At 37.6% G+C, this 230,686-nt stretch carries 206 protein-coding genes, 1 tRNA gene, 1 pseudogene and 1 riboswitch (1 of these 209 cut by a window edge); of the genes and pseudogenes, 64 read left to right on the top strand and 144 right to left on the bottom strand.

The annotated features are described in order from the left end of the window. The 4 genes from GN157_RS04865 to GN157_RS04850 form a co-directional block, all read right to left on the bottom strand. Positions 1–114: the 5' portion of a hypothetical protein gene (locus tag GN157_RS04865; protein WP_157481983.1), read on the bottom strand. The gene continues 201 nt to the left of window position 1, outside the view; the window shows 114 of its 315 coding nt (coding positions 1–114); it begins with the start codon at positions 112–114; its stop codon lies off the left edge, out of view. A gap of 136 nt (positions 115–250) precedes the next feature. After that, positions 251–865, bottom strand: a complete 615-nt coding sequence (locus GN157_RS04860; protein ID WP_157481982.1) for a response regulator — start codon at positions 863–865, stop codon at positions 251–253. Continuing rightward, a complete protein-coding gene (locus GN157_RS04855) occupies positions 862–2,613 on the bottom strand; it encodes a sensor histidine kinase (protein WP_197429395.1) in 1,752 nt (583 codons plus the stop codon). Before GN157_RS04855 ends, GN157_RS04860 begins: the two co-directional genes overlap by 4 nt. Positions 2,614–2,657: 44 nt before the next feature. Then, complete coding sequence (locus GN157_RS04850; protein WP_157481980.1) at positions 2,658–3,233, bottom strand: hypothetical protein; 576 nt, start codon at positions 3,231–3,233, stop codon at positions 2,658–2,660. A gap of 394 nt (positions 3,234–3,627) precedes the next feature. Here GN157_RS04850 and GN157_RS04845 point away from each other — a divergent pair, with 394 nt between their 5' ends. Next, a complete protein-coding gene (locus tag GN157_RS04845) occupies positions 3,628–4,011 on the top strand; it encodes a pyrophosphohydrolase domain-containing protein (protein WP_157481979.1) in 384 nt (127 codons plus the stop codon). A gap of 72 nt (positions 4,012–4,083) precedes the next feature. Here the strand turns inward: GN157_RS04845 and GN157_RS04840 are convergent, their stop codons facing one another. Further along, positions 4,084–5,142, bottom strand: coding sequence for a branched-chain amino acid aminotransferase (locus GN157_RS04840; protein ID WP_157481978.1), 1,059 nt, complete (start codon positions 5,140–5,142; stop codon positions 4,084–4,086). A gap of 196 nt (positions 5,143–5,338) precedes the next feature. On the opposite strand from GN157_RS04840, the gene GN157_RS04835 reads away from it, so the two are divergent. The 4 genes from GN157_RS04835 to GN157_RS04820 all read left to right on the top strand — a co-directional run bounded on the left by GN157_RS04835 (position 5,339) and on the right by GN157_RS04820 (position 7,370). Beyond that, the gene (locus GN157_RS04835; protein WP_157481977.1) at positions 5,339–5,902 is read left to right on the top strand and encodes a DUF4920 domain-containing protein; all 564 of its coding nucleotides are present in this window, start codon (positions 5,339–5,341) and stop codon (positions 5,900–5,902) included. Next, the gene (locus GN157_RS04830) at positions 5,902–6,363 is read left to right on the top strand and encodes a hypothetical protein (RefSeq protein ID WP_157481976.1); all 462 of its coding nucleotides are present in this window, start codon (positions 5,902–5,904) and stop codon (positions 6,361–6,363) included. Before GN157_RS04835 ends, GN157_RS04830 begins: the two co-directional genes overlap by 1 nt. After that, entirely contained in the window at positions 6,364–7,026 is a 663-nt protein-coding gene (gene mnmD / locus GN157_RS04825) for a tRNA (5-methylaminomethyl-2-thiouridine)(34)-methyltransferase MnmD (protein ID WP_157481975.1), read from the top strand. A 146-nt stretch (positions 7,027–7,172) separates the two neighbouring features. Then, complete coding sequence (locus GN157_RS04820) at positions 7,173–7,370, top strand: hypothetical protein (RefSeq protein ID WP_157481974.1); 198 nt, start codon at positions 7,173–7,175, stop codon at positions 7,368–7,370. 52 nt (positions 7,371–7,422) lie between these two features. On the opposite strand, the gene GN157_RS04815 is transcribed toward GN157_RS04820, so the two are convergent. Beyond that, positions 7,423–8,367 carry a LysR substrate-binding domain-containing protein gene (locus GN157_RS04815; protein ID WP_157481973.1) on the bottom strand — a complete coding sequence of 315 codons (945 nt, stop codon included), beginning with the start codon at positions 8,365–8,367 and terminating at the stop codon, positions 7,423–7,425. Positions 8,368–8,500: 133 nt separating this feature from the next. Here GN157_RS04815 and GN157_RS04810 point away from each other — a divergent pair, with 133 nt between their 5' ends. The 4 genes from GN157_RS04810 (at position 8,501) to can (ending at position 11,722) form a co-directional block, all read left to right on the top strand. Next, positions 8,501–9,004: a Dps family protein gene (locus GN157_RS04810; RefSeq protein WP_157481972.1), complete on the top strand. Its 504-nt coding sequence runs from the start codon at positions 8,501–8,503 to the stop codon at positions 9,002–9,004. A gap of 57 nt (positions 9,005–9,061) precedes the next feature. Continuing rightward, the gene (locus GN157_RS04805) at positions 9,062–9,346 is read left to right on the top strand and encodes a hypothetical protein (RefSeq protein WP_035131895.1); all 285 of its coding nucleotides are present in this window, start codon (positions 9,062–9,064) and stop codon (positions 9,344–9,346) included. 100 nt (positions 9,347–9,446) lie between these two features. Further along, positions 9,447–11,054, top strand: a complete 1,608-nt coding sequence (locus tag GN157_RS04800; protein ID WP_157481971.1) for a SulP family inorganic anion transporter — start codon at positions 9,447–9,449, stop codon at positions 11,052–11,054. A gap of 32 nt (positions 11,055–11,086) precedes the next feature. Further along, positions 11,087–11,722 (top strand): carbonate dehydratase, encoded by a 636-nt coding sequence (gene can, locus GN157_RS04795; RefSeq protein WP_157481970.1) that lies wholly within the window; start codon positions 11,087–11,089, stop codon positions 11,720–11,722. A 51-nt stretch (positions 11,723–11,773) separates the two neighbouring features. Here can and clpB read toward each other — a convergent pair whose 3' ends face one another. Then, positions 11,774–14,383 carry an ATP-dependent chaperone ClpB gene (gene clpB / locus GN157_RS04790; RefSeq protein ID WP_157481969.1) on the bottom strand — a complete coding sequence of 870 codons (2,610 nt, stop codon included), beginning with the start codon at positions 14,381–14,383 and terminating at the stop codon, positions 11,774–11,776. Positions 14,384–14,511: 128 nt separating this feature from the next. On the opposite strand from clpB, the gene ytxJ reads away from it, so the two are divergent. Next, positions 14,512–14,910: a bacillithiol system redox-active protein YtxJ gene (ytxJ, locus tag GN157_RS04785; protein WP_157481968.1), complete on the top strand. Its 399-nt coding sequence runs from the start codon at positions 14,512–14,514 to the stop codon at positions 14,908–14,910. Positions 14,911–14,937: 27 nt separating this feature from the next. On the opposite strand, the gene tnpA is transcribed toward ytxJ, so the two are convergent. The 10 genes from tnpA to fahA all read right to left on the bottom strand — a co-directional run bounded on the left by tnpA (position 14,938) and on the right by fahA (position 25,702). Next, positions 14,938–15,399 (bottom strand): IS200/IS605 family transposase, encoded by a 462-nt coding sequence (tnpA, locus tag GN157_RS04780; RefSeq protein WP_157481967.1) that lies wholly within the window; start codon positions 15,397–15,399, stop codon positions 14,938–14,940. Between the two features lie 267 nt (positions 15,400–15,666). Continuing rightward, positions 15,667–16,977: an argininosuccinate lyase gene (gene argH / locus GN157_RS04775; protein WP_157481966.1), complete on the bottom strand. Its 1,311-nt coding sequence runs from the start codon at positions 16,975–16,977 to the stop codon at positions 15,667–15,669. Then, positions 16,977–18,101, bottom strand: a complete 1,125-nt coding sequence (locus tag GN157_RS04770) for a M20 family metallo-hydrolase (protein WP_157481965.1) — start codon at positions 18,099–18,101, stop codon at positions 16,977–16,979. The genes argH and GN157_RS04770 overlap by 1 nt, the downstream gene beginning before the upstream one ends. A gap of 11 nt (positions 18,102–18,112) precedes the next feature. Further along, positions 18,113–18,898, bottom strand: coding sequence for an acetylglutamate kinase (gene argB / locus GN157_RS04765; RefSeq protein ID WP_157481964.1), 786 nt, complete (start codon positions 18,896–18,898; stop codon positions 18,113–18,115). Next, positions 18,888–19,838 carry an N-acetylornithine carbamoyltransferase gene (locus tag GN157_RS04760; RefSeq protein ID WP_157481963.1) on the bottom strand — a complete coding sequence of 317 codons (951 nt, stop codon included), beginning with the start codon at positions 19,836–19,838 and terminating at the stop codon, positions 18,888–18,890. The genes argB and GN157_RS04760 overlap by 11 nt, the downstream gene beginning before the upstream one ends. A 23-nt stretch (positions 19,839–19,861) precedes the next feature. Continuing rightward, positions 19,862–20,998: an aspartate aminotransferase family protein gene (locus tag GN157_RS04755; RefSeq protein ID WP_157481962.1), complete on the bottom strand. Its 1,137-nt coding sequence runs from the start codon at positions 20,996–20,998 to the stop codon at positions 19,862–19,864. 95 nt (positions 20,999–21,093) lie between these two features. Continuing rightward, positions 21,094–22,071, bottom strand: a complete 978-nt coding sequence (gene argC / locus GN157_RS04750; protein WP_157481961.1) for an N-acetyl-gamma-glutamyl-phosphate reductase — start codon at positions 22,069–22,071, stop codon at positions 21,094–21,096. Continuing rightward, positions 22,064–23,257, bottom strand: a complete 1,194-nt coding sequence (locus tag GN157_RS04745; RefSeq protein ID WP_157481960.1) for an argininosuccinate synthase — start codon at positions 23,255–23,257, stop codon at positions 22,064–22,066. Before GN157_RS04745 ends, argC begins: the two co-directional genes overlap by 8 nt. Next, positions 23,257–23,880, bottom strand: coding sequence for a GNAT family N-acetyltransferase (locus GN157_RS04740; protein WP_035131916.1), 624 nt, complete (start codon positions 23,878–23,880; stop codon positions 23,257–23,259). Before GN157_RS04740 ends, GN157_RS04745 begins: the two co-directional genes overlap by 1 nt. 535 nt (positions 23,881–24,415) lie before the next feature. Further along, on the bottom strand, positions 24,416–25,702 hold the full coding sequence (fahA, locus tag GN157_RS04735) for a fumarylacetoacetase (protein WP_157481959.1): 1,287 nt from the start codon (positions 25,700–25,702) through the stop codon (positions 24,416–24,418). Between the two features lie 112 nt (positions 25,703–25,814). Between fahA and glyA the strand changes: the two genes are divergently transcribed. Further along, on the top strand, positions 25,815–27,089 hold the full coding sequence (gene glyA / locus GN157_RS04730; protein ID WP_035131919.1) for a serine hydroxymethyltransferase: 1,275 nt from the start codon (positions 25,815–25,817) through the stop codon (positions 27,087–27,089). A gap of 91 nt (positions 27,090–27,180) precedes the next feature. Here glyA and GN157_RS04725 read toward each other — a convergent pair whose 3' ends face one another. From GN157_RS04725 to GN157_RS04710, 4 genes are all read right to left on the bottom strand, one after another. Beyond that, complete coding sequence (locus GN157_RS04725) at positions 27,181–28,950, bottom strand: T9SS type A sorting domain-containing protein (protein ID WP_157481958.1); 1,770 nt, start codon at positions 28,948–28,950, stop codon at positions 27,181–27,183. A 99-nt stretch (positions 28,951–29,049) separates the two neighbouring features. Next, entirely contained in the window at positions 29,050–29,766 is a 717-nt protein-coding gene (locus GN157_RS04720) for a LytR/AlgR family response regulator transcription factor (protein ID WP_197429394.1), read from the bottom strand. Further along, positions 29,756–31,882, bottom strand: coding sequence for a tetratricopeptide repeat-containing sensor histidine kinase (locus GN157_RS04715; RefSeq protein ID WP_197429393.1), 2,127 nt, complete (start codon positions 31,880–31,882; stop codon positions 29,756–29,758). The genes GN157_RS04720 and GN157_RS04715 overlap by 11 nt, the downstream gene beginning before the upstream one ends. Before the next feature lie 237 nt (positions 31,883–32,119). Next, a complete protein-coding gene (locus tag GN157_RS04710; RefSeq protein ID WP_157481955.1) occupies positions 32,120–32,692 on the bottom strand; it encodes a pentapeptide repeat-containing protein in 573 nt (190 codons plus the stop codon). Positions 32,693–32,814: 122 nt separating this feature from the next. On the opposite strand from GN157_RS04710, the gene GN157_RS04705 reads away from it, so the two are divergent. The 8 genes from GN157_RS04705 (at position 32,815) to GN157_RS04670 (ending at position 43,418) form a co-directional block, all read left to right on the top strand. Further along, positions 32,815–33,255 (top strand): hypothetical protein, encoded by a 441-nt coding sequence (locus GN157_RS04705; RefSeq protein WP_157481954.1) that lies wholly within the window; start codon positions 32,815–32,817, stop codon positions 33,253–33,255. 30 nt (positions 33,256–33,285) lie between these two features. Further along, positions 33,286–33,867 carry a Crp/Fnr family transcriptional regulator gene (locus tag GN157_RS04700; protein ID WP_157481953.1) on the top strand — a complete coding sequence of 194 codons (582 nt, stop codon included), beginning with the start codon at positions 33,286–33,288 and terminating at the stop codon, positions 33,865–33,867. 65 nt (positions 33,868–33,932) lie between these two features. Beyond that, positions 33,933–34,409 carry a DoxX family protein gene (locus GN157_RS04695; RefSeq protein WP_157481952.1) on the top strand — a complete coding sequence of 159 codons (477 nt, stop codon included), beginning with the start codon at positions 33,933–33,935 and terminating at the stop codon, positions 34,407–34,409. Positions 34,410–34,596: 187 nt separating this feature from the next. Then, positions 34,597–35,664 (top strand): DUF481 domain-containing protein, encoded by a 1,068-nt coding sequence (locus tag GN157_RS04690; protein ID WP_157481951.1) that lies wholly within the window; start codon positions 34,597–34,599, stop codon positions 35,662–35,664. Between the two features lie 340 nt (positions 35,665–36,004). Further along, positions 36,005–37,447: a sodium:solute symporter family protein gene (locus GN157_RS04685; protein ID WP_157481950.1), complete on the top strand. Its 1,443-nt coding sequence runs from the start codon at positions 36,005–36,007 to the stop codon at positions 37,445–37,447. A gap of 122 nt (positions 37,448–37,569) precedes the next feature. Then, a complete protein-coding gene (locus GN157_RS04680; protein WP_157481949.1) occupies positions 37,570–40,587 on the top strand; it encodes a BspA family leucine-rich repeat surface protein in 3,018 nt (1,005 codons plus the stop codon). A gap of 131 nt (positions 40,588–40,718) precedes the next feature. After that, positions 40,719–42,236 (top strand): carboxypeptidase-like regulatory domain-containing protein, encoded by a 1,518-nt coding sequence (locus tag GN157_RS04675; protein ID WP_157481948.1) that lies wholly within the window; start codon positions 40,719–40,721, stop codon positions 42,234–42,236. 21 nt (positions 42,237–42,257) lie between these two features. Then, a complete protein-coding gene (locus tag GN157_RS04670; protein ID WP_157481947.1) occupies positions 42,258–43,418 on the top strand; it encodes an aspartyl protease family protein in 1,161 nt (386 codons plus the stop codon). Positions 43,419–43,500: 82 nt separating this feature from the next. On the opposite strand, the gene GN157_RS04665 is transcribed toward GN157_RS04670, so the two are convergent. After that, the gene (locus GN157_RS04665) at positions 43,501–44,244 is read right to left on the bottom strand and encodes an SDR family oxidoreductase (RefSeq protein ID WP_157481946.1); all 744 of its coding nucleotides are present in this window, start codon (positions 44,242–44,244) and stop codon (positions 43,501–43,503) included. Positions 44,245–44,348: 104 nt separating this feature from the next. On the opposite strand from GN157_RS04665, the gene GN157_RS04660 reads away from it, so the two are divergent. The 3 genes from GN157_RS04660 (at position 44,349) to GN157_RS04650 (ending at position 46,432) form a co-directional block, all read left to right on the top strand. Then, entirely contained in the window at positions 44,349–44,702 is a 354-nt protein-coding gene (locus tag GN157_RS04660) for a winged helix-turn-helix transcriptional regulator (RefSeq protein ID WP_157481945.1), read from the top strand. A gap of 69 nt (positions 44,703–44,771) precedes the next feature. Beyond that, on the top strand, positions 44,772–45,788 hold the full coding sequence (locus GN157_RS04655) for an LLM class flavin-dependent oxidoreductase (RefSeq protein WP_157481944.1): 1,017 nt from the start codon (positions 44,772–44,774) through the stop codon (positions 45,786–45,788). A gap of 56 nt (positions 45,789–45,844) precedes the next feature. Further along, the gene (locus GN157_RS04650; RefSeq protein ID WP_157481943.1) at positions 45,845–46,432 is read left to right on the top strand and encodes a hypothetical protein; all 588 of its coding nucleotides are present in this window, start codon (positions 45,845–45,847) and stop codon (positions 46,430–46,432) included. A gap of 200 nt (positions 46,433–46,632) precedes the next feature. Here the strand turns inward: GN157_RS04650 and GN157_RS04645 are convergent, their stop codons facing one another. The 16 genes from GN157_RS04645 to GN157_RS04565 form a co-directional block, all read right to left on the bottom strand. Continuing rightward, complete coding sequence (locus GN157_RS04645) at positions 46,633–48,450, bottom strand: WG repeat-containing protein (RefSeq protein WP_157481942.1); 1,818 nt, start codon at positions 48,448–48,450, stop codon at positions 46,633–46,635. A gap of 512 nt (positions 48,451–48,962) precedes the next feature. Next, positions 48,963–50,039: an alpha/beta hydrolase gene (locus GN157_RS04640; protein ID WP_157481941.1), complete on the bottom strand. Its 1,077-nt coding sequence runs from the start codon at positions 50,037–50,039 to the stop codon at positions 48,963–48,965. 35 nt (positions 50,040–50,074) lie between these two features. After that, positions 50,075–51,430, bottom strand: a complete 1,356-nt coding sequence (locus GN157_RS04635) for an alginate export family protein (protein WP_157481940.1) — start codon at positions 51,428–51,430, stop codon at positions 50,075–50,077. An 11-nt stretch (positions 51,431–51,441) separates the two neighbouring features. Then, complete coding sequence (locus GN157_RS04630) at positions 51,442–51,867, bottom strand: DoxX family protein (RefSeq protein ID WP_157481939.1); 426 nt, start codon at positions 51,865–51,867, stop codon at positions 51,442–51,444. A 2-nt stretch (positions 51,868–51,869) separates the two neighbouring features. After that, complete coding sequence (locus GN157_RS04625) at positions 51,870–53,669, bottom strand: amidohydrolase (RefSeq protein WP_157481938.1); 1,800 nt, start codon at positions 53,667–53,669, stop codon at positions 51,870–51,872. Between the two features lie 107 nt (positions 53,670–53,776). Continuing rightward, on the bottom strand, positions 53,777–54,466 hold the full coding sequence (locus tag GN157_RS04620; RefSeq protein WP_157481937.1) for a hydrolase: 690 nt from the start codon (positions 54,464–54,466) through the stop codon (positions 53,777–53,779). A 535-nt stretch (positions 54,467–55,001) separates the two neighbouring features. Further along, entirely contained in the window at positions 55,002–56,171 is a 1,170-nt protein-coding gene (locus GN157_RS04615) for an MFS transporter (protein ID WP_157481936.1), read from the bottom strand. 36 nt (positions 56,172–56,207) lie between these two features. Next, positions 56,208–56,522, bottom strand: a complete 315-nt coding sequence (locus GN157_RS04610) for a phosphoribosylpyrophosphate synthetase (RefSeq protein ID WP_157481935.1) — start codon at positions 56,520–56,522, stop codon at positions 56,208–56,210. 125 nt (positions 56,523–56,647) lie between these two features. Beyond that, positions 56,648–57,643 carry an alpha/beta hydrolase gene (locus GN157_RS04605; RefSeq protein WP_157481934.1) on the bottom strand — a complete coding sequence of 332 codons (996 nt, stop codon included), beginning with the start codon at positions 57,641–57,643 and terminating at the stop codon, positions 56,648–56,650. A gap of 171 nt (positions 57,644–57,814) precedes the next feature. Next, positions 57,815–59,374, bottom strand: coding sequence for a sigma-54 interaction domain-containing protein (locus tag GN157_RS04600; protein WP_157481933.1), 1,560 nt, complete (start codon positions 59,372–59,374; stop codon positions 57,815–57,817). Between the two features lie 52 nt (positions 59,375–59,426). After that, a complete protein-coding gene (locus tag GN157_RS04595) occupies positions 59,427–59,726 on the bottom strand; it encodes a GNAT family N-acetyltransferase (RefSeq protein ID WP_157481932.1) in 300 nt (99 codons plus the stop codon). A gap of 19 nt (positions 59,727–59,745) precedes the next feature. After that, on the bottom strand, positions 59,746–61,113 hold the full coding sequence (locus GN157_RS04590) for a sigma-54-dependent transcriptional regulator (RefSeq protein WP_157481931.1): 1,368 nt from the start codon (positions 61,111–61,113) through the stop codon (positions 59,746–59,748). Between the two features lie 11 nt (positions 61,114–61,124). After that, positions 61,125–63,344, bottom strand: a complete 2,220-nt coding sequence (locus tag GN157_RS04585; RefSeq protein ID WP_157481930.1) for a tetratricopeptide repeat-containing sensor histidine kinase — start codon at positions 63,342–63,344, stop codon at positions 61,125–61,127. A gap of 13 nt (positions 63,345–63,357) precedes the next feature. Beyond that, complete coding sequence (locus tag GN157_RS04580; protein WP_157481929.1) at positions 63,358–64,020, bottom strand: YoaK family protein; 663 nt, start codon at positions 64,018–64,020, stop codon at positions 63,358–63,360. Between the two features lie 5 nt (positions 64,021–64,025). Beyond that, positions 64,026–64,499 (bottom strand): Dps family protein, encoded by a 474-nt coding sequence (locus GN157_RS04575; RefSeq protein WP_157481928.1) that lies wholly within the window; start codon positions 64,497–64,499, stop codon positions 64,026–64,028. Between the two features lie 646 nt (positions 64,500–65,145). Continuing rightward, positions 65,146–65,219 (bottom strand) — tRNA-Arg (locus GN157_RS04565). Between the two features lie 114 nt (positions 65,220–65,333). Between GN157_RS04565 and GN157_RS04560 the strand changes: the two genes are divergently transcribed. After that, positions 65,334–65,846 carry an adenine phosphoribosyltransferase gene (locus GN157_RS04560; protein ID WP_157481927.1) on the top strand — a complete coding sequence of 171 codons (513 nt, stop codon included), beginning with the start codon at positions 65,334–65,336 and terminating at the stop codon, positions 65,844–65,846. Here the strand turns inward: GN157_RS04560 and GN157_RS04555 are convergent. The 6 genes from GN157_RS04555 to GN157_RS04530 all read right to left on the bottom strand — a co-directional run bounded on the left by GN157_RS04555 (position 65,843) and on the right by GN157_RS04530 (position 73,320). Next, the gene (locus GN157_RS04555) at positions 65,843–65,983 is read right to left on the bottom strand and encodes an SsrA-binding protein (protein ID WP_157481926.1); all 141 of its coding nucleotides are present in this window, start codon (positions 65,981–65,983) and stop codon (positions 65,843–65,845) included. The two genes, GN157_RS04560 and GN157_RS04555, sit on opposite strands and share 4 nt — an antisense overlap. 95 nt (positions 65,984–66,078) lie before the next feature. After that, complete coding sequence (locus tag GN157_RS04550) at positions 66,079–68,070, bottom strand: M56 family metallopeptidase (protein WP_157481925.1); 1,992 nt, start codon at positions 68,068–68,070, stop codon at positions 66,079–66,081. A gap of 86 nt (positions 68,071–68,156) precedes the next feature. Beyond that, on the bottom strand, positions 68,157–70,307 hold the full coding sequence (locus GN157_RS04545) for a M56 family metallopeptidase (protein WP_157481924.1): 2,151 nt from the start codon (positions 70,305–70,307) through the stop codon (positions 68,157–68,159). A gap of 35 nt (positions 70,308–70,342) precedes the next feature. Continuing rightward, a complete protein-coding gene (locus tag GN157_RS04540) occupies positions 70,343–71,617 on the bottom strand; it encodes a M56 family metallopeptidase (RefSeq protein ID WP_157481923.1) in 1,275 nt (424 codons plus the stop codon). Between the two features lies 1 nt (position 71,618). Beyond that, positions 71,619–71,978: a BlaI/MecI/CopY family transcriptional regulator gene (locus tag GN157_RS04535; RefSeq protein ID WP_035132235.1), complete on the bottom strand. Its 360-nt coding sequence runs from the start codon at positions 71,976–71,978 to the stop codon at positions 71,619–71,621. Between the two features lie 118 nt (positions 71,979–72,096). After that, positions 72,097–73,320 carry an MDR family MFS transporter gene (locus GN157_RS04530; protein ID WP_157481922.1) on the bottom strand — a complete coding sequence of 408 codons (1,224 nt, stop codon included), beginning with the start codon at positions 73,318–73,320 and terminating at the stop codon, positions 72,097–72,099. A 113-nt stretch (positions 73,321–73,433) separates the two neighbouring features. Between GN157_RS04530 and GN157_RS04525 the strand changes: the two genes are divergently transcribed. Continuing rightward, positions 73,434–74,036 carry a DUF1684 domain-containing protein gene (locus GN157_RS04525; protein ID WP_157481921.1) on the top strand — a complete coding sequence of 201 codons (603 nt, stop codon included), beginning with the start codon at positions 73,434–73,436 and terminating at the stop codon, positions 74,034–74,036. A 39-nt stretch (positions 74,037–74,075) separates the two neighbouring features. Here GN157_RS04525 and GN157_RS04520 read toward each other — a convergent pair whose 3' ends face one another. The 4 genes from GN157_RS04520 to GN157_RS04505 all read right to left on the bottom strand — a co-directional run bounded on the left by GN157_RS04520 (position 74,076) and on the right by GN157_RS04505 (position 78,565). Next, positions 74,076–74,666, bottom strand: a complete 591-nt coding sequence (locus tag GN157_RS04520) for an LURP-one-related/scramblase family protein (RefSeq protein ID WP_157481920.1) — start codon at positions 74,664–74,666, stop codon at positions 74,076–74,078. A 211-nt stretch (positions 74,667–74,877) separates the two neighbouring features. Next, entirely contained in the window at positions 74,878–76,116 is a 1,239-nt protein-coding gene (locus GN157_RS04515) for a homoserine dehydrogenase (RefSeq protein ID WP_157481919.1), read from the bottom strand. Positions 76,117–76,146: 30 nt separating this feature from the next. Further along, positions 76,147–77,325, bottom strand: a complete 1,179-nt coding sequence (locus GN157_RS04510; protein WP_157481918.1) for a trans-sulfuration enzyme family protein — start codon at positions 77,323–77,325, stop codon at positions 76,147–76,149. 150 nt (positions 77,326–77,475) lie between these two features. Continuing rightward, a riboswitch (SAM riboswitch) is annotated at positions 77,476–77,585 on the bottom strand. A gap of 119 nt (positions 77,586–77,704) precedes the next feature. Beyond that, positions 77,705–78,565, bottom strand: coding sequence for an EamA family transporter (locus tag GN157_RS04505; protein ID WP_157481917.1), 861 nt, complete (start codon positions 78,563–78,565; stop codon positions 77,705–77,707). 150 nt (positions 78,566–78,715) lie between these two features. Between GN157_RS04505 and GN157_RS04500 the strand changes: the two genes are divergently transcribed. Then, entirely contained in the window at positions 78,716–80,323 is a 1,608-nt protein-coding gene (locus GN157_RS04500; protein ID WP_157481916.1) for a S8 family serine peptidase, read from the top strand. A gap of 21 nt (positions 80,324–80,344) precedes the next feature. Next, positions 80,345–81,283, top strand: a complete 939-nt coding sequence (locus GN157_RS04495) for an NAD(P)H-dependent flavin oxidoreductase (RefSeq protein ID WP_157481915.1) — start codon at positions 80,345–80,347, stop codon at positions 81,281–81,283. Between the two features lie 19 nt (positions 81,284–81,302). Here the strand turns inward: GN157_RS04495 and GN157_RS04490 are convergent, their stop codons facing one another. The 6 genes from GN157_RS04490 to GN157_RS04465 form a co-directional block, all read right to left on the bottom strand. Continuing rightward, positions 81,303–81,737 carry a hypothetical protein gene (locus GN157_RS04490; protein WP_157481914.1) on the bottom strand — a complete coding sequence of 145 codons (435 nt, stop codon included), beginning with the start codon at positions 81,735–81,737 and terminating at the stop codon, positions 81,303–81,305. Continuing rightward, positions 81,734–82,201 (bottom strand): hypothetical protein, encoded by a 468-nt coding sequence (locus tag GN157_RS04485; RefSeq protein ID WP_157481913.1) that lies wholly within the window; start codon positions 82,199–82,201, stop codon positions 81,734–81,736. Before GN157_RS04485 ends, GN157_RS04490 begins: the two co-directional genes overlap by 4 nt. 311 nt (positions 82,202–82,512) lie before the next feature. Then, positions 82,513–83,928, bottom strand: a complete 1,416-nt coding sequence (locus tag GN157_RS04480) for an alkaline phosphatase (RefSeq protein WP_157481912.1) — start codon at positions 83,926–83,928, stop codon at positions 82,513–82,515. Between the two features lie 183 nt (positions 83,929–84,111). Continuing rightward, positions 84,112–84,390, bottom strand: a complete 279-nt coding sequence (locus GN157_RS04475; RefSeq protein WP_157481911.1) for a hypothetical protein — start codon at positions 84,388–84,390, stop codon at positions 84,112–84,114. Between the two features lie 95 nt (positions 84,391–84,485). Next, positions 84,486–85,712 (bottom strand): diaminopimelate decarboxylase, encoded by a 1,227-nt coding sequence (gene lysA / locus GN157_RS04470; protein WP_035131969.1) that lies wholly within the window; start codon positions 85,710–85,712, stop codon positions 84,486–84,488. A 281-nt stretch (positions 85,713–85,993) separates the two neighbouring features. Beyond that, a complete protein-coding gene (locus tag GN157_RS04465) occupies positions 85,994–86,413 on the bottom strand; it encodes a hypothetical protein (protein WP_157481910.1) in 420 nt (139 codons plus the stop codon). 148 nt (positions 86,414–86,561) lie between these two features. On the opposite strand from GN157_RS04465, the gene sucC reads away from it, so the two are divergent. Next, positions 86,562–87,755, top strand: a complete 1,194-nt coding sequence (sucC, locus tag GN157_RS04460; protein WP_157481909.1) for an ADP-forming succinate--CoA ligase subunit beta — start codon at positions 86,562–86,564, stop codon at positions 87,753–87,755. Positions 87,756–87,824: 69 nt separating this feature from the next. Here sucC and GN157_RS04455 read toward each other — a convergent pair whose 3' ends face one another. The 6 genes from GN157_RS04455 to GN157_RS04430 all read right to left on the bottom strand — a co-directional run bounded on the left by GN157_RS04455 (position 87,825) and on the right by GN157_RS04430 (position 93,735). Beyond that, entirely contained in the window at positions 87,825–88,652 is an 828-nt protein-coding gene (locus tag GN157_RS04455) for an alpha/beta hydrolase (RefSeq protein WP_157481908.1), read from the bottom strand. Between the two features lie 91 nt (positions 88,653–88,743). Beyond that, positions 88,744–89,586 (bottom strand): hypothetical protein, encoded by an 843-nt coding sequence (locus tag GN157_RS04450; protein WP_157481907.1) that lies wholly within the window; start codon positions 89,584–89,586, stop codon positions 88,744–88,746. Between the two features lie 32 nt (positions 89,587–89,618). After that, positions 89,619–91,802, bottom strand: a complete 2,184-nt coding sequence (locus tag GN157_RS04445) for a bifunctional alpha,alpha-trehalose-phosphate synthase (UDP-forming)/trehalose-phosphatase (protein WP_197429392.1) — start codon at positions 91,800–91,802, stop codon at positions 89,619–89,621. A gap of 162 nt (positions 91,803–91,964) precedes the next feature. Then, positions 91,965–92,489 carry a DUF4269 domain-containing protein gene (locus GN157_RS04440; protein ID WP_157481905.1) on the bottom strand — a complete coding sequence of 175 codons (525 nt, stop codon included), beginning with the start codon at positions 92,487–92,489 and terminating at the stop codon, positions 91,965–91,967. A 2-nt stretch (positions 92,490–92,491) separates the two neighbouring features. Next, entirely contained in the window at positions 92,492–92,947 is a 456-nt protein-coding gene (locus GN157_RS04435; protein ID WP_157481904.1) for a DUF1456 family protein, read from the bottom strand. 32 nt (positions 92,948–92,979) lie between these two features. Next, a complete protein-coding gene (locus GN157_RS04430; RefSeq protein ID WP_231749052.1) occupies positions 92,980–93,735 on the bottom strand; it encodes an alpha/beta hydrolase in 756 nt (251 codons plus the stop codon). A gap of 94 nt (positions 93,736–93,829) precedes the next feature. Between GN157_RS04430 and GN157_RS04425 the strand changes: the two genes are divergently transcribed. After that, positions 93,830–94,231 carry an excinuclease ABC subunit B gene (locus GN157_RS04425; protein WP_157481902.1) on the top strand — a complete coding sequence of 134 codons (402 nt, stop codon included), beginning with the start codon at positions 93,830–93,832 and terminating at the stop codon, positions 94,229–94,231. Here the strand turns inward: GN157_RS04425 and GN157_RS04420 are convergent. The 14 genes from GN157_RS04420 to GN157_RS04355 form a co-directional block, all read right to left on the bottom strand. Next, positions 94,228–95,052 carry a mechanosensitive ion channel family protein gene (locus tag GN157_RS04420; protein ID WP_157481901.1) on the bottom strand — a complete coding sequence of 275 codons (825 nt, stop codon included), beginning with the start codon at positions 95,050–95,052 and terminating at the stop codon, positions 94,228–94,230. The two genes, GN157_RS04425 and GN157_RS04420, sit on opposite strands and share 4 nt — an antisense overlap. Before the next feature lie 3 nt (positions 95,053–95,055). Continuing rightward, positions 95,056–96,942: a mechanosensitive ion channel family protein gene (locus tag GN157_RS04415; RefSeq protein WP_157481900.1), complete on the bottom strand. Its 1,887-nt coding sequence runs from the start codon at positions 96,940–96,942 to the stop codon at positions 95,056–95,058. Positions 96,943–97,001: 59 nt separating this feature from the next. Then, positions 97,002–97,709, bottom strand: a complete 708-nt coding sequence (locus GN157_RS04410; protein WP_157481899.1) for a hypothetical protein — start codon at positions 97,707–97,709, stop codon at positions 97,002–97,004. 65 nt (positions 97,710–97,774) lie between these two features. Beyond that, positions 97,775–99,034 carry a PIN domain-containing protein gene (locus tag GN157_RS04405; protein WP_157481898.1) on the bottom strand — a complete coding sequence of 420 codons (1,260 nt, stop codon included), beginning with the start codon at positions 99,032–99,034 and terminating at the stop codon, positions 97,775–97,777. 3 nt (positions 99,035–99,037) lie between these two features. Continuing rightward, positions 99,038–101,026 (bottom strand): excinuclease ABC subunit UvrB, encoded by a 1,989-nt coding sequence (gene uvrB / locus GN157_RS04400; protein WP_157481897.1) that lies wholly within the window; start codon positions 101,024–101,026, stop codon positions 99,038–99,040. A gap of 133 nt (positions 101,027–101,159) precedes the next feature. After that, a complete protein-coding gene (locus tag GN157_RS04395; protein WP_157481896.1) occupies positions 101,160–101,822 on the bottom strand; it encodes a thiamine diphosphokinase in 663 nt (220 codons plus the stop codon). Between the two features lie 31 nt (positions 101,823–101,853). After that, positions 101,854–102,645: a DUF4249 domain-containing protein gene (locus GN157_RS04390; protein WP_197429391.1), complete on the bottom strand. Its 792-nt coding sequence runs from the start codon at positions 102,643–102,645 to the stop codon at positions 101,854–101,856. Positions 102,646–102,720: 75 nt separating this feature from the next. After that, positions 102,721–103,545: a DUF4249 family protein gene (locus GN157_RS04385; RefSeq protein WP_157481894.1), complete on the bottom strand. Its 825-nt coding sequence runs from the start codon at positions 103,543–103,545 to the stop codon at positions 102,721–102,723. 10 nt (positions 103,546–103,555) lie between these two features. After that, on the bottom strand, positions 103,556–105,934 hold the full coding sequence (locus tag GN157_RS04380; RefSeq protein WP_157481893.1) for a TonB-dependent receptor: 2,379 nt from the start codon (positions 105,932–105,934) through the stop codon (positions 103,556–103,558). A 328-nt stretch (positions 105,935–106,262) separates the two neighbouring features. Then, complete coding sequence (locus GN157_RS04375; protein WP_157481892.1) at positions 106,263–108,488, bottom strand: NADP-dependent isocitrate dehydrogenase; 2,226 nt, start codon at positions 108,486–108,488, stop codon at positions 106,263–106,265. A gap of 402 nt (positions 108,489–108,890) precedes the next feature. Beyond that, entirely contained in the window at positions 108,891–109,241 is a 351-nt protein-coding gene (gene rplS, locus GN157_RS04370) for a 50S ribosomal protein L19 (protein WP_157481891.1), read from the bottom strand. A gap of 151 nt (positions 109,242–109,392) precedes the next feature. Beyond that, positions 109,393–110,067: a tRNA (guanosine(37)-N1)-methyltransferase TrmD gene (gene trmD / locus GN157_RS04365; RefSeq protein WP_035132002.1), complete on the bottom strand. Its 675-nt coding sequence runs from the start codon at positions 110,065–110,067 to the stop codon at positions 109,393–109,395. 116 nt (positions 110,068–110,183) lie between these two features. Next, positions 110,184–110,636, bottom strand: a complete 453-nt coding sequence (locus GN157_RS04360) for a DUF1569 domain-containing protein (protein WP_157481890.1) — start codon at positions 110,634–110,636, stop codon at positions 110,184–110,186. A gap of 44 nt (positions 110,637–110,680) precedes the next feature. Further along, positions 110,681–111,475 carry a class I SAM-dependent methyltransferase gene (locus GN157_RS04355; protein WP_157481889.1) on the bottom strand — a complete coding sequence of 265 codons (795 nt, stop codon included), beginning with the start codon at positions 111,473–111,475 and terminating at the stop codon, positions 110,681–110,683. Positions 111,476–111,763: 288 nt separating this feature from the next. Between GN157_RS04355 and GN157_RS04350 the strand changes: the two genes are divergently transcribed. Both GN157_RS04350 and GN157_RS04345 read left to right on the top strand, forming a co-directional pair. Beyond that, positions 111,764–112,696 (top strand): peptidylprolyl isomerase, encoded by a 933-nt coding sequence (locus GN157_RS04350; RefSeq protein ID WP_157481888.1) that lies wholly within the window; start codon positions 111,764–111,766, stop codon positions 112,694–112,696. Between the two features lie 110 nt (positions 112,697–112,806). Next, positions 112,807–113,349, top strand: a complete 543-nt coding sequence (locus GN157_RS04345; RefSeq protein WP_157481887.1) for a hypothetical protein — start codon at positions 112,807–112,809, stop codon at positions 113,347–113,349. Positions 113,350–113,367: 18 nt separating this feature from the next. On the opposite strand, the gene GN157_RS04340 is transcribed toward GN157_RS04345, so the two are convergent. Further along, positions 113,368–113,922 carry a thioredoxin family protein gene (locus GN157_RS04340; protein WP_157481886.1) on the bottom strand — a complete coding sequence of 185 codons (555 nt, stop codon included), beginning with the start codon at positions 113,920–113,922 and terminating at the stop codon, positions 113,368–113,370. A gap of 66 nt (positions 113,923–113,988) precedes the next feature. On the opposite strand from GN157_RS04340, the gene GN157_RS04335 reads away from it, so the two are divergent. Continuing rightward, positions 113,989–114,321 carry a tRNA-binding protein gene (locus GN157_RS04335; RefSeq protein WP_157481885.1) on the top strand — a complete coding sequence of 111 codons (333 nt, stop codon included), beginning with the start codon at positions 113,989–113,991 and terminating at the stop codon, positions 114,319–114,321. 34 nt (positions 114,322–114,355) lie between these two features. Here the strand turns inward: GN157_RS04335 and GN157_RS04330 are convergent, their stop codons facing one another. Together GN157_RS04330 and GN157_RS04325 are read right to left on the bottom strand one after the other, a co-directional pair. After that, positions 114,356–114,727 (bottom strand): PUR family DNA/RNA-binding protein, encoded by a 372-nt coding sequence (locus GN157_RS04330; protein ID WP_157481884.1) that lies wholly within the window; start codon positions 114,725–114,727, stop codon positions 114,356–114,358. Between the two features lie 72 nt (positions 114,728–114,799). Next, on the bottom strand, positions 114,800–116,557 hold the full coding sequence (locus GN157_RS04325; RefSeq protein WP_157481883.1) for an ABC transporter ATP-binding protein: 1,758 nt from the start codon (positions 116,555–116,557) through the stop codon (positions 114,800–114,802). A 195-nt stretch (positions 116,558–116,752) separates the two neighbouring features. Here GN157_RS04325 and GN157_RS04320 point away from each other — a divergent pair, with 195 nt between their 5' ends. The 4 genes from GN157_RS04320 (at position 116,753) to yajC (ending at position 119,679) form a co-directional block, all read left to right on the top strand. Continuing rightward, complete coding sequence (locus tag GN157_RS04320) at positions 116,753–117,856, top strand: Glu/Leu/Phe/Val dehydrogenase dimerization domain-containing protein (protein WP_157481882.1); 1,104 nt, start codon at positions 116,753–116,755, stop codon at positions 117,854–117,856. A gap of 88 nt (positions 117,857–117,944) precedes the next feature. Further along, positions 117,945–118,898 carry a transcription antitermination factor NusB gene (nusB, locus tag GN157_RS04315; RefSeq protein WP_197429390.1) on the top strand — a complete coding sequence of 318 codons (954 nt, stop codon included), beginning with the start codon at positions 117,945–117,947 and terminating at the stop codon, positions 118,896–118,898. 24 nt (positions 118,899–118,922) lie between these two features. Further along, on the top strand, positions 118,923–119,393 hold the full coding sequence (locus GN157_RS04310; RefSeq protein ID WP_231749050.1) for a DUF1573 domain-containing protein: 471 nt from the start codon (positions 118,923–118,925) through the stop codon (positions 119,391–119,393). A gap of 13 nt (positions 119,394–119,406) precedes the next feature. Continuing rightward, positions 119,407–119,679, top strand: coding sequence for a preprotein translocase subunit YajC (gene yajC, locus GN157_RS04305; protein ID WP_157481881.1), 273 nt, complete (start codon positions 119,407–119,409; stop codon positions 119,677–119,679). A gap of 33 nt (positions 119,680–119,712) precedes the next feature. Here yajC and GN157_RS04300 read toward each other — a convergent pair whose 3' ends face one another. From GN157_RS04300 to GN157_RS04270, 7 genes are all read right to left on the bottom strand, one after another. Next, on the bottom strand, positions 119,713–120,288 hold the full coding sequence (locus tag GN157_RS04300; protein WP_157481880.1) for a YdeI/OmpD-associated family protein: 576 nt from the start codon (positions 120,286–120,288) through the stop codon (positions 119,713–119,715). Positions 120,289–120,296: 8 nt separating this feature from the next. Continuing rightward, positions 120,297–121,535, bottom strand: coding sequence for a peptidase T (gene pepT, locus GN157_RS04295; protein ID WP_157481879.1), 1,239 nt, complete (start codon positions 121,533–121,535; stop codon positions 120,297–120,299). Positions 121,536–121,611: 76 nt separating this feature from the next. Continuing rightward, positions 121,612–123,195, bottom strand: a complete 1,584-nt coding sequence (locus GN157_RS04290) for a PAS domain-containing sensor histidine kinase (protein ID WP_157481878.1) — start codon at positions 123,193–123,195, stop codon at positions 121,612–121,614. 64 nt (positions 123,196–123,259) lie between these two features. Then, a complete protein-coding gene (locus tag GN157_RS04285; RefSeq protein ID WP_157481877.1) occupies positions 123,260–123,868 on the bottom strand; it encodes an HD domain-containing protein in 609 nt (202 codons plus the stop codon). Positions 123,869–123,871: 3 nt separating this feature from the next. Then, positions 123,872–124,219 carry a hypothetical protein gene (locus GN157_RS04280; protein WP_157481876.1) on the bottom strand — a complete coding sequence of 116 codons (348 nt, stop codon included), beginning with the start codon at positions 124,217–124,219 and terminating at the stop codon, positions 123,872–123,874. Between the two features lie 8 nt (positions 124,220–124,227). Continuing rightward, positions 124,228–125,511 carry an SPFH domain-containing protein gene (locus GN157_RS04275; protein WP_157481875.1) on the bottom strand — a complete coding sequence of 428 codons (1,284 nt, stop codon included), beginning with the start codon at positions 125,509–125,511 and terminating at the stop codon, positions 124,228–124,230. Between the two features lie 3 nt (positions 125,512–125,514). Then, the gene (locus GN157_RS04270; RefSeq protein WP_157481874.1) at positions 125,515–126,552 is read right to left on the bottom strand and encodes a hypothetical protein; all 1,038 of its coding nucleotides are present in this window, start codon (positions 126,550–126,552) and stop codon (positions 125,515–125,517) included. A 131-nt stretch (positions 126,553–126,683) separates the two neighbouring features. Between GN157_RS04270 and GN157_RS04265 the strand changes: the two genes are divergently transcribed. From GN157_RS04265 to guaB, 3 genes are all read left to right on the top strand, one after another. Continuing rightward, a complete protein-coding gene (locus GN157_RS04265) occupies positions 126,684–127,715 on the top strand; it encodes a quinone-dependent dihydroorotate dehydrogenase (RefSeq protein WP_157481873.1) in 1,032 nt (343 codons plus the stop codon). A gap of 78 nt (positions 127,716–127,793) precedes the next feature. Beyond that, positions 127,794–128,657 carry a hydroxymethylglutaryl-CoA lyase gene (locus GN157_RS04260; RefSeq protein WP_157481872.1) on the top strand — a complete coding sequence of 288 codons (864 nt, stop codon included), beginning with the start codon at positions 127,794–127,796 and terminating at the stop codon, positions 128,655–128,657. Between the two features lie 106 nt (positions 128,658–128,763). After that, a complete protein-coding gene (gene guaB, locus GN157_RS04255; RefSeq protein ID WP_157481871.1) occupies positions 128,764–130,236 on the top strand; it encodes an IMP dehydrogenase in 1,473 nt (490 codons plus the stop codon). Between the two features lie 188 nt (positions 130,237–130,424). Here guaB and GN157_RS04250 read toward each other — a convergent pair whose 3' ends face one another. Genes GN157_RS04250 through purB form a run of 3 tightly spaced genes read right to left on the bottom strand, consistent with a single transcriptional unit; the run spans position 130,425 to position 134,298 of the window. Then, positions 130,425–132,320 carry a monovalent cation:proton antiporter-2 (CPA2) family protein gene (locus tag GN157_RS04250; RefSeq protein ID WP_157481870.1) on the bottom strand — a complete coding sequence of 632 codons (1,896 nt, stop codon included), beginning with the start codon at positions 132,318–132,320 and terminating at the stop codon, positions 130,425–130,427. A gap of 6 nt (positions 132,321–132,326) precedes the next feature. After that, entirely contained in the window at positions 132,327–132,929 is a 603-nt protein-coding gene (locus GN157_RS04245; RefSeq protein ID WP_157481869.1) for an NAD(P)H-dependent oxidoreductase, read from the bottom strand. Positions 132,930–132,945: 16 nt separating this feature from the next. Continuing rightward, positions 132,946–134,298, bottom strand: a complete 1,353-nt coding sequence (gene purB / locus GN157_RS04240) for an adenylosuccinate lyase (RefSeq protein WP_157481868.1) — start codon at positions 134,296–134,298, stop codon at positions 132,946–132,948. A 143-nt stretch (positions 134,299–134,441) separates the two neighbouring features. On the opposite strand from purB, the gene GN157_RS04235 reads away from it, so the two are divergent. Beyond that, positions 134,442–134,891, top strand: a complete 450-nt coding sequence (locus GN157_RS04235) for a TlpA family protein disulfide reductase (protein ID WP_157481867.1) — start codon at positions 134,442–134,444, stop codon at positions 134,889–134,891. A 14-nt stretch (positions 134,892–134,905) separates the two neighbouring features. Here GN157_RS04235 and GN157_RS04230 read toward each other — a convergent pair whose 3' ends face one another. From GN157_RS04230 to GN157_RS04215, 4 genes are read right to left on the bottom strand one after another with little or no spacing between them, the layout of a single operon-like run. Beyond that, positions 134,906–136,045: a hypothetical protein gene (locus GN157_RS04230; protein WP_157481866.1), complete on the bottom strand. Its 1,140-nt coding sequence runs from the start codon at positions 136,043–136,045 to the stop codon at positions 134,906–134,908. 8 nt (positions 136,046–136,053) lie between these two features. Then, positions 136,054–136,746, bottom strand: coding sequence for an SIR2 family NAD-dependent protein deacylase (locus tag GN157_RS04225; RefSeq protein WP_157481865.1), 693 nt, complete (start codon positions 136,744–136,746; stop codon positions 136,054–136,056). Beyond that, positions 136,747–137,541 (bottom strand): anti-sigma factor, encoded by a 795-nt coding sequence (locus GN157_RS04220; RefSeq protein ID WP_157481864.1) that lies wholly within the window; start codon positions 137,539–137,541, stop codon positions 136,747–136,749. Further along, positions 137,541–138,071, bottom strand: coding sequence for an RNA polymerase sigma factor (locus GN157_RS04215; protein WP_157481863.1), 531 nt, complete (start codon positions 138,069–138,071; stop codon positions 137,541–137,543). Before GN157_RS04215 ends, GN157_RS04220 begins: the two co-directional genes overlap by 1 nt. 63 nt (positions 138,072–138,134) lie before the next feature. On the opposite strand from GN157_RS04215, the gene GN157_RS04210 reads away from it, so the two are divergent. After that, positions 138,135–138,800, top strand: a complete 666-nt coding sequence (locus tag GN157_RS04210) for a TrmH family RNA methyltransferase (RefSeq protein WP_157481862.1) — start codon at positions 138,135–138,137, stop codon at positions 138,798–138,800. A 3-nt stretch (positions 138,801–138,803) separates the two neighbouring features. On the opposite strand, the gene GN157_RS04205 is transcribed toward GN157_RS04210, so the two are convergent. The 6 genes from GN157_RS04205 to GN157_RS04180 all read right to left on the bottom strand — a co-directional run bounded on the left by GN157_RS04205 (position 138,804) and on the right by GN157_RS04180 (position 143,372). Then, a complete protein-coding gene (locus GN157_RS04205) occupies positions 138,804–139,580 on the bottom strand; it encodes a carboxypeptidase-like regulatory domain-containing protein (protein ID WP_157481861.1) in 777 nt (258 codons plus the stop codon). Between the two features lie 75 nt (positions 139,581–139,655). Beyond that, positions 139,656–141,440: a DEAD/DEAH box helicase gene (locus tag GN157_RS04200; RefSeq protein ID WP_157481860.1), complete on the bottom strand. Its 1,785-nt coding sequence runs from the start codon at positions 141,438–141,440 to the stop codon at positions 139,656–139,658. Between the two features lie 99 nt (positions 141,441–141,539). Then, entirely contained in the window at positions 141,540–142,112 is a 573-nt protein-coding gene (locus GN157_RS04195) for a non-canonical purine NTP diphosphatase (RefSeq protein WP_157481859.1), read from the bottom strand. Positions 142,113–142,115: 3 nt separating this feature from the next. Then, positions 142,116–142,625, bottom strand: coding sequence for a DUF4870 domain-containing protein (locus GN157_RS04190; RefSeq protein WP_197429389.1), 510 nt, complete (start codon positions 142,623–142,625; stop codon positions 142,116–142,118). Further along, positions 142,622–143,029: a DUF2752 domain-containing protein gene (locus GN157_RS04185; protein WP_157481857.1), complete on the bottom strand. Its 408-nt coding sequence runs from the start codon at positions 143,027–143,029 to the stop codon at positions 142,622–142,624. Before GN157_RS04185 ends, GN157_RS04190 begins: the two co-directional genes overlap by 4 nt. A 4-nt stretch (positions 143,030–143,033) precedes the next feature. Continuing rightward, positions 143,034–143,372 (bottom strand): TM2 domain-containing protein, encoded by a 339-nt coding sequence (locus GN157_RS04180; protein ID WP_035132063.1) that lies wholly within the window; start codon positions 143,370–143,372, stop codon positions 143,034–143,036. 174 nt (positions 143,373–143,546) lie between these two features. Here GN157_RS04180 and GN157_RS04175 point away from each other — a divergent pair, with 174 nt between their 5' ends. Further along, a complete protein-coding gene (locus tag GN157_RS04175) occupies positions 143,547–144,812 on the top strand; it encodes an aminotransferase class I/II-fold pyridoxal phosphate-dependent enzyme (protein WP_157481856.1) in 1,266 nt (421 codons plus the stop codon). Positions 144,813–144,861: 49 nt separating this feature from the next. Here the strand turns inward: GN157_RS04175 and GN157_RS04170 are convergent, their stop codons facing one another. Next, the gene (locus GN157_RS04170) at positions 144,862–145,980 is read right to left on the bottom strand and encodes a GTP cyclohydrolase (RefSeq protein ID WP_157481855.1); all 1,119 of its coding nucleotides are present in this window, start codon (positions 145,978–145,980) and stop codon (positions 144,862–144,864) included. Positions 145,981–145,992: 12 nt separating this feature from the next. Beyond that, positions 145,993–146,973 carry a transporter gene (locus GN157_RS04165; protein WP_157481854.1) on the bottom strand — a complete coding sequence of 327 codons (981 nt, stop codon included), beginning with the start codon at positions 146,971–146,973 and terminating at the stop codon, positions 145,993–145,995. A 120-nt stretch (positions 146,974–147,093) separates the two neighbouring features. Here GN157_RS04165 and GN157_RS04160 point away from each other — a divergent pair, with 120 nt between their 5' ends. The 3 genes from GN157_RS04160 (at position 147,094) to GN157_RS04150 (ending at position 151,311) form a co-directional block, all read left to right on the top strand. After that, positions 147,094–147,375, top strand: coding sequence for a DUF4834 family protein (locus GN157_RS04160; RefSeq protein ID WP_231749048.1), 282 nt, complete (start codon positions 147,094–147,096; stop codon positions 147,373–147,375). Between the two features lie 149 nt (positions 147,376–147,524). Further along, positions 147,525–150,008 (top strand): YfhO family protein, encoded by a 2,484-nt coding sequence (locus tag GN157_RS04155; RefSeq protein WP_157481853.1) that lies wholly within the window; start codon positions 147,525–147,527, stop codon positions 150,006–150,008. Positions 150,009–150,027: 19 nt separating this feature from the next. Continuing rightward, positions 150,028–151,311 carry a glycosyltransferase family 4 protein gene (locus tag GN157_RS04150; protein WP_157481852.1) on the top strand — a complete coding sequence of 428 codons (1,284 nt, stop codon included), beginning with the start codon at positions 150,028–150,030 and terminating at the stop codon, positions 151,309–151,311. Between the two features lie 377 nt (positions 151,312–151,688). Here the strand turns inward: GN157_RS04150 and GN157_RS04145 are convergent, their stop codons facing one another. From GN157_RS04145 to uvrA, 3 genes and pseudogenes are all read right to left on the bottom strand, one after another. Beyond that, positions 151,689–152,057 (bottom strand): VOC family protein, encoded by a 369-nt coding sequence (locus GN157_RS04145; protein WP_157481851.1) that lies wholly within the window; start codon positions 152,055–152,057, stop codon positions 151,689–151,691. A gap of 548 nt (positions 152,058–152,605) precedes the next feature. Next, a pseudogene (locus GN157_RS17905) lies at positions 152,606–152,806 on the bottom strand (DnaJ domain-containing protein); the annotation flags it as partial. 293 nt (positions 152,807–153,099) lie between these two features. Continuing rightward, on the bottom strand, positions 153,100–155,889 hold the full coding sequence (uvrA, locus tag GN157_RS04135) for an excinuclease ABC subunit UvrA (RefSeq protein WP_157481849.1): 2,790 nt from the start codon (positions 155,887–155,889) through the stop codon (positions 153,100–153,102). 111 nt (positions 155,890–156,000) lie between these two features. On the opposite strand from uvrA, the gene GN157_RS04130 reads away from it, so the two are divergent. After that, the gene (locus GN157_RS04130) at positions 156,001–156,567 is read left to right on the top strand and encodes a hypothetical protein (RefSeq protein WP_157481848.1); all 567 of its coding nucleotides are present in this window, start codon (positions 156,001–156,003) and stop codon (positions 156,565–156,567) included. A gap of 74 nt (positions 156,568–156,641) precedes the next feature. Here GN157_RS04130 and GN157_RS04125 read toward each other — a convergent pair whose 3' ends face one another. Beyond that, positions 156,642–157,583, bottom strand: a complete 942-nt coding sequence (locus GN157_RS04125; protein WP_231749046.1) for a DUF2167 domain-containing protein — start codon at positions 157,581–157,583, stop codon at positions 156,642–156,644. A 135-nt stretch (positions 157,584–157,718) separates the two neighbouring features. Here GN157_RS04125 and GN157_RS04120 point away from each other — a divergent pair, with 135 nt between their 5' ends. The 3 genes from GN157_RS04120 (at position 157,719) to GN157_RS17810 (ending at position 159,211) form a co-directional block, all read left to right on the top strand. Then, complete coding sequence (locus GN157_RS04120; protein ID WP_157481847.1) at positions 157,719–158,183, top strand: YdeI/OmpD-associated family protein; 465 nt, start codon at positions 157,719–157,721, stop codon at positions 158,181–158,183. A gap of 245 nt (positions 158,184–158,428) precedes the next feature. Next, on the top strand, positions 158,429–159,013 hold the full coding sequence (locus GN157_RS04115) for an RNA polymerase sigma factor (RefSeq protein ID WP_035132081.1): 585 nt from the start codon (positions 158,429–158,431) through the stop codon (positions 159,011–159,013). A 51-nt stretch (positions 159,014–159,064) separates the two neighbouring features. Further along, positions 159,065–159,211, top strand: coding sequence for a hypothetical protein (locus GN157_RS17810; RefSeq protein ID WP_197429388.1), 147 nt, complete (start codon positions 159,065–159,067; stop codon positions 159,209–159,211). 19 nt (positions 159,212–159,230) lie between these two features. Here GN157_RS17810 and GN157_RS04110 read toward each other — a convergent pair whose 3' ends face one another. Further along, positions 159,231–159,890, bottom strand: coding sequence for an endonuclease III domain-containing protein (locus GN157_RS04110; RefSeq protein WP_157481846.1), 660 nt, complete (start codon positions 159,888–159,890; stop codon positions 159,231–159,233). Positions 159,891–159,925: 35 nt separating this feature from the next. On the opposite strand from GN157_RS04110, the gene bcp reads away from it, so the two are divergent. Next, positions 159,926–160,378: a thioredoxin-dependent thiol peroxidase gene (gene bcp / locus GN157_RS04105; protein ID WP_157481845.1), complete on the top strand. Its 453-nt coding sequence runs from the start codon at positions 159,926–159,928 to the stop codon at positions 160,376–160,378. A 28-nt stretch (positions 160,379–160,406) separates the two neighbouring features. On the opposite strand, the gene GN157_RS04100 is transcribed toward bcp, so the two are convergent. The 3 genes from GN157_RS04100 to GN157_RS04090 form a co-directional block, all read right to left on the bottom strand. Continuing rightward, positions 160,407–161,798, bottom strand: a complete 1,392-nt coding sequence (locus GN157_RS04100; protein ID WP_157481844.1) for a serine hydrolase domain-containing protein — start codon at positions 161,796–161,798, stop codon at positions 160,407–160,409. Between the two features lie 91 nt (positions 161,799–161,889). Continuing rightward, entirely contained in the window at positions 161,890–162,912 is a 1,023-nt protein-coding gene (locus GN157_RS04095; protein WP_157481843.1) for a transglutaminase domain-containing protein, read from the bottom strand. 84 nt (positions 162,913–162,996) lie between these two features. After that, positions 162,997–164,466: a TonB-dependent receptor gene (locus GN157_RS04090; protein WP_157481842.1), complete on the bottom strand. Its 1,470-nt coding sequence runs from the start codon at positions 164,464–164,466 to the stop codon at positions 162,997–162,999. Positions 164,467–164,551: 85 nt separating this feature from the next. Here GN157_RS04090 and GN157_RS04085 point away from each other — a divergent pair, with 85 nt between their 5' ends. The 3 genes from GN157_RS04085 to GN157_RS04075 are packed head-to-tail and all read left to right on the top strand — an operon-like array spanning position 164,552 to position 166,333. Next, complete coding sequence (locus tag GN157_RS04085; RefSeq protein WP_317163506.1) at positions 164,552–165,316, top strand: MBL fold metallo-hydrolase; 765 nt, start codon at positions 164,552–164,554, stop codon at positions 165,314–165,316. Positions 165,317–165,323: 7 nt separating this feature from the next. After that, positions 165,324–165,815: a hypothetical protein gene (locus GN157_RS04080; protein ID WP_157481841.1), complete on the top strand. Its 492-nt coding sequence runs from the start codon at positions 165,324–165,326 to the stop codon at positions 165,813–165,815. 35 nt (positions 165,816–165,850) lie between these two features. Further along, the gene (locus tag GN157_RS04075) at positions 165,851–166,333 is read left to right on the top strand and encodes a hypothetical protein (protein WP_157481840.1); all 483 of its coding nucleotides are present in this window, start codon (positions 165,851–165,853) and stop codon (positions 166,331–166,333) included. Positions 166,334–166,378: 45 nt separating this feature from the next. On the opposite strand, the gene GN157_RS04070 is transcribed toward GN157_RS04075, so the two are convergent. Genes GN157_RS04070 through GN157_RS04050 form a run of 5 tightly spaced genes read right to left on the bottom strand, consistent with a single transcriptional unit; the run spans position 166,379 to position 170,999 of the window. After that, a complete protein-coding gene (locus GN157_RS04070) occupies positions 166,379–167,032 on the bottom strand; it encodes an alpha/beta hydrolase (protein ID WP_157481839.1) in 654 nt (217 codons plus the stop codon). Positions 167,033–167,035: 3 nt separating this feature from the next. Next, entirely contained in the window at positions 167,036–167,365 is a 330-nt protein-coding gene (locus GN157_RS04065) for a DUF4870 domain-containing protein (RefSeq protein ID WP_157481838.1), read from the bottom strand. A gap of 1 nt (position 167,366) precedes the next feature. Beyond that, complete coding sequence (locus tag GN157_RS04060) at positions 167,367–167,813, bottom strand: hypothetical protein (RefSeq protein ID WP_157481837.1); 447 nt, start codon at positions 167,811–167,813, stop codon at positions 167,367–167,369. A gap of 4 nt (positions 167,814–167,817) precedes the next feature. Next, complete coding sequence (locus tag GN157_RS04055; RefSeq protein ID WP_157481836.1) at positions 167,818–169,074, bottom strand: dihydroorotase; 1,257 nt, start codon at positions 169,072–169,074, stop codon at positions 167,818–167,820. Next, positions 169,071–170,999, bottom strand: coding sequence for a vWA domain-containing protein (locus GN157_RS04050; RefSeq protein WP_157481835.1), 1,929 nt, complete (start codon positions 170,997–170,999; stop codon positions 169,071–169,073). Before GN157_RS04050 ends, GN157_RS04055 begins: the two co-directional genes overlap by 4 nt. A 116-nt stretch (positions 171,000–171,115) precedes the next feature. Between GN157_RS04050 and GN157_RS04045 the strand changes: the two genes are divergently transcribed. After that, positions 171,116–172,228, top strand: a complete 1,113-nt coding sequence (locus GN157_RS04045; protein WP_157481834.1) for a lactonase family protein — start codon at positions 171,116–171,118, stop codon at positions 172,226–172,228. A gap of 32 nt (positions 172,229–172,260) precedes the next feature. Here the strand turns inward: GN157_RS04045 and GN157_RS04040 are convergent, their stop codons facing one another. After that, positions 172,261–173,610 carry a DEAD/DEAH box helicase gene (locus GN157_RS04040; RefSeq protein WP_157481833.1) on the bottom strand — a complete coding sequence of 450 codons (1,350 nt, stop codon included), beginning with the start codon at positions 173,608–173,610 and terminating at the stop codon, positions 172,261–172,263. A 174-nt stretch (positions 173,611–173,784) separates the two neighbouring features. On the opposite strand from GN157_RS04040, the gene GN157_RS04035 reads away from it, so the two are divergent. Then, positions 173,785–175,764: a DUF7619 domain-containing protein gene (locus GN157_RS04035; RefSeq protein ID WP_157481832.1), complete on the top strand. Its 1,980-nt coding sequence runs from the start codon at positions 173,785–173,787 to the stop codon at positions 175,762–175,764. A gap of 60 nt (positions 175,765–175,824) precedes the next feature. Here GN157_RS04035 and GN157_RS04030 read toward each other — a convergent pair whose 3' ends face one another. Further along, on the bottom strand, positions 175,825–176,499 hold the full coding sequence (locus tag GN157_RS04030) for a response regulator transcription factor (protein ID WP_157481831.1): 675 nt from the start codon (positions 176,497–176,499) through the stop codon (positions 175,825–175,827). 512 nt (positions 176,500–177,011) lie between these two features. Here GN157_RS04030 and GN157_RS04025 point away from each other — a divergent pair. From GN157_RS04025 to GN157_RS04015, 3 genes are all read left to right on the top strand, one after another. Further along, positions 177,012–178,058: a hypothetical protein gene (locus tag GN157_RS04025; RefSeq protein ID WP_157481830.1), complete on the top strand. Its 1,047-nt coding sequence runs from the start codon at positions 177,012–177,014 to the stop codon at positions 178,056–178,058. Between the two features lie 174 nt (positions 178,059–178,232). Beyond that, positions 178,233–179,975 (top strand): APC family permease, encoded by a 1,743-nt coding sequence (locus GN157_RS04020; protein ID WP_157481829.1) that lies wholly within the window; start codon positions 178,233–178,235, stop codon positions 179,973–179,975. Positions 179,976–180,146: 171 nt separating this feature from the next. Further along, complete coding sequence (locus tag GN157_RS04015) at positions 180,147–182,456, top strand: T9SS type A sorting domain-containing protein (RefSeq protein WP_157481828.1); 2,310 nt, start codon at positions 180,147–180,149, stop codon at positions 182,454–182,456. Positions 182,457–182,567: 111 nt separating this feature from the next. Here the strand turns inward: GN157_RS04015 and GN157_RS04010 are convergent, their stop codons facing one another. The 12 genes from GN157_RS04010 to xylE all read right to left on the bottom strand — a co-directional run bounded on the left by GN157_RS04010 (position 182,568) and on the right by xylE (position 205,676). Further along, positions 182,568–184,070: an alpha-L-fucosidase gene (locus GN157_RS04010; RefSeq protein ID WP_157481827.1), complete on the bottom strand. Its 1,503-nt coding sequence runs from the start codon at positions 184,068–184,070 to the stop codon at positions 182,568–182,570. Between the two features lie 9 nt (positions 184,071–184,079). Further along, positions 184,080–186,323 (bottom strand): glycoside hydrolase family 3 C-terminal domain-containing protein, encoded by a 2,244-nt coding sequence (locus GN157_RS04005; RefSeq protein WP_157481826.1) that lies wholly within the window; start codon positions 186,321–186,323, stop codon positions 184,080–184,082. A gap of 14 nt (positions 186,324–186,337) precedes the next feature. After that, positions 186,338–188,506 carry a glycoside hydrolase family 3 C-terminal domain-containing protein gene (locus tag GN157_RS04000; RefSeq protein WP_157481825.1) on the bottom strand — a complete coding sequence of 723 codons (2,169 nt, stop codon included), beginning with the start codon at positions 188,504–188,506 and terminating at the stop codon, positions 186,338–186,340. Positions 188,507–188,509: 3 nt separating this feature from the next. After that, the gene (locus GN157_RS03995; protein ID WP_157481824.1) at positions 188,510–190,507 is read right to left on the bottom strand and encodes a glycoside hydrolase family 97 protein; all 1,998 of its coding nucleotides are present in this window, start codon (positions 190,505–190,507) and stop codon (positions 188,510–188,512) included. A gap of 107 nt (positions 190,508–190,614) precedes the next feature. Next, positions 190,615–193,011 (bottom strand): glycoside hydrolase family 31 protein, encoded by a 2,397-nt coding sequence (locus GN157_RS03990; RefSeq protein WP_157481823.1) that lies wholly within the window; start codon positions 193,009–193,011, stop codon positions 190,615–190,617. Between the two features lie 6 nt (positions 193,012–193,017). Beyond that, positions 193,018–195,510 (bottom strand): glycoside hydrolase family 2 TIM barrel-domain containing protein, encoded by a 2,493-nt coding sequence (locus tag GN157_RS03985; protein WP_157481822.1) that lies wholly within the window; start codon positions 195,508–195,510, stop codon positions 193,018–193,020. A gap of 59 nt (positions 195,511–195,569) precedes the next feature. Next, the gene (locus tag GN157_RS03980) at positions 195,570–196,427 is read right to left on the bottom strand and encodes a hypothetical protein (protein ID WP_157481821.1); all 858 of its coding nucleotides are present in this window, start codon (positions 196,425–196,427) and stop codon (positions 195,570–195,572) included. A 23-nt stretch (positions 196,428–196,450) separates the two neighbouring features. After that, positions 196,451–198,040 (bottom strand): RagB/SusD family nutrient uptake outer membrane protein, encoded by a 1,590-nt coding sequence (locus GN157_RS03975; protein ID WP_157481820.1) that lies wholly within the window; start codon positions 198,038–198,040, stop codon positions 196,451–196,453. Between the two features lie 15 nt (positions 198,041–198,055). Further along, a complete protein-coding gene (locus GN157_RS03970; RefSeq protein ID WP_157481819.1) occupies positions 198,056–201,166 on the bottom strand; it encodes a SusC/RagA family TonB-linked outer membrane protein in 3,111 nt (1,036 codons plus the stop codon). A gap of 45 nt (positions 201,167–201,211) precedes the next feature. Continuing rightward, positions 201,212–202,534, bottom strand: coding sequence for a xylose isomerase (gene xylA / locus GN157_RS03965; RefSeq protein WP_157481818.1), 1,323 nt, complete (start codon positions 202,532–202,534; stop codon positions 201,212–201,214). Between the two features lie 2 nt (positions 202,535–202,536). Further along, the gene (locus tag GN157_RS03960) at positions 202,537–204,030 is read right to left on the bottom strand and encodes a xylulokinase (protein WP_157481817.1); all 1,494 of its coding nucleotides are present in this window, start codon (positions 204,028–204,030) and stop codon (positions 202,537–202,539) included. A gap of 26 nt (positions 204,031–204,056) precedes the next feature. Beyond that, positions 204,057–205,676 (bottom strand): D-xylose transporter XylE, encoded by a 1,620-nt coding sequence (gene xylE / locus GN157_RS03955; RefSeq protein WP_157481816.1) that lies wholly within the window; start codon positions 205,674–205,676, stop codon positions 204,057–204,059. A gap of 249 nt (positions 205,677–205,925) precedes the next feature. On the opposite strand from xylE, the gene GN157_RS03950 reads away from it, so the two are divergent. Next, positions 205,926–206,591, top strand: coding sequence for an NUDIX hydrolase (locus tag GN157_RS03950; RefSeq protein WP_231749054.1), 666 nt, complete (start codon positions 205,926–205,928; stop codon positions 206,589–206,591). 47 nt (positions 206,592–206,638) lie between these two features. Next, positions 206,639–207,682: an aldose epimerase family protein gene (locus GN157_RS03945; RefSeq protein WP_157481814.1), complete on the top strand. Its 1,044-nt coding sequence runs from the start codon at positions 206,639–206,641 to the stop codon at positions 207,680–207,682. 63 nt (positions 207,683–207,745) lie between these two features. On the opposite strand, the gene GN157_RS03940 is transcribed toward GN157_RS03945, so the two are convergent. The 4 genes from GN157_RS03940 to GN157_RS17985 form a co-directional block, all read right to left on the bottom strand. Further along, on the bottom strand, positions 207,746–208,381 hold the full coding sequence (locus GN157_RS03940; protein WP_157481813.1) for a response regulator transcription factor: 636 nt from the start codon (positions 208,379–208,381) through the stop codon (positions 207,746–207,748). 2 nt (positions 208,382–208,383) lie between these two features. Then, on the bottom strand, positions 208,384–209,172 hold the full coding sequence (locus tag GN157_RS03935; RefSeq protein ID WP_157481812.1) for a sensor histidine kinase: 789 nt from the start codon (positions 209,170–209,172) through the stop codon (positions 208,384–208,386). Positions 209,173–209,795: 623 nt separating this feature from the next. Beyond that, a complete protein-coding gene (locus GN157_RS03930; protein WP_157481811.1) occupies positions 209,796–210,224 on the bottom strand; it encodes a hypothetical protein in 429 nt (142 codons plus the stop codon). A 152-nt stretch (positions 210,225–210,376) separates the two neighbouring features. Further along, on the bottom strand, positions 210,377–210,502 hold the full coding sequence (locus GN157_RS17985) for a hypothetical protein (protein ID WP_262884908.1): 126 nt from the start codon (positions 210,500–210,502) through the stop codon (positions 210,377–210,379). Between the two features lie 255 nt (positions 210,503–210,757). Between GN157_RS17985 and GN157_RS03925 the strand changes: the two genes are divergently transcribed. From GN157_RS03925 to trxA, 3 genes are read left to right on the top strand one after another with little or no spacing between them, the layout of a single operon-like run. Then, positions 210,758–211,666 (top strand): DnaJ C-terminal domain-containing protein, encoded by a 909-nt coding sequence (locus GN157_RS03925; RefSeq protein ID WP_157481810.1) that lies wholly within the window; start codon positions 210,758–210,760, stop codon positions 211,664–211,666. Positions 211,667–211,674: 8 nt separating this feature from the next. Further along, positions 211,675–211,968 carry a chaperone modulator CbpM gene (locus GN157_RS03920; RefSeq protein WP_157481809.1) on the top strand — a complete coding sequence of 98 codons (294 nt, stop codon included), beginning with the start codon at positions 211,675–211,677 and terminating at the stop codon, positions 211,966–211,968. A gap of 15 nt (positions 211,969–211,983) precedes the next feature. Then, entirely contained in the window at positions 211,984–212,292 is a 309-nt protein-coding gene (gene trxA / locus GN157_RS03915; RefSeq protein WP_035132182.1) for a thioredoxin, read from the top strand. Positions 212,293–212,300: 8 nt separating this feature from the next. Here the strand turns inward: trxA and GN157_RS03910 are convergent, their stop codons facing one another. From GN157_RS03910 to GN157_RS03890, 5 genes are all read right to left on the bottom strand, one after another. Then, positions 212,301–213,656, bottom strand: a complete 1,356-nt coding sequence (locus GN157_RS03910; protein WP_157481808.1) for an MBL fold metallo-hydrolase — start codon at positions 213,654–213,656, stop codon at positions 212,301–212,303. 1 nt (position 213,657) lies between these two features. Continuing rightward, on the bottom strand, positions 213,658–214,488 hold the full coding sequence (locus GN157_RS03905; RefSeq protein ID WP_157481807.1) for an ATP cone domain-containing protein: 831 nt from the start codon (positions 214,486–214,488) through the stop codon (positions 213,658–213,660). A gap of 66 nt (positions 214,489–214,554) precedes the next feature. Beyond that, a complete protein-coding gene (locus GN157_RS03900) occupies positions 214,555–215,457 on the bottom strand; it encodes an alpha/beta hydrolase (protein WP_157481806.1) in 903 nt (300 codons plus the stop codon). A 75-nt stretch (positions 215,458–215,532) separates the two neighbouring features. Next, complete coding sequence (locus GN157_RS03895; protein ID WP_157481805.1) at positions 215,533–216,060, bottom strand: hypothetical protein; 528 nt, start codon at positions 216,058–216,060, stop codon at positions 215,533–215,535. Between the two features lie 3 nt (positions 216,061–216,063). Continuing rightward, a complete protein-coding gene (locus GN157_RS03890; RefSeq protein ID WP_157481804.1) occupies positions 216,064–216,522 on the bottom strand; it encodes a hypothetical protein in 459 nt (152 codons plus the stop codon). 154 nt (positions 216,523–216,676) lie between these two features. Here GN157_RS03890 and GN157_RS03885 point away from each other — a divergent pair, with 154 nt between their 5' ends. Then, positions 216,677–217,375: a hypothetical protein gene (locus GN157_RS03885; RefSeq protein ID WP_157481803.1), complete on the top strand. Its 699-nt coding sequence runs from the start codon at positions 216,677–216,679 to the stop codon at positions 217,373–217,375. A gap of 80 nt (positions 217,376–217,455) precedes the next feature. On the opposite strand, the gene GN157_RS03880 is transcribed toward GN157_RS03885, so the two are convergent. Further along, positions 217,456–217,851 carry a hypothetical protein gene (locus GN157_RS03880; RefSeq protein WP_035132196.1) on the bottom strand — a complete coding sequence of 132 codons (396 nt, stop codon included), beginning with the start codon at positions 217,849–217,851 and terminating at the stop codon, positions 217,456–217,458. 161 nt (positions 217,852–218,012) lie between these two features. On the opposite strand from GN157_RS03880, the gene GN157_RS03875 reads away from it, so the two are divergent. Next, complete coding sequence (locus tag GN157_RS03875) at positions 218,013–218,993, top strand: hypothetical protein (protein WP_157481802.1); 981 nt, start codon at positions 218,013–218,015, stop codon at positions 218,991–218,993. Here the strand turns inward: GN157_RS03875 and GN157_RS03870 are convergent. The 8 genes from GN157_RS03870 to GN157_RS18065 form a co-directional block, all read right to left on the bottom strand. Then, the gene (locus GN157_RS03870; protein ID WP_157481801.1) at positions 218,990–219,628 is read right to left on the bottom strand and encodes a response regulator transcription factor; all 639 of its coding nucleotides are present in this window, start codon (positions 219,626–219,628) and stop codon (positions 218,990–218,992) included. The two genes, GN157_RS03875 and GN157_RS03870, sit on opposite strands and share 4 nt — an antisense overlap. Positions 219,629–219,630: 2 nt before the next feature. Then, a complete protein-coding gene (locus GN157_RS03865) occupies positions 219,631–221,601 on the bottom strand; it encodes a tetratricopeptide repeat-containing sensor histidine kinase (protein WP_157481800.1) in 1,971 nt (656 codons plus the stop codon). 26 nt (positions 221,602–221,627) lie between these two features. Then, entirely contained in the window at positions 221,628–223,895 is a 2,268-nt protein-coding gene (locus GN157_RS03860; protein WP_157481799.1) for a hypothetical protein, read from the bottom strand. A gap of 16 nt (positions 223,896–223,911) precedes the next feature. After that, positions 223,912–224,577 (bottom strand): DUF1266 domain-containing protein, encoded by a 666-nt coding sequence (locus GN157_RS03855; RefSeq protein ID WP_157481798.1) that lies wholly within the window; start codon positions 224,575–224,577, stop codon positions 223,912–223,914. Positions 224,578–224,581: 4 nt separating this feature from the next. Beyond that, positions 224,582–228,376: a zinc ribbon domain-containing protein gene (locus tag GN157_RS03850; protein ID WP_157481797.1), complete on the bottom strand. Its 3,795-nt coding sequence runs from the start codon at positions 228,374–228,376 to the stop codon at positions 224,582–224,584. Between the two features lie 3 nt (positions 228,377–228,379). Continuing rightward, positions 228,380–228,961: a hypothetical protein gene (locus GN157_RS03845; protein ID WP_157481796.1), complete on the bottom strand. Its 582-nt coding sequence runs from the start codon at positions 228,959–228,961 to the stop codon at positions 228,380–228,382. A 373-nt stretch (positions 228,962–229,334) separates the two neighbouring features. Further along, complete coding sequence (locus tag GN157_RS03840) at positions 229,335–230,408, bottom strand: SMI1/KNR4 family protein (protein ID WP_157481795.1); 1,074 nt, start codon at positions 230,406–230,408, stop codon at positions 229,335–229,337. 140 nt (positions 230,409–230,548) lie between these two features. Beyond that, positions 230,549–230,686, bottom strand: a 138-nt coding sequence (locus tag GN157_RS18065) for a T9SS type A sorting domain-containing protein (protein WP_157481439.1), incomplete at its 5' end; no start/stop codon positions are given.

Here is a 230,686-nt window from a genome sequence, read left to right as displayed (position 1 = left end):
CAGGCAAACATCGTTACCGCTTACTTCTGTAGTTTCTTCTTCTTCACAAGATACAAATGCCACAGGTACAGTTAGTAGCATAAATAAGATCATGATTGATTTGATTGTCTTCATAATAAATTGATTTTAAGGTTAGTACTTTAAATTATTTATTACAAAGTTCCGTTTTAGGGGAAAGCAAAAAAATACCCATTGCTGGGTATTTTTACTACAAAAAAAATCAAAAAATGATTTGTTAATTCTACCAAAACTAAAAATCATATTTCCGTTCCATGGAATAGCGAAGGAGTTCGCTTTTACCATGCAGGCTTAATTTTTTAAGTATGTTTTTTCTGTGTGTGTCTACAGTTGTTTTTCCTATAAAAAGGAGATCGGCAATTTCCTGCGATGTTTTTCCCTGTCCTACAAGGTTAACAATTTCTTTTTCGCGTTTGCTTAAAGGTACATCGCCTTCGTCTTTTTTTGGAGTGGCAGCCTTGATGGAATCGTCAAAGAAAGTTTCCCCTTTCATAACCGCTCTAATGGCTGCTAATACTACTTTTAGGGAAGAGTTTTTCATAATATAACCGTCTACACCTGCGTGAGTCATTTGGCTAACGGCCTCTTCCTGTTCAAACATGCTAAAGGCAATAACCTTGCAGTTTGGGAACTCTTTCTTTATTTCTTTTGTAGCTGCAATGCCGTCGGTTTTCGGCATGCGTATATCGGTAATTACAATATCGGGTTTTTTGGAACGTACAATTTCCAACAGCTTTTCGCCGTCGTTAGCTTCACCTACAACTTTAATGTCATCTTCGTATTCAAGAAAAATCTTAATACCGTCTATAAGCGACTGATGATCTTCTGCAATAGCTAATCGTATCATATTGGTAAGTCTATTATTATGGTTGTGCCCTTACCAGGAGTGGAATCTATAGTAAAGGTGCCGCCAAGTTGTTCAACTTTTTTAGTAATGGTATTTAATCCCATTCCGTCTGAAGATGGTGCTGTAGTACTTTTAAATCCTACACCATTATCTTCTATTATGATATTGATATTGTCGTCGTGGTTAGTTAGCTGAATGGACGCCTCTGTTGCTTTAGAGTGCTTTATTATGTTGGTACTCAGCTCCTGAACCATCCGAAAGATAGCAATTTCAATTTTATTTTCCAATCTTTTATTAAAACCAACAGCAAGAACCTCAATGGTTAACTTGCCCGGAATAGATATTTTTCCTGCCATTTTCCTTATGGCAGGTATAAGACCTTCGTTAGCAAATACCCCTGCATTTTTAGCATGGGCTATAGTGCGTACTTTTTGATAGGCATCTTCTATTAGCTGATCAGTACGATCGTATAATTTATCTTCTTCTTCACGTATTTCGTTTTTACGCATACGAAGGTGTTCAAAGTTCATTTTTAGTGTAGCCAGCATACTGCCAAGATTGTCATGAAGATCGTTTGCAATACGCTCCCGTTCTTTTTCCTGCCCTTCAAGCATAAGGTCGATACTGTTAAGTTCAAACTCCTTTAATGCTTTTTCCAGTTTTTGCTGCTCTATAAGTTTTTCCTGTTTGGAAATATGTACCCGCCTGCGGGCATTTTTTATGATAAGGAAACCTATAACAAGACTCGCTATAAGCAGACCAATAAATATATATACCAAAATTTTACCTGTTTTAACTTCGTTGGTTAATACCTCATTTTGAAGTTCTTTTTCGCGTGTTTGGTATTTGGTTTCCATTTCAGAGATAGTAAGGCTCTGTTCCTGAGCGCTTATACTATCTTCAAAACTTTTATATTCAATATAAGCCTCATAGGCTTTTTTGTAGTCGTTTTTTTCGGCATAGTTGAGTGATAAAATTTTATTTATCACGCTTTTAATACCAATAGGGTATTCATTTATTGGTATGCTGTCGGCCGATTTTAAGAGTTGTATGGAGGTAGTATAGTTTCCTAAATAATAATATGAAGCTGCCTGATTTATGTAATTTGTACAGATGTCATAATTGTTATTGGGCTTGCTTTTTAGGTAAATAAGGTCTTTTTTAAGATAGAATAGTGCCGAATCGGGCTTGTTTAAAAAATCGTTGTATAAAGCAGCCAGATTGTTGTTTATTTGTGAATCAAGCTCTTTATTACCAAGCTTTTTATTTATTTGCTTAGCCTTTTGAAAGTATTCATAACTCTCTTCACTCTCTTCATATGATATTTTTGTAGAGGCTATTTCTATGTAAGCCTTGGCTAATTTTAATGAATCGTTACTTTTCCTAGCATAGTCCAAGTATTCGTTAAGGTATTTTTCGGGATTTAGTTTGTCGCTGTTTTTTTGCGACTTGATAAGGTAAGCAATATTAAGGTTTATTTGTATTGCCTGGTCTATAAGTCCTGCTTTATTGTACAGGTCGCGGGCAGACATGTAGTTTTGTAATGCTAAGGAGTCAATGTATTTGTAATCGTAAATTTTAGCTTTTAGTAAATGATACCATGCCCTGTTTTCTAAACCGGTGGTGTCTTTTTCCAGTAGCTTTAGTTTTTGTGTAGCCAGTTCCAGCCTGTTTTCATTAATATCGTTTTCTACCTCTTTAAATCCCGGCTGCTGGGCATAGGTCATGCCCATGACTGTTATAGCCATGAGCATGAATATAAGTTTTAATTTTTGTATACGTATTTTCAATGTTAAGGTCTTAAACTTCTTTTAATTATGGTTAAGCCTGCAGTTCTTGGTCTAATAAATGGTAGACCGTCTTCATCAGGAGTTTCGTCAATCAGGTTAGGAATATTAGATTTTGGTATAAATAAAGGGTTTAAGTCAGGTGCCTGATGGCGTGAATAAGTTAAACCGTTTTTTTTCATGTCATTATAAAGCATATTTGCTTTTCCATGAAAATATCCTGGATATGATGAGTTAAAGGTGTTATCGTGGAACAGGACAATTAAAGCGTCTTCAGCATCATAATCAAATGTTTCTGAACTGTAAGGAATTAAATCACTATTGTTAACCAGTAAGTTATGGTCAGCCAGGTTTGTTAGTAATGTTCCTCCGTTATCAGTTTTCTTTTTCATGAAAACTAAAATGGCACTTAAAAACTTCTGGTCACCGTTTTCGTCGATTATGGTTTGTGAGATGTCAAACTTCTGATAAAAATGATACTTGTTTAAAGGATCTTCTTTAGTGATGTGGAAGTCCAGGTTAAAGCTCCTTGATGCAGAGCTGTAAGTTCCTGATGTTTCATAGGGATTTGTTGCACTCATAATTTTTGTTTTAAAAGGTTGGTTATTATTGTTTTAAAATGTTGGTTTACAAAATTGTAACACAAAAGGTAAAAAAAAAATCCCCATTAGCGGGGATTTTTACTTTATTTTTTTAACAATTTTAGTAGGATTATTCTTTTACAAAGTATTTAATGCAAAACAAAATTGCTATAAATGCAAGGAAAGCTATTAGTATCCAGTAACTTCCTTTGTAATACTTTTTGTGGAGTTTAAGGTCTTTCCTGTAAACGTATATCATGGCTGCTACAAAAACTACAACGAAAAATGCAGCAAAATACAATTGGCCTGTACTAAACATGTTGAAATCTTTTTTGCAAAGCTACAATAAGCCTGTTTAATTTTCTATACTTTTAAAACTTAAAATACGATTATCATGAAAAAACAATTAGATGCCGTAAAGGAGTTTCACAGTGCTTTTGGATTAGGAATAAGCGAACAGCCTAAAGCCGATTTAGGAGAGGCTGTAAATATGCTAAGGTTTAACCTGATGAAAGAGGAGAACGAAGAATACCTTGAGGCTGTACAAAATAACGACCTTACCGAAATTGCCGATGCTCTTGGTGATATGCTTTATATTTTATGCGGAACTATTATTGAACACGGACTACAGCATAAAATTGAAGAGGTTTTTGACGAGATTCAGCGTAGTAATATGAGTAAACTGGGTGAAGATGGTAAGCCTATTTATCGTGAAGACGGTAAGGTAATGAAAGGACCTAACTACTTTAAACCTAACTTTGAAGAGATACTTAAATAGTATAGTAAACTACCGTATAAATAAAAAGCCTCAGCATTTGCTGAGGCTTTTTATTTATACCTAATGAGGTAATTATATTTTTACAGTCCAGCCAAAGGTATCTTCGGCAAGTTTGTACTGTATGTTGTTTAATTTCTCTTTAAGGAACAGTGCTACAGAGTTTTCCTGTTTTGGTAACTCGTAGTATTTCTCCTTGTAGCTAAAGCCTACAATAGGATTTACCACAGCGGCAGTACCTGCACCAAATACTTCCTGTAGAGTACCGTTTTCGGCAGCCTCCACAAGTTCGCTAACCAATACAGGGCGAACCTCTACGTTAATACCTTCTCTTTTAGCAACCTCAATAAGGCTCTTTCTGGTAACACCATCAAGTATCCTTTCGCTGGTTGGAGCAGTATAAAGAGTGTCGTTTATCCTGAAGAATACGTTCATTGTACCGGCTTCTTCAAGCTTGGTATGTGTAGCATCGTCAGTCCATATTACCTGTTGGTATCCCTGCTCGTTAGCTAACTTAGTAGGGTAGAACTGTGCTGAATAGTTACCTGCCGCTTTTGCAGCACCAATACCACCATTTGCAGCACGGCTAAAATGCTCGGCTATAAGTACTTTAACCTCTCCTGAGTAGTATGACTTAGCAGGAGAAAGTATAATCATGAATCGATAAAAATTAGCAGGAGCGGCTAAAACACCAGGTCCTGTTGCTATCATAAACGGACGGATATAAAGCGAATTACCTTTACCTTTTTTTACCCATGCCTTTTCAATTTCAATAAGCTTTTTAAGTCCGTCCATAAATACATTTTCAGGTACTTCAGGCATTGCAAGCCTTGTGGCCGACTTATTAAAACGCTCATAATTTTGATCCGGACGGAATAACCATACATCGTCATTTTCATCTTTATAGGCTTTCATACCTTCAAAAATGGCCTGACCGTAATGGAATACTTTTGCAGACGGATCTATTAAAAAAGGTTCATAAGGTTTGATAACAGGTTTATCCCACACACCGTTTTTGTAATCACAAATAAGCATGTGGTCGGTAAACACGTTGCCGAAAGTAAGATTCTCAAAATCAACTGAATCAATTTTAGAACCCGGGGCAAGGTTTACTGTAATGTCGTTTTCGTTCATTTATTAGATTAGTTATAATAGTAGTGTTCTTGCAAATTTACTAAAAAAAAGTCCAAAAAGCAGAATTTGTTAAAAAATACGCAGTAAAACGGGTGTAAATTATTGGATGTTAGAAAAATAAATAATGCTTAGCTTTTTGTGACCTTTATAATTTTCTGTATAAATTTGCATACACTAAACATAATTCGCTAAAAAAATGAAAAAATCATTATTTGCAGTGTCATTACTTTTGGCACTTACAGCCTGTAAAAACAATACAAATGTGGAATCAGAAGACACTGTTGTTGAAACGGAAAACGGAGCAATAAACATTGATACCGATTCTATTAACGAAGATGATACAACAGCAAACGATGGTTTATATGCATCTTTTGGCGATGAGATTGATGCTAATGAGGCATTAACAAACAAAGAAATGTTTGCTAAGTACAAAAGCCTTAAACCGGGCGATACGGTTAATGTAAAATTCCGCGCTCATATTAATGACGTTTGCCAAAAGAAAGGTTGCTGGATGTCGTTAGGTCTTGAGGATGAAAACGAATCTTTCGTGAAGTTTAAAGACTATGCATTCTTTGTGCCGTTAAACGCTGCAGGGCAGGACGCTGTTGTAAGCGGTAAAGCTTTTGTTAGTGAAATATCGGTAAGTGAGTTAAGGCATTATGCTAAAGACGGAGGTAAATCGGAAGCTGAGATTGCTAAGATTACTGAACCGGAAATAACATATGGCTTTATGGCCGATGGTGTTTTAATCACTAAATAATGGGAAGGAAGTTATTACCGGTATTGTCGGTCTTTATAATGCTGGCATCATGTAAAGATAAAACTGTAAAAGAAGCTGCTCCCGAGGCTGAAGTTCCTGTAAAGGAAACCAAAGCCGAAAAGAAATTTGAGATGTATGAAATGTCTCCAATGGCAGCTTTAATGGAACAGATGTATGTTGATAACATGAGGCTAAGGGAACGTATTATAAAAGGGGATACCATAGGGGCTTTTCCAAAACATTTTTTAAGGATACATACTACTTTGATGACTGATGAGTCAGATCGTGACTTGTTTTTTGAAGAGCATGCCAAGCAGTATATTGAGGCTCAAAAGCGTATTTATATTGATACGGTTAACGTTAAGGAACGCTTTAACGAAGGGGTAACCTCATGCCTTAGTTGTCACGCATCTAAATGTGGCGGTCCTATTCCAAGGATTAAAAAATTATACATTAAGTAATTGAAAAGAGAAATTATACAAACGCTGGACGGATCGGTAACGATACATCTTCCTGATATGAAGGAAAGTTACCACTCTAAATTTGGAGCGATTCAAGAGGCGTATCATGTTTTTATACAAAATGGGCTGACCTTACTACAGGATCGGCCTGTTTCTGTTTTAGAAATTGGCTTTGGTACAGGGCTTAATGCTTTTATTACTTTTTTGGAATCTGTTAAAACAGGGCAAAAAATTAAGTACACAGGGGTAGAAGCCTATCCGGTAGAGGCAGAGGAGGTAAAACTGCTTAACTATGTAGAGCAGCTTGAAGCGCAGCAATACAGTAGTGTTTTTGAGGCTATGCACGATGCCGAATGGGAAAAACAGGTTGAAATAAATGATAAGTTTACTTTACTAAAAAGAAAACAGTTTTTTAGTGAGATAGAAGATGTCGAATTGTATGATATTGTCTATTTTGATGCTTTTGGGTTTCATGCCCAACCCGAATTGTGGACTACTGAAATTTTTTCTAAAATGTATAAGGCTTTAAAACCCAATAGTGTACTGATAACCTATGCATGCAGAACAAGTATTAAGAAAGCCATGCAGGAAGCGGGTTTTACCACAGAAAAACTTCCCGGACCACCCGGAAAAAGAGAAATGCTAAGGGCTTTTAAGTATTAATATTATGTTAAAACTTTAAGTTAATTAAAATTTTAACGCAATCGATATAGTTAATTTTCATCTATATGTTGTTTTTATTATTATCTTTACATGCATTCTAATAGAAGCACTAACCATTTAACACAATATTATTTTTATTTTTAATTATGCCCAGAAGTATGTTTGCTTACACAAAAACGATTTTGGAAAACGTAAGTTTTGATCCAAAATTATTTTGTAAGGAAGTAGAAAAAGCGATTAAGCTGTTATTACCCTATGAAGTGGAACAGCTTGTAGACTGGCTTAATAATTTTACGACTGAAAAGCCTGAATTAAAAGCTTGTCTTATATATGTAGAACAATAAAAATTAAAGGAGCCCACAAGGCTCCTTTTTTATTTTTATGACCACTTTATAATTACTTATGAAGCGGAGAGGTAATCTCTACATTATGGAAGGCGATAGCCCCTCTAACAACTCCTGTTATAGTGGTACGTAATGCGTCTATAAGGTGCAGTTTAAGTTCTTTTTTGGAGTATATTAAACTCACTTCTCTCGATGGTCTTGGCTCGGTAAAATGACGTAGTTTTGATTTTGCTTTTTCACTCATGTCTAGCGTATGCAGGTAAGGTAACAATGTCATACCTAAACCTTCGTCGGCAAGTTTAACCATCGTCTCAAAGCTGCCGCTCTCCAGGTGGAAACGGTTTTGCTGAGGCAGTGATGCCGCCTTACAAATATTCAGCACATTGTTACGGAAACAATGTCCGTCCTGTAATAGCAGTATATTATTTAAGTTGTCTTCAAGATCTTTTACACTAAACTCTTTTTTGCCAAAAGCAGGGTTGTTTTCCGGTATGTAAGCCACAAAGGGTTCGTAGTACAATACTACTTCCTTAATACTTTCTTCGCTAAGCGGGGTAGCTGCTATTGCTGCATCAAGTTGCCCGCTTTTCAGCATTTTTATAATCTCCTCGGTAGTACGCTCTTCAATAATAAGGTTTACCTTAGGGTACTTATTGGTAAAGTTGGTGATAAACATAGGGAGTAGGGTAGGCATAACCGTTGGTATAATACCTATTTTAAAGTCTCCGCCTATGTAGCCTTTTTGTTGGTCTACTATGTCTTTAATACGGTTAGACTCGTTAACAATACTCCTTGCCTGTGTTACAATTTGCTGACCTACGTCGGTTAACTGAATAGGCTTTTTACCCCTGTCAAAAATTTGTACATCCAGTTCTTCCTCCAGTTTTTGTATTTGCATACTCAGGGTAGGCTGGGTTACAAAGCATTTTTCGGCAGCGAGTGTAAAGTTTTTGTATTCGGCTACAGCCAGTACATAGTGCAATTGGGTTATGGTCATTCCTAAAAAGTATTAAGTATAGATTTTTATGATAAAATTATAAAAATCATCGATAACGCTTATATTTTTTTTAAGGTTATTTTCTGTAACTTTGAGAGTATAGATAACCTAAAAATAATAAAACAAGTAAAACATGAAAACGAAAAAAGAGAAGGAACAAGCCACGAACATATTAGGTTTACCGGTAAAAGAAACCGAAGTTATTGCAGCAGAGTTAAATATACTTTTATCTAACTTCCAGGTATATTACCAAAACCTGAGAGGAATACACTGGAATATTCGCGGTAAACGTTTTTTTGACCTGCACGTAAAATTTGAAGAACTTTATAATGATGCCCAGCTAAAAATAGATATGATAGCAGAAAGGGTACTTACACTGGGAGGAACACCTTTACATACTTTTGAAGATTATATTAAAAATAACAGACTGCAGGTAGGTAAAAACGTTTCTAAAGATGTAGATGCTGTTCAGCTTATTATGACCTCTTTAAGCGATTTATTAAAGATAGAAAGGGTGATACTTGACGAAAGTGATAAAATTAATGACGAGGGTACTAACTCTATGATGAGTGATTTTATTACCGAGCAGGAAAAAACCATCTGGATGATGAAGGCTTGGAGCGAAGAGGAAATTTAACATACGGATTCAAAACTTATTTAGAACCGTTTAAAATATATTCGCTATTTTAGCAATGTGAAATTTCTTGTAAAAATAGTAATATTCCTTTTCCTGTCATTCCTGGCAACCCCTACGGTTATAAGCCTTTTGGAAGATGACACGGATATTTCTATGGTATACAGTCTTAACGAAGAAGAGATTCACAAAGAAATAAAAGAGATTAAAGCCGGACCCGAAACCGAGTTCGAGATGCCTTTTATTATAGTTGAAAAAAAATCTAAAGTTATAAATTCAAAATATCTCCTTAGGCTTGATAATGCCTTTGGAGATATTTTTTCTCCACCTCCCGAAACGGTATAATTCAATTACTGCCGCTATTTTTATATAGCTGGTTTTGAGTGAAATGTCTGTTTGTTACAGATGTTTAATACTGTATTAATTGTATTATATCTTATCGGTTATGACAAAAAAGAATAATCTTTTTGCCAATTTTAAGTCTGATTTTCCTTCAGGTCTCGTTGTTTTTTTAGTAGCATTGCCACTGTGTTTAGGTATTGCCCTTGCTTCGGGTGCACCACCTTTATCGGGTATTATTGCCGGTGTGGTAGGTGGTATTGTAATAGGTTCCCTTAGTAACTCACACATAAGTGTATCGGGTCCTGCTGCGGGGCTTATTGCCATAGTGTTAACAGCCATCGCTACCCTTGGCTCATTTGAGGCATTTTTGCTTGCTGTATTCCTTTCGGGGGTAATTCAGTTAGCATTGGGCTTTTTAAGGGCGGGTAGTATCTCCAATTATATCCCTGCTAATGTGATAGAGGGGATGCTTGCGGGTATTGGGGTTATTATTATTATCAAACAGATGGAACACGCCGTGGGGTATGATAAAAGCTATGACGGTAACGAGTCACTTTTCAGGCTGGATGGTGGTAATCCTTTTTCGGATATCCCAGATATTCTTCAGCGTTTTGAAGGGGGAGCAGTTATTATTACTATTATATCTCTGCTTATACTAATTGTATGGGAGAGAGTCCCTGCGCTAAAAAAACTGAAACTGTTACCGGGTGCCCTTGTGGCGGTAATCGTCGGTATACTACTTAACGAGATATTTACAAGAACGGGAAGTCATTTTGCTTTAGGCACTGAGCACCTGGTTACATTACCTGTGCCGGAGTCTTTTAGTGATATAGCCGGTTTTATAATCACTCCTGATTTTTCTGTTATTGCTAATCCCGATGTTTGGATATCGGCAGCTACCATAGCCGTAGTAGCATCGGTAGAGACATTGCTTTGTATTGAGGCTTCCGACAGGATGGACGTACAAAAACGTTATACAGATACTAACAGGGAGCTAAAGGCTCAGGGGATAGGTAATATGGTGAGCGGGTTTATTGGCGGACTGCCTATTACATCGGTAGTGGTACGTTCTTCTGCTAATGCCAGCTCGGGCGCAAAAACCAAGATGTCGGCAGTAATTCACGGATTTTTATTACTGATATGTGTACTTGCCATTCCATTTGTGCTAAACAAAATTCCGTTTGCTACCTTAGCAGCTGTACTGTTGCTTATTGGTTACAAACTGGCAAACCCTGCTAAGCTGAAACTGTTTTGGAAAAAAGGTAAATACCAGCTTGTACCATTTGTGGCTACACTTATTGCCGTTGTGGCGATAGATCTTTTAAAAGGTGTGGCAATAGGTATGGCAATAAGTATAATATTTATCCTGAAAGGTAACCTTAAAAGGGCTTACCATTTCAGGAAAGAACAGTATGAAGAAGGCGATATAATACACATAGACCTTGCGCAGGAAGTGTCTTTCCTTAACAAGGCGGCAATAAAATCTACCTTAAACGATATTCCTCAAAACTCAAAAGTGGTTATAAACGCATCTGAAACAGAGTATATAGCCCATGATGTGCAGGATTTAATAAAAGAATTTAAAAATATACGCGCTAAAGAGAATAACATAAAGGTACAGCTGGTGGGCTTTAAAGATGCCTATGAACTGGATGATACTACAGAACATGTTTTCTTTGAACACGCAAAAAGGAACAATAAAAACAACTAAGTTTACAAAGAATATAATTTACTAGAATAAATATGAGCGAGTTTTATAAACAGTTATTAGAGAACAACAAGAAATGGGTTGAGAGCAAAATTGACAATGACCCTGAATATTTTGCAAGACTTGCCGAGGGGCAGTCACCACCGTTGTTATGGATAGGATGCAGTGACAGCCGTGTACCTGCAAATGAGATTGTAGGCGCACAACCGGGAGAGGTGTTTGTACACCGTAATATTGCCAATATGGTTGTTCACTCTGATATGAACATGCTTAGCGTACTGGATTATGCTGTTAACGTACTTAAAGTAAAGCACGTTATTGTGTGCGGACATTATGGTTGTGGAGGTGTTAAGGCTGCTATGGGTAATGCTTCGATAGGGTTAATTGATAACTGGATTAGGCATATTAAAGATGTGTACCGTCATCATAAAACATACCTTGATTCAATTGTGAACGAGGACGACCGTTTTAACACCTTTGTAGAGATAAACGTAAAAGAGCAGGTGTATGACCTTGCCAAAACATCTATCGTACAGGGTGCATGGAAAAACGGACAGTCGCTTCACCTTCACGGATGGGTATACGGAGTAGGCTCGGGGATTGTAAAAGACCTTGGCGTTAACGTAAGCGATAACAACGATCTGGATAAGGTATACCGCCTTAGCCTGTAACAATAAAAAAGGGACGCTGTTAAGCGTCCCTTTTTATTTTTATATCTATTATTATTCACTATCCTTTTCAGGCGTTTGGTTCCTGAAAACCAGGTTACCGTCAAAACTATCCAGTAGTATAATACTATCGGTGGTAACCTTACCGCTAAGAATTTCTTTAGACAGCTCGTTCATTACCTCTTTTTGTATTACACGTTTTACAGGACGTGCTCCAAAATCAGGATCGTAACCTCGTTTGGCAAGGTAATCAATAGCTTCCGGAGTAGCATCCAGCGTAATGTTTTGCTTAGACAACAGTTTGGTAACCGATTTAAGCTGAAGGCTTACAATCTCCCTGATGTTATCCTGTGAAAGCGGAGTGAACATTACAATATCGTCAATACGATTTATAAACTCCGGTCTTACGGTTTGTTTTAGCAATCCAAGTACTTCGGTTTTAGCCGCCTCTGTAGCTGCTTCAATACCGCCTTTAAGGTTTTCAAATTTCTCCTGTATAATACCGCTACCCATGTTTGAGGTCATTATGATAATGGTATTCCTAAAGTCGGCTAAGCGGCCTTTATTATCCGTTAAACGACCTTCATCAAGCACCTGTAGCAGGATGTTAAAGGTATCAGGGTGGGCTTTCTCTATCTCATCAAGCAGTACCACGCTGTATGGTTTTCTCCTTACGGCTTCGGTAAGCTGTCCGCCCTCATCATACCCCACATATCCCGGAGGCGCACCTACAAGCCTGCTCACACTGTGACGCTCCTGATATTCGCTCATGTCAATACGGGTCATAGCATTTTCATCATCAAACAGGTAGGAGGCAAGGGCTTTAGCAAGTTCGGTTTTACCCACACCGGTTGTACCAAGGAACAGGAACGAACCTATAGGTTTCTTTTGATCCTGTAAACCTGCACGGCTACGCCTTACGGCATCGCTCACGGCCTGTATAGCTTCTTCCTGGCCCACAACACGTTTGTGCAGTTCTTCTTCAAGATGAAGTAGTTTTTCGCGCTCACTCTGTAGCATCTTAGTTACCGGTATACCAGTCCATTTAGCAACAACTTCGGCAATATCCTCATTGGTAACTTCCTCTTTGATAAGGCTGTTTCCTTTTTGGCTCTCCTGAAGCTGTTTCTCCATTTCGTCCAGTTTCTCCTGAGCCTCTTTGATTTTACCATAACGAAGCTCGGCTACTTTACCATAATCACCTTCACGTTCGGCACGTTCGGCTTCCAGTTTAAAGTTCTCCACCTCTGTTTTTGTAGCCTGAATATTATCTACAATATCTTTTTCGCTTTTCCAGCGGGCATATATCTCGTTGCGCTCTTCCTTAAGGTTAGCCAGTTCCAATCCTAACGATTTCAGTTTTGTCTCGTCGTTTTCACGTTTAATGGCCTCAATCTCAATTTCAAGCTGCATTATTTTACGATCCAGTACATCCAGTTCTTCTGGTTTGGAATTGATTTCCATACGTAGTTTGGACGCTGCCTCATCCATAAGGTCGATAGCCTTATCGGGCAGGAAACGGTTGGTAATATAACGTTGCGAAAGCTCCACCGCTGCTATAATAGCATCATCTTTAATACGCACCTGGTGGTGGGTTTCATATTTCTCTTTAATACCACGAAGTATGGAAATAGCACTTTCGGTATCCGGTTCGTCTACCAATACTTTTTGGAAACGACGTTCCAGAGCTTTGTCTTTCTCAAAGTATTTTTGGTACTCATCAAGCGTAGTGGCACCTATAGCTCTTAGTTCACCACGGGCAAGGGCAGGTTTTAGGATGTTTGCGGCATCCATAGCGCCTTCACCACCACCTGCTCCAACAAGTGTATGGATCTCGTCTATAAACAGTACGATATCACCTTCGGCAGAAGTTACTTCCTTCACAACCGATTTAAGCCTTTCTTCAAACTCACCTTTGTATTTTGCACCTGCAATAAGGGCACCCATATCCAGCGAGTAAACAATTTTGTTTTTAAGATTTTCGGGCACATCACCCTGAATGATACGGTGTGCCAAACCTTCGGCTATAGCGGTTTTACCCACACCAGGCTCACCCACAAGCATTGGGTTGTTTTTGGTTCGCCTTGAAAGTATTTGCAGCACACGGCGTATTTCTTCATCACGACCAATTACCGGATCCAGCTTTCCGTCGTTAGCCAACTGGTTAAGGTTTTTGGCATATTTGTTTAGTGAGTTGTAGGTTTCCTCGGCACTGGCCGATGTTACTCTCTCTCCTTTTCGAAGTTCGTCAATAGCAGCTTTAAGACCTTTTTCGGTAACGCCCTGATCTTTTAAAATTTGAGCTACTTTACTTTTTGAGTTGAAAATAGCCAGTAACAGATGCTCTATGGAAACGAACTCGTCGTTCATTTTACGGGCAATGTTTGATGCCTCGGTCAATGCAGTAGCCGCATCGCGGGATAACGACATTTCGCCTCCCGATACTTTTGGGAAACTTTGCAGGGTACTGTCCAGTATTTGCTGAAACAGTTGTACATTTACATTAAGTTTTTTAAGTAAGAACGGAGTCACATTTTCGTCTACTTCAAGAATAGCCTTTATAATGTGCTCGTTTTCAATTTGCTGATGGCCATAACCCTGAGCAATTTGCTGTGCTCTTTGTATGGCTTCCTGTGATTTTATTGTATAATTATTAAAGTTCATATTCGAATTGTTTAAATTTGATATGCTTTATTCAATTTATATTCCAATAAGTAAAATCTGACGAAATGTCGGTTTTTGCTGGAAAAATTAATTTTTAAACAGACAAAGTGTCTGAAAACATGACGATTATGAGTTTTTTTGATAAGATATTCGGTGATTCTAACAGTAAAGTTAGCGGTTCTGGAGCAGAAATGTGGAACGATTTAACAGAAATAAAACAGTTAGACGAGATAGTGGAGGAGTCACAGCAAATTCCTGTTATTATCTTTAAACACAGCACTCGCTGTGCCGTTAGCCGAATGGCTTTAAAGCAGTTTGAACAGGAATATGCTATTGATGCCGATAAGGTTAAACCGTACTTTTTAGACCTATTATCTCACAGGGATATATCTAACGAAATTGCCGACCGATTTGACGTAATGCACCAGTCGCCACAAATTATACTGATTAAAGAAGGAGTGGCTGTGTATGATACTTCTCACAGCGCTATTGATGCCGGTGTAGTGCAGAGGATAGTATATAGTTAATATTCTCAAAATATAAAGGAGCATCTATTATTGGGGCTCACGAAAGATGTATTTTTCATTATAGTCAATGTCAAATTTTTTTAGAAATTCAAGGTATTCTTCCCTGAAAGATTGCTTTTTATGATGCTCTTCCTGCTTATGTATATAGTTAATGACATTTTCTACATGTGATTTACTGTATGAAAAAGCTCCATAGCCTTCCTGCCATTCAAACTTTCCCCTAATAAAGCCTTTTTGGTTAATCCATAATGATGAGTTACGTTTAATATCTTGTAATAAATCAGAAACTGACTGTGTAGGTCTCATTCCTATAAAAATGTGTATATGATCGGGCATGCCGTTAATGGCTAAAAGCTTATGTCCGTTATTTTCTACAATGCCCGAAATATAAAGGTAGAGCTCTTTTTTCCAAATAGGAGAGATTAGAGAAGTTCTGTGTTTAACTGCAAAAACAAACTGTAAATGTATTTGGGTATAGGTATTTGCCATGAGGTAAGATGTTTACTACAAACATAACAAATCTATTTATTCCCTATGGGAAAATAAATATCATGATGTGAATTTCTACCAATATAAAATCCCTAACGGGATTTAGAAGTTAGCTTGTAATAATTTCTTTTCGGGAAACACCAGAATCCTGTATAAAGAGATATTAAAAACATAAAACTCTGTAACGATTATTCTATAAATCCAGATAATATTTATACATAAATCGCTTATCCCGTTAGGGATTTTATATTGGTAGAGAATAGGATGTTATAACGTATTGTTTCCCTTTAGGGAATAAATAATTATATTTTCCATTTTTTGTGCAATCTCGTTTAAGCACAAATTGTTTATACTGCCTTCATGAGAATGTTTTGTGGCTTTAGGCGAAACAAACGTACCGTTCTCTACCTGTTCACCTACAACTTTATAAGCATCTCTAAAAGGTATACCCTGGGCTACCAGTTCGTTAAGCGCATCTACCGTAAACAGATAGTCGTATTTTTTATCGTCAAGTATATTATCATTAACCTTGATTTCCTTAATGGAATAGTGTGCCATTTCAAGGCATGATTTCAACGTTTGTAAAGAAGGGAAAAGCCCTTCTTTAAGCAACTGAAATTCCCTATGATAACCGCTTGGTAAATTATTGGTTATAAGAGTAAGCTCATACGGCAATGCCTGTATTTTATTACACTTACCACGAATAAGCTCAAAAATATCGGGGTTCTTTTTATGTGGCATAATGCTCGACCCTGTGGTTAAGTGCTGTGGCAGACTTATGAAATTGAAATTCTGACTCAGGTACAAACAAATATCCATAGCCAGTTTTGATAATGTCCCCGCTACCGATGCCAGTGCAAAGGCTGTTGTCTTTTCAGTTTTACCACGGCTCATTTGTGCGCTTACCGAATTGTATTTCAAAGTAGCAAAGCCCAGTTCGTTTGTGGTAAAAGTCCTGTCTATAGGGAACGAGCTTCCGTACCCTGCCGCCGAACCTAACGGATTCTGGTCGGTTACTGTTAGGGCTGCATTTAGCATAACAACATCGTCAATAAGGCTTTCGGCATAGGCAGAAAACCACATCCCGAATGATGAAGGCATCGCAACCTGTAGGTGTGTGTATCCCGGTAAAAGTACATTTTGATGCTCATTAGCCATAGCCATAAGCAGGTCAAAAAGTTCCTTTACCTGTTGTTTTATGGTAGTAAGTTCAGCTTTTAGGTATAAGTGAACATCGGTAAGAACCTGATCGTTACGCGAACGTGCCGTGTGTATTTTTTTTCCGGCATCGCCCACCTTTTCAGTAAGCAGGTATTCTACTTTACTGTGTACATCTTCAAAGCTGTCTTCAATCGCAAAGTTTCCGGCTTTGATGTCTGCCAGTATTTCTTCCAGTCCGGTAAGCAGTTCACTTACTTCCTTATCGTTTAATAGTCCTGTTTTTCCAAGCATTTTGGCATGTGCCATAGACCCTATAACATCATATTCTGCCAGTACAAGGTCAAGCTCACGGTCATTGCCTACGGTGAATATATCGGTTTTTTTATCTGTTGGTATGCCTTTATCCCAAAGTTTCATTACTGTTGTTTTAATGTGGCCTCATCGGCCGTTTTGGTAGTATAATTAAGGAATTGAGAAAGTATTTTTATATACAGTTCAACCCCTTCTTTAATTTCATTGATATAAATAAACTCGTCTGCCGAGTGTGAACGCAGTGATAATCCCGGTCCCAGTTTTAACGACTGGCAACTTAGTACCGACTGGTCTGAAAGGGTAGGGGAACCATAGGTTGTCCTGCCTAGTGCTATTCCTGCCTGTACAAGTGCGTGCTCTTTTGCGATAGACGATGAGTTAAGGTGCAGTGACCTTGGTTTTACTGTTACTTTACCATTCTCAATACCCGATTTTATGGTCTCCAGTACTTCAAGGTTGGTGTAACAGTCGTTTACCCTTACATCTACAACCAAATTACATTCCGCCGGAACAACGTTATGCTGTTTTCCTGCATTGATTTGGGTAACCGTCATTTTAACCGGACCTAACACTTCAGATACCTTTTCAAATGTATAATCCCTAAACCACTCAATAACCTTTAAGGTGTTGTAAATGGCCATATCATCGTTAGGATGTGCAGCATGCCCCGGAGTTCCGTTTATGGTTACATCCAGTACCAGTAAACCTTTTTCGGCTATGGCAAGCTGCATTTCGGTAGGTTCGCCTACTATGGCACAATCCAGTTCGGGTAAATGCTTCAGTACACTGTTCAGTCCGTTAGGACCGCTACTTTCTTCCTCTGCCGAGGCAACCATTACAATATTATAAGGCAGGTTTTCGGCCTCATAAAAGTAGGTGAAGGTAGCGATTAGTGATACCAGGCAGCCTCCCGCATCGTTACTGCCCAGTCCAAACAGTTTACCATCCTGCTCAATAGCCTCAAACGGATCTAAAGTATAAGCCTGATTGGGCTTTACGGTATCATGGTGTGAGTTAAGCAGCAGGGTAGGCTTACCTTCGGCAAAATGCTTGTTATAAGCCCATATATTATTGTTTTCCCGTTTAAAAGGGATATTGTTATTATTAAACCATGCCTCAATCAGTTTTGCCGTATTCTCTTCTTCCGATGAAAAAGACGGAGTGGCAATAAGTGATTTAAGCAGGGATATTGCTTCTTCGGTTAGGGTATGTATCGTTTTTAAACTCATAGGTTTTGTTTTTAGAGCGACACCTGTGTACAGGTTGTATCGTTCTGTTTTATCATTTCCGGACTGCCTATATATACTGCCGATACCCCTTTGTTAAGGGCATCATAGCAGTTTTCCAGCTTAGGCAACATTCCCGAATGGATTACTTTTTCTTCACGTAACTGGCTGTATTTACTAAAATTAAGGTTTTTTATAATTGAATCGTCATCATCGGCATTACTAAGCACCCCTTTTTTCTCAAAGCAATACAGCAGGTTTACGTCAAAATCGTTACTGCAGGCTACGGCCAGTGCACTGGCAATGGTGTCGGCATTGGTGTTAAGCAGTTGCCCGTTACCATTGTGTGTAATGGCACAAAATACAGGGACTACATTTTGCTGTAATAATACTTTTACTAATTCATGGTTTACTGAAACGATATCACCTACCCAACCAAAATCGACAGCGGCATTCTTCCTTTTTTCGGAAAGTATCATATTACCATCAGCCCCTGTAAAGCCCAAGGCATTGCTTTGCAATGCCTGTAACTGTGCCGTTATATCTTTATTGATAAGTCCTGCATAGGTCATTACCGCCACATCCAGCATAGGCTTATCGGTAATTCTCCTGCCTTCATGAAAAACGGGAGTAATGCCTAAGCCTTCGGCTATTTTGGTTGCTATTTTGCCTCCGCCGTGTACCAGTATTTTGTAACCGTTTAGTGCTGCAAAATCTTTAAGGAATGCCTTAAGGGCAGATTCACTGTCAATTACATTGCCACCTATTTTTACAACGGTAAGTTTTGGCTTATTCTCCATGCTCCAGTATTTTGGTCAGTATTGCCTGTGCGGCATACGTCCTGTTATTGGCCTGGGCTATAACGATAGATGTTTCACTGTCCAGTACCTCATCTGTAACAATCATATTTCTCCTTACCGGAAGGCAGTGCATAAACTTAGCATTGTTGGTAAGTTTCATCTTATCGGCTGTTACGGTCCACGACGGATCTTTACAGGTTATTTGCCCGTAATCTATATAATTACTCCAGTTCTTGGCATAAATAAAGTCGGCATCGGCAAAAGCCTCATCCTGATTGTGTGTAATGGTAACCCCTTTGGTAAACTCAGGGTTAAGTTCATAACCTTCGGGATGTGTGATAACAAAATCAACATCGGCCTTTTTCATCACCTTAACGAAAGAGTTAGGTACTGCATGCGGCAGCGCTTTAGGATGTGGTGCCCATGTAAGTACCACTTTAGGCCTTTTTACGGTTTTGTATTCCTCTATGGTCAGGGCATCAGCTACAGCCTGTAAAGGGTGTTCGGTAGCACCTTCAAGGCTTATTACCGGAACAGATGCATATTTTTTAAAGGCAGAAATTACCTGCTCTTCCTCATCTTTTTCCTTATCGGTAAGGGTAGGGAAGCTTCTTACGGCAATAATGTCACAGTATTGTGATACAACCTGTGCAGCTTCTTTAATGTGTTCGGCTTTGTTGCCGTCCATTACTACGCCGTCTTCAAACTCCAGTGCCCAGCCTTCGGTATTAAGGTTCATCACAATGGCATCCATCCCAAGATTAAGGGCAGCCTTTTGTGTACTGAGCCTGGTACGTAGGCTAGGGTTAAAAAACAATAGTCCCAGGGTTTTGTTTTCTCCTGTTTTTTTGTTGGCAAATGGTGCCTGCTTTATGTTTTTAGCTAACGTAATCAGTTCGTTTAGATCCTGAATGTCGTCTACCGAAGTGAAGTATTTCATTTTGTAATTAATTGAAAAATAACTTATAAATCCTTTAATGCATTTTTAAGACCGATAAAAAAGCGATCTATGTCCTCCTTGTTTATAGACAGTGGCGGTAATATGCGCAGCAGGTTTTTTTGTGATGCGCTACCGGTGAATATAAACTCGTTATAAATCAGTTTTTTCCGTAATTCGTTTATCTCAAAATCAAACTCAAGTCCCAGCATGAGTCCGCGTCCTTTGATGTTTTTAACCTGTGGTATAAGGGCAGCCTGTTCCTTAAAATAGGTACTCATAGCATTAACATTGTCCATAAGGTTTTCCTGTTCTATAACATCAAGCACCGCAGTTGCGGCTGCACAGGCAAGATGATTACCGCCAAAAGTAGTTCCCAGTAAACCGAATGAAGCCTTAAACTTAGGAGAGATAAGGATACCGCCTACAGGAAAGCCGTTACCCATACCTTTTGCCATAGTGATGATGTCCGGCTTTATATCATGGTACTGATGTGCGAAGAATTTACCCGAACGCCCATAGCCACTCTGTATTTCATCCAGTATAAGTACTGCATCATTATCGTTGCAGGCTTTTTCTATAGCCTTAAAGAAAAGGGTAGTGCCCTCATCCAGTCCGCCTACACCCTGAATCCCTTCTATAATAACACAGCAAACATCACCTTTAGCCAGTTCTGCTTTTAAGGCTTCCTCATCATTAAGCGGAAGGAAAACCACTTCGTGCCCTGCATTGATTGGTGCAACTATCGATGGGTTATCTGTAGCGGCTACTGCGGCAGAGGTACGTCCGTGGAAAGCCTTATTAAAAGCAATAACTTTCTTTTTACCGTTATGGAACGATGCCAGTTTAAGGGCATTTTCATTGGCTTCGGCACCTGAGTTACAAAGGAAAAGGCTATAGTCAGGATAACCCGAAAAGCTAACCAGTTTTTTGCCCAGTTCTTCCTGTAACGGATTTTCGATAGAGTTGGAATAAAAGCCAAGCTTGGCTACCTGCTCGCTCACCGCCTTTACATAAAGCGGGTGTGAATGCCCGGCAGAGATAACCCCGTGACCTCCGTAAAAATCAAGGTATTCCTGTCCTTTATCGTCCCAAACTTTTGCCCCCAGTGCCTTTACCGGAGTTATATTATATATAGGGTATACATTGAATAAGTTGCTCATTTCTTTTTTTATTTAACCTGCAAGGTCTTTATCCTTGTAGGTTTAGTTTTTTATTTAGCATACCTACAAGGTTTTTAAAACCTTGCAGGAAATTATTAAAAACCGGTAGCCTTAAGCTGTAGTCCGGTGGTTTCGTCCAGCCCGAACATCAGGTTCATGTTTTGTATTGCCTGTCCCGAAGCGCCTTTTACAAGGTTGTCTATTACCGATGTGATTAAAAGGTAATCGCCCTTTTGCTCCAAGCTTACAAAGCATTTGTTGGTTTGTACCGCCAGTTTCAGGTGAATACTATCGGTAGTAACCCTAACAAAAGGTTCGTTACTGTAATATTTTTCATACAGTGCTGTAACCTCATCAAAGCTTTTGCTTAACTTGGTATAAAGTGTTGCAAATATCCCACGGGTAAAATCACCACGGTTTGGGATAAATAATACCTCCTGATCAAAACCATTTTGCAGCTGCCCAAGACTTTGTATAATTTCGCCCATGTGCTGATGCTCAAAAGCCTTATAATGCGACATATTACCTATACGCCAGGGATGGTGTGAAGTAGCCGATGGCTGAACTCCTGCACCTGTACTGCCTGTAGTAGCATTAATGTGTACCGCATTGTTTAGCAGCCTGTTTGCTGCAAGTGGTAATAAGGCTAACTGTATAGCTGTGGCAAAACACCCCGGATTAGCAATGTACTGTGCCTGTTTAATTTGGTTCTTATTCAGTTCCGGAAGACTGTATACAAAGTTTTTACCATTAAAGGCAGCATCTTTCTCTAAACGGAAATCATTCCCTAAATCTATTATCCTCGTGCTTTCCGAAAACGCATTGGCTTCCAGAAAAGCAATCGACTTACCATGTCCTAAGCATAGGAAAACCACATCAACATTCGGGTTAACCGTATCGGTAAAGTTAAGTTCAAGATCGCCAAACAGGTCCTGGTGAACACTAGCTACCGGACTGCCCGCATTTGTGGTGCTGTAAACAAAATCAATATTTGCCTGCGGATGGTTAGCCAGCAGTCGTAACAATTCGCCTGCTGTGTAACCTGATCCGCCTATAATACCAATGTTAATCATAGCTTTCTCCGTTTACCTGTGCATAAATGTTTTGTGCGTTGCCTAATATCTTAATAAAGCCTTTGGCATCGTTTGATGTCCAGGCGTTGTTCACCTCACCATACTGCCCGAACTTGGTATTCATCAAATCGTGAGCCGACTCAATTCCGTCCAGTGTGAAGTGATAAGGTTTTAGGCTTACCGTTACCGTACCTGTTACCGTTTTTTGAGTGTCCTCTAAAAACACTTCCACATTTCTCATTACAGGGTCAAGGTATTGCCCTTCATGAAAAAGCATTCCGTACCAGTTGCTCAGTTGCTCTTTCCAGTACAGTTGCCATTTGCCCAGTACGTGTTTTTCCAATAGGTGGTGTGCCTTAATGATGATAAGCGGAGCAGCTGCCTCAAAGCCCACACGTCCTTTAATACCAATAATGGTGTCACCTACGTGTATATCTCTGCCTATAGCAAAAGCAGAAGCCAGCGCTTCAAGCTTCTGGATATTAACCGAAGGTTTGTCAAATTCGTTATTGATACCTGTAAGTTCGCCTTTTTCAAAATGAAGAATAACTTTTTCAGGTTGTGTTTTTGTTAAAGGAGAAGGGTAGGCCTCTTCCGGTAACGGTTGTGATGAGGTTAGGGTTTCCTTACCGCCTACACTCGTACCCCATATCCCTTTGTTAATAGAGTACTGTGCTTTTTCCCAGCTATACTCCACACCGTTTTCCTGTAGGTAAGCCACTTCTTCCTGACGTGTAAGCTTAAGGTCACGTATAGGAGTAATAATAGTCATTTCCGGAGCTATGGTTTGGAATACCATATCAAAACGAATTTGATCATTACCTGCACCCGTACTGCCGTGAGCAATTGCTTCGGCACCTACGCTTTTTGCATATTTAACCGTTTCCAGTGCCTGGAAAACTCTTTCGGCACTAACAGAAAGCGGATAGGTATTGTTTTTAAGCACATTACCAAATACAAGGTACTTAATTGCTTTTTCGTAATATTTATCAATAATATCAAGGTTTACGTGGAGGGCACTGCCCAGCTCGTAAGCCCTTGTTTCTATACCGTTTAATTCTTCGGGCGTAAAACCGCCTGTGTTTATAAGTATGGTATGCACTTCATACCCCAGTTCGTTTTTTAGGTACTTAAGGCAGTAAGAGGTGTCAAGACCGCCGCTGTAAGCTAAAACTACTTTTTTCATTATACTTTTTCTTTTTTAAGGAAAAGTGCCAGCTTTATATTTTTAAGCCTTAGCAGCACTTTTTTGTTAAACGTGTATTTTTCTTCTGTTTTCTTTTTGGCCGGGTCATACAGCATACCGGTACAAAGGCACATTTTGTACTCTTTGCGCTCCAGTATATCGAAGTTTGAACAGCCACGGCATCCGTTCCAAAAGCTTGGATCGTCTGTAAGTTCGCTAAAAGGCACCGGCTTGTAGCCCAAATCAGAATTGATTTTCATAACCGCCAGTCCTGTGGTGATACCAAATATTTTTGCTCCCGGATATTTTTCCTGAGAGTATTTAAATACTTTTTCCTTTATTTTTTTTGCAAGCCCCAGTGCCCTGTAATCAGGATGCACTATAAGGCCTGAGTTTGCTACAAACTTGCCGTGAGACCAACTTTCTATGTAGCAAAAGCCTGCAAACTTTCCGTTTACGGTTGCTACCACAGCATCGCGGTTCTCCATTTTCTTCATAACATACTCAGGGGTTCTTCGGGCAATACCCGTACCTCTTTGTACGGCAGAAGCGTTGATGGTCTCACAAATTTCTTCTGCAAATTTGTAGTGCTCTTCGTGAGCTATTACAATAGATACATTCATTTCAGTACTAATAGAAATAAATTAATATATGATCAATAAAATAAACAGGGTAATTGGAGCCGGACGGACCGGACCATAGTGATATTGCAGACCTTACGGCCTGAATCGTCGTCGATTCTCTAAAGAATTAGGATTAGATATAAAAGAATGATCTTTTACTACAGACCTTAAAAAAACAGATAGTGTTTTCAATTCCGTTAAAATAAGATTAATACTAAATAAAGTACACCCAGTATGTGGCAGGTATAATTATACCAACCGCACAACCCGGTAGTTAAGCCGGATAGCTGTTTGATTTTTAGGGAGTTTAGTATTAAATCTATTTTTATTCATCGTTGCAAATTTATAACATAAATTAAACGATGGCTGTTAAATTTTATATAAGCCTGTATTTTTAACTAAAAAAAGGCAAAAACCGATTTTGATTTAATATTTTAAATTTTTTTGAGGTTTAAATTTTTAAATATTAATTTTTTTAAGCTAAAAAATTAGGGTAGTGGTATAAAAAAGCCCCTCATTTGAGGGGCTTAAAGTATTATTTTTTGCTGAAAGGCGGTAATAATTTGCTGCTTACCTCGCCAAAACCGATTCTAACCTCATCGTTTTGACAGTAACCTCGCATAATTACAGTATCTCCGTCTTCAATAAATTTACGTTCTTCTCCGCTGTTTAATTTAAGCGGATTTTGTCCGCCCCATGTAAGCTCCAGCATAGAACCGAAACTGTCTGGTGTTGGTCCCGAAATAGTACCGCTACCCATTAAGTCGCCCGAGTTAACACGGCAACCGTTTACAGTATGGTGAGCCAGTTGCTGAGACATACTCCAGTACATGTACTTAAAGTTAGAGTTACATATAATGGTTTCTTCTCCGTTTTCAGGAGCTAAACCTACCTGTAACTTAATGTCAAACGCGTGTTCTCCTGTTTGCTGAAGGTACTCTAAAGGCTTAGGATCATTTTGCTCCGGTCCTGCAGTACGGAATGGTTCCATCGCATCCAGTGTTACAATCCAAGGAGACATTGATGATGCAAAGTTTTTAGCAAGGAACGGACCTAGCGGCACATATTCCCATTTTTGAATATCACGTGCGCTCCAGTCGTTAAACAGTACCATACCAAAAATATGGTCTTCTGTTTCGTTTACAGGGATTGGTTCGCCCATTATGTTAGCATCGGTAGTGATAAAAGCCATTTCAAGCTCAAAGTCAACTCTTTTTGAAGGACCGAATACCGGCTGGGTTTCTCCCGGAGGAAGTGTTTGCCCGTTAGGACGGTGTACCGGTATGCCCGATGGTACAATGGTAGAACTCCTACCGTGGTAACCTACCGGAATATGTAGCCAGTTTGGTAAAAGGGCATTATCAGGATCACGGAACATTTTACCTACGTTTGTAGCATGCTCGCGGCTTGAGTAAAAATCAGTGTAATCACCAATAAGTACCGGAAGCTGCATTTCCACATCCTTAATGTCAAATATTACGATTTCTTTTTGTTTCTCGTTATCCCTTAGTTTAGGGTTGTTAATGTCGAAAATATCCGCAATACGGTTTCTTACCAAACGCCATGTTTTTTTACCGTCTGATATGAAATCGTTAAGGGTATCCTGCATGAACATATCATCTGTAAGCTCAATGCCTTCAAAATAGTTTAACTGTTGCAGTGCACCTAAGTCTATTGCGTAGTTTCCTATTCTAGTTCCTATGGTAATTACATCGTCTTTAGTGATAAAAACGCCAAAAGGAATATTCTGTATAGGGAAATCGCTGTTTTCGGGTACATTAAGCCACGATTTTCTGGAAGGGTCGTTTGCTGTTAATGTCATATTACTTTGTTTGTGTATGATTTTGTTATTCAATTATCAAATATACTTTGCTATATCGTTTTGACAAACGATTTTTTGTATTTTTGACGGCAAATTAACGAAAAAATATAAAATGCTACGCGACGAACAAATTTTCGACCTGATCCTTGAAGAACAAGACAGGCAGATTAACGGACTGGAACTTATTGCATCAGAAAACTTTGTGAGCGACCAGGTAATGGAAGCAGCGGGTTCTGTACTTACTAATAAATATGCCGAAGGTTATCCGGGAAGGAGATATTATGGCGGATGTGAGGTAGTAGATGTTATCGAGCAAATTGCCATAGACAGGGCGAAAACCTTGTTTGGTGCTGAGTATGCAAACGTACAGCCACACTCGGGATCTCAGGCTAATGCTTCTGTATTCCACGCTTGCCTTAAACCGGGTGATAAAATATTAGGTTTTGATCTTTCTCACGGTGGTCACCTTACTCACGGTTCTCCTGTAAACTTTTCAGGTAGGTTATACCAGCCTGTATTTTATGGTGTAGAGAAAGAAACCGGAAGGCTTAACTACGACAAAATACAGGAGATAGCTACACAGGAACAGCCTAAAATGATTATTGCAGGTGCTTCTGCCTACTCTCGTGATATGGACTTTAAACGCTTTAGGGAAATTGCCGATAGCGTAGGTGCTTTACTTCTTGCCGATATTTCTCACCCTGCAGGACTTATTGCTAAAGGTTTATTAAGTGACCCAATACCTCACTGTCATGTTGTTACTACAACAACTCACAAAACCCTTAGAGGGCCAAGAGGTGGTATGATATTAATGGGTAAAGATTTTGAAAATCCATGGGGTATTAAAACTCCTAAAGGAGAAGTAAGAATGATGTCGTCTTTACTTGATGCTGCTGTTTTCCCTGGTAACCAAGGTGGACCGTTAGAGCACATTATTGCTGCTAAAGCTGTTGCTTTTGGTGAGGCTTTAAGTGATGAGTTCTTCCGTTATACACTACAGGTACAGAAAAATGCTCAGGCTATGGCCGAGGCTTTTGTTAAGAGAGGATATGATATTATCTCCGGAGGTACAGATAACCACATGATGCTTATTGACCTTAGAAACAAAAACATTACAGGTAAAGAGGCAGAGAATGCTTTGGTAAAAGCTGAAATCACTGTTAACAAGAACATGGTTCCGTTTGATGATAAGTCTCCGTTTGTAACATCGGGTATCCGTGTGGGTACGGCTGCAATCACTACACGTGGTTTAGTTGAGGCTGATATGGAAACTGTTGTTGCTCTTATAGACAAGGTTATCACTAACTTTACTAATGAAGAGGTTATTGAAGAAGTTGCTGATGAGGTAAACGGTATGATGGGTGAAAGACCTATTTTTGTTTACTAATAAAAAACACTAAATAGTATATATAAAAATCCCTCCTAATCAGGAGGGATTTTTTTTGAGAAGAAAACACGTCTCTATGAAAAAGACTAACCTAATTAACCAAAACCTTTTTTGATGTTGTTTTCTCTCCCGTTTGCAGTTTTACAAGATACAGGCCTGATGTTAAATTGTTTATGTTTATGGTGTTTGTAATGCCGCTAAGGTTTGTTTTTTGAAGCACACATTTACCTGTTACATCATAAATGTAAATATCATATCCGTTATATTCGTTACCCAGTGTTATAGTGAAACTTTCGTGAGCAGGGTTAGGAGATATGGTAAATGTATTAGCCTCTTTAAAATCGTTTAATGATAGTATACAACCCGTATCGAGTGTATATTTTGCAATGAAAAAGTCTCTGGAAGGTATTGAAGTACCAGCCTGATTTACAGAAACTACCTCGGTAGTGCCTGATGAAGGATCTAAATCAAGTCCGCCTACATAAGTACCCGCAATAGTAAGGCTGTTATTTTTTACCGTAAGAGGCATGTGAGAGTTAAGGTCAAGAAATTCGGGGTTACCTGTACCACCAATTTGGAATGCGCCGCTAAGGCTACCTTCATCAGAAAAAACAGCTACATATACATCGTCTTTACTAAACGATTGTGATGACATAATAAAATCACTCTCGCTTGTGTCAAAGTCACAAATTCCTCTAAATTCCCCCGATATGTATATAGTATTACATTCATCTGTAGTTACATCAAAAGGCAGGTTAAAGTTATTTTCTGTACCAGAGATATGATGAGCCCAGTTTAGATTTCCTTCGCTACTGAATTTTGCAATGTAAGTCCCAAAGTTAGCCGTGTTGGTAAAAGTTTGTTCTACCTCCCCATTGTTAATTATTTGTATGGTGCCTATAATGCTTCCTGTAAGGATTACATTGTCTTCGGTATCAGTAGTCAAAGTATTGAATACCACTGATGAGCCTTCCGTATTAAGTAACAGCCTGTTCCAAATCAGTTCGCCTTCGGGAGAGTATTTGATAAGAAAACCGGCACTTACATCAGGGTCAGGAACACTTGTAGAAAGTATATTAGTTTCCTGGGAAAAATCAGTGTCAACAGATCCGGTAAATGCACCTGTAACAAATATATTTCCGTTGCTATCGGTTGCTATACCTGTAAGTTCCGACCTTACATTGCTTTTCAGGTCTTTCACCCAAAGAAAGTTTCCGTCATAGTCAACGGCATGTATAAAACCATCAACCGTATTAGCAGTATTGTTATGAGTTTCGGTTTCCGAAAAATCAAAATCGTTTGTTCCGGCAGTGCGTCCTACTATTTTTACAACCCCACCCGAGGCTTCTATATCAAAAGGGGCAATGTCGTTTTCAAAATTATCTGTAAATAGGGTTTTAGTCCATATTTTAGTACCGTTAGTATCCCATTTTGAAACAAAATACCCTGCAAGTCCTATGCTTGATTCTCCGGTAACATAAAGATTATTATTTTCATCGATGGCTATGGCTGTAGGTCTTTCCTCTCCAGAGGTATTTGTTTCGGCAAACAGTAGTATATTGTGTGCCCATACAAGGTTTCCGTTAGCATTATACTTGGCTATAAACACATCGTCATCTCCGGTAGAGGTAAGTTGTGTTGTACCTTCAGAAGGGTCAAAATCAACAGTATCATGGAAAATACCTGTAATGTATATGTTTCCGTTATCATCGGTAACCATGCCACGTGCCAGTTCGCCGTGTTCAGAATCACCTCCTACAGACTGCCCATATTGTAATGTTACATTTTGTGCCTGCATGCCTATACTTAGCAGTAGTGTGGCAAAGGCAAAGAATTTCTTTTTCGTAATTTTTTTAATCATGTTTTAAGGCTTTGAATTTTTTTGCCAAATTAGCAGTTAACCTAAAACACAGTTAGTAAATTACACGATGTGGTTTATTTTCTTGATAAAAATGCCTGTTTACCTTTTTAAGAGTTTTGTATTGATAAACTCGTCAAAGAGTTTGTTTTTGAAAGAGTTACCAATAGGGAAGTTGTTGTCGTTAATACAAACACTATCGGTACTTATACTTTGTATCGCTTTTTTTGACACTACATATGATTTATGGATTTGTATAAAAGTACTGTCGGGCAGTTTTTCCATAATAAGCTTTAGAGTAAGGTAGGCAATAACACGGCCTTTATTGGTATGGATGATTACATAGTTTTGCAATGACTCTACAGCGCTAATATCACTGTATGAAATTTGCTCATAAATACCGTTGCTTTTTACAAAAAATGAATCGGTTGCCTGGTTTTGACTATCGGTTGTAGATGCGATATATCCCTGAACCTTTTTTGCAGCTTTTACAAAACGCTCAAACGGAATGGGTTTTAACAGATAATCTATAATATCTAATTCATAGCCTTCTAAGGCATATTCCTGATAGGCGGTTGTTATAATAACAGGAGGGAGGATGTTGCCCAGCTTTAAAAAATCAATCCCCGACATTTTAGGCATATTAATATCAAGAAACATAAGGTCTACTTTATTGTTCTTAATAATATTCATGGCCTCAAAAGGATCCTGCGCCTCAAAAGAGGCCTCAAGGAAATCAGTATCCTCAATATATTCGGTTATACCCTTACGGGCAGTAAATTCATCATCTACAATAAGACATTTTAGTTTACTGGTCATAATCATTCAGTTTTATTGTGAGTGTAACTTTGTATGTGGTAGTGTTGTCTTCAATTTTAATAGTATGCCTGTTAGGGTAAATAAGCTCTAACCTTCGTTTTACATTAAGCAGACCTATACCGTTGTCATTAGCTCCGTTATCCTTTATGCTTTCCCTGACGTTTTTATCGTTTTCAATCTCAAAGATAAAAGTGTCTTCGGTTTTATCCAGAAGAATATTGATGGAGTTTGTTTGATTACTGTCGTTCCTTAAATGCTTAAATGCATTTTCTACAAAATTAACCAGTAGGAGTGGGGCTATCTGGAAATTAATTACATTATGGGTAATATCAATATTACATTTAATATTGCTGTCATTTTTGCGGAGTAGCTGTAGTTGTACATAATCGTTAAGGTATTTTATTTCTTTCTCAATATTTACAGTATCCAGGTTACACTCGTATAACTGATAACGCAGTATTTCTGAAAAACCTATAAGTGCTTCGCGTGCTTCTTTATTTTCTTTATTGATTTTAAAATAAATGGTATTAAGGGAGTTGAAAAGAAAATGCGGATTGATTTGGGCTTTAAGGTAATCCAGCTCGGTTTCAACAATTTCTTTTTGTTTCTTTTCTACCAGAGCCTTTTGTCCTTCAATAATAAGTTCTTTGTTTTTTTGCAGGTATTTAAGCCTTGCATATACTAACAGCATTATAAGGGTTACAATAGCTATAATAAAATAAAGTGTCTTTTTGGTACTCTTTTCTTTTTCAATTTTGGTATCGGCAAGTGTTTTTATGTAGGCAATTTTTATACTATCCAGTTCTTTTTTCTTTTCATAAGCATATTGAAACTCTTTTTTTAAAGCTTTTGCTTTTAGTTGTTCCTCTTTAATGCTGTCGGCTATAGTGAATTCTAGCGTCTGCATTTCCAGTGCTTTTTTATAGTTCCCTTTTGCGGTATATATTTTTTTATAGAATTTAATATTGGTTTTCCTGTCGGCTGTTATACCATATACTTTAATTTTTTCTTTAGCAAGGTCAAGGCATAAAAGCCCCTTATCTAATGGAAGGCTATTGTAATGTGAAGCAGGAATAAAAGAAGGTATCACTGTAGGCTTGTTTACTTTTCCTGTTGCTTTTTGAACAGAGTCCATGGTAAAATAATCATCTCCCAGCTGATTAGCAGCCTGTATAATACCTACATTATTGTCTACCTGTTTGTATAAATCATAGCTTTTAGAGTGAAGCAGTATGGCATTATTGTAATCTCCTGTTTTTTTATTAGCAGTACCAATAGAATTATAAGCGTCGGCTTCAAGTGATGTATACCCTCCGGCTTTAGCTAAATGAAGTGCTTTATTTGCATAGTATATAACCGAGTCGTATACCTTTTTCTTTCGGTAAAGATCTGAAAGGAATATGTAGTTATAGGTAAGTATATAATCATCCTTATTCTTTTTCAGTTCTTTTAGTGATTTTTGGTAATAGCTTAATGCTTTATCATATTTCTTCCTGTCAGAAAAAATAAGGCCTATGTTGAGGTAAGAAGCTGTTAGGTTGGGGAGGTTATGTTTTTCTTTAAGTTTTAAAACCTTAAAATGATATTCTATTAGCTTTTCATCATTATCTGTTTCACCATAAAGTACAGCCATATTTTCATAAATAGCAGTTAGTGTACTATAGTCTTTTAATGTAATAGCTAATTGAGCCGCTTTATCATAGTAGTTAAAGCTTTTCTCAACCTCTTTTTTTTTGGCGTAAATTTTACCAAACAGCAGGTAACTGTTGGTTATTGATGTGCTGTCCTGTTGTTTTAGGCTGCTATTGAGCTTAGTCGTATTTAACGAAATGGCTTTATCATATTCACCATTGTATAAATAGACTCCTATCATATAATCTTCCAGAGTATAGAGTATAGACTGGGCTTCTTGTTTTAATGTATTGTCTTTAATTAGTTTTTCGCCCAGTTTATGTGCCTTATTGTAAAAAGCTACGGCATTAGTGTCGTATGTATGGTTAACAAACTCAGTTTTTAAGGAGTCAAGGGTTTTAATATCGTTTTGAGCAAAACAAAAATTGCAGCAAAACAATAAGGTAAGCAAAAAGCCGGTATGGTAAAGTTTAAAAGCGTTCAAAAAGTTTTTTAGCCTTAAAAATAAGCGAAAAGTGTTTGAAGGGGTATGTTTTTTTGACGAATGTTGGCTTTTTCCTGATAAAAAGGTGCAGGTGCTGTTTTGTAAAATGCCTATAAATGAAAAAGACCCGTGGGTGGAAGCCCCTGGGTCTTTAAATTGTTGGCCCATAACATGACCAGCAATGAGCGGCAAATGTATTGCTAAAATTTGATTAACACTACAAAAAACTGCTTTATTTTATCTAATTATTATTTCGTGTTTGGTAAGCAGCCCTTTAAGTCCTGACTCTGAAAATATTGCCTTTTTAAGTTTATTCTTTTCGGGGTCTATAGTGTAGTTGTAACTGGTAGAAAAATCTACTTTATTGGCAATAGTATCCAGAAAAATGCTCTTGTGGAGGTTACAATTATCAAATATTACGTCGGTAATATCAGCATTCATAAAGTCGGAAGCTATAATCTGGCATCCTGTAAATACAGTCCCCCTCATTTTTAGGGTATAAAACTTGGTATAATCTAATATGCATTCCTTGAACTCAAATTTAAAAAGGAGGTCGTCTACCATGGCAAAATTCACTCCTGTAAAGTTACAGCCGGTAAACATCACATCCCTAAACGATACATAGTTAATTTTTGCTTCGGCAAAGTTGCAGTTTATAAATTCACAATCGGTAAATGCTACCCCCAGGTAATTGCACTGTGTGAAATCACAATCGGTAAAAGTACAGCGTTCGTAATCCTTGTACATAATATCGTCAGGACCAAACACTGTATTGTTTATTTGTGTGTCGAGTATATAGTTTGCAGACATGTTTTTGTATTAAAGTCGGCAAGTTAACCATAAACGCGCCTTATTTTGTGATTTTGTTAAAACAAAATGAATGTTAGATTGGCTAACTTAGTGGAAACTAATAAATAATAAAAACCAACAACATGAAAAAGATTGTAGTAACATTCGTTTTTTTATTAGGTGCATTAACCATGCAGGCTCAAACCTTTGGAGCCAGCGGACTAAGTGTAAAAGGAGATTATTCGTCTGCCAAGACAGATTACAATAAGTGGTTAAGAATAGGCAATACCTTTGATGCTACCATGAAATTTGAACAAACCGAACAGGGACTTGATCAGGCAATAGGCTTAGTACAGCGTATGCTTATTGAGAACAACCTTGAGATTGGCAGACCTGATGTTTACAAAAGTGTAGGGGCAGAAGGAACAGCTAACAAAGCTTCTAAAGATTTAAACGAACTGATAATGAAAGGAAAAACAAGAGTTAACCTGGCATGGTTTTCTCCCGATGGTTCTACACTGCAACTGTTTTTAGATAAGAACAGTTATGAGGTTAATGTAATGAATGCCTACAAAGTAAGATAAATTGTATCTTAGTTTCCCTAACCGGGAAATATGGATTCGCTTAAAAAAATACAGCAAACCGTTTTTAGTCTGCATCGTTTACCTGATGCCGAATGGGATATTTTTGTACAAATATTGACCTACAAAACCTTTCAAAAAGGTGATATCTTAACAAAGGAAGGCGAGCACGAACACCATATCTACTTTTTAGAAAGCGGAGTGACCCGTAACTACTTTTTAAAAGAAGGGAAGGAGTTTACTGTTGCTTTTCATTTTTCGGGCGAATTTGTTACAGCTTTTTATTCCCTTATAACAGGCACGCCAAGTGTAGTTACTATTGAGTTTTTAGAAGACGCCGAAGTAATAGCTATACCTTACAGTGATTTAGAGGTATTTTACCAAAATTCATTTCACGGTGCTACAGTGGGCAGGAAAATGGCAGAAATGCAGTATGCTCACAGACTGGAAAAAGAAATGGATTTACTTTCTCTTACTGCCGAAGAGCGTTATGTAACACTATTGGAAAGAAACCCTGAGCTTGTTGCAGCTATTTCTGTAAAACACCTTTCTTCCTTTTTAGGAATACAACCCGAAAGCCTTAGCCGGATAAGAAAGCAATACGCACGAAACTAACATACATCATTTTTTATAGGCTATTACAGTCCCAACTTTGCATTGATCAAAAAACGGACAGTTATATGAATGTAGTAATAGTACTTTTTACGGCTTTTATTGTAGGTATACTTATAAGTAAGCTTACCCAAAAAGATTTTAAATGGCGTTTTAACGGTAATCTTGCCATGTGTTGTATGCTATGTTTTACGGGTATGGGGCACTTTTTGTTTACAAAGGGAATGGCAATGATGTTGCCTGATTTTATACCTTACCGAGAGGCTTTGGTGTACATAACAGGAGTGGCTGAGTTTATATTTGGTATACTACTATTATTTCCTGCTTACCGAAAAATCACAGGGGTTATTTTGGTACTGTTTTTCATCTTTATACTTCCGGCTAATATTTATGCGACCTTGCATAATGTGAACCTTATGCATGCAAATTATACAGGTAAAGGGGTAGGCTATTTGTGGTTTAGGGTTCCGTTACAGGTGTTTTTAATTGTATGGGTCTATATATTTTCTGTAAGAGAGAAAAAAAATAATAAGCTATTGTTTTAAAAATCAGTTTTTTCCTAAAAAGGCAATCTAATTTTTTGTTAAAAGTAGTCCTTTATGTGTTAAATGAAGGATTATTTTCTATATTTAAGAATAAGAAATCAGGTCCCCACTTATTTCTGAAAATTAAATGCTAAAGCTTATTATATGTAGAAAGTAACCTTATTATACACCCACATAATTTAAGCTGATGACCCACACAAAAAATTGGCTTAGCAATTTAACCCCACGTTTTCATACTACCCTTTTTTGGGTAGTATGTTTATGCTGTTGTTTTAATGCTCGCGCCCAGAAAAACGATACCATTATCCTTAAAAATAAGGATAGGCTTATTGGAGAGATTAAAGAGATGGACAAAGGCGTCCTGATTATTGAAACAGACTACAGTGATAGTGATTTTAATGTCAAATGGCTTGACATTAAAAAACTAAGCAGTCAGCAAACTTTCCTTATAACCCTCAGGAACGGAGACAGGTTAAATAGTATGCTGCAAACCGATTCCATAAACGGAGGAAGGGTAGTATTATATGACGTAGCCGAAAAGAAATACATATATACATCTGTACACGATATTGTGTATGTAAAATCTATCAAGCAGGGGTTTATCTCCAGGCTTGATGCCTCGTTGTCTTTAGGTGTAAACCTAACACAGCGAGACAATTTTAAGCAGTTTACCATGAGGAGTACCTTAGGTTATACTGCAAACTACTGGAGTTTGCAGGGAAGTTATAATGCTATTAAAACAAAGCAGGATAATAGTAACGACATTAGCCGTACCGATGCCAGCCTGGGGTTAAGAGTATTTTTAAAGCACGACTATTTTTTAAATCTTTCGGGAGAACTGCTTCAAAATGATGAGCAGCAGCTGGACATGAGGGTTACTACCAAGCTGGGTTTTGGTAAGTATTTTGTACATACCAATAAACTGTACTTTGGCGGGGTAGTAGGTGGAGCATGGAATAATGAGCGATATGAACCAATACTGAATGCTGACAGGAACAGTGCCGAAGCATTTGGAGGTATTGAGCTTAATATGTTTGATATTAAAGATTTCAGCCTGTTAACAAATGCAGTGGTTTATCCAAGTTTAACAGAAAAGCATAGGGTTAGGAGTGATATAAAACTCGACCTGAAATACGATTTGCCTCTTGAATTTTTTATTAAATTCGGGTTTACGTATAATTACGACAGAAGGCCGCCGGAAGGCGCCAGTAAGGAAGATTATGTTCTCCAGGCTACTTTTGGCTGGGAACTATAATTTGTGTTAGTTTTTTAAGCAATCCCCTGCCTATAAGCAGGGGATTGTTTTTTTATAATCCATTTTAAAACAAACGATGAGAAGACTCAGCTGTTGCAGTAAAGGGATTATATTTTTTTAGGCGAGCCTAAATTGTTATATTTGCTCATATTCAATCGCTTTTTAGAATTGCATATCGCATTCTTCATGCCTTTCAGCCCTTATCTGTATTACCAAAATTTAGTATCTGTGTGGTAATTGGGGCTTATTACAAAAAAGGCTATTAGCATAAATAAGTAAAATTAATAATGGGAATATGTATATATCCCCATGTATAAACACGCTAAAACTTTTTTAAATAATGGAAATACACATTGTTGATTTAATAATATTTATAGTTTACCTGATAGTAATGCTGGGTGTTGGCTTCTATTTTATGGGACGTAATAAATCTAAAGACGATTATTATGTAGGAGGCAGAAACATGTCGGCAGGACATATAGGTCTTTCGGTAGTAGCAACCGATGTAGGCGGAGGTTTCTCCATAGGTTTAGGAGGTCTTGGTTTTATGATGGGACTATCGGGTAGCTGGATGCTTTTTACAGGACTTTTAGGAGCCTGGTTAAGCGCAGTATTGTTAATTCCTAAAATATATCCTGTAGCAAGGGAGAATAAATTCCTTACATTTCCTCAGTCACTGGCACATCATTATAATGGTAAAGTAGCTCTTATAGCAGGGTTTATTTCTCTTATAGGTTATGTGGGCTTTACCAGTTCGCAAATACTGGCAGGAGCTAAATTAGTTGAAGCTACATTTCCTTCGGTATCCATTAATATGGCTGTGCTTATAATGGGAGTAATTGCTGTGGTTTATACGGCAGTAGGCGGTATTAAGGCTGTAATTTACACCGATACCATACAGTGGATAATACTTATGGGCGGACTCATATTTATTGGTATTCCGGTAGGGTATGCTTACATAGGCGGATGGGAAGCTATTAGTAAAACCGTTCCTGCAGAATTTATGTCGTTATCCAACCTTTCATTCGTTCAGTTTTTTAACTGGCTTATTACCATAGTACCTATATGGTTTGTAGGGATGACATTGTACCAGCGTATTTTTGCCTGTAGGGATGAAAAAACGGCCAAAAAAGCATGGTTTATTGCCGGGTTATTTGAATGGCCTATAATGGCATTTATGGGTATAGCCTTAGGTTTGTTTGCAAGGGTAGGTTATGAGCAGGGATTATTTACTGCTATAGGTTATGCACCCGGTACACAACTGGATGCCGAGCTGGGACTACCACTGTTTTTAAGAACAATACTACCGGTAGGATTAATGGGGCTTATGCTTTCGGCTTACTTCTCGGCCATTATGTCTACAGCCGATAGTTGTTTAATGGCAGCTTCGGGTAATTTCACTACCGATATTTTAGAATATTTTAAAGGCACCAGAAAGTTCGGACACATAAAATACTCACAAATTATTACTTTAATAATAGGGGCATTAGCCATTATACTGGCAACTAATATGCAAAACGTACTGGAACTTATGTTGTACTCGTATGCCTTTATGGTATCGGGACTATTGGTGCCTGTTTTGGGTACGCTAATACTCAAAAAGCCTTCGGCAAGGGCTGCTGTTGTGGCTATGGTTGTAGGCGGACTCACAACGCTAGTCCTTATTATAACTCAGGTAAAACTGCCATTGGGGCTTGATGCCAACTTTTTTGGTATCGCCGCTTCATTCATATCATTTGTACTAATACAATATACCGACAAACCAAAAGGTGTTGTAGCATAGTATAAATAGAATTTAAATTGATTAAAAGTCCCGCTTAATGAGCGGGACTTTTTTGTAAGTAAAAAATGTTAAAATTTATATGTAAAGTGTTATATTGCAAGGCGTAAACCAACCTTTAAATTATGAAAAAAACCTACCTTACTTTACTTTTATTTTTTTTAACGTCTTTTATTTATGCTCAGGAACCATTTGTTACGGTATGGCTACCCCTTTATAACTGGAGTATAACTATTCCGGCTGTTTATGATGCAAATAATAATTATACTGTTGATTTTGGTGATGGAACAATATTAACTAATCAAACAGGTCCGTGTACTCATACCTATGAGGAGTCAGAGGTATTAAACTCATATACGGTTACCATATACGGTACTCTAGGAAGACTTGATTTTTCAACGTTAAGTGTTGATGAGGCCGAAAAACTGATTGAAATACAGCAATGGGGAGATATACCGTGGACTAGTATGGAAAATACCTTTAATGGTTGTGTTGGTTTTGATTTATCTGCTACAGATGCACCAAATTTGAGCCAGGTAACCAGTACAGAGGGGATGTTTTATGGGGTTAATATTAGTTTTGGTATTCTTGATTTGGATAACTGGGATGTTTCTAATATTACCAATATGAAAAATATGTTTAAAGAAGCTTATTTTTCAAGTATTCTTTTTGATACTTGGGACGTATCTAATGTTACTAATATGGAAGGAATGTTTTCTGGTGTAAGCTATTTTAATTCTCCTTTAAATAACTGGGATGTTTCTGGTGTCACTACTATGAAAGAGATGTTTAATGGTTGTATTACATTTAATCAGCCATTAGATACCTGGGATGTTTCTAATGTAACTGATATGTCTGATATGTTTTGGAGTTGTATTATGTTTGATCAGCCATTAAATAGCTGGGATGTATCTGGTGTTACAGATATGTCTTTTATGTTTGCAGCTTGTCCGTTTAATCAATCATTAAACAACTGGGATGTGTCCAGTGTTACAGATATGTCTAATATGTTTTGGAATGGTTCGTTTAACCAACCATTAAACAATTGGGATGTTTCTAATGTAACGGATATGTCAAATATGTTTGAATCTAATACAGCATTTGATCAGCCATTAGATAACTGGGATGTTTCTAATGTAATGGATATGTCAAATATGTTTAGAGCTACTAATTTCAATCAGTCAATAGATAATTGGGACGTATCTCATGTTACTAATATGTCTAACATGTTTTTTAGTTGTGATATGTTTAATCAGCCATTAAATAGCTGGGACGTATCTAGTGTTACAGATATGTCTTTTATGTTTAAAACTGCAAATTTATTTAATCAGCCATTAGATAACTGGGATGTTTCCAATGTTACTACTATGGAAGAAATGTTTTGTCATGCAACTTCATTTAACCAGCCACTAAATAACTGGGACGTTTCTAGTGTTACTAATATGGCTTATATGTTTAATGTTTCCAGTTCATTTGACCAACCACTAAATAATTGGGATGTTTCGAACGTTGTAGATTTTTCAGGTATGTTTTTACAAGCATTTTCATTTAATCAGGATCTTTCCAGTTGGGATTTTACAAATGTGGCTTTTTATTTTTTTACTTTAGTTTCCAGTACAGCCATGAGTACAGAAAATTACGATGCTTTACTGTATAAGTTTGCTCAATTACAGGTAGAAAATCAGTTTTTAACATCAGATGATCTTTATTATTGTGATACGGATGTTAGAGATTATCTTATAAATGATTTAGGATGGATGATTTTTGGAGATGCTTTAGGTGAAGAATGCCAAGGGAATACTATAAACGGAACTGTTTTATTTGATGAAGATAATAATGGCTGCGACAGTAATGATACTGCAATGGTTAATTTTTTAGTTAAGGCTAATAATGATGTGTTTAGTTATGCTACAACAGTAGAAGTTGACGGGAGTTATGAGCTTAAAACTTATGCAGAAACAACATATGAAGTAGAAGTACTTGGAGTACCGGATTACTATACCATAGTACCTGAAACATCTGTAGTAAGCTTTACTGGGTTTGGCAATACAGAAGAAATTGGTTTCTGCGTGAGTTCAAATGAGGTTGTTGAAGACTTAAGTGTTTTAATATTACCTGTAAACGAAGCCCGCCCCGGATTTGAGGCAGAATATCAGTTGGTTATTGAAAATTTAGGGATACAATCCATTCCTACAGTAACAGTAAGCTTTACTTATGATGATGCTATGCAATCTTTTGTTAGTGCTGTTCCGGCTGCATCATCAAATTCAGATAACGTATTAACGTTCAACTTAAGCGATTTCCAGCCTTTTGAAAGCAGGGTAATTGATATTACTATGGAAACATTTACACCTCCTACAGTTAACGGAGATGATATATTAAACTTTACCGCTACGGTAACTCCAAATGAAAATGATTACACTCCGCAGGATAATACTTTTGAATTTGCTCAAACTGTAGTTAACTCATTTGATCCTAATGATAAGAGAGTGGTTCAGGGTAGTGAGATTTACATTGAGCAGGCTACAGAATATCTGGATTATATCATCAGGTTCCAAAATACAGGAACTGCAAGTGCAATAAACATAAGGGTTGAAGATATACTTAGTGACGATGTAGACTGGAGTACGTTTAGACCTGTAAGTTCAAGTCATGACTACAGAATAGAGATAACTGATGATAATCATGTTGAATTTATTTTTGAAAATATAAACCTGCCTTTTGAAGAGGAAGATGAAGCAGGAAGTAACGGTTTTATAGCTTACAAGATAAAACCTGTTGCCGGACTTGAAGTAGGTGATATTATCAATAGTAATGAAGTGAATATTTATTTTGATTATAACCTGCCTATTGTAACCAATAGTGTTACTACACAAATAATAGAGTTGCTAGGTATTAGTGATAATATTCTAAACAAAAGTTTAGTACTATATCCAAATCCAGCTAATGATGTTCTTTATATTAAGGCAGAAAACAATGTATTACCAGAGGAAGTTATTATATACAATTTACAGGGACGTGAACTAATGTCGTTTAACCAAAATCCTGAGAGTATGGATATCTCTGACTTAAGTTCGGGAATCTATCTGGTTACAGTACAAACTAATAGTGGTAGGGTTGATTACAGACTTGTAAAAAAATAAAAGTATTTAAGCAGAATAAACAAAAAAGCTCCTGATTTTTTCAGGAGCTTTTTTATTAAATGCCTACAACAAAAACTCTTTGTTCAGCGTTAGTTTAAGCGACAACCAATTAATAACCACACTTAATCAAAATGATAAAAAATGTATTGTCTGTCCTGTTACTTCTAATAGGATTTCAGATTACTGTAGCTCAAAGTGTTTCAGGCAGGATTATAGACTCAGAAACAGGTGTGCCACTCTCTTTTGCCGATGTACAGATAAACGATTCCAATAACATAATGAGTAATACCGAGGGAGCATTTACTATTCCTGAAAAAAGTGCTGATGATGCTACTATGCTTACTGTTTCTTTTTTAGGGTATTATACACAGTATTTAACTGTAAGGGATTTAAAAAACAGTGACGGTACTGTGCGGTTAAAACCAGGAGCATTTGAGCTGGAAACAGTTTATATCTCTAACGCCAGTATGAATGCCGATAGTATTATGGCATCGGTAAAAAGCAATCTAAAAAACAATTACAGGTTTTACGGCAGTACTAATAAAACAACATTTTTTTACAGAAGTTCGGCAGCTATAAATCCTGTAAAGGCCGAAGCTAAAATAAGCCAGTCTACCAAATACAGTAAAGAAGAGATCAAAGAGGCTAATAAAGAACTCGAGGCATTTATATCAGTAGCTAAAGCAAATCCGCCCAAAGAATTTGCCGATGTGCTTATTGACCATTATATGGCAAAAAAAATGGTAAAGGGTAAAATGGGTTTTCTTACTAGAGATCAGGTTACAAAGGCAGTAAAACTAAAAGATAACAGTAGTCCCATATCGCTAAATGATATGCTTGAAACCGGAGCTAAAATTTTATTTACCCACCTTGACCCTGAAAAGTATTACAGAATAAAAAGCGGATGGTTTGGTACCCGTGATACGGTTGTTTCTCATAATAGCTTTGATACAGATGAGGTTAAAACAGAGAAAAGCAACCTTAGGGATGTAACTTCAGAAATTAGTCTTTTCAAGTCGGGAAACAATTTGCTGTACAGCAGTAATCTTGATTTTGTGAAGAATAATGAGATTTATGACTACACTTTTGCCGGAGTGACAGAAGATGGTAATAACGGACGGGTATTTATAATAAAATTCAGACCGGGAAAACACCGTGCAAAATACAACGGAACCTTGTATATAGCCGAAAAGGATTATGCTGTTGTAAGGGCTGATTATGGACTTGCTGAAGGAAGAAAAGTTAGCGGCATAAACCTGAAGTTTATTTTAGGGGTTAAACAACAGGAAAATGTAAGCAGGGGGACCCTTGTATTTAAAGAAAGGGAAGAAGGAGGTTATTACCTAAAATATGCTTCAAAAGAATCGGGGGAGTATGTTTACATTAACAGGCCTTTAAAGTTTATTGAGATAACTAACGGAGGCAAGGAAAAAATTGAATTTGAGATAAAGGTTGAAATGAATATTTTAAATAGGCAGGAGTTTTGTTTTGTGTCAAAATCGGCTATAACCGAAGCTGAGTTTGACGCTGTTGAAGAAAAAGATTTTGATTATGAAACAGTAAATGGTTATAGTCCGGATATATGGAAGGAATATACAACTATAGAACCTCTTGAAGAAATGAAGCAGTTTAAAAGCGTTGCACAGTAATTGTTTTACACTAACCAAATCATGAATAAATATATTTTACTTTCTTTGATATCGTTTTTATTTCTTGTTTCCTGCTCAAAAAAAGTAGCACCTTTAAACTCAATACCTCTTAGATACAATGGTCACTTATACCTTGATGTTAAGGTACAGGATAAAGTATACGGTAATTTTATATTTGATACAGGAGTATACGGAATATGTGTAGATTCTCTTTTTTTTCAAGAAAACGGTCTTGGCACTTCAGCTAAAGATATTAAAATACAAGGTATAGGTAATTCAACATCAACAGGTCAGGTAATAACCGATACTATTGATTTTGAATTTGCTAATAACGAATATCGTTATGCTACTTTAACAATAATGTATGATTTTAAAGGTTTGTTAGGCAAGTCTGTAGATGGTATTTCGGGACTTAATACTTTTGAGCAAAAGCCATATATGTTAGATTATGTTTCGCAAAAAATCATATTTACCGATTCGGTTAAAGGCTATAAACCTATAGCTGCTGAATTTAAAGACAATCGTATTTATATTCCTTTAACAATAACGCTTAAAAATAAAAAAAAGATTAAGGGAAAGTTTCTGCTTGATACCGGTTGTACCCAAACTGTTTTGAATAGTCATGTATATATGACCGATGGTATTTATAATGCGACTGATAAGAAAGAGGTTTTGGCTAAGGGAGGTTTCGGGGGTGACACAAACGGATGTTTTTTACCTCTCAAAGGTGTCGAATTAGGTGATTTTAAAATTAAGAACATTATTGCAACAGTTTCAAAAGACTCTCTTGGAATGTTAGCAAGCCCTGATTACATGGGGATTATAGGTAACGATTTACTGGATGATTTTAATATAATTTTTGATCATCAAAAGGAAAAAATATGGATAAAGCCTAATAAAAACTTCAATAAAAACGATAATAAACTATTTCGAGCAATCTCTTTTTTAGACAAAGGTGAATATTGGATTGTAAGTGGTATGGTAACAGATACAGAACCTTACACAAAAGGAATTAGAATGAATGACCAGATCTTGCAGGTAAACAATATTCCTGTTAAGAATATTAATCTTGATGAGTTTTTGGATTCGCTTAAAGTTAATGATGATTTACTTCTTAAAATAAAACAGGAAAACGAAGTAAAGGATATAAAATTTAAACTCAAGGTTTTTATACGGTCTTAGAATTATAAAAGAATATCATATCAGTATATAGTAAAGCCCATACATTGTATGGGCTTTATTTTAATTGGATAACAGACGGCTATTACTTTAGCATATAAGTAATAGCACCACCGTCAACAGTAATCTCTGTACCACTTATAAAACTGGCATCGTCAGAAGATAAGAATACTACAGTTTTTGCAATTTCGTCGGCATTACCTAAGCGTTGCAGTGCCGTAGATCCTGCCAGGTTTTCTTTAGCTTCGGCATTTGCTACGCTGTCAAGCCCCGGAGTTTGTATTGGACCCGGACTAACAAGGTTTACACGTATTTTTCTTTCAGCCAGTTCGTTTGCTGCAATTTGGGCAATTTTATTAATAGCTCCTTTTGTGGCAGAATATACACTGGTACCTATACCGGCTGCTGTTGCCACTATTGATGAGGTAAATATTACAGACGAACCATTTGCTAAGTGTGGTATTAATTGCTGTAATGTAAAGTAATGTCCTTTTACATTGGTATTAAACTGTGCATCAAAATCGGCTTCAGTTGTTTCTGTAATTGATCCGAAGGTGGCGATTGCTGCATTTAAATAAAGTACATCCAGTTTCTTACCACTTTCTGCAATAAACTTTTCTAAAACCGAGATACCTTCAAGGTTTGATGTGTCTGACACTAAAGTCGTTAAATTAGGATTATTGATTTCGTCCGAAGCCTTTTGCAGGTTATCGGCACTTCTGCTTGTTATTACTACGTTTGCTCCTGCATTGATAAATGCTTTTGCAGTTGCTAAGCCTATACCGGTACTTCCACCGGTTATTACTACGTTCTTGTTTACTAAACTCATTTTTTGATTTTTAATTATTAACAGTACAAAGGTAAATTGGATTAATTTATTATTGTAACTTTGTAACTAAAAGTAACAGTAACTTTAGAGTAACCAGGTAACTTATGACAGAAAATATTTGCCACAAAAAGGAAATCATGGCCATTCACGACACCATGGATGTGTTAGGAGGGAAATGGAAAATATCCATTATATCAACCATGTGTTATTATAACAAAAGGCGCTTTTCAGATATACTGAATGATCTTAACGGTATATCTAATAAGCAGTTAAGTAAGGAGTTAAAGGAGTTGGAGCTAAATAAGCTTGTTAAGCGTACTGTTTTAGACACTCAGCCAATATCGGTACAATACAACCTTACAGAATATGGATGCTCCCTGCAAAGCCTTATTCATGACCTTGCAGCATGGGGCGCAAAGCACAGACAGGCAATAATAGCAGAAAGTAATATTGGTTAGCAAAGCTTACAACAATAAGCTAATTAAATCGATATTAATAAGAGTAGTTGCAGTAATGCATAATAAATTATGGAAACAATAAATAAAAAAATTGCCTATTCGATACTTGAACTAGCCATTGTATCGGATGGGGTTACTATAGAACAAACATTTAAAAACAGTGTTGCTTTGGCACAAAAAGCCGAAGAAATGGGTTACAAAAGGTTATGGCTGGCAGAACACCACAATATGGTACATGTTGCCAGTGTAGCCACTTCAATACTTATAGGACATATAGCAGGAAACACAAAAACAATACGTGTAGGCTCCGGCGGTATTATGCTGCCTAACCATTCGCCTCTTATTGTGGCAGAACAGTTTGGTACGCTAGGCAGGCTATATCCTAACCGAATTGATTTAGGGTTAGGAAGAGCACCGGGAACCGATCAGGTAACGGCACATGCTATTAGAAGTGACAGGATGCAGTCGGTTAACAGTTTCCCAAAGGAGATAGAGAAGATACAACAGTATTTCTCAACTGAAAGCGAGTGGGAGCAGGTACGTGCCGTTGTAGCCGAAGGGGTTAATGTACCGTTGTATATTTTAGGTTCGAGTTTAGATAGTGCGCACCTTGCCGCAAAAATGGGACTCCCGTATGCTTTTGCAAGTCATTTTGCAACCGGACTACTGGAAGAAGCACTGCATATTTACAGGAAAGAATTCCAACCGTCTGAGTATCTCGATAAGCCTTACACCATTGCGGGAGTTAATGTAATTGCCGCCGATACCGATGATGAGGCCGAAAGGAACTTTACATCCCTAATAAGGATGTTTTTAGGAATACTTACAGGGAAAAGGGAACCGTTACAGCCACCAATGGAAATGACCGATGAGCTGATGATGATTCAGCATAACCCCGCGGTTCGTGAAATGCTTAAATACTCATTTGTAGGAAGGAAAGAAGCTGTTGCAAAACAGGTAGATAAATTCCTTAATGAAATGGGGGTAGATGAACTTATGGTTGTATCTAACTTTTATGACTATAATGACAGGGTTAAATCTTATGAAATATTGTCTGAAATAATAGACGAGCGAAATAATAAATAAGATAAAAAGCTCCCTGCCAGTTGGTGTAAGTATTCGAGAAAGTAAAATACAAATAAATGAAACCTTTAAGCTTATTTAGTATAATAGTACTGATGCTGTGTTCTGTTCAATGTGCAGGGCAGCAGGTAACTCCTCAAAAACCGAATGGGCTAAAGAAATTTAATAAGGCTAAGTATAGTGAGTTAAATGAGAAAAATAGCCTGAAGTACACAGAGAATGATACAATTTATGAGATTAAAGAGGAAAGTAGTTATTTTTTGGAGTTAAAGCGAAGTGTAGGTAATAGGTTCATAAAGTATTATTCTTACCACAAGTCAAACCTATCGCTACAGGAGGAAGGACAATCTTTTTCAGAGATGCCGATTGGTATTAGAAAAGTTTATGACGGGAAAGGAACTGTGATTAAGGAATTTAATTATGATGAAAACTATTCTTTCAGTGTAACAGATCTCATTACTAAATTAAAGAGAGAGAAACAGATAGACCTGAATGAAGAAAAATATACAGTAATGCGTCATCTTGAAAAAGGCAAGCCATACTATTTTATAAGGTATCCCTTTAATAAGATTTCATTAAAGTATATAAAGATTGACGGAAGCTCTGGAGAGATAGTTTTTGATAAATTTTTATATCCCACGGAATAATAATTTAAAATAAAAAAGCTCATACATGGTATGGGCTTTTTTTGTGACCTCGACAGGACAAATTCCAAACCATTTTATGCAGGATTTAAAGAAATTAGCCTACTTTATGTAAGATAATTTTTCGTTTTAGCGGTTTAGATGTCCTGTTGGGGTTATTGGATTTGTTATGTTAAAGATTTAGACAAATTTGTGGCAGTTCTTTATTTTTCAAAATAATATTCAAACTTTTCTTTTATCTCTTTTTCAGAAATATTAGACCTTATTTGTTTGTTGTTCTTATCTAGTTGTGAATAAATGCCATTTTTCAAAACATAAATTTCAGGTTCTTTATTTTCGTAAGTTATTTTATACCGATCAAGATAGATTTTATCATATTTTAAAGGAATGATATTTTTATTTGAAATGCTTATAACACCATACTTTTTATTTTGAGAAACAATAATAATGTTATTATTTACGTATTTGATCTCGTCATAAATAGGAGGTATTAATTGTATTCCGTCTCTTGAATACATCCCGATTTTTTTATTTTTAGTAACAAAATGAGCTTCTGGACCATATTCTACCCAATTGGATATTTCATCAAATTCATTTGGAATGATTTCTTTGCCTGTAATGTCTGTTATTCCATATTTACCTTTAAACCTTACAATAAATTTATTATCTTGATCGTAAAAGCAAGGCTGCAAATCTTCAAAAACAAAATCTATGATTTTGATTCCTTTTTTGTTATATAATTTAAATTTGTCATTTTGTTTAACAATATAAATTTTTGAAAATTTATTTGAATGAATTTCATCGTTTTCAAAGGGAATTAACGCTATGTTTTTGTAATTAATTATTCCATATTTATTGTTTTTCTTTGCAATTGTTGTTTCCTGTGCGTCAAAAGGAAGAAGTTTTTCAAACTCAAAAGGTATTATAGTTTTACCGATTTCATCAATAATTCCAAATTTATTTTGATAGTCTTTAACTAAAAGTACATTTGAATAATAATCGTCAGAATCAATTTTATCCCAGGTACAGGCTAAAATATTTTCTTTAATAACTTTTGTATTTTCATCCAGAATTTTTAGAGTTTCATTTTTTTTCAAGATAAAAAGTTCAAGAATGTTTGTATATCTTGTTGGGTGTAAAATCGTATCATATTCTAAAGGAACTACTTCTCTTCCTTGATTATTAATTATACCAAACTTGTTGTTTTTACCCACAATACCAAAACCATTTTTATTTAGAGATTTTGTAAAATCGTATTTTCCCAATGGAATTACTTCTTTTAAATTTTGATCAAGGTACTGTACCTGATTTCCAATAATGGCAATTGCTAAACCTCCTTTGAAATAAGTATCCTTATCCCTTCCATTCTGCTTTATGTATGCTTGTTTAATTTGGTCAAATTTGAAATCGGTAAGTTGTTCACCATTGTTTGAAAAGAAGGCCCATTTTTTGTTCTTAGAAACTAAAACAATTTTATCGTTCATTGTTTGGTCAACATTTTCATAAATAACCGGAATTATTTCTTTCCCTTTACCATCTACAAAGCCAAATTTATCGTCTTTTGATGCAATGGCTAGACCTGATTTATAGAAATAATTGACTTTATCATAGATGAAAGGGACAATTACTTTTCCTTTTCGGTTAATAGCACCACTTTTTCCATTCTTTTTAGCTGGTGCTAATCCGTTGTCGGAAAACACTCCTAAATCTTCAAATTCAAATGGTATTAGAATATTTTGATGAATATCTATATAGCCATCTTTTCCGTTCATTTTGGCTAAAATCATATTTTGTTCATCAATAGGATTTAGAAAATCATAAATTCCTAACGGAATAATTACTTTCTCGTTCTCGTCAACAAACCCCCAGGAATTGTTAAGGTTTACACGTTTGTAATTTCCTGAAGTTTGTCCTTGACAAGAAAAGACTAAAAGTAAGAGTAATATGGAGGCTGTATTTTTTATGACACTCTGAGTTAGCTTAGTCACTAACGTAAAACTTAAATTGTCTATAGTATCCATATCTCGTTAATTATGTTTATTTTAAGTTAAATACTTTCATAAACTGTTTTTTTACAAAATAGCTTGTTTCTATTTTGTAAAAAACCGTAAAACAGTAATTTAGTTGAATTAATAGCTAATATAATTACTTTAATGTAATTTAGGTAATTACAGAATAAATATTGAGAGATAGAGCAGGAGTTACAGGGAATAAATTTTTATAATTCCACTGGTAATCAATTTGAGAAGTTGTTTTTAGGAGCTTAAAGTATAAAATAAAAAAAGCCCATACATTGTATGGGCTTTTTTTTGTGACCTCGACAGGACAAATTTCAAACCATTTCATGCAGGATTTGAAGAAATTAGCAAGCCTTTATATTGCTAAATTTCGAGCTTTAAAGGCGTAATAGAGGTACAGCTTCTATGTAAAAATCAATAAACATCTCTGTATAAAAAATAAAACTTTGAATAATACAAAAGGGAGACTGTTTATATAGTCTCCCTTTTTGATTAAAACTGATATAAAGAGAAAATTACTTTAAGTATTTTTTAAGTTCGGCAGCACTGTTTTCAAACATAGAGCGTGTAGCAGGCAGTTCTGCCAAAGCGTTTAATAGTCCGAAATCGTGAATCATACCATTGTATCGCATAGTAGCAACAGGTACTCCGGCTTCATCCAGTTTACGCCCGAAAAGCTCTCCTTCATCACGAAGAATATCATTTTCTGCCACATGGATAAAAGTAGGAGGTAGTCCCTGTAGCTGCTCTTTAGTAGCATTGATTAAGGATATGTGGTAGTCTTTGCGTTGTTCTAAATCGGTAGTGTACTGGTCGTACATCCATTTCATAACCGATGTGGTAAGGAAACGGTCTTCACCAAATTCCTCATATGATTTTTCACTGAAAGTAGCATCGGCAACAGGCCAAAGCAATACCTGTACTTTAATTTCAGGTCCGCCTTTTTCTTTAGCTAATAATGAAGTTGCAGCGCTCATATTACCGCCTACACTGTTACCTACTATTCCAAGTTTAGTTCCGTCTACATTGATTTCATCTCCGTTTTCGGCAACCCATTTTGTTGCGGTATAAATTTCGTTTAGAGCTACCGGATAATGAGCTTCGGGAGACGGAGTATAATTTACAAACACTGCCGCAGCACCACTAAGTACCACTAAATCCCTAACCATACGTTTATGGGTAGGGTAGTCGCCTAAAATCCATCCGCCACCATGTACATAAATAAATACGGGTAGTTTACCTGTAACACCTTCAGGACGTACAATATTCAGTTTGATTTCATGACCGTCTACAATGATGGTTTTTTCAGATTCCTCAATGCCCGACATATCTACCTCTATTGATGCCTGTGCGTTTACAAGTACAGCACGTGCGTCTTCTTTAGAAAGAGACTCTAATGGTGCGCCATCTCCGGAATTTAAAGCCGTAAGGAATTTTTTTGTTCCGGTATCCAGCCTTTCGTCTGTTTTATAATCGGCTACACCGCCTTTATGTACCTCGGTACTTATAGATACTCCGTTTCCCTCTCCACAGGAAATTAGTAATAACGGAAACAGGATTCCGGCTGCCGCATAGTTTAAAATTGTTTTCATAATCGTTATGGTTTTATATTAATAAATGGTTCTGTTTAAAATTTAAATTGTGCCGTTACTGCACCATAGTAATAATCTTTCCCTGTACCGGCTTCTTTTAAAAAAGGTCCTGCATCAAACCATGCAGCCTCGGCAGTTAGGGATAAAAAAGGATTGACATCAAAATTCAGATTGGCAGCCAGTTGGGTTCCTATAAACTTTTCATCGAGGTTTTGTCCGCTGTATACCAGTTGTACGTTTGGGGCATAAATACCATCGTTTATACTCCATCTCCAAAAAAAGTCGTAATCTATCCCTGCTGAAACCCTGCTACTTAAATTAAAGTCCAATGAGGGATGAATATCAAAAAGGTTAGAAGGGCCTATTAGTGCCACCAACCCAAAGTAGGCTCCACGTGGATATAACGGATTAAAAGTTTCAAGACTGTTATCATTAGCATGCCTGTCGCCCGATATGATTTCGGTTTTTAATCCAACAGTTGGGCTAAATTTTATATTGTTAAACTGGTAATTAGTTTGAGAAGATACTGTCCAGGCACTAATGGTTTTTCCTGCCATTTTTCCAAACTGATATACGGTTTCAAAATTGTATGTAAGATTACCTTTGTTTTTCCAGATGCGTGTACCTACCGAATGGCGTACTTCCTTACCCGAAGCATCGTTAAAAGAGGCATTACTTTTATATAACCCCAAATAATACAGGTCAATATTTTGGATTAAGGGTACATTGTTTACTACTGTGTAGTTACCCCACAGCTTTGCATTACGGTTAAAGTTATCGTCAAAAAATTGAGGCCTGTTGGCTACCGGATGAACATAAAATAACTGATTGCTATTGTTTTCGGATTTAAAAATTATCGATCCGCCATCAAAAGCAAGCCTGCTGTTAGGTCCTTCGCGTACACCTACAAGCCTTCTTGAACCAAACAATATTTCCTGACGCCCGGCCCTTAAAAAGAAATGCTTTGTAAATACCACATCGGCAAAAAACTGATGTACATCCAAAGGATTTTCATCTACCGGGCTAACATCTGCCTTACTGTATGCAAAGCTGCTTTGTAACTGAAAAAATAACCTGATATATTTAGTATGTAAATGAACATGAGCTAAGTATCTTGCCATGAAGTAGCCATCACTTCCGTTTGAATCGTCTCCCCATTTTTCATTAATAGTATTGATGTACTGATACCTTATTTCACCCCCTGTTGACAAGTAGTTATCACTGTTTTTACCTACACGGATATATTTCATTTTGTAATAAATATCTTCATGCTTTTCGGTTGCCAGATAACTAAAGTCATCATTATACCTCAGGAAACTGAAGCGGGGAGGGGTTTGTGCATGGATGCCCGTTAGTACAAACAGTAATAATATGATAAGGCGGGTTCTCATAAGGGAAAAGTTTATACCGAAGTTTTTTTGAATAACAGAGAGTCTATTGAGTATTTTCCGGGACCTGTAATAAATAACAGTAAAAAGGATATACTGTACATAAACGGGATATCCCTTTCCGGTAGGGGAGAACCACCATGTACCACAAAGTAGCCTGTTAAGGTAACAGCGAGTATAGGCACTACTGCCAACCTTGTTACTATTCCGAAAATGACAAACAACGGGAGAATAACATTTGCTGTAGTGGCAAATACCTGATTTAGGGCTTCCGGCAGGTGTAAAGGGTTTGGTACTACTTCGGCAGTACTAACCCCAACGCCCAGTTTTTTAAGTCCGTGGACCAAAATGAGTTCGATAGACACGGCTATCCTGAAAAACAATAGTCCAAGGCTTGTTATATCCCAATTACGATTATTATTTTGCCAAAAGGTTTTCATGGTTACTGGTTTTGATAGCCTCCGTAATAATTAACCGGACTCCACTGCGGAATTGCTTTTACTTTTTGTGGTGCATACTGCTCAAACTCCTGAGAGCCATATACTACTTTACCGTTTACTATAGTGAGTACTGATTGCATGTTTAGAATCTGTTCCTCTGTAGCAGTAAAGTAATCGTCAGATAATAATATAAAATCGGCCAGATAGTTTTCTTTAAGCATACCCCTGTCGGCATCCAGCCTTACCAGCGCGGCACTTCCCTGAGTAAATAGCTTTATTGCAGCGTTTTTATCCAGTATGTTTTCTTCAGCCATATATTTTAATCCTCCCAGTGTTTTACCGGAAGTAAGCCAATACACCCCAACCCACGGGTTAAAGCTGGCTACACGGGTACCATCTGTCCCCATTCCGACCTTTATTCCCATATCCATCATTTTTTTGATAGGTACGGTTTTGGCAGCTGCGGTTTTACCATAACGTTTTATAAAGTTCTCGCCCTGATAGGCCATTCTGTGCTGTATGGCAATACCTCCGCCTAAAGCTTTTACCCTTTGCAGGTTTTCGTCAGATATGGTTTCGGCATGATCAAAAAACCAAAGTAATCCGTCAAGAGGAGTTTCTTCATTAATTTCCTCAATAACGTTAAGGAATCGGGAAATACTCTCGTTATAGGTAGCATGTAACCTAAAAGGCCATCTGTTTTTAATAAGCAGGGAAAGCACCGCTTTTAACTGACCCTCCATAGCAGGATTTAAATCAGGTCTCGGTTCGTCAAAATTTTCAAAATCACCTGCGCTCATTACAAGGTTTTCACCACCTCCCTGAACGTGATATTCTATTTGAGGCATTTTACCAAAGCGTTTTACACCATCGTTAGGTACATCACATCCCTGCCCAATTTCTACCGAACTTATCCAACGGGTATAATCGCTTAACTCGCTTCCTGCTTTTTGAGCAAACAGATAGTAAGGCATCCTTATGGTTAGTTCATTGCTTTCGCAAAGTTTTGTGGTAATACCATAATCATCAGGGTAGTTTTGAAATCCTCCACCGGCATCCATAATAGCTGTAACACCAAGTCGGTTCATTTCTGTCATGAACAGTTTGGTGGAGTTTACTTTTTCTTCCTCAGTCAGTTCAGGTAGTTTTGACAGGGTAGAGTATAATATAAAAGCATTGGGTTCTGCAACCAGTAATCCGGTAGGGTTACCATACATGTCTTTTTGTATAAGTCCGCCAAAAGGATTTGGGGTGTCTGCTGTAATGTTAAGTGCTTTTAATCCGGCTTTATTTAAATAGGCATGTCCGTATAAGTGTAGTATAAAGGTAGGTACATTACCCGTAGCATCATTAATTTCCTGAAGTGTAGGCAGCCTTTTTTCTTCAAACTGATAAGCATTCCATCCGCCTACTACACGAACCCATTGTCCGTTTGGAGTTCTCTGTGCCTGTTCCTTTAGCATGGTAAGCGCACGTTTTAGAGAGCGCACACCATCCCAACGGAGTTCGGTATTATAAAACCTACCGCCACGAATAATATGCATATGCGAGTCAAAAAGCCCCGGTATCATAGTTTTGCCTTTTGCATCTATAACCTGAGTTTTTTTGCCTTTTAGTTTTAAAACCTGTTTATCTGTTCCAGTTTTAATAATTTTTCCGTTAGCTACAGCGATAGCTTCGTTAATGGTATTGCTGTTGTCCAGCGTGTGTACTTTGGCATTAAACACAATAAGATCGGGAGTTTGTGCTTTAACCGATATTACACAGAATAACAGAGCGAGGAGTGTAATATGTAGTTTCATAATATTATTTTTAGTTGATTAATACTGAAAGAAAAAGGCTGTGCCATGTGCAGTGGTGAAGTGTATATTGATTTTATGCACAGCCTTTTACATAATAGGGTTATGAATTAGTGTTTAAGCATTTCGTGAGCATATTGTACACCTACACCATAAGCACCACCGTATTTTTTAACCAAATCAGTTACTGCTTTGTAGGTTTCCTGGCGAGCCCAGTCACGTTGTAGTTCTAATAAGTACTGTAATGATGTCATTGGTTTAACACCTGCTGCAATCATTCGTTGTATAGCCATATCGTGAGCTTCTTTAGATACGTCTCCACAGGCATCGGTAATTACATATACCTCATATCCGTCATTAATTGCCGAAAGAGCAGGTCCTACAATACATACACTTGTCCATAATCCGGCAAGAACAAGTCTTTTCTTTCCTTTTCCTGTAATGGCTTTGTAAGCATTACTGTCTTCCCATGTGTTCATGGTAGTACGGTCAATATAGTTAGAGGTTGCCTGTGGGTAAAACTCTTCAATTTCAGCAAATACAGGTCCGCTAAACGATTTTTCGGCAACAGTGGTAACTACGGTAGGTACACTAAAAATTTTAGATGCTCCGGCTACCAGAGCTGTATTGTTGCGAAGCTGATCTATAGCTATACTTTGTGTAGCAAAAGCCATTTGGCTTTCATGATCAATTAATACTAAAGTGTGGTTTGTAGGGCTTAATAGTGCCGGGCTTGGCTTTTGTGCAAATGTAGTTAGAGATGTAAGTAATACAACTGCTGTTAAAACTAGGTTTTTCATGGTTAAAGTGTTTAAAATTGTTGATAATTAAATGTTTAGTTTTGGTATAGCAATCCCTGTCCGGGTATGTGCATACCGGTTAATGTTTTGATTTTTAATAAGGTGTGGAGGAGCTAGGTTTTGAAACCTGTTTTGATGTAAATTTCTGTTTTCATGACTTAAGGTGGTTTAATTGTTTTATTACACAGAACTAATTCTGTTACTGTACATTACAAATTTGGTATTATAAAAACCATTGTACATTGAACTGTGACAAGAAAAATTTGAATCTGTTTATCTTATTCCTGATAACTATAAAACAAATTAGAAGCCATTTTATTTAAATATCTGTTTTACAGGCATTTGTGTTGTTTGTTGGTTTTTAAAATGACGATATATAGTGGTTTGGAGACTGTTTACTACGAAATAAAGTAGTAAATCATACTATATAAACTAATAATTAATACTGTTAAAGTGTTGGTTATTAGTTTTTAAACTTAATTGAGCATAAAAAAAAGCGCTTAACAGCGCTTTTTTTTATTAAAGTAGAATTATGCTATTTATTTTTTGAAATTCTTAGAGAGACAAAAAATGCTATTGCTGTAAAAACGGCCATTTGTAGTAAAACCATATTCCAACCTCCATGTTTCCATGCAAGTATACCGGCAAAAGCGCCAACTGAACCACCTATAAAAAACGATGTCATATAAACGGTATTAATCCTGCTGTTGGCTTGGGTATCCAGTGTGTATATAAGGGCTATGTTTGTAGTTTGTATTGCCTGAACCCCCACATCAATTAAAAGCACCGTTAGTATAAGTGCTATATTTGATTGCGGGAAAACAAACAGTAATACAATACTCAGCATGATAAGTACCAATGAGAAAATATACACTTTTCTCGGGCTTTCGCTTTTATCAGATATTTTCCCTACCAGTGGAGCCATTAATGCACCACCGGCAGCTAGCAGTCCAAACAAACCTATAATATCAGCAGGATAGTTAAAAGGTTCACCACTTAGATAAAAAGTGAGTGTTACCCAAAACGAACTTAATGTACCAAATACCAATGCACCTAAAAGTGCAGCCATCCTTAGGGTATGGAAACGTTTTAACTGATGTATAACCGATGAGAGTAGCTTAAGGTACGAACCTTCAAAACGATCTTCAACAGAAGGGAAATCGGTTTGCATTAATATAGTAGTTATACCTACCATTCCTGCAGAAATAAAGTAAACATACTTCCAGCTAAACCATTCGGTAATAAAACCGCTAAATACCCTGGCGGTTAATATACCTACCAATATGCCTGTAAATATAACACCTACTACCTTACCACGGTTTTCGGTAACTAAACTGGCAGCCATAGGTAGTATAACCTGTGCTGTAACAGCAAATAACCCTAAAGCCAAACTGGCAGCATACAGGCTTAAAAGCCCCATAGACAGTGACATGCCTATTAACGATGCTATAAGTAAAAGCTGTAGGTAGAGTATAAGTTTTTTACGGTCTACTTTATCACCCAGTGGGGTAAGAAAAAGTAAGCCGATACCATAGCCAGCCTGTGATAACGGAGCGATAATACCCACATCATCCCCATTGAGGTTAAGAGATTTGGCAATTTCATTAAGTATAGGCTGGCAATAATAAATATTGGCAACACATACTCCGGCTGTAATAGCCATTATAAGTATTTGAACGGTTGAGAGTTGTTTTGAGGTACTCATAGCTAAAGAGGATGCAATAAGAAGTTAAAAATGATATTAGTGTACAGACAGTTTTTTAATCATCTCGGTTGAAAGGGAGTCGGCATAGATACCAAAGGCGCTTGTAAGAACCCCTTTAATACCGTGTTTGTCGGATGATATACCATAAACGATGTCTTCATCACCCGGATCTGTTTCACCCTCAAAGCGGAAAACATGCTCAATGGTAAACTCTTCAGGAGACATGGACTGACTGTTGTTGTTAAAGCGTATGCAGTTTTCGTCGAGATTAAAATTATAATTAAATCCCTGTGTATTAAGCCATGAAAGGGCTTCGGTTACTGTATCAAAAGATGGTTGTGATGTATTCATGATATAAAAAAAGAAGCCCGCAACAGTAATACTGCGGGCATTAAAAATTATGTAGATTATTTTGAGATGAAATTAGTCATAAATTTTGAAGTAATAGCCCGAGATGGCAATATATAAATCGTTCTTTATGCGAAAAGATATTTTTTAAGTTCGGCGGCAGCCTGTCTGAAAAGTGCTTTGGTTTGAGGTATATCTGCCAGGGCATTTAATAAACCAAAATCGTGTATCATTCCGTTATAACGGATTGTGGTTACCTCTACACCGGCTTCATCCAGTTTACGGCCAAAAGCTTCGCCTTCTTCTCTTAAAACATCTGCTTCGGCTACAGGGATAAATGTAGGAGGGAAGTGTTTAAGAATATCGGCAGGTGTGTTAAGAGGTGAAGCATATATTTCTTCCCTTTGATTAAGATCTTTTGTATAGTGGTCGTACATCCATTTCATTAACGGAGTAGTAAGGAAACGGTTTTCACCAAACCTTTGGTAGGTTGAGGTTTCAAAATCAGCAGCTACAATAGGCCAGAACATAATAAGGTTGGTAAGTTTTGGTCCGTTATTCTGTATTGCTTTTATAGCAGTTACAGCTGTCATATTACCTCCCACGCTGTTACCCACTATTGCCAGTTTAGAACCGTCTACGTTGATTTCGTTACCGTTTTCGGCTACCCATTTAACAGCTGCATAAATTTCTTCTGTAGCCTGTGGGTATTGTGCTTCGGGAGACGGAGTATAGTTTACAAATACACCTGCAGTACCACTAAGTACTACAAGGTCTCTTACCATTCTTTTATGTGTAGGGTAATCGCCCAGCACCCATCCGCCACCATGTATAAATACAAAAGCAGGTAGTTTTTGTGTAGCTCCTTCCGGCTTTACTATGTTTAGGGTAATGGTATAACCATCCTGAGTTATTGTTTTTTCAGATTCTTCAATACCCGAATAATCTACAGGTACTCCTGCCTGTGCATTTACCAATACTTTGCGGGCTTCTCCAGGTGAAAGAGTTTCTAACGGTACACCGCCGGAGTTAAGCACTTTTAGGAATTCTTTTGTTGCTGTAGAAATAGCAGGATCCTGCGAGAAAGCAGGAATTTCTTTTTCGGTTGTAAGTTCACTTTTCATAATATATGATTTTTAAGTTAAATGATATATTATGTTTTTCAAACAATATTCCTCTTTAGGTAATGTGTTGTTTTATAGTTGTTTACGTGTTTTTAATGATTTGCCCTTTACGATATTTCGTGAAATTACCTAAGGGCTTAGTAACTATAACGTTGAAAACGAATTGTTTAGTTAAGAGAGATAATGTCTTTTTTTGATTCCCAGCCTTTCCATTCTTGATTTTAAGGTAGTAGGAGGAAGATCGAGCAGGGCAGCAGCACCATTATCGCCCGATATACGTCCGTTACAAAATTTAAGTACACTAAGCAGATAGTCTTTTTCAAACTCACGCCATGATTTTATAACAGTATTATCGGCAGTAGTATATGTTTTATCATTATAAGATGATACGGCTATTTCCTTAATTGTTTTTTCAGGAGATAAAAGTACGGCACGTTCTATGGCATGTTCCAGTTCGCGCACATTACCCGGCCAGTTATGCATTTCAAGGGTTCGCATTGCCTTTGCCGATATGGTTTTTATCTTTTGTTTGTTCTTTACACAAAAGCGTTGTACAAAAAACTGAGCTAAGCCTTTTACATCTTCAATCCGTTCTTTTAGGGAAGGAATATAAATAGGGAAAATATTAAGCCTGTAATAAAGGTCGGCTCTAAAATTTCCTTTCGTGATTTCTTGTTGTAAATCCCTGTTTGTAGCAGCAATTATACGCACATTTACCGCTATGGTTTTATGTCCGCCTATACGTTCAATTTCTTTTTCCTGTAACGCCCTCAACAGTTTTACCTGTAGTTCTATAGGTAATTCCCCTATCTCATCAAGAAAAAGAGTACCGTTATGAGCCATTTCAAATTTTCCTTTTTTTTGAGAAACAGCACCTGTAAAACTGCCTTTTTCATGACCAAACAGTTCGCTTTCCAATAAATTTTCGGGGATGGCAGCACAGTTTATTTTGATAAGCTTTTTATTTTTTCTGCCCGAATTTTCGTGTATGGCCTTTGCCACGAGTTCTTTACCTGTACCGCTTTCGCCCAGTATAATAACTCCGGTATCACTTTCGCTAACCATACTTATAAGGTTACGCACCTGCTGCATGGGTTCACTACTGCCCACTATGCCCATATCATGAGCCGGGATGTGGATTTTTTCATCTTGTGTGACCTGATTGCTTTGACCATGAAGAGGAATATATTTTTCCAGTAAAAGAATATTGGTCAGGGTTATATTAAGCTGACTGCAAAGTTGTCTTACAAGTCTTAAATCTTCCCGCTCGGGTTTGCCGTCTTTACTGTAACCCAGGCATAAAACAGCCTGAAATCTTTTTGAAGGGACGTTACAAAACAATGTTTTTTTGATAGTGTTTTTATAACCTTCGCCAACAATATATTGTAACCCTGTTTTAATTATTTCCGGTTTTGGGATTAATACGGGATCGGGAGAATTTAAAACCCTGTCAAAAAAATCGGTTTTAATTACTTCATCTTTAAACTGAAGCGATTTTGAACTTTCACTACTGTAAAAAAGAACATATCCTTCTTTAGCTTCCTGATACAGAAATATACAGAAATGTTCAAACTCCAGTTTTGATTTTAGCTCACTGTTTACTACCCGATGAAACTCGGCCCTGTTTTCGGTCATAGCAAGGCTTTCGCATATAGACTGCAAAAGCAACTGTTCCTGCTCACGTTGCATGATTCTTTTCAGAATCTCGTTATTTTCGGGGCTGTGGGTCATAGTGGTAAACCGTTTGTAATGTAAAAATAAGTAATTACAGGGTTAGTTTGTATTACTTATTTTCCTTAAACCATATATCCTGATAAGTATCGGGATGTCTTTTAAACTGCCCGTGCACATAAGGGCACAGTGGCACAACCATAAGGTTATTGTCTCTTACATATTTTACCATATCTGCCAGTAGTAATCCGGCAAAACCTTTGCCTGCAGCTGCGGGGTCTACCTCGGTATGATATACTGTTAATTTGTTATCACGGACGCTTATTACCATTTCACCCATTTTTTTACCGTCTTCATGAAGGTAAAAGGCTCCGTGTTTTTTATCGTCCAGTTCCAGTTTAATATTTGTCATGATTATTTTTTTTTAAAGGTTAGTAATGCTCCTGCTGTATACCCAGTTTTTTCATTTTTGAATAGAGTGTAGTAGGAGGGATTTTCAGCATTTCGGCAGCACCTCCGGGACCAAATACTTTTCCGCCACTTGCCTGTAATGCCTGCATGATGTGTTTACGTTCCATATCTTCCAGTGACTGTAATTCACCCGAAGCGGTTTCTGTAAAGCTTTCGGTTTCCTTAGGAAGTTCAATAAAGTCTATTTCATGGGTAGTGGCTAATAGTGAACTACGCTCAATGAGATGTTCCAGCTCACGAATGTTACCCGGCCAGTTGTATTGTAATAACTGTTGTTGTGCTTTATTGCTAAATCCTGTAATGCCTTTACCGTTAGCCTTGTTGAATTTTACAAGAAAATGATTGGCAAGTAACAGGATATCGTCTTTCCTGTTTTTTAGCGGAGGAAGCTCAATAGGAAAAACATTAAGCCTGTAATATAAATCGAGCCTAAAGCGTCCGTCTGCCACCTCTTTTTCAAGGTTACGATTTGTGGCAGCTATAATACGAACATCCACTTTAAAGGTATGGTTTCCGCCAATGCGTTCAATTTCCTTTTCCTGAAGTACGCGTAATAGTTTTACCTGAGCATCAAGCGGAAGTTCACCAATTTCATCCAGAAATAGTGTTCCGCCATTTGCCTGTTCAAACTTACCGGTACGCATGGTGTTGGCTCCTGTAAAGGCACCCTTTTCATGTCCGAAAAGTTCTGACTCTACCAGTGATAAAGGTAAAGCAGCACAGTTAACTACAACTAAGGGTTTATTTTTTCGGCAGGAGTTGTTATGTAGGGCATGGGCAATACGTTCTTTTCCGGTACCGCTTTCTCCGGTTATAAGTACCGAGGTATCTGTAGGGGCAACAATACTTACTTTATTAAGTACTTCTTTTATAGCCGGAGTTTGTCCTACAATCTCTCCAAAAAACGGAGTTCCCTGTTCTGCCTGCTCAGGTTTTAGTTCTTCCTGATTCTCAATACTGTACCTGTATCGGGCAATATCCAGCATTACCAACAGGTCTTTTTCCCTAAAGGGTTTTACCATAAAGCCATAAGGCTGTGTTTTTTTTACAGCCTCCAGTATGCTTTGATTGGTATTGGCAGATATGAAAAGGAACGGTATTTTAACCTCTGCCAGTTCTTTGGCAAGGTCTATTCCTGTTTCATTGCCTTTAAGTATTATATCCAGCAGAACCCAGTCGGGCTTTTTTGCCTCAATCATAGTTCTTGCCTGTGCGGCAGAAGAGGCTATTCCCACCACATTGTAGTTGCCTTTTTTTAATATCATTTTAAGGTCGTTGGCAACTATAAATTCATCTTCAACAATAAGTATTTTTTCCTTCGTGTTCATCGTCATATGGCTTAAACATCAGCCACTCTTTTTATAAATGTTATTGTAATGGTTACACCGTTATTGGTTGTAATATTAAATGTTCCGTCAAGCTGTTCTGCCAGTCCGGTCATAAGATTCATACCAAGTGAATCCAGCTCTGTAGGTTCAAAACCTTCCGGTAGTCCAATACCATTATCGGTAATTTGTAACAGGAAAGTGTTTTCCTGAGTCTCCTTAAAGGTAATACTAATAATTCCCTTTTGTTGTGGGAAAGCATATTTTATGGCATTACTTATGGCTTCATTCAGTATGAGACCAAGGGGTACTGCCTGGGCTACATCAAGCTCTACAGACTGAGTGTTTAGCTCAAATCGTATTTTGTTTTCATCATCAAAACTGTCTTTAAGATAACTGGCCAGTTCCTGTATGTACCACGAGATGTTAATACTGGAAAGGTTATCTGTTTGATATAACTTTTGGTGGATAAGGGACATGGCATGCATTCTATGCTGACTGTTTTGTATTGCCAGCAGGGCATCTTCATTTTCAAGATAGGCCGACTGTGTGTTTAGCAGGCTGATAACAATTTGCAGGTTATTTTTAACCCTGTGATGTATTTCCTTTAAAAGCCATTCTTTTTCCTCAACAAGATTTTGAAGTTTCTTGTTTTTGCGGTTTATCTCTTCCTGTTTGGCCTCAAGCACGGCATTGCTTTTTCTTTTAATACAATACCTGCTGTATAATAGTCCTAAAATAATAAACGATATAGCCAGGCTGGCGATAAAAATGTAGCGTATTACCATTTCATGCTCCAGTTTTGTTTGCTGAAGCTGACTTTGCTGTGTTAGGAGTTTGATGTTTTTATCTTTTTTTTCCGTTTCATATTTCAATTGTAAGTCGGCAAACTGCTTAGTACTGTTTATATTGAAAAGGGAATCGTCCAGCTTTTTTTGATTTTTAAGATGTTCTATAGCTCCTAAATAATTGCCCGTAGCAGAATCTGACTCAAAATGGGCACGTTCCAGTTGAGATAGGTTAAACAAATCATTATGTACTTTTGCCAGTTCTTTTAATTTGTTAATGTATGTATAAGTTTTATCTGCCTGTCCGGTTTGAGTTAAATAACTTATTATGGCATAGTACATTTTTTCCTGCTCTATATGGGCTCTTTCACTAACTTTATTACTGCATTTTATCAGTTGTTCATAGTACGGTTTGGCTTTATTATACTGCTTTAATTTACAGTATATCAATATGTATAATGAAGGGTACTCCACATCACAATCAGTACTGTGGTAAAATTTAAAACCACTGTCCAGTACTTCAAGAGCTTCTGTAATTTTACCTCTGTGATACAGGCTTCTGGCAGTGTTTATTGTTATGGCAGTTACCCCTTCGGTATCATTACTTTCTTTTGATACGGCTATAGCTTTTTTATAGTATTCAACCGATTTATCATAAAAATTAAGTTCAGAATATATAGTCCCTAAAAGGTCATATAAAAGACTTACCCACAAACCGTTAATTTCCATATTATCCATGGTTTTTTCGGCCTTAAGAGCATAAGATAATGCATCTTCATAATTCCCCTGAACCCTGTAGTCCATACCAAGTATTGTATATTCCTGATAGAGATTACTGTCCTTTAGTTTCTTTTTGATTTCAATAGCCTGTAAGGCATATTTTATAGATGTTGCCGGTTTATCCATACTATTAAACAGAATAGATAACTCACAATACATTTCTGCCTCATTGTGAAAATCGCCAGCCTGTTTGTATGATGATGCAGCATTAATGAAATGTTTAATTTTATTAGGATCACCAGTATTTGCAGCAAAATAGCCAAGTGAGGCATAAATGCTTCCGGCTTCTTTATTGAGATTGTGTTTTTTAGTGAAACTAAGTGCTTTGTTTTTTAATTCGTTTCCTTTAACGGTATCTCCTTTTGTAATTGTAATTTCGCTATCAAACAACATACTTTGGGCTATACTGTTTTTTAGGTCCAGTTCCCTGCTAATATGCATAGCTTCACTATTAAGTAAAGCTGCGCTGTCTATGTCGGCTTTTGTAGAGTTTTCTTTGTTTAGATAATACTTTACTGCCTTCAGTAAATTATGAGCCTTCTCTTCATTATCTTCACCATAATGCAGGTTTTTTAAAAGGACATGTATTTCATCATCATCGGTTTGCTGACAAACCGATTTGAGCGGAAACAATAAAGCGAGTATAAGTACTATTTTATATACCATTTTCAAGTTTAAATTATTTATTGCTCCTACTTTCGGTAAAGTAACATAATAGCAGAGCCCCTGCTGCTGCAAGTACAGCTTTAAGACCAAATTCCTTTCCGCATAAAGCGCCTAATACACAGCCTGTAAGAAATCCTGTTATTGCTATAGCCTGCTTTTTAAGACTGATAAGGCTAACCTGATCAATAGTTTTATGTATTAGCAAATTACGTATATCCAATGATGCCTGAGTAACATTACCTGTCATAACCGTTGTAGGACCATAAGTAGCTTTACTAAACAGTTTACCAAATGCGTTTTGTAACCCAAGAGCAAAAACAACAATCATTACATAAAGGTACATTATTCCCTTATTGTTACTTTCAGGATGAAAATAAGCCAATATACCAACTGTAAGTAAAAGTAGCGCCTCGGTTAAAAGTAGCCGTTCTTTTTCTGCCGATTTTTTAGACAACCATCCGCCACACATTACGGCAATAATAAAAACAGGAAAGGTAATTAATTTTATCCATGCCTGTACATCGCCTCCTTTAATAACCTGATAGGCAAAAACTATAAAGTTACCTGTAACGTGTGCCGAAAAAATAGTATCACCGGCTACAAAGGTAACTGTGTCGCAATAGCCTGCAACTGCCGATAGTACCAGTGTAGCATAGTGTATATTATGGAGTCTCATGGCTTTTATTTTAAATGAGATCGCAGCATCCAGGCCATTTTTTCGTGGGTTTCCATTAACCCGGTAATAAAGTCACTGGTGCCATAGTCTTTTAGCTCTGAGGCAAAATGGTCAATATTTTCACGCAGGAAAATAATAATACTCTCATGGTCCTCTAATAGCTCTTTAATAAACCCCAAACTATCGTTATGAGACCTTGATGCTTCGGTTAAATGTGTTAGTTCCAAAAAGCTTTTTAATGTAGCCGGAGCATAATGTCCTAAAGTTCTTATTCTTTCGGCTACACTGTCCATAATTTCATCCAATTGGTTGTACTGGGCTTCAAAAAAAAGATGCTTGTTATAAAAGTCGTTCCCTTCTATATTCCAGTGAGCGTTTCTGGTTTTTGTATACAGTATGAATTCGTCTGCAAGTAGTTTACTGAGAGAGTCGGTTATCTGTATAATGTTTTCTTTTTTAATACCAATAAATGCTTCCATAAGTTTTTACATTAACGTTACTATTTCGATATAATTGAACTAAATATCTTTAGTTGTTGTTATGTAAGCTATTTTATTGCCATTTATTTTAAGTTATTGTTATTTAGTTTATTAGTTTTTAATGATGTTGTTTTGTTTAACGATATATCGTAAAATTATGTATAGTATAATACGTTTGAGTAATCAGCTACTAATGTATATTAGGTGAAACAAAAGGCTGTGCCATGTGCAGTGGTGAAGTATATATTGATTTTGTGCACAGTTTTTTTGCAGAATATAAGTTAATGTTTAAGCATTTCGTGAGCATATTGTACACCTACACCATAAGCACCACCGTATTTTTTAACCAAATCGGTTACGGCTTTGTAAGTTTCCTGATGCGCCCAGTCACGTTGCAACTCCGGTAAATACTGTAAAGAGGTTATAGGCGTTGGGGTGAAAATACCACAGGTGATTATAACGCATTTACTTTATTTAAAGAATAATATTGAGAATATAATTGAACGGTTTAATCCTGTCGGGGTAATTACTCAGGATATCCAAACCAGCAGTATATACTTACAGGATTTATGGAATCTATAAAGAAATTGTAAGATTATTAAAACAAAAAAAACCGAAATCAATATGATTTCGGTTTTTTTATTTGTGACCTCGACAGGATTCAAACCTGTAACCTTCTGAGCCGTAATCAGATGCGCTATTCAGTTGCGCCACGAGGCCTTTTTGCTTCCCGATGTGCCAAAATAAAGCTATTGGCTTATCGTTCTTTGCGGGTGCAAATATAGGGATTATTGATTAACTTGCAAACCTAAATGAATATAAAATTGAAAAAAAATGGCATTAGAAAACTATATACGTGACATTCAGGATTTTCCGAAACCGGGAATAGGTTTTAAAGATATAACCCCGCTTTTAGGAAACCCCGATGCAGTTAAGGAATGCATGGAATTATTACTAAAAAACCTTAAGGATAAAAATATTGATAAGGTAGTAGGGGTGGAGAGCCGAGGTTTCTTTTTTGCCACTTTACTTGCTTATGAGCTTAATGCAGGTTTTGTACCTGTAAGGAAGCCTAACAAGCTGCCGTATGAAACCATTTCGTCATCATATGAACTGGAATATGGTATGGATACCCTGGAGGTACATATTGACGGAATTAAGAAAGGGGACAGGGTACTTATACATGATGACGTACTGGCTACAGGTGGTACTGCCGCAGCAGTTTGCGAACTGGTAGAAAAACTGGGAGGCGAAATTGTACAGTGTAATTTTTTAATGGAACTGTCGTTTCTTAACGGAAGGAATAAAATAAGCCAATGCGATATTTACTCGCCATTGGTATATTAATCCAGTGCATGTATGGTAACGTAGTATTTCCAGGCAATTATTGCTTTTTGAAGTTTGGTAGCTTTGCTGAGGTCAAGCTGTTGTTTACTGTAATTAGGTAATAGCCATTTGTTGAGTTTTGCCAGTAGTTTAAACATGGTGAGCGGGTTTTTGTTGTATCAAATATAAAAAAAGACTGTCTTGATTGACAGTCTTTTAAGTAAAATATATGATTTGTGTTAGGTAAGGTTTCTTATTGTATAAATGTTTTTATTTCACCGTTTTGCTTGCTTATAGCAATGTTTGATATACCATTTGAATCCTGACATGTTAGCGACTTTTCAGTACCTTTCTTATCGTCGGTTATGCTTATTTTTAGTTTAACAATTTCTCCGGCTTTATTTCTTCTTATTGTTTTATACTTTACGGTTACTTCCATTCTTTGCAGTACATCTTTGTAATCTTCAAGAGTTTCATCACTGGTATTTTTATTGATTACCACTAATGCATTGTTTTGCTGTTTTTTCGAAACTGTAATAATGTTAGGCTCTTCCTCCATGCCAGATGTCGTAATAGTAACTGTTTTAGGGCTGTTTTTAGTAGTAGTGACCATAATAACACCATTTCGGGCTTTTTCACCATATTTAGCTACATTTTCTTCGGTTTTTTTGTTTACATCTATTGCTACAATGTTGTTATGATCAAGACTTTTGACCATTGCTGGGGTAGCTTCTTTACCGTCAATAAATATTAAGGCATCATCTGCATTAACCATATTATGGTTAGTTCCGGTTTGTTTTACAACAGTATATTTACGTATTCTCCCTGTTTGGTTGTCACTTACCCTTTGGGATATTGATGTGTTTATATCTTGTGAGGAACTCCTGTCGTAAAAAACAGTATCTACAGTAGTAGAGAGGTAAGTAAATTTTCTTACTCCGTTTAGGGTTATGGTATCGGTTGCTGTATTTATAATAACGGCATTTTTACCGGTTTTAGGGTTGTTGTGTTGTTCAGGGGCGTCTATTTCAGTGCCACCGTCAGCACCATACTGTATTTTTTCCATTTCAACAAAATATTCCCCTTTGTCATTTTTCTCAACAATAAGTAAAAATGGATCTAGCCCCGTATTTTTTGAAGTACTCCATGACTTAACGTTAGCCGCTCCGGTAATCGTTAAAGCTATATTGGAAATTTCGCCATTATCATTTCTGTCAAGTGCATTCAATGTAAAAGTACAACCTGTTGCTTTTTCCAGTTTTTTGATTCCTTCCTTTAGGGTTACATCACTAGTATTTTTAGTTATTTCTAGTGCATGAATATTGTTTTGCGATTCGGGTTGAACAGTTTGATTTTCTGTTTCTTTGATTTGGGCTTCTGTTTTTATCTGAAAAAGAAAAACAAAGGCAAACATAAATGGTAGTATAAAGGCATATTTAAATGTATTTATTTTTTTTGATGAAGGCGTGTTTAACATCATGATACGTTTTTTGATTAATGGTTGATAAAAATGATTGGTTACCCCCATATACTCTTCATTAAGCGTAAACTTAAGTAGTGTTTTCTGGTAATTTTTTCTGTCGTTTACCTGTTTACAGGCTTCGGCATCGGCAATAAACTCAAGGTTTTGTGATATTGTTTTTTTGTACAACCACATAAACGGATTAAACCAAAACAATATGGTAAAAAGCTGACCTATTATGATATCTGCCGAATGTTTCTGGCTACTGTGTACTTTTTCATGTTTTAGAATATCGTTTAGCTCCTCTGGTTCAACTGATTTCGAGTTATAAACAATGTAACTGAAAAAAGAGAAGGGTAGTGTAATACCTGTGGTGTCTATAATGGTATACTGCTTTTCCTTTTTACCGTTACTACCTTTAATTATTGCTTTTATTCTGAATAAATCTATAATTAACCTAACTAACAGTATGGCTGATATAAGTACGTATATCCCTATAAGTACATAAAACCAATTAATGGTAAAGGCTTCCTCAACTACTGCTTCAGTATAATTTTCTGCTTCAGGCATAAGTATTTGAAAAGGAGTAGTGTTATTAGGCTCTACAATTACTGTTTTTGTAATAGTTAGCAGGGGTAAAAAAGCAGCAGTAAATAACCCGGAGAGTAAAAACCACCTGTTAGCAGTAAAAAAGGTTTCTTTTTTTAAAAACAGGATGTAAGCAAAATAGAATAAGGCAATTATCCCCGATGCTTTTAACATATAGATGGTAAGGTTCTCCATGGTAGTATTTTTTATTTTTATGGAATACAGTTGAGAGCTGTATTCCCCTTCATTACTGTTGCTTAACTAACTTTAACAATAAAGATTTATTCTTCTTTTTCAGTATTTATTTTCTCAAGCTCTTCCTTAAGTAGCTTTCTTGATTCTTCTATTTCTTTGCGGGCTATTTCCATTTCCTTTTTCATTTCTTCCATTTCCTTTCTTTGCTCCGCTATTTCTTTTTGCTGTTCGGCTTTCATTTTGTCAATGGCGCCACCTCTTTCTTCAAAGTGCTTTTTGCGTTCTTCAAGTCTCTTTTTTAATTCTTCTCTTTTTTCTTCGGCATTTTCTTTTAGTTCTTCTTTTCGTGCTAAAATTTCAGTCCTTCGTTCTTCCATTTGGAGCCTTCTTTGCTCGGCCCTTTCCATATCGCGTGCTATTTGGGCTTCGCTTCTTTTTAGCTGGACAAGACCTCTTTCAATTTGCTCTTTCATCCTTATTTTGTCTGCCTGACTCATTTCCTCAACACGCTTCATTTGTTCTTCAACACGTTTAGCCATTTCGCCGTCAAGCTGGGCAAGTGCTTCCATATCCATCATACTTATAGGATCAATACTGAAATCCTGAATCATGTCCATGTCCAGTACCATTCCTTTAGGCATTTTTATAGAATAGCCTCCGCCTGATTGTGTGGTTACTACCAGTACGCCGTCTTTAGCTTCTTTATCGTATTTCTTTTTGGCTTCTTTACCTGTAATAACATTTATATTGCTAACAATTTGTCCCTGTGGTATGGTTACTGTACTGCCTTTTTGCTGTTTTACACCGTTTACAATTACCAATACATCTTTATTATCACTGTTTATAATTTGTAGTCCGTTTTGGGGAGATGGTGAAATGTAACTCATTCCCGGAGCAGCAGGTGGAGCAGGTGGTGCCGGCGGAGCAATCATTGAATTTGGAGTCATAGGAGCCGGTGGCGTGGGCGGAGCCATCATATCGGGTTCATCCTGATAGTAGCTGTTTGCGTAGTTTTGGTATTGGTCGTTTACCGGAAGTGCGTTAAACGCGATTTTATTACCAGTATCTTCATTACTCTCTATAGCAATTTCAAAACGATTTATAGGCTGTGTACTATTTGTTTGGTATACTTTTGACTGATTGCCATCGTTAACAGTAACCTTTATCGCTGTAATTTCATTATTGCTGTTACGGGTTAAGTTGCTAAACGTAACATTGGCACCAAACTCTTTTTTAAACAGTTCTTTTATCTTTTCAAGTTCTGCATCTGTAGCATCTTTTGTAATTTCAAGAGCCATTTTAAACTTTTCATAGCTTACTTCCTCTATCGCCTTGTCGGTGCTTTTTTCCTGAGCAATAACCCTTATCTGAAACAGCACCATAAAAGCTATTAGTACCGGGAGTACTATAGCATATTTCCAGCTGTTTACTTTTCCTGATTTTTTTTTGTTTAACATAACGATTCGTTTTTTGATTAGTGATTGATAAAAATGATTGGTGATTGATATGTATTCCGGCTGAAGCGTAATTTTCAGCATTGTTTTTTGATAAGCCGTGCTGTCGCTTATTTGTTTTGTAGCAACAGCATCGGCAATAAACTCAAGATTTTGAGAGATCGAACTTTTATACAGCCAGGCAAAAGGGTTAAACCAAAAGAATATGGCGATTAACTGACCAATAAGCATATCTGCCGAGTGGTATTGCCTGCTGTGTACTTTTTCATGGCAAATAATGCTTTCCAGTTCGTTAGACTGCAATAGTGCCGAATTGTATACTATATAATTAAAGAAGGAAAACGGAGCATTTACCCGTGGTGTATCAATAAGTTTGTATTGCCCTTCTTTAGTAACGGTTTGGTTTTTTATTATCTGCCTTAGCGATATAAAATTGAATAATAGTTTTATCATTAAAAATAATACAGCCGCTATATATATGCCTAAAACAACATTGGGCCAGCTAAAGCTTACAGGAGAAGGTGTTACCTGTTGTGTGTTATCCTGTAATTGTAGTAGCTGACTAACATCTATTACCTGCATTTCTTGTTGCGGCGCGGGGTCTATCCAAACAATTTTTTTAAAGAATACCAGTGGCAGCGCCAATGCCGTACCTAAGCCCGAGAGTAAAAACCAACGGTTGGAAACAAAGAAAGTTTCTTTTCGTAAAAAAATATGATACGCAGCATAAAACAGGGCGATTAATCCCGAAGCTTTAATCATATATGTAAAAAACTGTTCCATGTTATTCTTCTTAGGGTTTTACTTTAGGGCGTTTTTTATTTTAATTCCTTTAGCTCTTGTGTAACCAGGCTTTTTAGTTGCTCTACGTTATATTTGTTAAAGCTCATAAACTTAAGTTCAGGCATAGTGTCTATAGTAATAGTGAAACTTTTGCCTGAAGCCTCATTTTTGCTCGCCTTTTTTGTAATAATCTCTAAAGTGTTTTTTTTCTTTAAAACATTAACAGCTACGATGTCTATACCCTTTTTAAGGTTTGTATCGTTGTTTTTTACTTTACGTCCGTCAATAATAACAGTTATGTTGTTTTGACTATCAGCCTGGTTAGCATACCATTGTTTGCCATACATGTCATAAATTAAAACCTTAGCAGCCTCTGTAGCAGGTATTGTGGTTGTAAGGTTGCTAATGTTGTTTGCAGCTTTGCTTTGTGCAATAGTTTTAACCTGAAACAATAGCATAAATGCAGCCAGAGCAGGGATTACTAATGAGTACTTTGCAGCATTTGCTTTTCGTGATTTGTTTTTGTTCATCATAACGATTCGTTTTTTAATTAGTGATTGGTAAAAATTATTAGTGATTGATATGTATTGTAACTGTAGTGTAACCTTTAGTAATGTTTTTTGATAAGCCGTACTGTCGCTTATTTGTTTTGTAGCAACAGCATCGGCAATAAACTCAAGATTTTGAGAGATTGAACTTTTATACAGCCAGGCAAAAGGGTTAAACCAAAAGAATATGGCGGTTAACTGACCAATAAGCATATCTGCCGAGTGGTATTGCCTGCTGTGGGCTTTTTCATGGCAAATAATACTTTCCAGTTCATTAGGTTGTAATACAGCCGAGTTGTATACTATATAATTAAAGAAGGAGAACGGAGCGTTTACTCTTGGTGTATCGATAAGTTTGTATTGACCTTCTTTTATAACAGATTGATTTTTAATTATCTGTTTTAGCTGTATAATATTAAGTAACAGCTTTATGGTTAAAAATAGCACTCCTGCAATGTATACTCCAAAAATCAGGTTAGGCCAGCTAAAAGTTATGGTGTTTGAAAGCGCAAACGGGGTTTCCTGTAGTTGTTGTAACTGATTTGCATTTATAACACTTACTTCCTGTATAGGAGAAGTATTTGTCCATACAATTTTTTTAAAGAACACCAATGGTAGCGCTAATGCCGTGCCTAAACCCGAGAGTAAAAACCAGCGGTTGGAAACAAAGAAAGTTTCTTTTCGTAAAAAAATATGATACGCAGCATAAAACAGGGCGATTAATCCTGAAGCTTTGGCCATATATACAATAAACTGTTCCATGCTACTCTTCTTTCTCTATCATCTTCAGTATTTCGCGTAGCTCTTCGGCGCTTATCTTTTCTTCTTTAGCAAAGAAAGATACCATACCTTTATATGAGTTATTAAAGTAGTTTTTAATAGCATTACTCATATAGCCTGTGCGGTAATCTTCTTTAGATACGGTAGGGTAGTACTGGTAGGTATTACCATAGGCAATGTGATCTACATAACCTTTTTCCTCCAGATTTCTTATTATGGTAGAAACAGTGTTGTAATGAGGTTTACTTTCTTTTACCTCAAGTAGTACATCTTTTACAAAAGCTTTTTCAAGCTTCCATAAAATCTGCATTACTTCTTCTTCTTTGTTTGTTAATTTTTGCATGGCATCTTTAATTAATAATCCAAAGCTAAAACTATTTTTTTAGTTTACCAACTATTTTTATAGTTATATAACTAAAACGGTAGTTTTTTATTGTGTAAAGATGCCTTAAAAATTTATGCTATGCGTGTGATTCTTGTTTTAAACGCCTTTGTACGAGTAGTATTGCAGCAGCAGAGAGCAGACCTAAAATTCCCATAACCGCCCAGTTAGTATTATAACCAAAGAAAGAAATATTAAGCATACCCAGTTTAGAACTAAATATATGAGCCACACTAAATGTCATGGTATAAAGTGCCATGTAACGCCCTTCGTGACCACGTGGAGCACGACTCATGGCAAACGAGTTTGCAAACGGGAAACAAAGCATCTCACCAAGGGTAATGAATATAACACTTAATAAGAGTACACCTATCCAAATATTAATTAATAATGTGAAGAAGGCGAGGGCAAAAAATACCGAGCCCCATAACAGTATTTTGATTTTAGATATGTTTTTCCGTTCAATATATCCTACTAATGGCATCTCTAAGGTAAATACCATAGTGCCGTTAAACGACATAATAAGCCCTGTTTCAAATTCGGTTAGGTTATATACTTCCCCGTGATAAAGGGGTAGGGTAGTAAACATTTGGAAAAATATAAGTGCTGTTGCAAAGCTGGTAAACAAGAACAACAGGAAAGTCCCATCGTTAAAAACAGATACGTGTTTTGTTATATCTTCTTTTACCAGAGATTTATCTTCTGTTACTTTTTTCTTCTCCTTTACTAATATATAGAATAGTAATATAGAGATTATACACGATGCCCCATCGGCCCAAAACAATCCTTTGTAACCAATATTTGTAATTATGATTCCGCCCAGTGCAGGTCCTGCCGCAAAGCCAAGGTTAATGGCAAGTCTTACCAGCGCCAGTGCACGTGTACGATTTTCGGGTTTTGCGTAGGTATTAAGGGAAACAAACATGGCGGGTCTAAACGTATCGGCAATTACCATTATACCAAACATGGCAAAACACAACCCGGCAAAGGAAGTGACGTACTGTAGCCCGAAGAATAAAAGCCCCGTGGTAAATAGGCTGTATACCATTACTTTGTAAAAACCTATCCTGTCGGTTAGTTTACCGCCTATCCATGATCCCGCCATTGAACCCAGTCCGAAACATACCATTATCCAACCTACCTGACCATATGAAAAACACAGGTCTTCTTTAAGGTATTTGGAAAGGAAAGGCAGTACCATAGTACCGGCGCGGTTAATAAACGTAATTAGCGTTAGTATCCATATCTCCCGGGAGAAGCCCCTGAAGTTATTGATATAGCGCTTAAAGGCTTTAAGAAACATGTAAATGGGATGATTTACCACAAATATACAAAGGAAACGTTCCTTAATATTAACTGCCCAATAAAAATATTTTAAGTTATTGGTTACTTTTGTATAAAACCAATAATAAGATAATGAGGAATATAATAATTGGCGGAGCATTGCTACTGTGCCTTATGGCAAAAGCACAGGGATGCTCAAAGGAAAATGCCGTGGCTTTTCAGGAAAAAATGAATAAGGAGTATGCTAACCCAGATGAGTCTCCGCTTACCAAGGAAGATATAAAGACGTTTAAATCACTGGATTTTTATCCTATAGATACTAATTTTTGTGTGGATGCTAGACTGGTTACAACACCAAACGAAAAACCTTTTTACATGCAAACCACTACCAGCAGGAAGCCACGCTACAGGAAGTATGGCGAACTGCATTTTACACTAAAAGGGAAAGAGGTAAAACTGGATGTTTTCCAGAGTATGGATATGATGAAAATGGAGGAGTATAAGGATTATCTTTTCCTGCCGTTTACTGATTTGACATCGGGTAACGGTAGTTATGGCGGAGGCAGGTATGTTGACCTTAAAATCCCTGCAGGAAATACGCTTACTATAGATTTTAATACCGCCTATAATCCGTACTGTGCTTATAACCATAGTTTTTCATGCCCGGTACCGCCGGAGCAAAATGATATACTGGTTGAAATTAAGGCAGGGGTAAAGGAGTATAAAAAGCATTAATAAAAAATCCTGAGCATTGCTCAGGATTTTTTTATGGTATTATTTACTTTCTTTAAGTACCATATCAATTGTAATTGCTCCGGCAAGTATAGCTACTTTGTTATCGTTTTGAGCAAATTCAGGATGAATGGTTACATTGTATTTATCTGCAGTGGTGAAAATTTCTTTCATAGCACCATTCCACTTTTTATTAATAGTACCAATTTGGTTTTCGGTAGGGTCGGTAATATGGAAATTCCAGGCTTTCCAGTCTCCGTTTATTTTTGCGATATGAGAATCTGAAGCATCAAAAATATTGAACGTAGGCTTAAAGAATTTAAATTTTTGCTTTACGGTTCCTACCACTTTTCCGTGTGGATTTGTTATTGTTATTTTAGACATCCAAAAAGTCCACCCTCTTGATATTGATGCCTGAAGCCTGTCTTCAGAATCCCTGATTTCCAGTAAAAACGGAAGCATCGGCTTTTTAAGTAACAGTCTTAAAAATTTTTGACCGGCACTTAGTTTTTGCTTTACACTACCAATGTTTGCTCCTTGTTCATTATAAATCTGGTAGCAGTTTTCAAATTTAAAAAAGTTTACTTTTTCGTCGATAAAGTAACTGTTTGTTTCAAAAAAGTTTGAGTTCATAAAAATAAATTGTCCCTACTTATAAGGCGTTTCAGGATTTTGCCCCGTTTTTTTGTGGTTTCCGGACTCCACTTACGATTGGTTAGCTGTAAAAACAGACGAGGCGAAAATAAGTAAAAACTTATTATTTTAGATGAGGAAAGAGTTAAATTAGAAAAGCCGTATCGGGAACAGATACGGCTTTTCAACTAAACATAATCAGAACTACTAATTAATTAGCTTCGATTAAAGATTCATGAGCAAGAGTTTCTTTTTCTTTTTCAATATTTAATAAGATAAAAGACCTTTCGGCTGGATTACCGCTGTGCAGGGCTTTTACATTTTCAAGGGAAATATTCCCTGTTATGTATCCGGAATCATGATTTGCATATGACTCCTCAATGGTGTCAAAATATTCTTTTAAGCTTTCAGCCTCTTCCTTTTTATGGCGAAGCAGTACCTTAAGCGTAACCTCATTGCTAAGCAACAGGTTTTCTTCCTGGTATATTTTTTTGTATTCGTAACGGTAATCGTAGCTTAATGCAGAGATGTCTGACAGCACAGCAGAGGCTGTAGGATGTGCACCTGCACCACGCCCCACAAAGAAATGAGTATCAGCAAAGCTGGTTTTGGTTAGCACTCCGTTAAATACATCGTCTACAGTAAACAGGCGGTCATCGCTACCTACGAATTTAGGAATAACAAAAGCCGATAGGGTTCCCTGTGGTGTTTTAAACGCCTGGGCAACCAGCTTAATTTTAAGTCCTTTTTCGCGGGCATATTTAAGCTCCAGTTCACCTATGTTATCTATACCTATATTATATATGTCGTTAGGGTTTGCAATGTAACCAAATGAGTGTGCTAATAATATTAGCAGTTTGTACTTGGCATCAAAGCCCCCTGTGTCAAGAATAGGGTTACTCTCTGCATAACCGTTATCCTGAGCCTGTTTAAGGGCAGCCTCATACGAAAGGTTTTCTGCAAAAGTTTTGGTAAGTATATAGTTGGTAGAGCCGTTAACAATCCCTTCGATAGATTCTAAAAGGTCGTTGTCATAGTACTCTTCCAAATTTCTAATTATAGGCATACTGGCACAGCAGGCAGCTTCATATAAAAGCGGCACGTTGTATTCACGCTGTAATTCCAGTAGTTCGGTAAAATGTTCGGCAACCATCTTTTTGTTGGCAGATACCACCGCTTTCCCTTTTTTAAGAGCAGCCGCTACAATTTCAAAAGCAGCATCAGCATCATCTATAAGTTCTACCACCACATTTATATCTTCGTCGTTAAGGATGTCATTTTTGTCGTAAGTAAAGTTTTCTGCACCTATTTCACGAGCTTTGTTTTTGTCCTTAACACAAATGTTTTTGATGTTTGCTTTCAGTCCCGGAGTTTTTTCCAACACTTCGTATAGTCCGTAACCTACACATCCAAAACCGAATAATCCTATATTTAAATTTTTTCTTGACATTTTGTATTTCTTCTTTTGTGAGATGTTTAATTAAGCTGTTACGCTTGTTTTATCTGCATTAGCTTTAACAGCAGTGGCAATAGCCTGTTTTAAGTCGTCAATAAGATCATCAGCATCTTCAAGACCTACAGAAAGGCGTATAAGGCTATCGGTTACACCAGAGCTGTATCTCTTTTCTGCCGGGATTGATTTATGAGTCATTTCACATGGCAGGCAGCAAAGACTCTTAATTCCTCCAAGGCTTTCAGCCAGTTTAAACAGTTTAGTACTCGATACTATTTGTGAAGCCAGTTCTTTATCATCAATCACAAGATCAAAAGCGATTACACCACCAAAGTATTTTTGCTGACTTTTAGCAATCTCGTGGTTGTGGTGTGTTTTAAGGCCAGGGTAGTAAACATTTTTAATTAGTTTTTCTTCCTGTAAGAACTCAGCAATTTTCTGAGCGTTTTCGGCATGTTGTTTTACTCTTAGGGTAAGAGTTTCAATACCGCGGATTACTAACCAGCTGTCGAATGGTCCTAAGATAGCACCCGATGCGTTTTGTATGAATTTGATTTTCTCACTTAGTTCCTGTGTAGAAGTTACCACAAGACCTGCAATTAGGTCACTGTGACCTGCAATGTATTTAGTTGCACTGTGAATAACGATGTCTGCACCAAGATCGATAGGTTTTTGAGAAACCGGCGATGCAAAAGTGTTATCTACGCAAAGCAGTATGTTGTTTTCTTTTGCTGTTTTTGCAATAGTGCGTATATCAGATACTTTTAGGGTAGGGTTTGTAGGCGACTCAATCCAGATAAGTTTTGTTTTATCGGTAACTGCATCGGCTACGTTTTGAGCGTTTGTAGAATCTACATAGTTAATTTTGATTCCGAATTTTTGGTACACGTGAGTGAACAGGCGGAAAGCACCTCCGTAAATATCGTCTACTGCTATAACCTCATCTCCTGCTTCAAGAAGTTTTATAACTGAGTCGATAGCTGCCAGTCCGCTTGCAAAAGCAAAACCTCCGTGTCCGTTTTCAAGTGCTGCGATACAGTCTTCAAGAACCTTACGTGTAGGGTTGTTACTGCGTGAATAGTCGTAACCTTTGTGAACGCCCGGTGCGTCTTGTACAAATGTTGATGTTTGGTAAATAGGGGTAGCGATTGATCCTGTTAGTTCGTCTACCGGAATGCTGTTAAGAATTAAAGTTTGCTCTCTCATTTTTTTGCTGTTTAGAATATTTGACAATTTTTTAAATCCTGTTAAAAAAACATTCTAAACCAGTCTATCGGAAAGTGCATAAACAAAAAATGCCTTTCCGATAAGTCAGAAAGGCACATAATATTTTGAAGTATTATCTACGTATTTCTAAACTTATCTATCCACATTTGCATGTGGTTGAATGTGGCACCTTATTCAAATTAATGAACAGGTTGCCAAGATGTCATAGGGTCAAATCCCTCGATCTTTCTGGATAAGAATTATTTTCTAAAGAACTTGCTGCAAATTTAAAGCACAATGATTTTAATTTCCAAATAAAATTTAAAATATTTTTTATTTAACTGAAAATCAAATATTTAAAAACAGTGTTTTTTTGATTTTAATGAGCTTGGAACTGAGAAAGTGTTATGAAAAAGATGGCAAAAAGTGCTAAAACGAGTCCGGCATAATTAAGTTTTGACATTTTTTCTTTAAAAAACAAAATCCCAACCAGGCTTCCAAGTACAATTACCCCCATGTTCATTCCGGCAAAAACAGTCGACGGATTTTCAGAAAATGCTTTATGCGCTTTTAAGTAAAAAAGAATATTACAAAAGTTGAAAATCCCAACCAGTGCTCCGAAAGCCAAATTCATGAGGCTTAGTTTTTCTCTACTCACAATCAGTTTAAAAAATACATACAACCATGCCACGGCTAAAGCTCCGCAAAACACTATAAAAAGCGATGTGGTGTAAGGCATGGTATTGTGCAGGGCTATTTGTTTAAAAAGTATATCTACTATACCAAAGCCCAGTAAAACAATAGTAGGGTAAAACCACTTTGAAGCACTATTATTATCTTTTTTAGAGAGTATTAAGGCTATAGCGGGGAAGCCTACAAGCAGCGCTATAATTTTATAAGTATTAAAACTCTCCTTAAAAATAAAGTAGGCTGCCAGTATAGGTATAAACAGCGACAGGCGTTGGGCAGCATCGGTTTTTACTATCCCCATGTGCTTAATGGATAGTGCTAAAAATATAAATATAGAGGGAAGCAGTACCGCTAGCGGAATATAAATATGCCATGTAGCATTACTATCTACGGTACTCATATCGGGTTTAAAAAACTGATAGCATAACCCTACGGCAAACACATAGTTCCAGGCTACAATCTGGCTAATGTTTACAGGGTAATTTTTTGCAGTTTTAAACAGTACACCAACGGTAACGCTGCATATAATACTTAAAATGAGGTATAACATCGTTAAAAGAATTTGGGCAAAAATACTATCTTTTCAGTTTTTGCAAGCATCTTTTGTATATTTGATTCCGCTATGAAATCGTATTAAGAATAAACCATAAATCCTTACAGGGCGTATATTCTGTAAAGAGTAAGGTTAAAAATTAAAAAAATGAAAAAGCAGTTCCTATTACTGTTACTTATATTCACTGCAGTATGTAGTGCTCAGGAAGATGCCTGGGTATATTTTACCGATAAACCGGATGCCGACTATTACTTTGAGAATCCGCTTGAAATGCTTTCTCAACGTGCGTTAGACCGCAGAGCTGCACAGGGTATTGAACTGGACGAACTGGATGTTCCTATTCATCAGGAATATATAGACGGAGTAACAGCTGCTACCGGAATAACGGTAATGGCAAAATCAAAATGGCTTAATGCTCTGCATGTAAGAGGAGGTCTAGTTGATATAGCTGCACTAACTTCACTGGAGTTTGTAGACAGTATAGAGTATGCCGATAAATCACTCAACAATTCCGGCAGGCCAGCAATAGCCTCAAGGCAACAACAAGTGAATAAAACACTGGATGTTCAGGCTAATTTTGATTATGGTATGAGCACTACCCAAATACAAATGCTTAACGGACACGTACTGCACCAGCAGGATTATACCGGAGAAGGTATGATAATAGCCGTACTGGATTCGGGTTTTCCGGGAGTAAATACAGCACAACCTTTTCAAAACCTGTTGAATAACAACCGTATTTTGGGAGGTTATAATTTTGTTGCTGCAACAGATGATTTTTATACCGGTAATCAGCACGGTACCTTTGTGCTTTCTACCATGGGAGGGTATGTTGAAGGGGCACTTGTAGGTACTGCACCCGATGCTTCTTACTATCTTTTTGTAACAGAAGATACTACATCTGAAAATCCTGTGGAGGAATCTTACTGGGTAGAGGCAGCCGAAATGGCAGACAGCCTTGGGGCAGATGTAATTAATACCTCACTGGGGTATTATGATTTTGATAATCCTAATTATGATTATACCTATGATGACCTTGATGGTCAAACCGCATTTATAACACGTGGAGCTAATATTGCCTTTACACGCGGTATGATTTGTGTAAATGCAGCAGGAAATACGGGTAGTACCGAAAAACCTTATATTGAGGTTCCTGCCGATGCTGCTAATGTACTTACAGTTGGCGCAGTTAACTATGAAGAACAAAGGGGTAATTTTAGTAGTATAGGGCCAACGTTTGACGGAAGGTTAAAGCCCGATGTTATGGCACTGGGAGTGGCTGCTATTTATTCTAAAACCGATGGTGAAATAAGCTTTGGTAACGGGACATCGTTTGCAAGTCCTATTACGGCAGGTTTAGTAGCCTGTTTATGGCAGGCATTGCCTGAGAAAACCAATACTGAGATTATGGACCTTATAAAAGGTTCGGCAGACAGGTTTAATAACCCTGATTATGACTACGGTTACGGGATACCTAATTTTGCTTTGGCATTAAACGAACTATCTATACAGGAACTATCTAAAAAGGATTTTGTAGTATATCCAAACCCTGTAAACAATGTATTTTATATAGCCCTTCCGGATGATGTGACTGTGGCTTCGGTTACAGTTTATAACGGTTTGGGGCAAATTGTTTTACAGCAGGAAGTTATTGCTAATCAGGCAATATCGCTTAGTGATTTATCTTTAGGGTTTTATAATTATAAAATAACTTCGGGAAGCAAAGCGAAGACCGGAAAATTAATCAGACAATAACAATATAAATTCATTAGTTTAATGAACAAAATCACTGAATTATTTAATATAGAATACCCTGTAATACAGGCAGGGATGATTTGGGCCAGTGGCTATAAACTGGCAAGTGCAGTAAGTAATGCGGGAGGGCTTGGTCTTCTGGGAGCAGGGTCTATGTATCCTGAGGTACTGCGTGAACATATACAAAAATGTAAAAAAGCAACCGATAAACCTTTTGGTGTAAATGTGCCAATGCTGTACCCAAACATCGAGGAGATAATGAATATTATTGTGGATGAGGGAGTGAAAATCGTGTTTACATCTGCCGGGAATCCTAAAACATGGACAGCATGGTTAAAAGAGCGTGGTATTACCGTAGTACACGTGGTAAGTAGTGTAAAGTTTGCCCTAAAGGCTCAGGAAGCAGGGGTAGATGCTGTTGTAGCCGAAGGCTTTGAAGCAGGCGGGCATAACGGTAGGGAAGAGACCACTACGTTTACACTTATCCCTATGGTAAAAGAAAAATTACAAATTCCGCTTATCGCAGCAGGTGGTATTGCAACAGGCAGAGGGATGCTTGCCGCTATGGTACTTGGTGCCGATGCTGTACAGGTAGGTAGCCGTTTTGCAGCTTCGGTTGAGTCGTCTTCGCACGATAACTTTAAACAGGCAATAGTAAACGCACAGGATGGCGATACGCACCTTACTCTTAAGGAGCTTGCTCCGGTAAGACTGATAAAGAACAAGTTTTTCCATGATGTGATGGACTTATATACAAAAGCCCCTACGGTAGATGATCTTAAAACATTACTGGGCAGGGCACGTGCTAAAAAAGGTATGTTTGAAGGTGATCTTGAAGAGGGTGAACTTGAAATTGGGCAAATTGCCGGGCTTATACATGAGGTAAAACCCGCAGCAGCAATTTTAGAGGAAATTATAACCGATTTTAAAAAGGCGAAGCAGGAAGTTGTAAGTCTTTAAACATAAAAAAGCCCGGCAGTTAGTGTCGGGTTTTTAATTTTTTATAGGTTGTAATAAGCTGTAGCATAAAAAATATCTGTGCTATAACAAAGGCAACTGTAGACAGGAAAAAAGCTTTAAAAACCATACCTGTATTTTCAGTATAAAAGTTAAGATATATATTGGTTTTATATAAAAACACTATAAGTAGCGGAATGCTGAGTAGTACATGGATTATGACCAGTAGCTTGTTAAGTGACCATTTTTTTATAAAAGCCCACAGGTAAATTAATGCTGTGAATAGCAACCAGGGAGTTATAAAAAACGAGAGGAAAAAATGAGGAGGCAATACGGTTGTATGCCATCCCGGAATTACACTCATAGCAAAATCAGCAGGGGTGATGGCCACCCATACAAAAAACAGGCTAAATGCTACCAGAAATAAAATTAATGTGGTTGTAACTATTTTTCTCATGATATTTTTTTGTTTTTACCTGTTTTGTAAGCAGTAAATAATGCTATTAAAATTAGTATTACTTCTATGGTAATCATAATCGTATGATTAGCTATAAAATAGTATTCTTCGTGTTCAATTTTTTGAGGCTGTGCGCTAAGAGGAGGGTATAAAGTCCATCCTCCTGATGAACTAAGTTTATCATTTATAATAATTGCTTCAATCCATAGTAAGGCAATTAGTACAGTAAATAATATAAAGACAATATTTATAAACTTGTCCCTGAATTTATTGATTAAGGTTCTTATTCCGTAAATAAGAAATCCGGGCATCACAATAAGAAGGAGAATTAGTGGAAAATGATCTATTACAAAATAAGTATCGTGCACATTTATATCTATTGTTGGATCTTCGAAAGAGTAGAGAAAAACACATGGTAGTAATAAAATAATTAACCAAATGGTTTCCTTAAGATATTTATTCATTGGTGTGGTTATTTACAGTGCTGCAATATATAAAAAAAGAGGTTGTCACAAGTCAATCCTTTACAGGATTAGTGTCATTCTGACGAAGGAAGAATCTCTGTTTTCTTAGCAGATTTTCGACTCCATTTCGTTTTGCTCAAAATGACATTTGAGACAACCTCTTTTTAGATATAATTTTGTGCCGTACCGGAATTTGTTTTCCACTTTTCCATTTCGACCTTGTGAAGCAATCTCTAAGGCTTATTATTGAGATTTCTCGACTTCACTGCGTTTCGCTCGAAATGGAACTTTTAATACGGCTCCTTGTTCTTTTAGAATTTGTTTTCCACTTCGGCTGCTTCCAGCATAAGGTAATGCAGGTCGATGTTTTTAACAAACGGCTTAAGCAGTTGGCTACCCGGACCAAACATTGCCAACTCTACATAATCTGCAGAGTGATTCATACTTATCCATCCTACCGAGTTGTGTTCTTTTTGCATTTCTGCAAAAGCCTTAAACGGTAAGTGTTTGTAGTTATAAAGTCCGTCTTCTTTTTCAAGTCCGTTATAATAGCCTAATACCGTTTTAGCCTCCTCCTGAGAGATAGTTCTTCCGTTGGCGTGTTTTATTATTTCCCTAACCTGATCTACACTTGAGTCACTGTGAATACTGTTAAGTATCCATTCGTTAGTTTGAGTATAGCTCTGGATGCTGTCAAAGTTACTGTTTGCTTCTTTACCGTAAATAATACCAGGGTTGGCATTACCGTGATCGGTAGTGATAACAACAAGGGTATTACCATCTTTTTCGGCAAAATCAATAACAGCTTTAATAGCATCGTCAAAAGCAGTTTGGTCGTATAAAAGTGCACCAATATCATTAGCGTGTGCACCCCAGTCTACCTTACCTGCTTCAATTTGAAGTACAAATCCGTTTTTGTGTCCCTTCATGCGGTCTATAGCCTTTTGAGCCATTTCGGCAAGGGTAGGAGTATTATTGGTAAGTTCTTTACTGCTTCTGCGGTCTATGGTATATGGAAGTCCGTCATCAGCAAAAACACCAAGTATAGGTTTGTCATTGCTTGCTGCCATCATTTCGCCACGAGTACGGGCAACCTGCCATCCTTTAGCTTTATAATCGGCATAAACGTCTTTCTTATCTTTTCTTTTATCGGCACTAAAGTAATTGTTACCACCACCCATCATTACATCAAAGCCCAGTTTTAGGTACTCTTCAGCAATTTCGGCCTGTGCATTACGGCTGTCGCTGTTTACACAAAATCCTGCAGGTGTAGCGTGTGTAATAGGCACTGTAGTAACACAGCCCGCCATTTTACCCGCTTTTTTGAATTTTTGCCATATAGGCATGTTTCTTTCTCCGTTAGGACCTACATTAAGGGAACCGTTGTTTACCCTTGCACCGCCACCCCACGATGAACTTGCAGCAGCAGAGTCGGTCACTATAGAACTGGCCGAAGCCGTATCCATAAGTGCCCTGCTAATACGCTGGTCTTTATAAAGCTGTAACCAGTTAGACCCTTTACCGTTTTTACGGTTAAGGTATAAATCGGCCATGTTTAGCGTACCTGTACTCATACCGTCACTAACCATGAATATAATGTTTTTAGCCTTTTTGTTTTTATCTAAACTATTGATGTCAAGTACCTGTGCAGTACCTTCAAAAGGATTAAGGACAGCAGTGCCTATGGTGAAAAGCGAACCGTTCCTGAAAAATTTTCTCCTGTTCATTTTTTTATTTTGTTAATCGTAAATAGGAATCCGCCAAATTTACACAACTATACCTACAAGGGGTTAAAGAGCAATGTTATTTAAACTTTAAGGAAAACTGTACAAAAGTTTAAGTAACAACCCGGCAAAGGTACACAAGTTTTAATGAACAGCTTGGGGTTTAACATTTTGGTTTAGTTAGCCTTAATTACGTTTTTTTATAAAATAATAAATTCCGGTAACGACTATCCATGTAATAAGGCAATCCAGTATAAGGTTTATTATTTTCCATTCCCAGTTTAGAAAATCATGCCCTGCCCAAAACTGATAGTAGTAAACAAAGGGGAATCCTATTTTAATATTAAATCCGTAAGTGTTAGATAAAGGATTAAGCTGAGGTAATATCATAATAAAGGAAACCGAAAAGAATACCAGTATGGATAATAGTAAGCCCTTTATTATTGTTTTAAGATGAGGTTTCATGTGGTTAAGGTTTGTATTTCAAATATATCAAAAAAACAAAAGACCGAAGCTTTACAGCTCCGGCCCTGAAACAATAACAAGTATATATAACCTAACTAAACCGTAATAGGTTCATCTTTAAAATCCATAACTACCTGGTTACGGATTATATCTTCAAAGGTTTCCCTTTTTCTAATAAGGTGGCCTTTTCCTTCATACCATAATACCTCTGCCGGACGAACTCTTGAATTGTAGTTTGAAGCCATAGAGAAGCAGTATGCCCCCGAATTCCTGAAACAAAGCACATCGCCTTCTTTTATTTCAGCAATCTTTCTGTTGCTTGCAAACGTATCGGTTTCACATATATATCCTACAACCGAGTAAAAACGGTCTTTCCCTTTAGGGTTACTAATATTTTCAATGTGATGGTGCGAACCATAAAACATAGGGCGTATAAGGTGGTTAAAACCTGTATCAATTCCTGCAAATACAGTAGAGGTGGTTTGTTTTACCACGTTTACTTTTGCAAGGAAGTAACCTGCTTCACTTACCAGGAATTTACCCGGTTCAAAAGCAAGGGTAAGGTCTTTACCATACTCCTGGCAAAATGCGTTGAAACGCTTGCTCAGTTTTTTACCCAGTTCTTCTACATTGGTTTGAATATCATCTTTTTTGTATGGTACTTTAAAACCGCTTCCAAAATCAAGGAATTCAAGGTTTTTAAAGTTAAGTGCTGCTGTAAACAGTATCTCAGCAGCATAAAGGAATACTTCAATATCCAGTATGTCAGATCCGGTATGCATGTGTATACCGTTAATGTTCATCCCTGTATTTTCCACAATCCTTAAAAGGTGAGGCATTTGGTGTATTGAAATACCAAATTTACTGTCTATATGCCCTACAGATATGTTACTGTTACCACCCGCCATTACGTGAGGGTTGATACGGATACATACCGGTATATTAGGATGTTTTGCGCCAAACTGTTCCAGTATGGACAGGTTGTCTATATTGATTTGTACGCCAAGTGCAGCTACCTCTTCAATCTCTTCCATAGAAACACCGTTAGGGGTGTAAATAATGCTTTCGGGCTTAAAGCCGGCCATAATACCGAGTTGCACTTCCTGTATGGAAACGGTATCAAGGCCGGAGCCCATCTGTTTAAGCAATTTTAATATAGAGATGTTTGATAACGCTTTTACGGCATAATTGATTCTTAAATTTTTTACCTTTGAAAACGCATTTTCTAAACGATAATACTGCGTTTGGATTTTAGCCGCATCATACACATATAGTGGACCTCCAAACTCTTCGGCTAACTGTAATAAATTATTTGCTTCCATTTCTTTTTCTTAGATATACTTGTTTCGGTAGCAAAATTATTTACAAATTCAATTCCAGTCAATTAATTAAAGTATACTAACAAAATATAACAAAAAGTTAAAAATATAACTTTAGCAATTTACTATAACGATTTAAATCACTATAAAAAAATACCGGGCTCATCCTTTAAGCGTAGTAACGTATAGTAGCTTATGGATTTGCCCGGAACTGGGTAACAATTAAAAAATGATGTTGTGGTTAACTATATAAATAAATATGATTCTGATTAAATAGGTGAGGCTTACTGTCTTACTAGGGTTACGAGATAACCGTCTATATAGGTCTCATCAAGTGTAATGGTATTGTTTTCCATCTTGAAGCACCCTAAATCATTATCATTAACAATAAGAGAAGTTTCACACCCAAATGTAGTTGATTCGGTTACCATAAACTGAAAGCTGTAATTACCTGATTCAAAATAATCATTAGCCTCCTCATCAGTATTATTATTGGTAACGGTAACAGTACCGTTTTCATTAAACTGCCAAACAATGGTTCCGGGGTCAAATTCCTCGCTGGTTCCGGCAAACCCGCCATTTACTTTTATAAGCGACCAGCTGTCGTAAAAACTTTTGTCAACAGGACTGTTGTCATCGTCATTATTACAGCTTAATGTTAAGCTTGTAATGAGTAGTAATAATAGTAATTTCATGGTTTTCATAGGCAATGGTTTTACTATTAGATGATTAAACCTAAAAAGGGTTGCGTGACCCAGTATTAAGGATTGGATAAAAAATTAAAAATACTTTCGGTCATTGGATTGAATTTTCTATTTTTGTTCCACTTTTAATAAGATAAATGCATTAATTATGAATTTACACGAATATCAGGGAAAACAAATACTGGCAAGCCACGGCGTACGTGTACAGCGCGGTATTGTAGCTAACAATGCTGTGGAGGCTGTTGCTGCCGCTAAAGAATTAACTGCCGAAACCGGAACAGAATGGTATGTGGTAAAAGCACAGATCCACGCAGGTGGCCGCGGTAAAGGTGGTGGTGTTAAGCTTGCAAAAAACCTTCAGCAGGTAGAAGAGATTGCAGGACAGATTATAGGTATGGACCTTATCACGCCTCAAACTCCTCCAACAGGTAAAAAAGTTCATAAGGTACTTATCGCTGAAGATGTTTACTATCCCGGAGAAAGTGAAACTTCAGAGTTCTATATGTCTGTACTTTTAAACAGAGGTAAAGGACGTAACATGATTATGTATTCTACTGAAGGTGGTATGGATATCGAAGAGGTTGCAGAAAAAACGCCTCACCTTATCTTTACTGAAGAAATTGATCCTGCAGTAGGCCTACAGGGATTCCAGGCAAGAAGAATTGCATTTAACCTTGGTCTTTCAGGTAATGCATTCAAAGAAATGGTAAAATTTGTTGACTCTCTTTATACTGCTTATGTACAAAGTGATTCATCTCTTTTTGAAATCAACCCTGTACTTAAAACTTCAGATAACAAAATTCTTGCTGTAGATGCTAAAGTTGTTCTTGATGACAACGCACTTTACAGACAAAAAGAATATGCAGATATGCGTGACGTTCGTGAAGAAAACCCAATTGAGGTTGAAGCGAAAGAAGTAGGACTTAACTATGTTGACCTTGACGGTACTGTAGGTTGTATGGTAAACGGTGCAGGTCTTGCAATGGCTACTATGGACCTTATTAAGTATGCAGGTTTTGAGCCGGCTAACTTCCTTGACGTAGGTGGTACTGCAGATGCTAAACGTGTTGAGACTGCTTTCCGTATCATTCTTCGTGATCCAAACGTAAAAGCAATTCTTATCAACATTTTTGGTGGTATCGTTCGTTGTGACCGTGTTGCTCAGGGTGTTGTTGACGCTTACAAAAACATGGGTGACTCTATTAAAGTGCCTATCATTGTACGTTTACAGGGTACTAATGCAGATATCGCTAAAGAACTTATCGATAACTCAGGTATGCCAATCCTTTCTGCTACTCTATTCCAGGAAGCTGCAGATCAGGTTAAAAATGCTTTAAGCTAATAAGATAAACCAACAGGTTTTATATATAAAAATCCCTCGCATTGCGAGGGATTTTTTATTTGGTATTCTTTATTTCTTTTTCCTCTTGAGTTCTATAATTCGGTTAACTTCTTTAACCAGTAGGGGGAAAGCAGGTTCGGTCATGTTATGCCCATAACCTTCCAGTTCATAAAGGCGGGTATCTTTATGGCCTGCTATTTTCATCATTCTTGCCATATAGGCATTTTCCTCATAGCGTCCCAGCATTTCCATTTCCCTGTCGCCTGTAATTAAAAGCAACGGAGGTGCATCGGCACGTACATGGAACAACGGAGCATACTCATCTACAAATGGTTGTTTTTCAGGAATGCCTCTTTCTTTTCTTACAGTAAAGTGAGTTATGCACTGCCCACTAAACGGAATAAGTCCGGCAATCCTATTAGAATCGATATCATATTTGGCAAGGTATTTTTGATCCAGTCCAACCATGCTTACCAAATAACCTCCGGCAGAGTGACCCGATAGGAAAACAAGCGATGGATCTCCGCCATATTTTTCAATATTATTGTATACCCATGCTACGGCAGCGGCACTGTCTTCAATATAAGCAGGCGCTTTTACATTTGGGCTTAAACGATAGTTTACACCTACAATGCAATAGCCTTTGTTTTTAAGGTATTCGGGTATTTCTTTATTTCCCTGAGTTATCCCTCCGCCGTGAAACCATACTATGGTAGCAAAGTTTTTGGTATCCTTAGGTAAGTATATGTCCAGTACGCAACGTTCGGCTATATAGGAATCCGATTTGTTTGTTGCCTGGTCGTAATACTGGATGTTGGTTTTGGTAATATATTCCGTTTGTGCTTTACTTACTGTAGCAGTAAGCAAAAACAGGAATAGTAAAAGTTGTTTTTTCATTGAAAATGATGTTAGATATTATTAAAAGATGGGTAGTTCAAATATAAAAAAATCCCGAGCTATGCTCAGGATTTTATAAAACTAATATTTTTTAGAAGTAATTGTAGGTGCAAATTTCATTAGTGATACCTTCAGGGCTTGTCGTGTACTCAGCCGTAGGATAACCATTTTCATTTACTGTATAGTATACATTTTCTGAAGCAATCATATTAGGGAATAAACCGTGCTTATTATTGTATACACTTAAACCATCACTATTTTCAAGATAATAGGTAGTTTCATAGTGCTTTTTAAACGAGTAATAATATGGATTTTTTGTTTCTTCATAAGTGAAATTAATGGTTTCGGGCTCACTATTGCCTTCAAGTACCCGTATAATACTTGTAATGTTTCCGGTTGCGTCATATATATAATCTACAACATCCAGATGGGAAATGCTTGAAGCAGGATCTAAATCGGTCATTTTAATAATACGTCCCTGTTGGTCCAGTAAAAGTTCCCTTTTTTCAAGTTCATCCCTGATTACATAATACATATGTGTTATTACTTTGCCTTCCTCATAAAACAGCTCTGTGTAATCTCCAAATGTCTCAGACCATAGTTTAGTTATTCTCCCTTGGTCGTCATACTCATACATGTATTCTGTTCCGTATTTTGTTCTCTCTGATAATCTATTATTACTATAAAAATATTTTCCGTTAAATTTGGTGTCACCATCTGCTTTAGCAAGATTATGTTCGGCATCATAGAAATAGTGTTCACTAAAATCAAGAGCAGGTAATTCGTCTTCAGAATTTTCTGTTACAGGGTAGATTACTGATTTAAGTAAACGACCATCTTCTACAGATGGATTATTGCCGGAATCATCTTCAGAACACGAAATAAGGGCTAATGCTACACAGGGTAGGGATAGGTATTTAAAGATACTTTTCATAGGTATGGTTTTTTATCCCTAAATGTATAAAATTATTTTACAACATTACACTGTGTTAACTCGTTAAGGAAACCAAGTACCTCTTCAACCGACTGTACCCTGTATTTTGCAGATGTATTGCCCGAACCTACCTTAACCGAGTGCTGGTAGCTGCCGGTAAGTTTTTCGAATAAATCTTCATCAGTCTTATCATCACCAAAGGCAAGTATAAAGTCGTAATCTTCATTAAAAATACTGTTTTTATAAGTAGTCCCCTTGTGGGCAAGGAAGTGTTTAACCTCAATTACCTTATTGCCGTCTATAATTTGAGTGGGCATGTTGTATAGCTGATTCTTTAGTAGCGAAAGCAATTCACGTGATGCCAGGAAGCCCTGTCTTTGCTCTACATTTCTGTAGTGCCATGCCACCCCAAATTCTTTTATCTCTACAAAACTTTCAGAGTTGGTGTCTACATAATCCTGCATTATTTCTATCACGCGGCCTTTCCATTCGGGTGTACCATTTATAACCGACTCCCATTTGTCTCTTTTTACATATCCGCCGTGTTCGGCAACAAGGCCTATAGGGAGTTCGCCAAGCCATTTTTCAAGGAACTCCCTGTTACGCCCGCTAATAATCCATACATCGTTTTTTGGGTCGGCAGCAAGGGTATTCAATAGTTTTATGAGTTTATCATCCGGAACAGCCATTTCGGGCTTTGGTTGCAGGTTTACCAGTGTACCGTCAAAATCAAGGAGTAGCAGTCTTTTTTCTGCATCTTCATATTTTTCATAAAGCTCAATCCTTTCGTCTCCGGCAAGCGCTACGGCTTTGGTATCTTTATTATGAATTTCTTCGGTTTCATTTAAAAAGTCGGAAGCCCATCTAAATACATCATGCTTTTTTAAATAGCGTTGCATGTGTTCCAGCCTGCGTGCCTGTTCTTCCTCACTCATGGTAAGTCCGTAATTCAGTTTAAGGGCTATCTGTTCAAAATCGTGAGGGTTTATGGTAAGCGACTCCTGTAATTCTTTTGCTGCACCTGCCATTACACTCAATACAAGAGCTCCTCTAAGGTCTTTTCGGGAGGCAACATACTCTTTTGCTACAAGGTTCATTCCGTCTCTTACAGGCGATATAAGTGCGGCATCGGCACTGGTGTATAATGCAATTAGCCTGTCAAAGTCGACCGACTGGTACTGGTACACCACAGGTGTCCATTTATAGTTACCCAATTTACCGTTTATACGTGCTATAGTGAGTTCAATCATTTTTTTACGCTCGCCATATTTGGTTATCTCCTCGCGCGATGGTACAATAACAAGCAGGAATACTACCTTTTCTCTCCATTCTGGGTAGGTATTAAGGAAGGTTTCATAGGCATTAAGCCTGTTTGTAATTCCTTTTGTGTAGTCAAGCCTGTCTACCGAGAAGATTATCTTTTTATCCTTATAAAGGTCTTTTATTTCGTTGCGTAGTTTTACCACATTAGGATTATCATACGCATTATGGAACTTATCAAAATCGATACTGATAGGGAAGGAGCCTACCTTGGTACGATGTGTATCCTGACTAAACAGGAAGTTTTTATGAGGGAAACCCAGCATTTTCTCAATACATTCGGTAAAGTGGATAGCATTTTCCCAGGTATGGAAACCAATAAGGTTACTACCCATTACACCTTCCATAAGGTAACGCCTTACTTTATTAGGCAGTACCCTGAAGATTTCAAAGTTTGGGAAGGGGATATGCAGGAAAAATCCAATTTTTGCCTGTGGGTGCTTTTCACGTATTATTTTTGCCAGTCCCATAAAGTGGTAATCGTGTATCCAAACAATGTCACCGGGTTCATATATGCTGTTTACCTTATCGGCTACAATCTCATTAGCTGCTTTATAGGCTTCAAATCCGTCGTGGGTATATTCTATAAAGGAAGGGAAGTAATGAAACAGTGACCATAGAACAGAATTACTGAAAACATTGTAAAAATTACGGTTAAGCCTGCGCTCTAAGTACACGGGATCAATATCAAAATTGCTGTCGTAGTTGTTTTTGTTTTCTTCCCAAAGCTGTTGGTCAAAATCGGCTACACCTACCCAGGTAAGGTTCTTTTGGCTTTTTTCAGAGTAGGAGAGTACTGCTGTTGCAAGCCCTCCGGCACTTTGTGTGATTTTTACATTGTCTTTTTGTCTTTTTATAGACAGAGGTAATCTGTAAGATACGGTAATAATTTTCATTTTTCGGCTTTTTGCCTGATGGTAGTAGAAGCCTGCCATACAGGCGATTCACTCAAATTTACAAAACGAATAGCGTATGGGAGTTTAATAGAATGTTAGTTAACATATATTTATTAAACTTTTGTGGGATTGATAAAATGAAAGAAAAAAATTACGAATCTATTAAACAGAATATTCCAATAATGCAGTATAAGGGTCACCTTTTAGGTCTAAAAGTATAGCGAAGGCAGGTTCGGTTTTAATGCCTTTGCGTTTTAGGTTAATTATTTGCTGTTTGAAATGTTCTCCTTTTGCCTGTAGGATTTCAAATTCCTTTATCATGTGGCGGTAGGCGTTTTGTTGTTTTACAGGTATGGCCTGCCCGAAAACTTCTACTTCAAACCCGTTAAGCCAAAAACGGACTATAACACTATGTACCCCGTTAATTAGCTTTTCATTGATGTTAAAGTCTTTTTCCGACTTAAAATTATCGGTTAAAGCTAATATAAAAGATTCCCTGTCCTGATATTCACAAATAATATCAAGATCGCTGTTTTCTATATTTATAGCTATAGGATAGGTGCCTGTTAATAGCGGAGTAAAGCCCGAAAGCTTCTCCATAATCTTTGCCTTTGTTAATACAGTATAAACTTCCTGTTGTATGGCATTGCCTGTTTTAAGGTAGGTTATGGTATCAAACTGGTTCAAGGTTAGTCCTTATTTGGTTTTTTACCGTTTTTAAAACGGGTTTTATCCATTATAGGTTCTTTCTTTTTAGGCTTGTTGAATTTTTTTACCGGTTTTTTTGCAGTACCTGTTGCTTCACCCTGTGTTTTAGGTTTTGGCTTAGGTTTGCCTTTATAAGTACCCGGTTTTTTTGGAGCAGAAGTATCTTTACCTGCTTCGGCTTTTATAGCAGCCAGTACTTTTTTAGGGTCTTTTGGCTCATCTTTAGTACCACGTAAGTGAATAATAAGTCCGTTTAAAAAGTTGCGTAGTACCTGATCGCCGCAATCCATATAATTTGGGTGGTTCTCATTACGGAAAAACGCTCCCAGCTCAGGTTTTGAAATCCTGAAATCCACCAGTTGTAAAATATCAACAATCTGGTCGTCACGAAGCTGAAGTGCTACCCTTAGCTTTTTAAATATATCGTTATTATTCATTACGTTATTTTTTGCAAAGGTAGTTTAAATATTCAATTAATAAGCCATAAATAAGCTTCTTCAAACTGACTTGCCCAAAGCTTTTCGTTATGCCTGCCGTTGTGTACTATCTTTTTATGATACAGCTTCTTATCGGTTAGCTTAAAACGAATCAGTTCTTCCATACGTTCCAAATCAGGAATCATTTCACAGCTTTCATGGTCACCTGCCATAAAGTACAGTTTGGTATCAATGCTTTCCACGGCATGGACATCATCATATATTTTGTCGTTAAACCAAAACGAAGGGGAAAAAATACCTGCTTTACCAAATACCTTTGGGTACTTCAATATGGCATAAAATGATATGAGTCCGCCAAGGGAACTGCCCATTATCATAGTGTTTTCCTTATCGTTGAGGGTGCGGTAGTGTTCGTCTACATAAGGTTTAAGTGTAGTAACCAAAAAATCAAGGTATTTGTCGCCATGACCTCCGCCATACTTTTCGTTAGGGTAGGGAGTAAGCTCGTCAATACGGTTGTCGCCTCCGTTTTCTATGCCTATAACAATGGTTTCGGCTTTAAGGCTGTCCAGTGTTTCGTCAATGCGCCATTCTCCGGCAAAAGCGGTAAAGCTGTCAAACAGATTCTGACCGTCATGCATATACAGTACCGGAAACTTTTTATCACTATTCTCGTATATATTAGGTAGGTATATCCATATTTTACGCTCGCCACCCAGTTGCGGGGCATTGATGGTAAAAGTCGACACATTTTGTGATAAAGACGGGGTTTGAGGTTTGGCAGTCATACACCATAAAGATAAGGTGAATAGGAAAAAAATGCGGACCATAATTAAAAACTTTTACGGTAAAACGATATATTAGCTAAAAATACCACAATCTATGAGCACTTACGAAGAAAAATTAAGCTTATTGTCTGAAATGATTGCTTTTGCAAGAATTGACGGTGAGATACACGAAAGGGAGTATCAGTTCTTGGCTATAGTTGCTTCACAGCTCAGTATAGATAAGAATGTTTTTGAAAGCCTTTTTGAGCATGAGGCCGAAAGGGTAGCCATAAAATCAGAGCACCAGCGAATATTACAGTTTTACAGGCTGGCACTTTTAATGCATGCCGATGGTGTACTGCATGAAAACGAGCAGATTGCCATACGTGAAATGGGCATCAATATGGGGCTTAGCCCGTTTGCCATGAGAAGCGTACTGCAGGAAATGGAAAAATCGCCAACAGGACTTATTGATCCGGATATTATGCTGGCACTTTTCCGTGCCCAGCACAATTAATCGGCGGCTTTGTGTATAACCCTTTGCGGGAATGGTATAGATACCCCGTTTTGCCTGAATTTGTCCAGTATCCTGTAGCGTAAACGGCTTTTTACATTCTCGGCCCTAAATACATCTTCCACCCAAAAGTAAATAGAGAAGTCAAGCGATGAGTCGCCAAAGTTATTAAAGCGTACAAACGGTTCGGGCTTTGTAAGTATGCCCTGTTCTTCGGCAGCAGCATCGTGTAATAATCGGGTAACCAAGTCAACATCCGACGAATAATCAACCCCTACACTAACATCAAAACGGGAAGCTAAATCGTTGTGCGTCCAGTTAATCAGTTCGTTTTTGGTAAGGTCAGAGTTCGGGATAATAATATACTTATCATCTCGGGTAAGTACAGTGGTTGTACGCAGGCGTATTTCCTGTACGGTTCCCACTATATTGTTTACCTCTATTACATCGCCCATTTTTACAGTAGAATCTACCAGTATTACAATCCCCGAAATATAATCGCTAAACAGGTTTTGTATACCAAGTCCCAAACCTACTAACAGTGCAGCAGAACCTGCTAACAGTACCGAAAGGTTAAAACCTACTATTTCAAGCGAGAGTACTAAAACAATTACAAGGAGTATGTATTTAATAAGGGTAAAAATGGAATACTTTTTAGCCTCATCAAAACTATGTATGCGGTAAATGCTCTTTTTTATGATTTTCATGATGAAAGCCACACATACCCAAAAAAGGATAAGTGTAATGATAGAGCTTACCTTAAGCTGCGTTTTACCTATGGTAATCAGCGTTTCATTTAGTAAATCTTTAATATGTTCCCACATGGTTTATTCCGGTTTGGTTTGGTTGTCTTTGTTCATTTTTACATTAAAGGACGGGGCTTCATAATCCTTGTCAAGATAGTTTTGCGGGATGGTGGTCATGTTTCCGTCGCGCGCAGCCCTATAGTGTGGCGATAGTATCTCAATACCTTTTTCATTACAGCAGTCCTGTATGTTTTTATGCAGTTCGCTGTATATGGCAGCCTGTTTGTTGGCTTCTTTAGTATAGGCATTAATCTGGTAGGCAACATAAAAATCTTCCAAACTGGTTTGCAGTACAAACGGTACAGGTTCTTTTAGTAAATGTTCGGTTCTGTCGGCGGCATCAAGCAGTGCCTGTTGTATGTCTTTCCACGGCACATCATACCCAATGGTTACCGTAGTATGGAGTATGAGCCCTTTGCTTATGGTATCACTACTGTAATTAATAGTGTGGCTACTCATTACGGTGGAGTTAGGTATGGATATAATTTCGTTTTTAATGGTACGAATACGGGTTACCAGTAGTGATTTTTCAATCACATCGCCCACAACTTCGCCAATTTTTACACGGTCGTTAATCTTAAAGAGGCGCATATAGGTAAGTACAATCCCGGCAATAATATTAGATAACGATCCCATAGAACCAAAGGTGAACAGGAAACCTAAGAAAACCGACACCCCTTTAAATACCTGTGAGTCACTACCCGGAAGGTAAGGGAATATCACGATTAACAGGAAAGCCAGTATGAGTACGCGTACAATTTGATAGGTAGGGTTTGCCCAGTCGGGGTAAAAACCGTCTATGTGCAGGTTGCCGCGTGCAATTTCGTTTTTAAGGAAACGGGCGAAGCGCAGTATGTACCTAAAAATAATAATCAGTACAATAATGGTAATAAGATTTGGCATATAATCCCAAACGCCAAAAGCTACCTTTTTAACCGGAGTAAGAATGTAGCTGAAAAGTGTTTCGGCAAAGTTTTGCGTCCACGGGAAAATACCAAACAGCACAGGGAGTGCTATATAGATAAGCAGGAAAATAAACAACCACTTTATAAGCCTGTTTACCAGTAATAGGAGGTTTACCTGCCTGTCGGCATCAAACAGTTCGTAGGTTTTGATTTTTATACCGTGTATCCTTTTATCCTTTTGCTCTTTTATCTTGTTGGCAGTCCAGCCAAACAGTTTCCCCGAAAGGTAAATAAGCAATACCAGTACACCAATTACTAAAAGCGCCAGTGCTATTTCCTTAACCAGAGTTTTAAAGCTGGTTTCGTTCTTGTAGGTGGTTATCTCATCAGCAATTATAGTTTTGTAACTATCGGCAAGTTTCTCTTTTGAGGTGTTGTTCCAAATGGCATCATTCTCTGAAAGGCTAATGATTATCCTGTCGTGGTATACCACATCTGAAGTCGCTTCGGCAGAAACCACCTTTAGTGAATCGGGCTGGAAAAGAATCCTGCCACCCAGTTCCTCAATGCGGCGGGTTACGGCCTGGGCACGTTCGGAAGCCGAGAAACTGCCCTGTTTACTGTAAATATAGAAAAGAGTGTCTTTAAAGAAACCCATAACCGGATTCCCTTTTATGGTAGAACGCAGTTTGTCTATCTGTTCTTTTTTTGCGGCAAGCCTTTTGGTTTCGCGGCTTTCAAGCTCTTCGAGCTCTTTTTGCAGTTCTTCCTTTTTAAGGTTATCGGTGGTTTTTAACGACTGTATTTGTTGTTCCAGTTCGGCTTTTTTAACCGAGTCTTTTAACCGTTGTTGCTCAATAAGCGCAATTTTGGTATTAAAAGCCTCAAGATTAGCGGCATTAACCGAATCGTTTACCTGTGCAATACTGTCTTTTTGGGCAAAAGCACATTGCGTAATAGTAAAAGCAATTATCGTTATAAATAAACGGTAAAGTTTCTTCATCCTCATATTCTGTGTTACAACACATAAATATAGGGAATTTTTTGAATTTTTAATATAGTTTAAAAGCCATAAAATAAAGCCTTTTCTTTATAAATGCCTTTCTCAATTTTCCACATAATCATATATCCTCCCGCACCATCACTATTAAAAGCTTCAATAAATAGGGTATCATTTTTTGAATCATAATAAGCCCATGTATGTTTTAGGTTGGGCTCATACAGGTTTTCAAGAGCTTGACCAGGAAGTTTTATAATTTTATTTCCCATAGTAACCTGTATTGATGCATATTGGGTAGTAGGCATTTCACCATCTGTACCATAGTAAGGCTTACCGTTTATAAATTCAATCACGTCGGGATAATCTTTAGAATAAGTAAAAGTCTTTCCTTTAGGATTAAAGTTTTCTGTGGTTACTATTATAGAGACAGTATCAAATGATATTTTGGTGCTACTATCATTTATTTTTGTAGCCGTTATTTTTTTAAAGTTGGTTTCGTTTATAACAACCAAACGGTCACGATAAACTACACCATTAGCTATTTTCCCTTCTGCGTCTGTATAATCTACAGGTATCCATTTTTCAGTAGCATTATTTTCGTCAAAAAAGCAGGAAACAATAGAGCCATTTTTTAACCGGGTCTCTATTTTATTAATGTCAGCCGAGTTTCTCACATTGCAATAGCCATCACTGTCTTGTATATAGGCAAAATCCTGAGCATAGAGGCTATTAAGGATTAGAAGGAAACAAAGGGTAAGGATATGTTTCATTTAGATTATTATTGGTTGATTATTAGAACTAAAATTTTATTTTAGAATAGAGTATAGTATAAAAATCATTCAAAAATAAAATTAAGCTCTCCATAAAGTTTATTAGGAATGTTATCAGCACTTATTATATAATCAATTTTAAAACTTTTTATCTCAGAATATTCAGAAAACACTATAGCTATTTTATTTAATGTTTCATTATATCCATGTTTTAGATTTTTGATATTATAATTAACAATATAGTTTGAATTTAACTTTGTAATTTCACAGCTTTGATGAAAATCTAAATCAGTATTAATTTTAAATTTAGATGAAGGAAAAATAGTATCTAACTTTAATTTTGAGTAATCAAATCGATGAGCTGGTTTATAAGGTGGATCAGGAAGCTTTGGACTATCTTTTAATGAAGACACTTTAACTACATTTAAAAATGATGGAAAATATAGATGTATATCGATGTTTTCTGCTGGTATGTTTCCTTCATTCAAAACTGTAAAATTTGTTTTGAAGGTTAGAGATTGCATCTTATTATAATCAAAAATCTCTTTTAAACTTTCTTCATATTTAAAAAAGTAATTATCTAAATCTTGATTATAACTTTCTATTTGCATCTTATCATAAACCAATAGTTTAGGCAACAAACTGTTTTCAGTTTCTTTTAGATATAAATAAGGGAATTCATTTTTTAAAGCTGTAATTTTTTCATTCTTATATCTAAAAAAATCTATATCTTTTAATGGTTGTAAAATAAATTTATGAAAAGTACCAGAGGAAAGTTCCAATGAAATATTTGGAATTTTAGATTTCAAAGTCAGATTTTCTTTTTCTAAGGCTTTGATTTTTCTTTCATCTTCTGTTAATTCATCTTTTAAAAAGTATTTAGAATTAGGCTTTAACGATTGTATATTTAATTGCCTGGCTCTTAATCTAGGACCTACATCATTTGTGTATAATAAAATGTTATCGATAGAATGATTTTTGCTAAATTCAAGTATGCTAGCTATTAATCGATGGTCTTGTTCGTCAAAGTTTAAGTTATACTGATTGTATGTTGATTTTGAAGGTTTTTCAAGAATTAGTTCAAAAAAAATATTCTTTTTTATTTCTAATAAGTTAATCTCACAAAACTCCTCAATTTTGTTTAGAGCTCTTCTAGCTCTGTTACTAATTTTGTTATTACCTATTTTTTTTGAATCCAGTTCGTCTAATACGATGGGAGCAATTATAATTTTACATTGTTCAGAAGAAGATTCTTCTAACCAGTTGATTTCTTCAAAATCTCTGAAATGTAAAAAAATATTAGTATCTATAAATATGTATTTCATACCTTAAATCTTATCCTGCAACACTTTAATTTCGTCCCTTAACTTGGCAGCCTGCATAAAGTCAAGATCTTTGGCGGCTTTTTCCATAGCCTTACGTTTTTCGCGTATAATCTTTTCAATTTCGCCTTTGGCCATATAAGTGGTATCGGGCTCGGCAGCCATTTTAGGCGCGTTGTCATAATGGTATGACGACACCGGACTCTTAGACAGTGAGTTCTCAATTTTCTTGTTAAGGGCTTTAGGTTCTATACCGTTTGCCTTATTAAAGTTCATCTGTTTTTCACGGCGGTAGTTGGTCTCGTCAATAGTACGTTGCATACTGTCGGTAATTTTATCGGCATACATAATCGCCTTACCGTTCACGTTACGGGCAGCACGCCCCACGGTTTGTACCAGCGAACGCGTACTTCTCAAAAAGCCTTCCTTATCGGCATCCAGTATGGCAACAAGCGATACTTCGGGTAAGTCAAGTCCCTCTCTTAAAAGGTTAACCCCAATAAGCACGTCAAACAGACCTTTACGCAGATCCTGCATGATTTCCACACGTTCCAGTGTATCTACTTCCGAGTGGATGTAACGGCATCGTATGGCTACCTTGGTAAGGTATTTAGCCAACTCTTCCGCCATACGCTTGGTTAGGGTAGTGACCAAAACACGTTCGTCTGCCTCTACACGTTGCTGTATTTCCTCAATAAGGTCGTCTATCTGGTTAAGGCTTGGGCGCACTTCTATAATCGGGTCCAGCAATCCTGTAGGGCGTATAACCTGCTCTACATAAATACCGTCACTTTTTTGAAGCTCGTAGTCGGCTGGGGTAGCACTTACATACACCACCTGATTTTGTAGTGACTCAAACTCTTCAAATTTAAGCGGACGGTTATCCATCGCAGCCGGAAGCCTGAATCCATACTCCACAAGGTTTTCCTTACGGGAGCGGTCGCCGCCATACATGGCATGTACCTGCGATACGGTTACGTGGCTCTCATCTATAACCATTAAAAAATCATCGGGGAAGTAATCCAACAAACAGAAAGGTCTTGTACCCGGTAGCCTGCGGTCCAGGTAACGCGAGTAGTTCTCGATACCCGAACAGTACCCCAGTTCACGAATCATTTCCAGGTCAAAGTTAGTACGTTCTTCAAGGCGTTTTGCCTCCAGGTGTTTGCCTATCTCTTTAAAGTAATCTACCTGCTTTACAAGATCCTGCTGAATGTCCCATATAGCTCCCTGCAGTACATCGGGCGATGTAACAAACATATTGGCAGGGTAAATATTCAGTCGGTCATACTTTTCAATTACAAGTGCAGTTTTGGCATCAAAGGCTTCAATTTCTTCAATCTCATCACCAAAAAAGTGTACCCTGAAAGGATCATCGGCATAACTGGGGAAAATCTCTACGGTGTCTCCCTTAATACGGAAGGTTCCTGGCAGGAACTCGGCTTCGGTACGGGAGTAAAGGCTCTGTACCAGCCTGTGTAATAATTTGGTTCTCGATATAACCTGATCGCGCTCTATGGAAATTACGTTTTTTTGGAATTCCACCGGGTTACCAATACCATAAAGGCACGAAACCGAGGCTACCACCAGTACATCGCGCCTGCCCGAAAGCAGGGATGAGGTAGTACTTAAACGCATTTTTTCGAGCTCTTCGTTAATCGAGAGGTCTTTTTCTATATAAGTTCCCGTTACGGGAATATAAGCTTCGGGCTGATAGTAGTCGTAGTAGGAAACAAAGTACTCTACGGCATTATCGGGGAAAAACTGTTTGAACTCTGTGTACAGCTGTGCTGCCAGTGTTTTGTTGTGTGCCAGTACAAGTGTAGGGCGTTGTACATTTTCTACCACGTTTGCCACGGTAAATGTTTTACCCGAACCGGTAACCCCTAAAAGTGTCTGGAAACGTTCTCCTGAATTTATGCCCTCACTAAGCTGTTTTATGGCTGCGGGCTGGTCGCCCATAGGTTTATAATCAGATACTACTTTGAATTTCATTTTTCTGTTTTGAATTTCATTTTTCTGTTTTTCCTTCCTTTTTTACAAAGATAGTGAAATGATTGTTTGAGGATTTGATTGTGCCGGAGTAAATCAAATAAACAGTACGTTAAATAATAAGGTTAACCCAAAGCTAATCAAAACACTCCATCATAAGGAGGTCGCCTTCCTTGTGTTCTATTAATACTATACCATCCTTGAGGGTTACATTACTGCTGCCGGTACGGTAACCCAGTGTTAACTCTTCGTTATTGAGTTCGTATTTAAGATTTTCGGTTTTTATGCCAATTACTTTTCCTATGGGGATTAGTGACAGCGGAGTATTTTGAGGATACCATTTCTCAAACTTTTTAGGAAGCAGGAATACCTTAGAGTGATCATCCAGTATAACCACCTTGATAAGGTCACGGTAGCGAACAATATTAGTAATGTTTGTAATGGTATGGTCGGCACGTTTACCTGTAGCCCAAATTACATTGGCAGCGGGTATTTTTCTGTCTATAAGGTAGTCCAGTGCTTTTTCAAGGTCAGTTTTATCCTGACTGGGGGTATGCACTATTTCCAGCGGATATTGTAACTCCTTGTATTTTTCGGCATCAAAACCATTGTCAAAATCGCCAAGCAACACATCTACTTTAATGCCCAGTTCCATTACACGTTCAATGGCGTTATCAAGTACTATTACAAGCGGAGACCACTCCAGTAACTGCCCCATAAGCTCTTTACTGCATGCTGCACCGTTTGCAATAATTAATGCAGGTTCCTGATCGTCTCTAACAATGTGGTGGGATGACATAATTTTGATTTAGAGAGCAAAAATACAAACTTTATTGTACTGTATACTCAATAAAGGAAGCTTCACTAAGCCTGAAATAACCTAAAGGATAATTATCGGGGTTGGTTTGGTTTACAATATTACCCCTCACGCTAATAGGGGGTGTTTGAAAAGGGTTTGGAGTATCGGGCGGAATTAGGCTCAGTAACTTACTCATGTAGTCGTAATAGCGTGGAGAAATGCCATACAGGTAAATTATCATTTCTTCATTTTGCTGTAAATCGTCATACAAACGAATGGTGTAAGTATAATTTCCGTTAACAAACTCGTCGTCAAAAATAGCGTCGTTAGATCCTCTATCAAGTCTTACAAAGCTATGCATATAATAATTTTCCTCATTGGGAGGATCCTGAAAGTAAGCTCTTAAAGTGGTGTCATCGTCATTAAACCCTTCGGCAGTTTGTACTACTTCCTCCAGTTGTGGTACGCTAATAAGAGTTTCGGTTGCGGTATAGGTTTCTCCGTTTAGCTCAATGTATAGTGTATACGTTTCGTTTATAACAGGCAGGAAGTTATCACAAATATACTGTCCTGTTTTTTGTATGTTGTCAGACTCTGTGAAGTTATACACATCGTTATTACTGTTTTTTACATACACTTTAGCACCCATTACAGTAGGTATAACCGTATCGTAAAAGCCTGTAGTAGTGGTTAGCCGAATAGTTTGATGTTGCCCGGTATATCCTTTTATCCAATTTATTGAAGCATCGACCACAAGACGGGGCGGAGAAGTGGGTATATCTAAATCAACAACGTCTTCACAAGCCGTTATAAAAAGGCTCATGAAGACGAGTAATAAATAGTATATTTTTCTCATTTTGTGGAGGTTCGCTTACAACCTAACACAAAAATAAAGTAATTATTGTACGGTATACTCCATAATGTCTACTTCTGTAACGCGGAAATAGCCAAAAGCATAGTTGTCTATGTTGGTTTGGTTTACCAGATTACCACGTACAGCTGTAGGCGGAATTTGGAACGGGCCACCTCCAGGTTCGGCAATATTTGTAAGCTGCATAAGATAATTAAAAAACCTTTCGGAAGTGCCGCCAAGCTTAAAGCTCACAATATCGCCTGCTTTCAGGTCTTCATGATTTATAAAGGCAAACATTTCATTTCCTTGGAAAAACTCATCGTCAAGTGCATCATAATCAGGGTAAGGCAGTGCATCTATATCAAAGCGACCCATGTAGTAGTTAACTTCGGCACCGTTATCCTGCCAAAAGAAACGTACTTCAATTTCATCGCCTAAAATACCACCTTCATCATCCTGTACCACATTAGAGATTTCAGGAACGGCAAATAGTTTTTCGGTAGCCGTATACGTTTCTCCGTCGTTAATTACGGTAAGAGAGTATTCATTATTAATTACAGGAATAAAATCATTACACACGTAATTACCGGTATTCGGTACTTCGTTAAAAGTAAATACAGTACCCGTTGTATTATTGGTAACAAATACCGTAGCGCCCGATACTACAGGGATTTCCGGTTCATAATACCCTGTTGTTGTAGTTAGTTTTATGGTTTGGTTACTTCCGTCTGTACCCTTTAACCATTCTATAGAGGCGTCAATAACCAGTCTTGGTTCTGCTGTGTCTAGGTCTACATCAATTACATCTTCACAACCTGTAAGAGCCAGTGAAGCGGTAAATAATAATAGTAGGAGTTTTATATTTTTCATGGTGATTGTCTTAGAATTTAAAGTTGTAGGTAACACTTGGTATTACACCGAATATAGAAAGTCTTACAGCCTCATTAGCTCCGGTATCTTCGTTTTGCCTAAAGTTTATAGAAGCGGCATTCATCCTGTTGTACAGGTTGTAGATACTAAATACCCATTCGCCCTGCCATCCTTTTTTCTTATCGGGTTTTGGAGTATAGGTAGCCGATACATCCAGATGGTGGTATGCCGGAACCCTGTTTTCGTTTCTCAGTCCGTAGCTTGGAATTACTAAATCACCATATACATACTGTCCGTTTGGATAGGTAACAGGCTTGCCCGACTGTAACGCGAAAATTGCTCCAAACGACCATTTGTTGTTGTATTCATAAGATCCTGTAACCGAAAGATTGTGGAGCTTGTCATAACCCGAAAGGTACCATCCGCCATTGTTTATACCTGTTTCGCTTGATGTTCTGCCTGGTGTTTGCTGTTCTGATCTGGAAAGGGTATAAGAAACCCATCCTGTTAGCTTACCTGTATTTTTCCTGAAAAGGATTTCAAGTCCGTATGAACGGGCTTTACCGTTAAGTATAACCTGCTCAATATTGTTGTTAGCAATAAGGTCGGCTCCGTCAATATAATCAACTCTGTTTTTTACTTTTTTGTAAAAGGTTTCGGCTTCAAGAGAGTATTCGTTATCCTTAAAGTTTCTGAAGTACCCTAAAGCAACCTGATCCAACAACTGTGGTTTGATGTACTTACCACTTGGTGCCCATACGTCAAGCGGAGTAGGGGATGCTGTGTTAGAAATTAGGTGAAGGTATTGTGCCATCCTGTTATAGCTGGCTTTTATAGACTGATTGTCGTCCAGTTTAAAGGAAACACCTGCTCTTGGTTCCAGATTACTAAAATCGGCGATGGTTTTACCGCTGCTGTAATATTCGGTACCTGTAATTTCGCCTTTCTCATATATTTTAAGTTCGTCGTTAAACACCACAGGTTGGTCGTTAGCATAAAGTGCCATTTCCTGTTGTCCCATTCTGTAGAACATACTGTAGCGAACTCCATAACTTATAGTAATATTATCGGTAAGTTCGTGTTCTGCCTCAATGTAAGCAGCAGGCTCAAAAGCATATTTTTTATCTAGCTGATCGGGGTTAACCGTTGAGGTTTCGTCAATAGGTTTAATAGTACCCGGATTAAAATCGTAGTAAACGGCATTAACACCATAGTTTAGCTTAAACTTGTCTGAAATATAGTTCTTAAAGTCGTATTTGAAATTATAGTTTTTAATCCCTGATTCCCATGTAAAGCCTACAAAACCAAGCTCTAAGCCGTAGTAGTAATCACTGTAGATTAATGAAGCATTAGAGAACAGTTTTTCGTTAAACAGGTGATTCCATCTCAGGTTAAGTACCGTGTTACCGTATACGTTATTAAAACTATTGCTCAGATTAAATAAATCGCGACCAAAGTAACCCGAAAGGTACAGGTTATTGTTTTCATTTAGCTGGTAGCTTAACTTGGTATTTAGGTCGTAAAAATAAGCTGAGTTGTCATTATCGGCTAGTTTAAGAAAAAGGTGAGCATATGAAGCTCTACCACCTATAAGAAAAGAGCCTTTGCCTTTTACAAGCGGACCTTCGGCCAGTAAACGGCTGGAAATAGCACCTATACCGCCATTCATATGGAATTCATTTTTATTACCTTCTTTCTGGTATATATCCAGTACCGATGATAACCTGCCACCGTAACGTGCAGGGATTCCGCCTTTGTACAGTTTAAGGTCTTTAATGGCATCTGAATTGAATACCGAAAAGAAACCGAAAAGGTGAGAGGAGTTAAATATGGTAGCCTCATCCAGTAATATAAGGTTTTGATCGGCAGCGCCACCACGCACGTTAAAGCCCGATGATCCCTCTCCGGCATTAGTAACCCCCGGTAGGGTAAGTATGGATTTTAAAACGTCTACCTCTCCCATAACTACAGGCATTTTTTTAATTTCCTGTACAGAGAGTTTGTTAACACTCATTTCGGGCTTCTTGATGTTAGCCCTTGGCTGATTGTCTGAAATTACAATTTCGCTAAGTTCCTGGCTTGATGATGAGAGTTCGTAGTTTTTCCTGATGTTTTGGTTCAGGTTTACAGTCTCGGTAATAGTGGAAAAACTTACATAACTAATTTCAATGGTGTAAGTACCTTCCGGAAGTGATATGGAAAAGAAACCATATTCATTTGTTGAGATAGCAGTTTGGGTTTCTACAATGTAAACGGTAGCTCCAATAAGGGTTTCACTGCTGCTCATGTCTGAGATTGTTCCGCTGAGCGTGTATTTTTCTTGGGAAAAACCTACAGCAGCGAACAATAGTAAGATGGCCGTGAGGCATCTCTGGGTAATAGTGTTCATTTTTTTGATTGATTGGTTGTTGTTTTCTTTTTAGCAAAATTCGAATACTAAATTATGATAAAGGTAAATTATTCTCGGCAAAAAGTACAATCTCCTTATTATTCTTTAATATTTGGATTGATAACGTCTAACAGACGTTTGAAATTGTATTTTGTTACATGCTTTACGTTTTTTTAAATTTTGCGCAAAAGTATTTAGACACGCTTTAAAGGCAAATTTATTATTACCCAACCGTTTTAAATAGTAGCTGAAGTGTTGAATTTGTAGGTTAAATTATAAAAAAAAGCTGCCGGTTAGGGCAGCTTTTTAGTTATACTGAATGCTTGTATTAAGCCAGTTTCGCTAATATAGTGTTTAGCGTTTGGCTTGGACGCATTGCGTTATCTGTTTTAGCAAAATCAGGGTGGTAGTAACCGCCTATTTCCTGAGCTTTACCCTGAGCACCAATTAACTCGTCGTTAATTTTAGCTTCGTTAGCAGTAAGTTCATTTGCAATTGGGGTAAATTTAGCTTTAAGTTCAGCATCTTTATCCTGACCAGCAAGAGCCTGAGCCCAGTAAAGAGCAAGATAGAAGTGAGAACCACGGTTATCAATTTGTCCTACTTTACGGGCAGGAGATTTGTCGTTTTCAAGGAATTTCTCGTTAGCAACATCAAGAGCTTCAGAAAGTACGATAGCTTTAGCGTTGTTTTGAGTTTGACCTAAGTGCTCAAAAGAAACACCAAGTGCTAAGAACTCACCAAGTGAATCCCAACGAAGGTATCCTTCTTCAACAAACTGCTGAACGTGTTTAGGGGCAGAACCTCCTGCACCAGTTTCAAATAAACCACCACCATTCATTAACGGAACGATAGAAAGCATCTTAGCTGATGTTCCAAGCTCAAGGATAGGGAACAGGTCAGTAAGGTAGTCACGTAGTACGTTACCCGTTACAGAGATAGTGTCAAGACCTTTTCTGATTCTCTCTAAAGAGAATTTAGTAGCCTCAACAGGGTTCATGATATGGATTTCAAGACCGTTAGTATCGTGGTCTTTAAGGTAAGTTTTAACTTTTTCGATAATCTGAACATCGTGTGCTCTGTTCTCGTCTAACCAGAATACAGCAGGAGTTTCAGATAATCTTGCACGGTTTACAGCAAGTTTAACCCAGTCCTGAATAGGAGCATCTTTAGTTTGGCACATTCTGAAAATGTCACCAGCCTCAACATTCTGTTCCATGTAAACAGTACCGTTATTGTTGTCTACAACCTTAACAACACCGTTTGCAGAAAGTTGGAATGTTTTATCGTGAGAACCATACTCTTCTGCTTTTTGAGCCATAAGACCAACGTTTGGTACGCTACCCATAGTAGATGGGTTAAATGCACCGTTAGCTTTACAGTCTTCAATAGTAGCTGTATATACACCAGAGTAACTTCTGTCCGGGATAATAGCAAGGGTATCCTGTTGTTTACCTGCTGCATTCCACATTTGTCCTGAAGTACGAATCATAGCCGGCATAGAAGCATCTACAATTACATCTGAAGGAACGTGAAGGTTAGTAATACCCTGATCAGAGTTTACCATTGCAATAGCAGGACCGTTTTGGTATACCGCCTCGATAGCAGCTTTAACTTCAGCTTCCTGAGCGTGACCTGCAATTTTAGCATAAACATCACCTAAACCGTTTCTTGTATCTACACCAAGCTCTTCAAATAAAGCCGCATATTTAGCGAATACATCTTTAAAGAATACTTCTACGATAGCACCGAAAATGATAGGGTCTGAAACCTTCATCATCGTAGCTTTAAGGTGAACAGAGAATAATACTCCCTGTTGTTTAGCGATTTCTACCTGCTCAGAAACGAAAGCCTTAAGTTTATTAAGGTTAAGTGCAGAACAGTCAATTATTTCTCCTGCTTTTAGCGGAGTACTTGGCTTAAGTACTGTTGCAGTACCATCGTTAGCCACAAATTCGATTCTTACATCAGTAGCGTCTTTCACGGTAACTGATTTCTCACTTCCGTAAAAATCACCTTCTGTCATGCTTGCAACCTGAGTTTTAGAATCTGCGCTCCATGCTCCCATTGAGTGTGGGTGAGCCTTAGCGTAGTTCTTAACTGCTTTTGGTGCTCTACGGTCAGAGTTACCTTCACGTAGTACAGGGTTAACTGCAGAACCCAATACTTTAGCATAACGTGCTTTTATTTCTTTTTCAGCATCTGTTTTAGCCTCTTCAGGATATTCCGGTACGTTGTACCCCTGAGCTTTAAGTTCTTTAATTGCAGCTTTAAGCTGAGGAACAGAAGCAGAAATGTTTGGTAATTTTATAATGTTAGCTTCAGGAGTTTTAGCAAGCTCTCCAAGTTCACTTAATGCGTCACCTATTTTTTGATCGGCAGTAAGGTTTTCAGGGAAATTAGCAAGAATTCTTCCCGCAAGTGAAATGTCTCTTGTTTCAACTTCAATTCCTGCCGGAGCAGCAAATGACTGAACGATAGGAAGGAAAGAGTGGGTGGCCAGCATTGGAGCCTCATCGGTTATTGTGTAAATAATCCTTGATGTTTTTGACATTTTTTTACGTTTTTTAAAGCGCCCTACGGCTTTACCTCGTGAAGCCGAAAGGTTAATTATTAATGAGTTAATCTATATTATGTGAAGCCGGTTCATTAAAAGGAGTGTATTTGTATACGAAAGTCGTATTCCTTTTAATATCAAGGCTCGCAAATATAGCAAAAACTAACTTAATTCACCTTTTGTAAACTTTAAAAAAATGATTGAATCCCAAACATTTATTGTTTGGCAGGTTGTTTTTTATGACTCTGCTTTTAGTGTTTACATGTCTAAGTAATGTCTTTTTGTAATCTTAAAAGCATTAAATAATTAAATGAGTTGCGTGCATAATTGTTTAAAATTTGGGCAAAAAAAATCCCCGTGTAAAACACAGGGATCCTATTATGTAGCTCTTCAAAGAAATTATCTTCTTCTCTCTTTGATTTTTGCTTTCTTACCAGTAAGGTTTCTAAAGTAGAATATACGAGCTCTTCTAACTTTACCTCTTTGGTTAACTTCGATTTTTTGTAATGCAGGCATGTTAATAGGGAAGATACGCTCTACACCTACTGAACCAGACATTTTACGGATGGTGAAAGTTTGAGTGATACCAGCACCTCTTTTTTGGATAACAACACCTTTAAAGAACTGTGTTCTTGTTTTTTCACCCTCTTTAATTTCGTAGTACACAGTGATTGTGTCTCCTGAATTGAACTCAGGGAAATCTTTTTTTGTTACGAACTCGTCCTGAACGAATTTTACTAAATCAGACATGATTTTTTAATTTAAACGTTTGAATCAGAACAACATGCACGGGTATCGCCAGAGGTTGGTCCGAAATTGGCTGCAAATATAAATATTTTTTTAATACGCAGAAATATTTTGACCTTAAATTAAATATAAATTTTAAGGCTGTAAGTGGTTGTTATTCAAGTAAATCAGGTCTTCTGTTCTTGGTGTGCTCCAGTGCTTTGTCCTCTCTCCATTGGTCAATTTTAGAAAAATTACCGCTTAAAAGTACATCGGGTACTTTCCAACCCTTGTATTCGGCAGGGCGTGTGTAAATAGGAGGGGAAAGCAGGTTGTCCTGAAAACTATCGGTAAGTGCTGATGTTTCATTGCTCAGTACTCCCGGTATAAGCCTGATAATAGAGTCGGCAACCACGGCAGCAGCAAGCTCACCACCCGAAAGTACAAAGTCGCCTATAGAAATCTCTTTGGTAATGAAATGATCGCGCACACGCTGGTCTACACCTTTATAATGTCCGCAAAGAATAATAATGTTTTTGAGCATTGACATTTGGTTAGCCATTCCCTGATTAAGGGTTTCGCCATCGGGAGTCATGTATATAACCTCGTCATATTCTCTTTCACTTTTCAGTTTAGTAATGCAGGCATCAATAGGTTCAATCATCATAACCATACCGGCACCACCGCCAAACTGGTAGTCGTCTACATTTTTGTGTTTGTTAGTGCTGTAATCCCTAAGGTTGTGCAGGTGTACTTCTACAAGTCCTTTGTCTATGGCTCTTTTTAGTATTGAAGCTTCAAACGGACTCCTTAAAAGTTCGGGTAATACAGTGATAATATCGATGCGCATTTTTTAAGTTTCAGAGTTTTAAAGCCGCAAAGTTAGTAAGTTTAGCTATACGGAAAAAGAAAAGGCATAAGTTGGCTGTTCAGCTTATGCCTTTTTTTTATGTAAAAATAGCTTTATTAAGCACCAAACTGTTTAAGGTGGTGGTCAAGGTGTTTGTATTGTAATGTATCCCATTCCTCTATGGTCATTTCACCAAAAAAGGGATGTTTCATGTTCTTTATACAATTATGTCCTTCTTTAGAAAACGTTTCTACCAGTGCGATTAATTCTGCTTTAGCGGTTTCAAAATCGGGTTCATGGGAAATTTTAAATTCTTTTGCTGTAGGCATCCCTTTCCCAAAAGGTTGTGGTTCCATCAGTTTTTTCTTGGCCGATTTCCCGAAAAAGAAAACAAGAAATTTATTAGGTTTTAGCTCCAGTGTACCGTGTGCTACTTTAATAATTTGCTGGCAGTGGAGCAGCATTTGGCTAACAGTCATTTTACCCCATTGCGAGAGTGTAATGGGGGAAAGCTGATTTATTCTATCGATAATTTCGCGATTATCGGTTGGGTTAAAAATGCTTTTCATGTTGTTTTTTGATTAATGAGCCTCAAAATTAAGAATAAATAGCTTTACTTTTTCATAGCTTTTAATGCGTAAACAAAAGGAATTTTGTTTTGCAGGTGTGGTATTCTGTAGCGCTTAGGTTCAAACTCTTCCATGTCGTTAAAGCAGTTGTAGGGAGAGTAATTGTATTCTTTAAAAGTCTTAATTTCGAGGTTGTTGTTAATTAGGCTGCTAAATACCTCACTAAGGTCGTGATTCCATGATATGGTTTTTACTTCCATATCGGCGGCTTTATCGGCATAAGTACCTGTTTCGGTTTCAATAATAGCTTCTTCGTTAAAGTAGCTGTAATCTATTTTACTGAATCCTGAATCAAACATCCATACAAAAGGATGGAATTCGGCAAAAATAAAACTACCTCCCGGTTTAAGGAAGTGGTTTATTACTTTAGCCCATTTGTTAAGATCGGGTAGCCAGCCTATAGTGCCATAGCTAGTAAATACAATATCAAACTGTTCGTTAAGGTTATCAGGCAGGCTGTATATGTCGCAGCATATAAATTGGGTGTTAGAACCGGTGGTTTTGGCAAGTTCACGGGCTTTGGCTATGGCAGCGTCTGAAAAATCGATTCCTGTTGCCACAGCACCCATACGGCTAAGGGAAATAGTATCCTGACCGAAATGACACTGCAGGTGTAGTATTTTTTTGTCTGTAACATCGCCCAGTAGCTCAAGTTCTATATTGTTTAGGGTTGAGTTTCCGCTTAAAAATGAGGGCATATCATAAAATGATGATTCTATATGAAATGTGGTTTTTTGATTCCAGGCTTCTTTATTGATATTGATGTAGTTGTTTTCCATGGTTTGTTTTTGGGTTTAATATTTTACTAAATTAAACAATTCATTCTTCTTTTGTCTTGATACAAAAGAAGGAAAAAATCAAGGCTCTAACTCCTTAGTCTAAAAATTATTACATTCGGCTAAACCATCCGAACTCGCTTTTGGCTCAAACACCGGATGCTTATTAACGCCTCGTTTATAATTTTCTTAACGCCCCGGAGTTTAATGCCAGGTTTAGGGGTGTATGAAATCTGAAACTTCAAATTTTAATTTGTAAATTTGCACTTCATAATAAAAACAAAAAGACAGATGGAAAACGGAATTTACGCTAAATTCAATACACCAAAAGGTTCTATTTTAGTTAAACTTACGCATGATAAAACTCCGGGAACGGTAGGTAACTTTGTAGGTCTTGCTGAAGGTAATCTTGAAAACGATGCTAAACCACAAGGTAAACCATATTATAACGGACTTAAATTTCACAGGGTTATTCCTGATTTTATGATTCAGGGAGGGTGCCCGGTAGGTACCGGTGTTGGCGGTCCCGGTTATCAGTTTGATGATGAGTTCCATCCGGAACTTACACACAGCGGTCCCGGTGTACTTTCTATGGCAAATGCAGGTCCTGGTACAAACGGTTCTCAGTTCTTTATCACTCACGTAGAAACTCCATGGTTAGACGGTAAGCATACTGTTTTCGGTCATGTGGTTGAAGGTCAGGATGTGGTTGATGCTGTTGCTCAGGGTGACGAAATTGAAAGCATTGAAATTATCCGTGAAGGTGATGAGGCTAAAAACTGGAATGCTATTGAGGCTTTTAGAACTTTTGAAGGTGCGCGTGAAAAACGTATTGAAGAGGCTAAACAAAAAGCTGAGGCAGAAATGGAAAAACTTGCAGCAGGGTTTGATAAAACTGAAAGCGGACTACGTTATAAAATAATCCAAAAAGGTAACGGTAAGCAGGCTGAGAAAGGTAAAACAGTTTCTGTACACTATACAGGTGCTCTTGATAACGGTCAGGTATTTGACTCTTCTTACAAAAGAAAAGATCCAATTTCTTTCGCTCTTGGTGTAGGACAGGTAATTTCTGGTTGGGATGAAGGTATCGCTTTACTACAGGTAGGTGATAAAGCTCGTTTTGTTATTCCTTCTCACTTAGGTTACGGTTCACGTGGTGCAGGTGGTGTTATCCCGCCAGATGCAACACTTGTTTTTGATGTTGAGCTAATGGATGTAAAATAATAACATCTCACATTATATTAAAGGCTGCCTACTGGCAGCCTTTTTATTTGGAATACTTTTTGAAAGTCATACATATATGGATTACTTTTGTAAAACACATTAATATGATTATGAAAAAGCTACTGTTACTGTTTGTTGTATTGTTTGGTATTTCTGCAAAAGCACAAATACCCGGGTCAAGTATGCACTGTGGGTATGATTTTACATCTTACTTAGTACTGCATGTACATGAGCAGGGAAATGAAGATAATATTAAAAACTTAAAGGTTACGGTGGTAGACAGCCTAGGCAGAGATCTTATTAATGTAAATAACATGTACAGCTGGAGTAATGCTAATAAGCCACTTGAGTTTTCTCTTAACTATAAGATAGATGATAACAACAAGAGGCTAGTAGAGGGTGCTACGGTTACTAAAGAGCGTTGGTTTTTTCCTTTTGCTAAAGATAATTACCTGTTATCTGTAGCTAATACTTTTAAGGCAGATAGTTTTAGTGTAAAGGTTGAAGATACTACGGGTACTTACAAGCCGGTTATTATTCAGCTTTATGCTTACAATATGTATGTGCTTTGCTCTAACGAAAGTAGGGATGCGGCTATGAAATTTGGTCGTAAAATGAATAAGCCACTTGAAATAGTGCTTGAAAAACAGTAGTGTTTACTATTTATTTAGTTACCTCCACTTAATATTACAGCCAATACTTGGTTTTTGAGGTTCGGGTATATTTCGGTTGTATAAAACACCATCAATAGCATTGCGTAGGTCACTACCGCTTACGGGGATATTATTACCGGGGCGTGAATCGTCAAGCTGACCACGGTATACCAGTCGGTTTCGGGAGTCAAAAAGGTAAAAGTCGGGTGTGCAGGCCGCGTCATAAGCTTTTGCTACTTCCTGTGTTTCGTCAAACAGATAAGGGAAATCAATATCGTTTTTAAAGGCAAATTCGGTCATTTGGTCGGGTGCATCCTGTGGATATTTTACCGGGTCGTTGCTGCTTATGGCTACCATACCTATTCCCTGTACTCTGTAATCATTAGCAATCATAACAATTTCATCAATAACATGAATTACAAAAGGGCAGTGGTTACATATAAATAATACCAGTGTGCCTTTTTCTCCTTTAATATCGCTAAAGGTGAAGTTTTCATCAAAGTTGGTTGCTTTTAATGAAAAATCAGGGGCTATGGTGCCTAGCGGTAACATGTTTGACGGTGTGTTTGCCATTTTCGAAAGAAATAAATTACTTTAGCAAATTACGATAAATTTTAAAATAAAATAAATACAAAAGCTATGTTAACCTGGGAAGAATTTGAAAAAACAGAAATGCGTGTGGGTACCATTACAGAGGTGAACGATTTTCCTGAAGCCAGAAAACCCGCCTATCAGCTGGTTATTGATTTTGGTGAAACGATAGGGATACGAAAATCATCGGCACAAATCACAAAACGTTATACGAAAGAGCAGCTAGCCGGAAGGCAAATTGTAGCGGTGGTAAACTTTCCTAAAAAGCAAATAGGTAAATTTATGAGTGAATGCCTAGTGCTTGGCGCTATGGGAGCTGATAATGACATTGTATTACTGGCGCCCGACTTTAAAGTAGAAAACGGATTGCGTATAGGGTAAAAACAAAAAAAACTGCCTCTTGGCAGTTTTTTTATTAAATGTCTTCGAAGTTTACATCTGTAAAACTTTCTGTTCCTACAGGTTCAGGAGTTTTTTCTGTAAACATTTTCTTGAAGTCTTTTTGATGTCTTTCAGAGATTACTTCTTCTCCTTTGCTATCAAGAACGTATTCTGTCATTTCGTCCAGAATGTTTCTGAAGGCTGCAAAATCTTCTTTATAAAGATAAATTTTGTGTTTTTTAAAGTGGAAAGAGCCATCCTCTTCAGTAAATTTTTTGCTCTCAGTGATTGTAATGTAGTAATCTTCGGCTTTAGTAGCTCTTACGTCAAAAAAATAAGTCCTTCTTCCCGCTCTTAAAACTTTAGAAAAAATCTCTTCCTTTTCAAGCATGTCATTATCTCTCATAATCCTTCGTAGTTTTTTAATTGGTTTATGTAGCTACCAAAAATCTAAAAAAAATCTTAAAAATCCAACAAATTAATTTATTTCTTTTTCGGATAGTTGTTTAAGGTAAAGCTCCTTGTAATAACCAGCCTGATTTACAAGTTCATTGTGGGTGCCCTGTTGTATGATTTCACCATCTTCCAGTATAATTATCCTGTCGGCATTTTTGGCAGATGATACCCTGTGGCTCACAATAATAGTGGTTTTGTCTCTGCAAAACTCCATAAGGTTGTTAAGTATAGCTTCCTCAGTTTCAGTATCTACTGCCGAAAGTGAGTCGTCCAGTAGTAATACAGGAGCATCTTTAATCATGGCTCTGGCTATGGATACACGTTGTTTTTGTCCGCCCGAAAGTGTTATACCTCTTTCTCCTAATATGGTTTCATAGGCTTTGTTAAAAGCGGCAATGTTGTCGTGTACTACAGCTTTTTTGGCAACGGCAATAACTTCTTCATCTGTAGCATCTTCATCGCCAAATTTAATGTTGTTCTTTATGGTGTCTGAAAACAGGAAGGCATCCTGTGGTACAAACCCTATGCTGTTACGCAGGTCGTAAAGATTTAACTCTTTTATATTGGTATCGTCAATCGTTACTGTTCCCTGTTCTATATCATACAGCCTGCTTATAAGTGATAGTATGGTAGATTTTCCCGATCCTGTTTTACCTAATATAGCGAGCGTTTCTCCTTTATTAATGTTGAACGACACATTTTTGAGTGCTGTTATATTTGTGTCTTCATAAGTAAAGGTTACATTATTAAAGGCAATGTTGCCCTTAATAACCGATTGTTCAGGATTGTTATTTTGAATATCGGGCTCGGTTTTAAGGAATTCGTTAATCCTTTTTTGAGAGGCTTCGGCTTCCTGTACCATGCTGGATATCCACCCTAAAGAGGCTACCGGCCAGGTTAACATGTTTATATATAGTATGAACTCTACTATCATACCTATGTTTTGAATGGTGCCTTCTATGTATAATTTTCCGCCTACATATATAACTATAAGGTTACTAAGTCCTATAAGTAATATCATAAATGGTCCAAACATGGCGCTAACTTTAGCCAGGCTCATGTTTTTTGCCTTACTGTCGCGCGATAGTTGGGTAAAATCGTCCTGCTTTTGTTTTTCAAGCGCGTAGGCTTTTATTACCCTGATGCCTGAAAACATTTCCTGAGTGAAGCTTGCCAGTTTAGACAGGTTTTCCTGATAGCGTGTACTTCGCTTATTTATCTCTACACTAATTTTAAATATGCTATATGATAATATAGGTAAGGGGATTAGTGTGTATAATGTTAGCTCTGGCGATAGGATTGACATGTGGGTAATAATAATGATAAAGCGTATAATGGTGTTAAGGCTGTACATAATTGCCGGCCCAACGTAAGAGCGTACTTTGTTTACATCTTCACTAATACGGTTCATTAAATCACCGGTACGGTTCTTCTTGTAAAAGCTTTGAGATAACTTTTCGTAGTGTTCAAAAATTTCGTTTTTAAGGTCAAATTCTATGTGGCGAGACATTACAATAATGGTTTGCCTCATAAAAAAGGTAAGTATACCGGCTACAAGAGTTGCTCCTATAATAATAAGTACACTACGCATTATCTCATGCTTAACCCCATCCATACTTATACTGCCGCCTGTAAAGTTCTCAACGGCAGTTATAATGGCTCCTGTGTACTGTGGAGTAAACAGGGAAAATATGTTACTTAAAATGGTAATTAAAATTCCTAAAAGAAATTGAAATTTATATTTTATAAAGTATTTGTTTAAATGTTGAAGTTCTTTCATTGTTCTGTTTTTAACTCAGAATATTTTTAGGTAAAATTGTTAAAACGCGTATTTTGGTTAGTAAAAGGCACTATCAAAAATAAACTATTTTAATTATCGAAAAATTAAAAAAAGGGTTTTATTTTGCTACATCTTAAATTTAAGTGTACTTTTGTAACCAGTTTTTGAATAAATTTCAATTTAAAAAATAATATCATGATAACAGAAGTTGTTAATGCTAACGAACTTGTAAAAGTTGATCCGGTTTTTGGACAAGCTTCTTTTAATGACCATGAACAAATCGTTTTTTGTCATGACAAAGATACTGGTTTAAAAGCAATAATTGGTATTCATAATACAGTTTTAGGGCCTGCACTTGGTGGAACGAGAATGTGGAAGTATGCGAACGAATGGGAGGCTTTAAATGACGTATTGAGGTTGTCTCGTGGTATGACGTATAAGTCAGCTATTTCAGGATTAAACCTTGGTGGTGGTAAAGCTGTTATTATTGGTGATTCAAGACTTGATAAAACTCCTGAAATGATCACAAGATTCGGGCAGTTTGTTCATTCTCTAAGCGGTAAATATATCACTGCAGAAGATGTAGGAACTACAACTCCTGATATGGACCTTATTCGTGACGTGACTCCTCACGTTACCGGTATCTCTGAAGAAAGAGGTGGATCGGGTAACCCGTCGCCTGTAACTGCTTACGGAGTTTATATGGGTATGAAAGCTGCTGCTAAGCATCAGTTTGGTTCAGAAAACCTTGCAGGTAAAAAAGTATTAGTACAGGGTACAGGTCACGTAGGTGAAACACTTATTGATTACCTTACTAAAGAAGGTGCTCTTGTACAAATATCTGATATTAATGAGGCAAGAATGGAAGAAGTTGGTGCTAAATATGGTGCTAAAATCTTTATGGGTGAGGATATTTACAGCGCAGATGTAGATATTTATGCTCCTTGTGCACTTGGTGCTACTGTTAACGATGAAACTATTGCAAGGCTTAAAGCTAAGGTAATTGCAGGTGCTGCAAACAACCAGCTTGCTGTAGAGAACGTTCACGGAAAAATGCTTCAGGATAAAGGTATTCTTTATGCTCCTGATTTCCTTATCAACGCCGGAGGTATAATCAATGTATATGCAGAGATTGCCGGATATGATAAAGCTGAAGCTATGAAGAGAACTGAAAATATCTTTAATACTACACTGGAGATTTTCCACTTTGCTGAAGCTAATGGTGTTACTACTCACCAGGCTGCAATGACTATCGCTCAAAAACGTATTGACGACAGAAAAAAAGAAATGGCTAAATAATTCTATAGCCTTAAAATAATATTACTATTTTTGCGAAGCGAAAGAAGACCTCTTTCGCTTCGCTAATTTTTAAATGTTCTTACGACGGATGTTAAACAGAAGACATATTCGTGTTAAAGTGATGCAATCCATTTATGCGATGCATCAAAATGGTTCAGACATTTTGGATAAGGAAGAAAAATTCCTTTTTCAGAGTATAGAAAATATACAGGATCTGTACCTTATAATGCTTTCTGCACTGGTTGAAATCAGAAACAGTGAAGAGGGGTTTTTAGACAGGTCAAGCAAAAAACATCTTGCAACAGCCTTAGAAAGAAACCCAAACAGGAAGTTTGTCAATAACAAAGTTTTACATCTTTTAGCAGAAAGCAACTCGCTTAGTATAGCTATTGAAGATCGTAGGGTTTACAACTGGAAAAATAACGACGATTATATTCTTATCCTTCTTGATGCCGTTAAGGAAAGCGAGCTGTATAAGGAATATATGGACAACGAGGAAAATAGTTTTGCTCAGGACAGGGATTTTGTAGTAAACCTGTTTACCGAAGTTATTGCTCCAAACGAAAAGCTGTATGAATATCTTGAAGATCATAAATTAACATGGGTAGATGATATCCCGTTAGTTAATACTATGGTTGCAAAGCAGCTTAAACAAATCAAAAAACCTACAGATGAGGAGTATGATGCAATACATATTCCTAAATTGTATAAGGATATTGATGATCGTGATTTTGTGAGAAACCTGTTTAGAAAAACGGTTTTAAATGAAAAAGAACTGTCTCAGGAATTTACAGATAAAACACCTAACTGGGATGCAGAGCGTATTGCAGAGCTTGATGCTATCATACTGAAAATGGCTATTTGCGAATTCTTAAAATTCCCGTCTATTCCTGTTAAAGTAACAATTAACGAGTATCTTGAGATTGCTAAAGAGTATTCTACGCCAAAAAGTAGTATATTTATCAACGGTATTTTGGATAACTTAATTAAGGATTACCAAAACAGTAATAAATTAGTAAAAACCGGTAGAGGTTTAATGTAAAACCAAATTAAAAAATTATAAGTTATGTTGAAAAAATCAGCAGCTATGTTAGCCATAGCGTCTCTTATTTTTACAGTTTCATGTAAAGAAAATGCTGCACTTAAAATTGATGAAAATAAAGCAAAAGAGGCTGAAATAGCTCATGCAGAAGCAGGACAGGTACCTGTTATTAAGTTTGAAACTATGGAGCACGACTTTGGTACTATTAAGCAGGGTGATAAAGTGGAGTATGTGTATAAGTTTACTAACGAAGGTGCTGCACCGCTTGTACTAAGCCAGGTTAAGCCAAGTTGTGGTTGTACTACTCCAAACTGGACTAAAACTCCTGTTGCACCTGGAGAATCAGGTGAGATTAAAGTTGTTTTTGATTCTCATGGTAAATCAGGTAAACAAAGCAAAACTGTAAACGTACACTCTAATACAGAGAGTGGTACAGATGTACTTAAGTTTACGGCAGAGATTGAAAAGCCGGAAGGCGTAGGAGCTAAAAACTAATTAGACATATAAAATGGAAGAAATTTCGAAGTTTGGTCCTTTATTGTTAATGTTTGTGGTTGTGTATTTTTTAATGATACGCCCACAGCAGAAAAGGCAAAAGCAGGAAAAAGAATTTGAAAGCCAGCTTAAAGTTGGAGATAAGATCATAACAAAAAGCGGAATACATGGTAAAATAGCTGAGCTTGCTGAAACAAGTGTAGTGATAGAAACTATGGCAGGAAAGCTTAAAATGGAACGTTCGGCAATCTCACTTGAGTTAAGCAAGAAAGTTCAACAACAATAATAAAAAAATCCTCAGCGTAAGCTGAGGATTTTTTTATCTGTATTTATCATTAAGCCCAATTCCCTCAAGGATCATGGGCTTTATTTTTTCCAGTCGGGAGAGTTTTGTAGCCTCTCGTTTGGCTGTTTCTATAAACTCGGCATATTCCCTTTGCTTAAATGGCGTTAGTGTCTCAAAAGCAGTTTTTAAAGCCTTATTGGTATCAAGTTCCTGTTGCAGGGCTTCCGGTATAACGGTTTCCCTTTTTTCAGGTTTAATTTCCAGTCCGGCTTTTTCCACTTCAATAGCCTCGTTAATATAGCTTAGTACCAGTTTCTCGTTAACTTCGCTTTTATCGGTAAAACGCCATTGCCTTAGCGATTTTGTGTTGCCTTCGTTTGCATTAACAAGCATATTTTTTTCGTCTTTCAAAAAAACACCTTTAAAAAACCAAATGGTGAAAAAGTTCTTAAAGCCGCCTACTCCCAAAACATTCTTGTTATTGTAAGTATAAACTATACCGCCCCATTTTGTAGTTTCGGTTAGAGGTGTTTTTACAATAATGCTTTTAAGGAGCTCAAGCTCTTCTGCCCATTGGTTGGTTTTATCCCATGTTTTCTTTTCAGACATAGTGTTTGTTATTTCTTAGCCGTAAGTTCGGCAATTTTAACGATAACTTCAACAGCTTTTTGCATGCTCTCTACAGGTACATACTCATACTTACCGTGGAAGTTATGACCGCCTGCAAAAATATTAGGACAAGGTAGCCCCATGTAAGAAAGCTGAGAACCATCTGTACCACCACGTATAGGTTTAATAAGCGGAGTAATACCCAGTTCGTTCATTGCTTTTTCGGCAATGTCTACAATGTGCATAACAGGCTCTACTTTTTCTTTCATGTTAAAGTACTGGTCTTTTACTACAGCAACAGCGATGTCTTCGCCAAACTGTACTGCATACTGAGCATTGATATCAGCTACTATTTTATGGATAAGTTCTTTACGTGCTTCAAACTTAGCTCTGTCGTGATCGCGAACAATAAGTTGTACTGTAGTTTCCTCAATGCTTCCGTTTAATCCTGTTACATGGAAAAAGCCTTCGTAGCCTGTAGTTTGTTCAGGTACTTCGCCTTCCGGTAACTGAGAGATAAACTTATTAGCCAATAGCATTGAGTTTATCATTTTTCCTTTTGCATAACCAGGGTGTACGCTTTTTCCTTTAAAAGTGATTTTAGCTCCGGCAGCATTAAAGTTTTCGTATTCAAGTTCACCAATTTGGCTACCATCCATGGTGTAAGCCCAGTCTGCACCAAATTTCTCTACATCAAACTTGTGTGCACCACGACCAATTTCCTCATCGGGAGTGAAACCTACGCGTATTTTACCGTGTTTAATTTCAGGATTTTTGATAAGGTATTCCATTGCAGTAACAATTTCTGTAATACCTGCTTTATCATCGGCACCTAAAAGGGTAGTACCGTCGGTAGTGATTATGGTTTGTCCTTTATATTGTAACAGGTCTTTAAAGTAACCCGGAGAAAGTACTATGTTTTGTTCTTTGTTAAGTACTATGTCACCACCGTCATAATTCTCAATGATTTGAGGTTTTACGTTAGCACCTGTAAAATCAGGAGTAGTATCAAAGTGAGAAACAAAACCTATTGTTGGTACATCGTGATCTACGTTTGACGGAAGTGTAGCCATAATATATGCATTTTCATCTATGGTAACATCTTCCATGCCTATAGCTTTAAGCTCTTCTACAAGCTGATTGGCAAGATCCCATTGTTTTGCTGTACTTGGAGTTGTGTCAGAATTTGGATCTGATTCGGTATCAACTGTGACATAGCTAATAAAGCGGTCAATTATATGCTGCATTTTCTGTGTTTTTTAAATGAGCATCAAAGTTACAATTTTGTACAGAAGTACAATAATCTTAAACCGTTTTAATAGTTTATTTTAGGGGTAAAGTTATGTTAAAGGTAGCTCCGTTTCCGGGTTGTGATTCGGCTGATATTGAACCGTTATGCTGTTCGGTAATTTTTTTACAGATGCTAAGTCCTATACCCGTACCGGCATAATCGCCTTTACCGTGCAGGCGTTGGAAAAGTTTAAATATTTGTTCGCTGTATTGGGCGTCAAAACCAATACCGTTATCCTTAAAGGTAAGATGTGCTAAATTGCCTTCTGTTTGGGCGGTAACACTTATTTCCGGGTTTTCTGAACAGTACTTTAATGAGTTACTGATAAGATTAGAAAACAGCTGTTCCATTTGTAACGGAATAGCTTTTATGGTAGGGAGTACGTTCCTGTTAATAACAGCGTTTTTCTCTTTAATAAGCAGTTCATAGTCTGCCAGTACAATATCCAGTATATCGTTAAGGTTTACGTTTACAAACTCTTTTTCGGCCGATAGCCTGCTGTATACCAAAACATCTTTTATAAGCTGAGTCATACGTCCGGCAGAATCGTGTATCTTTTTAATATAGGGTTCTGATTCTTCACGGGTCATGTCTCTATCCTTTATAAAAGTTATAAAGGTTTGTATTTTACGCAGGGGTTCCTGCAGGTCGTGACTTGCTATATAATTGAATGATTCCAACTCTTTATTAGTTTGTTCCAACTGGGTATTTTTATCAGCAAGTTGTGCGTTAACCTCTTTAAGGGAAGCGGTACGTTCTTTAACTTCTTCTTCCAGTCGGGTGTTGAATTCGCTAAGTTCGCGCTCAACATTTTTACGATCGGTAATATCGTTAAATATAATAGCGACCTTGTTGTCTTTAATATCGCTTAATGGAAATGCCGATACCTCATACCATCCGTTAATAAGATGTTTGGCTTCGTGCTCAAAATATCTGGGTTTACCGGTAAGTGCAATTTCGCCATAAATTTCAAACCAGTGGCTTTCGTGATTAGGTTCAAGCTCTTTCATGGTTTTACCAATGGCATTAACAAGCCCTGTTTGATTTTCAAATGCCGGATTGGTTTTGACAAAAATATAGTCAATAGGTTTTTTGTTTTCATCAAAAATGACCTCTATAATGCAAAAGCCCTGATCAACAGAGTTGAAAAGGGATACATATTTGTCTTCAATCTGTTCAGCAATAACAGTATTGAAGTTTCTTTCGGCTATTTTTTGTTCGGTTACATCTTCCCAAACCCTGTAAACACCTTCTCCAGCTTTGGAGTCACATACCCTAAACCATCGTTGTGCACCATCAAGCTTTTCATAGTATCTGGTCCAGTTTTGCTGGATTCCGGTTTCATAAGCGGTTTTAAGGCTTTCAATTTGGTTAATCTGGTCGGGTAATACCTCAAGTAGCGTTTGCCCTGTATAGTCAATGCCTTTAAAAAAGTCGATAGTACCACGACTAAGGAGTGTAAACCTAAAATCTATAATTTCACCATCATTAAATACAGGCGTAAAAAAGATACTCCTGTTATTAGGGGCATCAAAAGCCAGCTTCATAAGTTCGACAGCAGTGTCGTTGTTCTTTTGAAGCATGGTATTCGCTGTGTCGTCTTTAATCGTTGACATGGTTTTTATAGTATGGTGATAGCCAAAGATAATGATTTGATATAATTGGCTTAGCTAACAATAGCTAAAGTTTGGTTAATTCTTTTCTTATATTTTCTTTAGCATTCTCCTCATACTTAGAACGAAAGAAGTCGGTTTTGTATATAAAACTCATGGAAAGGAAATGTTTTAAAACTTTTTTTCGTCCCGGCTTATATAATATGTCGGGGTAAAAAGAATATTCTTCCCTTACCTGTTTATAATATTTCGCATATTTACTCCAGTCGTAACCCAGTATTGATAAGTCGGCATCGGTAAACAGATTGATGTCATTATCGCTAACCGGTAAATGCGATTTGGTAGCCAGTATCATCTGTCTGCACCTTTCGGTTTTGTCTTCAGGATAATTAATTTCCTTTAGTCTTTGTACAGCCAGTTCGGCACTTTGTTCCTCGTTATCATTGCGGGTTGACTTATATATAATGTCATGATAAAACAAGGCGAATAGCACGGTGTCCCAGTCTTCAATCAACTCTTTACAAAAGGAAATTTCCTTATAGAGGTTTTCAAGATGGGTAAGGTTATGGTACTTTCGGCTTTTGTGGTTGTAATACTCTTTTATTTCCTGCCATAAAGCTGTAGATAAATCTTTACTGTAGCCACTTGCTGTGTTTATAAAAAGTTCTTCAAGCATGTTTTATCTTACTCTTGCAACAGAATATAATATGAAGATATAAAACAACATTATAAAGCCTATAACGGTTATGTATATCTGTTGTGTTAGTCCGGTAAAGGCAAGGATAATATGTGTTAGCATTGTACCTCCTAAAAAAAATGCAGAAGTAAACCTTGCATTGATAGTTGTTCTGGGAGAATCAAACCTAAGTGCAATTAAAAACAACATGATAAAGAATGAGGTTAAAAAACCTCCCAGGCTTAAAAGGTTTTTCTCTTCTATGCTTATATTGGAAAAACTATATAGTGCATAAGAAAATAACAGGCTAAACAATAGCCCTAAAACCGATTTTACAAAATTAACTCTCATAGCTTGTGTTATTTGGTTGGTGGTGGTGGAGGTGGCGGAACAGATGCAAATACAACAGCAAGTTCAGAACTTGTGCTTGCAGGCTGCCATTCGGTCATTCCCTGTTTCCATATATAGTGTTCTTTTGTAAACTGTCCGTTTTGAGCCATTCCTTTTAACTGTTCTATTGTAAAGGGTCCAGACTGTTGTCCGTTAATGGCTATATGAAAGCTTACAGTAGGGGGTGGAGGCGGAGTGTTAGGTATGTTATTTAGCATACCGCTCATTTGGTTACCCATTGTTCTGCCCAGTGTAAGTCCGGTCATAATACCTATTGGGTTATAGCCGTGCCCGCCGCCATCGCCGTCAATGCTCCCCATAGCACCTAAGCTTTCGGAAGCAGTTTTTAAAACATCGGCCTGTAAGTTTAACTGATGTGCAGCAAAATTTCTTCCTTCAACACCAAGCTCAGTTTCTTTACGTTCAATCCTTTTGTTTTCACCAAGATGCGTTATTTCGATATCAGTTTTAGAATCGATGAATTTGGTTTGCTGGTCGGCAGTATTCTTTTTAAGCTGTAGGTAATGCGGATGACTTTTATCCAGCTCAATAGCACTTACATCAAGACGTTTAAGGTTAATCCCAAAATCATTTCTGAAATCTTCTTCCAGCTTTAGTTTTATATGATCGCTAATCATATCAATCCTACTTTCCAGCTGCATAACCGGTATTGTGGTTTCTGTAGGGATATTGATAATTATATTTTTAGCCCTTCTAATAAAAGCGTCTTTAACCTGATCTCTAAGGTTATCTGTAGTGATATTTCTAAGTCGGTTTAATGTAATCAGATTACGATAATCAGAAAGATTAAATATAAACGAACCTCTCACGGCACATGGTACAGCAAGATCCATAAATCTTGGGTCAAAAACATCAAAATAGGGTATGCCGAATTTTACGGTTATATTCCCTGCAAGGTTAATAAAATAGACTTCAGCCTGAAAAGGGGAGTGCCCGCCAAATGCAGCCCCTACAATATCTGATAATACCGGGAAGTTAGAAGTTTCAATAAACTTGTCATGAGGTCCCTCAATCACATCATAAGGAGAACCGTCTTTTTGTGTATATACAAATAGGGCAACTTCGCCTTGTTTTACCCTTATGCTACTGCCGTAACGTATGGCATTTTCTTTTTTTGTAGATCCGGCTTCTCCCGACGGTCTCCATTTGTGAACAAGGTAATCAGTTTCATCACAACGGATAACATCCATAAAACCGCCTTCTCTTCCTGTAAAAAAGTTTCTAATTCCCATGGCTTATTTTTTTAGTTGTTCTGCTATTTTAATTTTGTCCAGTTCCTCAAATCTTGTTGAGTAATCCGGTATAAGTTCTGCCTTATCTTTAGCTGTTTTAAACTCCCTTTTAGTTAGAAGTTCACCTATTTGTGTTATAAGTATTTTGGTTATAAGCTCTTCTCTTTCTGATTTAAAGGTAAGAAAATTAGCCTTTTCAAGCGCCTCTTCATAAGCTCCGGCTTTATAAAGACTGTCAATATTTATGACTTCGATTTTAGAAAGATAAAATTCTCTTGTAGATTCTTTTTCCAGTTGTGGTATAAGTATTTTGGCCGAATCTCTTTTTCCTTCTGTAATAAGGCGGTCTATTTTTTTGTCAATACTTGGTTCTGGGGAGGGTATACGGGTAATAGCAAATAGTACCCCGCCTACAAGTAAAAATGCAGCAGCTATAGATACAAAACTTCCAGACTCCCTTTGTTTAATATATTGTGCTTTTTCTGCTTCAATTTTACTTATAAATTCGGCAACTGTACCGTCTTCTCCATAGTTGCTTCTCATCAAGCTAAGTGTAGCATTGATTTCGTTGTTCAGCCTGCTGTAGTTGTTATTGTCTTCAAAAAGATCTTCTCTTTTTATAACCTTTTTAAAAATAATGTAGGTACCCAGGGTTAGATAGGTAAGTATTACCGACTGCATTATTTTTCCTGAGCCCTGTTTAGGAGTGTTTTTTAACTTTAAGAGCTTTTTCTCTACGTCATGCATATACTCATCCAGAGTGGCGGTATTTTTTGATCTTGCATTAACAACATAGTTGCATGAAGGGCAAACCCTGCTTACACCAACCATGATTTCACCACAGCTTGGGCATTTTTGTACAGGATTTTCTTTTTTTCGTGTTTGTTGTGCATCAAAAAGCTTTCCTTCCAGAATCATTTCAAGTTCGTCTATGTCAAACCCCTGTTTCTCAGCTTTTTTAATAAGTACTTTTTTTTCTTTTTCGGTTATAAAACCATCAGTAATTGCGTAATCAATTAATTTTTCTAGCTCTTTATTCATTATATAAGGTAAGTTGCGTACTATTTTCAAATATAATCAAAGAAAGGGGAGAATCTAAAAGGAATGTTAAAATTTTTATAAACAATAAACTTAGGATAATTTATTACTTTTGCAGCCACAATAATTTAGCTATGTACAAATCTCTAATCAGGCCTGTATTATTCCGTTTCGATCCGGAAAAAATTCACTACTTCACATTTTCAACCATTCGATTTTTAAACAGTATACCGGGTATGCCGTCTGTACTTAAATCAATGTTTGAGGTAAACGATCCAAGACTGGAGCGCGAAGTGTTTGGGTTAAAATTTAAAAACCCTGTAGGGCTTGCTGCAGGGCTTGATAAAGATGCTAAGTTATACAAAGAGCTGGGTAACCTGGGCTTTGGATTTATAGAGATAGGTACGCTTACCCCAAAACCACAGGACGGGAATCCTAAAAAGAGACTGTTTAGGCTTAGGGAAGATGGCGGACTTATAAACCGTATGGGGTTTAATAATGGTGGTGTAGCCGAAGCTGTAGAGCGCCTTAAAAAGAATCCTAAAGGGAAAGGGCATGTGCTTATAGGTGGTAACATAGGTAAGAACAAGGTGACTCCAAATGAAGATGCTGTAAGTGACTACGAAATATGCTTTGATGCACTGTATGATTATGTGGATTATTTTGTGGTAAATGTGAGTTCGCCTAATACACCAAACCTGCGTGAGCTTCAGGATAAAGAGCCTTTAACTCAGTTACTGCAAACGCTTCAGGATAAAAACCAAACGAAACCGGTACAAAAACCGATACTGCTTAAAATTGCTCCTGATTTGACCGATAGTCAGTTGCTTGATATTATTGATATAGTACAAACTACTAAAATAGCAGGTGTTATAGCAACCAATACTACTATTTCGAGAGAAGGGTTACAGTCTGAAAATAAAAAGGAAACGGGCGGACTTAGTGGTAAGCCGTTAACAAAAAGGTCTACCGAGGTAATTAGGTTCCTATCAGAAAAAAGTAATAAAGCATTTCCTATAATAGGAGTAGGAGGTATACATACTGCCGAAGATGCTATTGAAAAACTGGAGGCAGGAGCCAGCCTAATACAGCTTTACACCGGATTTATATATGAGGGTCCGGGGCTTATTAAGGCGATAAACAAGAAGTTATTATCAAAAAAATAGTATACAGGCTGTTTTTGTGGTAATTTTTCAAAGAAAACGATTTCGTAAACCCGATTCTTTAATTATCTTTGAACCTCTATGAAACAGGTTAAGATTATCGAGTGTCCAAGAGATGCCATGCAGGGCATCAAAGAATTTATTCCCACAGAGAAGAAAGTAGCATACATTCAGTCGCTGTTAAGGGTAGGTTTTGATACTATTGATTTCGGTAGTTTTGTTTCGCCTAAGGCTATTCCGCAAATGCAGGATACCGCCGAAGTGCTTGCAAAACTTGACCTGAGTGCTACAAAAAGTAAACTACTGGCTATTATAGCCAATACAAAAGGAGCAGAGTTAGCTTCTGTACATCCTGAAATACAATATTTAGGATATCCGTTTTCCATTTCAGAGAACTTCCAGATGCGTAATACGCATAAAACCATAGCCGAGTCTATTGTTACTTTACAGGAAATACTAAACATTGCCGATAAAAGTAATAAAGAGGTTGTGGCTTACCTTTCTATGGGCTTTGGTAATCCTTATGGAGACCCGTGGAGCGTGGAAATTGTAGGGGAGTGGACCGAGAAGCTGGCAGGAATGGGAGTTAAAATACTTTCATTGTCAGATACTATTGGTAGCTCAACTCCTGAGGTTATCGATTATCTTTTCTCTAATCTTATTCCTAAGTATCCTGAAATTGAATTTGGGGCACACCTGCACACCACACCAGACAGATGGTTTGAAAAAGTAGATGCAGCCTATAAGGCGGGATGTATACGTTTTGATGGCGCTATACAGGGATTTGGTGGTTGCCCGATGGCAAAAGATGACCTAACCGGAAATATGCCTACCGAAAAAATGCTTTCGTACTTTACGGCAGAGAAAGTGGTAACCAGCTTAAATTCACTTAGTTTTGAGAGCTCATACAACGAGGCAACCAAAATTTTTACCCAGTATCACTAAGAATAAATTTTCTTTATAAAGGCATAACGATTTTTTATAAAACAAACGCTTTCTTATTAGGTTAAAAAGTACTATATTTGCATGCAATTTAACGACAAATTGCAACATGAAAGCACACACAACTAAAATCATCGGTGAAGGTCTTACTTACGATGATGTACTGCTGGTTCCAAATTATTCTGAGGTTCTTCCACGCGAAGTAAGTATCAAATCAAAATTCTCGAAAAACATAACATTAAACGTGCCTATCGTTTCGGCGGCTATGGACACGGTGACGGAAAGCGCTATGGCTATTGCTATGGCTCGTGAAGGTGGTATAGGTGTATTACACAAAAACATGACGATTGAGCGTCAGGCTACAGAGGTTAGAAAAGTAAAAAGAGCAGAATCAGGTATGATTATCGATCCTGTTACGCTTCCTCTTAATGCTACAGTTGCAGATGCTAAAAACGCCATGCGTGAGTTTGGTATCGGAGGTATTCCGGTAGTAGACGAAAACCAAATACTTAAAGGAATTGTAACAAACCGTGATCTTCGTTTTGAAAAAGAAGGTACACGTTCTATAGTAGAAGTAATGACTTCTGAAAACCTTGTTACTGCAGGTGAGGGTACTACTCTTGATGTGGCAGAAGGAATTCTTCAGGAGCATAAAATCGAAAAACTACCTGTAGTAAACAGCGAAAATAAACTTATTGGTCTTATTACTTTTAGAGACATCACTAAGCTTACCCAAAAGCCTATCGCTAACAAAGATAAATTCGGAAGACTTCGTGTTGCTGCTGCCCTTGGTGTTACTGCTGATGCAGTACAGAGAGCAGAAGCACTTGTAGCTGCCGGAGTTGACGCGGTAATTATCGATACAGCTCACGGACATACAAGAGGTGTGGTAGGTGTACTTAAAGAAGTAAAAGCAAAATTCCCTGAGCTAGACGTTGTTGTAGGTAATATTGCAACTCCTGAAGCGGCTTTATACCTTGCTGAAAACGGTGCAGATGCTGTGAAAGTTGGTATCGGTCCCGGTTCTATATGTACTACACGTGTAGTTGCAGGTGTTGGTTTCCCTCAGTTCTCTGCAGTTCTTGAAGTTTCTGCAGCGTTAAGAGGTACCGGTGTTCCTGTAATTGCCGATGGAGGTATACGTTACACAGGTGATATTCCTAAAGCGCTTGCAGCGGGTGCCGACTGTGTAATGCTTGGTTCATTACTTGCAGGTACTAAAGAATCTCCGGGAGAAACGATCATATTTGAAGGAAGGAAGTTTAAATCTTACCGTGGTATGGGATCTGTTGAGGCTATGAAAGAAGGTTCTAAAGACCGTTACTTCCAGGATGTAGAAGATGATGTTAAGAAACTTGTACCGGAAGGAATTGTAGGTCGTGTACCTTACAAAGGAGAGCTTTTTGAAAGCATGCTTCAGTTTATAGGAGGTCTGCGTGCAGGTATGGGTTACTGTGGTGCTAAAGACATCCCAACACTACAGGAAAACAGCCGTTTTGTACGTTTAACTTCAAGCGGTATATCTGAGAGTCATCCTCACAATGTAACTATTACTAAAGAGGCTCCAAACTATTCAAGATAATTTGAGGTCGAAAGACTAAAACATAAAAAAGGCAGAAGTTACTAACTTCTGCCTTTTTGTTTTTGTATTGTTTTAATTCCCCTCCTTTGGAGGGGTGGCTGAAAGCCGGGGTGGGACTTTATTTTTTATATCATAAACCACCCCACCCGATGGGTACCCCTCCAAAGGAGGGGAATATAGATGATGTTTTATTTTTTATCTCCGTTACTATTCTCTAGGTTTTCTTTTCTCAGGTCTTCACTTTCCCAGGCATGGTCGTTAGCTCCCAGTTGGGCATATAAATCATTTTTAAGCAGTTGTTCCTGCATTTCAATCTCCTCTTTGGCGGTCATGAGGAAAGCCTTTTTATCGTGTCGTTTCTGTGAAAGTCTCAATACCGCCTGCTCATCATATTTAATGAATCGTTGTCCCTGCCTTGTGGCAGTATAACGGCGGTGGCCCAGTTCAACCAAAGCATCTACGCCTAAGTGCACGGCACTGTACAGGTTTTCACGATAAAACTGATTGATACCCATATCTACCAGTTCAAAGGCATTACTTCGGTTACGGGCTCTTGCCAGTACTTTTAAATGAGGGAAATGTTTACGTATCATTTCTACCACGATAAGGTTTACGGTAGGGTTATCTATAGCAGCGATAAACAGTTTAGCGTTTTCACATCCGGCTGCCTGAAGCAGTTCCAGTCTTGAAGCATCTCCGTAGTATACTTTGAAGCCCATTTTACGCAGGGAGTCAACCCTGTCAGAATCCATGTCTAGTACTGTTGCGGGTATACCGTTAGTTTTTAATAAACGCCCTATGGTACTACCAAAGTTTCCGAATCCGGCTATAATAACATCGTTGTTTTCGTCTTCTATATCATCATACTTATTACCCGAATCTTTTTCCTTAACCCCAAAGAAAGGGTCTATCCATTTTTCATTAATAAAAAGCAATATAGGTGTGCCTATCATACTCAGTGCTATAATTGCCATCATTTGGCTGGCTAGGTAGGTGGGCATAAGATTAAGCTGAGTGGCAAACCCTAATATTACAAACCCGAATTCCCCTCCCTGACTCAGGGCAAATCCGAAAAGCAGGTTTTGGTCAGAACTTTTCTTATAAATTTTACCTATTCCCAGTAGTACAAGGAATTTGATAACATTAAACAGGGTGCAGAAAACAATTATAAACACAGGGTCTACCATGATAAGGCTAAAGTTGATGGAAGCACCTACACCAATAAAGAAAAGTCCTAAGAGGAGTCCTTTAAAGGGGGCTATATCGCCTTCGAGCTCATGCCTGAATTCACTATTGGCCAATACGACACCTGCCATAAACGCACCTAAAGCGGGGCTAAGCCCTACCATCTGCATTATATAAGAAACTAAAAGTACCAGTAATAGTGCCGCTCCGGTAAAAAGTTCCTGTAGCCTTGTAGCTGCTACTACATGTAGTAACGGTACAATAATAAATCTGCCTGCAAAGTATATAAGGGCAATGGTACCTATCACAATAAGGGTTTGCAACCATCCCTGTAAATCGGAAATAAGGGATTCGTTTATTCCTTTATTTTGTATATCGCCATCGGCTAACAGGGGTAGTATGGCAAGTATAGGGATTACAGCTATATCCTGAAATAACAGTACTGCAAATGCCGAACGCCCCATTGAGGTTTGCGATAGCCCTTTTTCTTTAAGGGTTTGCAATACAATAGCGGTTGATGATAAGGTTAGTGCCAATGCTATAGTTAGTGTGGCTTCCCATTCCCATTTTAAAACCAGTAAACATGCCAAAAACAGTATAATAGTGGTGCCTAAAACCTGTAACGAACCCATACCGACAATAAAACGTCGCATCCGCCAAAATTTGTAAGGATCAAGCTCCAGCCCGATAAGAAACAGCATCATAACCACACCAAATTCGGCAAAGTGCATAATGTCTTCTCCCTGCTGACCGATTAGTCCAAGTACAAACGGACCGATTAAAATACCGGCAAACAGATAGCCTAATATAGAGCTAAGCCCCAGTTTTTTAGCTATGGGTACACATATAACAGCAGCAGCCAAATAGATAATTGACTCAAAAAATAATCCGGTTTCCATACGTTTTTAGCCTAATTTAGTTTTAAACCAATCGTTAAAATACTGATAGCCGGAGAGATCTTCAGGGGTAATGGTTTTGTTTTCCAGGTATTCCAGAATTTGCCTGTAGAGTTTTCCGTTCTCTATATATCCTTCCGTCGTCATGGAGTGTGTGCCATGAACTACAAACGGAGGTAGGTAGGTCAAATTACAAACTTTTGCAGTTTGATTGAATGGTTCTAAAAGTTGTTGTATTGTAAAGCGGTCGCGCCCTGTAGAGCAGTAGTTTTCCTTGCGTCCGCCGGTTGTAATGGTTTGTAAGAGCAGTTTGCCTTTTAGGGCTGTACCTTCCTTACCATATGCCCAGCCGTGTTCCAGTACAATGTCTATCCATTGTTTTAAAAGGGGAGGGCAACTGTACCAGTACATAGGGTGATGCCATATAATGATGTCATGTAGTAAAAGCAGCTCCTGTTCACGCTGCATATTAACATCAAATTCCGGATACTCCTGGTACAGGTCGTGAAACGTGATATTAGGACTATCCGGAATGTGGTTTACAAGTACGTCATTCACATTCGATTTCTCGAACAGCGGGTGTGCAAATAGAATGAGTATCTTGTTGGGCATACATTGTATTTCTTATTTATGGTAATATACCTAAATAATTGGAAGGAGTAATGTTCATTAACTCCGCTTTAACGCTGTCTGAAACGTTAAGTGTTCCTATAAAGGCATGTATAGAATCTTTATTGATAATATGGTTTGTTCTTGTAAGCTCTTTAAGTGCTTCATATGGGTTAGGATAGCCCTCACGACGTAATATCGTTTGGATAGCCTCTGCCACAACAGCCCAGTTTTTCTCAAGGTCCTGCTCAAACTTCTCAGCATTTAAAAGCAGTTTGTTAAGTCCTTTAAGAGTAGCTTCAAAAGCAATAAGAGTATGTCCTACAGGTACGCCTATGTTTCTTAGTACAGTACTGTCTGTAAGGTCTCTTTGCAGTCTTGATATTGGCAGTTTAGCAGAAAGGTGCTCAAATATAGCATTAGCAATACCTAAGTTACCTTCTGAGTTTTCAAAATCAATAGGGTTTACTTTGTGTGGCATTGCAGAAGAACCAACCTCTCCGGCTTTGATTTTTTGCTTAAAGTAATCCATAGATACATAAGTCCATATGTCTCTGTCAAGATCTATAAGGATGTTATTAATACGCTTTAAAGCATCAAAAAATGCAGCAAAATGATCGTAATGCTCAATTTGTGTAGTAGGGAATGAGTGTTTTAATCCAAGTGTTCCTTCAACAAAATCAAGTCCGAACTGCCTCCAGTCGTTTTGCGGATAAGCCACAAAGTGTGCATTAAAGTTACCTGTAGCTCCACCAAATTTTGCAGCAAAAGGGACGTTGAAAAGTTGACGTAACTGCTCTTCCAGTCTTTCTACAAAAACATGTATCTCTTTACCTAAACGGGTAGGAGATGCAGGTTGTCCGTGAGTACGGGCAAGCATTGGCACATCTGCCCATTCTTTAGTAAGTTCTTTAAGTTTAGAGATTACTTTAATAAGTGTTGGCATATAAACATCTTCAAAAGCCTCTTTAGTTGAAAGAGGGATTGCAGTGTTGTTAATATCCTGAGAAGTTAAACCAAAGTGGATAAACTCTTTGTACTGCTCAAGTCCCAGCTTATCAAAAGCCGATTTTATAAAGTACTCAACCGCTTTTACATCGTGGTTGGTTGTTTTTTCTATTTCTTTTACCTGTAGTGCATCCTGTGCCGAGAAGTTTCTGTAAAGATCACGAAGCGGCTCAAACACAGCTTTGTCTACACCCTGTAGCTGAGGTAGTGGTAATTCGCATAATGCTATGAAATACTCAATTTCTACAAGCACTCTGTATTTTATAAGTGCTTCTTCAGAAAAATATCCTGATAACGATACGGTTTTACTCCTATATCTCCCGTCTATTGGGGAAATGGCATTCAGTTCAGATAAACTTTGCATTGTTTGTTGTTTAAAAATACGTATAGCCGCAAAGATAAACTTTTACAGGCAATTAAAGAAGGCACAAAAACAATTAAATAGGTAGTTTTTATACTAAAACGGCTACCTTTCTGTTTTGTAATTAACCATAAAACCACCTAGCTATGAAAAAACTATTTGTCTTTTTACTTGTTTTTACTTCGCTTACTGCTTTTTGTCAAACCAATAAATCACTGGATGAGATTGTACAGGAAAATAAAGGCAAAGTTATCCTGATAGATTTTTGGGCCAGCTGGTGTAAACCCTGTCGTAGCGAAATGAGAAAACTGCCTTCGTTTAAGGAAAAACTTAAAGGTAAAGATGTGGTTTATGTTTTTATTTCCATGGATACTGAAAAAGACAAGTGGGTAAAAGCTATGGAGACCGAAGGCATAGTAAATGATATTAACCTTTTAATCTCTCAGGCTAAAAATGCTAAAGTGCTGGAAGGACATAAAATAATGTCTATACCGCGCTATATGGTAATTGATAAAAATGGAAAGCTGGTAAGTGCCCATGCTCCGGGGTACAGTCGTAAGCTTATCAAAGTAATAAATAAGTATTTGGCGGAGTAAAAAAGTAGTATAGTTTAACTATTTGCTTTAATTGTTTTATATAATAAATAATAAGAGCAATAATATTCAATTTCATTATTAAAATGATTTTTCATATGGTTAAGCTCATCTATTACTAGTTTATTTTCAGAAAAATTCGATTTTAATATTTCGCTATTAAAATTAAAACTATCAAAATCTCTGTTTGCTAATTTACTTAGCTCATATTGATAACTTCTTTTAATTTTATTAGTAGACTCAGGTTCTATATCTATAAATTTTAATATAGATCCATATGGTTCAACGAAAGTTTCTTGCTTACTTATATATTGCCAAGTTTGTAGGTGTTTTGTTGATTCTATTTTTTCGGTTAAAGATTCGACTAAATCAAAATAAAATTTATCAATAAGGTTTTTATATCTTAAATGTTTTTCCCTGTTGCTGTAAATTAATTTTAAATTATTAGGTTCGTAGTTATAGTTATAATCAAATATGGATTCGTATTTTATTGAAAGAATATTTATTAGGGATTCAAAATTTTTATTATTCAAAAATCTCTTTACATCATCAAGATTTTTCTCAAAAGCCTCTAAGATTGTTTTTACTTTTTGAATTATAATGTCAAAATATTCATTTATAAAGTTTGAATGCCTTCTGAGTATATCTGAAACTTCCTCTTTTTTATGTTCAAAATTATGATTATTTTCTTTATGGTATCTCGAATAACTTATTGTAAAAGATGTAGTATCATATCCAAATAAAGAAGCTGAAATTAATTGTCCTTTGTTCATTCTTATTGGATGGCCTATTAATTCATTTCGTATTTCTCTATTTATAGAATAATTACTATTTACTTTTAATTTACTTTTGTCAATTAAATCGCCGTCCTTTCTACACTTGAATATGTATAACATCTGTTCAATAAAATCTTGTTGTACATATATCGTCTGTAATAGACTTATTTGGTAAGAGAAATTTGGCTGTGTGTTTGATTTTGAAAAACTAAGTAAATCAAAAGTATCATCAAAATATCCAAATATAATACCTATATAGTTTGTTTTAATATCATCATCAAATCGAATTTTCTTTTGACAAAATTGATATTCTAAAACATAGTGATTCCAGAAATCTCTAATGAAATTGAGTTTTCCTATTAATTCCACTGTTTTTATCATAGTAAGAATTAAATATTTTCCAACAATATCTCTTTTACTTTTTCCATACCTATTGAGCCGAGGTGTGAAAAAACTTCAAGTTTATTTCTCAAATTTGGTATTTGAGCTGGATTGGGATCCAAATAATATATTGTTACATGAGGTTTTGCATAATCTATAAGTCCTGCAGCTGGGTATACCTGTAGTGAAGTGCCTATTATAATTAGGTAATCGGCTTTTTCTACTATGTTAATAGCTTCGGGTATGGCCGGGACTGCCTCTCCAAACCAAACTATGTGCGGACGTAACTGATGCCCATCGGTATGCAGGTCACCTTCATAAATATCTGTAGTCCATTCAATAATGTCATAATGGTTGTTAACGCTGCGGGCTTTTAGGAGTTCGCCATGCAGGTGTAAAACATTGGTGCTTCCGGCACGTTCGTGCAGGTCATCTACATTTTGGGTAATAACGGTAACATCAAAATGGTTTTCAAGCTCAACAATTATGTTGTGAGCCTTGTTAGGTGTAACCTCAAAAAGCTGTTGGCGACGTTTGTTGTAAAAATCGAGTACCAGTGCAGGGTTTTTGCGCCAACCCTCGGGAGAAGCCACTTCCATTACATTATGACCCTCCCAAAGGCCGCCTGCATCACGAAAAGTTTTTATTCCGCTTTCGGCACTAACACCGGCACCCGATAGTACAACAAGATTTTTTTTCATTTATGATTTTACTTCCCCTAAAGTATATAATTGTTCAAGTGTAGGTGAAGGACTACCACCGGCAGGCTCAAGTGTAATACCAAACGCTTCGGCTCCTTCAAAGTTCTCTACAGCAAATATACCTTTATTTTGAGTTCTCTGGCTGTCGTCAAGAACACCAATACTTGTTGGGTCAAGTTGAGGTTTCAGTTTAAGTGCCCAAACCTGGTATACTTTGTCTTTAGGAGGTTCCGGTAAACCGGCTATATCCACATAAATTTTATTGTCTTCGTTGTTTAAATACACTTTAGCATAAGCTTCGGGGGCAACGGTTTGCCCGGCAAGAGAAACTACATTATTGTTCTTGTCACGAATAATGGCAAGAGCCTTTTCGTTTTGTGTATTCTCCTGGCTTACGTTAGCAAGCATCTGTTCAAACTTATCACGTTCTGTTTTTGTAGCCTGAACTTCCTCAGTAGCCTGATTGTACTGGTAATACTGGAAGCCAAGTCCAAATAACAGTATAACAGCAGCAGCCCACCCCAGGTAGGAGCCTGTTGTGCTTTTGCGTGGCATTTGTACAACACCTTCGTGTTTCTCAATAAGCTGTTGGCGTATTTTGTTATACACCTCTGCCGATAGGTAGGGCGATACGCTGTATGAAAGGTCAATAACGGCTTTTTCTATAGACAGTATCTCTGCTTTTACATCCTCATTGCTGTCTGCCATTTCTTTAACCTTCAGGTTTTCTTCTTCCGAAAGTAACCCAAAGACATACAGTTCCAAAATTCCTGATTCAATATACTCTGTGTTCATTATACCTCTAATATAGTTCTTAAATCTCTAATGCAATTTCTGTTTTGCGTTTTCACTGTACCCAGTGGTATGGCAAGTTCTTCCGATGCTTCCTGTTGGGTGTATCCCCTAAAGAAAAGCAGGTCGATAATGCGTACACACACCGGCTTTAGTTTCTTTACAAACTCACGAATACCTATGGCGTCAATTTTATTGCTCACCGAAGTATTGTGGTCTAAAATATTTACGAAATTGTCGACAGAGAGGTTTTTCAAACTGTTATTATGTCCCTTAGACCTTAATTTATCTATAGCTGCGTTGCGTGCTATATTAAGAATCCAGGTAAAAAATCGGCCTTTACTTTCATTATATGAATCGATATTTTTCCAGATTTTTACAAAAACGTCCTGTAAAACATCTTCTGATTCTTCTTTATCTTTTAAAAGGTTGAATATAACTCCAAAAAGGCTTTTGGAATACATGTCATACAGTAGCGTGAATGCTTTGCTGTCTTTTTTGTAGATTTGCTCGAGTAATTCTTCCTGTGTCATATATAATTTGTTGGATTTGGCACTTCTAAAATACTAAAAGATTTTTAACATTTAGCTTAAATAATGAAAAATACCTCAGATATCCAATATCTCAATTACCTAGAAGAGTTTATTACTGAAAACCGTAAAGAAACTTTTTTAAATATATTACAAACCCGTACCAAGCATTTTACGGTTGCTATTGAAGATGTTTTTCAGCTACATAATACCAGTGCGGTAATGCGTACCTGTGAGGTTTTTGGTGTGCAGGAGCTAAATGTAATAGAGGAGAAGTATGGTAAGCGTATAGATAAGGAAATTGCCCTTGGTGCGCAAAAATGGGTAGATGTTAAACGATATGCCTCGGCATCTGAATGTATTGGTAACCTAAAAGCTAAAGGGTACAGAATTATAGCTACTACGCCTCATGAAAACTCGTGTATGCTTGATGAGTTTGATATTACACAGCCGGCAGCCATATTTTTTGGTACAGAGAAAAACGGACTCTCTGAAGAGGTAATGCAGAAGGCCGACGGCTTTTTAAAAATACCTATGGTAGGTTTTACCGAAAGTCTTAATATATCGTCATCGGCAGCTATTGTAATTCAGGATATAACCAACAGGTTACGAAAATCAGATATTAACTGGAGGCTTAATGATGATGAAATGCTTGATAAAAGAATTGATTGGAGTAGGAAATCAATAAAGGATATTGATTTTATTACGCAAAAATATCTGGACCAGAAATAGTGTTTATTTTCTGTTAATGGCTTTATATTCTTCATAACAACCGCTAATAGCATCCATTATCTGGAGGTCGTTTGCGGTTTTTATAAACTCTTCAGAATAGCTGCATTGTTCCAGAATTTCAGAAATATCTTCTTTGCTAACCCCTAAAAGGGCAGCCAGTGTTTCTCTGTCAAATTTTGAAGCAAGCAAATTTCTTACAGTATCATCTTTCTTCATTTGCTTAAGCCTTTTCATCTCATTAGGTTTTTTACCAAAAATGTTATGAAGCAGGTCGGCAGGGTTGAAAACAGAATTTATAATCTTCTTAAAGGCATTAGGGGAGCTGTGTCCGCCCTCGTAGCCATAATTAAGTCCTGATATACTGTAACGATAGTTTTGTTTAACAGGTACAAGTTTAGAGTCTACCTGTAGGAAACCGGTAAGGTTATGCTGGTTAATAACCACCTCTTCCAGCGCATAAGCCTTTTCTGTTAGTGGTATTTTTGTTGAAGTTGTATTTTTAATCCAGTCGTTTGTAACACGCACTTTAATAGGTTGGTAGCCTATAAGGGTAATGTGTAGAGTATCGTTAGTTTTTGCAGCTATATTAAAATGACCTTGCTTGTCTGTAACGGTACCTTTTACCGTGTTAATATTGATAATCGTTGCATTTTCAATAGGTAACAGGTTGCTCTCATTTACTATTGTACCACTTACACTGGTAGTGTCTTCCTGCTTCTCAGTTTGTGCGAAAGAAGGGAACGATAGTAATAAAAATAAAATAACTACAAAATATCTCATTGTTTGCTTTAGTAAAGTAAAAGTAATAAACAAACGCGATATTTTGTAGTTAGTATACAATTATATTAAAAAAAATTAATTGCTTCTTCTCGGCTTTCTGTCTCTTGGAGCGCTTTTGCCGTCTTTTCTCCTAGGAGAAGATCCGTCTCTTCTTGAGTTTCTACTGTCTCTTCCGTCTCTGCTGTCTCCGCCACCTCTAGGTGAGTTACGTTTAAAGCCTCCGCCACCACTGTTTCTTCCGTTGTGGTCTCTGCGTCTTCCTCCGCCATCATTTTTAGAAATCTCAACGTTTATCTTACGACCTTCAAGGTGCATACTGTTAAAGGTGTCAAGAACTATTTCAGCATGTTCAGCTTCTGTATTAAAGAAAGAGAATCCTTCTTTTACATCCACTTTAAAGATATCGTCACGACCTAAACCTAATGTGTCACGAAGGAAATCTTTAAGGCTCATCCAGTCGAAATCGTCACGTGAACCTATGTTGATAAAGTAACGAACCGCACCTCCTGTTGGAGTAAAGTCACGATCTCCGCCTTTTTGTGTAGAAAGGTCTTTATTCTTTTTATAGTAGTTGATAAACCTGTTAAACTCTACCGATACCATTTTCTTGATAAGTTCCTCTTTGCTAAGGTCTTTCATTACCTCATAAATAGCAGGAAGGTAAGGGTCTATTTCGTGGTCTATCTCAACATCTTTAATTCTGTTAGCTAAGTGGAATAACTGTATTTCGCAAATCTCGATACCTGATGGGATAGATTTTTCTTCAAACTTCTGTTTGATAGTTCTCTCGATAGCTGATATTTTACGAAGCTCACTCTTAGTGATAATAACGATAGATGTACCCAGTTTACCGGCACGTCCTGTACGACCACTACGGTGGTTGTAAGTTTCTATATCATCAGGTAACTGGTAGTTGATAACGTGAGTTACGTTGTCTACGTCAATACCCCTTGCAGCTACATCGGTAGCAACAAGCATTTGTATTTGCCTGTTTCTGAATGATTTCATTACCGCATCACGCTGAGCCTGAGAAAGGTCTCCGTGAAGTGCAGCAGCGTTATATCCGTTTTCGATAAGTTTTTCAGCTACAGCCTGAGTGTCTCTTTTTGTACGACAGAATACAACCGAGAAAATATCAGGGTTAGCATCTGCAAGACGTTTTAGCGCTTCATAACGGTCACGTGCATTTACAAGGTAAAATTCGTGTGATACTGTAGATGAACCTGAGTTTTTATGACCTACTGTAATTTCAAGTGGTTTTCTCATAAACTCACGTGCAATACGTGCTACTTCCTGTGGCATAGTGGCAGAGAAAAGCCAAGTGCTCTTATCTGTTGGTGATGTAGAAAGAATAGCAACGATATCATCATAGAATCCCATGTTTAGCATTTCATCTGCCTCATCAAGTACACAGTAATCTATTTTAGATATGTTTACCAGGCCACGGTTAATCATGTCCTGCATTCTACCCGGGGTTGCTACAATAATTTGTGCACCTCTTCTAATTTCTTTAGCCTGTTCTGTAATACTGGCACCGCCATATACAGCAACAGTATTTAACCCTTTAACGTATTTAGAGTATAATTTAATCTCGTTAGTGATTTGCAGGCAAAGTTCACGTGTTGGAGATAATATTAAAGCCTGAGTGTTTTTATTTTCGGCATCAATCTTCTGAATTAGCGGAAAACCAAAAGCAGCAGTTTTACCTGTACCTGTTTGCGCTAATGCGACGATGTCTGTGTCTTTTTCCAATAATAGGGGAATCGCCTTTTCCTGTACCTCCGACGGACTTTCAAATCCTAGATCGTTTATCGCCCTCAGCAGCGATTCATTCAATCCTAATTGTTCAAATTTATTCATATATATTTTTAAAATAGCTGCAAAGGTACTGTTTATTAGCGAGATAAACTAATAGCTTTAACAGATTTGTTTTAATTAAATAAATTGAAAATCAGGGAGTTACTTTTTTAGAAAAGCAATAAGCTGCTGTACAGCCCTGCCACGATGGCTAAGTTTGGCTTTTTCGTCCATAGAAATTTGTGCAAAAGTGAGGTCTAAACCTTCCGGTTTGAATATAGGATCGTAGCCAAAACCTTTGTCTCCTGCCTTGTTTGTAGTTATTACACCATTTACTATTCCGGTAAATAAATGTTGTTCTCCATTAAGGTTAAGGGTAATAACGGTTTTAAACATGGCGTTACGGTTACTTTTGCCTTCAAGGTTTAAAAGTAGTTTGTCCATGTTGTCGTTAGCATCCTTTTGTTCTCCGGCATATCGTGCCGAATATACTCCCGGTTCGCCGTTAAGTGCTTCTACTTCAAGCCCGGTATCATCGGCAAAACAGTCGTATCCGTATTTTTGGGTTACATAATCGGCCTTTAATATAGCGTTACCTTCAATGGTGTCGGCTGTTTCGGGGATATCTTCAGTGCAACCTATGTCTTCAAGGCTAAGCAGTTCGATATCATCCGGTAGCTGGTGTTTTATTTCCTGTATTTTATTCTTGTTGTTTGAAGCGAAAACAAGTTTCATGTGTTATATATTATAAATGTCTCTTTTTTCTTTTGAACATAGGCGATCGGTAATACCGGCTATTAAAAACCAGCGTACGTTTTCTCCTTTTTTTACCTTAATAGAAGTGTAGATTACGGCAAAGAATTCAAAGATATTAAAAAGAACTATAAATAACATGTAAAAGAGGTAAGGTACTGTGATCCCTTCAAGCAAAGGCAATGTGTGATGGCGACCGTCGTTACCGTATTCAGCAATTAATCCACTCGATTTTAAAATAATACCCAAGGTCCATGCCCATGCAATACTGTTAAAGGGTATAAGTATAAGTTGCGCCAGTATTGCCTGTATGGAGTGCCAGCGAACAAAATATGAAGATTTACGCTTGGTCAGATAATAACAAAAGGAGACTATGAGATTGATAATAGGGAGGGGTAATCCTGCAATGACACCTACAACAGTCATTAGGTAGCTATTACCTGCCTGTTCGTATTCGTTTTGGTGTATAACCTTATATGTTTTTTGATTGTTCATAATCCTTTGTAAATATTCCAAATCCAGTTTGCCAGGGTTACTAGTGTTAAAACAATTGCTACCCATTTTATTTTGAGTGTTTGCTCAAACTTTTTGTAACCATTGTATAAGGTGTCTTTTTTCGAAATAAGGTCAAACAGTAACCATATTGGTATTATTAGCATAGCTAATGCAATAATGTATCCAAAAGGGTTAAGCATAAAGGCATCTGTAAAGTTACCCTGTATTATTTGAGATACACTACGGGTGCTTCCGCAGGAAGGGCAAGCTATACCTGTAATATTTTTAATTGGGCAAGGGGTGAAGCCAATGTTGTGGGTGGTTTGTGTTAATGACCATCCTAACCAGCAATATCCAACTGCGATTAATAGAATTAAAATCAGGTATAGCTTATTCCTGTTCATAATTTTACAGGTATGCCTGTAGTTTTTCCATGTTTTTATCTCGGGTTAAATCCATAATGATAAACCAGTCAATAATAGTCCAGATTCCAAAGCCTCCGCATGTAAGTAGTTTAGCAACCCCTGTGCCTGTTTCGCCTATTAAAAATCGGTCTACCCCAAGTGCACCTGGCCCTATTAGAGAAACAAGCATGATAGAGTTAGGATCTTTAAAGTCAAGAGCCATGATTCTGTTCCATTTTGTTTCGTCTATATTAAGTAGTTTCTCTCTAATATAGTTTAAGTGTTCTGCTTTAAAATACTTCCCGTTTATCATCATAAACAGGTCTACTTTTTGAGTGTCCATAATAATTGATTGTTTTTGGTTATAAATGTTTTGTGAGCTTCAAATATATAATGAAGTTTGAAATATAAGTAGTAATACCCGTATATTTGTTACATGTATTGTTGAAAATAATTATGACGGAAACAATATAATAATTACTTTTGACGCGTTTTTTAAAACACAAATTCTCAAGACATGGTAAAAGATTTATTTGACAGAATACAAAAAAATAAAGGCCCTTTAGGTAAATGGGCTTCTCAGGCTGAAGGTTATTATGTATTCCCTAAACTGGAAGGTCCTTTGGCAAACAGGATGATGTTTCACGGTAAGGAAGTTATTAACTGGAGCATAAACGATTACCTTGGACTTGGAAACCACCCAGAAGTAAGAAAAACGGATGCAGAAGCTGCAGTTGAGTATGGTGCTGCTTACCCTATGGGAGCAAGAATGATGTCTGGACACACATCTGTACACGAGCAATTAGAGCAGGAGCTTGCTGCTTTTGTACAAAAAGAGTCGGCTTACCTGTTAAACTTCGGTTACCAGGGTATGGTGTCTATTATTGATGCCCTTGTTTCTAAAAACGACGTTATTGTATATGATGTAGATTCTCACGCATGTATTATAGATGGTGTTCGCCTTCATATGGGGAAACGCTTTACTTATAAGCATAATGATGTGGAAAGCTTAGAGAAAAACCTTGAGCGTGCTACAAATATGGCTGAAACTACCGGTGGTGGTATTCTTGTAATTACCGAAGGTGTTTTTGGTATGAGAGGTCAGCAGGGTAAACTAAAAGAAATAGTTGCCTTAAAAGAAAAATACAACTTTAGACTGTTAGTAGATGATGCGCACGGTTTTGGTACACTTGGTAAAACAGGTGCCGGAGCAGGTGAGGAGCAGGAATGCCAGGATGGTATTGATGTTTACTTCTCTACTTTTGCTAAGTCTATGGCAAGTATTGGTGCTTTTGTTGCTGCCGATAAAGATGTAATTGATTTCCTTAAATATAACTTACGTTCGCAAATGTTTGCTAAGTCGTTACCAATGATTTTAGTAAAAGGTGCGTTAAAACGTTTGGACTTGCTTAGAACAACCCCTCAGCTTAAAGATAAACTTTGGGAGAATGTAAATGCACTTCAAAACGGACTTAAAGAGCGTGGATTTAATATTGGTGATACTAATACCTGTGTAACTCCGGTTTACCTTGAAGGTAGTATCCCAGAGGCAATGGTAATGGTAAATGACCTACGTGAAAACTATGGTATTTTCCTTTCAATAGTTGTGTATCCGGTAATTCCTAAAGGTATTATTCTTTTAAGAATGATTCCTACAGCTACTCATACAATTGAGGATATCAATATTACACTTAGCGCTTATGAAGCGATTCGTGAAAAACTGGTAAACGGTACGTATAAGAAAATTGCAGAGCAGACTACAGTTGATGTTTCTGCCGAGTAATTTCTCTTAAAAACATAAATAAAAAAACCTCCTTTAAAAGGAGGTTTTTTTATAGGTCTTTTTTATATGTTTTTCTACGCTTATGAATTTTAGGGTTAAAGTTTTTCCATAAATTATTCATGGCGTGGTTGTCTTCAAGTTCAGGAGTTCTGATGCAGTTTTCTATATTGTTTTTGGTGAATACCTTATGGAATTCTTCAAAAATAATAGCGGTAACCCCTTTGTTTTGATATTCGGGATCAATGCCTATAAGGTAAAAAACAACATCTTTACTTTTCTTACGAGCTCTTAGCAGGTGTATAAACCCAAACGGGAATAGTTTTCCTTTTGCTTTAATAAGCGCTTCAGAGAACGAGGGCATTACTATGGTAAAGGCTATCATATTATCGTCCTTATCCATAATAAACTTAATGTACTCTGGGTTTATAAAGCTGATATATTTCTTTTTGAAATATTCAATTTGTATATCACTAATTGCTACAAACGAAGCCAGTTTTGAATAAGTAGCATTAAACAGCTCAAACATTTTGTCTACATAAGGCATAACCTCTTTGGTAGATTTAAAGTTTACAGCTTTTAATCCGTACCTGCGTTTAATCAGTTGGCTTGCCTTTTGAAAATTAGCAGGGTCTACATTATTCATAGTAAACACGCTTTCGCGGTACTCCTTCTCTATAGTAAAGCCAAGTTTTTCAAAATGTTCCATGTAGTATGGAGGGTTGTACCATGTAATCATGGTGCCTAGCTCATCAAACCCTTCGGTAAGTACACCTACTTTGTCAAGGTTTGAGAACCCCATAGGGCCTTCTACATACTCTAAATTATGTTCCCTTCCATATTCGTATACTTTCTCTAAAAGTGCTTTAGAAACCTCTATATCATCTATAACATCAAACCAGCCAAAGCGTACTTTTCTCTTTTGTTGCTGGTTTACTTCCTGCCAGTTTATAATAGCGGCAGTTTTACCTACAATCTTACCGTTTTTATAAGCCAGGTAAAATTTAGCTTCGGCATTCTCAAAAGCAGGGTTTTTGGTTTTATCAAAACTTTCAAGTTCTTCTGAGATGATAGGGGGTACCCAATAAGGATTGTCCTTGTATAACTCAAAAGAGAATTTTATAAAATCTTTTAATTCGCTTTTTGTTTTAGCTTCTTTAATCGTGATCATTAAATGGTAATATTAGTCTTCTCCGGTTTCAAAATCGTCAAGACGGTCTTTCTTTTTATCTTTTTTGTCCTTTTTCTTTTCTTTTTTCTCTTCCTCCTTGCTCTTTTCTTCTTCATATTCTGCCTTACCCGGAAGCAGTATGTCGTTATAATCGGCATCAAATCGCCAGGAGAATCCTACGCCTCCGTAAAGTAGAAACGGAGTATCTTTAAAGTTCTTGCTTATAGATGCATCTATTTGCATAGTATCATTTAACAGGTGGGCAGCACCCAGTCTGAAAATAGCATCGGCATAATAGTCGCTGTCATATCCCTGAAATTCTCCAAAGGCTGACCATTTGTCATTAAACCCGTGTGTAAGGGTAGAAATCCATCCGTAGCTAGGATATTCTGTAGTGATTTTGTCGGCAATAAGGTTGTTAACCCAAACCCATTTTCCAAAGTGATGATGGGTGATAGCCATAAGCTTAGGGCTAACCTCGTCTTGTGGGAAGGTGTAAATACTTTTTCCTCCTACAAGATTAATACCTCCGTAAACTGCTACAGCAGGGATAAGGTTTCTCCATCTGAATTTATGGTTGGCTTTCCAGCTGTATAAATTCGGTTCAGGGTTATAGTTTTTGTCAGGGTCATAAATAAGATATTTTGCACCTACTGTAAACTGTTTAAAGTCGTTACGGGAGTAGGTTTGCAGTGCATTGTTATACCAGTCAAACTGGTACTGGGCATCAAGTACAAACTCCAGTTCTTCTAAAAAGGCGCCATAACGTATTTGCAGGTCAAGGCCTGTACCTTTTGCATCATAGTTTAAAATATCATGATCTTCCCAAATGCCGTATATTCCTGTTTCTACCTGAAAAATTGTTTTACCTACAGCAAAGCCTGACATTGACTCTCCCGGTCGGTTTGAGTTAATCTGGTCAGTATATTGTGCATGTAGGCAGGTAGAGGTTAACAGTAAGGCAAGCGGTAAATATTTTTTAATAAAATTCATGGTTTGGCTCGTTTATTGAACATGATAGTTTACACTTTTTCAAATGTAGTATATTTTATTATATTTTAGAGTGCCTATTTATTTTTAAGGAAGAGATTCCGTAAATTTGAGAAAATTAAAATGACAATGGTTACTGCAAGCTTTACCGGTTTTATAAGAACAATATTAATTATAATCGCTGTTTATTACCTGCTTAGGTTTTTAATGAGGCTGTTTGCTCCAATACTTGTGCAGCAAATGGTTAAAAAAGCCGAACAGAATTTTAATAACATGAACCAGCAATACAATCAGCAGGCGCAACAGCAGCAATATCAGTCGCAACGCCAGCAGGAAACTACTAAAGAAGTGCCTAAGGAAAAGAAAAAAGTAGGCGAGTATATTGATTTTGAAGAACTTGATTAAATAGTATAGTAATCCTTCCCTGCGGAAGGATTTTTTATTTAGAGCCTTTTTATTAATTAGATACTTATAACTGTATTTTTAGCGAAAATAAGTATCTTCACGGCGTTTAATAATTTCCCAACGGGAAATAAAAATCAATAAAAAGGCATATGAAAAATATAAGTAAGTATTATCCGCACCTGCTTGCTGTTATAGGGTTTGTTCTTGTTTCTCTAATTTATTTTTATCCGGTATTACAGGGTAAAAAAATATACCAGTCGGATATTGCCCAATATACCGGGATGGCAAAAGAGCAAAACGATTTCAGGAAGGAAACAGGTGATGAACCTTACTGGACAAACAGTGCCTTTGGCGGGATGCCTACTTACCAAATGGGTGCAAACTATCCGCATAACTACATTAAAAAGATAGACAGCGTTTTACGCTTTTTACCACGACCTGCAGATTATCTATTCCTTTATTTTATAGGGTTTTATATACTTATGATGGCCTTGAGGGTGAGTCCGTTAAAAGCATTTTTCGGAGCACTAGCTTTTGGTCTCTCCACCTATCTCATTATCATACTCGGGGTAGGGCATAATGCTAAAGCCCATGCTATTGCCTATATGCCTATGGTTGTAGCTGGACTGATACTGGTGTTCCAAAAACGATATATTGTAGGAGGGCTGCTTACTATGATGGCAGCAGCGCTGGAGATTAACGCCAACCACTTCCAAATGACGTACTACCTTTTACTGTTGTTACTGGTTCTGGCTATTTATTTCATTATAGAAATTGTAAAAAGTAAAGACTTTAAACACCTTGGTAAAGCCATGGGAGTGTTTGTTGTGGCAGGTATACTGGCACTTGGTGCAAATGCTACTAACCTAATGGCTACTTCAGAGTTTACTAACTTTAGTATAAGGGGTAAAAGCGAACTTACTTTTAATCCTGACGGTACTGAGAACACAACTACATCGTCAATGGATTACAGCTATATAACCGAATACAGCTATGGTGTTGCCGAGAGTTTTGACCTTATAGCACCAAGGCTTTTTGGTGGTGGTGCCAGGGAAGATGTAGGCGAGGATTCTCATTTATATAATTTTATACTAGGGCTTGGAGCATCTAATGCTGAGGCTAGAGAATTTGCGGCAAATTCACCTACTTATTGGGGTGATCAGCCTATTGTGGAAGCTCCGGCTTATATAGGTGCTGTTATCTTCTTTCTGGCGATATTAGGACTGTTTACAGATAAACGAAAAATAAAATATGCCTTTTTGGCAGGTGCAATTCTGTCATTATTACTGTCGTGGGGTAAAAACTTCCCTGTGTTAACCAATTTCTTTATAGATAATGTTCCGTTATACGATAAGTTTAGGGCGGTATCATCTATACAGGTAATACTGGAGCTGTGTTTCCCTGTACTGGCTATAATGGGACTACAGTCTTTCTTTAAATCAGAAAAGCAGGAACAGCTTAAATCACTTTATATTTCCGGTGGAGCTGCGCTGGGGGTGATAGTGCTTTTATTCCTGTTTAAAGGTTCTTTTGATTTTACAGGCGGAAGTGACGATCAGATTAGGCAGATGTATGGGCAAATGGGGCCTGACTTTGTAAAAGCCCTTATTGAACAACGTAAGGAGATGTATACCTCTGATTTATTGCGTTCGGGGATACTGATATTGTTATCTGGCGGTGCGCTTTGGATGTTTGTAAACAAAAAGCTGTCGGACTTTGTAACGGTGCTTGTAGTGTGCGGACTTATGGTGTTTGACCTTTTCTTTATAGATCAGAACTATGTAAATAAAGATAACTTTAAAAGTGCTAGTAAGGTTGACAGACCTTTCCAGGCAAGTCCTGCCGATGAGTTTATCATGAAAGATACTTCCAGTTACAGGGTGTATGAACCATACGGAAGGTTACAGGCGAGAACATCTTATTTCCATGAGTCGGTAGGAGGGTACAGTGCTGTGAGACCACAGCGTACTGACCAACTGTTTACCTACAATGTAGAGAACAATATGGGAGTACTGTTCAAATCAGTTGACCCTGAAACAATGACATTTACAGAATCGTTACCGGTACTAAACATGCTTAATGTGAAGTATGTTTTACTACAGTCTAACGATAATCAGGATATACCTGTTGAGAACCCATTTGCTAACGGAAGCGGATGGTTTGTAAACACGGTTAAGAAAGTGAATTCGGCAGATGAGGAAATGAAGGCTCTTGATAGTCTTGATACTAAAAATGTAGCCGTAGTTAATGTGGCTAAATTCCCTGAGGCGGTTTCTAAAGCTGCTTTTGCTACAGATAGTCTTGCCGGTATTACACTGGTTAAAAGAGAGCCTAATTATATTAAGTATAAAACCAATAACACTAACGACGGACTTGCAGTATTCTCTGAAATATACTACCCTCAGGGATGGGTAGCTACTATTGACGGTAAAGAACAACCACATTTCCAGGCCGACTATGTTTTAAGGGCTATGCAAATACCGGCAGGTAAGCATACTGTAGAATTTAAGTTTGAGCCACAGGTAGTGAAAAAGGGGAGTACCATTACACTTATCAGTTTTATCCTGATGCTGGTACTACTAGCAGCAGGAATATACTTTGGTACTAAAAAGAAAAGCGAAGCAGCAGAATAATATATAAGGTTTAGGGATTATGAACAAGGTGCTTGTAATAACGTATTACTGGCCTCCTGCGGGCGGACCGGGTGTACAGCGTTGGTTAAAATTTGTAAAGTACCTGCCTGAGTATGGTATTGAACCTGTAGTTTATGTCCCAAAAAATCCTACCTATCCTTTAATAGATGAAGAGTTGCAAAAGGACGTGAGTTACAATACCACTATTCTTAAAAATAATATTATTGAGCCTTACGGATGGGCTTCGGTATTTTCAAAAAAGAATACCAAAAAAATAAGTTCGGGGATTATACCCGATAAGAAAAAGCAGTCGGCGCTTCAAAAACTGATGCTTTGGGTTAGGGGTAATATGTTTATCCCTGATGCAAGAGTGCTTTGGGTTAGGCCTTCGGTAAGTTATTTAAGCAATTATTTACAGGGGAGTGGTATTGATACGATTATCACTACCGGACCTCCGCACAGCCTTCATTTAATAGGGATGGAGCTTCAAAAAAGGTTTGGGGTGAAGTGGATTGCCGATTTTCGTGATCCGTGGACAACTATTGGTTACCATAAAGAGTTAAGGTTAAGTAAATCATCTCAGCAAAGGCATAAAAAAATGGAGCGCGATGTACTTAATACTGCCGATAGTATTATTGTAACCAGTCCTACTACTAAAGCCGAGTTTGAACAGCTAACCGATAAACCTGTTACAGTAATCACTAACGGTTATGATGTGGAGTTGGTAGCAAAAGAGCCGCTTGACGAAAAGTTTACCTTAGCGCATATAGGTTCATTCCTGTCAGAACGTAACCCGAAGATACTTTGGGAGTCACTATCGGAACTTGTTAGTGAGGATACCGAATTTAAAGATAAGTTCGAACTGAAACTTATAGGGGCTGTTAGCCAGGAAGTACTGACTTCCATTGAACAGCACGGACTTAACGATTACGTTAATAATATGGGTTATGTATCGCACAGCGAAGCGGTAAAGCAACAACGTAAATCGCAGGTGCTGTTACTGGTGGAGATTGATTCTCCCGATACGCGTTGTATTATACCGGGCAAGCTGTTTGAATATATGGCATCTGAAAGACCTGTTATAGGTATAGGGCCACAGGAAGCTGATTTTGCCGATATAATTAAAACGACTAATACAGGTGTGTTTGTTGAGTATACAGAAAAAGAAAAGCTTAAGGACACCCTTAAATCTTATTTTGCACAATATATGGGTGAGGGGTTAAAAGTACATGCTATTGGTTTACAACAATATTCCCGTAGGAATTTAACAAATCAGTTAGCAAATTTGTTAAAACAAAGTTAAAAAACGTTGTAGTTGTTTTTTTAACTGGTATAAAATTCTAACCTTTAGGCTGTTAAAAAAGAAAATCCCGCTATTCTGGGAGAATAACGGGACTTAACAAACCAACCAACCAATTATTAACAAACCTCAAAATTATAAAATCCTGAGATTTAATTAAATAATTACAATTATCGTGCCAGAAATTAACCATGAGTTAATTCAGTTGACCCGAATTGTAATACAAAGTTAACGAATAATTAATTAATAAATTATCATTTGTCTTTTAAATATTTCGTTTTAATTGAGTTTTTTTTATAAGAGGCAGTTAAAAAACATTGAAAACCCCAGCTATAGCTGGGGTTTTACTTTATTCTTAAAATGTGCTTAAAATCATTAGGTTACGAAAAAAATTCTCCGAAATGCCATAATATCCCTGACGGATCGTGTACAAAACATTCTTTACCCCATTCCATAGTGCGTACAGGTACCAGCCTAACACCTTCATATTTCGCTGTAAGGTTCAGTTCGTTTAAGTTTTTCCAAAAAACATCAACGTTTTCCACTTCCATAAAAAGCATGGTATTATCTACCCAGTCCTTTACATAGGCTTTCTGTAAATAGAATGCGATTCCGTTATCGGTTTTAAAAACCGAAAGATCTGGAGAGAGTACGGTTTCCTCAAAACCAAGGTCACGGTAAAACATTCGTGAAACTTCAAAGTCTTTTGCTCCTATAAAAGGGCGTATGGATTTAGCGTTATGATTCATGGTTTAAAGCTTTTGTATGTTTTATAAAGATATAAAATAAGGAGAGCTGTTTTACATTAACTGTTCTCCATATAAAGGAAAACCAAAAACAACATAATAAACAGCACGAATATTACAATAGCAATAAGTGTAGGAGGGGACTCCTTTACTTCCTGTTGTGGTTGTATAGGTGGAGCATCAGCAGCTGTGATGCTGTCGTTAATTTTATTCAGTAGGTTAATGCGGTTAACCATCCTTACATTACCATCGGCAAGTTTAAGGAGTCTGTCATGAAACTCATGTTTAAGGCTTTCGTCTATAAATATGGCGCAGGTAAGAGCTTCGTCTATAATCAGGTGGTTAATGCTTAAATCCTGTTTGCGTATCAGGAAACTGATGTTCTCCTCACTCAGTAGTCTGTCAATAGCATTGTACAGTACATTTTTATTAACGTGTCCGCCGGCACTCAGTACGGCATCTTTTATACGTTTTATCTGTACCAGGTATTTTATGGGGCTGGGTTTGCCCGGTTCGCTATATTGCGGTTTGTTTCCTTTTTTAAAGCCTTTAAAGTAATCGTACTCCAGGCGGGTTTCCTCGTCACTTAGTATGATGTAGGATTCCAGTATAGCCTTAAAGTTTTCCTCACTCTGTTTATCACCATTATTTTTATCGGGGTGGTATTTTACCGCCAGTACCCTGTAAGCCTTTTTTATCTCGGCCTGAGTACAGGTTTGGGAAACACCCAGTATTTCATAATGGTTTTTCATTTAGTAATCGTTGCGATTGTAAAAATAGGGAATTTTGGATTGTAGTTTAAATTTGTATTAAGTGCTGTCATTGCGATGAGAAACTACTGGGCAATCTTTTAAATTTAACTAAAGAGATTTCTCACTCCGATACTCTACATTCGAAATGACAGCATACGTTTTAATATTACGATGGTTTTCCATTTCGACCTTGTGGAGAAATCTCAGAATATTAAAGATTTTTCGACTCCACTTCGTTGCGCTCAAAATGACAGCACGTAACAGGTAACCTGAAACTTCAAACCTGAAACCAACTACAACTTCTCTCCTAAATATTCTCCTGTTACCGACTTAGGATTTTTAGCAATTTCCTCTGGGGTACCAAAGGCTACTAAATGTCCGCCATTCTCACCACCTTCAGGACCTATGTCTATAATATAGTCGGCACACTTAATAAGGTCAAGGTTGTGCTCAATCACAATGATTGAATGTCCTTTATCGATAAGCGCATCAAACGATGCCATTAGTTTCTGGATGTCGTGGAAATGAAGCCCTGTGGTAGGTTCGTCAAACACAAATAAGGCTTTATCTTTCGTATTTCCCTTAACCAGGAACGACGCCAGTTTTATACGCTGTGCCTCACCTCCCGAAAGGGTAGAAGACGACTGCCCTAACTGTACATACCCTAAACCAACATCCTGTAACGGTTGTAGTTTTTGGGTAATTTTGGTTTGCTTGTGCTTATCAAAAAACTCAAGGGCATCATCTATGGTCATGGTAAGTATATCGTCGATATTCTTGCCTTCAAAAGCTACTTCAAGCACCTCTTTCTTAAAGCGCTTACCGTTACAGGTTTCACACTCCAGGTGAACATCGGCCATGAACTGCATCTCTATAGTAACTTCGCCTTCCCCTTTACAGGTTTCACAGCGTCCGCCATCTACATTGAATGAGAAATGCTTTGCCTGGTAACCGCGCAGCTTGGAAAGCTTTTGCTTGGAGAACAGGTCTCTAATATCATCATAAGCCTTAATGTAGGTAACCGGGTTAGAACGCGAACTGCGCCCAATAGGGTTTTGGTCTACATATTCAATATGCTTAATGTGTGAGTAGCTGCCCTGCAGTTCGGTAAACTGTCCGGCTTTTTCGCCTACGCCTTCCAGTTTCTTTTGTATGGCAGGGAATAATATCTTTTTTACCAGTGTACTCTTACCACTACCCGAAACTCCGGTGATAACCGTTAGGCAGTCTAGCGGGAAGGTTACATCTATATTTTTAAGGTTGTTTTCGCGTGCGCCTACAACATCCACATGATTTTTAAACTTACGGCGTTTTGCAGGTACTTTGATTTCCATATCGCCGTTAAGGTATTTTGCGGTAAGCGATTCTGATTTCAGGATCTCGTTATACGTACCCTGAGCTACCAGACGACCACCGTGTGTACCTGCTTCGGGGCCTATATCGATAATCATATCGGCAGCCTTCATGATGTCTTCATCATGCTCTACCACAATAACGGTGTTGCCCAAATCACGAAGCCCGATAAGTACCTTGATAAGCCTTTCGGTATCTTTAGGGTGAAGCCCTATACTTGGTTCATCCAGAATGTACATAGACCCCACAAGGCTACTGCCTAGTGATGTTGCCAGGTTGATACGTTGTGATTCACCACCCGAAAGGGTAGACGACCTACGGTTTAGTGTAAGGTAATCAAGCCCTACTTCCTGCAGAAAGCTAAGGCGGTTATTGATTTCTACCAACAGGCGTTTAGCTACCTTTTGGTCGTATTCACTAAGTTGGATTCCTTTAAAAAACTCAATAAGGTTTTTGATAGGCATATCCACAAGGTCTGATATGGTATGGTTGTCAATCTTTACGTGATTGGCTTCCGGTTTAAGGCGTTTGCCTTTACATGCCGGACACTTGGTTTTACCACGGTAACGCGATAGCATAACGCGGTTTTGTATTTTATAGTTTTTCTCTTCCAGTTCGGCAAAAAAGTCATCCAGACCTGTAAAGTACTGGTTACCTTTCCATATAAGTGCCTTATCACTTTCAGACAACTGGAAGTACGGTTTGTGTACAGGGAAATTGAATTTGTGGCTATTGTTAACCAACTGGTCACGGTACCAGCCCATGCTCTCACCACGCCACGGGTAAATGGCATTTTCAAATACCGAAAGGGCTGTGTTTGGAACAACAAGCTCCTCATCTATACCTACTATGCTGCCGTAACCTTCGCATGACGGACACGCACCATAGGGATTATTAAAACTGAAAAGGTGCACGTTTGGCTCCAGGAAGGTAAGTCCGTCCAACTCAAAATTACTGCTAAAAGCCAGTCGGTTTCCGGTTTTTACATCCTGAAGATACGTTTCGCCCTTACCTTCGTAAAAAGCAGTTTGTACGGCATCTGCCAGTCGGTTATAAAACTCCTCTTCATCTTTCACTACAATACGGTCTACAATAAGCATTACCTCTTTATTGGCAAAGTCGGTATTGCCCAGTTCGTCCAGTCGCAGCATTTCGTTATCCACCAGTATACGGGCAAAACCCTGCTGTAGTAAAACGTTTAGTTTTTCTTCAATAGTTCGCCCTTTCTCTATGTGTACAGGTGCCAGTAGCAACCATCGGCTGCCGTCTTCCTGTTTTTTAACCTCTTCAACTACATCGGTTACTGTATGTTTTTTAACCTCACGCCCTGAAACAGGGGAGTAGGTGCGACCTACACGGGCAAAAAGCAGTTTTAGGTAATCGTAAATCTCGGTACTGGTACCTACTGTAGATCTGGCATTGGTAGTGTTTACCTTTTGCTCAATGGCAATAGCAGGGGCTATACCCTTAATGTATTCTACTTTTGGTTTGTCCAGACGACCTAAAAACTGACGCGCATATGACGAAAGGCTTTCAACATATCGGCGTTGTCCTTCGGCATAAAGCGTATCAAAAGCCAGGCTTGATTTACCTGAGCCCGAAAGCCCGGTTACCACAACCAGCTTGTTACGCGGAATGGCTACATCAATGTTTTTAAGATTGTGCAGCTGCGCCCCTTTTATAAGGATGTTTTTTTTAGGTTCGAGTGTTGATATATCGGTTTTTATCATAGCAGAAATGGTAATGTGCAAAGATACTATTTTACACCGAAATTTTTGTTAAAGAGGGGAAGGGATAAAGCGTTATATTTGAGGTATAGTTAAATAATAATAGATTGAAAAATGAAAGCGTTTATAGCAGATATTTTACCCCAGTTAGGGAAGTTTAGTCAAAAACTTAATAATCTTGCTTTGTTGACTAATCAGCATTGGGTATTGATTAATACAGTTGATGAAAAAAGAATTGTTTATATATTTAGGAAAAACAATGAATTATTGTTATCTGCTAATGGAAAAGTTGAAAAAGCAAAATGGGAATTTTTAGGTAATCAATCTTTGCTTATTGATAGAGAAAAAGAAAGTAGTTTATTAAAACTAAGTTTTTTTGATGAAAATATATTGGCTTTAAAATATGATAACAATGATAATTATATAGTATTGATTAATGAAGAAAAAAGTAATTATGATTTAAATACTGTTGAGGCTGTAAGTTCTTATTTGGAAAAAAAATATTTAATAAACCATACTTACAAGAAAAGTACTTTTATTAACTCAAATGAACAAAGTTTTAAAAATAACACTATTAATAATGATGAAATAATTAGAGATGATGAAGTGGGAAATAAGATTTTTACATTTTGTATTATAGTAATCATTCTTATATTTCTGATTGGTTATATTTCAAAGTAAAATGTAATTACACTAATACAAAAACGCCTTAAAGCATGCTTTAAGGCGTTTTTGTATTAGTGTTGGTTACTGTGTTATGCTTCGGGAGTAAGTTGTTCCGGAGTTTGGTTCTCACTGTCGGTATCTTCGTCTTCTTTTTTCTTCTTGCCTGTAATACGTCTGTATATTGCTCCAAAGAATGCCATAAGGCCTATAACGATAAACTTACCAAACTTAGCAATTACTGCAAAGAAACCTACTTTTGCCAGCACCTTACCGGCTACAAGTCCGCCAATAGTCCATGCAGCCACTTCGTCTACAGAAGGATCGAAGTCCTTGTACTTATATCCGTCGTTAAACTCAACGATATTTAAAACTTGGGGAATATCCTGTTGTACAATACCCAAATCTTCCATTGAACCGATAGCGTTTAATACCAGTACACCTTTTCTACCCAGTACCCTTACATTGTAGTTTAAGGTATGTATTGAATCGGTTCCAAATTGTATTTCCTTTGCCCAATGCAATATTTTTCTGTCTTTGTCATAGTAAGGAGGGGTAGCCCATCCTATTAAATCAATAGGATCGTAACCCATTGTTACTCTGGTTTTACTGGCTTCACTGGTTTCTTCTTTCATGTCCTTTAGCAGGTCGCTATAATCAATATCATCGGCATCGTCATCTTTTACATATCCAATTTCATCATACATAATATTAAAAACATATCCGTGATCGCTTAATACGCCATATTTTTCGGGCATAATAAGTCCCATGGTCATGTCTTCTTCATCAGGATTTCCCCATAAGTCTACCAGTACACGTTTGGATTGTTCTGCATCCAGGTACTTAAAGCCTTGCGGTACATTAATTGCGCCAACCCCGTTTTTAAGCTCAATTTTTCCATACTCATAGGTGTATGAGTTTTCAATAGAGTCGTAAACAGCCTGTATTTCTGCTTCGGTTGGTTCTGTTTCCTGCGCATAAACAGCAGCAGATAACATAGTGACCATAAAGGCACTCATTAATTTTTTAATCATTTTTTTGTAATTGGTTTGTTTGAACGGTTAATATACCTATTAAGTTTTTTTTAACAAATATTAATATGCCTTGGGGTTTTCTTTTTAATTAGTTTTGAATCATCTAATCTTTTTTATGAGGATTTATTAATAATTATGCTTTTAACCGATAAAGAATACCTGCTTGAAAAGTTTCCCGGAAAAGGAGGGTGGACCTATGTTGCGTTACCGGAAATAAAACCTAACGGCGATATGCCTTTTGGCCTGGTTAAGGTAAGGGGGAGTATTGATGGTTATGAAATAAATAGCTATCACCTCATGCCTATGGGGAACGGTAATTTGTTTTTGCCTGTTAAGGCCGAAATACGTAAAAAAATAAAAAAGCAGGCAGGTGATTATGTACATATTACATTATACAGGGATGAAAGTGAGTTTGAAATTCCCGAAGAAATTTTACAATGCCTTAAACTTGAGCCCGAAGCAGAGGAAAAATTCATGAATTACAAAAAAGGGGAGCAAAAAAAATTTATTGACTGGATTTATGCTGCCAAAAAGGAAGAAACAAAAGCCAACCGTATCGCGAAAATGCTGCAAATGCTGGATAAAGGCGAAATGTTATAAATTTCATAAAAGTTTGAAATTTCCTTTATCATTGTGACTTTTTTCAAGAATATTGCCCGTATTATTGCGTTCCAAATGTTAAAATTTAAGTTTTTTTTTGCATGTTAAACTTAAATTCCTTTATATTTGGGATATAATTAATTCAAAATTAACATTGCCTATAGAAAAAATTACTTTTTAGAAAAGAAACCCAGTTTCTGATTATTTATCGAGAACCCAAATTCAAAAAACTAAAAAGTATTGCTATGGCTAATGTTGTAATCCCAGATGCCGTATTGGTTAAGAACTATATGTGCGGCGACGAAAATGCTCTTGCCTGTTTAATTAACAGACACCAATCAAAAATTTACGGTTTTATCTACTCTAAAGTAACCGACAGGGATATTGCAGACGATATCTTTCAGGATACTTTTATCAAGGTAATCAAAACCCTTAAGTCTAACGCTTATAACGAAGAGGGTAAGTTTCTTCCGTGGGTAATGCGTATTTCGCACAATCTTATTGTGGACCACTTCAGGAGAAACAAAAAGATGCCTATGCACCGTGAAACCGAAGAGTTCTCTATTTTCTCTATTATGACAGATGATAGTCCTAATATTGAAAGTATGCTAATCACTAATCAGGTTGAAAGTGATTTGAAAAAAATGATTGAAGAGCTTCCTGACGATCAGAAAGAGGTACTTCAAATGAGGATATACCAGGATCTTAGCTTTAAGGAAATAGCTGATTTGACTGACGTAAGCATTAATACTGCGTTAGGTAGAATGAGGTATGCACTTATGAATTTGAGAAAACTGATTGAAAAAAATAAAATAATTTTGACAAATTAAACAATATCGTGGCTTCGTTTTGCGTTGTATAGAAAATTAAGTACAAAATACATGGCAAAACTTTACTCTAAAAAGAAACAAGAAGCTCCGGAAATGTTACCAAAAAAAGAAACAATAGCGTTTTTACTTAACTATTCAAAAGCATTAAAAATAGTTAAGACCTCAGGTAATCTTACTTTTGAGAGCATCGCTAATTAATAAAAAGAAGTCCCGTTTTTTAACGGGACTTCTTTTTATTATACTCATCTATTACTGTTTTCCGCCCAATGGTGCGGGTAATAATATCTTTTTCTAAATTCCATCCGCGTGCAGGAGAGTATTCTCTTCCGTACCATATTATTTGTAGGTGCAGGTCGTTCCATAATTCTTCTGGGAACAGTCTTTTTGCATCTTTTTCTGTTTGCTCTACGCTTTTTCCGTTACTAAATCCCCATCGGTACATTAATCTGTGTATATGGGTGTCTACAGGAAATGCAGGTATACCAAATGCCTGAGACATTACCACACTGGCTGTTTTATGACCTACGGCAGGCAGTTCTTCAAGATCCGGGAAATTTGCCGGAACTTCTCCGTTATGTTTAGCTATCAGTATTTCCGATAGTCCGTGTATACCTTTTGCCTTCATTGGCGAAAGTCCTACCGGTTTAATTATTTCCCTTATTTCCTCAACGGTGAGTTTAACCATGTCATAAGGGTTATCGGCACGTTCAAAAAGCAGAGGAGTGATTTGGTTTACTCTCACATCGGTACTTTGTGCCGACATCAATACGGCAATAAGCAGGGTGTAAGGGTCTTTATGGTCTAGCGGGATAGGTATGGTTGGGTATATTTCCTTAAGGGTATCTATAGTGAACTGAACCTTTTCTGCTTTGGTCATTTTTATGTATTTTTATGAAAAACAAATATACACTTATGATTACATTAAAAAAAGGAGATAAGGCACCTGACTTCTCGGGAGTTGACCAGGACGGAAACAAACATTCACTAGCCGATTATAAGGGCAAAAAGCTGGTTGTTTTCTTTTACCCTAAGGCCAATACGCCGGGATGTACTGCCGAAGCTTGTGATTTAAGGGATAATTTTGAACGTTTTAAAACTAATAACTACGAACTTTTAGGGGTGAGTGCCGATTCACAAAAGGCTCAGGGTAAGTTTAAGGATAAGTATGAGTTTCCTTTCCCGCTAATTGCCGATGAAGATAAAGCAGTAATTAATGCCTTTGGGGTATGGGGGCCTAAAAAGTTTATGGGTCGTGAGTACGACGGTATACACCGTACTACATTTGTAATAGATGAAAACGGTATTATTGATGAGGTTATCGAAAAAGTAAAAACTAAGGCTCATGCCGAACAGATATTAAAATAAAAAAGCAGCCTATAGGCTGCTTTTTTTATTATTCTACTTTCTTTGCTTCATAATCTATGCCTTGTTCGGGTTGTTGTGCCCTGTATTTTGTAACTTTTCCTTCGCTGTTAAAAGTAAACTCAAAACTTACCTCAGGGCTGAAACCGTCAACAATGAATTTTGTTTGGGATACCGGTATGAGTTCAAGCTTTTCTTCCTGACCTACGGGAACATAAATTTTACCGTCCTCATAAATAATCTCCTTTGTTTTACCGCTTTCGGTTATATATTTTCCTTCACATTGCTGTAGTATATTATTATCTATTTTAATCTGTTTTTCAGGTGGCTGATTGTAAAGTATACGCCTAATGTTTTTTACTGGTATTTCTGTTGTGAATAAGGCATTGTTTTGAAGTACTATTATGGTTTTGTCATTATCTAAATGTCTTTCAATATAGGTTATATAACCTCCCCAGCTACCGCTGTGTAAGGCTATTTTCCCATAATCAGGAGAATTGGTAAGCATCCACCCAAATCCATAATCAGTGCTTCTTTGTCCTGACATTTCATAAGCGGAAAATATCATTTTCCTGTCATTGTCATTAATAATTTCATTACCATATAATGCCCTGTCCCATTTTAGTAAATCTTCAAGGTTGGAGTTTACCATTCCGTCACCCACTATTCCGTCTAAATAAACCACATAAAAATCAGAACCAAACTCATCAGGAGTTACCTTTTTGTTTAATTCACGCGAGAAAAGATAACCCAATGCATAGTTATTTTTAGTTTCCGGCTTAAACCATCTTCTGTAAACAAAAGTATTATTCATTTTTAAAGGCTTAAATATGGTTTTATTAAGGTACTCTCCATAGGTTTGTTTGCTTACCCTTTCAATTATGGTGGCTAACAGTAAGTATCCTGTATTGCTGTATTCCCATTTTTCGTTAGGAGAGAAGAGTGGTGCAGGCTTCTGTTTTTCAAATGCTTTTATAACATCATCATTGGTTGCTATTTTACTTTTGTCCCATTCTTTTGCCAGTAAATCCATATAGTCGGGTATTCCTCCTGTATGGGTTAAAAGATTTTTTATTGTTACATCGCCGTAAAACGAAAGCTCAGGGATGTATTTGCTTATTTTGTCGTCATAGGATAGTTTACCTTTTTTTTGTAACTGCACAATTCCCATGGCAGTAAATTGTTTTGAAACAGAGGCAAGCTCAAAACAGGTTTGTGTATTTAGTTTTTGTTGTGTTTTTTCGTTAGCCAGGCCATAACTTTTTTCAAAAACTACCTGTCCCTTTTCTGCTACCAGTATATTTCCGTTAAAAGCATTTTTTTGGTAGAGTTCATTAATGTAATTGTCTATTAATTCTGCCTTTTGAGCCAAAACTTTAAAGGAGCATGTGAAAAGCAAAAGAAGCATTATATTTTTTTTCATACTAGTTGGATTGATTTAATACATAAACGGAAAGGTTGGGTTATAATTATAAATACAACTTAATAAAAAAAGCAGCCTATAGGCTGCTTTTTTACTGAACTTTTACTTTAAAGCCAAGCATTCCATATATGCCTGAGTATATTGTTAATTCTCTTATTCTTTTGTCTTTAATAATATAGTCGAAATTTAAAATGGAATCAGAATATTTTACCTGATCGCTACTGTATTTGATACGATTATCTTCGGGTTTAAAATTTGTATCTATAATTATTTGGTTCTGTAGGGGGTAGTCATCACTCACTTGTATTTTGAAGTGAATTGTATCGCCTACTTTTGCATTAATTATTCCTGATTCAGGGCTTATAACTGTAAAGTATGGTATTGCCGGAGATGCATATAGAGGCAGGTTTTTATATTCCTCTTTAGCATTAATGTATGTTGTATGCCTTATCCATTCGGGATCTGAAGGGAAATGGTTTAACAGCATCCTTTCATAAGGTGTACACCAATAAGAGTAATTGCGCTCTTTTATAAATCCGGTAGGTTTCATGTTTTTATCTCTTGGACAGTGACCTGCTCCCCAGGTTACATCAAAATAATAGTATTGGTTATCTATTATAACAACATTCCATGCGTGGTCTATTTTTCCCAGTATTCCTATCTCTCTTTGAGATTGTTTTGTGTATCCGTTTACTATTGAACTTTGTATGCCTGCTAACGAACACATTTTTTTAAATAAAAAGGAATAGCCAAAACAAACTGCTTTCCTTTTGTTTATTATGTTTTTTAGAAACCTGTCTTCCCATTTAGCATATGCTTTACCATAGTCTTTTCCTTGTTTATGTTTAGGATATTCGACCTTAGTATCGCCTTTATTAAAGGCTTTGTAGTCGTATTCAATATTTTCGGTTATCCACATAAATATGGCTCGTACTTTTTCGAGGTCTGTAGTACAGTGTTTGGTTAAATCACTAACTAATAAGGGGATGTCGTTTTTGTATTTGGTGTCAATAGCTATGCTGTCAATCTTGTAGTAAGTATCGCCATTTTTTTGTTGGCAATAGCCATTTAGGTGGCAAAGTAGTATTAGGATACTAAACAGTAATTTTTTCATTATGATTTAAGGTGCTGAAGCGTAAATATAAATAAAAAAGCAGCTATTATAATAGCTGCTTTTTTATTTATTGTAGCATTTTATTTAGTTCTGTTCTGCTACCAGTTTTTTAGGGTCGTAACCAAACAGTTGGTTTTTCTTTATAATTTCGGCAACCCCCGGAGGAAGCATATCTTCCCATCCAGACTGCCCTTTGCTAATCATTTTAAGTACCTCTCTTGAGAAAATATCAAGATAACTGGCATCAATATCAGCAATGTCAATCACCTTACCGTTAAATTTAAAGAACTTGTACAGCTCTTTCATACGAGGGTGAACCATTAGGTTTTCTGAAGTGATTATTTCGCCTTCTTCATCTTTCATAGGGTATAGGAATACCTTAAGGTCACGGTAAAACAGTTTACCGAAGGCCTCCAGTATACCACCACTTAGGTGACGATAGTATTTTTCGTCAAATATATCTACAAGGTTGTTAACTCCCATGGCAAGACCCATACGGGCTTTAGTATAGCTTGAGAAGTATTCAACCACTTTGTAGTATTCCTGGAAGTTAGATATCATTACGGTTTGCCCTAATGAACAAAGCAGTTCGGCCCTGTCCATAAAGTCACGCTCGTCAATTTCTCCCTCAGATCTAAGGTTTGAAAGTGTAATTTCAAAAACCACAAGGGCTTTATCTTTCTCTACTTTGTTTTCTTCAAGGAACATTTTGTATGATTGCTCATACATATCCATGTTTACCTTAGTTACCGGGCGGAAACTACCTCTTAGTGCAAGAATATTTTTCTTGTATAATATAGCTGCCGGAAGTATGTTGTGACCGTCAGGGCCAAACATTACCGCATCGGTCATACCGTTCTTAACAAGCTGTAAGCTCATTAATCGGTTGTCTACAGTGGCAAATCGCGGACCTGAGAAGTTGATGGTATCAATCTCTAACTGATCTTTATCAAGGTGATCATAAAGGTAGCGTAATAGCTTTTTAGGATCGTTGTATTTATAATAAGCTCCATAAATAAGGTTGACCCCCAGTATACCCAGAGTTTCCTGTTGCAGGCGGGCATCGGTTTCCTTAAAACGGATGTGTAGTGTAATTTCGTTATAATCTTCGTCGGGTTCAACCTGGTATTTAATACCTACCCAGCCGTGTCCCTTAAACTGCTTTGCAAAATCAATGGTAGCTACGGTATTGGCATAACTAAAGAAAACTTTATTAGGGTGTTTGTCCCTTTTAAGTCGGTTTTCAGTAAGTCTTACCTCATGTGCCAGCATTTTTTTAAGTCGGCTTTCGGTTACATACCTACCGTCGTCTTCAGCGCCATAAATAGCGTCACTAAAGTCTTTATCGTAAGCAGACATGGCCTTTGCGATAGTTCCTGATGAACCACCTGCCCTGAAAAAATGGCGGACAGTTTCCTGACCGGCACCAATTTCGGCAAAAGTACCGTATATGTTCTCGTTTAGGTTAATCCTTAGAGCCTTGTCCTTTATGGAAGGTACATGCTCTATAATTTTGTCTCCTTTCAGAGTGATATCAGAATCTTTTAATTTCATGGAAGTGCAATGATATTTGCAAAGTTAGGAAAAACAGGACTTTTAATAAAAGATAAATCCTATTTTTGTAAAAATTTAATGTGTGATTAAAGTATGGTTTTTAGGGACAGGAACATCGCAGGGCATACCGGTTATAGGTTGTACTGATGCTGTTTGCAAAAGTGATGATCCTAAAGATAAGCGCCTGCGTGTGTCTGCCTGGATACAGTGGGACGATTTCTCTTTTGTGATTGATTGTGGCCCTGATTTCAGGCAGCAAATGCTTACCTGTGGCTGTAATAAACTGGACTGTATACTGTTTACACATGAACATGCCGATCATACTGCCGGACTTGATGATATACGACCGTTTTTCTTTAGGCAGGGGGATATAGCCATATATGCCCATAGCCGTGTACTAAGCGAACTGGAAAAACGTTTTGATTATATTTTTGAAAAGGAAAACAAATATCCGGGAGCACCATCTGTTAAAGAGCATATTGTAATTAATAACCACCCTTTTGTTGTGGGGAATAAAACGGTTACCCCAATAAATATTATGCATGGCAGTTTGCAGGTTTTTGGTTACCGCATTGATGATTTTGCTTACCTGACAGATGTGAAAACCGTAGAGTCTGAAGAGAAGGAAAAGCTTAAAGGTTTAAAAGTACTGGTGGTAAATGCACTAAGGGAAACCCAACATCCTACTCATTTTAATCTTGAAGAGGCTTTACAGTTTATTGATGAGATTAAGCCCGAAAAAGCTTACTTAACTCATATAAGCCACCTTATGGGCTTGCATGAGGAGATACAGGCAAAATTACCTGACAATGTTTTCTTAGCTTATGATAACTTACAGATAACCATTTAACTATATTATGAAAAAGAACCTTTTTTTATACCTGTTTATTTTCTCTTTACTTGTTAATGTTTTTACTTACATGTATTTTACCAATAAAGATAAGTTTCAAACTACAAATATTGAAACTCTGGAAGGTAGGGTACAGGCTTTAAAAGATTCTGTAATGGCAAATGAGGATAATCTCTATAAGGCCAACTATTTTACACTTGATCAAAATGAAGCTGCGCAATTATATTTTGGAGATAAGGATTTACAGAAAATCCAAATTGCAATAAGAGATGCTATTTATGCAGGTAATGCAAAGGCAGGAGGTAACCCTTTGGTTAACTACCCGCAAATAGGGAGTCCTTTTTTAGTTAATAATTACAGGGTACTTAACAACCGTTGGGTAATAATTGATTTTAGTAACGGAACTCTACACGGTGAATCTATAGTTAAATATTTTGTAGAGGAAGATGGTAGTATAACATTTGAGCCTGCCGAAACACTTTTACATGCGAATAATTAATTTTTTCGTATTTTAGGGTTATCAAATAAAAACGAATGAAAAAGTTATTGCCACTGCTGCTGGCGGGAATGAGTTTAATTTCCTGCGAGCAGATGATGAAAGATCGTGGTGAGGAACCTGATGCAGAACCTGTAAAAAAGGTTGTTATTGGTAACGATAAAGATGCTAAAGGTTGTGTTACTTCTGCCGGATACAGGTGGTCGTTATTAAAAAAAGAATGTATAAGGGCTTATGATGTGGGGTACAGGCTTAACCCTGTACAGGAACTGAAGGATGTAGGAACAGCCTATAGTGCTTTTGTAGTTTTTAACGATGACCAGAGTGTTGTGGAAGTTTTTTTACCCGATTCATCAAAAACATTCCTACTATCCAAAACGGAAGAAGGTATTTACAAAGCAGACAACTGGATGCTTGAAGTAAAAAAAGATTATACGCTGTCCAAAGAAGGGAATCCGTTGTATGCCGGAGCCCTTATTGAAGAAAAAAGAGTAACGGGCGATGATAATGCCCAAAGCTAATACAGTAAGACAATAAAAAAGGCGGTTTTAAAACCGCCTTTTTTATTATTTATTAGTCTTGTTTATCCAACTTAACAGGTCGTAAAAGTTTTGTGGTGTTACACCATGTCCTACAGGGTATTCATGATATTCTACATCCAGTTTCAGGTCTTTTAAAACCTCCGGGGCTTTACGCGCCCAGTCTACAGGGATAACCTGATCTACCACTCCGTGAGAAATAAAGAAGCGTAGCTTAGAGATGTCGTTAGTATTAAAACCTTTGTTTATAATATCCATATTAAGGTATCCGCTAAGGGCTACAACACGGTCAATTTTTTCAGGGTAGGTTAGTGCTATGGAGTAACTTAATATAGCTCCCTGGCTAAATCCAAGCAGGGTTACTTTTTGAGCATCAATAGGGTATTGGTCTATAAGTTCATCAATAAACTTAACGATAAGTTCCCTTGATTCTATTGCCTGATTATCATCGGAAAATTTATTCATATCCGAATCAAAATTAATAGCATACCATGCATTTCCGTAAGGAGGGATATGGTGTGGTGCTCTTGCCGAAATGATATAATACTCTTCCGGAAGCTGTCCTGCAAACGAGAACAAATCTTCTTCATTACTACCATAACCGTGTAGTAACAGTATTAAAGGATTCTTTTCCTGTTTTACTTTAGGCTCTCGTATTAAATAGTATAATGAGTTACTCATTGATTAAATGCTTTTAAATAGTTTTTGGAAAAAAGGACCAAGTATAGGTACAAGGTTCATTTGTCCCTGTAATGCACCTATGAAACCAAAGATCCATAAGATGAAGAAGAAAAGGTAGAAAGCTGAGCTTACCATCCAACTGTCAAAAAAGCCTATAGGGTATCCTAATGCAAAAAATCCAAGCGTTAACCCCAGTGCCTGCCTAATGTGGAATGATGCAAAAGGATCTTTCTTTTCACTGTTTAGTATTATCGCTATTATTGAACCTATAATCGTAAGATAGCTAACTATAGCATATGTTTTTCCGTTATTTTCTTCAGGTTGTGTATTCATTTTAATATATATCTATTGTGCTTTTTACTTCTATATCTGTTCGTGTATCAAATACCACATCATAGTAAGATGCATCTCCGGCCTTTGTATTAAGAACCAGTTTTTCACGACCAAACTCAACACCTTTTTTGTCTTTTACGGTAAAAGTAAGTGTATCGTTAATAGCCTTTTCGGTAATAATATAAATTACCAGTTTATTGTCTTTACTGTTACCTTCGTCTTCAATGTAAAACTTACCGGTTTTAATACCTTTATTAATAAGTTTTTCAGACAGATTTATTTTACATTCTAAAGTCCTGTCAACACCTTCACTAACCCCTTCAATAAATTCGGTAGCAGTTTCTCCAACAGCTTCTCCGCCTTTATTTATTGTTTCTTTTGCCTTTTGGCAGGAACATATTGTTAATGCACAAAAAGCGGTAATTAGAAAATGGACAGGTGACTTCATAATGCTATTCGTTTAAAATTAGTTTTCCGTTGTGGTATACACCATATGCCTTACCTTTTAACTCCTGACCTAAGAAAGCGGAGTTTTTAGATTTTGAAAGGATATTGGCTTTAGTAAATGTATGTTTTCCTTCGGTAGTGAATAGGGAGAACGATGCTGTTGCGCCTTCTTCCATAGCGTGGTCTTCAATTTTAAATACGCTTTTACCGGCAGTAAGTTTTTCAATAATAACATCAACAGGTAGTATATTGGCAAGTGCACCAAAAGCAGTTTCCAGTCCTATAGTACCGTTTTTAGCCATATCAAATTCCATTTTCTTTAACTCAACGTCAAGAGGATTATGGTCGCTGGTAATCATATCTATGGTTCCGTCAAGTACTCCCTCAATAAGAGCTTTTCTTTCATTTTCAGGTCGTAATGGCGGAGCTACTTTGTAACGGGTATCAAAATTAACCAGAGTATCATCTGTAAGTAAAAGGTGATGTACGGCAACACTACAGGTTACGTTAAGTCCTTTTGCTTTAGCTTCTCTTATAAGTTGTACCGATTTTCCTGTAGATACGGTAGGGATATGCATTTTACCACCTGTATATTCTAACAGGTACAGGTTACGTGCCACCTGTAACTCCTCGGCAAGTGCAGGTATACCTTTTAATCCTAAACGGGTGCTAACAAAACCTTCGTGTACCACACCTTTACCTTTAATTTTGCTGTCCTGGCAAAAAGTAATTACCAGTCCGTCAAAATCCTGAGCATATTGTAGAGCAATTTTCAACAGGTTTGCATCAGGCAGGTCTTTATTATAATCGCCAAAAGCAACGGCTCCGGCATTTTGCATATCAAAAAGTTCGGCTATATCAAGTCCTTCACTGTTTTTTGTAAGTGCACCTATAGGGTGTAGTGATGTAGCAGCATTGTGCCCTTTGCTTAATAAAAAGCTTATATCTGCCTGAGTATCGGCAATAGGGTTTGCGTTAGGCTGTAGGGCTATGTTTGTAAAACCACTGCGTGCAGCTACGTTAAGTCCGTTTTTAATAGTTTCCCTATCCTCATAACCAGGTTCGCCAAGGCTTACAGAACTGTCAAACCATCCTCGTGAAACGTGAAGGTTATCCAGCTGTATAACTTCAAAATTTGCTTCTTCGGCAATATCTTTAGCTATTTTAGTTATTACACCATTTTCTACTTTAATATCAACAGCCTGATTGTTGAATTTGCTGTTTTTATCAATAATGGTAGCGTTTTTAAAGATCAGGTTCATTTTACAAATTTTTGGATAAAGAGTTCAAGTAACAGGAATACCAGCGCGCCAATAATAAACCATTTCCATAATTCGCTGGCAGTCCTTAGTGATTTAATATCGTTGTATACGGTTGAAACAGAATCTGTTTTTGTATAGTCTTTTACAATGTTGCTGTTTTGCAGGCCAAGGTCACTTTCTGTCCTTGGGTAGTTGAAACTAATGTTCTTTAAAACATTTTCATTTTTCACTACACTGTAGTTTCCTGCAGTTTCGGGATAATCACCAAATGACAGTTTTATCTTATTGTTTAGTATTTGCTGCATTGGTATAAAGTCACTTACGTCGTTCTTTACGGTTACCACTTCGTCTTTAGATAACAGCGCATCAATAATAAGATTTTGGTTTTCTCCTATCTTGTATGCAAAAACTCCGGTTTTGTTATTGTTTTGACCCATGTTATAAAAGGTAAACACAACAAGCGGGGAGTTTTGGAAATTGGTATTCTGTTTATTGATAGGGGCAGAGAACAGGTATACATTACCCATCCTGTTTGTTAATGATGCGAGGAACGGAGTCTGGTCGGCATACGATAGTACAGGTAACGCAGTTCCTTTAATAGTAAATGAGTTATTTACCTTAGGGTACTGGAAGTTTTTAATTTGCCTTTCGAATACGGTTTGGTATAACGGATGGCTAAATGATATTTTGGTTATTTGTCTTTCGTTATTATTTAGGGTAAGAAGCGATGCATTACCAAAAGCCGCCATAAGGCTGTTAAGGTTTTGCACAGATGCTTCTGCCGAAGGAATTACAATAATATTACCACCTTTTTCGTATAGTGATTTTAATGTTGTGATAAGTGCCTGCGGAATCTCAGTAAGCTCATTAAGTAGAATGGCATCCTGTTTTTCAAGGCTGTTATAGTCTACACTGCCGGGCTGTACCGAGTTGAATACAAAATCATCGTCAGTATAGATGCGTGAAAGGAATTTGTTTTTAGCCTCATCACCAATCACCAAAACGTTTGATTTTTCGGGTTTTGAGATACTGAAATAGTATTCATTATCATATGCCAGACTGTTATCTGAAACCGATACATAGCCGTGAAAATCTTTTTTAGGAATGGTAAAGTTTAGTGTTTTTGATGGCTGATCAAAAGTAACCAGTGTTTTGGCTGTAAGTTCTTTACCGTTGTATAGCGCTACCGATGTTTCGTCGTTAACCGTTCCGTTTGCTTTTAAGTCTACTGCAATTTCGTATAAATTTTCCAGTGTTTGGTAAATGTATACACTATCTACCGCTACGTTGTTTTTGTTTTGGGCTTCGGGTACTATAAAGTATACCGGGGATTTTGGGTCAAGCTTACTAATGCTTTGGCTTTCCAAATTAACAGCATCGGTAATAACCACTATATCTTTACCCGTATTAGGTTTTTTTGTCTCGGCTTTTGTAATCAGGAAATCAGGATTAAAAGGTATAGAACCATAATTAATGTTCTGTAACTCTTTTTGTATAGATTTTACATCGGTATCCCAGTAAGCATTAGTTGGCGTTATAAGCGAAAACTGCTGATCTTCGGGTGTGTTTTCCAGTATGTCCTGTACGGCTCTTTTAAGTAGTTCGCCTTTACTGCCTTTAGCCTGCATGGAAAAGGAATTGTCCAGCAGGATAACCATTTCGTTACTCTTGTTATTATCATCACTGGCCTTGAAAAACGGCTGTGCAAAAGCGAGTATAAGACAGGCAAGTAATAACAGCCTGGTAAAAAGTAAAAGCCATTTCTTGATTTTAGAACTCTTGCGGGTTTGCATGTTGAGTTCCTTAAGGAAGCGTACGTTTGTAAAGTATTCTTTCTGAAAGCGTCGCAGCTGGAACAAGTGTACCAGAACAGGGATTACCAATAGGAATAAGAAGTAAAGGATTTCCGGATGTTTGAACTGCATTTAGTTGAAAGTTTGTCAAAAATACAAATTTTTATTCTAAATGAAAGTGCATAACTACAGTATAAATTTCACATAATATTTAAATACCCTATTTTTGTTATCATTAATTTGCACTCATGAAAATTACCCGATTACTTATTTTGTTAGGATGCATTAGTTTACATGCACAGGACAATTACAACCTGATTATAGGAACCTATACCAATGCCTGCGAAAGCGAAGGAATTTATGTTTATGATTTTAATACCAAAACAGGCGAAGCTACTTTAAAAAACAGCTCACAAGGAGTTATTAACCCCAGTTATGTAACGGTTTCTGCCGATAATAAATTTTTATACAGCGTTAACGAAAACGGAGAGGAAAGTACAGTAAGTGCTTTTAGCTACACGGCGTCGAGCGGAAAGATTGAGTTTATTAATAAAAAGGACTCCAAGGGTGCCGATCCATGTTATATAATTAATGATGATAAGCATGTTATTGTCGCTAATTATACCGGAGGTACCATAGCGGTTTTTGGGAAGGATAAACATGGCGCACTTACAAAAGCCAAACAGGTAATTAAACATAGTGGTAGCGGTATTAATAAAGACCGACAGGAAGGACCTCATGTACACATGGTTTACTTTTCTCCTGATAAGAACTATGTTTTTGCTAATGACCTGGGGACAGATAAAATATCTGTTTATAAATATGATAAAAATGCTACCGATGGCAGTAAAGTATTAACACTAGCCGATACGGTAGAGGTAAAAAAGGGTAGCGGCCCAAGGCATTTGGTGTTTAGCCCTAACAATGTTTTCTTTTATGTATTGCAGGAACTGGACGGTACTTTAACCGCTTTTAGTTATGTAAAAGGTAAAATAGAGAAGATACAGGAAAGTACAATTGTGACTCCGTATTTCACAGGTCAAACCGGTGCTGCCGATATTCATATATCACACGACGGTAAGTTTTTATATGCTACAAACAGGGGTGATGCTAATACTATTTCTGTTTTTAGGGTACATGCAAACGGAAAGATAAATTTAGTACAGCAACTTACTACCGAAGGGATAGGACCAAGAAATTTTGCCTTTGGCCCTAAAGAAGATTATTTACTGGTTGCTAACCAAATTAGCAATGATGTTATCATCTTTAAAAGAGACAGAACAACGGGTATGCTTACTGATACCGAGAAATGTATTGAGCTTTGCTCACCTGTATGTTTGGTGTTTACAGTAGCGAAATAAGTTATTAAGAGATATAAAAAAAGAAAGAGGGATTATTTCCCTCTTTTCTTTTTTTGTGACTTTTTCTTTTCGGCAGCCCTGTTACGTGGTTTTGTTTTTCTTGGGTTTCTTTTCCCCGGACCACCAAGGTTAACCTTTTTATTTTTATCCTTTTTATCGTGGTAAGCAGCTCCGCCTTCCAGTTTAGGTTTCTTTAAAAGGAATTTTATTTTCTTTTTGTCTTTTTCAAATTCAAGGAGTCTTTCTGCTATCTCAATATCTTCCGGCATAGGGAGCATTTCAATCTCCTTTTCCATCAGTAACTCGGTTTCAATAAGCAGTTCTTCTTCCTTAGGGCTTACAAAACTTATAGCTATACCTGTTTTATCGGCACGACCTGTACGCCCTATACGGTGAATGTATTGCTCTTCCACCTCAGGGAATTCCATATTGATAACATGGGTAACATCAGATATGTCCAAACCACGTGCCATTACATCGGTAGTAACGATACCTCTAAGGTTACCTTCCTGGAAAGTAGCCATGGTGTTAAGCCTGTAGTTTTGTGACTTGTTAGAGTGAATAACGCCAAACTGCTCAGGGAAAGCTTCTTCAAGCTGCTCCATTAAAATGTCGGCTGTTTTTTTGTTGTTCACAAATACCAGTATACGGTTCATGCCTTCATCTTCTTCCAGTAAACGTTTCAATACGTTCATTTTGGTAAGGAAGTTAGGAACACGGTAACCAAGCTGTTGTATTTTCTCTAACGGAGTACCCGATGCTGCCAGTGAAACCTCTTCGGGGAAATCAAAAAATTCATCAAGCATTTCATCTACATCCTCGGTCATAGTGGCCGAGAAGAGTATGTTTTGCCTTTTTTGTTTCATCATGGAAAGGATAGAGGTAACCTGAAAACGGAATCCAAGGTTTAGAATCTCGTCAAACTCATCGATAATAAGTTTTTGCAGGTTGTCAAAACGAACCACATTATCAAGTGCAAGATCCATTAATCTACCCGGTGTACCTACTAAAACGTCTACACCCTGATATACTAAGTTTTTTTGTGTATTGATGTTGGTGCCACCATATACGCCCAGTGCACGTATAGACATGTACTTGGTAAGTTTCTCTACTTCTTCAACCACCTGTACAACCAGTTCACGGGTAGGTACTATTACTACCACACGGGGAGTATCTGTAGGTGCAAATTTCCATTGTTTTAAAACAGGAAGCAGGTAAGCAAAGGTTTTACCGGTACCGGTTTGTGCAATACCCATCATATCGCGGCCCGATAGTATAACAGGCATCGATTTTACCTGAATAGGAGTAGGGTTTTCAAACCCAAGTTCGTCTAATGCTTTTTGAAGCGATTTAGGTAAATCAAGATCGTGAAATGTGGTCATTACATTTTATTTTGTGCAAAGATAGTTATAAAAGTTAACTACCGCCTTATTGTGAGTAGGCTATAAAATTAAATTGGATTTTAAAGTAGGGGATTTGAGTTTTTAATTGTTTTGGTAATATATCAGCTGATTTTTTGAATAAAAACTAAAAATTTAACCAAAACCAACAATGCCATGAAACGAAAATTATTTTTTCTAACCTTACTATTATTTATTGGGGTTAATGGTTTTACTCAAACCGTAGCAAATCAACCTCCAGATATTATACAATGTGGATGGGAAGTGTTTAACCTTACTCAACAAAACGACATTATTTTAGCAGGGCAGTCTAATGAAGACTTTGTTATTAATTATTACTTATCACAGGATGATGCAGAACTTAATATGAATGTTATTGCTAATACAACGCAGTATGTGGCTGAAAATAATTATCAAACTATATATGCAAGAGTTTCAAGTAATCTTGATGAAAGTTTTGCTGTAACATCATTTCAGATTATTTGGTTTAGCTGGGAAAATATAGATACAAACCCGCCTAGTCCTATTAATGCATGTGACGACGACGATGATGGTGTAGTTATCCTGGATCTTACAAGTGTAATTGATGAGGTGGTTGAAGATCCTTCGCCTTATTATATTACATTTCACTATATAGAAATGGATGTTGTGACAGGTGACAACCCTATTGAAAATCCGGAGGCTTTCTCTACAGATCAAATGGGAGACTGGCCAGAGATATGGATTAGGGTAGAAAACCCTGAAACAGGATGTTATGTAATTCACTCAATTCCTTTTTATATAGAGCCGTGTACAGATAACCTTATTTCGGGTATTCTTACTTTGGATACAGGAGAAAACGGTTGTGAAAGCGGAAGTACTCCCGCAGCTCATGTAATGATTTCACTTACTAACGGAGATATTTTACGCTACACCTATACTAATGTTGATGGAGAATATACTTTTTATAATGTTCCAGACGGAGTAAATGAGATAATAGTAATGGGACAGGGTACACAAACTTTCCAAACAGTGCCGGTTTCTTACACCGTTACTACACCCGGAGTAATAGAGGATAACAATTTTTGTCTTACAGCGCCAGATCCTTATAATGATGCATTAGTGTATATTTTACCTTACCAGTTGCCAAGACCCGGGTTTCCGTTTCAATGTAAACTATTACTTCAAAACTTAGGTAATACTACACTTAACGGAGCAGTTACTTTACAGTTTGATGATACTATTATGACTTATGATAATTCATCTCCTATGATGAATTTAACAGGGAACACACTTGATGTTTATTATACTAACTTACAGCCATTTGTACCTCAGTATATTGAAATTAATTTTACCGTGTTTACTCCGCCAACAGTAAATGCAGGAGATATTTTAAATCTTGTAGCTAATATAACTGTTACCGAAGGAGATGATAATATTTTGAACAATACCCAAATTAATAGCCTAGAAGTTGTAAACTCGTGGGACCCTAATGATATAGCCTGTCGTGAAGGGGACTATATTACCGAGGAACAAGCAGATGATTACCTGCATTACCTTATTAGATTTCAAAATACAGGTAATGCCGATGCTATCAATGTAAGAATAGAAGATGTTCTTGATGATAAGTTAGACTGGGGAACCTTACAGCCACTATCAGCCAGCCATGATTACAGGGTAGAGGCGGAAAATAATACAGTTCAGTTTATTTTTAACGATATAAACCTACCGGGTGAAGAGGTAAATGAACCCGAAAGTCATGGCTATATTGCCTACAGAATTAAACCGAAAGCAGGAGCAGAGATAGGCGATATTTTTGAAGCAACTGCTTCTATTTATTTCGATTTTAATGAGGCTATTATTACTAATATAGCTACTACTGAAATCCAATCAATAATGGGACTGGAAGACAATGTACTTAATCAGTTTTCATTATATCCAAATCCGGCAAAAAACATTGTGCATATTGCGTTTGAAGATTCGGTTGCTAATAATGTTAGCATATCAATAAGTGATATTTCGGGTAAAATTGTGCTTGCTAAAACCATTAGCAACGATGAAAACAGCTTTGATGTATCTGGCTTAACAACAGGGATGTATTTTGTTGCCTTAACCACAGATGGCAAGAAACAAATTAAAAAACTAATGATCGAGTAGTTTTATAATTGAGTTGAAAAAAAAGCGGACTAAACAGTCCGCTTTTTTGCTTTAAATAGTCTATATAAGAGGTAATTCCTCGGTAGTTACTATATGGTGCTGTATGGCATAAATAACCAGTCCTGCAATATTTTTAGTTCCGGTTTTAATAAATATATTGTTTTTATGCCCTTCAACCGTTCTTGGTGTTATGGTGAGTATTTCCCCTATTTCTTTTGCGGTTTTTTGCATAGATATAAGGCGTAATATCTCTTTTTCTCTTTCGGTTAGTAGTTTGTCATCTTCAAGTATAGTAAGCTCTTCTTCATTATTTATTTCTTCTTTGATGTTCGTTATCTGGTCATCAAGAAAGTATACACCATTTTTATAAACTGTTTCTATAGCTTTAATAAGTAGAGTAGGAGAAATACCTTTAGGAATAAATGCGGCAACACCGCTTTTTATCATAAAATCTAAAAAGGTTTTCTGGTAGTGGGACGACATCACCATAATTTTTATGCACGGGTATTCTGATTTAAGTATACGGGTAATTTCAGTACCGTCCATTTCTTTCATCTTTAGGTCTAAAAGTACTACATCGGGTAGTTTTACAGACTCTTGTAGTTTAACTAAGAGCTCGTTACCGTTTTCTGCTGTGAAATCAACAACTATATTTTCCTGATTATTAAGATAACTTTCAAGAAGTTTGGTGACTAAAGTATCGTCATCTACTATTGCGGTAATAATTTGTTTCATAATTAGGTGTGGGGTTGGTTAGGTAGATAAGCTATAATATTCTATATAGCATTAAGGTAGTAATTACGGGAGTACTTTATTTACATATTTAGGTTATATGCAAAAATAGTAAGAAACATCTTATTTTGTTTTAGTTATTATCAATTAGGTTTTATGTTATGTCTGTTCAAAAATAGAACTTAATGTATTAAACAACAAAAGATATCTATATGTGGTATATAAATATAGATGAACTGCATAGTGTTATATGTTTTGTATTTTTTTAACAGTATGGTTGTGTATTTTATTTTTTGACGCTTTATAAATGTTAAAAAAAATATAAATTAATATTTTGTTAACATTTTTGTTAAGTTGAATTTGTAACAAAAAGTGATTTTTATAGATAAAATGTTTAATTACATCGATAACAAAGTGATTTGTAAATAATTAATTTATTAATCAAATTACCTTCGATAAGCAGTTAAAAACAAACCATAACTGCTTATTGTCTAACCAATTAATTATTACTTTTTATGAAAACCAAATTATTTATTTTGGGCGCTTGTGCAGCACTTGTATTTGCGGCATGTAGCAAAGATGAAAACCAAACCACAAACGATTTTACACTAAAAGCATCAAAAGAGTATTCTATTGCTGACTTACAGGCAAATGCCGTGAAAAGCTTGAAACAAAAATTTATTTTTGAAGCTAACGGTGAAGAAGCTCTGATAGAGGTAAAAAGCGGTGTTAAGATTAGGGTAAAAACTGCAACAGTAAAAGTAGGCGGACAACCTTATTTTGGACCGGTTGTAGTTGAGTATATTGAAGTTTTTAGCAGAGGAGAAATGCTGGCAGCAAACAAAACTACATCTGGTTTAACAAACCAACCACAGTCTGAAGATGATACAAGGCCACAACCACTTATCTCAGGAGGGGAGTTTTATGTTAATATGACTACCCAAGAAGGTGAGAATATTGATGAAGGAGCTGAGTACCAACTTGAAGTTCCGGTAGAACTAACCGGAGGCGAGGCAGATGAAGATATGACTTCATGGACAGGAGAGCAGGAAGACACCAATGGTGATGGAGCACCAGATGATGAAGGCGATGTTACCTGGAATGAAGATGAAGCTGGCGAAGGTGATGACGATAACGGTGAAGGAGATAAGGATGTTCCTGTTGAAAACGGAGAATACATTCTTAAACTAAGGGAATTTGGATGGTGTAATATTGATAAACTGGCAGAGTATCCAAACCCAAAAACAACTATTTTTGTAGATGTGCCTGATGGTTTTGATGATAGTAATTCTAAAGTTTATCTTGCTTTTGAAGGTCAACAAAATATGTTGGTTTCACTAGATCATTATGATGCGGGGACTGAACTTTTTGGAGAAACTTATAATCTGTTACCACTTGGTGAACAATGCTATCTTATTTTTGCATCTGGGCAGGGAGGTCAATGGATTTATTCAATACAAACAATTACAATAACTGCAAACGGTGTTTATGTTGTTAATCCGGGATCTTTAGTAACGGCTACACAGGCAGATGTTATTAATTTACTTAACAGTTTACCATAATCAGTATAAAAACATTATTGTTTTATATATAAAAAAGCTCCCTTTTTAGGGGAGCTTTTTCTGTTTTAAGGAAAACAGTTTTTAAACAATGCGTATTTTTTTGTTAATTTACTTCGATTAAAATTTATGAAACTGTAATTTAACCCTACTTTTTGAATATAATTTAACCTTACTATGAAAGATAAAATAGTGCATAAGCTAAATGAGTTACAGGCAACTGCAATTTGTGGTAACGATATTAGCTCTTCCTGTTTATATGTATCGGCACTTACTATTGGTTACGCAGGGCAATATGCCTGGATTTCGTTACTTGTTGTTGCAGTAGTACTTTTTATGTTTAGAAAAATATATGGCGAAGTGGTTGGAGCCCTGCCCTTAAATGGAGGGGCTTATAATGTTTTGCTTAATACTTCCAGTAAACGTATTGCATCTATAGCTGCTATACTAACCGTACTGTCATACATGGCAACAGCGGTTATATCTGCCAGTGAAGCCATGCATTATCTTCACAATATTTTTACAGGGATAAATGTACAAATTGCCACAGCCATTGTATTATTTATATTTACAGCTATAGCCATTGTGGGTATAGGAGAATCTGCTGCGGTAGCAGTGTTTATTTTTATAATACACTTAATATCATTAACGTTACTGGTTGGTACTGCATTATTTTTTATACTTAATCATGGGACCGAAACCTTTTCACTAAACTGGAAACTCCCCGCACATCCCCAGGGCATAGCTTACACTTTGTTTTTGGGCTTTTCGGCAGCAATGCTTGGTATTTCCGGGTTTGAGAGTTCGGCTAACTTTGTGGAAGAGCAACAACCGGGAGTTTTCAGGAAAACGCTTCGAAACATGTGGGCAATAGTAAGTTTTTTTAATCCTGTTATTGCTATTATACTTATAGCTATTATTCCGGTAATTGAACTTGATGAGCATAAAGAGTCTCTTTTGGCTTATTTAGGGCAAACCACCGGAGGCTCGTGGTTGGCATGGGTAATATCAATAGATGCCGTACTGGTGCTTTGTGGTGCTGTACTTACCTCTTTTGTTGGGGTATCTGGGTTACTTAAACGTATGACGCTGGACAGGATATTACCTAATTACTTTTTAAAGGAAAATAAAAATGGAAGTAGCTATAGGATAGTTATTGTGTTTTTAATTTTATGTATATCGGTAATGATTGCTACAAAAGGACATCTTGAGTCGCTGGCAGGAGTGTATACTTTTTCGTTTTTAGCAGTAATGGCACTTTTTGGTATAGGTAACCTTATGCTTAAAATTAAAAGGAGAAAGCTGCCAAGACCTGAAAAAGCAAACGGACTGGTAGTAGTAATCGCTATTGCTTTTATTATTACAGGTTTTGTAGGTAATATGTATTTAAGTAAAGAGGCATTTAACACCTTTATACAGTATTTAATCCCGGCTCTTATTTTGGTTTTCCTAATGCTAAACAGGTCAATGCTTATAAGAACCACAGTGAGTGTACTTTCTTATTTCTATAAACCAATAAGGAAATTTGCTATTATAAGTAACCGTTACCTTGAAAGGGTTAACCGTAAACTGCATTCTCAGGAATTTGTGTTTTTCACTAAAGGTGATGATGTTGCAATACTTAATAAGGTTATGCAATATGTAGAAGATAATGAAACCACTAAAAAACTAAAAATTGTAAACATTAAAAAAGACAATACCTGTAATGAAGCACTTAAAAAAGATTTAGAGGTATTAGACAGGGCATATCCTGAAATACATATAGAATTTGTAGAAATGCAGGGTAACTTCGGTCCTGAGCTTATAGATGAATTATCTAACAAATGGGATATACCAAAAAACTTTATGTTTATAGGCTCGCCAGGTGATAAGTTCCCGTATAAAGTGTCTGAACTAGGAGGAGTACGACTTATTATGTAGTGTAAAACATTGATTTTTATATTGTTATATTTTTGTATAGTGTGTTGTATAAATTTATTTTTTTAAGAAAAATGTTACAAATTTAGAAATTCATGCTTTTTTAACAACTCTCTTTTTTAATCTTAAAAAAATGTTAATATTTTTATTAACACAAACCACTAAAAAAGAAGTATGAGGAAAATCAAACTACTATTGCTGTCCATGGTGTTTATGGCATCAGCTTACGGACAGGTATCTAATGATGGTAAACCGGCAAGCTGGCGATTAACAGAGCTTACTGATGTAACCCCTATCTCAATGCCATCATTTAATCTCGATTCCATTCAGGCGGAAGACAAAATAAGAGATGCCCAGCAAAATAAGCCATGGCGTTTTGGGTACGAATTTCTGGTTGATAATAATCTGGAAAACAGCGGAAGCTGGCAAACGCTTGAAAATGGAGACAGAATATGGAGAATCCGTTATACTTCAAATGGAGCTAAAACCATGAATTTTGTTTTCTCTGATTATTTTATTCCTAAAGGAGCAAAAGTATATCTGTATAATAATGACAGAACCGATTTACTTGGTGCTTATGATGACAAACAAAATAATGATAGAAGGATACTGGGTACATGGCTTGTTGAAGGCGAAGATATCTGGATAGAATATTATGAGCCAGCGGCAGTAATAGGACAGGGAAGGCTGGAAGTATTTAAGCTTGTACATGGTTACAGAACCAAAACATTTACTGAAATTGCTTTTGACGATTCATTAAACCAGTCAGGAAATTGCCATTTTGATGTAGACTGTTACATGGAAGGTATAGAGAACCTAAAAGAGATAAGTAAACAAGCCGTTGCGATGTTAATTACAGGAGGTAACGGTTTTTGTACCGGTACTCTGGTAAACAATACTGCCGAAGACGGTACACCATATTTTTTAACAGCTAATCACTGTTATGAAGGTAATGACGACCCGGCACAATGGGCTTTCCTTTTTAACTGGGTGAATCCTAACCCTGTGTGTGCTGAAAGTCCGGGGAGTACTTCAAATACCGACTATCATTTAACAGCCAGTGGTGCAGTTTTACGAGCAAGAAGAACACAAAGTGACTTTTGCTTAGTTGAAATTACTACCGATTTGCCTGATGAATGGGATTTAAAATGGGCTGGTTGGGATATAAGTACTGAAATACCACCATTTTTATACGGAATTCACCATCCAAGAGGTGATATCATGAAAGTTAGTGCCGATTTTGATGAACCTACTTTAGAGATAACTCAGGTTAATGTAGGAGACGGACCAATAACTGCTGAGGTTTGGACGGTTGAAGAGTGGGATGTTGCCGGTTTACAACAAGGGTCGTCGGGCTCTGCTATGTTTGATCATAACGGACTGGTTAGAGGACAGGCATGGTATGTATCTAACCCTGATTTTTGTAATGGTACAATGGCTACAGATCAAAGCACCGGTTACGGTAGGTTTGACAAGTCATGGGATACCGGTACTACTGCAGCTACAAGGTTAAGAGACTGGTTAGATCCTGCGGGTATAATTGGTACAAGTCAAACATCCATAGGGTATTACCCACCTCAAAACCTTTTAGCCATTGATGCTAAGGTGCTGTTTTTTGATAAAGGTTATAATATATGTAGCAACAATGTATTACCAACAGTAAGGCTTATTAACAATGGTCTTGATAATCTTACTTCGGCTCAGATATCTTATTCAATTAATGATGGTGAACCAATAATTATTGATTGGACAGGTAACTTAGGAGAAAATCAGGGAGAGCTTATTGAGTTGCCGGAACTGGTATTAGCTACCGGACAAAATGTTGTTAATGTAACAATATTAAGCCCTAATGAGTCAGAAGATATGTTTCTTCAAAACAATACAGTTACTAATGTAATTAATGTTGCTCCTGTAAATCATACAGGTAATATAACGGTGAATGTTAATACAGATGGTAACGGAAGTGAGGTGAGCTGGAAAATTTCATTTGAAACAGAATCAAATTCTTTTACACTATATAATTCTCCTGGTTTTGGTAATAATCAAAGTTACAGCAATACATATATAATGGATTCTGAAGGTTGTTATGCCTTTACGATAACAGATGAAGGAGGCGATGGTTTAGGAACAGGTAGCTACAGCGTAACCATGGGAGATAGTGTGATTATTGAAGGCGGCGATTTTGGTAATACCGAAACAGTTTATTTCTCTATAGACAATTCGGCAGGGATTGAAGATTTTGCTACAAACCCAATAACGGTATATCCTAACCCTTCGGCAGGTATATATACGGTTTCTGTTAATCAGGAACTAACAGATGTAAATTATACTGTATATAATATGTTAGGACAGGCAGTGGCAAATGGTAAGTTTGTTAACGGTGCTAACACTGTAAATATAACCGGTATGTCTAAAGGTGTTTACTTTATTAAAGCGGCAGATGCATCGGGTAAAATGTTTACAACCAAAATTATTAAAGAATAGGAATTTAATATTAGTTGATTAAAGAGGCAGGGTATTATGCTCTGCCTTTTTTTATACAATATTATTTGAAGATTTATAAGATAAAAAAAAGAGGCCATTGGCCTCTTTTTTTTATTTGGTAACAATTTTAAGCACAAAGGCTTTATCGTCTACTTTTTGTTTAGGAGTGGTAAAATGCAGTCCGGTATCATCAATATTGAAATCAATTTTTTCATTTGATCCTAATACAGAAACAGTTTCAACCTGTGGTATCTTTTCACCAAGAGTTTCTTTAGTGAATGATTGTAAGGTAACCGTAGTATTTTCTCCCGGCCAGCCCAGTACAATGGCATAGATAACATTATCCTTTTTGGTATAACGAACATCCTGTGCTGTATAATCAAGCTTATCAAGGAACATCCCCGATTTTTCCTGTTTGGTAGGGCCTTCGCCAAATACTTTCCAGGTACGGGTTCCATAAATAGCTTCTCCGTTTACTTTTAACCATTTACCTATAGTGATAAGTATATCCTTTTGGTTTTGCGGAATAGTACCGTTTGCCATAGGCGATATGTTAAGCATAAGCGCCCCGTTTTTACTAACAATATCAGCAAGGATGTCTACAATATCATTGGCTGTTTTAAGCTGTAAATCGTTTGTATAGCTCCAGCTTCCTACAGATACTGTTTCGTCGGTAAGCCAAAACTCCTTAGTGATTTGGTTAGCACGTCCTTTTTCAAAATCCTCAATACTTACGCTTTTAGGCAATTCCCCTTCTTTATGGGTTATAATAACCTGTTTACCTTCTTTAGCTGCATGGTTAAGGTAATAAGCCGAGAACTGAGCTTTAAGACTATCCGGTAGTTTGGAAAGCTTTCCGTCAAAATAAATCAGGTCAGGGGAGTAGTTATCAATAACTTCTTCCAGTTGTCCTAACCATTCACGGTAAAACTGCTCTTTAGGGATATTACCGTAAAGTTTAGCCAGTTTAGGGTCTTCTGATGATGTTGCCATATTGGGATTGTACGGGAAGTATGACTCATCATCCAGCCATTTATCAGGGTTATCCTTATTGATTTGCAGGTTACGCGCCATATGGAACGAGGTAACAAATTTTAACCCTTTGCCATGTATGGCTTTTTCCAGTTCACCTACTAAATCCCTGTGAGGCCCCATGCTTTTGGCATTCCACGGATTAATTTTACTATCCCAGTTAGCCCAGCCGTCATGGTGTTCGGCAACAATACCGCCAAATTTTGCACCTGCCTGTACATACAGGTCGGCCCACTCATCAGCGTTAAAGTTTTCGGCCTTGAACATCGGTACAAAATCATGATAGCCAAACTCAGATGGCTGACCGTAGGTTTCCACGTGGTGTTTGTTCTCCTCGCTACCCTCAACATGCATAAGGCGTGCATACCAGTCGTTAGCATAAGCCGGAACCGATAACACTCCCCAGTGGGCATATATACCAAACTTAGCATCCTTAAACCATTCGGCAGTAGCGTCGTGGTCTTTCATGGACTCCCAGTTGGGTTGGTATGGGCCGATTGCCTGTTCCTCTTCTTTTTTCTTATCAGAACAGGCTGTTAGGGCAGCAAGTGTTAATACATATAATAAATTACGTTTTATCATAATTATGGTTTATTGGATGGTTACTGTTACTTCCTGAGTTATGTTTTTGCTAGAGTTACCCAGTTTGAATGTATAGTTACCTTTTTCAACTACCCAACCTTTGCTGTTTTCATCGTAGTAAGCCAGTTCTTTTACAGGAACATTTATAGTTACCTTTTCACTGTTACCCGCTTTAACCAGTACTTTGTTGAAACCTTTAAGCTCTTTAGCAGCACGCTCTACAGCAGAGTCAGCTTTGGAAACATATAACTGAACCACTTCTTTACCATCCTGTTTTCCTGTGTTTTTTACATCAACAGTAACAGCAATTATTTCGTCTTCATTGTATGATTTTTTATTGGCAGTAGCATTAGCTAATTCAAAAGCAGAGTACGATAAACCATAACCAAACGGATATAAAGGCTCTACGTTTTTAGTATCAAACCAACGGTATCCTACAAGGATTCCTTCCTGGTATGTTACAGTATCTTCACCCGGGAAACTGTTTGTAGCATGAGCAGGAGAGTCAGATAATTGTTTAGGCATTGTCCAAGGTAGTTTACCTGATGGGTTAACAGTACCCAATAAAACATCGGCAAGGGCATTTCCGCCTTCCGATCCGTTATACCAGCTCCATACTATAGTTGAGTTTTCCTTTTCAACATTGTTGATGTCATAAGGAGCTCCGGCAACAAATACCACTATAGTTTTAGGGTTAGCAGCTTTTACGGCTGTTATCAGTTTTTCCTGCCCAAACGGAAGGCTAAGGTCTATACGGTCGCTTGCTTCGGTTTCATAGTCACGGTTAGCACCTACAAATAATATAGCGATGTCTGATTTTTTAGCCGCTTCAACCGCTTCAGCAATCATTTTAGGGTCTACATCGGTAACTGTTTCTTTAGCTTCCTGAGTTACCTCACCAAATTTCATTTCTTTTTTAGGCTTAAAAAGTGTTTTGTAACCTTCGGCATAGTTAATAGTAACCGATTCCGGAAGTTTTGCTTTTAAAGCCTCAAGTGGGGTAATCTCACGTTTGGTTTTTACACCGGCACCAAAACCACCCTGCGAATGTTTAGCTGTAGCATTAGGACCAATTACAGCAATACTCTTAACTTCCTGAGTATTTAAAGGTAAAAGGCTCTCGTTATTTTTAAGCAACACAACCGATTCGGCTGCGATGTTATAAGCATCTTTGTAATGTGCTTCGGTAGCAAGGCTTCCTTCGGCACGACTATCTGTATTACCCATTGCCTTAACATTGAATAACAGTTTAAGTATTCTTTTCGCGTGTACATCTACTTCAGCTTCGGTAACCTTACCGTCTTTAACTGCCTGTATAAGCGGATTAGCAAACCAGAATTCATCAAACGACGGAGCGTTTGTTCCCATTTCAAGATCAGTACCTGCTTCAAGTGCTTTTTTGGTAGTATGAACAGCATCCCAGTCGGAAATTACCACACCTTTAAAGCCCCATTCATCCCTTAGTACATCCTGTAGCATGTATGGATTTTCACAAAGGTAATCCCCACGAAACTTGTTATAAGCCCCCATAACACTGTAAGCATTTGCTTTTACAACAGCATCGTGGAAAGCAGGAAGGTATATTTCACGAAGTGTACGCTCGTCCATAAGTACGTTTACCGTACCACGGTTGGTTTCCTGATTGTTTGCAGCATAGTGCTTAATACAGGCAGCCACGTTGTTTTCCTGAACCCCCACTACATAAGGTACAATAAGTGTTTTGTTAAGGAATGGGTCTTCTGTCATGTATTCATAAGTACGACCTCCAAGCGGTGTACGGATAATATTGAAAGCAGGGGCTAGTAATACATCCTTACCACGGGCACGTGCTTCTTCACCAATACTTCTACCGAAGGTATGAGCTAATTCAGGGCTCCATGCAGCCGAAAGTCCGGCACCGGCAGGGTAGTAGGTAGCAAAGTCGTTATCCAGTCCAAGCGGAGCCCAACTCATGCGCTGTAGTTCCTCACGAATACCAAGCGGACCGTCGGCCATGTGTAGTTCAGGTACTCCAAGGCGTTCCACACCTTCGTTAGTAAACATGCTGTAGCCGTGTAAAAGGCCTATTTTTTCTTCAAGGGTCATTTGCCCTACAATAGAGTCTATTTTAGTATCAAACTCATCACTCATAGGAGTACCCTTATATTGGGCAGTTTCCGGCTGAGCTACCGTGTCGTTTGATGTTTTGTCTTCTTTGCACGAGGCCATAATCAGTACAAGTGCAGCCGAGAGGCATAAAATCTTATTTTTCATATATGCGGTGTATATTATTTTTTAATGCTAATCTGTTTTGTGAGTGCTATTGCATCAGATGATCCTCCTATTTGGAGTTCTATGTCTTCGGGTTCCAACTCAAATCGTTGTTTTGCCGTGTTCCAGTATTCAAGATCTTTAGCCCTTACTGTAAGAGTTACCGTTTTGGTTTCTCCTGCTTTTAAAGGTACACGTTTAAAGGCTTTCAGTTCCTTTATAGGGCGTTCTACTTTTGAGTTAAGGTGTTTTACATATAGCTGTACTACTTCTTCGCCATCTCTTTTTCCGTTATTACTTACTGTAACCTTTACCTCGAGTTCTTTGTTTTTAGATAGGGTATTGCTACCTGTTTCTATGCTTTTGTAAGCGAAAGAAGTATAACTTAACCCATAACCAAAGGCATATAAAGGTTCTCCCTTAAAGTACATATAGGTACGCCCGTTACGGATGTTGTAATCCAAAAGAGGAGGGAGGTCGGTAATATCTTTCACCCATGTTTGGGTTAGTCTTCCCGCAGGGTTGTAATCGCCAAACAATACATCGGCAAGACCGTTTCCTGTTTCCTGACTGTTATGTGTTATATGTACAATTGCAGGAACATTTTCCTGAGTCCAGTTTATGGCATAAGGGAAACTGCTTTGCAGTACAATCACAGTGTTAGGGTTACTCTGGTAAACTACTTTAATAAGGTCTTCCTGCTCTAAGGTTATAGCCTGCCTGTCTACCGCTTCTTTACCATTGCTTGGCACAGGGCAGTCTGCCCAGCCTGCATCACAGTAAGGATGGTTGCTTGCTATAACAATTACCACATCGGCTTCGGCGGCTATTTTGGCAGCTTTACCATCGGCATTGTTTTTAGCATAAATAACTTCGATATCATTGCCGACTTTATTTTTTATCCCCTGTAGCGGACTCACCTTATACGGCGGAGTGCCACTATACCAGTCCAGGTATACATCTTCGGCATACTGCCCGATAACTGCAATACGCTTAATATTGTTTTTGTTTAAAGGAAGTAACTGTTTTGCCGGGTCGTTCTTTAAAAGTACGATTGATTTTCGGGTAGCTTCAAGTGCCAGTTGTTTATGGCTCTCGCTAAGCCACGGGTCTTTAGCATCTTTGTCAATACCTATTGTAGCATACGGGTTATTACCTGTAGCATCCAGCATTCCCAGTTTTATCATTATCCTGTAGTCGCCTTTCAGCACTTCATCTATTTCTTTTTCGGTAAGGTAACCGTTTGAAATTGCTCCATACACGGCTTCGGTAAACTCATCAAGAAACTGGTTGATACCTGCTTTTACGGCTGCGGCAGCTCCAAGGAATTTATCTTCATAATATTTATGGTCTGATAGCAATAACCTGAAAGCGCCACCATCGGTACAAATGATTCCGTTTTGCCCCCATTCGTTAACCGTAATATCTTTAAGCATAGGGTGTACCATTGCAGGGATACCGTTTACTTTATTGTAAGCAGCCATATAGGCACGTGAACCGCCCTCAATAACTCCCATCCTGAAAGGAACTGAATAATATTCCCTCCATAATCTTTCGTCAAAATCAGATGAGGTATAAGTACGTCCATCCTCATTACTATTGGCAAGGAAATGCTTCATAAGCGAAGCGGTTTGCCAGTATTTGTCGTTGTCTCCCTGTAAGCCTTTAACAAAAGCTACAGTCATAGTTCCGTTAAAAAAGGCATCTTCGCCATAACTTTCCTCGGTACGTCCCCATCGCGGGTCCCTTGCCAAATCGGCATTAGGGGCACGCACTACCAGTCCGCCCCGATTATAATACTGATAAGCAAAGCGTGTTTCCAAAGCTTCAACTGCTGCAATTTTTTGTAGTAGTCCGGTATCCCATGTTTCGCCTAAGCCATACGCCTGCGGAAAAGTGGTGGTAGGTAATGGTTCGCGGTTTTTTCCGCCCCATTCTCCTGGTCCGCCAAGGGCAAGTCCGTGAAGTCCTTCCACATGCCCTGTACCTTTAACGCCCAAACGGGGAACCGAAGGATCAGTGCTTAACGCATTAATCTTTTCGTCCAGTGTCATTAGCGACAGCAGGTTATCAATACGCTTTTCGGTATCCAGATCAGGATTTTGAAAAGGGTACTGATAGCCTTTTTGCTGTGCGGCTAACGATGTAGTTATTAATAATAAAAAGTATAAACAATACTTATTCATTACTTACATTTTTTTAAACCTGATAGCTGTACCGCCCGAAGCGCCAAGCTTAAGGGTTAATTTATCTTTTGCTGTTACGTTTTGTTTTGTAATGCTCACCTTAGCCGGGTTATGAGTCTCATCGGTACCTTCGGCATCAGCATAAATTTCAGCTTCATACTGAGCGTCAGCATCAAGGAAATCAAGACTAACCTCAAGGTCACGTGCCTTTTCGTTAGTGATACTTCCTAAATACCAGTCAGCACTGTGTACATCCTTACGGACAGTAGTAATGTATTCGCCAATTTCTCCGTTAAGTACTTTAGTATCTTCCCAGTCTGTAGGTACATCTTTAAGGAACTGGAATGCAGGATTCCCTTCGTAGTTTTCAGGAAGGTCGGCAAGCATTTGAATAGGAGAGTAGATGGTAACATATAGCGCCAGCTGTTTTGCAGCCGTAGTATGTACCCTTTTACCCGGGTATCCCTGAGTAACCTCTACGTCCAGTATACCCGGTGTAAAGTCCATTGGACCTGATAGTAATCTTGTAAACGGAAGGATGGTTTCGTGGCTTGGCGGGTTACCCTCGCTCCAGGCATTGTATTCCATACCACGAGAGCCTTCGCGCGCCATCATGTTAGGGTAAGTACGTCTTTCACCAGTATCTTTAATAGGCTCGTGGAAGTTAACCGCTAAACCGTATTCTGCCGCTTTTTTAAGTACATAGCGGTAGTAGTTTACACCAAACTGACCATGGTGCCATTCTTTCATATTTAGTTTAGAACCTACCTGACCTATTTTTACGTTGTGTATGCCTAAACGCTTGTAAAGTGCAAAACCTTCGTCTATCTCTTTTAGGTAATTAATAAGGTTAGAACCTGTTTCATGGTAACCAATAATGTTTACTCCTTTGCTTTTACCATACTCAACCACTTTTTCAAGGTCGAAGTTATCGGCATTTTCAGTAAAGCTGAACATGTGCATTCTGTTTTCATACCATGCCGGAGTCCATCCTTTGTTCCATCCTTCAATAAGAAGGTAGTTAATCCCTTCCTTGTTGTTGAAGTCGATATATTCTTTAGCATTCTTTGTAGTAGCACCCTGTTTTTCACTTTCCCAGAAAGTGTATTTACCTATGTGCATTCCCCACCATATACCGGTATATTTAAACGGTTCAATGTAAGAAGTGTCGGTTAATGCATTAGGCTCATTAAGGTTAAGAATCATGTAAGAAGTAATAAGGTCACCTGGTTTTTCACCTATCTGGATGGTTCTCCATGGAGAGGTAAAGGTTTCGGTAGTACGTACCTTAACTCCGTCTGCCCATGGCACAAGCTCTGATTTTAGGTTAGAACCTTCGGTATGCCTTAATACCATACTGGCAAAATCTACAAGGTTTGCCTCGTGGAAGCTAAGTACAACACCGTCTTTATTTTCTATGGTTAATGGTGTATGCACCACATCCAGCGTACTTACCGGAGAAGCCTCATAAAGGTACTCATAGCGATTTTCCTGATAGGCAGGAATCCACCATGCTTTACCGTCTTCTTTTAGGTTAAAGGCCGTAACCTCGTCCATAATGAAGATGCTGTCTTTTATATTTTGTTTCGGGAATACATAGCGAAACGCCACACCGTCGTCAAAAGCACGGAACTGTATCTCCAAATTGTGTTTTTCTTTACTTTGAAGCTTAACCACCATTTCGTTATAATGGTTCCTGATGTTTTTCTTTTCGCCCCAAACCTGTTCCCAGGTATCATCGTGTGTTGAGGTTTGAACATCTACCAGTTCAAAATCTTTGGTAAGATCTTCGTTTTTAAGTACGAATCCAAGTGCCGAAGGGGTAATGATCTCTTTCTCCTCGTGATTAACGGTATATGTAGGCATGTTACCGTTTAGGGAGAAGGTAATTTTGTTTTCACCGTTTGGCGAAGCCAGTTCGTGTGTGGTTTGTTTAGTTTCCGAACAGCCTGCAACAAGCAGGGCAAGTAAGGCTGGTACTATAAATTTTCTTGAGGTCATGATAATTATTTATAAATAATAGATGTGCTTAAAAGTAATAAAACCGGGGACAGGAAGTCTAAACACTGGCCCCGGAGTGAGTAATAACTAACCCAAAACAACTTAATTTATTTAATCCATTCGGTTTTAAAGGTAGTTTCCCCGCTTAGAGGGTTGCTGTCTACTTCAAATCCGTTACCTTTTTTAGTAAGTTTTATGTTTTGTAACGCTTTCCCTTCCGGTAGGTATACCTTAGCTGTAGCTGTAGTAGTACCTTCGGCAGCATATACTTTAAGGGTAAGCTTGCTCCAGTCCATATCTTTTGTAGACTGTGCCAGTTTTATGTGAGGGATGGCTGTACCGCTTTTAACCAATACGATAATTGGTAATTCTCCGGCAGCAATTTTGTGCCATCCGCCATTGTATACTTTTTTGGTTTGGTAATCTACCCATTGTCCCGGCGGAAGATATACATCCCTTTCGGTTACTTCTTCAAATAACGGAGCAACAAGCATATCTGATCCAAACAGGTATTCGTTATCTATTAACCACGAACCTGCATCCTGCGGATATTCCACAAACAGGGCACGCATCATTGGTAATCCTTTTTCAGAACTTTCCTTCGCCTGAGCATAGATGTATGGCATCAGCTCGTAACGCATATTATCGGCATTCCTGAATGATTTAAGGAAATCCTCGCTGTATAACCAAGGCTCTGTAGGTGGTTCACCATGGCTTCTTACGTGTGAGGTAAGCATACCAAACGGAGTCCATCTTTTGTATAGTTCTTCAGGCGACTTGGTAACGAAACCTCCCACATCATGACTCCAGAAACTGAATCCGCAAAGCCCTAATGAAAGTCCGCCACGTAGTGTAGCCGACATTGCTCCGTTTGTAGTAGCGGCATCACCACCCCAATGTAACGGGTAACGCTGGCTACCAGCCCATGTACTTCTTGCCCATATAAGGGTATAACCTTTTTCTCTTTGGGTAAGTTCGGCTACAGCTTTGTTATAACGAAGCGGGTACAGGTTATGCTCATAGAAACCTGTGCGACCTGAGTGGTAAATACCCTCGGCAGGTGCAGCTTCACCAAAGTCAACCTTAAATACTGCCACACCCTGATCCATTAGGTGTTTTAGTTTTGCCTGATACCATTTTACGGTTTCAGGGTTAGAGAAATCCAGTACGGCATCCTCATAAGGAATATTACCTTTTCTGTCCTTAACGGCTAAACCATTATCAACTATTTCGTTAAATAGCGTATTTCTTGGTGTAAAATACGGTAACTGCCACAGGCATACATTAAAACCGTCTTTTTTCATATCTGCCATCATTTTGGCAGGATCATCAAAACGTTCTGAAGCAAACTCGTAGTTGTTTCTCCAGTCTACGTCAAACCATCCGGTATCAAAGTGGATAACATCACTAGGTATTTTATTCTTACGAAGGTTTTTAGCAATTTCACGGCCTTCCTTTTCAGAGAAGTAAGTGATACGGCTCATCCAGAAACCAAATGACCATAGCGGTGGCATAGAAGCCTTACCTGTAAGATTGGTGTACTCGTCAAGGATGTCTTTAGGCTCACCAATAAAGATGAAAAGGTCGGCAACATCATCACCAATCATCATTTTATTGGCACCTGCAAAGTACTTACCAAAGTCAACCGTAACAGGGGTAGAGGTATGCATAAAAACACCATAACCACGGCTACTCATATAAAACGGAATAGGTTTGTACATGGTTTCGTTTTGAACACCGTTTGCATCGTCTGTCCATAAAACCACTTTTTGTCCGCGTTTGTTGAACTGTGTGAACGATTCACCACAACCGAATATCTTCTCATCCGGCTCAAGGCTGAAAACAGGGGCTACACTACGGGAGTAATCACTGTTCCTGCGAACATAAGAATACGGCAGCACCGGGGTGTAAGTATTTTGAAGGTCTGAGTTATGAAGTGTTGAGGTAAGCAGTTTACCTTTTGCATCATATATTTTTACGTGCCACGGATTGGTTTGTATTTCCACACTACCGTAGTTACTAGTATATTTATGTCCTGTTGCTGTTTTACTGTATTTCCAGTTTTCAGGATGATTTGGTGCTGTGCCGTTTACCAGCATCAGTGATTCTTTCGGCTGATTGAACTGCGGGCCCGACGTTGTTTTTATCCTTATGGCACGCTCTGAAACAAACTCAATACTGAAAGGCAGTACAGGAGCAGCCTCATACTCTGTGGCAGGGAATTCATTTGCCGCCACAGTATCAGGCTTCATCATCATGTTGTTAAATGCCTGACGCGTTTTGTAGTTGTAACGGGTATATTTTACAGTACCTTTCCCAGTTTTAGGGTCAAACGATGCCAGTTCATCGGCAAAGTAAAAGGTATTGGCATAATTCTCAAAGTCGGTACTTACATCCACGGGGGCATTAAGTACAGGTGCGTTTTGTATTTGCGCACTAACACCCTGTATGGCTGCGGTTGCCATAAACAGGCTTAAAGAAATTTGTGTTAATCTGTTTTTCATTAGTTTTTATTCTTCTTGGTCACTTATTGTATTTATACTAATAGTATTTTCCTTTAATCCATCTCCCGATGCGGTTAGGGTAATGGTTCCGGCTTCTTTTGCTGCCTGTACTATCACCAGGCACTTACCGTTAAGGGCAGTATGACTGTTGCTTTTGTAAGATTCGTGGCTCACAGGGTCTCCGCTGCAAACGCCTACAATCTTACCGTTGCCCTTTACACTAAAATGAATCTCATTGTTAGCCGTTGCGGCAAATACACCCTTATCATCTGTAATATCAACAGTAATGAACGATAGGTCATTACCATTGGCTTTTATGGTTTCCCTGTCGGCTGTAAGTTTTAGCTGTGCAGGTTCTCCGGTGGTTTTTACTTCTTTTTCCAATACGGTTTTGCCGTCTTTTCTGGAAACTGCTTTTAAAGTACCTGCCTCAAACGGAACGCGCCACATTACATGAAGGTCGTCGTTTTGTTTGCTGCGTTTTCCAAGCGATTTTCCGTTAAGGTACAGCTCCACTTCATCGGCATTGTTATAGTAAGCCCAAACATCTACGGTTTGTCCTTCTTTCCAGTTCCAGTGAGGGAAAACGTGTAGTACCGTTTTATCGGTCCATTCACTTTGGTACATATAGTACACATCTTTAGGGAAGCCTGCAAGGTCTACTATACCGAAGTATGAACTTATGGAAGGCCATTGGTAAGGCGTAGGTTCGCCTATGTAATCAAAACCTGTCCATATATACATACCCGCAAGGTAGTCGTGTTTTTTAATGATTTTCCATGTAGCCTCGTGTGTAGATCCCCAAGGTGCCTGTACCTGATCGTAAGCCGATACGGTATTACCTGGATTACCGTCGTAAAACGGAATGTCCCAACGCTTAGGCCACATTTTAACGGTGTCTGACTTGGTATCATAATAACCTCTTGTAGCCAGTGCGGAAGTGGTTTCGGTAGCAATGAACGGAACTTTAGGGAAGTTTACCGGATGTTTCTCATAGGTTTGATGTGCATAATTGTAACCAATGATGTCCAGTGCTCCCGATGCAGCCAGTGCATTAGGGGTATCGGCAGTATTTTGGAACTGTATGCTTACTTCATCACTGTTTACTATTATTGGCGGATTCATGGCAGCCGTAACAGGGCGGGTATTATCCATGGCCTTTACGATTGCCGAAAGCTCACGGCCTATTTCGGCTCCTTTATCACTCCATTGTTCCGGTATTTCGTTACCTATGCTCCACATAAACACACTAGGGTGGTTACGGTCTCTTAAAATCTGGTCTTCAAGATCCCTTTTGTGCCACTCATCCCAGTAGTTACTGTAATCGTGTGGTGTTTTGGACTGTGCCCACATATCGAAGGCTTCGTCCATTACTATAAAGCCCATTTTATCACAAAGGTCTAAAAGCTCTGGGGCAGGAGGGTTGTGTGAGGTACGGATACCGTTAACACCCATTTCCCTCATTATTTCCAGCTGACGTTCTATAGCTCTTGTGTTGATTGCCGATCCAAGCGGACCCAAATCATGGTGCAGGCAAACACCTTTTATTTTTACCTGCTTACCGTTAAGCAGGAATCCTTTTTTCAAATCAAATGTAAATGTCCTTATACCAAAAGGGGTTTTGTACTGGTCTACAACTACATTGTTTAAAGAGATTTGTGTTACAGCCGTATACATTTGTGGTTTTTCAACCTCCCATAATACAGGATTATTTACTTTAACCTCCTGTACCAGGTTTTGTTGCTTGTTTGCGGCTATATTAATTTTTTTGGAGATAGATGCGATTTCTGAATTCTCTTTAAAAAGGGTAGTGGTTACTACAAGTTCTTTTGCTTCAGGATATTCGTTTTTAATGGTTGTTTCAAGGTTAACAACAGCTTCGGCCTCTGTAACCGTTGGAGTAGTTATAAAAGTTCCCCATTGCGTTACATGTGCCTTGTCGGTTGTTTTTAGCCATACATTTCTATATATGCCCGAACCCGAATACCATCTTGAATTAGCTTGTTTAGAGTTGTTTACCTTAACCAGTATTTCGTTTTCCTTTTCACCATAGTTAAGGTAAGGGGTAAGGTTATATTCAAAACCCAAATACCCATTTGGACGATTGCCCAGGTGATGTCCGTTTACCCAAACATCACTATTCATGTACACTCCGTCAAAAACAACAGAAGTGATTTTTGTGCTGTCTTTCTCAGCTACTTTAAATGTTTTTGTATACCATCCTAATCCACCATTTAAGGCACCTCCGCCAATTCCGGCAGGGCTGTTCTCATCAAAAGGAAGCTCAATGCTCCAGTCGTGCGGAACGTTAAGTGTTCTTGCCTGGCTTTTATCAATAATGGTATCGTTGCTGTCTTTGCTAAGGTAAAACTGCCAGTTTTCGTTAAAGCTTACTTCACGATTACTAAAGTCAGTATTGTTTTTACCCCCGCAGGAAGCAAGTAATAATAAGCCTGTTAAGGCAAAAAACTGTATGGCTTTTAAATGTTTTACTGTCATGGTGCTTATAGAAAAATATCGATAAGTGGTTTTTGCCACTTATCGATATTTATTAAGTATTATTCCTTTGGTTTGTAGTGGAACACAATTAAGCATACCCCTTCACCTGTACGGCTCTGGTCACGAATAACCGCAAGCCTTAAAGAGTTGTCTGAAAGTTCAACTACTTTTGTAGCAGTCCAGTTACTTGCATCAGGGTAGTAGTCACCACCATAAAGCATCTCTACACCACCTGTAAAAGTTAGGTTGTGTCCTTCAACATCAAAAGAGAAACCACCATCTTTAGTAGTTTGGTCGTTTGAGTTTAAAGCAGTTTGGGTAACACTTGAGTTATAACCACCATCAAGGTTAAAGCTCATTTCACCCCAATCTTTTTCTTCCATAACCCAGCTGTTACCTGCATAATCAGGGAACCAGTTCCAGTAGTCACTACCGTCAGGATTATAAGGGAAGTCAAGACCTGCCCACCCGATAGGGTCAAAGAAATCAAGCTCCCATGTTTTACCATCTACACCATTGGTTAGCATACCCCATTCAGGAGCACTAAAATATTCTTCGTTATTAGAGTCTATAGTAACCACAATAGGACTTGCAGCTACAGGACCACCTTTGGTATAAGCAGTAAAGTAAACAGTATAAGTACCCGCAAAAGGGAACATAACTGCATTTTGATGCTTGTTAGAATGACCAAGATCATTGCCTTCTGCATCAATATAATTCCAGTAAGGTATAATACCTTCTGTACTGTTAGTCATTATTATGCGGTTCGCATTTTCAGGATCCTGAGTCACACTAATGTTCAGGTCTGTTGGGCTTAGTGTCAATGCAGGGAAATCGTCGCGATCCTCCTGTGGATCACAGGAAAACAAAGCTCCTGCAAAAGCAAGTACCGTGATTATTTTAAAGTATTTTTTCATAATCATACGTTTTAAATTAATAATTAATTCCAACCCGGATTTTGTTGTATAGTACCATTTGAAAGTAATACCTGAGACTGAGGAAGAGCAAACCATCCTTCTGTTTCTGTCCTGAAGTTTACATCAAATTCACCACCCATACCAGAAGCATCGATAGCTGTTTTGGCAGTATTAACACCTTGTCTTATAAGGTCAAAATAACGATGACCTTCAAGAGCAAGTTCTAAGCGTCTTTCATTCATAATGTTTGCTAAAGAAGCAGTAACACTGTGTGTGTCATCGCCAAAGGCACGCTCTCTTACCCTGTCTAAACAAGTTTGTGCAAAACCAGCGTTAGAGTCAAGGTTAAGTTCGGCAGCCATAAGCAGTACATCAGAGAAACGTATTACAGGGTAATCTTCGTAGTTATCAATTTGGAAATCACCACCGTTTGCAGAAACTAGAGCCTCACCGGCTTCGTTTGTAATAGGGCAGAATTTTTTCCATGCATATCCTGTAAACTGTCTTTGTCCTCTTGCTTCGGCATCAAAGTCAAGCTCTTCACCCGCAAAGTTAATTATGGTAGCATCTCTTCTTGTATCACCTGTTTCATAAGCATTGTATAAAGACGGAGTTACAGTTGCACCACCCCATCCCTGAGCATAAGGCCCTAAGTTACCACCTCTAATAGCGATGTTAACCTGGAAACGGTTACCTTCGTGAAGGTCCCAGTTACCTAAACCGGAACTGTTGTAGCGAATAGCAAATACCATTTCGTTATTACCTTCACCGGCATAAGGAATTTCCTGAGAGTATGAAGCAGCAACCCAAAGGCTTGCAAAGTCACCCACAAGGTCGTGACCACTATTATTTACCACATCATTGATGTAAGCAGTAGCTTCTGTTTTAGATACTACACCTGCAAGATCTGAAGCGTTATAATAATCAGTATAGAAAAGGAATGCTTTGGCAAGGTAAGCCTCTGCAGCCCATTTTGTTATACGACCGTAGTTGCCGTTTGAAGGCTGAGAGTAGTTATCATCACTTAGGTTATCTGCAGCAAATTTAAAGTCTTCAGCGATAAGTGCATAAGTCACTTCTGCCGATGATCTTGGAGTTTCAAACTCTTCACTGCTAAGAGTATGATCTAAAGCAACGATGTCACCAAACACTCTTGCCAACTCAAAGTGGAAATGTGCTCTAAGGAAACGTGCTTCGGCCTCATATCTTAATTTAAGGTCTTCATCAGCTCCCCATTCTACATTATCAAGGTTTTCAAGAAGAATGTTAGCCCTATAGATACCTATATAACAGGTTTCCCATACGGGCTTATTCATCTCTTTATCAGAAGAAAATTCAAAACGATCCCAGTCTAAAGACACATTGTTATCGGCAGTACCAAAACCACCATAACAGTCATCAGAAGCTATTTCGGTTGTAAGTAACCAGCCACCGTAACCTTCTCTTTGTAGTACGTCATACACGGCAACAAGACCTTCAAAAGCATCCTGTGGTGTTTTATAGAAGTTTTCTTCTACCTTATCTGTATACGGTTCGTTTTCGATAAAATCATCAGAACATGAACCTAAAACAAATAAGGATGTAAGTGCGAATATTTTAATGTAATTTTTCATTTTTTTCAGCCATTTTTAAAAGTTAGCACTAAGTCCTATCATGTAAGTTCTTGGTTGCGGGTAGTACCCCACATCAATACCTCTTGCCCACGACTGGTTTACGTTACCGAAACCAACCTCAGGGTCAAGTCCTTTATACTTTGTAAATGTAAACAGATTGTTTACAGAAGCATAAATCCTGAACTGTGTAGCAAATTTAAGCGCATCTGTAAGCTTAGTTAAATCACAGCCTACTGTTACAGTTTTAATCCTGAAGAAACCTGCATCTTTTACGTAAAGGTCTGAAAATTTAGTGTAGTTACCATTTGAAGTAGTTCCATAAGTTACTCTAGGAGTGCTGTTTGAAGTTCCTTCACCGGTCCATCTGTCAAAAATATCAGTAGTATAGTTAAAGAATGGTCTTGAGTAATCCCTTACACCATAAACGTTTTGGTTACCGCCTGCACCATAAGTGTAAACAGAGAAATCAAACGCTTTGTAATTTAACTGTACATTTAAACCATAATAGTAATCAGGGTTAGGGTCACCAATGTTGGTTTTATCGTCAGCATTAATAACACCATCACCATTGCGGTCTACAAATTTCACATCACCAGGTTGTGCATTTGGCTGTATAGGATTTCCGTTTTGAGCATAAGCATCAATCTCTGCCTGGTTTTGGAAAATACCGTCTGTTTGTAATCCGTAGAAGTAACCAATAGGCTGACCTTCCTCTACACGGTTAATCTCGTCAATACCCTGGAATAAAAGGTTCGATTCACCATATATAATTCCGTTTTGTGTAGCAACACGGGTAACCTCGTTTTTGTTATGAGAGAAGTTAGCATTAACTGTTATTCTCCAGTCGCTACCCATGTTTGTAGAATAGCCTGCTGCAATCTCAAAACCTTTGTTGTTAATATCACCACCATTAACAAAAGGAGCACCTGCACCTGCAATAAGTGGTGTTGGCTTTAGTACAAGCCAGTCTTTAGTAGTTTTGTCGTAATAGTCAAAAGATAAAGTAAAGTCATTAAATAACCTTGCATCAAAACCAAGGTCTAACTGCTCTGAAGTTTCCCATTTTAAATCAGGGTTACTTAAGTTATCAGGGCTTGAACCAACCACTAGAGGTAGTTCGTCGCTTCCTGTACCAAAATGGTAGTTTTTGTCGTAAGAGCTGATGGTTGACATATAAGCAAAACCTTTGTCAAACTGGTCGTTACCGTTTTGTCCCCAGCTACCACGTAGTTTAAGAGAGTTTACAAAAGCCTCTTTTGGGAAAAACTCTTCCTGATCGATGTTCCAACCAGCAGAGAATGATGGGAAAACAGCAAATTTGTTGTTTGGACCAAACTCTGATGAACCATCACGTCTAATAGTAGCAGTAAACAGATATTTGTTATCGTAGTCATATAATAACCTACCAAAGTAAGAAAGTATATTATAATCTGTACGTCCGCCAGATACTGTATTTTGCTGCTGGTTAGTAGCGTTGCTTAGGTAAGCGTGCTCAAAATCGTCAAAAATAAGGTTTTGACCTGTAGCACTTTGGTATTCTGATACTCTCTCTCTTGCTGACATACCTACTAACACATCAATGTTGTGTTTTTCGGCTAATGTAGTTTTGTAGTTTAAAGTGTTTTCCCAAATCCATGAGAAGTTTTGGTTAGCACTTTGAGTAACAGATGAAATGTTGTTATACGATACAGATGAAAGGTTATACTCTGGTGTGAATGAACGATAGTTTGAATCGCTTATGTCTACACCAAAACTTGTTCTGTATGTAAATCCGGCATAGCTCGCTTCGGCAAAAATGTTACCTACATAACGGTTTAACTTGTTTTCGTTAAAGTTGTTGTAGTACATTAATCCGGCAGGGTTTGTAATGTCTGAACTTATGCTTGAAGAAGCATACTCACCATTCTCATCAAAAGTTGGGAAGTTTGGCGGAGTGTTAAGGAAGCTTCTAATAGAGTTACTGTAAATACCATCGTCGGCAACACCTCTGCTTTTTGTCCTGGCGTAAGAGAAGTTTTCACCTACTTTTAAATGATCGTCAATAAGATTGTAAGTTGAGTTCATTGTAAAAGTAATACGATCGTAGTGTGACTGATTATTATCACCACCTACTAAACCATCCTGACCGTAGTAAGAAAGGCCTGTAGCATAAGTAGCTTTTTTATCACCACCATTAATAAACAGGGAATGGTTTTGTTTCACTGCATCTTCAGTAAACAGGTCATCCTGCCAGTTGTGATCAACCATGTTGTTTATCTGGTCCTGAGAGTAAAGCGGAGCAAAACCTGAGTTTACACGGGCTTCGTTCATAATTGTAGCATACTCACGGGCGTTTAATAAATCCAGTTTTTTATATGCATTTTGGAAACCGGTGTAGCTGTTAAGCGACACATTCATTTTACCCTGAGATCCTTTTTTAGTTGTTACTAAAACAACACCATTTGCAGCTCTTGCACCATAAATAGAAGCAGCAGAAGCATCTTTAAGGATATCAATTCTTTCGATAACAGATGGGTCAAGGTAGCTAATACCGTTGTCTACCACAACACCGTCTACCACATAAAGCGGAGTGCTGTTTCCGGCAGTACCGGTACCACGGATGTTAACCAGCATACCTGCTCCCGGCTGACCCGATGTAGAGGTAATAGATACACCCGAGCTTTGTCCCTGTAAAGCCCCAACAGCATCAATACTGTTAGTTTGCTGCAGGTCTTTACCGCTAACCACAGAGGTAGCAGCCGAAGCTACTTTTCTCTTTTGGGTACCGTAACCTACAAGAATTACCTCGTCCAGCTCTGAAGCTTCAGACTGCATGGTAATGTTAATAGTAGACTGACCAGCCACAGCCACTTCCTGTGAAGAAAAGCCAATGTAGCTGAATACCAGTGTTGCGTCCGGACTAACGCTAATTTGGTAGTTACCGTCAATATCGGCACTTATTACATTGCTGGTACCTTTTTCCATAACGTTTACCCCAGGTAACCCAAGGCCGTCATCGGCAGAGATAACCTGCCCCTTTACTACAACCGACTGCTGGGCAAATGCCGCAGGAGCCAGTAATACAGAAAGAAGCAATGACAAGCAAATTGTGCGCATTTTTGACGAAAGACAATTTTTACTTTCCATAATAGTTAGAATGTTTAGTTAGTGTTCGTTGTTTGTTTTTACTTCCTAGTAAGCGTTAGCAATTATTTGTTCAAATAATTCCTGTCTTCCGCTTATAGGTTGTGGTTCACCTTGCTGACGTGCAATTTCACTAAGGTTCTCTAAAGTGAGCTCTCCTTTTTCAAACTTAGCCCCGTTGCCACCGTCAAAAGATTGGTAACGCTCTTTGCGTAATTTTAAGTAATCTGTGTTTTTAAGTACATGTTCAGCACAAATAAGTCCGCGGGCAAAAGTGTCCATACCGGCAACGTGTGCAATAAATTTATCTTCAAGGTCAATAGAGTTACGGCGCACTTTAGCATCAAAGTTTACACCACCGGTAGTTAAGCCACCGCTTTGCAGTAATACCATCATTGCCTGTGTAGTCTCATAAATGTCAATAGGGAACTGGTCTGTATCCCAGCCGTTTTGGTAATCCCCTCTGTTAGCATCTATGCTTCCTAAAAGACCAGCATCGGCAGCAACCTGAAGTTCGTGTTCAAAAGTATGTCCTGCCAGTGTAGCGTGGTTTACTTCTATATTCAGTTTAAAATCATCCTGTAATCCAAATTTGTTGATAAAGCCAATACATGTAGCAGCATCAAAGTCATACTGGTGTTTTGTAGGCTCCATTGGTTTTGGCTCGATAAGAAAAGTACCTTTAAAGCCTTGTTTTCTTGCATAATCCCTACAAGTACTAAGGAACATAGCAAGGTGTTCCTGCTCTCTTTTCATATCGGTATTTAAAAGGCTCATGTAACCTTCACGACCACCCCAAAATACATAGTTCTCTCCGCCTAAGGCAATAGTAGCATCAAGAGCTATTTTTGCCTGTCCGCCAGCATAAGCTACTACATCAAAGTTAGGATTGGTAGAGGCACCGTTCATATAACGTGGGTTAGTGAACAGGTTAGAAGTACCCCATAATAGTTTAATACCTGTTTCCTCCTGTTTTTGCTTAGCATACTCTACCATAGTCTGGATACGTTGTTCAAACTCGGCAAGGGTAGGAGCTTCGTCAACCATATCCACATCGTGGAAACAGTAGTAAGGAATAGATAGTTTTGACATGAATTCAAAACCTGCATCCATTTTATCTTTTGCTCTTGCAATAGCGTTTTCGCTTTTGTTCCATGCAAATGTTTCGGTAGAGCTACCAAACGGATCGTCTCCGGTGTTGCATAGTGTATGCCAGTAAGCCATAGCAAAACGTAAATGTTCTTTAAGGGTTTTACCTGCAACTACGCGGTTCTCATCATACCATTTGAAAGCAAGCGGGTTGCTGCTCTCTCTGCCTTCATATTGTATTTTGTTTATTGTACTAAAAAAAGATTGGGTCTTTGTGTCCATTTTTATTCCTGTAAATTAATGTTATTCTTCCACTCATTATATATATCAGCATACTGCGAGGTGAGGTGTGCAGTAGGCTCGATGCGTTCTAAGCATTCCAGTTTTTCGAAAGCTTCGCCAATTGAGGTATAATACCCGTAACCGTATGCCGCACCACGGGCAGCGCCTTCGGCACCCGATGTGTTGTACAGCTCTACTGTGGTTTGGGTAGTATTGGCAAAAATTTCCCTGAAAACCGGACTCAAAAACAGGTTGGCTTTCCCGGCGCGAACTAAATCGCCACCGGCACCTATAGATTTCATTACATCAAAACCGTAGTTCATGGCAAACACTATCCCTTCGCAGGCAGAGCGTACCAGTTGTGCCGACTGATGTATGTTGAAGTTCAGGTTTTGTATCCCTGAAGTCGCTTGTTTATTATTGAATATCCTTTCTACACCGTTACCAAAAGGGTAGAAGCGAATTCCTTTGCTACCCGGCTGTGCTTTTGCAGCTTCGGCATTCAGTGCTTCATATGAAATAAGTCCGTTCCTGTCGGTACTCATTATTTTACGTAGCCATTGGTATAAAATACCTGATCCGTTTATGCAAAGCATTACGCCGTTATGCTTGTCATCTGGCGCATTGTTAACATGTAAAAAGGTGTTGATGCGGTTATTGGCATCATAAATATCATTTTGGGAAACGGCATAAACCACGGCAGATGTACCTGCGGTGGTGGCTATTTCTCCCGGTTTGAATACGTTAAGTGATAGCGCATTGTTAGGCTGATCTCCCGCACGGTAGGTAATTTTTACCTGTGGGTTAAGTCCTAATTCAGCAGCAACATCAGGGTGTATTTGTGCCTGATTACCAAAGTTTGGAACAATTTCGGGGATTAATCTTTCCGGTAATCCCATTGCGTCTAACAGTTCGGTAGCAAGCCTTCCTTCAGGGAAGTTCCACAATGCCGCTTCCGATAGTCCGGATGTACTGGTTTGCGCCACACCCGATAGTTTTGCAGCAATATAATCACCCGGAAGCATCATGTGTGCTGCCTTGTCAAACAGTTCGGGTTGGTTGTCTTTAACCCATTTAAGTTTTGATGCGGTAAAGTTGCCGGGGCTGCCCAGTATTTGTGACTGGCATTTTTGTGCCCCTATACTATTATATATAGTGTTGCCAATTTGTGCAGCACGGCTGTCGCACCATATAATGGAAGGTCTTACCGGATTCAGTTTTTCATCAGTAAGCACCAGTCCGTGCATTTGATATGCTATACCAATACCTGCAATTTTGCTTATATCGGTATTGTGTTTTGTTTTAAGTAAAGCAATTCCGTTTTTTACATACTGCCACCAGTTCTCCGGATCCTGTTCTGCCCACCCAAATTGCGGAGCGGTGATTTCCATTTCAAATTCCGGTACGGTTACAGATGATACAGTAGTCCCCCTTTCGGCATCCAGTACCGAAAGTTTAATTGACGAGCTTCCTAAATCTATGCCTAGAAAATACATTTGTTATTATTAATAGATGATAATTGTTATTCAGTTTTATCCTTTATCCACAGCTGCTCCATTTCCTCCAGCGTTTTTCCTTTCGTTTCAGGTACAAACTTCCAGATGAAAATTGCCGAAAGCAGTGCCATAATACCGTATATCCAGTAAGAGAAGCCGTGATTAAACATTTGTGTAAGGGATTCGTTATTGTTCATCATAGGGAATGTCCATGATACAACAAGGTTTGCCAGCCATTGAGCAGCTACGGCAACTGCCATAACCCCTTTTATTTTGTTAGGGAATATTTCAGACAGCAGTACCCATGTTATAGGTCCCCAAGACATGGCGAAGGCGGCAATGTAAAGCAGCATAAGTAATAGCGACACCATAGAACTGTTTTGCATATACAGGGCAGAACCAAGTCCAAGCATACTGATAGCCATTACAATACTGCCTATAAGCATTAGTTTTTTACGCCCGTAATTATCTACAGTGAATATTGCCAGTACGGTAAACAGCATGTTAATGGCACCTACAATTATGGTTTGTATCATAGAAGCATCAGTACCAAGTCCCATACCTTTAAAAATTTCGGGAGCATAGTAAAGCACTACATTAATACCTACAAACTGCTGGAATACCGATAACAGGATACCTATTGTCACTATAGCCCAGCCATAGGTTAACCAATGTGCTTTTTTTACATTAAAAGAACCTTTAATTTCGGTTAATATACTTCCTGCTTTTTCAGGTCCGTTAAGTTTTGCCAATACAGCAGAAGCTTCAGCCTCTTTACCTTTCATTACCTGAAAACGAGGTGTTTTTGGTACAAACAGCAGGAATAGGAAAAATAGGGTAGCAGGGATGTTTTCCGATAGGAACATATAACGCCATCCGTCAGTATTAATCCACTGGGTAGACTGTCCTTTTACAATAAAATAGTTAACAAAGTATACGATAAGCATACCGCTTACAATAGCAAACTGATTGCATGATACCAGTTTACCGCGAATATCTGCCGGAGCCATTTCGGCAATGTATAGCGGAGCAAGCATACTGGCAAGTCCAACACCTATACCACCTACTATTCTATATACAATAAATGAAGTAAGGCTGCTGCTGCCAAAGAATATATTCATGCCTTCGGGGAAGGCCGAACCTGTAGCTGATATAATAAATAGGGCTGCCGATAACAGCAACCCGTTTCTTCTACCTATAGAGTTTGCGATTCTGTCGCCTGCAGCTGCACCAATAATACATCCTACAAGTGCGCTACTTACCATGAATCCTAAAATTGAGTTTTGAAGATTTTCTGTAAGTACCGGAGGTAGGGTTAAGAACTGATAATAATAAAACGTTCCTCCAAGAACCACTAATGCAGTAATAATGGCAAATGCCGTACTGCGTATGTAAAACCTTAAAATAAAAGAAGCAGTTAAACCAATAACTGCCACTGTACATAATGTAATTATGATTTTAAATTCGGTAATTGCTGCAGAAGCGGCGACTACATCGTTTGAAATTTTATTGATAAAAAAATCGTTCAGAGCGCCTACTGCTCCAGAGATAACTGCGGTATCATATCCAAACAGCAATCCGCCCAGGCTGGCAACAGCTGTTATAAGATAAATACTACTTTTACTTATTTGAGATGTTAAATTCATAAAACACTAAAACGTTTTCACTTATGGTTTATTTGACCACAAGTATAAAACTTATTTTTAATATTAACAAAATAATGTCTAAAAAAATTTGCATTTAATAATTTATACTCCTATATGTAATGGAATTGAAAAAAAAGTACAGATATTAGCATTTTCAAAAAAATCCCTATATTCGTTGACGTTTTAAAAGAAATGAAGGTGAAAAAAATTATCGATAAGGAGTCTGGAAAAGTAATAGAGCGTTCGGTAATGAATTCCATTACGATTGACTGCGTTATATTTGGTTTCGATAAAGGATCGCTGGAAGTGTTACTTGTACAGCACGGTGAAGGTATTAGAAAAGGTGAGTGGGGTTTACCCGGTGGATGGATTCGTGAGAGCGAAAGTGTTGACAATGCTGCCCACAGGCTTTTAGCCGAACTTACAGGGCTTGACAGTATTTACCTGGAACAGCTTAAAGCTTTTGGAGAACCCGATCGTTTCCCGCTTGGACGTGTAATTACCATAGGTTACTTTGCCCTTATTAAGAAAGAAGATTATGATGTTAGGGCCGGTTTTACAGCATCTGACGCTAAATGGTATAAAATAGCCGATATTCCAAAACTTATTTACGATCATAACGACATTTTAGACTACAGCCTTGAACACCTTCGTAACAGGGTAAGGCAGGCTCCTGTAGGGTTTAACCTGCTGCCTGAAAAGTTTACACTTTTTGAGCTTATGAAGTTGTATGAAGAGATACTTGGAGTTGAAATGGATAAGTCGAACTTTAGACGTAAAATATTAAGAATGAAGCTTTTGGTTGAGCTTGATGAAAAACAGAAAGATGTTTCCCATCGTGCCGCAAAGCTTTATGAATTTGACCAGAAAATATATGAGAAGCTAACTAAAAAAGGCTTCAATTTTGAATTTTAATATCGGGCTCCAGGGCCTGTTTTTTTATTTTAACCTCACCGCATTTAATGAATAATACAACCTCACTCAATTTTATTGAAAAGCCGTTTGGCACCCTGACTAACGGTACCGAAATTAAAAGTTATATACTTACAAACTCAAAAGGAACACAGCTTACTGTAACCAATTATGGCGCTACCATTACATCATTAAAAGTTTTAGGGCATAATAACCAGCCTGTAGATGTTGTATTGGGTTTTGATGATGTACAGGGATATATAGACTCTTACAGCCTGCCATCGGCACCTTATTTTGGAGCTGTGATGGGGCGTTATGCCGGACGTATAAAAAATGGTAAGTTTACCCTTAACGGAACAGACTATCAGCTTAATACCAATTTAGGAGAACACCACCTGCATGGTGGTACTGTTGGTTTTGGACGAGCGGTATGGAAAATGACTGAGGCCGGAATTGCAGCAAATCCTTTTATAAAATTACAATACATAAGTCCTGACGGGGAAGAACATTACCCGGGTGAAATGACAATTGAAGTTACCTACACGTTAACTGAAGATAACGAAGTAATTGCAGAGTATACTGCTGTTAGCGATAAGGATACTGTAATTAACCTAACCCAACACAGTTATTTTAACCTTGACGGACACACCGGAAATGTAAAAGACCAGCAATTACAGGTTTTTACTGATACTATTATTGAAACAGATAGTCTAAATATACCAACTGGCAGCTTTATTGCTGCTGCCGATAAAGGATACCATTTCCTAACACCAAATCCTTGCCCGGAGGTGATAGATACCTCCTTTGTAATTAAAGATAATGATGAGATTGCAGCCGTATTAACCAGTGAGAAATCGAGGTTGAAAATGACGGTACAAACCAATCAGCCATCGGTACATATTTATGTAGGCGGTAACTGCGGTAATGAACTAAAAGGCAAAGATGGAGCTGCTTACCATTCGTTAAGCGGTATATGCTTTGAAACCCAAAACTTCCCTGATGCGCCAAACAGGGATAACTTTCCTTCGTCTGTTTTAAAGAAAGGGGAGAAGTACTACCAGAAAACTGTATTTAAGTTCGAAAATAATAAGTAATAATAAGCGAAAAGCAGCCCTTGGGCTGCTTTTCTAAACATAAAGTTTAATGTAGGGATAAACTCATATGCAAACTATTTTATGCTTTATAGCATAAAGCACAAGGCCTATGCGTGTTTTGATTTCGAGTTTATGAAAGAGGTTTTCACGGTAGCCGTCAATAGTTTTTGGACTAAGGCACATACCATCGGCAATCTCTTTGTATGTCTTTTCGGTACAGGCTAGTTTTATAAACTCTATTTCCCTTTCCTTCAGTACAATTTTATTGTCATTATTGAGCTTGTTGATAAGGTAGCCCGATACCATTTCAGAGTAGTAAAAGCCACGGCTGTATACTTCCTCCAGTGCTTCCTTAAAATTCTTTGGATCGGTATCCTTTAAAAGGTAACCTTTTGCTCCGTTGGTAATCATTCTCATTACAGTATCCTCGTCATTGTTTACCGAAAGTGCTATTACTTTTTGATCAGGATGATTTTGCTTTATCCATTTCATGGTCTCAATGCCGTCCATTATTGGCATATTCACATCGAGCAAAACAATATCCGGAAGTTTAATACCTCCTTTTACAGCAGTGATAAACTCTTTACCGTTGTTGTAAATCCCGGCAACCTCAAAGTTTTCAAACGATCCTACCAGATAGGAAAGTGATTGTGAAAACAATAAATGGTCGTCTACTATTATAATTTTTATTTTACTCATGTTTAAGCATATTCTTCTATGGCGATTGGGTAACTTATGGTTACCTGTGAACCTTTTTCCAATTCAGAATCAATTTTAAAAGTAGCCCCTATAAGCTGAGCTCTTGTTTCCATATTTGTAAATCCGTTGCCTTTAGATATGTTTTGCAGGGTAAATCCTTTGCCCGTATCTCTAATAACAATGTTACAATTCGTATCGGTAAAAGCAATATTTATATCGATGGTCTCACTATGTGAGTGCCTTAATATGTTTGAAATGGATTCCTGTAAAATTCTGTATATAATAGTTTCGTGTTCCTTGTCTATATCATGAACCTCTCCGGTTATATTCAGGCTACATTTAATTGTTTTGAGCTGTTTTATCCTTTCCAGGTCTTCATTAAGCGCCTCAATAAAACTGGACTCCAGTACAATATCACCGTTCATTAGTTTTGATAACATTCTTATTTCTCCTAACGATTTATTTATAAGATCTTTAAGGTTAAGCATGTTAGCCTTTGTATACTTGGACTCGTCTGTCAATATTATGTTCACCTGCATTAATGCTACCGACAGAATTTGGCATATATTATCATGCAGCTCTTTACTTACAGTTGTTAACGTTTGTTCTTTTATCTCAATTTTAGACTTGGTCAGTTCCGACTGGAAAACCAGTTCGGCAGTCATCTTTTCTATTAAGAACTTAGACTTCTTTTTCTGAAAAAAGTAAAAAAGTATAAACAGCGTTAATAACAGTGTAAAAAGTACAATGCTAAATGATATGATTAGTAGTTGTATTTCTTCTCGCTCCATATGAACCCTACTAAAAAGCAAAAATTCATTAGTAAATTTAAGAAAAATATTATTAGTCCGTAGATAGATGGATTATAATCTATCAAAAACCATTTTAGTGACAACATAAACGGTAAAAAGGGAACATGAAAAATAAGTATACCCAACACAAACCAGAAAAAAACTGACTTACTGTAACTGAGTACCAAATTAGAGCTAAACAGCTCAAACATATATAGAAAGCTAAGTATAATTATACTTAATACCCCTACAGTATAACTGTTAGTTAAAATCTGGCCAAATTCATTTTGAATAAAAAAGTAGTTTATAAAATAAAATACTAAAAATATAACAAGTAAAAATGAAGCCAGATTTTTATGTGTTCTGGTCTTTATAAGAGACTTTAATAATAAAATGTAAATGGAAAATGACATTAATATGTAAAGATTAAAGACATAGTAGTTTAATAAACCTGTCCATATCGTAAAATATTTTCCTACAAGCTCTGTAGCTGTAGATAACCATATTAATAACAAAATGGATTTAGCTTTATTACCGGGTAGTTTGTGTAAAAAAACAAGTCCACAAATACCCGATAACAAAGACAAGTATACTATACCAAATCTTAAATCTTCTAACATAAATTAAATCCCATATTGCATTTTAGGAGGGTTACCCATTGAGCCATAGTTAAGTGGACTAACAGTAGTAAGATCCTGAGAGATATTTCCTCCCGAACCCGGGTTACCTGTATTTGACTGATAGCCTGTAGGTGACATGAACATAGTTGTAAAGCCGGCTTTTCCTACTGTTTCATTGTCAGAGTATACGCCAAGATAAATTCTTACTCCATCTACTGTAAAGCCTTGGTTGTTACCTTCAGTCTTAATATATTCTACAAATTTTTCAAGTTCTTCAAGTGAAAACCAAATCGCATTTGCGTCTTCCTGACCTGATAATGTAACGTGTTTACCTTTTTTTTGAGCAACAAAGTTAGCACTTAATTCTTTTGCTTTAGAAAAGCTTATAAGTTGTCTCGGTTGTGTAAGTGATTTAGAGTTTTCTGTTTCCATGATTAATTTTGGTTTTTTGATTCCTTACAAATCTATCTCTATTTAGTCTGATCTTACAAGGGGAAATACCCCCTTTTTTGTAAGGGGATTTTTATAACAGCCCTAAAATAAATTAAAAGTCCTTTCTCAATTTCAATGTTATCCGGGAGTGTTTAGTCTTCCTCAATATTAACTATAGGTGTTTTTGAGGCTAAAAACTCATCTTTGTTGTTTAATATAGTTATGCAGGTTATATGGATAAGCCCTGCCAGTTTTTCTATGATAATTTTAGTATCCATCACTCTGAACTTTTTAGTATTTAATTTTGTTCAGCATGGGAGTGATGCTGTTGGTTGGTTTTTGTTTTTGCAAAGTAACTTAAATATAGTCAGGTTGTTGTGAGGTTGTAGACCTATTTTTAAGGGGGAAATACCCCTTAAAATATTCGGGAGATTGTATTTAGCAATAGCGTTAAAAAATGATCAAAATCATTTCGTGTTCTTTGATATTATATCATTTTAGCCTTAAATTTATAGTGTAAACCAATTATATTTATGGAGTTTATAGATTACTACAAAATACTGGGCGTTGATAAAAGTACAACGACCGATGAGATAAAAAAAGCCTACAGGAAACTGGCGCGAAAACTACACCCCGACCTGAACCCCGATGATAAGGAGGCCGATAAAAAATTCCAACAGCTTAACGAAGCTAATGAGGTACTGAGTGATCCTGAGAAGCGAAAGAAATACGATAAGTATGGTAAGGACTGGGAACATGGTGAGGAGTATGAAAAATACAGGCAGCAACATCAGCAGCAAAGACAGTCGACATCCCAGGGCTTTGGAGGGCAGGATTTTGAAGAAGGTGATTTTTCTGATTTCTTTGAGTCGATGTTTGGCGGTAGTGGCTATACCCGTAGTAGCGGAGGTCGTGGCAGGCAGGTACGTTTTAAAGGTCAGGATTTCCATGCCGAAATGTCCCTTACGCTGGAACAGGCCTATGCTACCCACAAACAAACCTTTACCGTAAACGGTAAAAGCCTCAGGATAACTGTACCGGCGGGTGTGGCCGATGGTCAGGTAATTAAACTGGCAGGACAGGGAGGTAACGGTGCTAACGGTGGACCTAACGGTGATTTGTATATTACTTTTGCCGTGACCAATACACCAACCTTTAAAAGGCTGGGTGATGATTTGTATGCTGATAAGGAAATTGACCTATATACAGCCGTACTTGGTGGTGAGATGATGTTTGAAACCATGGACGGTACCATAAAGCTGAAGGTAAACCCCGGTACACAAAACGGTACTAAGGTTAGGGTTAAAGGAAAAGGTTTCCCCGTGTATAAGAAAGAAGGAAGCTTTGGTGACCTGTACATAACCTATACCGTTAAGATACCTACAAACCTTACGGATAAGCAAAAAGAACTGTTTAAGGAATTGTCTAACGAATCTAAATAATCAGGACAATGGAAAGTAACGAATATATACCCGTAAAGGTGTTTTGCCAGCACCATAGCATAGAAATCGCTTTTATAGATACCTTACAGGAATACAATCTGGTAAAAGTAATTACAATTGAGCAGGAGGAATGCTTGCCGGTAAGTGAGGTAAGCGAAGCAGAACGAATGATTAGGCTGCACAATGAACTTAATATTAATATGGAGGGACTGGATGCTGTTTTTCATTTACTGGAAAAAATGAAGAACATGCAAACTGAAATAGAAAGTCTAAAAAACAGATTACGATTTTACGAACCCTGATAAAACGAAATAACAATGGATAAATTTAACCAACTTATAAGCGGAAGCAAACCTGTACTGGTCGACTTTTTTGCAACCTGGTGCGGACCATGCCAAATGCTGGCTCCCATACTACATGATGTAAAAACAGATATGGGCGATAAGATTACCATTATAAAAATAGATGTTGACAAAAATCAACAGTTAATGGCAAACCCTCAGTTTCAGGTAAAGGGGGTGCCTACACTTATGCTCTTTCAAAACGGTAAAATGCTATGGAGGCAATCAGGAGTATTGCAAAAGGATGATATTATAAGGACGATAAATCAACACGCACAGGTATAAGGCTGAAATTAAATTTCGGCTTCCCCATGCATAAAAGGAATGTTACACTCAAAGCCGTAGCGTTCCTTTATTTTTATACGTAATTCATCGGCAGGTTCGTTTTCCCCATGTACAAGGAAAATACGTTCGGGTTTGTTTTCTAATGCCGACAACCAGTTTACCAAGTCTTGCTGATCGCCATGTGCCGATAAGCCTTCAATCTGTAATATATTGGCCTCCACGGGATAGTGTTGCCCATATATTTTAATGGTTTCGTATCCCTCAAGTAGTTTGCGTCCACGGGTACCTTCACCCTGATAGCCCACAAATATTACAGTTGTATTAGGTAACCCTATATAGCGTTCAAAGTACGACAGTACACGCCCACCGGTAGCCATTCCGCTGGCGGCAATCACTACCTTAGGTCTGTCGTCAAATATTACTTTTATAGTGTCTTCATAATCGGTTATAACGGAGAACATTTTTGTCATCTCTATACACTCATGAGCCGAAAGTTTATGCCATTGCGGATTTTCGTTAAAAACCCCCAGTACATTAGCTCCCATAGGAGTATCCAGTATATAAGGGATGTCAGGTATTCTGTTCTCTTTTTTAAGCTGCCAAAGCAGGAACATGATGGACTGAGCCCTTTCTACCGCAAAACCGGGTATGATAACCGTACCGTCCTTATGAAAGGTATTGTTGATGTAGGTTTCCAGTTCCAGTTTTGGGTCGGAATCAGGGTGAAACCTGTTTCCGTAGGTACTTTCTAAAAACACATAGTCGGCTTTTTTAGGTTTGGTAGGAGGGAACATAAGCACGTCATTATCCCTGCCTATATCGCCCGAAAATACCAGCGTTTTACCTTCTGCCTCAACCATTATGCTACAGGCTCCTATAATATGCCCGGCATTGGTATAGGTAACTGAGATTTCGGCATCAATATTAAACGTTTCATTTGGTTTTATAACCCTGAATAACGGGAATACCTCTTCGGCCTGTTCTACAGTATATAGGGGTTTTGCAACCTTATGTTTGGAGGATTTCTTTTTGTTGGCTTTTGCGGCTTCTTCTTCCTGTATTTTGGCACTGTCCAGCAATATGAGTTTGGATATTTCTTTAGTAGGCCTGGTACAGTATATCTTTCCTTTAAAACCCTGAGCAACCAGTTTGGGTAGCCATCCGCAATGATCTAAGTGCCCGTGTGTAAGTAATACATAATCTATGGTTTCGGCAGGTACGGGCAGTACTTCCCAGTTAAGTTCACGCAGTGCTTTTAATCCCTGAAAAAGTCCACAGTCTACCAGAAAACGAACACCATTACTCTCTACAAGTGTTTTGGAGCCGGTTACCGTACCTGCCCCGCCTAGAAATTTTATTTTCATATCACATATAATTACAAATGCCCGATGCCTCTTTTATAACATTTCTCATGCGGTTGGCACTCAGTCCTATCTTTTCAAGACATTCAGTGTCGTTAACCAGTTCTTTTACCAGCAGTATATCCAATATGAGCAGTTTCTCCTTTTCGGCTGCTGTGAGTGATGTAAGGCAGGTTATAGGGTACAGGCAGTTATTATCTATTTTGGTTTTGATATTGTTTGCTTCGGGGTAATCCCAACTTAAAAGCGATAATCCTGAGCAGGAAGCAAACGCAACAGCATCACCCGTAAAACGAGTATTGGTAGCTATGGTACAGTTATCAATAGCTTCATCTTTATTGAAAATAGTATGGGTATTATTTTTTACATCATTAAAGCGGGAGAGGATATACATAGGGACTTTAACGTCCGATCGTACTTCACGGCTTCCGTGAAATTTACATTCTATAATCCCAACCTTATCGTCTTTTTTGATAACTACATCAATTTCGTGGGTAACACATTTTCCCTGTAAGGTAATGTTTGTAGTTGTGGTAAAACCTTCAGAAATATATAGACGGGCTATAAATTTTTCAAAGAAAAATCCGGCGGGGCCTAACATCTCTATTGCCCTGCGCAGGTTGTACTTTGCAGCATGAACATTCGCCTCTTTTTTAAGGAGGCTGAAAGCCATTTTGTATATCTGTTTGGTACTTATACCGTCATACAGATTTTTGTTTATCTCTTTCAGTATAAATTCTACCTTGTGCGGCTGGGCTCCCGACCGTAACAGGGAGTGCCTTAATTTATCCTGATTGAATTCAACAATATGACCTGAATTTTTTACTACTTTCATAATAATAATCTTACTATAAATGTAATAAAAAAATCCCGTCATTGCTATGACGGGACTGTGTTGATATTATAAAAAGTTACCTGATTTCATCCAGTTTTTAAGGTTATCCATCCATCGGTCGTTTGTCGAACGGTTAATCATCCCGAAACCATGCTCTCCATGTGGATATAAAAGCATTTCACTTAGCACCCCGTTTTTAATTAAAGCCTGGTAATAAGCTATACTGTTCCCTATGGGTACGAGTCCGTCATCGGCTGCATGAACCAAAAATGCAGGAGGGGTTTTTGTCGTAACCTGTAATTCGTTTGAGTATTGTTCAATCAGTTCTTTTGAAGGATTTTTCCCGATGAGGTTTATCCTGCTGCCCATGTGTGTAAGGCTATCGGTAAAACTGATAACAGGGTATAGCAATATGGAAAAGTCAGGACGGAGAGAAGTATGTTTTGGGTTGGCAATAACTTCTCTTTCAAATTGGGTAGAGGCTGTAGCCGCAAGATGCCCTCCGGCAGAAAAGCCCATTATACCAATTTTATTAGGGTCGATGTTCCATTGTGCGGCATTTTCACGAACCAATTGTATAGCGCGCTGTGCATCCTGTAGCGGGGCTATTTTTCTATCTTTCATAATGGTATCGTTTGGCAGGCGGTATTTTAGCATAAACGCCATGACTCCCATTTTGTTCAGGGCTTCGGCTACATCTTTACCTTCGTGTCCGGTTGCCAGAAAAGCATATCCGCCACCGGGACAAATAATAACAGCTGTTTTTTTGTCTGATTGTTTTTGTGGTTTGAATACGGTTAGTGATGGTACCGATACGTCTTGCGTAATTAAAAATCCGTTATCAACGGTTTTTTCCTTATTCTTACTTGGTATGCTGTTTGGAATTGAATCTTTGTATAAAGGGATAACCTGCTGGGCAGTAACATTAATTGTAAATACTGCTGCCAGTAGTATAAATGCGGTTTTCATAATGGTTGTAATTTGAGATGGAAAATTAAATATTTACTCCCGTATCTCAAAAAATATTATTGGTTAATTTGACCATTAGAGAGGGCCGAGTATAAACGAAAGGCTCATTAGTTGTTCGGTATCGTTTATTTTCTCTACATAGTTTAGTACAACACATTCGGGAAAATCATCAATGCCATAGGGAATTTCCTGATTGTAGGATAGCGATGTGCCCTGTTCTGTTTGATGCTTTAAAAGATGAATACCGCTTTCCACATCAAGCGGAACATCGATGTAGGGGTAAATACTTTCCATAAAGCGTATAGCTTCTATATAGTTTTCCTGTATGGAATCAGGTATCAGTCGGGTTTTAAACTCAAAAGTGATATTTACATATTCACAGCCTTCGTTGTATACTTTTAATACACTGCCGTTAGGTAGTACAGCCGTTTCTATGGCTGAAAGTCCGTCACTTTGCAGGGTAAATTTATGATTACTAAAGTATTTGTTTGTAAGGGTAGGTTCGGCGGCACCCCTTACACAATCGTTATTCTGTTGCGCCTGTGCATCCTGATTAAACAGCATGGCAAAGGCTACTATGGTCGTTTTGATTAAGTATATCATAGCTTATGATCTTAAATCGTTTTCCTTCTCTAAAATTACGGTATTATTTATAAAGTATTCACCATTAATGTGATAGCTTTCTAAAAAACAGCTTTCTTCACTGTGTAGCATAGGGTCTGTTATTTCCTTTTTTATAGTAAGACTATCCAGTTTAAAGGCTGTTTGATTATCAATACGCACCTCATAACTATTGTTTAAAGGCATATTACGGTGTATGTTTCCCCAGTATTTTGTGGTTTCAAGTGACAGTGCAGGTATAGCTTCCACAGCAAAAGAATCTTTTACCTTTTTTCTGTCATATTCATAAATCATTATGTTGTTCAGTTCGTCTTCAGTATATCCGGTAAAGGTGAAATTAAGGAAGCTTATTTGACCTGTAGCAGTATCTTTCTCCTTAGGTGTTTTACAGCTCACTGCTGTTAGCATCAGTATTGTTATAACTAGTTGTATCCTTTTCATCATTGTTTCTGTTTTTAGGGGCTGTAATACAAAATTAAACCGAACCACTATCACTACAGTACACTGTGACAATGAAGTTTATATATCCCCGAATACCGTGAGAGAAGCCGTTTTTAAAAGCCTGAATTTTGTGATGAACTCTAAATTGTAAATTGAAATGGACTTTAAAACAATGTTACAACTGCCGGCTATGCCAACGGCAAAAATTATAGAAATACTACAACAGATAGTTGAGAAAGAGAGAAGTAATGATAACCCCGATATTCCGCAGGTAAGGATAACAGCAGGAGCATCTGGCTCGTATGCCGGTTACTTTATTGATTATAACAAAAATGACAGGACTATACTTTTAGGTAATTGGTTTGATAACCAGTCTGAGCTTAATTATATTGATTATGGTACCGTTACCGGAATATCTGTAAGCAGGGCAAACAAGTATGCCTATTTATTCTCAAACGGCAAAATACCATTTGTACCGGCAGAGGGCGATGTACCTACTATGCTTAAATTAAAAGAAGCAATAAAGGATACCCAAATGGCTTTTAAAATTGCCCTTAAAGTTCCGCATGATGTAATTATAGAATGGAACAAACCCGAAGCGCCTACTGATACTGATAAGTACTATGCTAAAGAGTTTTTAAATACCCTTAAAAATGCTGTAACCGCTATTTGTGCCGATAATTTAGGCAGGGAAGCTTTTGCAGAAAGTGTAAAGAAACTCGCTTATGAATTTGGCACAGAGAATACAGTAACACTTAACGGAGACGAAATGCTTGTAACAGTAAACATGGAGAGAAACTGGCAAACAGTACCATCGGCTACTATGTTACAGGAAATGATGGAAAAGTGTTTATAAAGTAAACTTGATATAAATTAAAAAGCTCCTGAAATTCAGGAGCTTTTTTTATGAAGGATTAGAAACAACAAAAACTACTACTATAGGTTGTTTTCAAGGTATTCTCTTATAGTTGTATCTGTATAATAACCACTATGATGTCCTCCATAACTTGCTTCAATTGTTAGTATGCCACTGTCAAGGTTAAGGTTTTTCTTTTCCTCAGCACCTTCGGCAGGTATATTGTTTACTACAATTTTAGTTATGCTTTCCTGTACGGCTTCTTTACCTACCGTGTCAGAACATAGTTCTTTAAAAGCATCTACCGTGCGCTGTAAGCATACGCTTGGTATAAACTTAATAGCTTCCATATCAAAAGAGTCCCAAGTAATGTCAATAGGAAGTTCTTTACCTACAATCTCGTTAAGCTCGTTTTGATAGTTATCAAAGTACTGCTCTTTAATGCCCTGAATGGCTTTTTTTTCCTGTAATCCCATAAATGTTATTTTTTTATTGATTTTCAAATATTTTACTATTGCCAAAATTAGCGTCTCAGTTACTGCTGTACATGACCTCTTTACGGGAAATATTTTACTCACTGAATTCAGTGATTGGACACTTAAGGTTTTGCCGTAGCTTGGTTTTGTAAATTAAGACTATGAGAAAAATGATATATGTACTTGTAATTGTAGCCGTTTTGATAGTATGCAGGGGATGTATACCGAGCCTTATGGGCGGAGTGAGTAAAAAAACGGCAGCCGAAAACCTGACTCAATATTTAGAAAAGAACTTTAAAGGAACATTGGAGTTTGAAGAACTGGACCGTTTTTTTAATGAAGGGAATATGAACCCCAATATGTTTAGAGCTGTTGTGTATGAAAAAGCCTGCCCTGAAATACTGTTTGTAAGTTACTTTGATGCGAAGAAAATACTAACGGAAGATGGTGATAAGCCAACAGCCTCTTACCGTAAAACAATTCCCGAACAGTATAAGGATGCTAAAACAGATTATACCGCCAGAGAGCTTATTAGGAAACACTTTAAAGGAAGATTAAGTAAAATTGATTTCGGTTACTTTGAAACGACAGCTTTTTTTAATCATAAGGCAGAAGTAAGCGAGATTAAGAGTATTACCGATGATTTTGAAAAGCAGTTAAACATATATAAGGACAGTTTAGTTGTAAGTAATACCAGTAGAATTGTTTTTAATATGGAAGAGGTAAACGGACTGACACTTAAAGTAGATTTTGATTCGGAGTCAGATAAGTTTACAGGGCAGCGCTTTGGAGTATGGCGAAAAAGTAAAAGCTATACTAATATTGAAGAATCACTAAAACCCGAAATGACAAACTACCTTAGCAGTAATAATTTTGACCTGCAACTGCACGGTACGAATGCGTTTTACCTGAGGCAGACTGATTTTGCCGAAGGGGTATGGGTAAACTTCCTTGAAAAGAAAGGTACTGTGCCTAATGATAAGGGGAGATGGCAGGACCCTGTAATCGCTTTTATTTTTGTGTATTATGATATAAATACCGGAGCCATTAAAAAACAGTTTGTAGAAAAACGTACTGTTTTTGATTCTTACATGGATGAACTGGAGAGGATAGGGAAGAACCTCCCTGCCGAATACCATTAATCTTCAAATAATCCCGACTCAATAGCAAACTTAACAGCTCCCGTAGTGGTTTTAGCCCCTGTTTTAAGCAGTATGTTTTTACGGTGGGTTTCAACCGTATTTACCGATATGAATAGAGCTTCAGATATTTCTTTTGAAGTAAGCTCATCGGCAAGTAATTTAAGTACTTCTTTTTCCCTTTGTGAAAGTTCGATGTCTTTGTATTTTTTTCGCTCAAATACACTTTCCATATAGCGTTGTTTGATAATGTCTGAAAAGTACTGTTCACCGTCTATAACAGTACGCACGGCTTTTTGAAGTTCTTCCTTGCTGGTAAACTTAGGGACAAAACCATCGGCTCCCTTTTGTATTACCTTATGTACGGTACGGTGGTTATCCAGCATACTAAGCATAATGATTTTTATATCTGCTTTGTGTTTTTTAGCCTCTGCAAGCAGTTCAATACCATCCATTTTAGGCATGTTGATATCACTTATAATAAGGTCGATTTCAAACTGTCCTAATAGTCTCATTACCTGTTTTCCTTCGGTAGCCAGGTGTACATCCTTAACCTGTGGCATTTCATTTAAAATGGTATGAAGCCCCTCTAAAAACATTAAGTGATCGTCTGCTATAATGATATTTACTGTTTTCATGTCTATTCTTTTATAGGGATGTTAATGGTAATTGAGGTTCCGCTGTTGGCAGAGCTGTCTATATCAATAGTACCGTGTACTTTTTCAATACGTTCGCTTATATTGCGTAGCCCTATTCCCTGTTTTTTATTTTTGGTAAAACCTGCCCCGTTGTCGTTTATTACAATGTTGAGGTAGTCTTCGTGTTTGGTTAGCTGTACCTCTGCAGTGGTAGCATTGGCGTGTTTCAGTATATTGTTTACCAGTTCCTGTACAATGCGGTAAGCATCGGCAAGTAAGTCATCCGGTAGGTTATCAATCTCTTCCTCAGGATAAAAGAAAGCCGTTATTTTTAACCCCGAACGCATGCTTAACTGTCCTAAGAAGTCACGTAAAAAACTCGCAAATCCAATTTTTGAAAAGGGAAGAGGGTGTAACTGATGTGACAGGCTCCTAAGGTCACGGCAGGCGTTGTCTATGCTTTGCAGCATACGCTTTATTTGCGGATTATCTTTTTTATCACTGGCATAGTGTTCAAAGGCTATTTTAATACCGGCAAGGTCACTGCCTATACCGTCGTGTATTTCCCTGGCAAGGCGGGCACGCTCTTCATCCTGTCCTTCCTGAAAACGCTCAATAACCGATATTTTATGGTCTTTTATAAGCTGATTGATTTCCTGTTTGGCATTCTCTTCCTTTTGTACTACCAGTTGTTTTTGTACCCTTAAACGGAGTACATAAAAATAACGGAGAATAATAAGGGTGATAAGTACCAGTATAAATCCGGCTACAAAGGCGTTGCGCAGTATGGTTTGTCGTTTAACAGTAAGTTCGGCTTTTTGAAGTTCAGCTTCATTTAATTTCTGCTCTTTTTCCAAAAGGGCAATACGTGTTTCCTTTAGTTCAGTTTCATAACGTTCCTGTAGTCCTGCCACATATTTTTCTTTATCAACCGAATTGATTTCGTGCTCGGTACTAATACCTTTTTGATAGTATAGCAGTGCATTTTTATAGTCTTCCTGCTCTTCATATAACTGAGCCAGATTTTTATAAAAGTTAGCATTATAGCTAAGCAGTGATTTTTCTTCACTTATATCCAGTGCCCTTTGAAAATAGTTAATTGCCTGTTGGGTATTGTTGAGCTTCATTTCGCATAAACCCAAATCGTTTAGCACAATAGCCATATCTGAAGTGAAGTTGAGCTGTTCCAGCAATGCAAGCGTTTTTTTGAGTTCAGGAATTGCCTCTTTGTACTTTTTTTGTACTACCAAAAGTTGCGACAGGTTTATTTTAATATAAGCTATGGCTGCTTTATTACCCTCACGCTCCCTGTATTTTAAAACGGTTTGGTAGTGCTTATAGGCTTCAGGGTAGCGTCCCTGTTCCTTCATTATATTGGCAAAGTTGAAAAGAGTTATAAGCACGCCATCATCATCACCAAGGGCACGATACAAATTAGCAGCTCTGTCCAGGTTTTCACTTGCCTTTTTATAGTCTTTTTGAAGAATGTAAAGTGTTGCTATGTTTTGGTAGGCATTTGCCTGTTGCTGTTTGTTGTCTGATTTTTTAGAGTAATCAATACACAGCATAAAGTTATCCATTGCCTTTGGGTAGTTACCGGTGTTTTTGTAGCCCAATGCTAAAATGTTGTAACATGCCGGAAGCCCCTGCTCAAAATCGAGCTTTTTTAAAATTTCAATGGCTTTGTTAATATTGGCTATGGTAGCATTATAATCGCCGGTAATAGAACCAAGGTTACCAAGGGCATAATAGGCTTTTGCCTCGTTTAGCGAAGCATCACTTTGTTTACTAAGCTTTAGCCATTCCCGGGCTGCTTTTTTAGCCTTTTCGGGATTGCTGTTAAGTTGACTTTTATAAATAGCCTGTAAAGAATCTATTTTTTTTTCTGTAGGAGTTTCCTGTGCCAAAGCGTTACTATGTATCAGTAAGCAAAGGCATATTAAAACAGATATTTTACAGGCTATTCTTGGCATATATGAGAGTCACAAATTTAAGTGATTTAGGAAAAATACTCCGACTTTAACTTTCTTTTAATATCCTTTAAACTCTCTTTTTCATTTTGCGATAATCCCGTTTCTATTTCCTCACTTAATCGTAAAAGATTATACCTAAGGAAAAGTTCTTCGGGATAATGCTCATCGGCCATTACCTGCAGGCGTTTACAGTCACTTTTTTGAGGTATTTGCCAGCTCATTCGCATACTGGTATAACGCGTTGCTGCTTCTATATTACCCATGTTTCTTTCACAGTCCAAAAGCACTGCTGCATTGTGATTATAATCTTTTTCCTCTTCAAATGCCGTATTAGGGTAATATTCCATTAGCATTTTGTAGCCTTTAATGGCCTGTTCATACCTTTTAAGGGTATACAGTATATAGGCATAACGGTAATCTATAAGCCACTCCCTTTGGGTTGGGTCATATGCCATTATTTTATCATACAATTCTAATGTATACTCCTCGTGTCCTTCGCTTCTGCACGCGCGCCAAAAAGCACGTTTGTAACAGTACATGGTTTCCCAGCTCATATCGCCTGCCTGTTCAAATGCCTGTGCTGATGCCAGGTTGAAACCCATTATCCAAAATCGTAATGCATTACCAAAATAATCCATAGGGGTTTGAGGGTTGTTTATAACACTGTCGTTAGTTACCTCGGGTACTTCCGGGATTTCCTGGTAATCATCATGATCAAAAGCGATAAGCCATTGCAGTATAGGTAACAGTTGCGGATGCAGCCTGTTGTTCCTGTATGCTTCAGATGCATATTCATAACAACGGCGGTAATCACCAATAATAAATATAATCTCAACACACTGGTTAATAGTGTTCCAGTATTCGTTACCTTTTTTACTACAGTAGGAAAGTTTGTGTTTTACATCATCAAAAAACAGTTTATACTTTTTCTGATTTTTGTAAATCATCATCCTTAACTGGTACATAGAAATAATATAAGGCGTATGGCTAAAATACTGTATACCGTCTTCAAGGCACTCTAAGGCATTTATTTGGTAGCCCAAATGAGCAAAGGCATCAGCTTTATAGAAAATGGTAGCTTCATTAGGCACATTTCTAACCTCATACTGATTAATTGTTCTGATTACATTATTCCAGTCGGCCACCAGCCTGTAAAACATAATAAGCTGCTGGTAGTAGGTTTTAGGAGGTAATCCCTGTAAATGTGCTGTACTTAGTGTATTGTATGCTTCTGCCGGATCTTTATCTACTGTAAGCTGCGCATTACTTTTAAGCACCGTTAAAAGGGCATTGTTTGGATCGAGTTCCAGTCCTGCATTAACACACTGTGCCGCTTTTTCTGCTTCTCCTGTATAATGGTATGCATTTGCAAGGAAAAAGTTATACATAATACGGTTTTGTACCTTATTAATATTAGCCAGTTCCCAATAAACTGCAAGGTCATTAAATTCATTTATTTCATTAATCTGTTCCAGTTCAGCAAACGAATAACCTTCCAATACTTCTTTTACCAATCCATAGGTATTGTATTCATAAAAGTAGTTTGCAAGTAATAATACAGAGACAAAATCAAGCTCTTTATCTCTCCATTTTTCCTTCCATTTTTTAGAAACCTTGTCAAATCCTTTTTTGTATATACATTTTTGTATATCAAGATGGATAAGCTTTTTTTCCTGCTGATTTATAATAGGATACTCTTTAAGCTCATTAATAGCAGTCATGTTACAACTTTGAATAGCCAAATCAAAACAACTGCAGGCTATGTCTTCATCGGTGCTTACATTTTCAGACTGTTCCATTACTACTTTTAACAGCTGATCCCTGCTGTGCATTAACATTAGCTGTGCAAAGGAAGCTTCCGGATATAATTCGGTTAAATGCTCCAGTATTATAATAGCATTATTATGCTGCCCAAGCTCCTGTAGTTTTTTTGCATAGGCATTAAGCAGGCTCAAATCGTCAGGATACTGCAGTAATGCCCTTTGCATAATTTCTTCGGGACATTCATTGTAAAAACTGCATATCATCTGGTAGTCGGTTAGGGCGATTGTGTTAAGCCCTTCCAGTAACTCGCTGTATTTTTTTATGAACTCTATGTCCAGGTCATTGTCATACATAGTCCAGTAAATAATACCTAAGCGGTAAAAACGGATTTTAAGTAAATCGTCAATATTTCCCTCACTATCGGTAACTATTTCCTGAGCGGCTCTTATCGTTTTATCAACCTCTTCCCATCGGCCTTCACGATAGGCTAATTCAGCCACTTCTATATAATTTTCTAATGTGTTTTCCATGGTTGTGAATTTTTAATTACCATTGTGTAAACCAATGTGGGTTAATGATTTTTAAATACCTGAGGCTTTGTAATGCTGATTGTTCACTATTGGCATAAAAAGCCACATCGGGAGCCATATTTGCCGTCATGAACTGATGGCCTATAAGTACATTTTCATGAAACGAATCCCAGTCATTAAAATCCTTTTTTATACTGGCGGTAATATCTGCAAGCCTAAGTTCCATTTCGGTTTCATTAATAAAACCGGCAGCGCCCCCCATGCGAAGCAGGAATATTGCCATAGCCAAATCATATCCGGCAAGGGAGGTGCGGAATAACGAAAAACGATGCGGCCATACTATCCTGTAATAATTTCGGTCAATACTATATTTTTGATTATCTAAAAGGCTATTGTATTCGTCTTCACTGTATATCCTGAGTTTACAGGCTATATTGCGAAAATTGTTAGAGGTTTTCCTGATAATCTCATAAGCATAAACACTATTGCGAAGTTCTCTTGCCGATTTTATATCGTAGGTTTTCAGGAGTTTTTTAGCCAGGTATTTATGGTTTTCATTTTCGGGGTCCAGTCCAAACCATGAATCGTGCTTTATGTTCTTACGAAAGTTTTCCATAAGTACAGCCGATAGGTTTAACTGCTCCTGTATTTCTTCTGTTATTTCTGTTGTAGTTGTACTCATTGCTTTATCCCTTTAATTCGTTTACTACCTGTTTTAAGCCATCGGAAAAAATTTCAGTGTATGCACCCGAGTTGGCCATTGCCTCAAGCCCCTGCTGGTAGGAGGAAGCAAACAAAGTATTTTTAACCAGTTGCCCGAACACCATACGGCACATTGCCCCAAAATTGGAATATTGTGCGCCCATTTCGGTATCGATATCCAGTATAGCCATATAAATAGCCTGATACAGTTCCATGGCAACATCGGTATTTTCGGCAAGCCAGTTTCTGGATTCTTCAATTTTCATGGTTAGCGGAGTTATAATCATAGGATTATCAGTATCACTGTCTTTATAACCGTTAATGTATTGAGTTACCTTTTGCATGTTTTCCCTTGTAACTGTAAACGTAGCCATGAAGGTACTTAGCTCAGCAACTAATGAGGACTGTGCAGCCATAGCTTCGGCACTATTTACCGTTTTCTTGGCAGATGATGCTATTACCATGTTATACATGTCGTCATCCTCTTCTTCTTCCTCTTCAAAATGATGTTCATACAGCTTCTCAATACAATTTTCTATTTTTGCCTGAAGGAAGAAATCAAGTGTGCCGGCTGTTACATATTCATACAGGTATTTTACTAATGGTTTAGGGAATTTATCTTTATCAATACCTTCTATTAGTCGGGCTATATGAGAACTAATATCACTTCTGATTCTTTTTTGTATACTCTCGCCTTCATTTACCAAACCTTCTTTACCCATAAAACGAACGAGTAGTTTAAGGATATTAGTTAGTACTATACTGCTGTCTTCCTCACAGTTATTAAAGTAGTCAATAACCCTGTTATGTTGTATATTAAGTACATGTGAAACCCACCTGACATCTGTACCGCCACTGTAGTAATAATCACTTAAATAGTTATACAGGTTAGGCAGTTGCTCTTTGGTTAAAGGGGTGTTTTCATCTCCTATAAACATCTTTTCGGCATACTCCTCGCACTCTTCAGCTATGTAATAATGTACATCTTTTAAACCCCATATATCCACAATAACATCAATATCATTAGTGTCTTTATTTAGGTTTAAAAGCAAATCATAAATAATTTTGACGTAGGTTTCCTGTATGTATTTGTCCGATTTATAAGCATTATGCACAAGATATATTAATGCATTATGCATTTGTGAATGTCTTTCTTCGGCTATGTAATTTTTTATGAGATCTGACGCATGGTTAAGCCCTAACAGTACAAATCGTACTAACGGATCGTTAAGCCCGTTACCGTAGTGGCTCATAAACCATTTAGAGAACTCCTCTTCGCCTTTAAACAGGTTTTCTGTAACATAATAAAAACTTATATGGTAGCCTATGCCTTCATCCTGCATCATTGGGAGTTCTTTTCTGTGCTCTTCACGTAGTAAAATAGAGAACTTCGCATTATAAAACTCCACAATTTCAGTAGGCATGGTATTGGTATCGGCCTGGTTATACCACAGTTTTAACAACGATAACGGCATTCTTTTGGTATCGTTGAATGTTAAGCAATGCTTACCGTACTTTTCCATTACCTCTGTATAGAAGTTTACCGAATTATCTTTTGTAAGCCACTCCACAAATCTGTCATAACATTTTTGTATGGTTATGCCATTAGCCTCGTCTGATTTATGGTAAAACAGGAACACATCATTACCATCCCATTCCCTGTGATGTAATATATTAAGAAAATGATAGCTCCCGGCATTCTGCATGTTCAGGATTTCCTTGCCCTGTTCCTTAATAAACTTCATACTCTCCTTAAAGGCATCAAGTATTTTATAACCAAGGGTAAAGTCTACCTTTTTTCCTTCAATAACCATGGTTGGTAAACCATATGGATTTTTTAATATCCAGTTACTCATAAGGTCAAAAGCATTATTACCATAACCGGCACCTACCGGTAATATATTAACAAAGCTGTTTACCAGTTTTTCATTGTCATCGTCAAAAAAGTTGCGGATAAAATCTTTGTCTATCTGGAAAGGGTAGGAGTAATAGTTACCGTCTTCGGGCGCTTTTGCTACATAAGTTTCCCTAAACAGTCCGTATAGGTAAGCTTTGTGCCCAAAGTAGTCGGCATTAATATAGTCCCTTATATCAAGGCTGGCATGTATTATATATTTACTAAGCGGAACCGAAGCCGTTTCAGAATACACTATAAGTAAGCGGAATACCTCAAAAACCCTTTGTACAAAAACCTTTTCAAAAGCCCTGTATTGTAGGAAAGTTTGGGTAAAACGAAGAAAGTTTATCAGTTTTTGGATAACCTCTGCATCAGGATAGTAACCTGATTCCACAACAGGCAGCCATGATGCTATAAACTCATATCCTTTTTCCTCATCACTGTAGCATTGCGGTACATCAAAAAACATTTTGGCCGCTTCAGTATAGTTTATGTCTTTCTTTACCCTATGGGAAAGTATTTTGGTTAGGCTGTTTCTGTCTTCCCTGTTTTTACAGAAGTGTATAAGAGTATCCCATTCCTCCTGAGTAGGGGTAGAGAAACGTGCCGCATAGTTTACATAACTATTAATTTTATCATCACTATAGGTACTAAACAGTTTACCAAACAGGGTAGTGTTACCCCATTCTCTTATTAATGAGTTTGCAGCCTGTGTAAACGCATCAGGATATACACCTACAACGTTTTTACCATGTTCGTTTTGGAAATTAATATCATCCTGTTTAACAAAATCAATTAAAGCGATTAACTGATGCTCATTGAGTTTTGAATCGGTTAATATCTTTTCATACGAGTCAGAGTTGTCTGTAAGTAACCATGAATAGGCATTATAACATGCCGGTTTATCCATTTTGGAAATAAGGATAATTTTCTCCTTATCGTTAAACAATAGGGCGGCTCCTAAAACCAAATCAGGGTCGTGATGATCCAGTGCTTCTTTAGCTATTTGGGTAAAATAATCGTACTGTACATGATTGCTCATTTCCAGTTTGTCCAGTAAATGGACAAGTGCTACCCCGGCATAAGGTTTTAGGTAGGCAATATCAAGTACGGGCAGTAAAACATCAAGAAATGCATCTAATGAGGTTTTACCATCTTTAAGTTTGGTACAGTCGTTAGTCTTTATGGGCTCCCAACTAAAACGATAATCAAACGAGTTGGGGTGAGAGAGCCATAAAGCCATTTCCATACGAACCGGAAAATCAGGATCTGCTACCTCATATAGTACACGCTTACACCAGTAGGGATGAAAATTATAAGGATACTCACGGTTGTTGGCTATTTCAGCCAACCTGAATACGGTAGATGATAACGAATTATTTAAGGGATCTTGGAGTAGTTTTTCAACTGTAATATCCTTTTTAAGTAATTCATCAAAGGTTTTCAAGGTATTATCCGGAAACGGTATTTGGGAAATCATATCGTTTTCCACCCTCATCACGGCATAGTCTCCCTTTACCAATAGGTAAGGCTCCAGCATATAGGCCTGCTCTTTACAAAACTGTATAACCTTGTAATGTTTATTGTAGGTTTGCTGATGCTGTGACAGCTTAACATCGGTCAGTTCTTTTACTTTGGCAGGCAGTTCCAGCTGACTCACACCAAGGCTTTTTAATATTCTGGCAGGGCCAAAGTATATATCTTCCATTACTTCGGTACCACAATGTTTACAGAAGTTGCCCGATGATGGAGTAAGGTCGGCACACCAAACACAGCGTACGTCTGCGCGTACCGAACTACCGCAATCTATACATAAGTCTCCCTGTTGCCAGTCGTTAGGCTGTTTAGTATGACAGCTTTCGCAATAAATGACTTCGGCCATGATTTATCGGTTTTTACGGATTCTTGCCCACATGTTTTCTTTTTCCTGCGGAGTCATTTCTTTCACCATTTTTACAATAGCGTTTTTAGACTCGCCTTCGCGTTTAAGGAATAGTGCTAATTCAAAATCGGCAGACGGTACAAACTCCGAACCACAGGAACGACAGAATTTACCCGGCCCTGAACTAAAGCACCAATGGCAGTTTAATACCGGTTCAGCCTGATTACCACATGATACACACAGGTCTCCGGTTTTATAATCTTTTGGTTGCTTTGTGCCACAGTGTACACATTTAACCACATCGGCACTTTCTACTACTATAGGTTGCTGTTGTGGGGTTTCAACATCTTGATTAGGGGTAATTTCCTGTTGTGTTTTTACACCCACTGCCCATAGCATAACATTATGGGCAATTTCTTCATCCAGTCCGGTAATGTCTATCAGCGTTTGAGTGTCGCCAATCATTTCAAAATCGGCTTTTTGTTGTATGCCTGCTTCGGCAAGTGCGGTTAGGTGGTCGTTGTTAAGTCCCTTTGACTTTAATATATTCTCTAAAAGTTTAGGTAGTGAATTTGTTGTATCCATGGTTGAATTTTTTTATAAAATTATTTTAAAACCTACATAGGTTTTTCACCATTACGAAGTACTTTTATTTATCCCTGAATTCAGTGATGAGGGAAGGAGGGAGAAATAAAGCTTTGAAATTTCGATTAAAACAATAATCTATTCCTCTTACAGTGTTGGTATTTTTCAAAACAATGTTCTCCCTATTGTTTTAGGGAGAAAACCTGAAATGAATTTTGAGATAGTATGTATAAGTTATATAATGATTTCTTGGTATTGATGGGGGCAACAACCAATTCATTTTATACTCCCAATAACTCTGTTTTTTATTAAGTTTTGATTATTGTATGGTTTACCGGCTATTATTAAACAGCATATGTTTATGCATGAAGTGTTAATTATCATAGTCTTCATCATCGAGATAATCATAATTAACTTTGAAGGTGTTTAAAAAAGCAGCAAGATTATCGGCTATCCATTCACCTTTTTCGTTATTGGCGCCAAATGCTATGATCTGTCCCGGAGTTCCGTTTTTATCAGGAGCAAAATCCATAGCCATAAAGTTACCGTCTTCCAAATCAAAGAAAGGTACCCAGTATGGAGTAACATATAATCCCAGAACTTTCTTATCAGGATCCGAACTTTTTTTCAATTCTTCAAGTGTCCAGTCGTCATAAATGGTTTTCCATTTAAGCCATTCGTCTAAAATATCTTCGGCGATTAAAAAGGGGATATCTTCTATACCATCGTGTAGTTTAAGTAATTCCTTTAGTGCTTTAGGGAAAGCAAATCCTGCAGTTTTTTCAAACTCATCATAAATTTCTTCATTGTCGGCTGGTGGAGCAAAAGCAGGATTAAACTGTTTCATCATTTGGTCAAAAGCAGTTTTAATGGCAGTTGTATCAACATCGCCTTCCGGCTGATAGTACTTTGCAATATAGTTAGCTTTCTCTTTAGCCAGTTTGACCTCATTGTATTTTTTAGGGGCATTATCAAACAGGTATTTTCCTGTTTCATTAAAAATACGATTGTTTATTTTTATTGGTCCGCCAATACTTATTATAGAATATTCATTTGAGGTAAACTGTAGTAACGATTGCATATCCCTGTCTTCATAGTCGTCTCTTAAAATAACTTCCATCCATTTATAAAACAGGGGAGAGCCAATTACCTTTATAGGTAATATTTGTTTGTTTTGAAGAAACAGAAATCCATAATACTCACCCGAAATTTCTTTTGGAGTAACGAGAAATAACCTTTCTATTTTTTGTTCAACCTGCATGGAAAATACCTGTATAAGATTGTCCCTAAATTGAAGTACCTCGGCATTGCCTGGTTTTTCCAATAACTGCTTACCCGAAAGGGCATAGCTTTCTAAGGGAAAGAAAGCAATATCATTCCACTGGATTTTTTTAAGGTTGTTATTATATTCTAAAAAGTAAGATGTGGTTATACCGGAATTTTTCATGCGTTGTATTTTATCTCAAAATGATAAGGTAAAACTATAACAGCCTCTTTAGTTATTTATCCCTGATTACGGTGATTTTACTAAAAACAAAAATCCCCAACCGAATGGTTGGGGATTTTAATTTTATATCGTGTTCAGGATTATTGCCTGTACTTGATTACTTTTTTAGAAACACTTCCGTTGTCAGTAGTAATGTTAAAAATGTACTGAGCGGCTTCCAGTGCATCGATATCCACTTTGTTTATTCCTGTGGTTACCGTTTGCTGTTTTACAAGTCG

This window comes from Flavobacterium rakeshii (assembly GCF_009741375.1).
Lineage (GTDB): Bacteria > Bacteroidota > Bacteroidia > Flavobacteriales > Flavobacteriaceae > Flavobacterium > Flavobacterium rakeshii.
Note: the sequence above shows the minus strand (reverse complement) of the source record. Positions and strands in the feature narration are given on the sequence as shown.

Excerpts from the sequence above, each read along its gene's own strand:
- GN157_RS04185 (WP_157481857.1), bottom strand. The coding sequence starts at position 143,029 with ATGAACAGGAATAAGCTATACCTGATTTTAATTCTATTAATCGCAGTT.
- GN157_RS04580 (WP_157481929.1), bottom strand. The coding sequence starts at position 64,020 with ATGAGACTCCATAATATACACTATGCTACACTGGTACTATCGGCAGTT.
- GN157_RS04390 (WP_197429391.1), bottom strand. The coding sequence starts at position 102,645 with ATGAGCCTTTTTATAACGGCTTGTGAAGACGTTGTTGATTTAGATATA.
- GN157_RS04745 (WP_157481960.1), bottom strand. The coding sequence starts at position 23,257 with ATGAAAAAAGTAGTTTTAGCTTACAGCGGCGGTCTTGACACCTCTTAC.
- GN157_RS03840 (WP_157481795.1), bottom strand. The coding sequence starts at position 230,408 with ATGAAAAATTCCGGTATAACCACATCTTACTTTTTAGAATATAATAAC.
- GN157_RS03920 (WP_157481809.1), top strand. The coding sequence starts at position 211,675 with ATGGAAAGTAACGAATATATACCCGTAAAGGTGTTTTGCCAGCACCAT.
- GN157_RS17810 (WP_197429388.1), top strand. The coding sequence starts at position 159,065 with ATGGCAAAACTTTACTCTAAAAAGAAACAAGAAGCTCCGGAAATGTTA.
- GN157_RS04015 (WP_157481828.1), top strand. The coding sequence starts at position 180,147 with ATGAGGAAAATCAAACTACTATTGCTGTCCATGGTGTTTATGGCATCA.
- GN157_RS04155 (WP_157481853.1), top strand. The coding sequence starts at position 147,525 with ATGAAAAATATAAGTAAGTATTATCCGCACCTGCTTGCTGTTATAGGG.
- trmD (WP_035132002.1), bottom strand. The coding sequence starts at position 110,067 with ATGCGCATCGATATTATCACTGTATTACCCGAACTTTTAAGGAGTCCG.
- GN157_RS03860 (WP_157481799.1), bottom strand. The coding sequence starts at position 223,895 with ATGGAAAACACATTAGAAAATTATATAGAAGTGGCTGAATTAGCCTAT.
- GN157_RS03890 (WP_157481804.1), bottom strand. The coding sequence starts at position 216,522 with ATGATGAAAAGGATACAACTAGTTATAACAATACTGATGCTAACAGCA.
- GN157_RS04260 (WP_157481872.1), top strand. The coding sequence starts at position 127,794 with ATGAAACAGGTTAAGATTATCGAGTGTCCAAGAGATGCCATGCAGGGC.
- GN157_RS04530 (WP_157481922.1), bottom strand. The coding sequence starts at position 73,320 with ATGTTTCTTAAAGCCTTTAAGCGCTATATCAATAACTTCAGGGGCTTC.
- GN157_RS04355 (WP_157481889.1), bottom strand. The coding sequence starts at position 111,475 with ATGGAAAACAACTACATCAATATCAATAAAGAAGCCTGGAATCAAAAA.
- GN157_RS04675 (WP_157481948.1), top strand. The coding sequence starts at position 40,719 with ATGATAAAAAATGTATTGTCTGTCCTGTTACTTCTAATAGGATTTCAG.
- GN157_RS04220 (WP_157481864.1), bottom strand. The coding sequence starts at position 137,541 with ATGAACACAGAGTATATTGAATCAGGAATTTTGGAACTGTATGTCTTT.
- GN157_RS04195 (WP_157481859.1), bottom strand. The coding sequence starts at position 142,112 with ATGAAACTTGTTTTCGCTTCAAACAACAAGAATAAAATACAGGAAATA.
- GN157_RS04285 (WP_157481877.1), bottom strand. The coding sequence starts at position 123,868 with ATGCTTGAAGAACTTTTTATAAACACAGCAAGTGGCTACAGTAAAGAT.
- rplS (WP_157481891.1), bottom strand. The coding sequence starts at position 109,241 with ATGTCTGATTTAGTAAAATTCGTTCAGGACGAGTTCGTAACAAAAAAA.
- GN157_RS04420 (WP_157481901.1), bottom strand. The coding sequence starts at position 95,052 with ATGTGGGAACATATTAAAGATTTACTAAATGAAACGCTGATTACCATA.
- GN157_RS04130 (WP_157481848.1), top strand. The coding sequence starts at position 156,001 with ATGAAAGCGTTTATAGCAGATATTTTACCCCAGTTAGGGAAGTTTAGT.
- sucC (WP_157481909.1), top strand. The coding sequence starts at position 86,562 with ATGAATTTACACGAATATCAGGGAAAACAAATACTGGCAAGCCACGGC.
- GN157_RS04585 (WP_157481930.1), bottom strand. The coding sequence starts at position 63,344 with ATGGTATATAAAATAGTACTTATACTCGCTTTATTGTTTCCGCTCAAA.
- GN157_RS03925 (WP_157481810.1), top strand. The coding sequence starts at position 210,758 with ATGGAGTTTATAGATTACTACAAAATACTGGGCGTTGATAAAAGTACA.
- GN157_RS04265 (WP_157481873.1), top strand. The coding sequence starts at position 126,684 with ATGTACAAATCTCTAATCAGGCCTGTATTATTCCGTTTCGATCCGGAA.
- GN157_RS04385 (WP_157481894.1), bottom strand. The coding sequence starts at position 103,545 with ATGAAAAATATAAAACTCCTACTATTATTATTTACCGCTTCACTGGCT.
- GN157_RS03885 (WP_157481803.1), top strand. The coding sequence starts at position 216,677 with ATGGACTTTAAAACAATGTTACAACTGCCGGCTATGCCAACGGCAAAA.
- GN157_RS04655 (WP_157481944.1), top strand. The coding sequence starts at position 44,772 with ATGGAAACAATAAATAAAAAAATTGCCTATTCGATACTTGAACTAGCC.
- GN157_RS04345 (WP_157481887.1), top strand. The coding sequence starts at position 112,807 with ATGAAAAAGCTACTGTTACTGTTTGTTGTATTGTTTGGTATTTCTGCA.
- GN157_RS03845 (WP_157481796.1), bottom strand. The coding sequence starts at position 228,961 with ATGGATACAACAAATTCACTACCTAAACTTTTAGAGAATATATTAAAG.
- GN157_RS04635 (WP_157481940.1), bottom strand. The coding sequence starts at position 51,430 with ATGAGAACCCGCCTTATCATATTATTACTGTTTGTACTAACGGGCATC.
- GN157_RS03970 (WP_157481819.1), bottom strand. The coding sequence starts at position 201,166 with ATGGAAAGTAAAAATTGTCTTTCGTCAAAAATGCGCACAATTTGCTTG.
- xylE (WP_157481816.1), bottom strand. The coding sequence starts at position 205,676 with ATGAATTTAACATCTCAAATAAGTAAAAGTAGTATTTATCTTATAACA.
- GN157_RS04560 (WP_157481927.1), top strand. The coding sequence starts at position 65,334 with ATGGCATTAGAAAACTATATACGTGACATTCAGGATTTTCCGAAACCG.
- GN157_RS04205 (WP_157481861.1), bottom strand. The coding sequence starts at position 139,580 with ATGAGATATTTTGTAGTTATTTTATTTTTATTACTATCGTTCCCTTCT.
- GN157_RS04310 (WP_231749050.1), top strand. The coding sequence starts at position 118,923 with ATGTTGAAAAAATCAGCAGCTATGTTAGCCATAGCGTCTCTTATTTTT.
- GN157_RS03990 (WP_157481823.1), bottom strand. The coding sequence starts at position 193,011 with ATGAAAAACAGATTAACACAAATTTCTTTAAGCCTGTTTATGGCAACC.
- GN157_RS04010 (WP_157481827.1), bottom strand. The coding sequence starts at position 184,070 with ATGATAAAACGTAATTTATTATATGTATTAACACTTGCTGCCCTAACA.
- GN157_RS04645 (WP_157481942.1), bottom strand. The coding sequence starts at position 48,450 with ATGGATACTATAGACAATTTAAGTTTTACGTTAGTGACTAAGCTAACT.
- uvrA (WP_157481849.1), bottom strand. The coding sequence starts at position 155,889 with ATGATAAAAACCGATATATCAACACTCGAACCTAAAAAAAACATCCTT.
- GN157_RS04045 (WP_157481834.1), top strand. The coding sequence starts at position 171,116 with ATGAAAATTACCCGATTACTTATTTTGTTAGGATGCATTAGTTTACAT.
- GN157_RS04275 (WP_157481875.1), bottom strand. The coding sequence starts at position 125,511 with ATGGGAATTAGAAACTTTTTTACAGGAAGAGAAGGCGGTTTTATGGAT.
- GN157_RS04860 (WP_157481982.1), bottom strand. The coding sequence starts at position 865 with ATGATACGATTAGCTATTGCAGAAGATCATCAGTCGCTTATAGACGGT.
- GN157_RS04125 (WP_231749046.1), bottom strand. The coding sequence starts at position 157,583 with ATGATTAAAAAATTAATGAGTGCCTTTATGGTCACTATGTTATCTGCT.
- GN157_RS04380 (WP_157481893.1), bottom strand. The coding sequence starts at position 105,934 with ATGAACACTATTACCCAGAGATGCCTCACGGCCATCTTACTATTGTTC.
- GN157_RS03945 (WP_157481814.1), top strand. The coding sequence starts at position 206,639 with ATGAATAATACAACCTCACTCAATTTTATTGAAAAGCCGTTTGGCACC.
- GN157_RS04545 (WP_157481924.1), bottom strand. The coding sequence starts at position 70,307 with ATGGAACAGTTTTTTACATATATGATTAAAGCTTCGGGATTAATCGCC.
- tnpA (WP_157481967.1), bottom strand. The coding sequence starts at position 15,399 with ATGGCAAATACCTATACCCAAATACATTTACAGTTTGTTTTTGCAGTT.
- GN157_RS04550 (WP_157481925.1), bottom strand. The coding sequence starts at position 68,070 with ATGGAGAACCTTACCATCTATATGTTAAAAGCATCGGGGATAATTGCC.
- GN157_RS04200 (WP_157481860.1), bottom strand. The coding sequence starts at position 141,440 with ATGAATAAATTTGAACAATTAGGATTGAATGAATCGCTGCTGAGGGCG.
- GN157_RS04100 (WP_157481844.1), bottom strand. The coding sequence starts at position 161,798 with ATGAAAAAAAATATAATGCTTCTTTTGCTTTTCACATGCTCCTTTAAA.
- GN157_RS04850 (WP_157481980.1), bottom strand. The coding sequence starts at position 3,233 with ATGAGTGCAACAAATCCCTATGAAACATCAGGAACTTACAGCTCTGCA.
- GN157_RS04360 (WP_157481890.1), bottom strand. The coding sequence starts at position 110,636 with ATGAAAAGCATTTTTAACCCAACCGATAATCGCGAAATTATCGATAGA.
- GN157_RS04270 (WP_157481874.1), bottom strand. The coding sequence starts at position 126,552 with ATGAATAAAGAGCTAGAAAAATTAATTGATTACGCAATTACTGATGGT.
- GN157_RS04425 (WP_157481902.1), top strand. The coding sequence starts at position 93,830 with ATGAGCACTTACGAAGAAAAATTAAGCTTATTGTCTGAAATGATTGCT.
- GN157_RS04340 (WP_157481886.1), bottom strand. The coding sequence starts at position 113,922 with ATGGCAAACACACCGTCAAACATGTTACCGCTAGGCACCATAGCCCCT.
- GN157_RS04855 (WP_197429395.1), bottom strand. The coding sequence starts at position 2,613 with ATGGCTATAACAGTCATGGGCATGACCTATGCCCAGCAGCCGGGATTT.
- GN157_RS03865 (WP_157481800.1), bottom strand. The coding sequence starts at position 221,601 with ATGCCAAGAATAGCCTGTAAAATATCTGTTTTAATATGCCTTTGCTTA.
- GN157_RS04245 (WP_157481869.1), bottom strand. The coding sequence starts at position 132,929 with ATGCCCAACAAGATACTCATTCTATTTGCACACCCGCTGTTCGAGAAA.
- GN157_RS04055 (WP_157481836.1), bottom strand. The coding sequence starts at position 169,074 with ATGAACCTGATCTTTAAAAACGCTACCATTATTGATAAAAACAGCAAA.
- GN157_RS04115 (WP_035132081.1), top strand. The coding sequence starts at position 158,429 with ATGGCTAATGTTGTAATCCCAGATGCCGTATTGGTTAAGAACTATATG.
- GN157_RS04535 (WP_035132235.1), bottom strand. The coding sequence starts at position 71,978 with ATGCAAAAATTAACAAACAAAGAAGAAGAAGTAATGCAGATTTTATGG.
- GN157_RS04495 (WP_157481915.1), top strand. The coding sequence starts at position 80,345 with ATGAACAAAATCACTGAATTATTTAATATAGAATACCCTGTAATACAG.
- GN157_RS04250 (WP_157481870.1), bottom strand. The coding sequence starts at position 132,320 with ATGGAAACCGGATTATTTTTTGAGTCAATTATCTATTTGGCTGCTGCT.
- GN157_RS04520 (WP_157481920.1), bottom strand. The coding sequence starts at position 74,666 with ATGAACTCAAACTTTTTTGAAACAAACAGTTACTTTATCGACGAAAAA.
- GN157_RS04335 (WP_157481885.1), top strand. The coding sequence starts at position 113,989 with ATGTTAACCTGGGAAGAATTTGAAAAAACAGAAATGCGTGTGGGTACC.
- lysA (WP_035131969.1), bottom strand. The coding sequence starts at position 85,712 with ATGGAAGCAAATAATTTATTACAGTTAGCCGAAGAGTTTGGAGGTCCA.
- GN157_RS04660 (WP_157481945.1), top strand. The coding sequence starts at position 44,349 with ATGACAGAAAATATTTGCCACAAAAAGGAAATCATGGCCATTCACGAC.
- GN157_RS04215 (WP_157481863.1), bottom strand. The coding sequence starts at position 138,071 with ATGACACAGGAAGAATTACTCGAGCAAATCTACAAAAAAGACAGCAAA.
- GN157_RS04410 (WP_157481899.1), bottom strand. The coding sequence starts at position 97,709 with ATGAAACATATCCTTACCCTTTGTTTCCTTCTAATCCTTAATAGCCTC.
- GN157_RS03950 (WP_231749054.1), top strand. The coding sequence starts at position 205,926 with ATGAATTCCATTACGATTGACTGCGTTATATTTGGTTTCGATAAAGGA.
- GN157_RS04760 (WP_157481963.1), bottom strand. The coding sequence starts at position 19,838 with ATGAAATACTTCACTTCGGTAGACGACATTCAGGATCTAAACGAACTG.
- GN157_RS04235 (WP_157481867.1), top strand. The coding sequence starts at position 134,442 with ATGAAAAAACTATTTGTCTTTTTACTTGTTTTTACTTCGCTTACTGCT.
- GN157_RS04640 (WP_157481941.1), bottom strand. The coding sequence starts at position 50,039 with ATGAAAACAATTTTAAACTATGCGGCAGCCGGAATCCTGTTTCCGTTA.
- GN157_RS04415 (WP_157481900.1), bottom strand. The coding sequence starts at position 96,942 with ATGAAGAAACTTTACCGTTTATTTATAACGATAATTGCTTTTACTATT.
- GN157_RS04690 (WP_157481951.1), top strand. The coding sequence starts at position 34,597 with ATGACCCACACAAAAAATTGGCTTAGCAATTTAACCCCACGTTTTCAT.
- GN157_RS04430 (WP_231749052.1), bottom strand. The coding sequence starts at position 93,735 with ATGACTGCCAAACCTCAAACCCCGTCTTTATCACAAAATGTGTCGACT.
- GN157_RS04350 (WP_157481888.1), top strand. The coding sequence starts at position 111,764 with ATGGAAAACGGAATTTACGCTAAATTCAATACACCAAAAGGTTCTATT.
- GN157_RS04810 (WP_157481972.1), top strand. The coding sequence starts at position 8,501 with ATGAAAACGAAAAAAGAGAAGGAACAAGCCACGAACATATTAGGTTTA.
- GN157_RS04835 (WP_157481977.1), top strand. The coding sequence starts at position 5,339 with ATGAAAAAATCATTATTTGCAGTGTCATTACTTTTGGCACTTACAGCC.
- argC (WP_157481961.1), bottom strand. The coding sequence starts at position 22,071 with ATGATTAACATTGGTATTATAGGCGGATCAGGTTACACAGCAGGCGAA.
- GN157_RS03895 (WP_157481805.1), bottom strand. The coding sequence starts at position 216,060 with ATGATATACTTAATCAAAACGACCATAGTAGCCTTTGCCATGCTGTTT.
- GN157_RS04160 (WP_231749048.1), top strand. The coding sequence starts at position 147,094 with ATGACAATGGTTACTGCAAGCTTTACCGGTTTTATAAGAACAATATTA.
- GN157_RS04090 (WP_157481842.1), bottom strand. The coding sequence starts at position 164,466 with ATGAAATTAAAAGATTCTGATATCACTCTGAAAGGAGACAAAATTATA.
- GN157_RS04120 (WP_157481847.1), top strand. The coding sequence starts at position 157,719 with ATGCTTTTAACCGATAAAGAATACCTGCTTGAAAAGTTTCCCGGAAAA.
- GN157_RS04075 (WP_157481840.1), top strand. The coding sequence starts at position 165,851 with ATGAAAAAGTTATTGCCACTGCTGCTGGCGGGAATGAGTTTAATTTCC.
- GN157_RS04180 (WP_035132063.1), bottom strand. The coding sequence starts at position 143,372 with ATGGACACTCAAAAAGTAGACCTGTTTATGATGATAAACGGGAAGTAT.
- GN157_RS04190 (WP_197429389.1), bottom strand. The coding sequence starts at position 142,625 with ATGAACAATCAAAAAACATATAAGGTTATACACCAAAACGAATACGAA.
- GN157_RS04030 (WP_157481831.1), bottom strand. The coding sequence starts at position 176,499 with ATGAAACAAATTATTACCGCAATAGTAGATGACGATACTTTAGTCACC.
- GN157_RS04525 (WP_157481921.1), top strand. The coding sequence starts at position 73,434 with ATGAGGAATATAATAATTGGCGGAGCATTGCTACTGTGCCTTATGGCA.
- GN157_RS04325 (WP_157481883.1), bottom strand. The coding sequence starts at position 116,557 with ATGAAAGAACTTCAACATTTAAACAAATACTTTATAAAATATAAATTT.
- GN157_RS04650 (WP_157481943.1), top strand. The coding sequence starts at position 45,845 with ATGAAACCTTTAAGCTTATTTAGTATAATAGTACTGATGCTGTGTTCT.
- nusB (WP_197429390.1), top strand. The coding sequence starts at position 117,945 with ATGTTAAACAGAAGACATATTCGTGTTAAAGTGATGCAATCCATTTAT.
- GN157_RS03855 (WP_157481798.1), bottom strand. The coding sequence starts at position 224,577 with ATGAGTACAACTACAACAGAAATAACAGAAGAAATACAGGAGCAGTTA.
- GN157_RS04555 (WP_157481926.1), bottom strand. The coding sequence starts at position 65,983 with ATGTTTAAACTACTGGCAAAACTCAACAAATGGCTATTACCTAATTAC.
- GN157_RS04505 (WP_157481917.1), bottom strand. The coding sequence starts at position 78,565 with ATGTTATACCTCATTTTAAGTATTATATGCAGCGTTACCGTTGGTGTA.
- GN157_RS04830 (WP_157481976.1), top strand. The coding sequence starts at position 5,902 with ATGGGAAGGAAGTTATTACCGGTATTGTCGGTCTTTATAATGCTGGCA.
- GN157_RS04330 (WP_157481884.1), bottom strand. The coding sequence starts at position 114,727 with ATGAGAGATAATGACATGCTTGAAAAGGAAGAGATTTTTTCTAAAGTT.
- GN157_RS03870 (WP_157481801.1), bottom strand. The coding sequence starts at position 219,628 with ATGAAAACAGTAAATATCATTATAGCAGACGATCACTTAATGTTTTTA.
- can (WP_157481970.1), top strand. The coding sequence starts at position 11,087 with ATGAGCGAGTTTTATAAACAGTTATTAGAGAACAACAAGAAATGGGTT.
- GN157_RS04070 (WP_157481839.1), bottom strand. The coding sequence starts at position 167,032 with ATGAGTAACTCATTATACTATTTAATACGAGAGCCTAAAGTAAAACAG.
- GN157_RS04670 (WP_157481947.1), top strand. The coding sequence starts at position 42,258 with ATGAATAAATATATTTTACTTTCTTTGATATCGTTTTTATTTCTTGTT.
- argH (WP_157481966.1), bottom strand. The coding sequence starts at position 16,977 with ATGAAACTTTGGGATAAAGGCATACCAACAGATAAAAAAACCGATATA.
- GN157_RS04020 (WP_157481829.1), top strand. The coding sequence starts at position 178,233 with ATGAAAGATAAAATAGTGCATAAGCTAAATGAGTTACAGGCAACTGCA.
- GN157_RS04665 (WP_157481946.1), bottom strand. The coding sequence starts at position 44,244 with ATGAGTTTAGTAAACAAGAACGTAGTAATAACCGGTGGAAGTACCGGT.
- purB (WP_157481868.1), bottom strand. The coding sequence starts at position 134,298 with ATGCAAAGTTTATCTGAACTGAATGCCATTTCCCCAATAGACGGGAGA.
- GN157_RS04705 (WP_157481954.1), top strand. The coding sequence starts at position 32,815 with ATGAAAAAGATTGTAGTAACATTCGTTTTTTTATTAGGTGCATTAACC.
- GN157_RS03900 (WP_157481806.1), bottom strand. The coding sequence starts at position 215,457 with ATGAAAACCGCATTTATACTACTGGCAGCAGTATTTACAATTAATGTT.
- GN157_RS04590 (WP_157481931.1), bottom strand. The coding sequence starts at position 61,113 with ATGAACACGAAGGAAAAAATACTTATTGTTGAAGATGAATTTATAGTT.
- GN157_RS03980 (WP_157481821.1), bottom strand. The coding sequence starts at position 196,427 with ATGAAAAAATACTTTAAAATAATCACGGTACTTGCTTTTGCAGGAGCT.
- GN157_RS04320 (WP_157481882.1), top strand. The coding sequence starts at position 116,753 with ATGATAACAGAAGTTGTTAATGCTAACGAACTTGTAAAAGTTGATCCG.
- GN157_RS04280 (WP_157481876.1), bottom strand. The coding sequence starts at position 124,219 with ATGAGAGTTAATTTTGTAAAATCGGTTTTAGGGCTATTGTTTAGCCTG.
- GN157_RS04000 (WP_157481825.1), bottom strand. The coding sequence starts at position 188,506 with ATGAATAAGTATTGTTTATACTTTTTATTATTAATAACTACATCGTTA.
- pepT (WP_157481879.1), bottom strand. The coding sequence starts at position 121,535 with ATGCAGCATATAATTGACCGCTTTATTAGCTATGTCACAGTTGATACC.
- GN157_RS04375 (WP_157481892.1), bottom strand. The coding sequence starts at position 108,488 with ATGTCAAAAACATCAAGGATTATTTACACAATAACCGATGAGGCTCCA.
- GN157_RS04500 (WP_157481916.1), top strand. The coding sequence starts at position 78,716 with ATGAAAAAGCAGTTCCTATTACTGTTACTTATATTCACTGCAGTATGT.
- GN157_RS04540 (WP_157481923.1), bottom strand. The coding sequence starts at position 71,617 with ATGGAACAGTTTATTGTATATATGGCCAAAGCTTCAGGATTAATCGCC.
- GN157_RS04175 (WP_157481856.1), top strand. The coding sequence starts at position 143,547 with ATGGTAAAAGATTTATTTGACAGAATACAAAAAAATAAAGGCCCTTTA.
- GN157_RS04770 (WP_157481965.1), bottom strand. The coding sequence starts at position 18,101 with ATGAGTTTAAAAACGATACATACCCTAACCGAAGAAGCAATATCCCTG.
- GN157_RS04700 (WP_157481953.1), top strand. The coding sequence starts at position 33,286 with ATGGATTCGCTTAAAAAAATACAGCAAACCGTTTTTAGTCTGCATCGT.
- GN157_RS04815 (WP_157481973.1), bottom strand. The coding sequence starts at position 8,367 with ATGACCATAACCCAATTGCACTATGTACTGGCTGTAGCCGAATACAAA.
- GN157_RS17985 (WP_262884908.1), bottom strand. The coding sequence starts at position 210,502 with ATGGATACTAAAATTATCATAGAAAAACTGGCAGGGCTTATCCATATA.
- GN157_RS03850 (WP_157481797.1), bottom strand. The coding sequence starts at position 228,376 with ATGGCCGAAGTCATTTATTGCGAAAGCTGTCATACTAAACAGCCTAAC.
- GN157_RS04300 (WP_157481880.1), bottom strand. The coding sequence starts at position 120,288 with ATGTCTGAAAAGAAAACATGGGATAAAACCAACCAATGGGCAGAAGAG.
- GN157_RS04060 (WP_157481837.1), bottom strand. The coding sequence starts at position 167,813 with ATGAAGTCACCTGTCCATTTTCTAATTACCGCTTTTTGTGCATTAACA.
- GN157_RS04800 (WP_157481971.1), top strand. The coding sequence starts at position 9,447 with ATGACAAAAAAGAATAATCTTTTTGCCAATTTTAAGTCTGATTTTCCT.
- GN157_RS04095 (WP_157481843.1), bottom strand. The coding sequence starts at position 162,912 with ATGAAAAAATTACTGTTTAGTATCCTAATACTACTTTGCCACCTAAAT.
- GN157_RS04845 (WP_157481979.1), top strand. The coding sequence starts at position 3,628 with ATGAAAAAACAATTAGATGCCGTAAAGGAGTTTCACAGTGCTTTTGGA.
- GN157_RS04755 (WP_157481962.1), bottom strand. The coding sequence starts at position 20,998 with ATGAGCAACTTATTCAATGTATACCCTATATATAATATAACTCCGGTA.
- GN157_RS04445 (WP_197429392.1), bottom strand. The coding sequence starts at position 91,802 with ATGAAAATTATTACCGTATCTTACAGATTACCTCTGTCTATAAAAAGA.
- bcp (WP_157481845.1), top strand. The coding sequence starts at position 159,926 with ATGATTACATTAAAAAAAGGAGATAAGGCACCTGACTTCTCGGGAGTT.
- GN157_RS03910 (WP_157481808.1), bottom strand. The coding sequence starts at position 213,656 with ATGAAAATAAAATTTCTAGGCGGGGCAGGTACGGTAACCGGCTCCAAA.
- GN157_RS04615 (WP_157481936.1), bottom strand. The coding sequence starts at position 56,171 with ATGAGTACCTCAAAACAACTCTCAACCGTTCAAATACTTATAATGGCT.
- uvrB (WP_157481897.1), bottom strand. The coding sequence starts at position 101,026 with ATGAAATTCAAAGTAGTATCTGATTATAAACCTATGGGCGACCAGCCC.
- GN157_RS04600 (WP_157481933.1), bottom strand. The coding sequence starts at position 59,374 with ATGACCCACAGCCCCGAAAATAACGAGATTCTGAAAAGAATCATGCAA.
- GN157_RS04110 (WP_157481846.1), bottom strand. The coding sequence starts at position 159,890 with ATGACCAAAGCAGAAAAGGTTCAGTTCACTATAGATACCCTTAAGGAA.
- xylA (WP_157481818.1), bottom strand. The coding sequence starts at position 202,534 with ATGGACACAAAGACCCAATCTTTTTTTAGTACAATAAACAAAATACAA.
- GN157_RS03935 (WP_157481812.1), bottom strand. The coding sequence starts at position 209,172 with ATGGAGCGAGAAGAAATACAACTACTAATCATATCATTTAGCATTGTA.
- GN157_RS04695 (WP_157481952.1), top strand. The coding sequence starts at position 33,933 with ATGAATGTAGTAATAGTACTTTTTACGGCTTTTATTGTAGGTATACTT.
- GN157_RS04005 (WP_157481826.1), bottom strand. The coding sequence starts at position 186,323 with ATGAAAAATAAGATTTTATGCCTCTCGGCTGCACTTGTACTGATTATG.
- GN157_RS04480 (WP_157481912.1), bottom strand. The coding sequence starts at position 83,928 with ATGAACAGGAGAAAATTTTTCAGGAACGGTTCGCTTTTCACCATAGGC.
- GN157_RS04510 (WP_157481918.1), bottom strand. The coding sequence starts at position 77,325 with ATGAGAGAGCAAACTTTAATTCTTAACAGCATTCCGGTAGACGAACTA.
- GN157_RS04465 (WP_157481910.1), bottom strand. The coding sequence starts at position 86,413 with ATGAAAACCATGAAATTACTATTATTACTACTCATTACAAGCTTAACA.
- GN157_RS04820 (WP_157481974.1), top strand. The coding sequence starts at position 7,173 with ATGCCCAGAAGTATGTTTGCTTACACAAAAACGATTTTGGAAAACGTA.
- GN157_RS04035 (WP_157481832.1), top strand. The coding sequence starts at position 173,785 with ATGAAACGAAAATTATTTTTTCTAACCTTACTATTATTTATTGGGGTT.
- GN157_RS04395 (WP_157481896.1), bottom strand. The coding sequence starts at position 101,822 with ATGTCATCCCACCACATTGTTAGAGACGATCAGGAACCTGCATTAATT.
- GN157_RS04605 (WP_157481934.1), bottom strand. The coding sequence starts at position 57,643 with ATGAAAAGTGAACTTACAACCGAAAAAGAAATTCCTGCTTTCTCGCAG.
- GN157_RS03905 (WP_157481807.1), bottom strand. The coding sequence starts at position 214,488 with ATGAAAGTAGTAAAAAATTCAGGTCATATTGTTGAATTCAATCAGGAT.
- GN157_RS04080 (WP_157481841.1), top strand. The coding sequence starts at position 165,324 with ATGAAAAAGAACCTTTTTTTATACCTGTTTATTTTCTCTTTACTTGTT.
- GN157_RS04475 (WP_157481911.1), bottom strand. The coding sequence starts at position 84,390 with ATGAAACCTCATCTTAAAACAATAATAAAGGGCTTACTATTATCCATA.
- GN157_RS04405 (WP_157481898.1), bottom strand. The coding sequence starts at position 99,034 with ATGAAATACATATTTATAGATACTAATATTTTTTTACATTTCAGAGAT.
- GN157_RS03975 (WP_157481820.1), bottom strand. The coding sequence starts at position 198,040 with ATGAAAAATTACATTAAAATATTCGCACTTACATCCTTATTTGTTTTA.
- GN157_RS04165 (WP_157481854.1), bottom strand. The coding sequence starts at position 146,973 with ATGAATTTTATTAAAAAATATTTACCGCTTGCCTTACTGTTAACCTCT.
- GN157_RS04450 (WP_157481907.1), bottom strand. The coding sequence starts at position 89,586 with ATGAAAAGTATCTTTAAATACCTATCCCTACCCTGTGTAGCATTAGCC.
- GN157_RS04455 (WP_157481908.1), bottom strand. The coding sequence starts at position 88,652 with ATGAAAAAACAACTTTTACTATTCCTGTTTTTGCTTACTGCTACAGTA.
- GN157_RS03995 (WP_157481824.1), bottom strand. The coding sequence starts at position 190,507 with ATGACCTCAAGAAAATTTATAGTACCAGCCTTACTTGCCCTGCTTGTT.
- GN157_RS04620 (WP_157481937.1), bottom strand. The coding sequence starts at position 54,466 with ATGAAAAACCTAGTTTTAACAGCAGTTGTATTACTTACATCTCTAACT.
- GN157_RS04225 (WP_157481865.1), bottom strand. The coding sequence starts at position 136,746 with ATGAAAAAAAATCTTGTTGTACTATCGGGTGCCGGTGTTAGTGCCGAA.
- GN157_RS04680 (WP_157481949.1), top strand. The coding sequence starts at position 37,570 with ATGAAAAAAACCTACCTTACTTTACTTTTATTTTTTTTAACGTCTTTT.
- GN157_RS04490 (WP_157481914.1), bottom strand. The coding sequence starts at position 81,737 with ATGAGAAAAATAGTTACAACCACATTAATTTTATTTCTGGTAGCATTT.
- GN157_RS04040 (WP_157481833.1), bottom strand. The coding sequence starts at position 173,610 with ATGACCACATTTCACGATCTTGATTTACCTAAATCGCTTCAAAAAGCA.
- GN157_RS04050 (WP_157481835.1), bottom strand. The coding sequence starts at position 170,999 with ATGCAGTTCAAACATCCGGAAATCCTTTACTTCTTATTCCTATTGGTA.
- GN157_RS04630 (WP_157481939.1), bottom strand. The coding sequence starts at position 51,867 with ATGAAAACCTTTTGGCAAAATAATAATCGTAATTGGGATATAACAAGC.
- GN157_RS04595 (WP_157481932.1), bottom strand. The coding sequence starts at position 59,726 with ATGACAAATATTAAACTGGAACTGGACGATAAAAAACACGGAGCCTTT.
- GN157_RS04230 (WP_157481866.1), bottom strand. The coding sequence starts at position 136,045 with ATGATAAAAACAGTGGAATTAATAGGAAAACTCAATTTCATTAGAGAT.
- GN157_RS03940 (WP_157481813.1), bottom strand. The coding sequence starts at position 208,381 with ATGAGTAAAATAAAAATTATAATAGTAGACGACCATTTATTGTTTTCA.
- GN157_RS04025 (WP_157481830.1), top strand. The coding sequence starts at position 177,012 with ATGAAAACCAAATTATTTATTTTGGGCGCTTGTGCAGCACTTGTATTT.
- GN157_RS03985 (WP_157481822.1), bottom strand. The coding sequence starts at position 195,510 with ATGACAGTAAAACATTTAAAAGCCATACAGTTTTTTGCCTTAACAGGC.
- GN157_RS04065 (WP_157481838.1), bottom strand. The coding sequence starts at position 167,365 with ATGAATACACAACCTGAAGAAAATAACGGAAAAACATATGCTATAGTT.
- GN157_RS04210 (WP_157481862.1), top strand. The coding sequence starts at position 138,135 with ATGAAAAATACCTCAGATATCCAATATCTCAATTACCTAGAAGAGTTT.
- GN157_RS04740 (WP_035131916.1), bottom strand. The coding sequence starts at position 23,880 with ATGAATGTATCTATTGTAATAGCTCACGAAGAGCACTACAAATTTGCA.
- trxA (WP_035132182.1), top strand. The coding sequence starts at position 211,984 with ATGGATAAATTTAACCAACTTATAAGCGGAAGCAAACCTGTACTGGTC.
- clpB (WP_157481969.1), bottom strand. The coding sequence starts at position 14,383 with ATGAACTTTAATAATTATACAATAAAATCACAGGAAGCCATACAAAGA.
- yajC (WP_157481881.1), top strand. The coding sequence starts at position 119,407 with ATGGAAGAAATTTCGAAGTTTGGTCCTTTATTGTTAATGTTTGTGGTT.
- GN157_RS04685 (WP_157481950.1), top strand. The coding sequence starts at position 36,005 with ATGGAAATACACATTGTTGATTTAATAATATTTATAGTTTACCTGATA.
- guaB (WP_157481871.1), top strand. The coding sequence starts at position 128,764 with ATGAAAGCACACACAACTAAAATCATCGGTGAAGGTCTTACTTACGAT.
- GN157_RS03930 (WP_157481811.1), bottom strand. The coding sequence starts at position 210,224 with ATGGAAACAGAAAACTCTAAATCACTTACACAACCGAGACAACTTATA.
- GN157_RS04725 (WP_157481958.1), bottom strand. The coding sequence starts at position 28,950 with ATGATTAAAAAAATTACGAAAAAGAAATTCTTTGCCTTTGCCACACTA.
- GN157_RS04435 (WP_157481904.1), bottom strand. The coding sequence starts at position 92,947 with ATGAATAATAACGATATATTTAAAAAGCTAAGGGTAGCACTTCAGCTT.
- GN157_RS04610 (WP_157481935.1), bottom strand. The coding sequence starts at position 56,522 with ATGAATACATCACAACCATCTTTTGATACAGTAACCGAAGCCCTTTCA.
- GN157_RS04720 (WP_197429394.1), bottom strand. The coding sequence starts at position 29,766 with ATGACCAGTAAACTAAAATGTCTTATTGTAGATGATGAATTTACTGCC.
- GN157_RS03880 (WP_035132196.1), bottom strand. The coding sequence starts at position 217,851 with ATGGGATTACAGGAAAAAAAAGCCATTCAGGGCATTAAAGAGCAGTAC.
- GN157_RS04515 (WP_157481919.1), bottom strand. The coding sequence starts at position 76,116 with ATGTCAAGAAAAAATTTAAATATAGGATTATTCGGTTTTGGATGTGTA.
- GN157_RS04290 (WP_157481878.1), bottom strand. The coding sequence starts at position 123,195 with ATGTCAACGATTAAAGACGACACAGCGAATACCATGCTTCAAAAGAAC.
- GN157_RS03875 (WP_157481802.1), top strand. The coding sequence starts at position 218,013 with ATGAGAAAAATGATATATGTACTTGTAATTGTAGCCGTTTTGATAGTA.
- GN157_RS04145 (WP_157481851.1), bottom strand. The coding sequence starts at position 152,057 with ATGAATCATAACGCTAAATCCATACGCCCTTTTATAGGAGCAAAAGAC.
- GN157_RS04170 (WP_157481855.1), bottom strand. The coding sequence starts at position 145,980 with ATGATCACGATTAAAGAAGCTAAAACAAAAAGCGAATTAAAAGATTTT.
- argB (WP_157481964.1), bottom strand. The coding sequence starts at position 18,898 with ATGGAGAATAAGCCAAAACTTACCGTTGTAAAAATAGGTGGCAATGTA.
- GN157_RS04150 (WP_157481852.1), top strand. The coding sequence starts at position 150,028 with ATGAACAAGGTGCTTGTAATAACGTATTACTGGCCTCCTGCGGGCGGA.
- glyA (WP_035131919.1), top strand. The coding sequence starts at position 25,815 with ATGCTACGCGACGAACAAATTTTCGACCTGATCCTTGAAGAACAAGAC.
- fahA (WP_157481959.1), bottom strand. The coding sequence starts at position 25,702 with ATGACATTAACAGCAAACGACCCTTCCAGAAAATCGTGGCTTAATGTA.
- GN157_RS03960 (WP_157481817.1), bottom strand. The coding sequence starts at position 204,030 with ATGTATTTTCTAGGCATAGATTTAGGAAGCTCGTCAATTAAACTTTCG.
- GN157_RS04485 (WP_157481913.1), bottom strand. The coding sequence starts at position 82,201 with ATGAATAAATATCTTAAGGAAACCATTTGGTTAATTATTTTATTACTA.
- GN157_RS04840 (WP_157481978.1), bottom strand. The coding sequence starts at position 5,142 with ATGAACGAAAACGACATTACAGTAAACCTTGCCCCGGGTTCTAAAATT.
- GN157_RS04710 (WP_157481955.1), bottom strand. The coding sequence starts at position 32,692 with ATGTCTGCAAACTATATACTCGACACACAAATAAACAATACAGTGTTT.
- GN157_RS04625 (WP_157481938.1), bottom strand. The coding sequence starts at position 53,669 with ATGAAACTACATATTACACTCCTCGCTCTGTTATTCTGTGTAATATCG.
- ytxJ (WP_157481968.1), top strand. The coding sequence starts at position 14,512 with ATGAGTTTTTTTGATAAGATATTCGGTGATTCTAACAGTAAAGTTAGC.
- GN157_RS04575 (WP_157481928.1), bottom strand. The coding sequence starts at position 64,499 with ATGGAAGCATTTATTGGTATTAAAAAAGAAAACATTATACAGATAACC.